The 227267-nt window shown below is 71.5% G+C and carries 208 protein-coding genes and 3 pseudogenes (1 of these 211 cut by a window edge); 124 read left to right on the forward strand and 87 right to left on the reverse strand.

The window, feature by feature from the left end; all coding sequences use genetic code 11:
• A partial coding sequence (locus CG723_RS47285; RefSeq protein ID WP_234374091.1) for a PucR family transcriptional regulator ligand-binding domain-containing protein occupies nt 1-641 on the reverse strand: 641 nt, incomplete at its 3' end.
• A 337-nt stretch (nt 642-978) separates the two neighbouring features.
• Between CG723_RS47285 and CG723_RS01945 the strand changes: the two genes are divergently transcribed.
• From CG723_RS01945 to CG723_RS01955, 3 genes are read left to right on the forward strand one after another with little or no spacing between them, the layout of a single operon-like run.
• Complete coding sequence (locus tag CG723_RS01945) at nt 979-1869, forward strand: FAD binding domain-containing protein (protein WP_100591390.1); 891 nt, start codon at nt 979-981, stop codon at nt 1867-1869.
• Nucleotides 1869-2498, forward strand: coding sequence for a (2Fe-2S)-binding protein (locus tag CG723_RS01950; protein WP_100591391.1), 630 nt, complete (start codon nt 1869-1871; stop codon nt 2496-2498). The genes CG723_RS01945 and CG723_RS01950 overlap by 1 nt, the downstream gene beginning before the upstream one ends.
• A 4-nt stretch (nt 2499-2502) precedes the next feature.
• On the forward strand, nt 2503-4902 hold the full coding sequence (locus tag CG723_RS01955) for a xanthine dehydrogenase family protein molybdopterin-binding subunit (RefSeq protein ID WP_100591392.1): 2400 nt from the start codon (nt 2503-2505) through the stop codon (nt 4900-4902).
• Here the strand turns inward: CG723_RS01955 and CG723_RS46010 are convergent.
• A complete protein-coding gene (locus tag CG723_RS46010) occupies nt 4880-5068 on the reverse strand; it encodes a hypothetical protein (RefSeq protein ID WP_159032367.1) in 189 nt (62 codons plus the stop codon). The genes CG723_RS01955 and CG723_RS46010 overlap by 23 nt on opposite strands.
• 142 nt (nt 5069-5210) lie before the next feature.
• Here CG723_RS46010 and CG723_RS01960 point away from each other — a divergent pair, with 142 nt between their 5' ends.
• Together CG723_RS01960 and CG723_RS01965 are read left to right on the forward strand one after the other, a co-directional pair.
• Complete coding sequence (locus tag CG723_RS01960; protein ID WP_100591393.1) at nt 5211-6668, forward strand: NCS2 family permease; 1458 nt, start codon at nt 5211-5213, stop codon at nt 6666-6668.
• 55 nt (nt 6669-6723) lie between these two features.
• Entirely contained in the window at nt 6724-7899 is a 1176-nt protein-coding gene (locus tag CG723_RS01965) for an XdhC family protein (protein WP_100591394.1), read from the forward strand.
• Here CG723_RS01965 and CG723_RS01970 read toward each other — a convergent pair.
• Nucleotides 7848-9647 carry a hypothetical protein gene (locus tag CG723_RS01970; RefSeq protein ID WP_100591395.1) on the reverse strand — a complete coding sequence of 600 codons (1800 nt, stop codon included), beginning with the start codon at nt 9645-9647 and terminating at the stop codon, nt 7848-7850. The genes CG723_RS01965 and CG723_RS01970 overlap by 52 nt on opposite strands.
• Nucleotides 9648-9732: 85 nt before the next feature.
• On the opposite strand from CG723_RS01970, the gene CG723_RS01975 reads away from it, so the two are divergent.
• Entirely contained in the window at nt 9733-11196 is a 1464-nt protein-coding gene (locus CG723_RS01975; protein ID WP_100591396.1) for a hypothetical protein, read from the forward strand.
• A 13-nt stretch (nt 11197-11209) separates the two neighbouring features.
• Here the strand turns inward: CG723_RS01975 and CG723_RS01980 are convergent, their stop codons facing one another.
• Nucleotides 11210-11650 (reverse strand): SRPBCC family protein, encoded by a 441-nt coding sequence (locus CG723_RS01980; protein WP_100591397.1) that lies wholly within the window; start codon nt 11648-11650, stop codon nt 11210-11212.
• A 138-nt stretch (nt 11651-11788) separates the two neighbouring features.
• Between CG723_RS01980 and CG723_RS01985 the strand changes: the two genes are divergently transcribed.
• Nucleotides 11789-13003: a cytochrome P450 family protein gene (locus tag CG723_RS01985; protein WP_100591398.1), complete on the forward strand. Its 1215-nt coding sequence runs from the start codon at nt 11789-11791 to the stop codon at nt 13001-13003.
• Nucleotides 13004-13030: 27 nt separating this feature from the next.
• Here CG723_RS01985 and CG723_RS01990 read toward each other — a convergent pair.
• Nucleotides 13031-13811: pseudogene (locus tag CG723_RS01990) on the reverse strand (polysaccharide deacetylase family protein).
• 570 nt (nt 13812-14381) lie between these two features.
• Here CG723_RS01990 and CG723_RS01995 point away from each other — a divergent pair.
• Nucleotides 14382-15875 carry a hypothetical protein gene (locus CG723_RS01995; RefSeq protein ID WP_100591399.1) on the forward strand — a complete coding sequence of 498 codons (1494 nt, stop codon included), beginning with the start codon at nt 14382-14384 and terminating at the stop codon, nt 15873-15875.
• Here the strand turns inward: CG723_RS01995 and CG723_RS02000 are convergent.
• The 3 genes from CG723_RS02000 to CG723_RS02010 form a co-directional block, all read right to left on the reverse strand.
• Complete coding sequence (locus CG723_RS02000; protein ID WP_100591400.1) at nt 15848-16813, reverse strand: oxygenase MpaB family protein; 966 nt, start codon at nt 16811-16813, stop codon at nt 15848-15850. The two genes, CG723_RS01995 and CG723_RS02000, sit on opposite strands and share 28 nt — an antisense overlap.
• A gap of 137 nt (nt 16814-16950) precedes the next feature.
• Nucleotides 16951-18315 (reverse strand): MFS transporter, encoded by a 1365-nt coding sequence (locus tag CG723_RS02005; protein ID WP_100591401.1) that lies wholly within the window; start codon nt 18313-18315, stop codon nt 16951-16953.
• A gap of 216 nt (nt 18316-18531) precedes the next feature.
• Complete coding sequence (locus CG723_RS02010) at nt 18532-19197, reverse strand: TetR/AcrR family transcriptional regulator (protein ID WP_100591402.1); 666 nt, start codon at nt 19195-19197, stop codon at nt 18532-18534.
• 130 nt (nt 19198-19327) lie between these two features.
• Here CG723_RS02010 and CG723_RS02015 point away from each other — a divergent pair, with 130 nt between their 5' ends.
• Together CG723_RS02015 and CG723_RS02020 are read left to right on the forward strand one after the other, a co-directional pair.
• Nucleotides 19328-20203, forward strand: a complete 876-nt coding sequence (locus tag CG723_RS02015) for a shikimate dehydrogenase (RefSeq protein WP_100591403.1) — start codon at nt 19328-19330, stop codon at nt 20201-20203.
• 48 nt (nt 20204-20251) lie between these two features.
• Nucleotides 20252-22072, forward strand: a complete 1821-nt coding sequence (locus CG723_RS02020) for a bifunctional sugar phosphate isomerase/epimerase/4-hydroxyphenylpyruvate dioxygenase family protein (protein WP_100591404.1) — start codon at nt 20252-20254, stop codon at nt 22070-22072.
• A 27-nt stretch (nt 22073-22099) separates the two neighbouring features.
• On the opposite strand, the gene CG723_RS02025 is transcribed toward CG723_RS02020, so the two are convergent.
• On the reverse strand, nt 22100-22561 hold the full coding sequence (locus CG723_RS02025) for a VOC family protein (RefSeq protein ID WP_100591405.1): 462 nt from the start codon (nt 22559-22561) through the stop codon (nt 22100-22102).
• Nucleotides 22562-22822: 261 nt separating this feature from the next.
• On the opposite strand from CG723_RS02025, the gene CG723_RS02030 reads away from it, so the two are divergent.
• The 3 genes from CG723_RS02030 (at nt 22823) to CG723_RS02040 (ending at nt 27202) form a co-directional block, all read left to right on the forward strand.
• Nucleotides 22823-23653 (forward strand): FAD binding domain-containing protein, encoded by an 831-nt coding sequence (locus CG723_RS02030; protein WP_100591406.1) that lies wholly within the window; start codon nt 22823-22825, stop codon nt 23651-23653.
• Nucleotides 23653-26436 carry a molybdopterin-dependent oxidoreductase gene (locus CG723_RS02035; RefSeq protein ID WP_100591407.1) on the forward strand — a complete coding sequence of 928 codons (2784 nt, stop codon included), beginning with the start codon at nt 23653-23655 and terminating at the stop codon, nt 26434-26436. Before CG723_RS02030 ends, CG723_RS02035 begins: the two co-directional genes overlap by 1 nt.
• Before the next feature lie 61 nt (nt 26437-26497).
• Complete coding sequence (locus tag CG723_RS02040) at nt 26498-27202, forward strand: M24 family metallopeptidase (RefSeq protein ID WP_234374092.1); 705 nt, start codon at nt 26498-26500, stop codon at nt 27200-27202.
• A 90-nt stretch (nt 27203-27292) separates the two neighbouring features.
• Here the strand turns inward: CG723_RS02040 and aceB (CG723_RS02045) are convergent, their stop codons facing one another.
• The gene (gene aceB / locus CG723_RS02045; protein ID WP_100591408.1) at nt 27293-28891 is read right to left on the reverse strand and encodes a malate synthase A; all 1599 of its coding nucleotides are present in this window, start codon (nt 28889-28891) and stop codon (nt 27293-27295) included.
• 132 nt (nt 28892-29023) lie between these two features.
• The gene (gene aceA / locus CG723_RS02050) at nt 29024-30304 is read right to left on the reverse strand and encodes an isocitrate lyase (RefSeq protein WP_100591786.1); all 1281 of its coding nucleotides are present in this window, start codon (nt 30302-30304) and stop codon (nt 29024-29026) included.
• Nucleotides 30305-30688: 384 nt separating this feature from the next.
• Between aceA and CG723_RS02055 the strand changes: the two genes are divergently transcribed.
• From CG723_RS02055 to CG723_RS02065, 3 genes are all read left to right on the forward strand, one after another.
• On the forward strand, nt 30689-32116 hold the full coding sequence (locus CG723_RS02055) for a short-chain fatty acyl-CoA regulator family protein (RefSeq protein WP_100591409.1): 1428 nt from the start codon (nt 30689-30691) through the stop codon (nt 32114-32116).
• Nucleotides 32117-32538: 422 nt separating this feature from the next.
• Nucleotides 32539-32721, forward strand: a complete 183-nt coding sequence (locus CG723_RS46015) for a hypothetical protein (protein ID WP_159032368.1) — start codon at nt 32539-32541, stop codon at nt 32719-32721.
• Between the two features lie 44 nt (nt 32722-32765).
• On the forward strand, nt 32766-34121 hold the full coding sequence (locus CG723_RS02065; RefSeq protein ID WP_100591410.1) for a diacylglycerol/lipid kinase family protein: 1356 nt from the start codon (nt 32766-32768) through the stop codon (nt 34119-34121).
• A gap of 211 nt (nt 34122-34332) precedes the next feature.
• Here the strand turns inward: CG723_RS02065 and CG723_RS02070 are convergent, their stop codons facing one another.
• Nucleotides 34333-35496: a magnesium and cobalt transport protein CorA gene (locus CG723_RS02070; RefSeq protein WP_100591411.1), complete on the reverse strand. Its 1164-nt coding sequence runs from the start codon at nt 35494-35496 to the stop codon at nt 34333-34335.
• A 184-nt stretch (nt 35497-35680) separates the two neighbouring features.
• Here CG723_RS02070 and CG723_RS02075 point away from each other — a divergent pair, with 184 nt between their 5' ends.
• A complete protein-coding gene (locus CG723_RS02075; protein ID WP_100591412.1) occupies nt 35681-36829 on the forward strand; it encodes a winged helix DNA-binding domain-containing protein in 1149 nt (382 codons plus the stop codon).
• A 22-nt stretch (nt 36830-36851) separates the two neighbouring features.
• On the opposite strand, the gene CG723_RS02080 is transcribed toward CG723_RS02075, so the two are convergent.
• Nucleotides 36852-37496, reverse strand: a complete 645-nt coding sequence (locus CG723_RS02080) for a LysE family translocator (protein WP_100591787.1) — start codon at nt 37494-37496, stop codon at nt 36852-36854.
• Nucleotides 37497-37588: 92 nt separating this feature from the next.
• Nucleotides 37589-38485 (reverse strand): helix-turn-helix transcriptional regulator, encoded by an 897-nt coding sequence (locus CG723_RS02085; protein WP_100591413.1) that lies wholly within the window; start codon nt 38483-38485, stop codon nt 37589-37591.
• Nucleotides 38486-38594: 109 nt separating this feature from the next.
• On the opposite strand from CG723_RS02085, the gene CG723_RS02090 reads away from it, so the two are divergent.
• Nucleotides 38595-40298 carry an AMP-binding protein gene (locus tag CG723_RS02090; protein WP_100591414.1) on the forward strand — a complete coding sequence of 568 codons (1704 nt, stop codon included), beginning with the start codon at nt 38595-38597 and terminating at the stop codon, nt 40296-40298.
• Entirely contained in the window at nt 40295-41941 is a 1647-nt protein-coding gene (locus CG723_RS02095) for an AMP-binding protein (RefSeq protein WP_100591415.1), read from the forward strand. The genes CG723_RS02090 and CG723_RS02095 overlap by 4 nt, the downstream gene beginning before the upstream one ends.
• An 88-nt stretch (nt 41942-42029) precedes the next feature.
• Here CG723_RS02095 and CG723_RS02100 read toward each other — a convergent pair whose 3' ends face one another.
• Nucleotides 42030-42830, reverse strand: coding sequence for a hypothetical protein (locus CG723_RS02100; RefSeq protein ID WP_100591416.1), 801 nt, complete (start codon nt 42828-42830; stop codon nt 42030-42032).
• Nucleotides 42831-43183: 353 nt separating this feature from the next.
• Between CG723_RS02100 and gcl the strand changes: the two genes are divergently transcribed.
• Nucleotides 43184-44971 (forward strand): glyoxylate carboligase, encoded by a 1788-nt coding sequence (gcl, locus tag CG723_RS02105; RefSeq protein ID WP_100591417.1) that lies wholly within the window; start codon nt 43184-43186, stop codon nt 44969-44971.
• 199 nt (nt 44972-45170) lie between these two features.
• The gene (locus CG723_RS02110; protein WP_100591418.1) at nt 45171-45941 is read left to right on the forward strand and encodes a hypothetical protein; all 771 of its coding nucleotides are present in this window, start codon (nt 45171-45173) and stop codon (nt 45939-45941) included.
• Nucleotides 45942-46384: 443 nt separating this feature from the next.
• Here CG723_RS02110 and CG723_RS02115 read toward each other — a convergent pair whose 3' ends face one another.
• From CG723_RS02115 to CG723_RS02125, 3 genes are all read right to left on the reverse strand, one after another.
• Nucleotides 46385-47842, reverse strand: coding sequence for a catalase (locus CG723_RS02115; protein ID WP_100591419.1), 1458 nt, complete (start codon nt 47840-47842; stop codon nt 46385-46387).
• Nucleotides 47843-48047: 205 nt separating this feature from the next.
• Nucleotides 48048-48938, reverse strand: coding sequence for a 2-hydroxy-3-oxopropionate reductase (locus tag CG723_RS02120; RefSeq protein ID WP_100591420.1), 891 nt, complete (start codon nt 48936-48938; stop codon nt 48048-48050).
• Nucleotides 48939-48994: 56 nt separating this feature from the next.
• On the reverse strand, nt 48995-49852 hold the full coding sequence (locus tag CG723_RS02125) for a TIM barrel protein (RefSeq protein ID WP_442802508.1): 858 nt from the start codon (nt 49850-49852) through the stop codon (nt 48995-48997).
• Between the two features lie 160 nt (nt 49853-50012).
• On the opposite strand from CG723_RS02125, the gene CG723_RS02130 reads away from it, so the two are divergent.
• From CG723_RS02130 to CG723_RS02165, 8 genes are all read left to right on the forward strand, one after another.
• On the forward strand, nt 50013-50264 hold the full coding sequence (locus CG723_RS02130) for a hypothetical protein (protein WP_100591422.1): 252 nt from the start codon (nt 50013-50015) through the stop codon (nt 50262-50264).
• A complete protein-coding gene (locus CG723_RS02135) occupies nt 50261-50638 on the forward strand; it encodes a helix-turn-helix domain-containing protein (RefSeq protein WP_100591423.1) in 378 nt (125 codons plus the stop codon). The genes CG723_RS02130 and CG723_RS02135 overlap by 4 nt, the downstream gene beginning before the upstream one ends.
• A 171-nt stretch (nt 50639-50809) precedes the next feature.
• On the forward strand, nt 50810-51325 hold the full coding sequence (gene uraD, locus CG723_RS02140) for a 2-oxo-4-hydroxy-4-carboxy-5-ureidoimidazoline decarboxylase (RefSeq protein WP_199841649.1): 516 nt from the start codon (nt 50810-50812) through the stop codon (nt 51323-51325).
• Complete coding sequence (gene uraH / locus CG723_RS02145) at nt 51325-51729, forward strand: hydroxyisourate hydrolase (RefSeq protein WP_100591424.1); 405 nt, start codon at nt 51325-51327, stop codon at nt 51727-51729. Before uraD ends, uraH begins: the two co-directional genes overlap by 1 nt.
• Nucleotides 51730-51734: 5 nt before the next feature.
• Nucleotides 51735-52667 carry a factor-independent urate hydroxylase gene (gene pucL, locus CG723_RS02150; RefSeq protein ID WP_100591425.1) on the forward strand — a complete coding sequence of 311 codons (933 nt, stop codon included), beginning with the start codon at nt 51735-51737 and terminating at the stop codon, nt 52665-52667.
• Between the two features lie 67 nt (nt 52668-52734).
• Complete coding sequence (locus CG723_RS02155) at nt 52735-54135, forward strand: nucleobase:cation symporter-2 family protein (protein ID WP_100591426.1); 1401 nt, start codon at nt 52735-52737, stop codon at nt 54133-54135.
• A gap of 48 nt (nt 54136-54183) precedes the next feature.
• The gene (locus CG723_RS02160) at nt 54184-55572 is read left to right on the forward strand and encodes an 8-oxoguanine deaminase (RefSeq protein ID WP_100591427.1); all 1389 of its coding nucleotides are present in this window, start codon (nt 54184-54186) and stop codon (nt 55570-55572) included.
• Nucleotides 55573-55967: 395 nt separating this feature from the next.
• Nucleotides 55968-57344, forward strand: coding sequence for a nucleobase:cation symporter-2 family protein (locus CG723_RS02165; protein ID WP_100591789.1), 1377 nt, complete (start codon nt 55968-55970; stop codon nt 57342-57344).
• A 223-nt stretch (nt 57345-57567) separates the two neighbouring features.
• Here the strand turns inward: CG723_RS02165 and CG723_RS02170 are convergent, their stop codons facing one another.
• Nucleotides 57568-58710, reverse strand: coding sequence for an MFS transporter (locus CG723_RS02170; protein WP_100591790.1), 1143 nt, complete (start codon nt 58708-58710; stop codon nt 57568-57570).
• 141 nt (nt 58711-58851) lie between these two features.
• Here CG723_RS02170 and CG723_RS02175 point away from each other — a divergent pair, with 141 nt between their 5' ends.
• Nucleotides 58852-59598 carry an AraC family transcriptional regulator gene (locus CG723_RS02175; RefSeq protein ID WP_100591428.1) on the forward strand — a complete coding sequence of 249 codons (747 nt, stop codon included), beginning with the start codon at nt 58852-58854 and terminating at the stop codon, nt 59596-59598.
• Nucleotides 59599-59658: 60 nt separating this feature from the next.
• Here the strand turns inward: CG723_RS02175 and CG723_RS02180 are convergent, their stop codons facing one another.
• The 3 genes from CG723_RS02180 to CG723_RS02190 form a co-directional block, all read right to left on the reverse strand.
• Nucleotides 59659-60579: a hypothetical protein gene (locus CG723_RS02180; RefSeq protein ID WP_100591429.1), complete on the reverse strand. Its 921-nt coding sequence runs from the start codon at nt 60577-60579 to the stop codon at nt 59659-59661.
• A gap of 192 nt (nt 60580-60771) precedes the next feature.
• A complete protein-coding gene (locus CG723_RS02185; RefSeq protein WP_100591430.1) occupies nt 60772-61596 on the reverse strand; it encodes a chitosanase in 825 nt (274 codons plus the stop codon).
• A 196-nt stretch (nt 61597-61792) separates the two neighbouring features.
• A complete protein-coding gene (locus CG723_RS02190) occupies nt 61793-62680 on the reverse strand; it encodes a helix-turn-helix domain-containing protein (protein ID WP_100591431.1) in 888 nt (295 codons plus the stop codon).
• Between the two features lie 102 nt (nt 62681-62782).
• Here CG723_RS02190 and CG723_RS02195 point away from each other — a divergent pair, with 102 nt between their 5' ends.
• Nucleotides 62783-63637 carry an NAD(P)H-binding protein gene (locus CG723_RS02195; RefSeq protein WP_100591432.1) on the forward strand — a complete coding sequence of 285 codons (855 nt, stop codon included), beginning with the start codon at nt 62783-62785 and terminating at the stop codon, nt 63635-63637.
• Between the two features lie 28 nt (nt 63638-63665).
• On the opposite strand, the gene CG723_RS02200 is transcribed toward CG723_RS02195, so the two are convergent.
• The 3 genes from CG723_RS02200 to CG723_RS02210 all read right to left on the reverse strand — a co-directional run bounded on the left by CG723_RS02200 (nt 63666) and on the right by CG723_RS02210 (nt 65502).
• Nucleotides 63666-64088 carry an acyl-CoA thioesterase gene (locus CG723_RS02200; protein ID WP_100591433.1) on the reverse strand — a complete coding sequence of 141 codons (423 nt, stop codon included), beginning with the start codon at nt 64086-64088 and terminating at the stop codon, nt 63666-63668.
• A gap of 88 nt (nt 64089-64176) precedes the next feature.
• Nucleotides 64177-64815 (reverse strand): hypothetical protein, encoded by a 639-nt coding sequence (locus CG723_RS02205; RefSeq protein ID WP_100591434.1) that lies wholly within the window; start codon nt 64813-64815, stop codon nt 64177-64179.
• 93 nt (nt 64816-64908) lie between these two features.
• Nucleotides 64909-65502 (reverse strand): histidine phosphatase family protein, encoded by a 594-nt coding sequence (locus tag CG723_RS02210; RefSeq protein ID WP_100591435.1) that lies wholly within the window; start codon nt 65500-65502, stop codon nt 64909-64911.
• Nucleotides 65503-65724: 222 nt separating this feature from the next.
• Between CG723_RS02210 and CG723_RS02215 the strand changes: the two genes are divergently transcribed.
• The gene (locus CG723_RS02215) at nt 65725-68589 is read left to right on the forward strand and encodes a DEAD/DEAH box helicase (RefSeq protein WP_100591436.1); all 2865 of its coding nucleotides are present in this window, start codon (nt 65725-65727) and stop codon (nt 68587-68589) included.
• Nucleotides 68590-68602: 13 nt separating this feature from the next.
• The gene (locus tag CG723_RS02220; protein WP_100591437.1) at nt 68603-69880 is read left to right on the forward strand and encodes an SWIM zinc finger family protein; all 1278 of its coding nucleotides are present in this window, start codon (nt 68603-68605) and stop codon (nt 69878-69880) included.
• Nucleotides 69881-69913: 33 nt separating this feature from the next.
• Here the strand turns inward: CG723_RS02220 and CG723_RS02225 are convergent, their stop codons facing one another.
• Both CG723_RS02225 and CG723_RS02230 read right to left on the reverse strand, forming a co-directional pair.
• A complete protein-coding gene (locus tag CG723_RS02225; RefSeq protein WP_100591438.1) occupies nt 69914-70447 on the reverse strand; it encodes a hypothetical protein in 534 nt (177 codons plus the stop codon).
• A gap of 56 nt (nt 70448-70503) precedes the next feature.
• Nucleotides 70504-70962, reverse strand: a complete 459-nt coding sequence (locus tag CG723_RS02230; RefSeq protein WP_100591439.1) for a hypothetical protein — start codon at nt 70960-70962, stop codon at nt 70504-70506.
• 71 nt (nt 70963-71033) lie between these two features.
• On the opposite strand from CG723_RS02230, the gene CG723_RS02235 reads away from it, so the two are divergent.
• Nucleotides 71034-71768, forward strand: coding sequence for a DUF7873 family protein (locus CG723_RS02235; RefSeq protein WP_100591440.1), 735 nt, complete (start codon nt 71034-71036; stop codon nt 71766-71768).
• 338 nt (nt 71769-72106) lie between these two features.
• Here CG723_RS02235 and CG723_RS02240 read toward each other — a convergent pair whose 3' ends face one another.
• Both CG723_RS02240 and CG723_RS02245 read right to left on the reverse strand, forming a co-directional pair.
• Complete coding sequence (locus CG723_RS02240; RefSeq protein ID WP_100591441.1) at nt 72107-72739, reverse strand: peptidase; 633 nt, start codon at nt 72737-72739, stop codon at nt 72107-72109.
• Entirely contained in the window at nt 72736-73944 is a 1209-nt protein-coding gene (locus CG723_RS02245; RefSeq protein ID WP_100591442.1) for a pyridoxal phosphate-dependent aminotransferase, read from the reverse strand. The genes CG723_RS02240 and CG723_RS02245 overlap by 4 nt, the downstream gene beginning before the upstream one ends.
• A gap of 92 nt (nt 73945-74036) precedes the next feature.
• Here CG723_RS02245 and CG723_RS02250 point away from each other — a divergent pair, with 92 nt between their 5' ends.
• On the forward strand, nt 74037-74675 hold the full coding sequence (locus CG723_RS02250; RefSeq protein ID WP_100591443.1) for a winged helix-turn-helix transcriptional regulator: 639 nt from the start codon (nt 74037-74039) through the stop codon (nt 74673-74675).
• 64 nt (nt 74676-74739) lie between these two features.
• Here the strand turns inward: CG723_RS02250 and CG723_RS02255 are convergent, their stop codons facing one another.
• Genes CG723_RS02255 through CG723_RS02265 form a run of 3 tightly spaced genes read right to left on the reverse strand, consistent with a single transcriptional unit; the run spans nt 74740 to nt 78149 of the window.
• The gene (locus CG723_RS02255; RefSeq protein WP_100591444.1) at nt 74740-75591 is read right to left on the reverse strand and encodes a hypothetical protein; all 852 of its coding nucleotides are present in this window, start codon (nt 75589-75591) and stop codon (nt 74740-74742) included.
• Entirely contained in the window at nt 75591-76862 is a 1272-nt protein-coding gene (locus CG723_RS02260; RefSeq protein WP_100591445.1) for a VWA domain-containing protein, read from the reverse strand. The genes CG723_RS02255 and CG723_RS02260 overlap by 1 nt, the downstream gene beginning before the upstream one ends.
• 45 nt (nt 76863-76907) lie before the next feature.
• A complete protein-coding gene (locus CG723_RS02265; RefSeq protein ID WP_199841628.1) occupies nt 76908-78149 on the reverse strand; it encodes an FAD binding domain-containing protein in 1242 nt (413 codons plus the stop codon).
• A gap of 169 nt (nt 78150-78318) precedes the next feature.
• Between CG723_RS02265 and CG723_RS02270 the strand changes: the two genes are divergently transcribed.
• On the forward strand, nt 78319-79242 hold the full coding sequence (locus CG723_RS02270) for a HipA family kinase (RefSeq protein ID WP_100591446.1): 924 nt from the start codon (nt 78319-78321) through the stop codon (nt 79240-79242).
• 64 nt (nt 79243-79306) lie between these two features.
• Here CG723_RS02270 and aceB (CG723_RS02275) read toward each other — a convergent pair whose 3' ends face one another.
• Both aceB (CG723_RS02275) and CG723_RS02280 read right to left on the reverse strand, forming a co-directional pair.
• A complete protein-coding gene (aceB, locus tag CG723_RS02275; RefSeq protein WP_100591447.1) occupies nt 79307-80944 on the reverse strand; it encodes a malate synthase A in 1638 nt (545 codons plus the stop codon).
• A gap of 216 nt (nt 80945-81160) precedes the next feature.
• Nucleotides 81161-81766: a nucleotidyltransferase family protein gene (locus CG723_RS02280; RefSeq protein ID WP_100591448.1), complete on the reverse strand. Its 606-nt coding sequence runs from the start codon at nt 81764-81766 to the stop codon at nt 81161-81163.
• Between the two features lie 224 nt (nt 81767-81990).
• On the opposite strand from CG723_RS02280, the gene CG723_RS02285 reads away from it, so the two are divergent.
• A complete protein-coding gene (locus tag CG723_RS02285) occupies nt 81991-82305 on the forward strand; it encodes a DUF5955 family protein (protein ID WP_100591449.1) in 315 nt (104 codons plus the stop codon).
• A 35-nt stretch (nt 82306-82340) separates the two neighbouring features.
• On the opposite strand, the gene yczR is transcribed toward CG723_RS02285, so the two are convergent.
• Nucleotides 82341-83834, reverse strand: coding sequence for a MocR-like transcription factor YczR (gene yczR, locus CG723_RS02290; protein WP_234374094.1), 1494 nt, complete (start codon nt 83832-83834; stop codon nt 82341-82343).
• Between the two features lie 101 nt (nt 83835-83935).
• On the opposite strand from yczR, the gene CG723_RS46020 reads away from it, so the two are divergent.
• Entirely contained in the window at nt 83936-84079 is a 144-nt protein-coding gene (locus CG723_RS46020; protein ID WP_159032369.1) for a hypothetical protein, read from the forward strand.
• The gene (locus CG723_RS02295) at nt 84076-84609 is read left to right on the forward strand and encodes a universal stress protein (RefSeq protein WP_234374095.1); all 534 of its coding nucleotides are present in this window, start codon (nt 84076-84078) and stop codon (nt 84607-84609) included. Before CG723_RS46020 ends, CG723_RS02295 begins: the two co-directional genes overlap by 4 nt.
• A 185-nt stretch (nt 84610-84794) precedes the next feature.
• On the opposite strand, the gene CG723_RS02300 is transcribed toward CG723_RS02295, so the two are convergent.
• A complete protein-coding gene (locus CG723_RS02300; protein ID WP_100591450.1) occupies nt 84795-85421 on the reverse strand; it encodes a response regulator in 627 nt (208 codons plus the stop codon).
• Nucleotides 85418-86593 carry a sensor histidine kinase gene (locus CG723_RS02305; protein ID WP_100591451.1) on the reverse strand — a complete coding sequence of 392 codons (1176 nt, stop codon included), beginning with the start codon at nt 86591-86593 and terminating at the stop codon, nt 85418-85420. Before CG723_RS02305 ends, CG723_RS02300 begins: the two co-directional genes overlap by 4 nt.
• Before the next feature lie 135 nt (nt 86594-86728).
• Here CG723_RS02305 and CG723_RS02310 point away from each other — a divergent pair, with 135 nt between their 5' ends.
• Nucleotides 86729-87805 (forward strand): ABC transporter permease, encoded by a 1077-nt coding sequence (locus tag CG723_RS02310; protein ID WP_100591452.1) that lies wholly within the window; start codon nt 86729-86731, stop codon nt 87803-87805.
• Nucleotides 87802-88560 carry an ABC transporter ATP-binding protein gene (locus CG723_RS02315; RefSeq protein ID WP_100591453.1) on the forward strand — a complete coding sequence of 253 codons (759 nt, stop codon included), beginning with the start codon at nt 87802-87804 and terminating at the stop codon, nt 88558-88560. The genes CG723_RS02310 and CG723_RS02315 overlap by 4 nt, the downstream gene beginning before the upstream one ends.
• Here CG723_RS02315 and CG723_RS02320 read toward each other — a convergent pair.
• Nucleotides 88503-89303, reverse strand: coding sequence for an IclR family transcriptional regulator (locus tag CG723_RS02320; RefSeq protein ID WP_100591454.1), 801 nt, complete (start codon nt 89301-89303; stop codon nt 88503-88505). The genes CG723_RS02315 and CG723_RS02320 overlap by 58 nt on opposite strands.
• 304 nt (nt 89304-89607) lie before the next feature.
• Between CG723_RS02320 and allB the strand changes: the two genes are divergently transcribed.
• Both allB and alc read left to right on the forward strand, forming a co-directional pair.
• Nucleotides 89608-90948 carry an allantoinase AllB gene (gene allB / locus CG723_RS02325; RefSeq protein ID WP_100591455.1) on the forward strand — a complete coding sequence of 447 codons (1341 nt, stop codon included), beginning with the start codon at nt 89608-89610 and terminating at the stop codon, nt 90946-90948.
• A gap of 5 nt (nt 90949-90953) precedes the next feature.
• The gene (alc, locus tag CG723_RS02330; RefSeq protein ID WP_100591456.1) at nt 90954-92069 is read left to right on the forward strand and encodes an allantoicase; all 1116 of its coding nucleotides are present in this window, start codon (nt 90954-90956) and stop codon (nt 92067-92069) included.
• 67 nt (nt 92070-92136) lie between these two features.
• On the opposite strand, the gene CG723_RS02335 is transcribed toward alc, so the two are convergent.
• Entirely contained in the window at nt 92137-92868 is a 732-nt protein-coding gene (locus CG723_RS02335; RefSeq protein WP_199841629.1) for an SDR family oxidoreductase, read from the reverse strand.
• Between the two features lie 227 nt (nt 92869-93095).
• Between CG723_RS02335 and CG723_RS02340 the strand changes: the two genes are divergently transcribed.
• A complete protein-coding gene (locus CG723_RS02340) occupies nt 93096-93998 on the forward strand; it encodes a DMT family transporter (RefSeq protein WP_100591794.1) in 903 nt (300 codons plus the stop codon).
• 131 nt (nt 93999-94129) lie between these two features.
• Nucleotides 94130-94537, forward strand: a complete 408-nt coding sequence (locus tag CG723_RS02345; RefSeq protein ID WP_100591458.1) for a ribonuclease domain-containing protein — start codon at nt 94130-94132, stop codon at nt 94535-94537.
• A gap of 22 nt (nt 94538-94559) precedes the next feature.
• Here CG723_RS02345 and CG723_RS02350 read toward each other — a convergent pair whose 3' ends face one another.
• Nucleotides 94560-94760, reverse strand: coding sequence for a hypothetical protein (locus CG723_RS02350; protein WP_100591459.1), 201 nt, complete (start codon nt 94758-94760; stop codon nt 94560-94562).
• A 180-nt stretch (nt 94761-94940) separates the two neighbouring features.
• Here CG723_RS02350 and CG723_RS02355 point away from each other — a divergent pair, with 180 nt between their 5' ends.
• From CG723_RS02355 to CG723_RS02375, 5 genes are all read left to right on the forward strand, one after another.
• Complete coding sequence (locus CG723_RS02355) at nt 94941-96206, forward strand: sensor histidine kinase (protein WP_100591460.1); 1266 nt, start codon at nt 94941-94943, stop codon at nt 96204-96206.
• Nucleotides 96207-96320: 114 nt separating this feature from the next.
• Nucleotides 96321-96986 (forward strand): response regulator transcription factor, encoded by a 666-nt coding sequence (locus CG723_RS02360; RefSeq protein ID WP_267893680.1) that lies wholly within the window; start codon nt 96321-96323, stop codon nt 96984-96986.
• Between the two features lie 83 nt (nt 96987-97069).
• The gene (locus CG723_RS02365; RefSeq protein WP_100591461.1) at nt 97070-98317 is read left to right on the forward strand and encodes an ROK family transcriptional regulator; all 1248 of its coding nucleotides are present in this window, start codon (nt 97070-97072) and stop codon (nt 98315-98317) included.
• Nucleotides 98318-98360: 43 nt separating this feature from the next.
• Nucleotides 98361-99542: a cytochrome P450 family protein gene (locus tag CG723_RS02370; protein ID WP_100591462.1), complete on the forward strand. Its 1182-nt coding sequence runs from the start codon at nt 98361-98363 to the stop codon at nt 99540-99542.
• Nucleotides 99543-99616: 74 nt separating this feature from the next.
• On the forward strand, nt 99617-100063 hold the full coding sequence (locus tag CG723_RS02375; RefSeq protein ID WP_100591463.1) for a PaaI family thioesterase: 447 nt from the start codon (nt 99617-99619) through the stop codon (nt 100061-100063).
• Nucleotides 100064-100105: 42 nt separating this feature from the next.
• Here the strand turns inward: CG723_RS02375 and CG723_RS02380 are convergent, their stop codons facing one another.
• On the reverse strand, nt 100106-101110 hold the full coding sequence (locus CG723_RS02380; protein WP_100591464.1) for a Gfo/Idh/MocA family protein: 1005 nt from the start codon (nt 101108-101110) through the stop codon (nt 100106-100108).
• A 127-nt stretch (nt 101111-101237) separates the two neighbouring features.
• Here CG723_RS02380 and CG723_RS02385 point away from each other — a divergent pair, with 127 nt between their 5' ends.
• From CG723_RS02385 to CG723_RS46025, 8 genes are all read left to right on the forward strand, one after another.
• Nucleotides 101238-101975, forward strand: coding sequence for a GntR family transcriptional regulator (locus tag CG723_RS02385; protein ID WP_100591465.1), 738 nt, complete (start codon nt 101238-101240; stop codon nt 101973-101975).
• A gap of 92 nt (nt 101976-102067) precedes the next feature.
• Nucleotides 102068-103057: a sugar ABC transporter substrate-binding protein gene (locus CG723_RS02390; RefSeq protein ID WP_100591466.1), complete on the forward strand. Its 990-nt coding sequence runs from the start codon at nt 102068-102070 to the stop codon at nt 103055-103057.
• Between the two features lie 209 nt (nt 103058-103266).
• Nucleotides 103267-104271 carry a sugar ABC transporter substrate-binding protein gene (locus tag CG723_RS02395; RefSeq protein WP_100591467.1) on the forward strand — a complete coding sequence of 335 codons (1005 nt, stop codon included), beginning with the start codon at nt 103267-103269 and terminating at the stop codon, nt 104269-104271.
• Entirely contained in the window at nt 104268-105317 is a 1050-nt protein-coding gene (locus CG723_RS02400) for an ABC transporter permease (RefSeq protein WP_100591468.1), read from the forward strand. Before CG723_RS02395 ends, CG723_RS02400 begins: the two co-directional genes overlap by 4 nt.
• Nucleotides 105314-106114, forward strand: a complete 801-nt coding sequence (locus CG723_RS02405) for an ATP-binding cassette domain-containing protein (protein WP_100591469.1) — start codon at nt 105314-105316, stop codon at nt 106112-106114. Before CG723_RS02400 ends, CG723_RS02405 begins: the two co-directional genes overlap by 4 nt.
• A 191-nt stretch (nt 106115-106305) precedes the next feature.
• Nucleotides 106306-107490 carry an ROK family glucokinase gene (locus tag CG723_RS02410; protein ID WP_234374096.1) on the forward strand — a complete coding sequence of 395 codons (1185 nt, stop codon included), beginning with the start codon at nt 106306-106308 and terminating at the stop codon, nt 107488-107490.
• Nucleotides 107490-108068, forward strand: a complete 579-nt coding sequence (locus tag CG723_RS02415) for a sugar kinase (protein WP_100591470.1) — start codon at nt 107490-107492, stop codon at nt 108066-108068. Before CG723_RS02410 ends, CG723_RS02415 begins: the two co-directional genes overlap by 1 nt.
• A gap of 268 nt (nt 108069-108336) precedes the next feature.
• Nucleotides 108337-108501 (forward strand): hypothetical protein, encoded by a 165-nt coding sequence (locus tag CG723_RS46025; protein WP_159032370.1) that lies wholly within the window; start codon nt 108337-108339, stop codon nt 108499-108501.
• Nucleotides 108502-108598: 97 nt separating this feature from the next.
• Here CG723_RS46025 and CG723_RS02420 read toward each other — a convergent pair whose 3' ends face one another.
• The 3 genes from CG723_RS02420 to CG723_RS02425 are packed head-to-tail and all read right to left on the reverse strand — an operon-like array spanning nt 108599 to nt 110359.
• Nucleotides 108599-108856 carry a hypothetical protein gene (locus CG723_RS02420; RefSeq protein WP_159032371.1) on the reverse strand — a complete coding sequence of 86 codons (258 nt, stop codon included), beginning with the start codon at nt 108854-108856 and terminating at the stop codon, nt 108599-108601.
• A 29-nt stretch (nt 108857-108885) separates the two neighbouring features.
• Entirely contained in the window at nt 108886-109227 is a 342-nt protein-coding gene (locus CG723_RS46030; RefSeq protein WP_159032372.1) for a hypothetical protein, read from the reverse strand.
• Nucleotides 109228-109279: 52 nt separating this feature from the next.
• On the reverse strand, nt 109280-110359 hold the full coding sequence (locus CG723_RS02425) for a protein phosphatase 2C domain-containing protein (protein ID WP_199841630.1): 1080 nt from the start codon (nt 110357-110359) through the stop codon (nt 109280-109282).
• Between the two features lie 376 nt (nt 110360-110735).
• Here CG723_RS02425 and pcaDC point away from each other — a divergent pair, with 376 nt between their 5' ends.
• A complete protein-coding gene (gene pcaDC / locus CG723_RS02435; protein ID WP_100591796.1) occupies nt 110736-112028 on the forward strand; it encodes a bifunctional 3-oxoadipate enol-lactonase/4-carboxymuconolactone decarboxylase PcaDC in 1293 nt (430 codons plus the stop codon).
• A 54-nt stretch (nt 112029-112082) separates the two neighbouring features.
• On the forward strand, nt 112083-112718 hold the full coding sequence (locus CG723_RS02440) for an MBL fold metallo-hydrolase (protein ID WP_100591474.1): 636 nt from the start codon (nt 112083-112085) through the stop codon (nt 112716-112718).
• A 26-nt stretch (nt 112719-112744) separates the two neighbouring features.
• Here the strand turns inward: CG723_RS02440 and CG723_RS02445 are convergent, their stop codons facing one another.
• Complete coding sequence (locus CG723_RS02445; protein WP_100591475.1) at nt 112745-113317, reverse strand: isochorismatase family protein; 573 nt, start codon at nt 113315-113317, stop codon at nt 112745-112747.
• A gap of 173 nt (nt 113318-113490) precedes the next feature.
• Between CG723_RS02445 and CG723_RS02450 the strand changes: the two genes are divergently transcribed.
• Complete coding sequence (locus CG723_RS02450; RefSeq protein WP_100591476.1) at nt 113491-114270, forward strand: exodeoxyribonuclease III; 780 nt, start codon at nt 113491-113493, stop codon at nt 114268-114270.
• A 35-nt stretch (nt 114271-114305) separates the two neighbouring features.
• Here the strand turns inward: CG723_RS02450 and CG723_RS02455 are convergent, their stop codons facing one another.
• The gene (locus CG723_RS02455) at nt 114306-116123 is read right to left on the reverse strand and encodes an SGNH/GDSL hydrolase family protein (protein ID WP_100591477.1); all 1818 of its coding nucleotides are present in this window, start codon (nt 116121-116123) and stop codon (nt 114306-114308) included.
• A 122-nt stretch (nt 116124-116245) separates the two neighbouring features.
• On the opposite strand from CG723_RS02455, the gene CG723_RS02460 reads away from it, so the two are divergent.
• The 5 genes from CG723_RS02460 to CG723_RS02480 all read left to right on the forward strand — a co-directional run bounded on the left by CG723_RS02460 (nt 116246) and on the right by CG723_RS02480 (nt 119992).
• Entirely contained in the window at nt 116246-116686 is a 441-nt protein-coding gene (locus CG723_RS02460) for a DUF6278 family protein (RefSeq protein ID WP_100591478.1), read from the forward strand.
• Between the two features lie 107 nt (nt 116687-116793).
• Nucleotides 116794-117537: an amino acid ABC transporter ATP-binding protein gene (locus CG723_RS02465; RefSeq protein WP_100591479.1), complete on the forward strand. Its 744-nt coding sequence runs from the start codon at nt 116794-116796 to the stop codon at nt 117535-117537.
• 17 nt (nt 117538-117554) lie between these two features.
• The gene (locus CG723_RS02470) at nt 117555-118472 is read left to right on the forward strand and encodes a glutamate ABC transporter substrate-binding protein (protein WP_100591797.1); all 918 of its coding nucleotides are present in this window, start codon (nt 117555-117557) and stop codon (nt 118470-118472) included.
• A gap of 9 nt (nt 118473-118481) precedes the next feature.
• Nucleotides 118482-119126 (forward strand): amino acid ABC transporter permease, encoded by a 645-nt coding sequence (locus CG723_RS02475; RefSeq protein WP_100591480.1) that lies wholly within the window; start codon nt 118482-118484, stop codon nt 119124-119126.
• Complete coding sequence (locus tag CG723_RS02480) at nt 119123-119992, forward strand: amino acid ABC transporter permease (protein WP_100591481.1); 870 nt, start codon at nt 119123-119125, stop codon at nt 119990-119992. The genes CG723_RS02475 and CG723_RS02480 overlap by 4 nt, the downstream gene beginning before the upstream one ends.
• A 54-nt stretch (nt 119993-120046) precedes the next feature.
• On the opposite strand, the gene CG723_RS02485 is transcribed toward CG723_RS02480, so the two are convergent.
• Together CG723_RS02485 and CG723_RS02490 are read right to left on the reverse strand one after the other, a co-directional pair.
• A complete protein-coding gene (locus CG723_RS02485) occupies nt 120047-121621 on the reverse strand; it encodes an alpha/beta fold hydrolase (protein WP_100591482.1) in 1575 nt (524 codons plus the stop codon).
• A gap of 143 nt (nt 121622-121764) precedes the next feature.
• Nucleotides 121765-122523, reverse strand: coding sequence for a hypothetical protein (locus tag CG723_RS02490; RefSeq protein WP_199841631.1), 759 nt, complete (start codon nt 122521-122523; stop codon nt 121765-121767).
• Between the two features lie 103 nt (nt 122524-122626).
• Between CG723_RS02490 and ggt the strand changes: the two genes are divergently transcribed.
• Both ggt and CG723_RS02500 read left to right on the forward strand, forming a co-directional pair.
• Complete coding sequence (gene ggt / locus CG723_RS02495) at nt 122627-124504, forward strand: gamma-glutamyltransferase (RefSeq protein ID WP_442802509.1); 1878 nt, start codon at nt 122627-122629, stop codon at nt 124502-124504.
• A gap of 170 nt (nt 124505-124674) precedes the next feature.
• Complete coding sequence (locus tag CG723_RS02500; RefSeq protein ID WP_100591484.1) at nt 124675-125373, forward strand: glycoside hydrolase family 75 protein; 699 nt, start codon at nt 124675-124677, stop codon at nt 125371-125373.
• A 25-nt stretch (nt 125374-125398) separates the two neighbouring features.
• Here CG723_RS02500 and map read toward each other — a convergent pair whose 3' ends face one another.
• Nucleotides 125399-126166 (reverse strand): type I methionyl aminopeptidase, encoded by a 768-nt coding sequence (gene map / locus CG723_RS02505; RefSeq protein ID WP_100591485.1) that lies wholly within the window; start codon nt 126164-126166, stop codon nt 125399-125401.
• Nucleotides 126167-126218: 52 nt separating this feature from the next.
• Between map and CG723_RS02510 the strand changes: the two genes are divergently transcribed.
• The 9 genes from CG723_RS02510 (at nt 126219) to CG723_RS02550 (ending at nt 137061) form a co-directional block, all read left to right on the forward strand.
• Nucleotides 126219-126470 carry a helix-turn-helix domain-containing protein gene (locus CG723_RS02510; RefSeq protein WP_100591486.1) on the forward strand — a complete coding sequence of 84 codons (252 nt, stop codon included), beginning with the start codon at nt 126219-126221 and terminating at the stop codon, nt 126468-126470.
• A gap of 118 nt (nt 126471-126588) precedes the next feature.
• A complete protein-coding gene (locus CG723_RS02515; protein ID WP_100591487.1) occupies nt 126589-127947 on the forward strand; it encodes a hypothetical protein in 1359 nt (452 codons plus the stop codon).
• A 265-nt stretch (nt 127948-128212) separates the two neighbouring features.
• Complete coding sequence (locus CG723_RS02520; RefSeq protein ID WP_100591488.1) at nt 128213-129055, forward strand: nitrilase-related carbon-nitrogen hydrolase; 843 nt, start codon at nt 128213-128215, stop codon at nt 129053-129055.
• A gap of 47 nt (nt 129056-129102) precedes the next feature.
• Nucleotides 129103-130389 (forward strand): aspartate aminotransferase family protein, encoded by a 1287-nt coding sequence (locus CG723_RS02525; RefSeq protein ID WP_100591489.1) that lies wholly within the window; start codon nt 129103-129105, stop codon nt 130387-130389.
• 54 nt (nt 130390-130443) lie between these two features.
• A complete protein-coding gene (locus CG723_RS02530; RefSeq protein ID WP_100591490.1) occupies nt 130444-131988 on the forward strand; it encodes a PucR family transcriptional regulator in 1545 nt (514 codons plus the stop codon).
• Nucleotides 131989-132090: 102 nt separating this feature from the next.
• Entirely contained in the window at nt 132091-132933 is an 843-nt protein-coding gene (locus CG723_RS02535; protein WP_100591491.1) for a nitrilase-related carbon-nitrogen hydrolase, read from the forward strand.
• Nucleotides 132934-132958: 25 nt separating this feature from the next.
• A complete protein-coding gene (hydA, locus tag CG723_RS02540) occupies nt 132959-134365 on the forward strand; it encodes a dihydropyrimidinase (RefSeq protein WP_100591492.1) in 1407 nt (468 codons plus the stop codon).
• Nucleotides 134366-134381: 16 nt separating this feature from the next.
• Complete coding sequence (locus tag CG723_RS02545; RefSeq protein WP_100591493.1) at nt 134382-135401, forward strand: TIGR03842 family LLM class F420-dependent oxidoreductase; 1020 nt, start codon at nt 134382-134384, stop codon at nt 135399-135401.
• A gap of 139 nt (nt 135402-135540) precedes the next feature.
• Nucleotides 135541-137061, forward strand: coding sequence for an NCS1 family nucleobase:cation symporter-1 (locus CG723_RS02550; protein WP_100591494.1), 1521 nt, complete (start codon nt 135541-135543; stop codon nt 137059-137061).
• Here CG723_RS02550 and CG723_RS02555 read toward each other — a convergent pair.
• The 3 genes from CG723_RS02555 to CG723_RS02565 all read right to left on the reverse strand — a co-directional run bounded on the left by CG723_RS02555 (nt 137058) and on the right by CG723_RS02565 (nt 139155).
• Nucleotides 137058-137711 carry a hypothetical protein gene (locus tag CG723_RS02555; protein ID WP_100591495.1) on the reverse strand — a complete coding sequence of 218 codons (654 nt, stop codon included), beginning with the start codon at nt 137709-137711 and terminating at the stop codon, nt 137058-137060. The genes CG723_RS02550 and CG723_RS02555 overlap by 4 nt on opposite strands.
• Before the next feature lie 152 nt (nt 137712-137863).
• Nucleotides 137864-138208: a hypothetical protein gene (locus CG723_RS02560; RefSeq protein WP_199841632.1), complete on the reverse strand. Its 345-nt coding sequence runs from the start codon at nt 138206-138208 to the stop codon at nt 137864-137866.
• 86 nt (nt 138209-138294) lie between these two features.
• The gene (locus CG723_RS02565) at nt 138295-139155 is read right to left on the reverse strand and encodes an AraC family transcriptional regulator (protein WP_100591496.1); all 861 of its coding nucleotides are present in this window, start codon (nt 139153-139155) and stop codon (nt 138295-138297) included.
• Nucleotides 139156-139402: 247 nt separating this feature from the next.
• Between CG723_RS02565 and CG723_RS02570 the strand changes: the two genes are divergently transcribed.
• From CG723_RS02570 to CG723_RS02620, 11 genes are all read left to right on the forward strand, one after another.
• The gene (locus tag CG723_RS02570; protein WP_100591497.1) at nt 139403-141052 is read left to right on the forward strand and encodes an ABC transporter substrate-binding protein; all 1650 of its coding nucleotides are present in this window, start codon (nt 139403-139405) and stop codon (nt 141050-141052) included.
• Nucleotides 141053-141108: 56 nt separating this feature from the next.
• Complete coding sequence (locus CG723_RS02575) at nt 141109-142062, forward strand: ABC transporter permease (RefSeq protein WP_100591799.1); 954 nt, start codon at nt 141109-141111, stop codon at nt 142060-142062.
• Between the two features lie 14 nt (nt 142063-142076).
• Complete coding sequence (locus CG723_RS02580; RefSeq protein WP_100591800.1) at nt 142077-142937, forward strand: ABC transporter permease; 861 nt, start codon at nt 142077-142079, stop codon at nt 142935-142937.
• Complete coding sequence (locus tag CG723_RS02585; RefSeq protein ID WP_100591498.1) at nt 142934-143959, forward strand: ABC transporter ATP-binding protein; 1026 nt, start codon at nt 142934-142936, stop codon at nt 143957-143959. The genes CG723_RS02580 and CG723_RS02585 overlap by 4 nt, the downstream gene beginning before the upstream one ends.
• On the forward strand, nt 143956-145011 hold the full coding sequence (locus CG723_RS02590; protein WP_100591499.1) for an ABC transporter ATP-binding protein: 1056 nt from the start codon (nt 143956-143958) through the stop codon (nt 145009-145011). The genes CG723_RS02585 and CG723_RS02590 overlap by 4 nt, the downstream gene beginning before the upstream one ends.
• 19 nt (nt 145012-145030) lie before the next feature.
• Entirely contained in the window at nt 145031-146866 is a 1836-nt protein-coding gene (locus tag CG723_RS02595) for a gamma-glutamyltransferase family protein (RefSeq protein WP_100591500.1), read from the forward strand.
• Between the two features lie 120 nt (nt 146867-146986).
• Nucleotides 146987-147838, forward strand: coding sequence for an inositol monophosphatase family protein (locus CG723_RS02600; protein WP_100591501.1), 852 nt, complete (start codon nt 146987-146989; stop codon nt 147836-147838).
• Nucleotides 147839-148007: 169 nt separating this feature from the next.
• On the forward strand, nt 148008-149417 hold the full coding sequence (locus CG723_RS02605) for a phytoene desaturase family protein (protein ID WP_100591801.1): 1410 nt from the start codon (nt 148008-148010) through the stop codon (nt 149415-149417).
• Nucleotides 149414-149929: an O-acetyl-ADP-ribose deacetylase gene (locus CG723_RS02610; protein WP_100591502.1), complete on the forward strand. Its 516-nt coding sequence runs from the start codon at nt 149414-149416 to the stop codon at nt 149927-149929. The genes CG723_RS02605 and CG723_RS02610 overlap by 4 nt, the downstream gene beginning before the upstream one ends.
• 86 nt (nt 149930-150015) lie before the next feature.
• Nucleotides 150016-151482 carry an AlkA N-terminal domain-containing protein gene (locus tag CG723_RS02615; RefSeq protein ID WP_100591503.1) on the forward strand — a complete coding sequence of 489 codons (1467 nt, stop codon included), beginning with the start codon at nt 150016-150018 and terminating at the stop codon, nt 151480-151482.
• Between the two features lie 13 nt (nt 151483-151495).
• Nucleotides 151496-151984: a methylated-DNA--[protein]-cysteine S-methyltransferase gene (locus CG723_RS02620; RefSeq protein ID WP_100591504.1), complete on the forward strand. Its 489-nt coding sequence runs from the start codon at nt 151496-151498 to the stop codon at nt 151982-151984.
• A gap of 37 nt (nt 151985-152021) precedes the next feature.
• Here the strand turns inward: CG723_RS02620 and CG723_RS02625 are convergent.
• Nucleotides 152022-152362: pseudogene (locus tag CG723_RS02625) on the reverse strand (NAD-dependent deacetylase); the annotation flags it as partial.
• Nucleotides 152363-152485: 123 nt separating this feature from the next.
• Here CG723_RS02625 and CG723_RS02630 point away from each other — a divergent pair.
• The 4 genes from CG723_RS02630 (at nt 152486) to CG723_RS02645 (ending at nt 156107) form a co-directional block, all read left to right on the forward strand.
• On the forward strand, nt 152486-153124 hold the full coding sequence (locus CG723_RS02630) for a hypothetical protein (protein ID WP_100591505.1): 639 nt from the start codon (nt 152486-152488) through the stop codon (nt 153122-153124).
• A gap of 111 nt (nt 153125-153235) precedes the next feature.
• A complete protein-coding gene (locus tag CG723_RS02635) occupies nt 153236-153460 on the forward strand; it encodes a ferredoxin (RefSeq protein WP_100591802.1) in 225 nt (74 codons plus the stop codon).
• Nucleotides 153417-154841 (forward strand): FAD-dependent oxidoreductase, encoded by a 1425-nt coding sequence (locus tag CG723_RS02640; RefSeq protein ID WP_199841633.1) that lies wholly within the window; start codon nt 153417-153419, stop codon nt 154839-154841. Before CG723_RS02635 ends, CG723_RS02640 begins: the two co-directional genes overlap by 44 nt.
• Before the next feature lie 27 nt (nt 154842-154868).
• Complete coding sequence (locus CG723_RS02645; RefSeq protein ID WP_100591507.1) at nt 154869-156107, forward strand: cytochrome P450; 1239 nt, start codon at nt 154869-154871, stop codon at nt 156105-156107.
• A gap of 49 nt (nt 156108-156156) precedes the next feature.
• On the opposite strand, the gene CG723_RS02650 is transcribed toward CG723_RS02645, so the two are convergent.
• The 3 genes from CG723_RS02650 to CG723_RS02660 all read right to left on the reverse strand — a co-directional run bounded on the left by CG723_RS02650 (nt 156157) and on the right by CG723_RS02660 (nt 158567).
• Nucleotides 156157-156894: an SIR2 family NAD-dependent protein deacylase gene (locus tag CG723_RS02650; protein WP_100591508.1), complete on the reverse strand. Its 738-nt coding sequence runs from the start codon at nt 156892-156894 to the stop codon at nt 156157-156159.
• 69 nt (nt 156895-156963) lie between these two features.
• Nucleotides 156964-157461, reverse strand: a complete 498-nt coding sequence (locus CG723_RS02655) for an NUDIX domain-containing protein (RefSeq protein ID WP_100591509.1) — start codon at nt 157459-157461, stop codon at nt 156964-156966.
• 44 nt (nt 157462-157505) lie between these two features.
• The gene (locus CG723_RS02660) at nt 157506-158567 is read right to left on the reverse strand and encodes an ADP-ribosylglycohydrolase family protein (RefSeq protein WP_100591510.1); all 1062 of its coding nucleotides are present in this window, start codon (nt 158565-158567) and stop codon (nt 157506-157508) included.
• Nucleotides 158568-158828: 261 nt separating this feature from the next.
• Here CG723_RS02660 and CG723_RS02665 point away from each other — a divergent pair, with 261 nt between their 5' ends.
• Complete coding sequence (locus CG723_RS02665) at nt 158829-159980, forward strand: glycerate kinase (RefSeq protein ID WP_100591511.1); 1152 nt, start codon at nt 158829-158831, stop codon at nt 159978-159980.
• A gap of 30 nt (nt 159981-160010) precedes the next feature.
• Here the strand turns inward: CG723_RS02665 and CG723_RS02670 are convergent, their stop codons facing one another.
• Nucleotides 160011-161210 carry a PucR family transcriptional regulator gene (locus CG723_RS02670; RefSeq protein ID WP_100591512.1) on the reverse strand — a complete coding sequence of 400 codons (1200 nt, stop codon included), beginning with the start codon at nt 161208-161210 and terminating at the stop codon, nt 160011-160013.
• 297 nt (nt 161211-161507) lie between these two features.
• Here CG723_RS02670 and CG723_RS02675 point away from each other — a divergent pair, with 297 nt between their 5' ends.
• The 5 genes from CG723_RS02675 to CG723_RS02695 are packed head-to-tail and all read left to right on the forward strand — an operon-like array spanning nt 161508 to nt 166446.
• Nucleotides 161508-162320 (forward strand): ABC transporter ATP-binding protein, encoded by an 813-nt coding sequence (locus CG723_RS02675; protein WP_100591513.1) that lies wholly within the window; start codon nt 161508-161510, stop codon nt 162318-162320.
• 17 nt (nt 162321-162337) lie between these two features.
• Complete coding sequence (locus CG723_RS02680) at nt 162338-163168, forward strand: ABC transporter ATP-binding protein (RefSeq protein WP_100591803.1); 831 nt, start codon at nt 162338-162340, stop codon at nt 163166-163168.
• On the forward strand, nt 163165-164055 hold the full coding sequence (locus CG723_RS02685) for a branched-chain amino acid ABC transporter permease (RefSeq protein ID WP_100591514.1): 891 nt from the start codon (nt 163165-163167) through the stop codon (nt 164053-164055). Before CG723_RS02680 ends, CG723_RS02685 begins: the two co-directional genes overlap by 4 nt.
• Nucleotides 164048-165166, forward strand: coding sequence for a branched-chain amino acid ABC transporter permease (locus CG723_RS02690; protein ID WP_100591515.1), 1119 nt, complete (start codon nt 164048-164050; stop codon nt 165164-165166). The genes CG723_RS02685 and CG723_RS02690 overlap by 8 nt, the downstream gene beginning before the upstream one ends.
• Nucleotides 165163-166446 carry an ABC transporter substrate-binding protein gene (locus CG723_RS02695; RefSeq protein ID WP_100591516.1) on the forward strand — a complete coding sequence of 428 codons (1284 nt, stop codon included), beginning with the start codon at nt 165163-165165 and terminating at the stop codon, nt 166444-166446. The genes CG723_RS02690 and CG723_RS02695 overlap by 4 nt, the downstream gene beginning before the upstream one ends.
• On the opposite strand, the gene CG723_RS02700 is transcribed toward CG723_RS02695, so the two are convergent.
• Complete coding sequence (locus tag CG723_RS02700; protein WP_159032374.1) at nt 166425-167120, reverse strand: PaaX family transcriptional regulator C-terminal domain-containing protein; 696 nt, start codon at nt 167118-167120, stop codon at nt 166425-166427. The genes CG723_RS02695 and CG723_RS02700 overlap by 22 nt on opposite strands.
• 42 nt (nt 167121-167162) lie before the next feature.
• On the opposite strand from CG723_RS02700, the gene CG723_RS02705 reads away from it, so the two are divergent.
• A complete protein-coding gene (locus tag CG723_RS02705) occupies nt 167163-167615 on the forward strand; it encodes a hypothetical protein (RefSeq protein WP_100591518.1) in 453 nt (150 codons plus the stop codon).
• Nucleotides 167612-168658 (forward strand): zinc-binding dehydrogenase, encoded by a 1047-nt coding sequence (locus CG723_RS02710; protein WP_100591519.1) that lies wholly within the window; start codon nt 167612-167614, stop codon nt 168656-168658. Before CG723_RS02705 ends, CG723_RS02710 begins: the two co-directional genes overlap by 4 nt.
• Before the next feature lie 58 nt (nt 168659-168716).
• Here the strand turns inward: CG723_RS02710 and pssA are convergent, their stop codons facing one another.
• The 9 genes from pssA to CG723_RS02755 all read right to left on the reverse strand — a co-directional run bounded on the left by pssA (nt 168717) and on the right by CG723_RS02755 (nt 179916).
• Entirely contained in the window at nt 168717-169571 is an 855-nt protein-coding gene (gene pssA, locus CG723_RS02715) for a CDP-diacylglycerol--serine O-phosphatidyltransferase (RefSeq protein WP_100591520.1), read from the reverse strand.
• Nucleotides 169558-170214, reverse strand: a complete 657-nt coding sequence (locus CG723_RS02720) for a phosphatidylserine decarboxylase (RefSeq protein WP_100591521.1) — start codon at nt 170212-170214, stop codon at nt 169558-169560. The genes pssA and CG723_RS02720 overlap by 14 nt, the downstream gene beginning before the upstream one ends.
• A gap of 171 nt (nt 170215-170385) precedes the next feature.
• Complete coding sequence (locus CG723_RS02725; protein ID WP_100591522.1) at nt 170386-171591, reverse strand: acyl-CoA dehydrogenase family protein; 1206 nt, start codon at nt 171589-171591, stop codon at nt 170386-170388.
• Nucleotides 171592-171593: 2 nt separating this feature from the next.
• The gene (locus CG723_RS02730; protein ID WP_100591523.1) at nt 171594-172106 is read right to left on the reverse strand and encodes a MaoC family dehydratase; all 513 of its coding nucleotides are present in this window, start codon (nt 172104-172106) and stop codon (nt 171594-171596) included.
• 5 nt (nt 172107-172111) lie between these two features.
• Nucleotides 172112-173077 carry an HpcH/HpaI aldolase/citrate lyase family protein gene (locus CG723_RS02735; RefSeq protein WP_100591524.1) on the reverse strand — a complete coding sequence of 322 codons (966 nt, stop codon included), beginning with the start codon at nt 173075-173077 and terminating at the stop codon, nt 172112-172114.
• Nucleotides 173074-175122 carry a protein meaA gene (locus tag CG723_RS02740; protein ID WP_100591525.1) on the reverse strand — a complete coding sequence of 683 codons (2049 nt, stop codon included), beginning with the start codon at nt 175120-175122 and terminating at the stop codon, nt 173074-173076. Before CG723_RS02740 ends, CG723_RS02735 begins: the two co-directional genes overlap by 4 nt.
• Nucleotides 175123-175143: 21 nt before the next feature.
• On the reverse strand, nt 175144-176481 hold the full coding sequence (ccrA, locus tag CG723_RS02745; RefSeq protein WP_100591526.1) for a crotonyl-CoA carboxylase/reductase: 1338 nt from the start codon (nt 176479-176481) through the stop codon (nt 175144-175146).
• Nucleotides 176482-177158: 677 nt separating this feature from the next.
• Entirely contained in the window at nt 177159-177983 is an 825-nt protein-coding gene (locus tag CG723_RS02750; protein ID WP_199841634.1) for a TetR family transcriptional regulator, read from the reverse strand.
• A 127-nt stretch (nt 177984-178110) separates the two neighbouring features.
• Entirely contained in the window at nt 178111-179916 is a 1806-nt protein-coding gene (locus CG723_RS02755; protein WP_100591528.1) for a 3-hydroxyacyl-CoA dehydrogenase family protein, read from the reverse strand.
• A 355-nt stretch (nt 179917-180271) separates the two neighbouring features.
• Here CG723_RS02755 and CG723_RS02760 point away from each other — a divergent pair, with 355 nt between their 5' ends.
• Nucleotides 180272-180853: an adenylosuccinate lyase gene (locus CG723_RS02760; protein ID WP_100591529.1), complete on the forward strand. Its 582-nt coding sequence runs from the start codon at nt 180272-180274 to the stop codon at nt 180851-180853.
• 10 nt (nt 180854-180863) lie between these two features.
• On the opposite strand, the gene CG723_RS02765 is transcribed toward CG723_RS02760, so the two are convergent.
• The 3 genes from CG723_RS02765 to CG723_RS02775 form a co-directional block, all read right to left on the reverse strand.
• Nucleotides 180864-181433 (reverse strand): GNAT family N-acetyltransferase, encoded by a 570-nt coding sequence (locus tag CG723_RS02765; RefSeq protein WP_100591530.1) that lies wholly within the window; start codon nt 181431-181433, stop codon nt 180864-180866.
• Nucleotides 181434-181492: 59 nt separating this feature from the next.
• Complete coding sequence (locus CG723_RS02770; RefSeq protein WP_100591531.1) at nt 181493-183070, reverse strand: alpha/beta hydrolase; 1578 nt, start codon at nt 183068-183070, stop codon at nt 181493-181495.
• Between the two features lie 135 nt (nt 183071-183205).
• Nucleotides 183206-184252, reverse strand: coding sequence for an Rv2578c family radical SAM protein (locus tag CG723_RS02775; RefSeq protein WP_100591532.1), 1047 nt, complete (start codon nt 184250-184252; stop codon nt 183206-183208).
• A 144-nt stretch (nt 184253-184396) separates the two neighbouring features.
• On the opposite strand from CG723_RS02775, the gene CG723_RS02780 reads away from it, so the two are divergent.
• From CG723_RS02780 to CG723_RS02795, 4 genes are all read left to right on the forward strand, one after another.
• Nucleotides 184397-184840 (forward strand): SRPBCC family protein, encoded by a 444-nt coding sequence (locus CG723_RS02780; RefSeq protein WP_100591533.1) that lies wholly within the window; start codon nt 184397-184399, stop codon nt 184838-184840.
• 205 nt (nt 184841-185045) lie between these two features.
• Entirely contained in the window at nt 185046-187457 is a 2412-nt protein-coding gene (locus CG723_RS02785; RefSeq protein ID WP_442802510.1) for an MFS transporter, read from the forward strand.
• Nucleotides 187458-187610: 153 nt separating this feature from the next.
• Entirely contained in the window at nt 187611-190040 is a 2430-nt protein-coding gene (locus CG723_RS02790; protein ID WP_199841635.1) for an ATP-binding SpoIIE family protein phosphatase, read from the forward strand.
• 127 nt (nt 190041-190167) lie between these two features.
• On the forward strand, nt 190168-190890 hold the full coding sequence (locus tag CG723_RS02795) for a class I SAM-dependent methyltransferase (RefSeq protein WP_100591535.1): 723 nt from the start codon (nt 190168-190170) through the stop codon (nt 190888-190890).
• Here CG723_RS02795 and CG723_RS02800 read toward each other — a convergent pair.
• The 3 genes from CG723_RS02800 to CG723_RS02810 all read right to left on the reverse strand — a co-directional run bounded on the left by CG723_RS02800 (nt 190858) and on the right by CG723_RS02810 (nt 193252).
• Complete coding sequence (locus CG723_RS02800; protein WP_159032375.1) at nt 190858-191259, reverse strand: GNAT family N-acetyltransferase; 402 nt, start codon at nt 191257-191259, stop codon at nt 190858-190860. The genes CG723_RS02795 and CG723_RS02800 overlap by 33 nt on opposite strands.
• 54 nt (nt 191260-191313) lie before the next feature.
• A complete protein-coding gene (locus CG723_RS02805) occupies nt 191314-191580 on the reverse strand; it encodes a GlsB/YeaQ/YmgE family stress response membrane protein (protein WP_100591537.1) in 267 nt (88 codons plus the stop codon).
• 145 nt (nt 191581-191725) lie between these two features.
• A complete protein-coding gene (locus CG723_RS02810) occupies nt 191726-193252 on the reverse strand; it encodes an LCP family protein (RefSeq protein ID WP_100591538.1) in 1527 nt (508 codons plus the stop codon).
• A 114-nt stretch (nt 193253-193366) separates the two neighbouring features.
• On the opposite strand from CG723_RS02810, the pseudogene tatA reads away from it, so the two are divergent.
• The 9 genes and pseudogenes from tatA to CG723_RS02855 form a co-directional block, all read left to right on the forward strand.
• Nucleotides 193367-193522, forward strand: a pseudogene (tatA, locus tag CG723_RS02815) (Sec-independent protein translocase subunit TatA); the annotation flags it as partial.
• Nucleotides 193523-193668: 146 nt separating this feature from the next.
• Nucleotides 193669-194502 carry a M55 family metallopeptidase gene (locus CG723_RS02820; RefSeq protein WP_100591540.1) on the forward strand — a complete coding sequence of 278 codons (834 nt, stop codon included), beginning with the start codon at nt 193669-193671 and terminating at the stop codon, nt 194500-194502.
• Nucleotides 194495-195829: a M20/M25/M40 family metallo-hydrolase gene (locus CG723_RS02825; RefSeq protein WP_100591541.1), complete on the forward strand. Its 1335-nt coding sequence runs from the start codon at nt 194495-194497 to the stop codon at nt 195827-195829. Before CG723_RS02820 ends, CG723_RS02825 begins: the two co-directional genes overlap by 8 nt.
• 69 nt (nt 195830-195898) lie before the next feature.
• Complete coding sequence (locus CG723_RS02830) at nt 195899-197923, forward strand: dipeptidyl-peptidase 5 (protein WP_234374098.1); 2025 nt, start codon at nt 195899-195901, stop codon at nt 197921-197923.
• Nucleotides 197920-198858, forward strand: a complete 939-nt coding sequence (locus CG723_RS02835; RefSeq protein ID WP_199841636.1) for a S66 peptidase family protein — start codon at nt 197920-197922, stop codon at nt 198856-198858. Before CG723_RS02830 ends, CG723_RS02835 begins: the two co-directional genes overlap by 4 nt.
• 135 nt (nt 198859-198993) lie before the next feature.
• Nucleotides 198994-200784 (forward strand): CocE/NonD family hydrolase, encoded by a 1791-nt coding sequence (locus tag CG723_RS02840; RefSeq protein ID WP_234374099.1) that lies wholly within the window; start codon nt 198994-198996, stop codon nt 200782-200784.
• A gap of 214 nt (nt 200785-200998) precedes the next feature.
• On the forward strand, nt 200999-201154 hold the full coding sequence (locus CG723_RS02845) for a DUF1049 domain-containing protein (protein WP_324902369.1): 156 nt from the start codon (nt 200999-201001) through the stop codon (nt 201152-201154).
• Between the two features lie 44 nt (nt 201155-201198).
• The gene (locus tag CG723_RS02850) at nt 201199-201765 is read left to right on the forward strand and encodes a GNAT family N-acetyltransferase (protein WP_100591544.1); all 567 of its coding nucleotides are present in this window, start codon (nt 201199-201201) and stop codon (nt 201763-201765) included.
• 132 nt (nt 201766-201897) lie between these two features.
• On the forward strand, nt 201898-203892 hold the full coding sequence (locus tag CG723_RS02855; protein WP_234374100.1) for a DUF5107 domain-containing protein: 1995 nt from the start codon (nt 201898-201900) through the stop codon (nt 203890-203892).
• A gap of 24 nt (nt 203893-203916) precedes the next feature.
• Here CG723_RS02855 and CG723_RS02860 read toward each other — a convergent pair whose 3' ends face one another.
• From CG723_RS02860 to CG723_RS02885, 6 genes are all read right to left on the reverse strand, one after another.
• On the reverse strand, nt 203917-205152 hold the full coding sequence (locus CG723_RS02860) for an amidohydrolase (protein WP_442802518.1): 1236 nt from the start codon (nt 205150-205152) through the stop codon (nt 203917-203919).
• Complete coding sequence (locus CG723_RS02865) at nt 205101-206399, reverse strand: amidohydrolase family protein (protein WP_100591546.1); 1299 nt, start codon at nt 206397-206399, stop codon at nt 205101-205103. Before CG723_RS02865 ends, CG723_RS02860 begins: the two co-directional genes overlap by 52 nt.
• Nucleotides 206400-206542: 143 nt before the next feature.
• Nucleotides 206543-207328 carry a GntR family transcriptional regulator gene (locus CG723_RS02870; RefSeq protein ID WP_100591807.1) on the reverse strand — a complete coding sequence of 262 codons (786 nt, stop codon included), beginning with the start codon at nt 207326-207328 and terminating at the stop codon, nt 206543-206545.
• Between the two features lie 62 nt (nt 207329-207390).
• Nucleotides 207391-207750: a VOC family protein gene (locus CG723_RS02875; RefSeq protein ID WP_100591547.1), complete on the reverse strand. Its 360-nt coding sequence runs from the start codon at nt 207748-207750 to the stop codon at nt 207391-207393.
• 117 nt (nt 207751-207867) lie between these two features.
• Nucleotides 207868-208707: a class I SAM-dependent methyltransferase gene (locus CG723_RS02880; protein ID WP_100591808.1), complete on the reverse strand. Its 840-nt coding sequence runs from the start codon at nt 208705-208707 to the stop codon at nt 207868-207870.
• Between the two features lie 109 nt (nt 208708-208816).
• Complete coding sequence (locus tag CG723_RS02885) at nt 208817-210322, reverse strand: bifunctional phosphatase PAP2/diacylglycerol kinase family protein (RefSeq protein WP_100591548.1); 1506 nt, start codon at nt 210320-210322, stop codon at nt 208817-208819.
• Nucleotides 210323-210413: 91 nt separating this feature from the next.
• On the opposite strand from CG723_RS02885, the gene CG723_RS02890 reads away from it, so the two are divergent.
• From CG723_RS02890 to CG723_RS02900, 3 genes are all read left to right on the forward strand, one after another.
• Nucleotides 210414-212045 (forward strand): ATP-binding cassette domain-containing protein, encoded by a 1632-nt coding sequence (locus tag CG723_RS02890; RefSeq protein ID WP_100591549.1) that lies wholly within the window; start codon nt 210414-210416, stop codon nt 212043-212045.
• Between the two features lie 233 nt (nt 212046-212278).
• The gene (locus CG723_RS02895; protein ID WP_100591550.1) at nt 212279-213538 is read left to right on the forward strand and encodes an aminotransferase class I/II-fold pyridoxal phosphate-dependent enzyme; all 1260 of its coding nucleotides are present in this window, start codon (nt 212279-212281) and stop codon (nt 213536-213538) included.
• Nucleotides 213535-214560: an MBL fold metallo-hydrolase gene (locus CG723_RS02900; protein ID WP_199841637.1), complete on the forward strand. Its 1026-nt coding sequence runs from the start codon at nt 213535-213537 to the stop codon at nt 214558-214560. Before CG723_RS02895 ends, CG723_RS02900 begins: the two co-directional genes overlap by 4 nt.
• Here the strand turns inward: CG723_RS02900 and CG723_RS02905 are convergent.
• Nucleotides 214540-215202 (reverse strand): DedA family protein, encoded by a 663-nt coding sequence (locus tag CG723_RS02905; RefSeq protein ID WP_442802511.1) that lies wholly within the window; start codon nt 215200-215202, stop codon nt 214540-214542. The two genes, CG723_RS02900 and CG723_RS02905, sit on opposite strands and share 21 nt — an antisense overlap.
• A complete protein-coding gene (locus CG723_RS02910) occupies nt 215199-215972 on the reverse strand; it encodes an MBL fold metallo-hydrolase (protein WP_100591552.1) in 774 nt (257 codons plus the stop codon). Before CG723_RS02910 ends, CG723_RS02905 begins: the two co-directional genes overlap by 4 nt.
• An 82-nt stretch (nt 215973-216054) precedes the next feature.
• Here CG723_RS02910 and CG723_RS02915 point away from each other — a divergent pair, with 82 nt between their 5' ends.
• From CG723_RS02915 to CG723_RS02930, 4 genes are all read left to right on the forward strand, one after another.
• Entirely contained in the window at nt 216055-216486 is a 432-nt protein-coding gene (locus tag CG723_RS02915; RefSeq protein WP_100591553.1) for a hypothetical protein, read from the forward strand.
• Nucleotides 216487-216656: 170 nt separating this feature from the next.
• Nucleotides 216657-218738 carry a phage holin family protein gene (locus tag CG723_RS02920; protein WP_100591810.1) on the forward strand — a complete coding sequence of 694 codons (2082 nt, stop codon included), beginning with the start codon at nt 216657-216659 and terminating at the stop codon, nt 218736-218738.
• 86 nt (nt 218739-218824) lie between these two features.
• Nucleotides 218825-220210 (forward strand): amino acid permease, encoded by a 1386-nt coding sequence (locus CG723_RS02925; RefSeq protein ID WP_100591554.1) that lies wholly within the window; start codon nt 218825-218827, stop codon nt 220208-220210.
• Nucleotides 220211-220311: 101 nt separating this feature from the next.
• Nucleotides 220312-220737: an OsmC family peroxiredoxin gene (locus CG723_RS02930; protein ID WP_100591555.1), complete on the forward strand. Its 426-nt coding sequence runs from the start codon at nt 220312-220314 to the stop codon at nt 220735-220737.
• A 94-nt stretch (nt 220738-220831) separates the two neighbouring features.
• Here the strand turns inward: CG723_RS02930 and CG723_RS02935 are convergent, their stop codons facing one another.
• Nucleotides 220832-221692 (reverse strand): helix-turn-helix domain-containing protein, encoded by an 861-nt coding sequence (locus CG723_RS02935; RefSeq protein WP_100591556.1) that lies wholly within the window; start codon nt 221690-221692, stop codon nt 220832-220834.
• A gap of 160 nt (nt 221693-221852) precedes the next feature.
• The gene (locus CG723_RS02945; protein ID WP_100591557.1) at nt 221853-222668 is read right to left on the reverse strand and encodes a helix-turn-helix domain-containing protein; all 816 of its coding nucleotides are present in this window, start codon (nt 222666-222668) and stop codon (nt 221853-221855) included.
• Between the two features lie 84 nt (nt 222669-222752).
• Between CG723_RS02945 and CG723_RS02950 the strand changes: the two genes are divergently transcribed.
• Together CG723_RS02950 and CG723_RS02955 are read left to right on the forward strand one after the other, a co-directional pair.
• Nucleotides 222753-223058 (forward strand): 4a-hydroxytetrahydrobiopterin dehydratase, encoded by a 306-nt coding sequence (locus tag CG723_RS02950; RefSeq protein ID WP_100591558.1) that lies wholly within the window; start codon nt 222753-222755, stop codon nt 223056-223058.
• A 6-nt stretch (nt 223059-223064) separates the two neighbouring features.
• Nucleotides 223065-223778, forward strand: a complete 714-nt coding sequence (locus CG723_RS02955; protein ID WP_100591559.1) for a class I SAM-dependent methyltransferase — start codon at nt 223065-223067, stop codon at nt 223776-223778.
• Between the two features lie 7 nt (nt 223779-223785).
• Here CG723_RS02955 and CG723_RS02960 read toward each other — a convergent pair whose 3' ends face one another.
• The 3 genes from CG723_RS02960 to CG723_RS02970 form a co-directional block, all read right to left on the reverse strand.
• The gene (locus CG723_RS02960; protein WP_100591560.1) at nt 223786-224775 is read right to left on the reverse strand and encodes an aldo/keto reductase; all 990 of its coding nucleotides are present in this window, start codon (nt 224773-224775) and stop codon (nt 223786-223788) included.
• A gap of 97 nt (nt 224776-224872) precedes the next feature.
• Nucleotides 224873-225337 carry a hypothetical protein gene (locus CG723_RS02965; protein WP_100591561.1) on the reverse strand — a complete coding sequence of 155 codons (465 nt, stop codon included), beginning with the start codon at nt 225335-225337 and terminating at the stop codon, nt 224873-224875.
• On the reverse strand, nt 225337-225813 hold the full coding sequence (locus CG723_RS02970; protein WP_100591562.1) for a hypothetical protein: 477 nt from the start codon (nt 225811-225813) through the stop codon (nt 225337-225339). The genes CG723_RS02965 and CG723_RS02970 overlap by 1 nt, the downstream gene beginning before the upstream one ends.
• A 39-nt stretch (nt 225814-225852) precedes the next feature.
• On the opposite strand from CG723_RS02970, the gene CG723_RS02975 reads away from it, so the two are divergent.
• Nucleotides 225853-226815, forward strand: a complete 963-nt coding sequence (locus tag CG723_RS02975) for a helix-turn-helix transcriptional regulator (protein WP_100591563.1) — start codon at nt 225853-225855, stop codon at nt 226813-226815.
• A 70-nt stretch (nt 226816-226885) separates the two neighbouring features.
• Here CG723_RS02975 and CG723_RS02980 read toward each other — a convergent pair whose 3' ends face one another.
• Nucleotides 226886-227267, reverse strand: the final stretch of a protein-coding gene (locus CG723_RS02980; protein WP_234374129.1) for an aldo/keto reductase. Its footprint extends 410 nt past the window's final position; 382 of the gene's 792 nt are visible here — the last part of the coding sequence; the start codon falls outside the window, past its right edge; the stop codon is at nt 226886-226888.

Here is a 227267-nt window from a genome sequence, read left to right on the forward strand (position 1 = left end):
CCCTCGATCGTCACCCGGTGCGGCCCGCGCCGCCCCGTGCGGGTGGCCGCCAGGTGCTCGGCCGCGAGGCGGGCGCAGACGCCGGCGGGCAGCTCGGGGCCCGCCGCGCTCGACCCGGCGATGGCCCGGCCCGCGGGGGAGAGTACCCAGGCGCGCAGGTCGAGGTCGGTGCCGAGAAGGTCGAGGACCACGTCGGGGCCGCCGCCCGCGGGGCCGGACGTCATGAGGCGCCGGTGCCGGTCGACGACGGCGGCCAGGTCGCCGGCCCGCTCGCCCGAGACCTGGCGCACGACGTGCTCGGTGACCGTCGCGAAGGCGACGGACTCGTTCACCGCGAACAGCGGGAGCCGGTGGCGTGCGCATGCCTCGACGATGTCGTCGGGAATGTCCCCGAGCTCGGCCTCACCGGCCGCGAGCGCGGCCACGCCGGCCGTCGCGAGGATGCGGACGAACGGTTCGGAGTCCGCCGCGTCCCGGCGCCACGCGAGCCCGGTGAGGACCAGCTCGCCGCCGGAGAGGTAGCGGCTGGGGTCCCGCAGGTCGGTGGTCATCACACCGCGCACGGTGCGGTCCAGTTCGTCCTCGCCGCCGAGCAGCCTGAGGCCCAGCGCGTCTGTATCAAGTAGGGCGCGCAGCCGCATCTCGTTGCCGCCGATCTGTCTCGAAGATTGTGCTTGCCTGACGGCGAGGCGGCCGGAGCCGCTTCCCGGGCACCGTGTCCGTGTTGCGTGTGGTTCTGCGCTTCAGGGGGAAAGCGGTGAGGTTCCCGGGGCCCGCCGTTTATATGAATCTACAAGACGTCCCGGTTGGCCAGCCAACTCCTTCATGGTTTCCGTGACTGACCACGGCGGAGTGCCGCGCTGTGTACTGAGCCCACTCCACGTAAACAGCACATGAACGAGCCTTCGAGGTCCGCACATCCCGTGGCTCGATCCGTTCGAACGACCGACCACGAGATCACGAAGAAGAGAGCCGCTCATGGACTTCCTTCGCCCCGCCAGCTGGGAGGAGGCGCTCGCCGCCAAGGCCGAGCACCCCACCGCTGTGCCGCTCGCGGGTGGCACCGATGTGATGGTCGAGATCAACTTCGACCACCGGCGCCCCGAGTACCTCCTTGACCTGAACCGCATCGGAGAGCTCGGCGAATGGGAGGTCGGGCAGGACACCGTCCGCCTCGGCGCCTCCGTCCCCTACACCGAGATCATGGAGAACCTGCGCGCCGAGCTGCCCGGCCTGGCCCTGGCCTCGCACACGGTGGCCTCGCCGCAGATCCGCAACCGCGGCGGCGTCGGAGGCAACCTCGGCACCGCGTCGCCCGCCGGTGACGCCCACCCCGCGCTCCTCGCCGCCGACTGCGAGGTCGAGGTGGAGTCCGTACGCGGCTCGCGCCGTATCCCGATCGACGAGTTCTACACCGGCGTGAAGCGCAACGCGCTCGCCGCCGACGAGCTCATCCGGGCCGTCCACATCAAGAAGGCCGACGGCCCGCAGCAGTACTCCAAGGTCGGCACCCGCAACGCGATGGTCATCGCCGTGTGCGCCTTCGGCCTGGCGCTGCACCCCGAGACCCGTACGGTCCGCACCGGCATCGGCTCTGCCGCGCCGACCCCGGTCCGCGCCAAGGCCGCCGAGGAGTTCCTGAACGCTGCGCTCGAAGAGGGCGGCTTCTGGGACAACGGCAAGATCATCACCCCTTCGGTCGCCAAGCAGTTCGCGGACCTCTGCTCGGCCGCCTGCAACCCGATCGACGACGTCCGGGGCACCGCGAGCTACCGCCGGCACGCCGTCGGCATCATGGCCCGCCGCACCCTGACGTGGACCTGGGAGTCCTACCGCGGCACCGCCGCAAGCACGGAGGGAGTCGCGTAATGCGCGTCAATTTCACGGTCAACGGCCGTCAGCAGGAAGCCGACGACGTGTGGGAGGGCGAGAGCCTCCTGTACGTCCTGCGTGAGCGCATGGGGCTGCCCGGCTCCAAGAACGCCTGCGAGCAGGGCGAGTGCGGCTCCTGCACCGTCCGCCTCGACGGCGTACCGGTCTGTTCGTGTCTGGTCGCGGCCGGCCAGGTCGAGGGCCGCGACGTCGTCACCGTCGAGGGTCTCGCCGACTTCGCCAGGCAGCGCGCACAGCACGGGGGCTGCGCGAGCGGCGCCTGCGGCGACGACGCGGGCAAGGCCGGCAAGGCGGGCACCTCGCTCCAGGACGCCCAGCAGTGGCAGTCCAAGCCGAGCGACTCCCAGACCGGCGAGGGCGATGAACTCTCCCCGATCCAGCAGGCGTTCATCGACGCCGGCGCCGTCCAGTGCGGCTTCTGCACGCCGGGTCTCCTGGTCGCCGCCGACGAGATGCTCGAGCGCAACCCGGACCCGTCCGACGCGGACATCCGTGAGGGCCTGTCGGGCAACCTGTGCCGCTGCACGGGCTACGAGAAGATCATGGACGCGGTACGGCTCGCCGCCGCGCGCCAGTCCGCAACTGTTCCGAGCCAGGGAGCCTGACGCCATGGCCGACACACGCACCACCGGCATCCCGTTCAACGTCACGCAGGGATCCAAGACCAAGGGCGGCATCGGCGAGTCCACGCTCCGCCCGGACGGCACCCTCAAGGTCACCGGCGAGTTCGCGTACTCGTCCGACATGTGGCACGAGGACATGCTGTGGGGCCAGATCCTGCGCTCCCCGGTCGCGCACGCCGAGATCCTCTCCATCGAAACGGGCGAGGCCCTGGCAACTCCCGGCGTCTACGCGGTACTTACGTACGACGACCTGCCGACCGACGTGAAGAACTACGGCCTGGAGATCCAGGACACCCCGGTCCTCGCCCACGGCAAGGTCCGCCACCACGGCGAGCCCGTCGCCATCGTGGCCGCCGACCACCCGGAGACCGCGCGCCGCGCCGCCGCCAAGATCAAGGTCGAGTACCGCGAACTCCCCGTCATCACCGACGAGGCGAGCGCGACCGCGCCGGACGCGATCCTCGTCCACGAGGGCCGCGACGACCACCACATCGGCCACGTCCCGCACCCGAACATCGTGCACCGCCAGCCGATCGTCCGCGGCAACGCCGAAGAGGCCGCCAAGAAGGCCGACTTCATCGTCAAGGGCGAGTACTACTTCGGCATGCAGGACCAGGCGTTCCTCGGCCCCGAGTCGGGTCTGGCCGTGCCGTCCGAGGACGGCGGCGTCGACCTGTACGTCGCCACCCAGTGGCTGCACTCGGACCTCAAGCAGATCGCCCCCGTCCTCGGCCTGCCCGAGGACAAGGTCCGCATGACGCTCTCCGGCGTCGGCGGCGCCTTCGGCGGCCGCGAGGACCTGTCCATGCAGATCCACGCCTGCCTCCTGGCGCTGCGCACGGGCAAGCCGGTCAAGATCGTCTACAACCGCTTCGAGTCGTTCTTCGGGCACGTCCACCGCCACCCCGCGAGGCTCTACTACGAGCACGGGGCGACCAAGGACGGCAAGCTCACGCACATGAAGTGCAAGATCGTCCTCGACGGCGGTGCCTACGCCTCCGCCTCGCCGGCGGTCGTCGGCAACGCCTCGTCGCTCTCCGTCGGTCCGTACGTGATCGACGACGTGGACATCGAGGCGATCGCGCTCTACTCGAACAACCCGCCCTGCGGCGCCATGCGCGGCTTCGGCGCGGTCCAGGCGTGCTTCGCGTACGAGGCCCAGATGGACAAGCTCGCCGACAAGGTGGGCATGGACCGGGTCGCGTTCCGGCAGCTCAACGCCATGGAGCAGGGCACGCTCATGCCGACGGGCCAGCCGGTCGACTCACCGGCCCCGGTCGCCGAACTGCTGCGCCGTGTCCAGGCGATGCCGCTGCCGATGGAGCGCCAGTGGGAGTCCAGCGAGGGCTCCGACGTGCGCCAGCTGCCCGGCGGTCTGTCCAACACCACGCACGGCGAAGGCGTCGTCCGGGGTGTGGGTTACGCGGTCGGCATCAAGAACGTCGGCTTCTCCGAGGGCTTCGACGACTACTCCACCGCCAAGGTGCGCATGGAGGTCATCAACGGCGAGGCCGTCGCCACCGTGCACACCGCCATGGCGGAAGTCGGCCAGGGCGGCATCACCGTCCACGCGCAGATCGCCCGCACCGAGCTGGGCGTCGGGCAGGTGACCATCCACCCCGCCGACACGCAGGTCGGCTCGGCCGGCTCCACGTCCGCGTCGCGCCAGACGTACGTGACCGGCGGAGCCGTCAAGAACGCCTGCGAGCTGGTGCGCGAGAAGGTCCTGGAGATCGGGCGCCGCAAGAAGGGCACCTACCACCCGGCGTGGGCGACGGCCGAACTCCTCCTGGAGGGCGGCAAGGTCGTCACCGACGGAGGTGAGGTCCTCGCCGATCTCGTCGACGTCCTGGAGGGCGACGTCGTCGAGGTGGAGGAGGAGTGGCGCCACCGGCCCACCGTCCCCTTCGACCTGGTCACCGGTCAGGGCAACGGTCACGTGCAGTACTCGTTCGCCGCGCACCGCGCCGTCGTCGAGGTCGACACCGAGCTCGGCCTGGTCAAGGTCATCGAGCTGGCCTGCGCCCAGGACGTCGGCAAGGCGCTCAACCCGCTGTCCGTCGTCGGGCAGATCCAGGGCGGCACCCTCCAGGGCATGGGCATCGCGGTGATGGAGGAGATCGTCGTCGACCCCAAGACCGCGAAGGTCAGGAACCCGTCCTTCACGGACTATCTGCTCCCCACGATTCTCGACACGCCGACCATCCCGGTCGACGTGCTCGAACTCGCCGACGACCACGCCCCGTACGGGCTGCGCGGCATCGGCGAGGCCCCGACCCTGTCGTCCACGCCGGCCGTCCTCGCGGCGATCCGCAACGCGACGGGCCTGGAGCTCGACCGGACTCCGGTACGCCCCGAGCACCTCACGGGAACGGGCCCGGCCTGACAAAGCTCTCCGGACGGTGCGTGCCTCCCAGGAACGTCACACTTCCCAGCCCGCACCGTCCGGAGCCTTCAAGTACCGCACCGCTCGCGGTTCTTTCCAGCACCACCACCAGCACCACCAGCACCAAAGGCGCCACCAGCACCACCGGTAGCAACACCAGCAGCACGGTTTCTTGCGTAACACAGCTACGCATTACCCCGTTCGTCTCGGGCCGTCCCCCGGGTCGTGCAGCCCACGCACCATCCCAAATCCCGCGATCTCCAACCAAGTTTGTGCGGGTGTCCCTGTGAACCTTGGGAGTAGGCACCATGACCCAGCAGTCTCTGGAGCCGAAGACCACCGCCGAAGACGCGGGCGCAGGCTCGCGTCCGTCGGCCGGCAGGTCTTGGCTCGACCGGTACTTCCACATATCCGAACGAGGATCGACTGTCGCGCGTGAGGTGCGCGGCGGCGTCACGACCTTCATGGCCATGGCGTACATCCTGCTGCTCAACCCCCTGATCCTGTCCGGCAAGGACGTGGCGGGCGACATGATGGGCCAGAAGGCCCTCATCACCGCCACCGCCTTCGCCGCGGCGTTCACCACGCTCCTCATGGGCTTCGTCGGCAAGGTGCCGCTCGCACTCGCCGCCGGCCTCTCCGTCTCAGGTGTGATCTCTTCGCAGGTCGCCCCCGAGATGACGTGGCCGCAGGCCATGGGCATGTGCGTGATGTACGGCGTGGTGATCATGCTCCTGGTCGTCACCGGCCTCCGTGAAATGATCATGAACGCGATTCCTCTCGCGCTCAAGCACGGCATCACGATGGGCATCGGCCTCTTCATCGCCCTGATCGGCCTCTACAAGTCCGGCTTCGTACAGGTCGGCAAGGCCACCCCGCTCATGCTCGGCGCCACCGGAGAACTCGCCGGCTGGCCCGTCCTGCTCTTCGCGGGCACCCTGCTCCTGATCTTCATGCTCCAGGCCCGCAACACCCCCGGCGCCATCCTGATCGGCATCATCACCGGCACCGTCGTCGCGATGATTCTCAACGCGCTCGATGTGATCAACCCCAAGCAGTGGGCCAACGGAGCCCCCGAGCTGCACGGCAGCGCGGTCTCGACGCCCGACTTCTCGCTCTTCGGCCATGTCGAGTTCGGTGGCTGGGGCAAAGTCGGCGCGATGACCGTCGGCATGATCGTCTTCACCCTGGTCCTCGCCGGCTTCTTCGACGCGATGGCCACCATCATCGGCGTCGGCACCGAGGCCAAGCTCGCCGACGACAAGGGCCGCATGCCGGGCCTGTCCAAGGCTCTGTTCATCGACGGAGCGGGCGGTGCCATCGGCGGTGTCGCCGGCGGCTCCGGTCAGACCGTGTTCGTCGAGTCCGCGACCGGCGTCGGCGAGGGAGCCCGCACCGGCCTCGCGTCCGCCGTGACCGGCCTGTTCTTCGCGGCCTGTCTGTTCTTCACCCCGGTCACCGCGATCGTGCCCCAGGAGGTCGCCTCCGCCGCCCTCGTCGTCATCGGCGCGATGATGATGATGAACGCCCGGCACGTCGACTGGGCGGACCGCGCCACCGCGATCCCGGTCTTCCTGACCGTGGTCCTGATGCCCTTCACCTACACCATCACCACCGGTGTGGCCGCGGGCGTCATCTCCTGGGTCGCCATCAAGGTCGCCCAGGGCAAGGCCCGGGAGATCGGGGCCTTCATGTGGGGCCTCACGGTGATCTTCCTCGTGTACTTCGCCCTCAACCCGATCGAAGGATGGCTGGGCGTCCACTGACGCCCGGCCCGTGAGGGCCCCGCGCCCTCCACGCAACCGACAAGGAGACCTAGAGATGCTGGACATCGCCGAAGAGCTGCACCGGTGGGTCGAGCAGGGACGCGACTTCGCCGTGGCCACCGTGGTGGCCGTCGGCGGGAGCGCGCCCCGGCAGCCGGGCGCCGCACTCGCCGTCGACAGCGACGGCACAGCGATCGGCTCGGTCTCCGGCGGCTGTGTGGAGGGCGCCGTCTACGAACTGTGCCGACAGGCGCTCCAGGACGGCGAGACCGTCCTCGAACGCTTCGGCTACAGCGACGACGACGCCTTCGCCGTGGGGCTCACCTGCGGCGGAATCATCGACATCCTGGTCACCCCGGTTCGCGCGGACACCCCGGGACGGGAGGTGCTCGCGACGGCGCTGTCCGCCGCCGCCCGAGGCAGGGCGGCGGCGGTCGCGCGCATCACCGAGGGCCCGGCCGAACTCATGGGCCGCGCCATCCTCGTACGCGACGACAGCGACCCCGAGAGCGGCTTCGCGGGCGGCTACGAGGGCAGCCTCGGCGGGCACCCCGAACTGGACCGCACCGCGGCCGGCGAGGCCCGCGCGCTCCTCGACGCCGGACGCACCGCCACCGTGGAAATCGGCGAGAGCGGCTCGCGCTGCGGGCAGCCCCTCACCCTCCTCGTCGAGTCGTCCGTCCCCCCGCCGCGCATGATCGTCTTCGGAGCCATCGACTTCGCGGCGGCGCTCGTCAGGATCGGCAAGTTCCTCGGCTACCACGTGACGGTGTGCGACGCGCGCCCCGTCTTCGCCACGCCGGCCCGCTTCCCCGACGCCGACGACATCGTCGTGGAATGGCCGCACAAGTACCTGGAGCGTACGCAGACGGACGGGCGCACCGTCCTGTGCGTCCTCACCCACGACGCCAAGTTCGACGTCCCGCTCCTCCAGCTCGCGCTGCGCCTGCCCGTCGCCTACGTCGGCGCCATGGGCTCCCGCCGTACTCACCTCGACCGCAACGACCGCCTGCGCGACGTCGGCGTCACCGAACTCGAACTGGCGCGCCTGCGCTCGCCGATCGGCCTCGACCTGGGCGCCCGCACCCCCGAGGAGACGGCCCTGTCCATCGCCTCGGAGATCGTCGCCAACCGGCGCGGCGGCAGCGGCGTCGCGCTGACCGGCGCCCACACGCCGATTCACCCCGACGGAGCGCGGGCACCCTCCGTCCGGATCGGGTCCGTGGCCTGACCGGTCTTACCGGCCCGACCGGCCTGCAGGCCGAGCGCCGCGTCTCGCGCGGATACGAGCAGCTGGTCGATCCTCATGACGAGTGCCCGATGAGCCAAGTCCCTTACGAACAACGGCTGTTTGTGTGAGAACCCCGGTTCGTTCGCTGCTTCGGTGACACTGGCGAGGTGCCCGCGGACCTCGTGGAGGCGGGACCGGTCCTCTTCGCCGAGGGTGCCGGCAGCGGCGTCGAGCAGCGCCGAGAGATCGATCTGTCCTCGGTAGGCCTGCTCTCTGATGAAGCCGAGCGTCTTGGCGATGACCGACCCCGCCTCCTGCTGCCTGAGCTCTTCGAGCCCGGTCCCGAAGGCGTTGCCGAGGTCCAGGAGGAGCGCCGGGAGCGTGCCCGGGAGTGGCTCCGGGGGAGTCTCGGGGGCTGGCTCCCGTACGGGTGCGGGGGCGGGGACACGTACGGGACCTGGCTCCGCCCCGGGCTTCGCTTCGGGCGGTGTCACCTGCTTCGGCACCTTCGCCGCCGCGGCCACCACCACCTCCACCACCTTCGGTTCGGCCTCCCGTGGCCCCGGCACGAACTTCACCTCACCCGGCTCGTACGCTTCGGCCGGCCCCAGACAAGCTCCGGCCGCCTCCGCCGCGAGCCGGAAGAACCACCACCGGTCCCGCGCGTCGTACCGGACGCGGGCCGTGAACATCAGCGCGCACGCCTGCATCGACAGGAGCCACTGACCGGTCCACTGGCCCGAGATGGTGCGCTGGTGCAGCCAGCCGCCCGGTGCCTTCCGCACCTCGTCGACCGTCCGGGCCAGGCCCTGCGGGATCAGCAGACCCGGGGTGTCCCGGCCGATGAGCAGGTCGAGGAGCTCGGCGCGGGCGTCGTCGGAAAGGTGCGGCAGGAAGTCGGCCACCAGGCAGAGCAGCAGATGCACGGGGTCACGGGCGAGCAGCGCCCGCTCGTCGAAGCGCGACAGGTCGATCAGGACGTAGCGGTCCATGTCCGCGTCGGGCTCCCTGGGCACCATGATGTTGCCGGGGTGCAGATCGCCGTGCGCCCGGCCGCGCATCGGGTAGTCGATGGTGCGCGCCGCGAGCGGACAATTTCCCGTCAGGTGTACGGGGTTGGGGACCGGCGCTGCGTTCGGGCGGCCCAGTCTGATCCACGCGGTATCGAGGTTGAGGCCCAGTTTGTCGCGGACCCACACGGCCAGGGGTTCCGCCGGTTCGAGGCGTCGGTCGAGGAGTTCGGAGACGAACGAGGCCGCGGACATCTGCCCGTCCGAGTCCTCGTCCGGATTCCAGTCGGCCAGCAGGGACCGCGTGATCTGCGCGGCGACGCCGGGCATGCGCCGCTGCCGCAGGATCGTGCTGAGCGTCACCATGGTCTCGTCGTTGCCCGCGAAGCCCTGGAACATCAGCCAGGCGTCGTCCACCGGCATCGGATCGTAGAGCTGCTCCACGAGATGGTCGCGGGGGAACGAGGTGTCGCCGTTCGGCAGGGACCGCCTCGCGGCGACGAGCCGCCCCGGTTCCATCGAGGAGTCGCCGTCCGGGGAACAGAGCTTGATGATCATCCGGCGTTTGGTGCGCCCCGGATCGCTGTCCCGGACGAACACGGAGGCCAGGGACGCACCGCTGCCACCGGTGTCGAGCCAGGCCGGGGCGGTCAGCGGGCGGTGGTTCTGCTGCTGCCACTGGCCGAGCAGCGCGGCAGCGCGGGTACCGAACGGCGCGAACTGGGAGGAGCGGTCCATCAGTTCAGTATCACCGCAAGGACCGCGCGCGTGTTCGCCCTCGCGTGATATCTCCTGCGAGGAGGAAGAGAAGGGGGAGGCGACGATGGCACGTCTCAGGGGGAGCAGGCGTCCGAGGTGGCGCCCGGCGCCGGGCGCCACGGTCGACGCGGCCCGGCTGCGCGAGGAGATCACCGGACACGAGGGCGGCACCGGCGGCCCGCTCAGATTCGAGGGGCTGCGGGTGCGCGGGCGGCTCGACCTGTCCCGCTGCCGCGTCGACACCGTCCTCGAACTGGTCGACTGCGTCTTCGACGAGCCACTCCGACTCGCCGAACTCGCCGTCGGCGCACTGAACTTGTCGGGTTCCGAAGCGCCCGCCCTGCACGCGAACCGGATCACCGTCGACGGCGACCTGCGCCTGTCCGGAGCCACGCTCGGCAGTGGAACGCCCGTCCCTCAGCCGCTGACCGCCCCGCCCGCGGCCGGTGACGGCCCGCGGGTCCCGCGCCGCCTGCCGGAGGACTCCACGTCGGCCGTACTGGAACTGGCCGACGCGCGCATAGACGGCAACCTCGTCGTCGAAGAGCTCACGGTCGCCGACTCCGGCCCCTGGTCCCTGCTCGCCCCCCGCCTGAACGTGGCGGGCTCGGTCCACGCGCGCGGCCTCACCGCCTCCGGCGCCCTCTATCTGAGGGACGCCCAGATCGCGTACGCCCTGAACCTCAACGGTGCGGACGTCGGCGGCCTCGACGGCACCGGACTCGCCTGCGGGCGCGGCCTGTACGCCGACTGGGGCTTCCGCAGCGCCGGGCAGGTGCTGCTGCGCGCCGCCGTGATCGAGGGCGTGGTCACGTTCCACGACAGCGTCATCGGCGCACCCGCGGGCGCACTGCTCCTGAGCCGGCTCCGGGTCCCACGACTCCGCCTCGATCTGCGCGAACCACCGACCGACGCCGTGGTCCTCCAGGACGCGGCCGTCGACGTGCTCGTGGACTCGGCCGCCACGTGGGCCGCCCCGGGCCGGCTCAACCTGGAGGGCTTCACGTACAAGCGCCTGGAATCCGCCGGACCCGTCGACGTCCGCGCCCGCATCGGCTGGCTGACCCGCGACCCGAACGCGGGCGCGGGCTCCTTCGAGCAGCTGGCGACGTCGTACGAGAGCGCGGGAGACGAGCGGTCCGCGCGCACCGTGCGGCACGCGAGGGAGCGCCACGTGCGCCGCCTCGACCGGCTGTCGGGGCGCGCCTGGGGCCTGGTCCAGGACCTCCTGTTCGGCTACGGCTACGCCCCGCGCCGGGCGCTCGTCTGGCTGCTCTCCCTGGCTGCCGCGGGTTCCCTGTGGTTCGCCTTCCACGAGCCGCGCGCGGTGGGCGGCTCCGGACAGCGGGCCTGGGACCCGGTCCTCTACAGCGTCGACCTGCTCATCCCCGTGGCGAGCCTCGGCTACCGCGGCTCCTGGGATCCGCAGGGCGCGGGCAAGGCCGTCGCCGTCTTCCTCGTGGTCTCCGGCTGGACCCTGGCGACGGCGGTCCTCGCAGGCGCCAGGCGCGTCATCGGAAGAGGGTGAATGCTCCTGCGGCTCAACCTCCGTACTGGAGCAGCTTCTTGACCGCCCGTCCGAACATCAGGCGGCCCGCCCTCGCGAGCAGCGGGTCGCACCATCGCGGCAGCGGGCGGACGCGGATCTCCTCGCGCCATGCGACGAGGGACCCGGCGCCGTACGGCGCCACCTCGATCTCGGCCCAGCCGGTGACGAACGTGCCGCGCTTCTCCAGGCGGCACCGCCCGGCCGAGTCGCCGTACGGGGGCGCCCAGTCAACGACCTCCATGGGGTCGTCGAAGGTGTGGCGCCCGACGCCGGTCCGCGGCACGAAGACGGTGCCCTCGCCGGTCGGAGGCGGGGTCGCGAGCCTGACACGGGTGAGGGGGACGACGTCCCCGTGCCGCTCCCAGTCCGTCATGCGGCGCCACGCCTCGGCGGCGGAAAGCGGCGATTCACGGGTGATTCGGAAGAAGGCCACGCCCGGATCCTAGATCCGCGGGCGCCCTTCGCGGCGCTGCCCGGCGCGCGGCGGATCGCCGTGCTTCCTCACTCCTGAGACCCTACGATCTGTTGTGCCGATTTGATCATGAAACCCCCACGCCGGCTGGAGCGCCCCATGGCACACGACCCCCACGTCATCGACCCCGCGGGACGCGGACTCCACGCGGAGGCCGACCTGCTGCGCACACGCGGCACCGCCGCCCTTGTCGAACTCCCGGGCGGCATACGCGCCTGGGCCCCGACCCGGTACACGATCCTCAAGCAACTCCTCGCCGACGACCGCGTCTCCAAGGACCCCAACCAGCACTGGCCCGCCTGGATCAACGGCGAGTTCCGCGAGACATGGGTCAACTCCTGGGTGGGCGTGACCAACATGTTCACCGCCTACGGCAGCAACCACCGGCGCCTGCGCAAGCTGATCTCGCCCGCGTTCACCAAGCGCCGCACCGACGGCCTGCGCCCCCGCATCGAGGAGCTCACCGCCGGCCTCCTCGACCGGATGGCCGGGGCGCCCGACGGCCGCGTCGACCTGCGCGCCGCGTACGCGCACCCGCTGCCCATGCAGGTCATCTGCGAACTGTTCGGGCTGCCCGAGGACCGGCAGGCCGACGCCGCGCGCCTCATCGCGGGCATCATGGACACCACCGTCACCCCCGAACAGGCCATGGCCATCTGGCAGGAGGTGCAGGAACTCCTCGGGGGCCTGGTCGCCCTCAAGCGCGAGACGCCCGCCGACGATCTCACCAGCGTCCTGATCACCACCCGCGACGACGAGGACGGCTCGGGCCTCACCGAGCAGGAGCTCATCGACACACTGCTGCTCGTCATCGGCGCCGGTCACGAGACGACCGTCAACCTCATCGGCAACGCCGTGCAGGCTCTGCTCAGCCACCCCGACCAGCTGGCCCGCGTCCTCGCGGGCGAGATCCCCTGGAACGACGTGATCGAGGAGACCCTGCGCTGGGCCCCCTCGATCGCCAACCTGCCACTGCGGTACGCCGTCGAGGACATCGAGCTGCCCGACGGCGTCAAGATCCCGCAGGGCGACGCGATCCTCGCGACGTACGCCTCGGCCGGGCGCGACCCGCTGCGCCACGGCGAGGACGCGGGATCCTTCGACGTCGCACGCGTGGACAAGGAACACCTCGCCTTCGGGTACGGCGTCCACTACTGCGTCGGCGCGCCGCTGGCCCGCCTCGAGGCGGCGATCGCACTGCCCGCGCTGTTCGAGCGCTTCCCCGCCCTCGCGCTCGACGCGAGCGAGGGCGCTGCCCCGCACGTGGAGTCCTTCATCGGTTACGGCTACGGCGAGTTGAGGGTCACCCTGTAGGGACCCGGGCAGCACGGGGGAGGCGGGTCAGGGCCGGTAGATCTTGCCCGGCTCGGCCTTCCCCGGCGCGAAGAGCTGCGGCACGGTCACGAACACGTAGCCCTTCGCCTTGAGTTCGTCGATCACGCCGGGGACCGCGGGCACGGTGCCCTTGTAGATGTCGTGCAGCAGAATGATCCCGTCGCGTTTCGTCTGGTCGACGACGCGTTTCCTGATCACGGCCGAGTCGTTCGTCGTGTAGTCCTTGGCCGTCACGCTCCACAGGATCTGGGCGAGCCCTTCCTTCCTGGCGAGCTCGCTGACGTGGTTGTTCGTGCGGCCCTGCGGCGGCCGCATCAACGTCGGCCGCTTCCCCGTCAGCTGTTCTATCGCGTCGTCGGGCCGCTCGAACTCCTCCCGTATCTGCGCGTCGCCGATGTCGGTGATGGATCTTGTGGTCCCAGGTGTGGCTCGCGACCTCGTGACCCTCGCGCTCCATGCGTCTGACCAGCTCCGGGTACTTCGCGATGTGGTTCTTGCCGAGCAGGAAGAACGTCGCGGGGACATGTTTCTCCTTCAGGATGTCGAGCAGCCGCGCGCTGTGCTCGCTCGGGCCCGCGTCGAATGTGAGCGCCACGCACTTCGCCCTGCGGCAGTCGACGGTCCCCAGTGAGGCCGGCGCGTTCTTGGCGTCCGTGTGGCTCCTGTCGGCCCTGGCCCCGCTCGGGGCGGTCGTGTCGTACGACGTGCAGCCGCTCAGGCCGAAGGCCAGGGCACCGGCGGTGAAGAGCGCGGCGGCGGCGTGGAACGCGGCCCTGGGTTTCCTCATCTTCTGATTCGCGGTAGGCATGCGAGGACTATACATAGTGTGTATACGCGGAATGTATAGTCATGGTGTATAGCTCTCTGGTCTGCGGAGATGCCGGCGGCGGCGCGCTGATGCGCCTCGTGGCCTCGGAAGGCAGGGCCGACCGTGGCGTGCGCGCACGATTGACAGCGCGTGCGCCGTTGCGGATGGTGTCCCTCTGGCGCGACGCCTGACGGTTGGGGGACCGAGATGGGTGTGGGGGATGGGCACGCGGGGGCGGGATCAGAGGAGCGGGAGCCGCGGGATGCGGTGCCGGCGGACTCGATTCCCCGGGATGCGGTGACGCGGGAGCCGGCGGCGGTTCAGGAGGCGGGCCCGATCGGCTCGGCGCCCGGCGCCACTGACCCTGACGCGGGTCCGGGTTCCGCGCCGAGTCTCGGACCTCCAGGCTCCGGGGCGCCCGTCACGACGGGATCGGCGTCAGGGCCGGCCGCACCCCGACTGCCAAGCCACACACCGCCGCAGGCATACCCCGCCGCACCGCCCCCGCCGGCCTGTCCGCCCACCTTCGGACCGCCCCCGCCACCGCCGGTGGCCCACGCACCCAAGGCCCCCGTCGATCCTGTGCGGGCCGTGGCCGCCGGCCTGCTCAACCTCAGTGGACTCGGGGCCGGTTACCTCCTGCTGAGGCGCTGGGTCCTGGCCGCGGTCTGCCTCGCCGCCACCGCCGCGCTGCTCGTACTCGCGCTGCCCGCCGAACCCGAAGGCGTACCGGCCGGGCTGCTCGTCGGGTACGGGCTCCTGCTGCTCGTCGCCGCCCTGGACGCGGCACGGCGAGCCGCAACCACCCCACTGCGCAGCCCGGTTGTGGCGACAGCTCTCGGGATCGTGCTGCTCGCCGCGCCCGCCGGAGGCGTCGTCGCGTACGACGCCGCGCGCGACGACGCCGTGGAGGAGATGCTGCTCGGCCGCCTCGACGACGCCGACGCGCTCGTCGCTAAGGCCGCCGCCCGGACTTCGTTCGCCGAGGGCCGCGGCGACTACACGACCGCGCTCGCCCGCTACCGCGAACTCGCCCACGACCACGCAGGATCCAAGGCCGCCGGGCTCGTGCCCGACCGGCTCGACGCCTACTACAGGGCCGTAGCCAAGCCGTACACGGACAAGAAGGACTGCGAAGCGATCGAGCCGCTCACCTATCTGAGGGCCGTGCCCGGCAAGGGCATGGACCGCGACGTGCTCGGCTCCCTCGCCACCTGGCCGGACAAGCCGCTCGCCGCCTCCCTCTACGCCTGCGGCACCACCAAGCTCGGCACCGAGTCCGCCGGATCCGAAGGCGGTGAACTGGGCCGACTCCTGCGTACGTTCCCGAAGTCGGAGCAGGCGGGACAGGTCGCAGGCGCCCTGCGCGACGCCGTCGCCGCCCGCGACCGCAGCCTCGGCGGCGCCGAACCCTGCACGGCCACGGACGAACTGCGCAGCATCGGCGAGACCGCCGGCGCGCTCCCCGACGATGCGGGAGCGGGCGTGGCGACCGACGTCGACAAGGGCGTCGAGAAGGGCGTGTATGCCTGCGGCGTCGACGAGTTCAAGGACAAGAAGTTCGGCGACGCACGCAAGACGCTGGCCGACTTCGCGGACACGTACAAGAACAGCAGGAACAGGGCCAGGGCCGAGGACATCGCCATCGCCGCGGAGATCGCCGGGGTGCGTCCCGCCGCCGGTAACCGCCTTCCGCCCGCCGGGAGTCCGGGCGGCACGCGGATGACGCTCGTCGTCACCAACGACGGCCCCGGCCCCGTCGAGGTCCTCTACACGGGCCCCGTCACCGGCAGCGTCAAGCTGGCCGCCTGCGGCTCGTGCACGATGTATGCGAGCGAGTCGGCCGGCAGGAGCAAGGCCTGCAAGGCGAGCAGGACGTACCCGAAGGCCACGATCAGGCTGCCCGCCGGGAGGTACCACTTCCTCCACAAGCACAGCGCGGACACGACGGCGGCCATCTCCGACCGTGCCGCCGGAAGCGAGATCAGGCCGGGATACTCGTACACGCAGTGCAGTTACGTCGTGCGCGGCGGCGGCCTGTGATCCCCTGAACCCTCGCCGGGCGGCGCCGCGTGCGGGACGGGGCAGCCGCGCAGGCCCGGCGTCGCGTGCGGGACGGGGCAGCCGCGCAGGCCCGGCGTCGGGAACGTGCCGAGCTCACCGACCCGGTAGCCGTTCGGATAGCCCCTGATCTCCCAGTTCTGGCGGGCCTGGTGCGGCGCGCGGCGGGGCGGCAGCAGACGTACCGCACGGCCGCGCAGGCGGACGGCGCCCCGGACGAGCGTGCGCGTGAGAGGGCTCGGTGGCTCGTAGTCGAACGCGCGCAGGAGCGGCTCGTCGAGCAGCGCGACCGTCGCCTTCTTCAACACCGGTTCCAGGACGCCCGGATACCAGGAAGCCATGAGAGTGAGCGTCGCGTCCGAGACCCGTCGCCCGGCCTCGTCCCGGCCGAAGTGCTCGGCCTCGTACGTATCGAGGCAGGTCTCGAACTCCTCGTAGGACTCCGGGATGCCCTGGATTCCCATGTGCCGGCCCAGCGCGCGGTAGTAGTGCGCCGAGGCGATCACCTCGTGGCGCGAGAGGCGGCGCCAGCCGTAGGCGTCGATCCAGCGTCTGGGCACGACGACGAACGTGCACAGGACGTACCGCATGTCGTCGTTGCTGATGTCGTAGCTGCGGTGCATCTGGTTGATGCGGCGGATCGCCGTGCGCCCCTGGACGCTGTCGAAGCCGTGCTCGACGACGGTGTCCAGCAGCAGCGAGGTGTCGTCGTACCGCTTCTGCGGACGCTCCGTCAGTTCTCCTGTTTCGGCGAGTAGTCGGCCGATGCTTGGCACGGCATAGGTGCGGTAGAGCGCCAGCTCCAGTGCCCGGGTGAGGTCCCACGGGAATTCGTAGGTGGCGGTCAGCCGGTAGATCGTCAGCCAGTCCCGGTCCGGGTCGAGCCGCCGGATCTGCCGGAGCCGTTCATAGCGCTGCATGCCATCCCCCATCTGTGGCCGGGAGATCAACCCTACGGCGCGGCCCCGCCACCGGCTCCGATTCGGCGCGGTATGAATTCCGGTGGTGAAGTGCGGGGCAGCGCAGGGCAGTTCGGCCGTCGTGGGCGGTTGCGAGGTCAGGCCTCGGCGGGTACGCGGCCGGGGGCCCCGGCCTCCTGGCGCAGGCCGAGCCGGTCCGCGGGCACCCGGTGCGTCTCGCGCGCGGTGAGGGCTGCGATGACCGGCGGTACGCAGAGCGCCGCGGTGAACAGGGCGACCGTGGACCAGTCGTCGCCGTTCGGGCCCGCGAGCTGCGCCGCGAACGTCACCGCGAACCCGGCCACCGCGAAGCCGATCTGCGTACCGATCGCCACACCGGAGAGCCGCACGCGGGTCGTGAACATCTCGCCGTAGAAGGACGGCCAGACACCGTTGGCCGCGCTGTACACGACGCCGAAGGTGAGGATGCCGAGGACGAGGACCAGCGGGTACGAACCCGTGGAGATCGCCCACAGATAGCAGGCCATGAGCACGGCGCTGCCGCCCGCGCCCACGAGGTAGACCGGCTTGCGGCCGATACGGTCCGAGAGCTTCGCCCAGAGCGGGATCGCGCCGAGGGCCGCCACGTTGGCGAGGGCGCCCACCCACAGCATCCCGGACCGGTCCATGCCCACCGAGTCGCTCGTCGCGTACGACAGGGCCCACACGGTGAAGATCGTGCTCACGGAGGCGATCAGGGATCCGGCGACGACGCGCAGGACGTCGGCCCAGTGGTCGCGCAGCAGCACGGCCAGCGGCAGTTTCACGACGCCCTCCGTCGCCGCCTGCTTGGCGAAGGCCGGGGTCTCCTCCAGGGAGCGCCGGATCGCGTACCCGACGACGGCGACGGCGACGCTCAGCCAGAACGGGACGCGCCAGCCCCACGAGAGCAGCTGGTCCTCGGGCAGGGCCGCGACCGGGAGGAAGACGAGGGTGGCGATGAGCTGGCCCGCCTGCGTGCCGCTGAGGGTGAAACTCGTGAAGAAGCCGCGTCGGCCCGGCGGCGCGTGCTCCAGCGTCATCGAGCTCGCGCTGGCCTGCTCGCCCGCGGCGGAGATGCCCTGGAGCACGCGGCACAGCACGAGCAGCACGGGGGCGAGCGAGCCGACCTGAGCGCGGCTCGGCAGACAGCCGATGAGGAATGTGGACAGGCCCATCAGGATCAGCGTGAAGACCATGATCTTCTTGCGGCCGAGCCGGTCGCCGATGTGGCCGAGGAAGAGCGCGCCGACGGGGCGGGCGGCGTAGGCGACGCCGAAGGTGGCGAGGGAGAGCAGCGTCGCGTTCGCGGGGTCGGACTCGTCGAAGAAGACCTTGGGGAAGATCAGGGCCGCGGCGCTGCCGTAGATGAAGAAGTCGTAGTACTCCAGGGCGCTGCCGGTCCAGGCCGCGAGCGCTGCCTTGCGCGGCTGGGCCTCGGGGGCGCGAGGCGGCGCTGCGGCGCCGGGGGAGGGGACGGTCACGGCGTACTCCTAGGGGGACGCTTCGGCGATGAAGCGAGCGGAGGGGTGCGGGGTGGTGTCGCGGTGTCTTTCTCCGGCCCTGGGGCAGGGCGAGCGGTTAATTAACCCACTGGGTAGTTAGTAGCGGATGGCTACGGATGTTGCGCTGGCGTTACCCGCGTGTCAAGAGGTGGGCCGCGAAAACTTCCGCACGAGGTGCCCTCCCGGCACCCGCCCCTAGTCCTCGGTGCGGTCCGCCGTCAGATAGGCGATGACCATGTCGCCGAGCATGGTCCGGTAGTGCTCGCGCCGGTCCTCCGCCACCAGGTCACGGCCGAAGAGCGCGCCGAACGTGTGCCGGTTCGAGACCCGGAAGAAGCAGAACGAGCTGATCATCGCGTGCAGGTCGACGGCGTCGATCTCGGCCGTGAACAGGCCCGACGCGCGTCCGGCGTCGAGGATGCGGCGGATCACCTCGATCGCGGGCGAGTTGAGCGCGCCGAGCTGCTCGGAGGCGGCGATGTGCTCCGCCTCGTGGATGTTCTCGATCGCGACCAGGCGGATGAAGTCGGGGTGCGCCTCGTGGTGGTCGAAGGTGAGCTCGGCGAGCCGGCGGATGGCCGCGACCGGGTCCAGATGGTCGACGTCGACCTCCTGCTCGGCCTGCCGGATCGCCGAGTACGTGTGCTCCAGAACCGCCGTGAACAGCTGTTCCTTGCCGCCGAAGTAGTAGTAGATCATCCGCTTCGTGGTGCGGGTGCGGGCCGCGATCTCGTCGACGCGGGCGCCCGTGTATCCGGCGCGGGCGAACTCCTGGGTGGCGACGTCGAGGATCTCGGCCCGGGTGCGGGCGGCGTCGCGGATCCGTCCGGCGGGTCGCGTCGGCTCTTCGACTGTGGCCATGCGTTCCTCCGGGTCGGTTCTGTGCTGGTGATTGTAGAAGCAGGGCCGGGGCTGGTGACCGGCTGCCCTTTCCAGGATGACGCCTTCCTGGTATTACTAACGAACCAGTTCGTACATTAGGAGGAGCGCGGTGTCCCAGGACTCCTGTCTCGTCGGTCTGATCGGTTCGGGCATCGGCCCCTCGCTGAGCCCCGCGCTCCATGAGCGGGAGGCCGACCGCCAGGGCCTGCGCCATCTCTACCGGCTGATCGACATCGACGCCCTGGGTGTCGCCCCGGACCGGGTCGGCGACCTGGTGCGGGCGGCGCGGGCCGTGGGCTACGACGGCCTGAACATCACCCACCCCTGCAAGCAGCTCGTCATTGAGCATCTCGATGAGCTCGCCCCGCAGGCGGAGGCGCTCGGCGCCGTCAACACCGTCGTGTTCGAGGGCGGGCGCGCCGTCGGCCACAACACCGACGTCACCGGATTCGCGGCCTCCTTCGCCCGCGGCCTGCCCGACGCCCCGCTCGACCGGGTCGTGCAGCTCGGCGCGGGCGGCGCGGGCGCGGCCGTCGCGCACGCCGTGCTCACCCTGGGCGGTGGCCACCTCACCGTCGTGGACGCGCTGCCCGAGCGCGCCGCGGACCTGGCCGCGTCGCTGAACCGGCACTTCGGCGAGGGCCGCGCGTCCGCCGGGACCCCGGACCGCATCGAAGAGCCCCTCGCCCGCGCCGACGGCCTCGTCCACGCCACACCCACCGGCATGGCCGCCCACCCGGGACTCCCGCTCCCCGCCCATCTGCTTCGCCCGTCCCTCTGGGTCGCGGAAGTCGTCTACCGCCCACTGGAGACGGAACTCCTGCACACCGCACGGGATTTGGGCTGCGCCACGCTCGACGGCGCGGGCATGGCGGTGTTCCAGGCCGCCGACGCGTTCCGGCTCTTCACGCGCCGCGAGCCGGACGTCACGCGGATGCTCGCGGACATCGCCGAACTCGCGGGTGCGGCGACGGCCCGAGGCTGACCCCGGCCCCCCACCGCCCCCTCCTCCTCCCTCTCAAGGAGCACCGTCGTGCGTACCTCGATCGCCACCGTCTCGCTCAGCGGATCCCTGACCGAGAAGCTGACCGCCGCCGCCTCGGCCGGGTTCGACGGGGTGGAGATCTTCGAGAACGATCTCCTCGCGAGTCCGCTCACCCCCGAGGAGATCCGGGCCCGCACCGCCGACCTCGGCCTGACCATCGACCTCTACCAGCCGATGCGGGACATCGAGGCGGTGCCGCCGCAGGAGTTCGAGCGGAACCTGCGCCGCGCCGAGCACAAGTTCCGGCTGATGAACCGGCTCGGCACCGACACCGTCCTGGTGTGCTCCAGCGTGTCGCCCCTCGCCGTCGACGACGACGCGCTCGCCGCCGAACACCTGTACCGGCTCGCGGAGTCGGCGCAGGAACACGGCGTACGCGTCGCCTACGAAGCACTCGCCTGGGGCCGCCACGTCAGCACGTACGACCACGCCTGGCGCATCGTCGAGGCGGCGGGGCACCCGGCGCTCGGCACCTGTCTGGACAGCTTCCACATCCTCGCCCGCGGCTCCGACCCCAAGGGCATCGAGGACATCCCCGGCGAGAAGATCTTCTTCCTGCAGCTCGCCGACGCCCCGCTGATGGCGATGGACGTGCTCCAGTGGAGTCGCCACTACCGCTGTTTCCCCGGGCAGGGCGGCCTGGACGTGACCGGACTCGTCCGGCACGTGATCAACGCCGGTTACCCGGGCCCGCTCTCGCTCGAAGTGTTCAACGACGTCTTCCGGCAGGCCGACGCGGGCCCCACCGCCGTCGACGCCCGGCGCTCCCTGATGCTCCTCCAGGAGGCCGCCGGCCTCACGGCGCCGCCCGCACCGGTCCAGCCCACCGGCTTCGCCTTCGCGGAACTCACCACCCCGGACGCCGGTGCCGTGTCCGCGCTCCTCGGCGGGCTCGGCCTGGCCCGGGCCGCCAGGCATCGCAGCAAGCCCGTCGAACTGTGGCAGCGCGGCGAGGCCCGCATCCTCGTCACCACGGATCCCGTCCGCCACCGCGACGGACTCTCCCTGGCCGCGCTCGGCCTGGAGTCCCCGGACCCGGCGGCCGCGACCGCTCGCGCAGACTCGCTCCTCGCCCCCGTACTGCCCCGCCACCGGGCGCCCGAGGATGCCCCGCTGGACGCGGTGGCCGCGCCCGACGGCGTGGAGATCTTCTTCTGCGCGACGGACCGGGAGGGCCTGCCGAACTGGCGGGAGGACTTCGCGCCGCTACCCGGCGACGGCGACGGCTCAGGCGAACCTGACCGGGACCGGCGGGGCGCCGTCCTGCGGATCGACCACCTCGCCCTCACCCAGCCCTGGCACCAGTTCGACGAGGCCGCGCTCTTCCACCGCACGGTCCTCGGGCTCAGGCCGCAGGAGAGCGTCGACGTCGCCGACCCCTACGGGTTGCTGCGCAGCCGCGCCGTCACGAACGACGACGGCAGGGTGCGGATCGCCCTGGGTATCGGCCCCGGCCCCGCCGACGACGCCGGCCGCGCCCAGCACATCGCCCTCGCGACGGACGACGTGGTCGCCGCCGCGCGCGCCTTCCAGAACGCGGGCGGCCGCCCGCTGCCCGTACCGCCCAACTACTACGACGACCTGGCGGCCCGCTTCGAGCTCGCCCCCGGCGAGGCGGAGACGTACCGGGAACTCGGCATCCTCTACGACCGTGACGAGCACGGCACCTTCCGCCACTTCTACACGGAAACGGTCGGCCGGGTCTTCTTCGAACTGGTTCAACGCGACGGCGGATACCGTGGTTACGGCGCCCAGAACGCCCCCGTCCGCCTCGCCGCCCAGCACGCCCTGCGCCCCGGACGCAGGTAGAGCCCCGCAACTACGGGCCGAACCACGTCAGTCGAGGCAGAACTCGTTCCCCTCCGGGTCGGTCATCACGATGTAGCCGGTGCTCAGCGGGGGAGCGGGCTCATCGCGTCGTACCCGCGCGGCGCCGAGCGCGACGAGCCGCGCGCACTCGGCCTCGAGCGCCGCCATGCGCTCCTCCCCCTCCAGTCCGGGTGCCGCACGGACGTCGAGGTGGACGCGGTTCTTGGCGGCCTTGTCCTCCGGCACCTGCTGGAAGAACAGCCGCGGGCCCTGCCCTTCCGGGTCCTCGATGGCCGACCTCGTGTTGCGCTGCTCCTCCGGTACGCCGATCCGCGCGAGGAAGTCGTCCCACGCGGCCAGGGGGTCGGCGCCCTCGGGCACGTCGACGCCGGGCGGGCCGGGGTGGACGTAGCCCAGTACGTCGCGCCAGAAGGACGACAGTGCCCGCGGGTCGTGGGCATCGAAGGTGACCTGGATGTGGCGGCTCACGGGGTGCTCCGTTCGTGGCGTGGCGCGTGTGTGCGGGCAGAGGATCCGCGGCGGAGTGCGTCTGCGGCCCTTGCATCACCCTGGCACCTCTCGCGGACAGATGCGGTCCGCGACCCCGGTGCGCCGAGGGCAGAACCTACTTGGTCGTTCAACCAATGCCCACGGTGTCGGGGCGGGGTTTTCCGTGTGGTGAACCAGTCGTTTCCGGACTCGCTCCCGGCTTCACTGGCTGTGAGGCAGCAGCTGAGGGGCGTTGGAGACATGGATCTGAACACGGTGAAGGAAGTGCGTGACGGCCGGCTGCGGGAGCCCTGGCAACCGGGCGACGCGTGGCTGGGCGGGGGCACGTACCTGTTCTCCGAGCCGCAGCCTCATCTGCGGCGCCTGGTGGATCTGAGCCGCATGGGCTGGGAGTCACTCACCCTCGGTGAGGACGGGGCGCTGGAGATCGCGGCGACATGCACCATTGCCCAACTCTCGCGTTTCGGGCGGCAGTTCGCGGCCGAGGCGGCGCCTCTGTTCGAGCAGTGCTGCCGTGCCTTTCTCGCCTCGTTCAAGATCTGGAACATGGCCACCGTGGGCGGGAACCTCTGCAACGGGCTGCCGGCCGGGCCCATGATCTCGCTGACCGCCGCGCTCGACGGCACGTGCCTGCTCCAGTCGCAGGCCGGAGTGAGGCGGACCGTGAAGGTCGCCGACTTCATCACCGGCGCGGGTCGCAAGGACCTGGGCGAGGGCGAGTTGCTCCGCTCGCTCACCCTGCCCGCGCGGGCACTCGGCTGCCGGACGGCCTTCCGCCAGGCGTCGCTGTACGGGCTCGGCCGCTCGGGAGCGCTGGTCATCGGGGCGCTCGATCCGGTGGACGGGTCGATGGCGGTGACGATCAGCGCGGCGACCGTACGGCCCTTCCGCCTCTGGTTCCCCCTGCCGCCGGACAAGGGCGAGCTCCGGCGGGCCATCGAGGCGGCCGTGGGCGAGGACGACTGGTTCGACGACATCCACGGACTGCCCGAGTGGCGGCGGCACATGGGGTTCCGCCTCGCCGAGGAAGTCCGTCATGAACTGACCCGGCTCTCTCAGGACGGTGCATGATGAGCTTCGACATCGAGGTCAACGACCAGCACTTCGACACCGACCCACGGGCCGGCCAGTGTCTGCGTACGTATCTGCGCGAGCGCGGCTGGTTCGGGGTGAAGAAGGGCTGCGACGCCGGAGACTGCGGCGCCTGCACCGTCCATGTGGACGGGGAGCCGGTCCACAGCTGCCTGTATCCGGCCGTACGGGCGGAGGGCCGCAGTGTGACGACGGTCGAAGGCCTCGCGTCCCCGGAGGGTGAGCTCCACCCCGTCCAGCGGAAGTTCCTCGCCGCCCAGGGGTTCCAGTGCGGCTTCTGCACCGCCGGATTCCTGATGACGACGGCCGCCCTCGAAGCCGAGCAGGGCACCGAGTACGACGACGGCAAACTGGACGACCTGCCCCGTGCCTTCAAGGGCAACATCTGCCGGTGCACCGGATATCGCGCCATCGAGGACGCCGTACGAGGCGTGCGGCACACTGAACGCCCCTGTGCAGGCAAGGCAGTTGGCAAGAGTCTCGGCGCGCCCGCCGGCCCCCAGGTCGTGACCGGCACCGCCCGCTACACCTTCGATGTCGAGGTCCCCGGGCTGCTCCACCTGAAACTGCTGCGCTCCCCGTACCCGCACGCCCGTATCGTCTCCATCGACACCGCGGACGCCCTGCGCGTGCCCGGGGTACAGGCCGTCCTCACCCACGAGGACGCCCCCGCGACCCTGTACTCCTCGGCCCGGCACGAGCACCCCACCGAGGACCCCGACGACACGCGCGTCCTCGACGACACCGTCCGCTATGTCGGCCAGCGCGTCGCCGCCGTGGTGGCCGACAGCGAGCAGGCCGCCGAGGAGGGCTGCCGGCGGATCGAGGTGGTCTACGAGCAACTCCCGTACGTCACCGACCCCGAGAAGGCGATGGCCCCCGGCGCCCCCGTCATCCACGAGGGCAAGGGCCCCGAGGTGCGGATCTCCCGCGTGGAGAACAACGTCGCCGGCGAGGTGCACGGCGAGATCGGCTCCGTCGAGGACGGCTTCGCCGACGCGGACGTCGTCTACGAGGAGACCTTCCGCACCCAGCGCGTCCAGCACGCGAGCCTGGAGACCCACGGCTGTGTCGCCTACTTCGAGCCCAAGGAGGACGGCACCGGCGAGCGCCTCACTGTCCGCTCCTCCACCCAGACCCCGTTCCTGACGCGCCGCGCGCTGTGCGCCCTGTACGGCCTGCCCGAGGACGAGGTCCGTGTCGTCGCGGGACGGGTGGGCGGCGGCTTCGGCGGCAAGCAGGAGATGCTGACGGAGGACATCGTCACCCTGGCGGCACTGAAACTACGGCGGCCGGTGAAGCTGGAGTACACCCGGGGCGAGCAGTTCTACGGAGCGACCACCCGCCACCCGTTCACCATCGGTATCAAGGTCGGGGCCCGTTCCGACGGCACCCTGACCGCCATCCAGATGCGCGTGGTCTCCAACACCGGGGCCTACGGCAACCACGGCCCCGCCGTCATGTTCCACAGCGTCGGCGAGTCCTTCGCCGTCTACCGAGCCCCGCACAAGAAGGTCGACGCGTTCTCCGTCTACACGAACGTGGTCCCGGCCGGCGCCTTCCGTGGCTACGGCCTCGGGCAGGTCACCTTCGCCGTCGAATCGGTCATGGACGAACTGGCCCGCCGCCTCGGCATGGACCCGCTGGTCTTCCGCGAGAAGAACATCATCGGCCCCGGCGAGCACATGCTCAGCCCGATCGGTGAGGAGGAGGACCTCCACATCGCTTCCTACGGCCTCGACCAGTGCCTGGGGGTCGTGCGCAAGGCGATCGCCGAGGACACCAGCGCCGAGCAGGCGCCCGAGGGATGGCTGGTCGGGCAGGGCACGGCGATGGCGATGATCGCCACCGGGCCGCCCGGCGGGCACTACGCCGACGCCCGCGTGTCCCTCCTGTCCGACGGGACGTACGACATCGCCGTCGGGACGGCCGAGTTCGGCAACGGCACCACCACCGTCCACAAGCAGATCACCGCCGGCGCCCTCAACACCACCGAGGACCGCCTCACGATCCGGCAGTCCGACACGGACGTCGTCCGCCACGACACCGGCGCCTTCGGTTCCGCGGGCACGGTGGTGGCCGGGAAGGCCGTCCTCCTCGCCGCCGGCTCGCTCGCCGAACGGCTGCGGACCTTCGCCGCCCGGCACACGGGCGTCGCCCGCCACCTGTGCGTACTCGGGGCCGAGGCCGTCGACTGCGCGGGCCGGGTGGTGACGCTGAAGGAGCTGTACGAGGCGGCCGAGGCGAAGGGCGTCATGGACGAGGTGGCCGCCGACGGCCACTGGGGCGGCTCGCCCCGCTCCGTCGCCTTCAACGCCCAGTGGTTCCGCCTCGCCGTCGACCCCGGCACCGGCGAGATCCGCATCCTGCGCAGCGTCCACGCCGCCGACGCGGGCAAGGTCATGAACCCGATGCAGTGCCGCGGCCAGGTCGAGGGAGGCGTAGCCCAGGCGCTGGGCGCGACGCTCTTCGAGACGGTACGTGTCGACGACCGCGGCGAGGTCACCACCGCCGCCTTCCGCCGCTACCGCCTCCCGCAGTACGCCGATGTCCCGCGCACGGAGGTCCACTTCATGGAGACCACCGACGCCATCGGCCCGCTCGGCGCCAAGTCGATGAGCGAGAGCCCCTTCAACCCGGTCGCCCCCGCCTTCGCCAACGCGCTGCGCGACGCCACCGGTGTCCGCTTCACCGAGATGCCGGTCACCCGGGACCGCGTCTGGCTCGCCCTCGACCGGCACGACTCCGTTCCGGGCGCTTGATGCGGCCTGAACGGAATCCGGGTTGAACGGAATGCGGGTTGAACGGAAGAGGAACGGCGCCATGGCAGCACCCGACCGGATGGACGAACGGCTGCGCGCCCTGGGCCTCGTGGAGGGCCAGCGGATGGCCCAGGCCCTGTTCGCCGAGGTCGCCGCCCGGGGCCTGATCGCCCCGGGCTGCAGCGAACGCGAGGTGAGCGACCGCATCGGCGCACTGGCGCGGGAAGCACCCGCCTGGGGCACGTGCGGCTCCTGGCGGGCCGTGCGATCGGGGCCGCACTCCGCCCTGCCCGCAGGCCAGGAGCCACCGGAGGACCGGATCCTCACCGAGGACGACATCGCGATCGCCGACCTCGGCCCGGTACTCGCCGGTTACGAGTCGGGCTTCGTACGTACGGTCGTCATCGGCCAGGACCCGGACAAACACCGCCTCATCGAGGACCTCCCGAGGCTGTTCGCGGCCGCCCGCGAGGCGTTCCACGCGGACCGGACCCTGACCGGCAGCCACCTGCACGCCGAGATCCAGACCCTGGCCACCAAGGCTGGCTGGACGCTGGGGGGTTGGAACGCGGGGCACATGGTGGGGGCGCCGAATGCCCACGGCGGCGCACAGTCGTCCGACGCGTACATCTCCCCCGCCAACGACCTCCCTCTGCGCCGTACGGCCGAGGACGGCCGGCAGGCCCACTGGCTGCTGGAGATCAGCTTGCTCGACGAGCACCGGGGCTTCGGCGGCTCGCACAAGGGGCTCCTGGACCTGGCCTGACGCCGGCTGCCGGTGAAAGCCGCCCTAGTCGTAGGTGTGGAAGCCGCGGCCTGTCATGCGGGCCCCAACCCACCCGTTGGATGGCGGCGGTCATGACTGCGGCTCCGTCGTGCGGACGAGGTGGCGGCTGTAGGCGTCGGGGGTGAAGAACAGGGGGAGTTCGGTGGCCAGGGCGGTGCGCTCGAAGAGGCCGTGGATCTCCTCCAGCGGAGCGAAGGGGAACTCGGCGCACAGAGCGTCGAGTTCGTCGTCGAGGACGCGTAGCACCGTTTCCCGGTCGACGACGCGATGGCGCAGCCACTGCCAGATCTGGACGCGTGCGATCTCTGCGGTGGCGGCGTCCTCCATCAGGCCGTCCACGGCGACGGCGCCCAGTCCGCGCAGCCAGGCGGCGTAGTAGCGCAGGGCGATCGCGATGTTGGTTCGCACGCCTTCGTCGGTCGGTGGACCGCTCATCCGCCGCACCGCCAGCAGATGGGCGGGGGTCACCTCGACGTCGTCACGGGTGCGGTCGAGCTGGTGCGGCCGGTCGGCAAGGACGCCGTCGAACACCTCGCGGCAGACCGGAACGAGCGCGGGGTGGGCGACCCAGGAGCCGTCGAAGCCGTCTTCCGCCTCGCGTTCCTTGTCCAGTCTCACCTTCGCGAGGGCGGCGGCGTGTGCCTTGGGGTCCTTGTTCGGGACTTGGGCGGCCATGCCGCCGATCGCGTGCGCGCCGCGCTTGTGGCAGGTGCGGACGAGGAGTTCGGTGTACGCGCGCATGAACGGAGCCGTCATGGTGACCTGGGCGCGGTCGGGCAGGAGGAAGTCGGTGCGGTGGCCGAAGGTCTTGATCAGGCTGAAGAGGTAGTCCCAGCGGCCGGCGTTCAATCCGGCGCTGTGCTCCCGGAGTTCGTAGAGGATCTCCTCCATCTCGAACGCCGCGGTGATCGTCTCGATGAGGACGGTCGCCCGGATCGTGCCGCGGGGGATCCCGAGAAGTTCCTGGGCCAGGACGAAGACGTCGTTCCAGAGCCGGGCCTCGTAGCGGTTCTCCAGCTTGGGGAGGTAGAAGTACGGGCCGTGGCCGGCGTCGGTCTGACGTTGCGCGCAGTGGAAGAAGTACAGGCCGAAGTCGACGAGCGCGGCGGGCACGGGCCGGCCGTCGAACTCGAGATGCTCCTCATCGAGGTGCCAGCCGCGTGGGCGGACCACGATCGTGGCGAGCGGGCGGTCGGTGGCCAGCTGGTACTTCTTGCCCTCCGGGGTGGTGAAGTCGATACGCCGCTCGATGGCGTCGAGGAGATTGATCTGCCCGTCGATCACGTTGGCCCAGGTCGGTGCCGTGGCGTCCTCGAAGTCGGCCAGCCACACCCGGGCGCCGGAGTTGAGCGCGTCGACCGTCATACGGCGCTCGGGCGGCCCGGTGATCTCTACGCGCCGGTCGGTCAGGCCGGGAGCGGCAGGTGCGACGCGCCAGTCCGGGTCACGGCGGATCCCCTCCGTCACCAGCGGGAAGTCGAGGGGCGAACCGGCGGCGAGCCGGATCGCCTGACGCCGCCGCTCCCTGAACAGATCATGACGGCGCTGGTGGAACGCGGCGGTGAGCGCGCCGATGAAGTCCAGGGCGGCGGAGGTGAGGATCTCGTCGTGGCGGTCGCCGGGAGCGGCGAGGACGCGGACGCGGCGCGTGAGGAGCTGCGATGACATCGGGTTCTCCTGGCTGAGGGAGGAGCGGAGCGGGGCCCGGACGGGGACGGTCGTCCGGGCCCCGTCCGGCTCAAGGGGGCTGACCGGGGTGGCGCGAGGAGCGGCTTACCGGTACGGGTAGCGGTGGGCGTACTAGTGGAACTGCTCCTCCTCCGTGGAGCCGCTGAGGGCCGTGGTGGAGGAGGCGGGGTTGACGGCGGTGGAGACGAGGTCGAAGTAGCCGGTGCCGACCTCGCGCTGGTGCCTGACCGCGGTGAACCCGTGACGCTGTGCCGCGAACTCCCGCTCCTGGAGGTCGACATAGGCGGTCATGCCGTGCTCGGCGTAGCCGCGGGCCAGGTCGAACATGCCGTGGTTGAGGGAGTGGAATCCGGCCAGGGTGATGAACTGGAAGCGGTAGCCCATGGCGCCCAGCTCCCGCTGGAACTTGGCGATCTGGTCGTCGTCGAGAGCCGCCTTCCAGTTGAAGGACGGGGAGCAGTTGTAGGCGAGCATCTGGTCCGGGTACCGCGCGTGGATCGCCTCGGCGAACTCGCGGGCCTGAGCCAGGTCCGGGGTGCCGGTCTCGACCCAGATCAGATCGGCGTACGGGGCGTAGGCCAGACCGCGTGCGATGACCGGGGCCATGCCGCCCGTGACCCGGTAGAAGCCCTCCGCCGTGCGCTCGCCGGTCACGAACTCGGCGTCGTGCTCGTCGACGTCGCTGGTGAGGAGGTTCGCGGCGAGCGCGTCGGTGCGGGCCACGATGACGGTGGGCACGTCGGCGATGTCGGCGGCCAGGCGGGCCGCGTTGAGCGTACGGATGTGCTGCGAGGTCGGGACCAGGACCTTGCCGCCGAGGTGGCCGCACTTCTTCTCCGAGGCGAGCTGGTCCTCGTAGTGGATGCCGGCGGCGCCGGCGGCGATCATCGCCTTGGTCAGCTCGAAGGCGTTGAGCGGGCCGCCGAAGCCCGCCTCCGCGTCGGCCACGATGGGGGCGAGCCAGTCGGTGGATGAATCGCCCTCGCTGGTGGCGATCTGGTCCGCGCGCAGCAGCGCGTTGTTGATGCGACGCACCACCTGGGGAACGGAGTTGGCCGGGTAAAGACTCTGGTCGGGGTAGGTGTGACCGGCGAGGTTGGCGTCGGCGGCGACCTGCCAGCCGGACAGGTAGATGGCCTGCAACCCGGCCTTGACCTGCTGCACGGCCTGGCCGCCGGTGAGTGCGCCGAGCGCGTGGATGTAGTCGTTCTCGTGCAGCTGCCGCCACAGGCGCTCGGCTCCGCGCCGCGCGAGGGTGTGTTCCTCGCGGACGCTGCCGGAGAGCCGGACCACGTCCTCGGCGCTGTATGTGCGCTCGATGGCCTGCCAGCGCGGGTCGTCGGCCCAGCGACGGGCGAGTTCCTCGGCTGCCTGCGGGCGTGCTTGTGCCATGACGGTCACCGTTTCCTCGATGCGTAGGTCTGCGAAGTCCAGTGGCACCGTGCCGCGAGGGGCGACTGGGGGTGGCACTGTGTGTCTGATCAGGGGTGCGGCCCGCCGTCCCGCCGTGGGGACGAGCTGAGCAAAGCTGCCGATGCGGACGCGTCCGTCGCCGGGATCTCCGACGTCAGGGCGTGAATCGCGCCCCGGCTCCGGGTGGCGTCCGCCGGGGTCCGGCGGGCCGCACTGGAACTCTGACACTGGCACTCAGTGCCATCAAGCGTGGATCAATGCCAACCTTTGCGAATCTTCCGACCCTTGATTGCCAACATTGCGAAGGCTCTGTGCGGGGGTGACTCGCGTACGCTGAGCCCGTCCTGAGGGGGAAGGAGCACCATGGCGAAGACCTACGCGGGCGCGCGGCTGCGCCGACTGCGCGAGGAGCGCACCATGAGCCAGGCCGAAATGGCGCGCACGCTCGGCATCTCGCCCAGCTACCTCAACCAGATGGAACACGACTCGCGTCCGCTCACCGTCCCGGTGCTCCTGCGGCTGACCGAGGTGTTCGGTGTCGACCCCGGATTCTTCTCCGAGCGCGACACGAGCCGGCTGCTGGCCGATCTGCGCGAGGCCCTCGCGTCGGAACTGGGCGAGTCCCGAATCTCGGCCGCGGAGCTGGGCGAACTGGCCTCCCGGATGCCTGCCGTGGCCCAGGTCCTCCTCGACCTGGGGCGGCGCAATCAGCGCCTGGCCGAACTGGTCGGCGGCGCCGACGGCCGTGACAGCGGGCAGGAGGCCCCTCGCTCGGCGCACGAAGAGATCCGCGACTACTTCTACCGCCGCCAGAACTATCTGCACGAGGCGGACCTGGCGGCCGAGGAACTCGCCCAGGCCATCGGTATCCGCCCGGGCGAAGTACTGAGAGCCCTGTCCGCGCGCCTGGCGGACCGGCACGGCGTCCGGCTCGGTACGGAGGGCTCACACCTGCACCACTACGACACCGCCACACGCACGCTTCACCTGTCCACGCGACTGCGCCCGGGCCAGCGCGCCTTCCGCATGGCCACGCAACTCGCCCTGCTGGAACACGGGGACGAGCTGGATGCCTACGCGGCCGAAGACTTCGCACCGGGCGAACCAGCCCACGCTCTGGCCCGCATCGGCATCGCCAACTACTTCGCCGCCGCGCTGGTCCTCCCGTACCGCGACTTCCACACCGCGGCCGAGACGGTGCGCTACGACATCGAACGCCTCACCGACCACTACGGCCTCGGCTACGAAACCGTGTGCCACCGCCTCAGTACCCTCCAACGACCCCGGCTGCGCGGCGTACCGTTCTCCTTCGTCCGCGTCGACCGCGCCGGCAACATGTCCAAACGGCAGTCGGCGACCGGCTTCCACTTCTCGCGCTCCGGCGGCACATGTCCCCTGTGGAACATCTACGAGGCGTTCGCCGCGCCGGGCCGCATCCACGTCCAGATCACGGAAATGCCTGACGGACAAAGGCACTTGTGGACCGCGTGCGCCGTCACCCGGCACCGGGGCGGCTGGGGCGAGCCCGGCAAGACCTTCGCGATCGGCCTCGGCTGCGAGATCCGCCACGCCCACCGCCTCGTCTACTCCGACGGCCTCGACCTCGGCCGCACAGCCTCCGCCACCCTCATCGGCATGGGCTGCCGGGTCTGCGAACGCCTCGAATGCCCCCAGCGCGCAGCACCCCCACTCGGCCACGCGCTACGGATCGACCAGAACTCCAGCACGTTCTTGCCGTATCCGGTGGCGCACGGATCGTCCGCGAACCGGGGTCCTGCTCCGGGGGCCTGACCTTGCTACGTCCCTGCCCGAGCCGGGGTCGGCGAAGGCCATGGAACCGATGGCGCAGGCGGCATCGAAGGGCTCGGCGGTACGCAGGTGGTCGACCACGTCGCCGTGCACGAACTGGACGTCGGGAACGCCGGCGACTGGACTTCGAATAGCCGGAGGACCCTTGGTGTGGCCGAGGGAGCCGCGCTGTGATGCTGCGTTCGATCACTCCTGTGGGTTTGGCTCCCTCCTATGGGGGATTGCGACGGGCCAGTTCGTCCAAAGGCGCGGCGGTCGCAGCTTCTTCCACGAGTTCCCGAAGCACGTGCGCCTGCGTCAGCTGGAAGCCATCGTGGCACCGGGTGTGACCCACCTCCGCTACGAGGTGGTCCGATACGCGGCCTCCGTGCTGGTCGGCGGCAACGGTTTCGTCCGCGGCGTTCGTGGCAGGCCTGTGCTACGCCCCTGCCGCGCACACCTTCGGCAGCGACAACCTCGGCCTCGCGCATAAAGTGAGCCATCTGATGGCCCTGGCTGTCTGGTTCACCTTCGGCGCGATGATCGCGCAGGAGTTCGCCCACCGCCCGCTGGGATGCCCCCCGATCAGGGAGCATGCAGGCTGGTGACCAGGACCGGGCTCGCGGTCGGACAGGGCTGTGGAGAGGACGCCATGGGCAGGACGCGCACGACGGGCCCCGGCGGGAATGGGGCCGCGCGGCTGTTGGCACGTCTGGCCGTGCTCGCGGTGGTGGGTTCGGTGGTCGCGCTCGTGCTCGCGCTGGGGGAGGGCGGCCTGGTAGTCGTCGGCGCCGGGCTCCTGGGGCTGATCGTCTGCGCGGTCGGCGTCTGGTGGTTCGTGGCGCACCGCGGACTGGTGCGGCTGGGCGCGGCGCTCCTCGCGGTCGCGTCCCCCGTCGCCGTCCTGGTGCTCTTCGCGCACGACGGCCTGTGGCTGACGGCTCTGGTCCTCTGCCTGTGCTGGGGCGTGGCCCTGGCTTGCGCGAGGACGGCGCTGCGCAAGTCGCGCCCGGAGCGGCCGACGCGGACGAGGGCCGCTTCCCGGCCGAACCGGCCGGTCCTGATCATGAATCCGAAGTCCGGGGGCGGGAAGGTCGGCCGGTTCGGGCTGGTCGAGCGGGCGGAGGAACTCGGCGCGCGGGTGATCCTGCTCGATCCGTCCGCCCCGGCGGACGTCGCCGCGCTGGCCCGGCAGGCCGTGGCCGAAGGCGCGGACCTGCTCGGCGTCGCCGGCGGCGACGGCACCCAGGCCCTGGTCGCGGCGATCGCCGCCGAGCACGACCTGCCGTTCCTCGTGGTCTCCGCCGGCACCCGCAACCACTTCGCCATGGACCTGGGCCTCGACCGCTCCGACCCTTCCCGCTGCCTCGACGCGCTGACGGCCGGCGAGGAGGTCCGGGTCGACCTCGGCGACATCGCGGGCCGGGCCTTCGTGAACACCGTGTCGTTCGGGGTGTACGCGGATGTCGTGCAACGGCCCGAGTACCGCGACGACAAGGCGGGCACGGCGCTGTCCCTCATGCCGGACCTGCTGCTCGGCGAAGGGGTACCACGGCTCGACGCACGGGTCGACGGCACCACCGTCTCCTCCCAGCAGGCACTGCTGGTCAGCAACAACCCGTACACCTCACCCGACGAGCTCGGCGGCGGCCGCCGGCCCCGACTGGACGACGGCGAACTGGGGGTGCTCGGGATCCGGGTGGAGGACGCGGCGCAGGCTGCCGACCTGGCCGTGCGGGGCTCGAAGTCCACCGGACTGACCGTCATGACCGCACACCGTGTCGAGGTGACGACCGACGCGGACGAGATCCCCGTCGCGGTCGACGGCGAGGCGCTTCGGATGCCCACCCCGGTGGTCTGCACGCTGCGCCCGGGGGCGCTGCGGGTCCTCGTACCGCGCGACCGCCCCGGCGTCGTGGTACCCGATCCGCCCGTGAACTGGCGGCGGATCATCGACCTCGCCTTCCGCCGTACCGAGCGGACCGCCGATGGGCAGACCCGCGCCTGACGGATGGCGAACGCGGCCGTCGACGCGGCGCGGCCGGCACCTCCCTCGCACGGCCGGGCGGACGCACGTGTTGCCGTAGCTCCGACCTCGATCCGCCCGGCCGCCGAGGTTCCCGAGGAGGGCATCCGTGAACCAGGCACCCTCTCAGCGGTGCCGGAACCAGTGGCTCTCCGAACGCCGCCGACCGGGCCACCCAGGTGCCAGATCCCTACTACAGCCAGTCCCGCTTCTTGAAAATGACGTACAGGCTCGTGCACACCACTGCCATCAGCACGATCGCGAACGGATATCCGCCCACCCAGTGCAGCTCCGGCATCTGGTCGAAGTTCATGCCGTAGATGGTTCCCACCAGTGTGGGTGCGAACAGGATCGCCGCCCACGACGAGATCTTCTTGATTTCCTCGTTCTGTTCGAAGCCCGCTTCGGCCAGTGCCCGCATCTCCGCGTTCTGCTGCTGGGTGACCTGTGTCGCGTTCACCGTCAGGATGTCCGCGAGGGCCTGGCGGAAGCCGTCGACGCGTTCGCTCGTGTGCGTGACGTGGTCGGCCACGTCGCGCAGGTAGCGCTGGAGTTCCTCGTCCGTGCCGTACTTGGCGAAGCCCGCCATCAGGGCGTGCAGCATGCCGACCAGGGGGCGGGTCGCGCGCTGGAACTCGACCATCTCGCGCGAGAGTTCGTAGATGCGCCGGGACACCTCGGGCGCTCCGGAGAAGACCTCCGTCTCGATCTCGTCGATGTCGGTCTGGACGCCGGCGACGACCGGGGCATAGCCGTCCACGACCGCGTCGAGAATCGCGTAGAGCACCGCCTCGGGTCCGAGTTTCAGCAGCTCGGGGGAGTCCTCCATGCGGCGGCGCACACCGGAGAGGTCGGGCGCCGCGCCGTGCCGGACCGTGATGACGAAGTCCGCTCCGACGAACACGTGCAGCTCCCCGAACTCGACCTCCTCGGGCGCGTCCAGGTAGCGGGCGGCGCGCAGGACGACGAACAGCGTGTCCCCGTACCGCTCCAGCTTCGGCCGCTGATGCGCCTCCAGCGCGTCCTCGACCGCGAGCGGGTGCAGGTCGAACTCGCCCGCCAGGGAGAGGAGTTCGGACTCCGTCGGGCGGGCCAGGCCGATCCATGCCATGCCGTCCTGCTGTTCGCGCAGCTCGCGGAACGTCTCGGCCAGCGTCACGGGCGACGACACCCGTACCCCGTCCCGGTACAGCGCCGCCTGCACCACGCTCGCCGTCTCCGACGCCGGGTCGGTGGGCGTGGCGGGCGGGGGCGGCGTGGTGTCGGTCTCGGGCGGGTTCGCCGGCGACTGTCCTGCGGCGCGGCGCCACATGTACTTCTTCGGTTCCGCTCCGGGGCGGGTCCGCCGCTCTGCCATGTCTCCGCCTTGCGTGTCGAAACGGCTGTCACTTCGGCCACTGTGCAGGATATATAGCCCAAAATACGGCCGGTGGGGGAGTGATCGTCAGAGAGCCGGTCGGCAGGTCGGTGGGACGTGGGTGGTTGGCTGGGCGGTGGCTCGAGGCCAGTACCTGTCCGCAGGTCCCGGTAGCGTGCCGAGTATGACCACCAAGCGGAGCACGGCCAAGGCAAGTGTGAGCAATGCTGCTGGGCCGACCCTGTCGGCCCGGGCCCTGGGTCGCGCCACCCTTGATCGTCAGTTCCTGCTGCGGCGCTCGCCGGTCACCGTGAAGGCCGCCGTGGAACATCTGCTGGGGCTCCAGGCGCAGAACGTGAAGCCGCCCTACGGCGCGCTCGCCGCCCGGCTCGACGGTTTCGACCCCGCCGAGCTCTCCCGGCTCCTGGAGGACCGCGAAGTCGTCCGTATCGTCACCATGCGCTCGACCATCCACCTCCACAGCGCCGACGACTGCATGAGTCTGCGCCCCCTCGTCCAGCCCGCGCGTGAGCGGGAGTTGAAGATGTTCGCGAAGGGCCTGCCCGGCGTCGACCTCGACCGGCTCACCGCGCTCACCAAGGCGTACGTCGAGCAGGCGCCGCGTACCCCCAGGCAGATCAGGGAGCTGCTCCTCGCCGAGTGGCCCGACGCCGACCCCCTCGCCCTCACGATCGCCGCGCGCTGCCGGCTGCCGCTCGTGCAGACCACGCCGCGCGGCCTGTGGAAGCGCAGCGGCCAGGTCGCCCTGACCACCGCCGAGCACTGGCTCGACCGGGCTGCCGACCCGGCGCCCGCACCGGACGGCACCGTCCTGCGCTATCTGGCCGCGTTCGGGCCCGCCTCGGTCAAGGACATGCAGCAGTGGGCGGGCCTGACCCGTATGAGGGAGGTCTTCGAGCGGCTGAGGCCGCAACTGGTCACCTTCCACGACCCGCACGGCGTCGAGCTCTTCGACCTGCCCGACGCCCCCCGCCCCGACGAGGACACCCCCGCCCCGCCGCGCCTCCTCCCCGAGTTCGACAACCTGCTGCTCTCGCACGCCGACCGCACCCGCCTCGTGCCGCTCGCGTACAAGGACCGCACCTGGAAGGCGAACATGTCCTTTCCCGCCTTCCTCGTCGACGGCATGCTCGCCGGGCTCTGGAAGCTCGACGAGGCCAAGGACGCCTCCGCCACGCTCACCCTCCAGCCCTTCGGGAAGCTCACCGCGGGGCAGCGCGACGCCCTCACGGACGAGGCGGAGACCACCGCGCGCACGCTGGGGGTCAAGGGCCCGTGCGACATCCGCTTCGGGACCGTACGGCCGGAGTAGTGGCGTTCGGAGCGCGCCGGGATCAGTCCGCGCGACCCGTCGCCGCGACCGTCACTCCCAGACCGATCATCGCGAAGCCTCCCGTGCCGCCGATCAGCGACAGGCGGCGGTCGGACCGGGCGAACCACGTACGCGCGGCGGACGCCGTCAGGCCCCACAGCGTGTCCGTGACCAGGCCGATCGAGATCGGGATCAGCCCCAACAGAAGCATCTGCACGGGCACTTGACCGCCCGAGTGGTCCACGAACTGGGGCAGGACCGCCGCGAAGAAGACGATGCCCTTGGGGTTGGTCACCCCGACGAGCGCGCCGTCCGCGACCGTCCGCAGATCCCCGCGCGGCGGGCCCTGCGGCGCCCGGATGTCCTCGGCCCGCATCTCTCTGCGATGCCGGAACGCCTGCACGCCGAGGAAGACCAGATACGCGGCTCCCGCCAGCTTCACCGCCATGAACACCGCTGCCGAGCGCTCCACCAGGGAACCGATCCCGAGCGCCACGCCCACCACGAGCACGTACGAGCCGATGACATTGCCGAGCGCCGTCGCGACCGCCGTCCGCCGACCGTGCGCGAGCGCGCGCCCGATCACGAACAGCACGCTCGGCCCAGGGATCACGATGACAAGGAGCGACATCGCCGCGAACGCCAGATACCGGTCGGTGGACACCATGTTCCCCAGCATGTCCCCCAACCCCCTTCGTCGTCCACGGACCACTTGGGGAACTGCTCCTGCCCGAGGTGCGGGCCGCCCCAAGGCAGCAGCTATGGCAGCAGCCCCGCCCTCCGTGCCGCCACCACCGCCTCCAGGCGCGTGTGCGCGCCCAACTTCCGCATGGCCGACCGCAGATAGCCCTTCACGGTCTCGGGCCGCAGGCCGAGGCGTTCGGCCGTGGCCGCGTTCGTCGCGCCGGTGGCCACGCACGCGAGGACATCCACCTCGCGTGGCGCGAGCCCCACGTCCCGAACGTGCGGCGGAGCCGTCGCCGAGGCGAGCCGCCCGCACACCGCGAGGAGTTCCTCGCGCAGTGCCGGATCCACGACGCGAGGCGCGAGCGCCCGCAGCGCTCCGTGCGCCTCCCGGACCTCCTCCCACGCCGCCGAGCCGGCCGACGCGCCAGTCACCGAACCGGCTGCCCCACCAGCCCCCGAGCCGGAGGCCCCCGCTCCGCCCACCGCCGCCAGCAGCGCCCGCGCCTCGTCCCGTATCACCAAGGCCTGTTCCACGTCGCGCGCCGCCGCGACCGCCTCGCCCAGCGTGCGGTCGCCCAGTGGCTGGGCGGTGCGCAGGGCCCCGTAGAGCACGCCCCGCACCCTGCGGCGTACGACGACGGGGACCGCGAGGACCGAGAGCAGGCCCTCGGCCGCGACCGCCGCGTCGTACTCGTGGCTGATGTGCCGCGAGACCGGGTAGTCCGTGACGGCGCACGGCCGGGACAGAGCGAGTGCCTTGCCGCCCAGGCCGTTGCCCGTCGCGATGGCGAGGCCGCGGAGCGCGCCCGTCACCGCGCCGCTCAATTCACCGATGCGCACCGAACCCGTGCCGCCCGTCACGGTGCCGCCCGTCATGAGCCCGCCGAATGCGACGGGCAGTCCTGTGCCCCGCCGCAGCCGCACCAGAGCGGCACGCATCTCCACCGCGTCGGCCCCGTCTGCGCTCACTCGCCGTGTCCCTCCAGAGAGCGGTTCGTACACCACCCCCGTCCGGGGGTGGTGAGATCTGCGTCACGGATTACACGATGGCATGCACGGTCCGCAATGAGGAGGACACATGACGACGGCCACCAGCGGCACGGATCCGAGCCCGACCGAGCAGTTCCGCACGGCGAGGGACTTCCTGCTGCGGAACGCGGACGACTACACCGCGGCGTACGAGGGCTTCGCCTGGCCGCGCCCCGAGCGGTTCAACTGGGCCCTCGACTGGTTCGACGCCATCGCCGACGGCAACGGGAAGACGGCCCTGCACATCGTCGAGGAGGACGGCCGCGAGGGCCGTTTCACCTTCGACGAGCTGCGCCGCCGCTCGAACCGCGTCGCCAACTGGCTGCGCGGCCAGGGCGTCCACGCGGGCGACCGGGTTCTCCTGATGCTCGGCAATCAGGTGGAGCTGTGGGAGATCATGCTCGCAGCGATGAAGCTGCGGGCCGTAGTCATCCCCGCGACACCGCTGCTCGGACCCGCCGACCTGCGCGACCGCGTGGACCGCGGCCGGGCCCGGCACGTCATCGTGCGGCCCGAGGACGTCGAGAAGTTCACCGAGGTCCCCGGCGCCTTCACCCGGACCGTCGTCGGTGCGAGCGGCACTCCGGGAAGCGGCTGGCTCTCGTACGAGGAAGCCGACGATGCCTCCGAGACCTTCGAGCCCGACGGCGTCACGTCGGCCGAGGACCCACTCCTCCTGTACTTCACCTCCGGCACGACCGCCCGGCCCAAGCTCGTCGAGCACACCCATGTGTCCTATCCCGTAGGGCACTTGGCGACCATGTTCTGGATCGGGCTGCGTCCCGGAGACGTCCATCTGAACATCTCGTCGCCCGGCTGGGCCAAGCACGCCTGGTCGAACTTCTTCGCGCCGTGGAACGCGGAGGCGACCGTGTTCCTCTACAACTACACGCGCTTCGACGCGGGCCGGCTCCTGGAGGTCATGGAGCGCGCGGGCGTCACGTCCTTCTGTGCCCCGCCGACCGTGTGGCGCATGCTCATCCAGGCCGACCTGACGCAGCTGGCGACGCCGCCGCGCGCGGTCGTCGCCGCGGGCGAGCCGCTGAACCCCGAGGTCATCCAGCAGGTGCGGCGCGCCTGGGGCGTCACCATCCGGGACGGGTTCGGCCAGACGGAGACCGCCGTGCAGGTTTCCAACAGCCCCGGTCAGGAGCTGAAGACCGGCTCCATGGGTCGGCCCAGCCCCGGCTACAAGGTCGAACTGCTCGACCCGGTCACCGGCCAACCCGGCGCGCAGGAGGGCGAGATCAGCCTCGATCTGTCCGAGCGGCCCGTCGGCCTCATGGCCGGCTACCACGGCGACCCCGAGCGCACGGCCGAGGCGATGGCGGGCGGCTACTTCCGCACCGGCGACATCGGCTCGCGCGACGCCGACGGCTATCTCACGTACGTCGGCCGCTCGGACGACGTCTTCAAGGCCTCCGACTACAAGATCAGCCCGTTCGAGCTGGAGAGCGCGCTCCTGGAGCACGAGGCGGTCGCCGAGGCGGCCGTCGTGCCCGCCCCCGACGAGCTGCGGCTCGCCGTCCCCAAGGCGTACGTCGTCCTCGCCGAGGGGTACGAACCCGGGCCCGGCACCGCGAAGCTGCTGTTCGCGCACTCGCGGGACGCGCTCGCACCGTACAAGCGCGTCCGGCGTCTGGAGTTCGCCGAACTGCCCAAGACGGTCTCCGGCAAGATCCGCCGGATCGAGCTGCGCGAGCGCACGGCGCAGGGTTCCACGGCCGAGTACCGCGAGGAGGACTTCCGGTGACGAGCGAACCCCGCACGACGGCCCGGCCCCCGGCCCTCTCGTACGCGCACGGGACGGACCCCGCGCCGCTCCTCGGCGACACCATCGGCCGCAACCTCGACCGGGCCGTGGCCGCGTACCCCGACCGTGACGCACTGGTCGACGTGCCGTCCGGGCGCCGCTGGACCTACGCCCAATTCGGCGCGGACGTCGACCAGTTGGCTCGAGGGCTGCTCGCCGCAGGTGTGCTCAAGGGTGACCGGGTCGGGATCTGGGCGGTCAACTGCCCCGAGTGGGTCCTCGTGCAGTACGCGACCGCGCGCATCGGCGCGGTCATGGTGAACATCAACCCCGCATACCGCGCCCACGAGTTGGAGTTCGTGCTCAAGCAGGCGGGCGTCTGCGTCCTCGTCGCCTCGACCGAGCACAAGGGCAGCGACTACCGGGCGCTCGTCCGGCAGGTGCGGGAGCGGTGCCCCGAGCTGCGCGAGACGGTCTTCATCGGTGACCCCGGATGGGACGCCCTGACGGCGGGTGCGGACGCGGTGACGGCTGAGCAACTCGACGCCAGACAGGCCGAGTTGAGTTGTGACGATCCGGTCAACATCCAGTACACCTCGGGCACGACCGGCTTCCCGAAGGGCGCCACGCTCTCCCACCACAACATCCTCAACAACGGCTTCTGGGTGGGCGAGACGGTCGGCTACACCGAGCAGGACCGGGTCTGCCTGCCCGTGCCCTTTTACCATTGTTTTGGGATGGTGATGGGCAATTTGGGCGCAACGTCACACGGCGCCTGCATCGTCATCCCCGCCCCGTCCTTCGACCCCGTCGCCACGCTCCACGCGGTCGAGCGCGAGCGGTGCACGTCGCTGTACGGCGTCCCGACCATGTTCATCGCCGAGCTGAATCTCGCCGACTTCGCGACGTACGACCTGTCGTCGCTGCGGACCGGCATCATGGCGGGCTCGCCGTGTCCCGTAGAGGTCATGAAGCGGGTCGTCGCCGAGATGCACATGGCGGAGGTCTCCATCTGCTACGGCATGACCGAGACCTCGCCCGTCTCCACGCAGACCCGCCGCGACGACGACCTGGAGCGCCGCACCGGCACGGTCGGCCGCGTTCTGCCGCACATCGAGGTCAAGGTCGTCGACCCGGTCAGCGGCGTGACGCTGCCGCGCGGCGAGCCGGGGGAGCTGTGCACGCGCGGCTACAGCGTGATGCTCGGCTACTGGGACGAGCCGGAGAAGACGGCCGAGGTCATCGACCCGGGACGGTGGATGCACACCGGCGACCTCGCGGTCCTGCGCGAGGACGGCTACGTCCAGATCGTCGGCCGCATCAAGGACATGATCATCAGGGGCGGCGAGAACGTCTACCCGCGCGAGATCGAGGAGTTCCTCTACGCCCACCCGAAGATCGCGGACGTCCAGGTCGTGGGCGTGCCCGACGAGCGGTACGGGGAGGAGGTCCTGGCCTGCGTGATCCTCCGTGACCCGGAGGACACGCTCACCCTGGAGGAGCTCCGCGCGTACTGCCGAGACCGGCTGGCCCACTACAAGACGCCGGCCCGGCTGCGCATCCTCGACGCGTTCCCGATGACGGTGAGCGGCAAGGTCCGCAAGATCGAGCTGCGGGAGGGGTACGGGGCCGACGCCGGCTGAGGCGTACGACTCCTTCTGCGGGGCCTCATCCGGGCCAGATCGGCCCGGGTGGGGCCCGCCCCATGCCCCCGACCGAACCTGGCACGGTCTACGCCCCGGCCGCTATCAGTTCGTCCGCCGGATTGTTCACCGGCTGGGGCATGCCCGCCAGGTCGAGGACGAAGAGCGGGACGCCGAGTTCGTCGGCGCGGGTGCGCGCGTCCTCGTCGTAGCCCGCGAGTGAGAAGTAGACGCAGACCGCCGACTCCGTCATGCCGGTCAGCCACAGGCACTCCACGTCCCGCAGGGTGGCGGGCCGTACCGACGGCTCGACCTGGGCGACGACGCCGCGCGCCGCGAGGCCGATGCCGGACGAGGGGCGCTGGTCGGCGCGGCGGATGTCCCGGTAGCCGAGCCAGCGCAGATAGAGGGCGACGGCGGTCACTGCGTCGCGCGCCGTGCGGATGGCCACCGGCCGGAACGCTGGGCGCGGGACGGGAGCCGTGGGCGGCAGCGGAATGTGGGCGGGGCCCGGCCGCGTAGGACCGGCCTGATCCGGACCGTCCGTCGTGGGCGGGACCGCGGGCCCCGGCCAGGTCGCGCCGCCCGCCACGTCGGAGTCCGGCGACGCGTCATGGCTCGGCGCCGGGTCGCCCTCGACCGGGATCCGCAGCACCGTGCCGCACGCGCAGCCGATCTCCGGGCGCGGCCACCGGTCCCGGCGCCCGCAGGCCGCGCACCGCACGGTCACCCAGTCGTCGAGCCAGGTGCGGTGCGTGACCGGCTCCGCGGGCGCCCCGCGCCGCAGCGGCGGCACGACGGGCGCGCCGCACGAGCAGGGGTAGACCGGTGGCGCATACACCTGTTCACGCCGACAGGCGGGGCACCGCACCGGCACGTTCTGAGCCATGACCCACTCCCGGCATCCGCCCGGGGCTCCGCACCCGGGCTCGTGATGGCTTCCCGCCCTTGGGCCTTTCGTTCGGGTCAGGCCGGATCCGAACGAAAGCCCCTCGGGGCCCATCGTCCTCCAAACTCCCCGGCCGCGGCAGGCAGTCGGGCGAGATCGCTCCGGATCTGTCGACGACAGGCCGTCCCTTGACGCTCGGGAGGTCGCCGCCTACATTGCTTCCATATAGCAGAACCTAGTTTCCGCAATGTGGAAATTAGAAGCTGAAGACAGTACGAAGACAACACGGACTCACAGCTCGCCGCGGGGGCGCGACGGGAGCGCGAATCCGACAGCCGAAGCAGGAGAACTCAATGGCTCGTATGACCGCTGCCAGCGCGGCAGTTGAGATCCTCAAGCGCGAAGGCGTCACGAACGCGTTCGGCGTGCCGGGTGCCGCCATCAACCCCTTCTACAAGTCCCTCAAGGAGGTCGGCGGCATCAGTCACACGCTGGCCCGCCACGTCGAGGGCGCCTCGCACATGGCCGAGGGCTACACCCGTACGAACCCGGGCAACATCGGGGTCTGCATCGGCACCTCGGGCCCGGCCGGCACCGACATGATCACCGGCCTCTACTCGGCCACCGGTGACTCCATCCCGATCCTGTGCATCACGGGCCAGGCGCCCAGCCACCTCCTGCACAAGGAGGACTTCCAGGCCGTCGACATCGCCTCGATCGCGAAGCCCGTCACCAAGATGGCCGTCACGGTCCTCGAAGCGGCCCAGGTGCCCGGCGTCTTCCAGCAGGCGTTCCACCTGATGCGCTCCGGCCGTCCGGGCCCGGTCCTCATCGACCTGCCGATCGACGTCCAGCAGACCGAGATCGACTTCGACCCGGAGACGTACGAGCCGCTGCCCGTCTACAAGCCGGCCGCGACCCGCGCCCAGATCGAGAAGGCGATCTCCTTCCTCCTGGAGTCCGAGCGCCCGCTGATCGTCGCCGGCGGCGGCATCATCAACGCGAACGCCTCCGACCTCCTGGTCGAGTTCGCCGAGATCACCAACACGCCGGTCGTCCCGACCCTCATGGGCTGGGGCACCATCCCGGACGACCACGACCTGAACGCGGGCATGGTGGGCCAGCAGACGGGCCACCGCTACGGCAACGCCACGTTCCTGGAGTCGGACTTCGTCCTCGGCATCGGCAACCGCTGGGCCAACCGTCACACCGGCTACAAGCTGGACGTGTACCGCGAGGGCCGCAAGTTCGTCCACGTCGACATCGAGCCGACCCAGATCGGCAAGATCTTCGCTCCGGACTACGGGATCGCCTCCGACGCCAAGGCCGCCCTCGAGCTGTTCGTCGAGGTCGCGCGCGAGCTCAAGGCCGCGGGCAAGCTCCCCGACCGTTCCGCGTGGGTCGCCTCCCACCTGGAGCGCAAGGGCACGCTGCACCGCCGCACGCACTTCGACAACGTGCCGATGAAGCCCCAGCGCGTCTACGAGGAGATGAACAAGGCGTTCGGGCCCGACACCCGTTACGTCACCACCATCGGCCTCTCCCAGATCGCGGGCGCGCAGATGCTGCACGTCTACAAGCCGCGCCACTGGATCAACTGCGGCCAGGCGGGCCCGCTCGGCTGGACCATCCCGGCCGCGCTCGGTGTCGCCACCGCCGACCCGGAGACCCAGGTCGTCGCGCTCTCGGGCGACTACGACTTCCAGTTCATGATCGAGGAGCTGGCGGTCGGCGCGCAGCACCGCATCCCGTACGTCCACGTCCTGGTCAACAACGCCTACCTGGGCCTGATCCGCCAGGCGCAGATCGGTCTCGACATCAACTTCCAGGTCAACCTGGAGTTCGAGAACCAGAACAGCCCCGAGCTCGGCGTCTACGGCGTCGACCACGTCAAGGTCGCCGAGGGTCTCGGCTGCAAGGCGATCCGCGTCACCGAGCCCGACCAGCTCCTGCCGGCCTTCGAGGAGGCCAAGAAGCTCGCCGCGCAGTACCGCGTGCCGGTCGTCGTCGAGGCGATCCTGGAGCGCATCACGAACATCTCGATGAGCCCGACGGCCGACATCAGCGCCGTCAAGGAGTTCGAGGAGCTCGCGACCGAGCCCGGCCACGCGCCGACCGCGATCCGGCCGCTGACGGCCTGATCAGGCGCCTGCCGGTCCGACAAGGACAAGGGGCGGTCCACCCGATGGGGGGTGGGCCGCCCCTCCGGCATGACAGCGCGCGTCACGTGCGACATCGCGCGATACGTATGACACCGCGCGATACGTATGACACCGCGCCGACACCCGGCCGCTGCCCCGTGTTGACCGGCGGGCCGTCCCGGAAGGCGACGATCCGGTCATGGAACGACGGAAATTCGCCGCGGGCATCGCGGCAGCGGCCGCAACCCCCGCCCTGCTCGGCGCGGCCCCCGCCCCCTCGCACGGCGACGACCGGCTGAGGAAGGCCATGCGGGCCGCGCTCGGCGCCGAACTCGACGACCGGGCCGCCGCCCACGCCGTCGAGCCCCACATCCACGACATCGGCTTCGACTGGCACCCGCCGACGGTGCCCCTGGACCGGATCGACTTCCTCGTCGCGTACGGCTTCGGGAACCGGCCGCCGGCCGGTGGCGGCGACCCCACGAAGGTCATGTACGAGCCGGGACCGGTCAACGAGGAGCTGGCGGACACCGTGGCCCGCGTGCGCGCCCGCAGGGACGTGCCCGTGTACGCGCAGTGGGAGATCGCGCGCTTCCTGAAGTCCAAGTACCGCATGACCGACGTGACATCGATCGAGCCGGTCATCGCGCCGGACGGCACCATCACGTACCTGAGCACGGACGGCGTCGCCGCCCAGGTCGTGGAGGCCCGCAAGAAGCTGCCGGAGGGCATCGGCACGGCGGGCGTCATCGGCTTCCGCGACCACGTCAAACGCTGTGTGCAGACCACGAACGACCGCGGCATGAAGGCGTACGCGCCCGCCGGCTTCGAGATGCCCGGCACGTACGACCCCGAGTCGGGCCAGGCCTGGACGCGGCGGCGCGACCTGTATCTGGTGCACGACATGACGGCGCAGTGGACCGTGCTGCGCGAGAAGCTGATCGCGCAGGCGGGCAGCGGCAACTCCTGAGCACCGTCGGCCGGGCGACGCGGGGACAACGCAAGAACGCCGAGTACGGGACCGTCCGTACTCGGCGTTCTGTGCTTCCCCCGAAGCCGTCCTCCCCGGAAATGAAGTTCCCCGAAGAGGGCTTTCCCCGAAGGGAGTTGGGCCGCCCGACGGCATGCGACTGGCGAAACATGCATGCGTGCCGCCGGGCGGATTCCGTGGTGTGGCCGGTACCGCGGCGGCCTGGGATGAACCCCGGCGGCTGCCCTCCCCTCAGGTCGAGAAGGGGCCACCAGGATCTTGACCACCGCACTGGCTCGCAGAGCCGCCGCGGACCGTGCCTGTCCGCCTGGGGCGGACCGCCCGCGTCGCCGTGTGACCACCCCTCATCCGGGTCTGCACAGCGGCGCGGGCATTGCGTCCAGAGCCTGACCTCCCGTCAGACCCCGGACGCAGCTCGGGTGTCAGTCCTCGCGCAGGGCGCGGACCGCTTCCTCCACGCGCTTGCCGTACTCGGCGTCGGCGGCGTGGAAGTGAGCCAGGTTCTTCTCGATCACGTCGTCGCGGGAAACCTGCGAGAGGCCGCCGGCGATGTTGGCGATCAGACGGGACTTCTCGTCGTCCGACATCAGGCGGAACAGCTCGCCCGCCTGGAAGAAGTCGTCGTCCTTGGTGTGGGCGGGCGCCTCGTGCGTGCCGGTGTAGCCGGCGACGGCGAGCGGGGCCGACAGCGGGCGGCCGGTCTCGGCGGGCCCGTCGTACGAGTTGGGCTCGTAGTTCTTGCGGTCGCGGCCGTAGGCGTTGGACGCCATCAGGCCGTCGCGGCCGTAGTTGTCGGCGTCGGTCGCCTTGGGTGCGTTCACCGCGAGCTGGGTGTGGTTGACGCCCAGGCGGTAGCGGTGCGCGTCCGCGTAGGCGAACAGGCGGCCCTGGAGCATCTTGTCCGGGGAGGGACCGATGCCGGGCACGAAGTTGTTCGGGGAGAACGCGGCCTGCTCGACCTCGGCGAAGACGTTGTCCGGGTTGCGGTCGAGGACCAGGCGGCCCACGCGCTGCAGCGGGTAGTCCTTGTGCGGCCACACCTTGGTGAGGTCGAACGGGTTGAAGCGGTAGTCGTCCGCCTCGGCGACGGGCATGAGCTGCACGTACAGGGTCCAGGACGGGTTGACGCCGCGCTCGATGGCCTGCAGCAGGTCCGTCTGGTGCGAGTTGGCGTCCTTGCCCGCGATCTCGGCGCCCTGCTCGGAGGAGAGGCAGCGGATGCCCTGGTTCGTCTTGAAGTGGTACTTGACGAAGAAGGCCTCGCCCTCGGCGTTCGTCCACTGGTAGGTGTGCGAGCCGTAGCCGTTCATGTGGCGGTACGAGGCAGGGATGCCGCGGTCGCCCATCAGCCAGGTGATCTGGTGCGTCGCCTCGGGGGCGTGCGCCCAGAAGTCCCAGACGTTGTCCGCCTCCTGCTTGCCCGTGAAGGGGTCGCGCTTCTGGGAGTGGATGAAGTCGGGGAACTTGATCGGGTCCTTGATGAAGAACACCGGGGTGTTGTTGCCGACGAGGTCGTAGTTGCCCTCTTCGGTGTAGAACTTCAGCGCGAAGCCGCGCGGGTCGCGGACCGCGTCCGCGCCGCCGAGGTTGTCCGCGACGGTGGAGAAGCGGATGAACGTCTCGGTGCGCTTGCCGACCGTGCTGAGGAAGTCGGCGTGGGTGAAGCCGGTGACGTCGTCCGTCACCTCGAAGTAGCCGTACGCGCCGGAACCGCGCGCGTGGACGACACGCTCCGGGATGCGCTCGCGGTTGAAGCGAGCGAGCTTCTCGAGGAGGTGCTGGTCCTGGAGGAGAAGCGGGCCACCGACGCCGGCGGTGGCGGAATTCTGGTTGTCGGCGACAGGAGCGCCGGACTCGGTCGTGAGCACACGCTTCGACATGGTGGCGAGGGTGACCTTCCGTACGGAACTGCTGGGACTGCTGACGGTGAACCGGAGCGTAAGAGGCTCTGAACAGCTACGTCAACAGTTTGTTGAAGTTGTGGTCAACAGTTTGTTGAATTGAAAGGCATGGTTCCGGGCCGTGGCGACGCCTGGGCGCGACAGGACAGGTGTCAGCGCCGCCACGGCCCGGAAGTCCGGGGGGTCAGACCTGCTGACCGGAGAGACGCTCGACGCCGCGCAGCAGCGCGGAGTGGTCGAGGCCGCCGTCGCCCTGGGCGCGCAGGGAGGCGACGAGCTGGGCGACCACACCGCCGACGGGCAGGGCGGCGCCCACGTTGCGGGCGGCGTCGGTGACGATGCCCATGTCCTTGTGGTGCAGGTCGATCCGGAAGCCGGGCTTGAAGTCCCGGTTCAGGAAGTTGTCCTTCTTGCGGGTCAGGACGGTCGAGCCGGCCAGGCCGCCGTTGAGGACGTCGAGCGCGGCCGTCAGGTCCACGCCGGACTTCTCCAGGAAGACCACGGCCTCGGCGCACGCCTGGATGTTCACGGCGACGATCAGCTGGTTGGCGGCCTTCACGGTCTGGCCCGAGCCGTGCGGACCGCACAGCACGATGGTCTTGCCGAGGGCGTCGAGGAGCGGCTTGGCCTCGTCGAAGTCGGCCTGCTCGCCGCCGACCATGATCGACAGAACGGCCTCGATCGCGCCTGCCTCGCCACCGGAGACGGGGGCGTCGATGACGCGGATGCCCTTGTCCTTGGCGGCCTTCGCGAGGTCCACGGAGGTCTGCGGGGTGATCGACGACATGTCGACGATCAGGGCGCCGGACTTCGCGTTCTCGAGGATGCCGTTCTCGCCGTAGGCGATGGCCTCGACCTGCGGAGAGGCGGGCACCATCGTGACGATGACGTCGGCGTCCTTGACGGCCTCGGCGATCGAGCCGGCCGCGGTGCCGCCGGCGGCCGCGAGCCGCTCCAGCTTGTCCTGCTCGAGGGTGAAGCCGGTCACCGAGTAACCAGCCTTGATCAGGTTCTCGGACATGGGGGAGCCCATGATGCCGAGTCCGATCCACGCGATCTTGGGGAGGTTGCTCATGAGGGTGCCTCTCTAACTGCGGTCGTACGTAGGTGAGTTGGCGCGCGTCGGGACGCTCAGCGCGTGGCGCGGGCCCCGGCGGGCAGCCAGTCGAAGGCCTCGGCGCTCGGCTTGTCGCCGGGCTTGTACTCCAGGCCGACATAGCCCTCGTAGCCCGTCTTCGCCAGCTGGTCGAGCAGCTCCTCGAGCGGCAGCGAACCGGTGCCGGGGGCGCCGCGGCCCGGGTTGTCGGCGATCTGCACGTGGCCGGTCTTCGCGGCGTACTGCTCGATCACCGCGGGCAGGTCCTCGCCGTTCATGGACAGGTGGTACAGGTCCATCAGGAACTTGGCGTTGCCGAGGCCCGTGGCCGCGTTCACCTTGTCCACGATCTCGATCGCCTTGGGGGCGCTCACGATCGGGCACAGCGGCGACTCGGGCTTGTTCAGCGCCTCGATCAGGAGGATCGCGCCGACGCGGTCGGCGGCGCGGGCCGCGAGCACCAGGTTCTCCAGGGCGAGCTCGTCCTGGACCGCCGGGTCCACGCCGTCGACGCGGTTGCCGTACAGCGCGTTGAGCGCCTTGCAGCCGAGGGAGAGGGCGAAGTCCGCCGCGATGTCGATGTTCGCGCGGAACTTGTCGCTCTCCTCGCCGGGGATGGACAGGGCGCCGCGGTCGGGGCCCGGCAGCTGTCCGGCGTAGAAGTTGAGTCCGGTGAGCTGTACGCCCGCGTCCTCGATCGCCTTCTTGAGGGCGTCGAGTTCGGACTGCTCGGGGGTGGGGGCGTCGACCCAGGGCCACCACAGCTCGACCGCGGTGAAGCCCGCCGCGGCGGCGGCCGCGGGGCGCTCCAGGAGCGGGAGTTCCGTGAAGAGGATCGACAGGTTGACGTTGAAGCGCTGGTCTGCGGCTGTGCCCATCGAAAAGCTCGGCATGGGGGTCGGCGCTCCCTTCCGTATCGAGATCCGTACGGCACTCGGTATCGAGTTCCGTATAGCGGAAGTTCGTTTCTGCTTGATGGAAGACTGCCGGGGATGCTTCGCTCTTGTCAAGAGGGGCTGCCGGAAAAACCGGTCGCGGCAGTAGGTTGACCCCGTGCGATTGAGAGTGGAGTTCACGACCGAGCCCTTCGACCTGGACGAGGCGCCGCCCCATGCGGTCGTCGCCCGCGACGTCATCCAGAAGGCCGAACTGGACGCGGTGGATGTCGGACCCTTCGGCAACACCGCCGAAGGGGAGGCGGACGCCGTGCTCGGCGCGGTGGACGCGCTGCTGCGCCAGGCCCTGGCGGCCGGCGCCACCCGCGTCTCGCTCCAGGTCAATGTGATGGGGGAGGGCGATAAGTGAGCGCTACAGGAGACGTCCCCTTCGTCAGCGCGGTGAAGCCGCTGGTGGACGCCATGGGGGGCGAGATGCTGCCGCCGCAGGAGGCGGGCAAGGATGATGTCGTCCTGCACTGGGAGGGTCGCGAGGTCGTCGCGGTACGGCTGCCCCAGCTGGCCGACTCCCTGGATCACATCCTGGTGGCCATGGAGCGCGGGCGGGGCATGCCCCTGTCGGCCCTCGACCGCAAGGCCAAGCAGGAGGTCGTACGGATACTGGAGGCACGCGGTGCCTTCTCCGTGCGGCACGGAGTGGAGACCGTGGCCGGTGCGCTCGGGGTGAGTCGTTTTACCGTCTACAACTACCTGAACAGGGAAAACGCGGCCAAGGGGGAGTAGCCTCCCCAGTATCACGCCAAGGTGTCGAACCAGCCGCCGTCCGGATACCGGGCGGCGGTTTTTGTAACTCCGAGTTTTCAACAAAGTGTTGACGTGGTGTTTCGGAGGGCGTTAGCTATCCGCAGCCCGTCCAGCTCAAGGCCACGGAGGCTTCCCGTGACTTCACGTCCGATGCCGGGGCTTTCCCGGTTCAACACCCTTCAGGAGAACGCGGCCGGTGCCGCGCTCCACGAGGTGTGTGCAAGCTCGGCGTGGGGGAGCAAGCTCCTCGCCCAGCGCCCCTTCGAATCCGCTGAGGAACTCTTCGACGCGAGCGACGCCGCCATGGCCGAGCTCAGCGCCGAGGATCTCGCCGAGGCGATGGCGGGGCACCCCCCGATCGGCCGCCCGAAGCCGGGCGACCCGACCTCGTCCCGCGAGCAGCGGGGCATGGCCGGCGCCTCCGAGGAGCTCAAGGCCGAGATGCTCGAACTGAACCTGGCGTACCAGGACCGGTTCGGTCATGTCTTCCTGATCTGCGCCACCGGGGCGACCGGCGAGCAGATGCGCGACGCGATGAAGGCCAGGATCGGTAACGACACCGGCACGGAGCGCGAGATCGTGCGCACCGAACTGGGGAAGATCAACCGTATCCGCCTGACCCGCCTCGCCGAAGAAGACGTAGAAGTGGAAGAGGACAAGGACTGATGAGCACCGCGACCACCGCGTCGGTGTCGACGCACATTCTCGACACCAGCATCGGACGCCCCGCCGAGGGCGTCGCCATCTCGCTCGCCGCCCGCTCGGGCAGCGACGCCGAGTGGGTGGCGCTCGGCGGCTCCGCGACCGACGCGGACGGGCGCTGCAAGGACCTGCCGGCGCTGCCGGAGGGCACCACCCACGTACGGCTCGACTTCGCCGTCGAGACGTACTTCACGCGTTCTATCAAGACAGTGAAGCAAGCCGAGGCGCAGCAGGACGCCCCCCGCGTAAGGGACAGCGGTGCGTTCTTCCCGGAGGTGGCGATCACGTTCGCCGTCAAGCCGGGCGAGCACTATCACGTACCGCTGCTGCTCAACCCGTTCGGCTACTCCGTTTACCGAGGGAGCTAGCAGACATGCCCACGATTCTCGGCCAGAACCAGTACGGCAAAGCAGAGAACCGCGTCGTCAAGATCACGCGGGACGGCGACACCCACCACATCAAGGACCTGAACGTCTCCGTCGCCCTCTCCGGCGATCTCGACGACGTCCACTACAACGGCTCGAACGCCAACTGCCTTCCGACGGACACGACGAAGAACACCTGCTTCGCGTTCGCCAAGGAATACGGCATCGAGTCGGCCGAGCAGTACGGCATCCACCTCGCCCGGCACTTCGTGGACAGCCAGCCGTCCATCCACCGCGCGCGCATCCGCATCGAGGAGTACTCCTGGGAGCGCATCGCCGGCTCCGACGGCAACTCCAAGTTCATCGGCGCCGACGAGGTCAAGCACTCCTTCGTCCGCAAGGGCCAGGAGACCCGCCTCGCGCAGATCACGTACGACGGCGAGAAGTTCGAAGTCCTGTCCGGGCTCAAGGACCTGACCGTGATGAACTCCACGAACTCCGAGTTCTGGGGCTACATCAAGGACAAGTACACGACGCTCCAGGAGGACTACGACCGCATCCTCGCCACGTCCCTGTCGACGTGGTGGCGGCACAACTGGACCTCCGACGAGCAGCGCATGCCGCAGTGGGAGAAGTCCTACGAGCAGTCCAAGAAGCACATCCTCCAGGCGTTCGTGGAGACGTACTCGCTCTCGCTCCAGCAGACGCTGTACCAAATGGGTTCGCGGGTCATCAACAACCGCAGCGAGATCGACGAGATCCGCTTCTCCGCGCCCAACAAGCACCACTTCCGGCAGGACCTCTCCGCCTTCGGTCTGGAGAACGAAGCCAAGGACGGCGCCGTGTACTACGCGGCCGACCGCCCCTACGGCCTGATCGAGGCCACCATCCTGCGCGACGGCTGCGAGCCGCACATCCCGGTCGACATGACCAACCTCTGACGCGGGGCGCGCACCCCCCGCCCGCCCGCAGTCGGGCGGGGGGTGCGCCACACCGGAGGGACCAGCAATGGCAACGCCTGCAAAAGGGCCGGCTGAAGGCCCGTGTTCCACCCCACCGGCAGGACTTGAGGTCCACCCGGTGGACGAGAAGCTCCACCCCTCGCGGCTCGTCCCCGCGGCACTCCAGCACATCGCCGCGATGTACGCGGGCGTGGTCACGCCCCCGCTCATCATCGGCCAGGCCGTCCGTCTCGACACGGCGGGCCAGACCCGGCTCATCGCCGCCAGCCTGCTCATCGCGGGCGTGGCCACCCTCCTGCAGACCCTCGGCGTCAAGGGACTCGTCGGCAACCGGCTGCCCTTCGTCAACGCCGCCTCCTCGGCCGGCATCGCGCCGATGCTCGCCATCGCCGAGACCAACGCCCGGGGCGACCAACTCCCCGCCATCTACGGTGCGGTGATGGTCGCCGGCGTCTTCTGTCTCGCGATCGGCCCGTTCTTCGGCAGGCTCCTGCGCTTCTTCCCGCCGCTCGTCACGGGCGTCGTCATCACCCTCATCGGGGTGACCCTGATGCCCGTCCCGGTCGCCTGGGCGCAGGGCGGTGACAAGACCGCCGCCGACTTCGGCGACATGAAGTACCTGGGACTCGCCGCGTTCACGCTCGTCGTCATCCTGGTGATCCAGCGCTTCGGCCGCGGCTTCGTCAAGCAAGTCGCCCTGCTTCTGGGCCTGTTGATCGGCACGCTGGCCGCGATCCCGTTCGGCATGGCCGACTTCGGAGCCCTCAGGTCGGCCCCGGTCGCCGCGCTGCCCACGCCCTTCGCGTTCGGCACGCCCGAGTTCCAGCCCGCCGCGATCCTCTCGCTCTGCCTGGTGATGCTCGTCCTGATGACGGAGTCCAGCGCCGGGATGCTCGCCATCGGCGAGATCTGCGACCGCGAGACCAGCGGCAGGACCATCACCCGCGGCCTGCGCACCGACGGCCTCGCCACTCTTCTCGGCCCCGTCTTCGGCGGCTTCCCCACCTCGGCCTTCGCCCAGAACGTCGGCGTCGTGTCGCTGACCAAGGTGCGCAGCCGCTACGTCGTCGCCGCCGCGGGAGGCGCGCTCCTGGTCCTCGGCGCCTTCCCGGTGCTCGGCGCGGTGGTCTCCACGGTGCCGATGCCGGTCCTCGGCGGCGCGGGCATCGTCCTCTTCGGCTCCATCGCCGTCAGCGGCATCCGTACGCTGTCGGAGGCCGGCCTCGACGACAGCTCGAACATCATCCTGGTCGCCGTCTCGCTCGGCGCGGGCATCATCCCGCTCGCCGCGCCCACCTTCTACGCCGAATTCCCGGCCTGGGCGCAGACCGTGCTCGGCTCCGGCATCAGCGCGGGCGCCCTGGTGGCCGTATCGCTGAACCTGTTCTTTCACCATCTCGGCACCCGCGGCCGCGCCACCGCCGCCGCGGCACTCAAATCCTCCTAGGGTCCTGCCGTGCCCACACGCCTCGCCACTCATCATGAAGGAAGCACCATGGCACCTTCGGCAGCCCCTTCCCGCATCGTCATCGAGAACGCGGCCATCGCGACCGTCGACGCCAACGACACCGAGTACGCCTCGGGGTACGTGGTCGTCGCCGACAACAAGATCGAGTCCATCGGCGCAGGCCAGGCCCCTGCGGGCCTGGAGAACGTCGTACGCCGCGTCGACGGCACCGGCCACCTCGTCACGCCCGGCCTGATCAACACGCACCACCACTTCTACCAGTGGATCACCCGGGGCCTCGCCACGGACCACAACCTGTTCAACTGGCTGGTCGCGCTGTACCCGACGTGGGCGCGCATCGACGAGCAGATGGCCCGCGTCGCCGCGCAGGGTTCCCTCGCGATGATGGCCCGCGGCGGTGTCACCACCGCGATGGACCACCACTACGTGTACCCGCAGGGCTCCGGCGACCTGTCCGGCGCCATCATCGGCGCCGCCTCCGACATGGGCGTCCGCTTCACGCTCGCCCGCGGCTCCATGGACCGCAGCGAGAAGGACGGCGGCCTGCCGCCGGACTTCGCGGTCGAGACCCTCGAGGGCGCGCTCGCGGCCACCGAGGAGACCGTCAGGAAGCACCACGACGCCTCCTTCGGCGCCATGACCCAGGTGGCCGTCGCCCCCTGCTCGCCGTTCTCCGTGTCCACCGAACTCATGAAGCAGGGCGCCGAGCTGGCGCGCCGGCTCGGGGTAAGGCTGCACACCCACGGCAGCGAGACGGTCGAGGAGGAGAAGTTCTGCCACGAGCTCTTCGGCATGGGCCCGACCGACTACTTCGAGTCGACGGGCTGGCTCGGTGAGGACGTGTGGATGGCGCACTGCGTCCACATGAACGACTCGGACATCGCCGCCTTCGCCCGTACGGGCACGGGTGTCGCGCACTGCCCGTCGTCCAACGCCCGTCTGGCGGCCGGCATCGCCCGCGTCCCGGACATGCTCAAGGCCGGCGTCCCGGTCGGCCTCGGCGTCGACGGCACGGCGTCCAACGAGTCCGGCGAACTGCACACCGAGCTGCGCAACGCGCTCCTCATCAACCGTCTCGGCGCCCACCGCGAGGCCGCACTGAACGCCCGTCAGGCGCTCAGGCTCGGCACCGCCGGCGGTGCCCGGGTCCTGGGCCGCGCCGCCGAGATCGGCTCCCTGGAGGCGGGCAAGCTCGCCGACCTGGTCCTGTGGAAGATCGACGGCATCGGGCACTCCTCGATCGCCGACCCGGTCACCGCCATCGTCTTCGGCGCGGCGGCCCCGGTCACCCTCTCCCTCGTCAACGGAAAGCCGGTCGTCGAGGACGGACGCCTGCTGCACGCCGACGAGGACGCCATCGCGCGCGATGCGCGTCAGGAGGCCCAGCGTCTCGCGCGGATCACCGCCGAGTCCTAGTGGGTGGCCGCCGGGTCTCCGCGACGCCGCGGAGACCCGGCGGCCACCCACTGACCAAGAACTCCGGTCGGGGGGGACGGCCCCCGACCGGGCTTGAGCTGCCGAGCGGGCTGCTCAAGTGCCGCCCCGGATCGTGGCCCAACACTTCACGATCCCGGGGCGGTCAGCACTACCTGGGCGCAGTACCCACAACCGAATACCGGCAAGTCCTTGCACGACGTACCACCTCCCAGAAGCGAGTGCCGCCCAGGCACTGGAAAACAACCGGAGGAGCCGCTGTGGCCATCAAGCCCAGGTTCACCAAGCAAGGCACCACCCCCGACGAGATATCCGAGGGGCACACCGAACATCCTGCGGGCAAGCACCCGGTGGACGAGAAGCTGCCGCCGCTGAAGATGGCGACGACCGGCCTCCAGCACGTCGCCGCCATGTACGCGGGCGTCGTCGCGCCGCCGCTCATCGTGGGCGCCGCCGTGGGCCTGTCGCCCAAGGAACTCACCTTCCTGACCGGCGCCTGCCTGTTCACCGCGGGACTCGCCACGTTCCTCCAGACCCTCGGCATCTGGAAGATCGGCGCCCGTCTGCCGTTCGTCAACGGCGTCACCTTCGCCGGTGTCGCGCCCATGATCGCCGTCGTCAACTCGACCGACGACAAGAAGGACGCGCTGCCCGTCATCTTCGGCGCGGTGATCGTCGCAGGCGTTCTCGGCTTCATCGCCGCCCCCTTCTTCAGCAAGCTCGTACGCTTCTTCCCGCCGGTCGTGACCGGCACGGTCATCACCCTCATCGGCGTCTCGCTGATGCCGGTCGCGTTCGGCTGGGCCCAGGGCCCCAACCCCGCGGCGAAGGACTACGGTTCGACGACGTATCTCACGCTGGCGGGCATCACTCTCGTCATCGTGCTGCTGCTGCGCCGGTTCACCACGGGTTTCGTCAAGCAGATCGCCGTACTCCTCGGCCTGATCATCGGCACCCTCGTCGCGATCCCCTTCGGCGTCACGGACTTCAGCCCGATCGGTGACGCGGACGTCATCGGCTTCCCGACGCCGTTCCACTTCGGCGCCCCGCAGTTCGCCGCCGCCGCGATCGTCTCCCTGTGTGTCGTCATGGTCGTCTCGATGACGGAGTCCACGGCCGACATGCTGGCGCTCGGTGAGATCGTGGAGCGTCCCGCCGACGAGAAGACCATCGCGGCCGGCCTGCGGGCCGACACGCTCGGCTCGGCGCTCAGCCCGTTCTTCAACGGCTTCATGTGCAGCGCGTTCGCCCAGAACATCGGCCTCGTCGCGATGACGAAGATCCGCAGCCGGTACGTCGTCGCCACGGGCGGCGGCTTCCTCGTCCTGATGGGCCTGTGCCCGATGGCGGCCTCGCTGATCGCGGTCGTGCCGCGGCCCGTTCTCGGCGGCGCGGGCGTCGTGCTCTTCGGCTCGGTCGCGGCGAGCGGTATCCAGACCCTGGTCAAGGCGAACCTGGAGCGGGACAACAACGTTCTGATCGTGGCCGTTTCGCTGGCCGTCGGGCTCATCCCGATCGCGGCGCCGGAGTTCTACCACGCGTTCCCGGAGACCGCGAAGATCATCCTGGATTCGGGCATTTCCACGGGCTGCGTGGCCGCGGTGATCCTCAACCTGCTCTTCAACCACCTCGGCCGCAGCGGCGACGCGGACGACGTGACGGCCCCGATGGAACCGGGCGGTGAGATCGCGTCGACGCGTACGGTCGCCGGGTCCTCGGCGTCGGCAGGGTCTTCCGCGGCAGGGGTGCACTGACGCACCGAGCGTGACGCCCCCGGCCGCATGGCGGAAGTTGCTTTGCAGTCAAACCGGATTGCCGGTCCCGCGTGAGCCGCAGCGCGACGGGACCGGCCGTCGTCCTCGGTTCGGGTATCTCGACGGACTGCATCCTGGCAGTCGGCCCGAACCTTCTCTTCAACCACCCGGGCGGAAGGCGGGTTCGGCCACGGTGCCCGAACCGGACCTCCCGCACCGACCGTCACTCCGCCTGTTTCACCGGCCGTCCGCCGGGCTCGCACAGCGTCCGTACGAGCAGCCAGCCGAGTGCCGGCAGGACGGTCAGCGGCGCGAGCGCGGTGCGCAGGGACGTGGCGTCCGCGAGGGCGCCGATCGCCGGGCTCGCGATGCCGCCGACGCTGACCGCAAGGCCCAGCGTGACGCCGCTCGCGGTGCCCACGCGCCGGGGCAGATAGTCCTGGCCGAGCGTGATGTGCAGCGAGAACGGTACGTACAGGCCGGCGGACGTCAGTGCCACGCACAGGTAGAGGGCGGGACCGGGGACGAAGACGACCCCCGCGACGGCGAGGACCGTCAGGGCGTACGACCAGCGCAGCACCGGCACGCGGCCGAAGCGGGTGGCGAGCCTGCCGCCCGCCACGGTGCCCACCGCGCCGCCGATGTAGAGCACGAACAGCGCGGCTGTGCCCGCTACTTCACCACCGCCCGCCCGCTGGCGCGCGTACAGGGAGATGAACGCGCTCAGGCCGACGAAGACGATCGAGCGGCACACAATGGCGCCGGTCAGCCTGAGGAACGACGGCCAGTCGTCCCTGCCGTCCACTTCGAGCGCGGCCCCGCCCGCCGCCGGGACGGCTCTGCGGCCCGAGCGCAGCGCGGCCACGCACAGGGCCGCTCCGGCCAGGCCCGGGACGACAAGCAGCGGCGACGCGTGCAGCCCGCCGGTGGCGACGACGGCCGAGACCAGCAGGGGCGCGGTCGCGAATCCGAGGTTGCCGCCCAGTGAGAACCAGCCCATCGCCGTATGGCTGCCACGGCTCGCGACGCGGGCCACGCGCGCGGCCTCAGGATGGTAGGCGGCGACCCCGATCCCGGACACCGCGACCACCACCAGCGTGAGGGCGTACGAGTCCCCGACGCCGGCCAGCGACACACCGGCCCCGCCCACCACGCAGCTCACCGGCAGCAGCCACGGCATCGCCCACCGGTCCGTGAGCGCGCCGAACAGCGGCTGCACCACCGACGACAGCAGCGATGCGGCCAGCACGATCCCGGAGGCGGCGGCATACGTGTAGGACCGCTCGGAGACGAAGAACGGCACCAGGGCGGCCACCGCGCCCTGGTAGACGTCCACGCACGCGTGCCCGAGAGCGAGCAGGGTGATGGGCCCGCGCCGGCGGGCCGGTGGTTCGGGGGCGGCTGTCGGCTCGGTCGTGGGAGCGGGGGAGACGGAGGTCCGGTTGTCTGACACCCGTCCATCGTCCGTACGGGCCGTCGTGGCGCGCTTCCGATAAAGTGCCAATGTATGCCGAATATCCGCCACACTCCGCAGGCACCCACCCGCACCCAGACGCTGGCGGCGGGCGGGCGGATCGACCCCCACCGGCACGACGAGCACCAGATCGTCTACGCGGGCTCGGGAGTCCTCGCCGTCACCACCGACGCCGGCACCTGGTTCGCGCCCGGCACCCGCGCCATCTGGGTGCCGGCCGGCTGCGTCCACGCCCACCGCGCCCACGGGCACCTCGCCCTGCACACGCTCGGCCTGCCCGCCCGGGTCAACCCGCTCGGCCTGGACGCGCCCACCGTCCTGACCGTCAGCCCGCTGCTGCGCGAACTGCTCCTCGCCGCCACCCGCGACCCCGACGAGGACAGCCCCGAGAGCAGGCGCCTGCGCGCCGTCCTCCTCGACCAGCTGCGCGCATCCCCGCAGCAGCCCCTCCAACTCCCCACCCCCACCGACCCGCGCCTCAAGGCGGTCTGCGACCTCCTGTACGACGACCCGGCCGACGCCCGCCCCTTGGCCGCGCTCGGCAGGGCGTCCGGCGCCGGCGAACGCACGCTGAGCCGCCTCTTCCGCCGCGAACTGGGGATGACCTTCCCCCAATGGCGCACCCAGCTCCGCCTCTACCACGCGCTGCGGATGCTGGCGGAGGGCGAGCCGGTCACAGCGGTCGCGCACCGCTGCGGCTGGTCCTCCACCAGCGCGTTCATCGACGTGTTCCGCCGCGCGTTCGGCACCACGCCGGGGGAGCACAGCCGGAGGCCCTAGGGCTTCTCCTCACGTGTCCCTCGGCTGTCCGGGCCGCCCGGGCCGCCCGCCGTGTCGCGGTCAGCTTCCGCACAGGGCGGCCGTCCTGACCGAACCGCCCTTGTTCTCGTCGTCCGTGCCGAGCACCGCGTCACGCGAACCGGGCACACACTCCAGCGCCTCGACCTTGAACCCCGTGAACTTACCCAGAACCGCAGGCGACTTGGAGACCGTCAGTCGCACCGCACCCGACTCAGAGATCCGCACACGCCCCGCCGCACTCACCGCCGAGTCGAACGGCCCGTCGTCCCCCGCGTCCGACGCCGAGCTGACGAGCAGCCGCCCGTCACCGGTCACCGAGATGTCGGACACGTGCCGGACGTCACCCGTCGGGTACGGCGCCCGGAACGACGCCCGCTGAAGCGCCCCGAACTTCGCGTCCCCGTACTCGCTGTAGGAGAACGGCGCCGCGAAGACCGTGGCGGGCCGCCCGGCCCCGTCTCCCCGGTCCGCCCACACCGCCGCGAGCTTCCCCTCGTTCGAGGCCAGCGCGAAGCTCTCGAAGTCGTCGCCCTCGCGGATCCCGGGGAGTGGCGAGAGGTCGAGCACCTTCACCGTGCTGCCGGCCGGCCGGAGGTGGTAGACGAGTCCCCGGCTGGCCAGGGCCACATATTCGCCGGGTGTGCCCGGCACCGCCTCGACGGCCTCCAGGTCGGTCGGCTCCGCGCCGTCCCAGGTGACCGGGGTGACGTCGGCCGAGGCGGACTCGCCCTTGGAATACATGAGTTGGGCGATCCGGTTGTCGCCCGGCTTCTTGTTGTCGCGCACGATGAGCGCGTGGACCGTTCCGTCGGAGTGCCCGGTGAGGGCGAGCCCGCTGACACCGGATTTCACATCGTCGCCGACCCGCTCCCAGGGGCCCGCGGCCCCCGCCTGACCTGCCGCCACCAAGGCAAGGGTCGCGGTGGCGGCGGCGAGCAGTGACTTGTGGCGGAGCTGCATGGGCGGGCCTCTCGCTTCGGGGGTGACGCTGGGGGCAACGCGTCGGGGTGACGCGCGTAGACGGACGGCTGCCCGGGACCGTAGCGATCATGGCGAGCCGGGGGCAAGGGGTGTATGGGCTGTTCGGTGTACGCGCAAGCGGCGCGCCCGGCTCATGTGAATACCGAACGCGCCGCCCTGAGAAGGGAGTTGTCAGCCGATGTGGTAGCTGTCCCCGTACACCTTCCAGTCGAGCGGCGGGTCCAGGTTCAGATTGCCGTTCTCGAGGAAGACGCGCTGCGCGGTGTCGACGCGGCTCGTGTCGCTGTGGGCCTCCTCCTGCTTCATGGCCCACACCCGAGCGTCGAGGAACGCGTTCAGGTACGCGACCTCGTCGCCGCCCTGCGCCGGCGGCTGGGCCTGGGCGAGAGCGCGCTTGCGGATGTTGCGGAAGCTCGTCGCGTCATCGCCGTCGCCGTGCATCACGATGGCGTCGTAGTACGCGAACTGGCCGAGCGTGCCGATGCCGTCCGCCTTGCCCTGAGAGACCGCGGGGTTGAAGTACACGCGGTCGCGCTCGTCGTTCTGGGCCTGCTGGAACGCGGAGTCCTCGGCCGCCTTCTCCCAGTCGCCCGGGTAGTCGGGGTCGAGGCCGTCGTGCGAGTCGGTGCCGTCCACCTCGCGCAGGGCGGGCAGGTACTTCGCGAGGACGTTGCCGGGCTTGCGCTGCGTGTACAGCTCCACGAGGTCGAGCATGTCGCCGGTGCCGGAACAGAAGCCGATGATCCCGGCGGTGTAGCCGCGGCCGTCACCGATGTCCTCGATGTAGCCGTACTGGGCCTTCCAGTCGAGCGAGGAGTTCTCCGCGCTCGACACCAGCTTCATGGCGATCTCCTTCTTCGCCGGGTCGTCGAGCCCGCTCGCGGAGACGGGCGTGGCCGTCGCGAGCTGGGTCGTGAGGAGCGGGGCCGCGACGACCGAGGCGCCGATCAGGGCGAGCAGGGTGCGACGCGACGTGCGTATGTGGGGGGTGTGCACGGGACCTCCATGGGGGAGCTCGTTCTTCCGCGAACTGTTAGGAAGGTTTCCTACCAGAGATTGTGGGTGACGTATACCCGTCAAGCGGAAGGGAGTTGGGGGTGCGGAGCGGGGGTCGATGTGCTCCCGCAGGCCGTTCCCGCACGTGAACGGCGGTTTTGTATGTGGGGAGGGGGTGGGCGGGGCGCCGGGGGGATCAGCGGCCCGGGCCGCAGGGGCGCGCGGCCGGGAGGCGTCCCGTGGCGAACGCCGTCGGCGGTACGCCGAGCAGTGCGCGGAACTCCGCCGTCATGTGCGACTGGTCGTAGTAACCGGTGGCGTGCGCGAGCCCGGCCCACCGCGGGTGCTCCTCGGCGCCCGCGCCGGCGAGCACCTGGCGCACCCGGTCGATCCGCGCGAAGTGCTTGGGGGACAGACCGACGCCGTCCGCGAAGAGATTGCGCAACTGTCGCTCACTCACGGCGAGTTGCCGGGCCACCTCGGTGACCGTCCCCGGCCGGTCGCGGCCCGGGGCCGTCGACAGCGCCTCCACCGCCGCCCGCACCAGGCCGTCGCGGGCGCGCTCGCCACGGTCGCGCGGCGTGAGACCGTCCGGCAGCAGCTCCGTCATGCGCGCGAGTACGGCGTCCGGGTCCGGGGCGGGCCCGAGGGCCGCGAGCCCGCGCGCGAGCCGTCGGCCCGCCTCGCCCGGCAGCGACTCCAACGGCTCGGCGCGGCCCACGAGTTCGCGTGTGGACACCCCGAGCAGCGGTCGCGCGGCCCCGGGCCGGAACCGCAGCTGCAGACACATCGGGAGCCGCTTCTCCTCGTAGTACGAGGCCTTGGTGCGCGGGCCGATGGCGACCACGTCGGTGCCGCCGTCCGGCAGCACACGGAACACCAGACGCGTCGCCGCGTCCGGGACGTGGGTGATCGGCCTTGTGTCCCCCTGACCGAAGTCCGAAGAGCCGACGGAGTTGATCGAGTCGATCTCGGTGATCCAGGGCCGCAGTGCCTCGGGCGGCGCGAGGGGGGTGCCGTACCGACCGGGGGTGCCGGTGTGGTCCGGCGCCCCCGCCTGTTCCGCCGTCCTGTCCCGCAGCATGGTCACCTCTCCACGTTAACCGGGGGGTGTGCCGTCCGGGGGTCGCCGGCTGTGCCGGAATTTCCTAGCTGCGGGGGCCCGTTGACCGGCAGCGTTGCAGCCATGATCCTCATCACCGGTGCCACCGGCACCATCGGCAGTGAAGTGACCCGCCTCCTGGCCACGCGTGGCGTCCCGCACCGCGCCCTGACCCGTGATCCGGCCCGCGCCGCGTTCGGCCCCGCCACCGAGGTCGTCCGAGGGGACCTCGACGACCCGGAGACCCTCGGCGCGGCGGTGGCCGGCGCGACGGCCGTCTTCATGGTGACCCTGCCCGGCTCGGGATCCGGGCCCGGCGCGCAGGACAAGGCCCTGCTGGACGCGGCGCGGGCGGCCGGCGTGCACCGGGTCGTGAAGCTCTCGGCGATCGGCACGGGCGAGCCGGGCGCCGGACGTTTCGGCATGTGGCACGTCCCGGGCGAAGAGGCGCTCCGGGCGGGCGACTTGGAGTGGACCGTACTGCGCCCCACGACGTTCGCGTCGAACTTCCTGTGGTCGGCACCGGAGATCCGGGCCGGGCGGCCCGTCCCCGACCAGTTCGCGGACGGCGCCCAGGGCGTGATCGACCCGCGCGACATCGCCGAGGCCGCCGTGGAGACCCTCCTCGCCGACGGGCACACCGGCCGCGTCTACACCCTCACCGGACCCGAACTCCTCACCGTGCCCGACCAGGCGGCCGCCATCGCCGCGGCGGTCGGGCGCCCGGTCGAGACCGTGGAGGTGCCCCTGGAGTCCGCCCGCGAGTACGTGCTTGCCGCGGGCATCGCCGAGGAGTCCGTGGACAGTGTCCTCGAAGGGTTCGCGTACGTCCGCGCCGGCCACAACGCGATCGTCACGGACGACGTCGAACGGATCCTCGGACGCCCGCCCCGTACCTTCGCCATGTGGGCCGAAGAGCACAAGGGGGCGTTCGTCTAGGGCGGCGTTCGTCCAGGGCCGTCGGGAATCAGAGGCCGAAGGCGCGTGGATCCGACGCGAGTGCCCGGAAGTACTCGCGCGGATCCGCCACGAGCTTGCGCTCCTTGAGGTCCATCAGGCCGCCCGCACTCGTCAGTTCAGCCGCGAGCGTGCCGTCGGTCTTGCGTATCGACTGCTCGACCCGGAACGTCTTGCCCTCCGTCCACACGAACGCGCAGCTCACGTCCACCTCGTCGCCCGCGCGCAGCTCTCGGCGGTAGCGGATGGTCGTCTCCAGGGCGACCGGGCCGACCCCCTTCGCCAGCAGGTCGGCCTGCCGGATCCCGCCGTGCTGGAGCAGCACCCATCGCGCGTGCTCCGCGTACTGCAGGTACACGCTCTGATTGAGGTGCCCCTGCGAGTCGGTCTCGTACCCGCGCACTTGAATGCGCACGGTGAACGTCTCGGCCACGATTTCCCCTTCGACGACTACTACGGCTAATCAGGCTGGTACAGCTACTACGGCTTCTGCTTCGGGTGCTCCGTCTGCTGCTCGATCGTCATGATCTTCGCGGTGACGCCAGCAAGTACCGTCCCCCGGTGCGGGGTTCCGCGTGCTCGCTGACCTGCCACCCTGCCCGCTCCAACGCGGCGGCGCAGCCCGCGATTCCGTCCGGCCCGCGCCCCCGTACGGCCACGGCCTCCGGCTGTGGTGTGCCGCCGACACGGTAGCCGTCCCCGGTGTCACCGTCCGCCGGACGGCAGCCCGCCGCCTCCAGGGCGAGGGCGGCGGCCTGCACCAGATGCGCGCGCTCCCAGGCGCACGGGCGGTCGGTGGCGCCGCCCGGATTGGTCATCCGGCGCATCTCCACGAGCCCCTGCCAGGCACTGCGCACCTCGCGCGCCCGCGCCGGACCGCCCGGCACCGGCGCCTCTCCGCCCACCCGCGCCGCGAACGGGCCGCCGCCGGAAGGCGCCGGCGGCGGGGGCTGCTCGGCGCGCTCCGGTTCGTCCCCCGCCTCCCATATCCGGTATCCGGCCGGTGTCAGGAAGTGGTCGTGGGGAGGTCGCGGGTGCCGGAACGCGAGCTTCAGCAGGACGAGGCGCGCGAGCTGGGCGTCACCGCCCTTCAGCCGCCCGGTGACCGGGTCGGCCTCGTCGACGATGCGCCGCTGCGCGGCGGACAGCGGCCTGGTCATGGCACCCCCCTGACTCCGTCCCTCGGCCGGTATGTGCTCCGTACGTTCCGATGGTGCAGCAGGGGTCTGACAACGGCCGGGTCCGATGGCGTATCAGGGCCGCAGGTTCCACCCTGCGATGACCGGCCGGCCGTGCTCTGTGCTCAGCCTGCTGACCGTGCCCGTCGCCAGCAGGAAGTGCGCCCCGTCCGCCGGGGGCAGGCCGAGCCTGCGCGCGGTGAGGACCCGCGAAAAGTGGCCGTGGCCGAAGAGGACGACGCTGCCCTCGTTCTCCGCGAGCGCGGCGTCCACCTTCGCGAGCATGCGGTCGGCCCGCGCCCCCACCTCTTCCGGGCTCTCGCCGGGGTGCTCCGGGGGGCCGGGCGCGACCCCGTCCGTGAAGAGGAACCAGTTGGGCCGGGTGCGCTGGATCTCGAGCGTGGTGACGCCCTCGTAGGCGCCGTAGTCCCACTCGCACAGGTCGGCGTCGACCCGCACGTTCCCGAGACCCGCGAGCTTCGCGGTCTCGTGGGCCCGCACCATCGGGCTCGAGAAGACGGCTCCGATGTGATAGCTGCGGACGAGCGGGGCGAGCTTGCGTGCCTGCTCGCGGCCGTTCTCCGTCAGCGGGACGTCGGTCCAGCTCGTGTGTCGCCCGGACAGGGCCCACTCGGTCTCGCCGTGCCGGACCAGCAGCAGGTCACCCATGCGACTGTCCTGTTCTCTCCGAGGCTGCCGTCGGTCGGGCCCGGCGATCTTGCACGGGCCGTCGTTCGAACCGTACACGCGGTGCAGGAGAGACGCCCGGCCTTGATTGTCAGACCCCGCCCGTAAGGTCGTAGACGTCGCCGGTCCCGCCGGACGAGGGCGACGCACGCCGCACCGACCAGGGCGTACCCATGCCTGCCGACCAGGGAAAGGAGCCCGGCCATGACGGAGCAGATCGACCACAGGGGAATCACCGTCGCCGCGGCCGCCGTGTTCCTTCCCGCGCCCCTGCCGCGCGAGAGCAGCGTTGCGTTCTGGCACCCGGACGGCACGGACCTGCCGGGCGCCACCCCGCTCACCGTCGTCCGGCCGCACGGCACGGGCGCCCGCGCCCGGACCGTGCCCGCAGTCCGGCTGCCCGTCACCGACGCCCTGCCCCTGCTCGTCCGGGCCCGCCACACCCCTGGCGCCCACCCCGCCGCGGCCTGCTGGGGCGCCGCCGCCCTGCACGCCCTGCACCTCGTGGGCCGCGGCCGCCTCCTGCCCGGCCTCACCCCCTCCGACCACGACGCGTGGCGCGCAGGACCCCTCGACGCGGACGACATCGCACAGCTGCGCGCCATCGCCGCCGCCATGCCGTACGAGGCCCATGCCGCGCCCGTCGAGGGCTCCAAGCCGCTGCGGCTGCCCGAGCCCGAGGCCCTTGTGCGCGCGTTCCTCGACGCCGTCGCCGACTCCCTGCCGCGCAGCCCCGCCGCACCTTTCGCGGCCGGGGCGCCCTTCGCCTCCTTCGCGCCGCAGCACCTGCCCCGCGCGCGTGCCTGGGCGGTCGAGGCGGCCGCCGGCATGGACGCGGGCGTACGGGTGTCCCTGCGTCTCGACCTCTCGAACTTCACGCTCTTCGACACGGACGACGCTGCCGATGCCACCGACCCCGCCTCCGCCGGTGAGGACGGCCCGGGAGGCCCAGGCGCCGAGGAGCGGCGGCGCGCCGGGGCCGCCCTCGTCCAGGTGCACAGCCTCGCCGACCCCACCCAGGTCGTCGACGCGGCCCGGCTCTGGGCCGGTGACGGCGACGCGCACTTCGGGCCGCGCGCCAGGATCGACGCCGTCCTCGCCCTGCGCCGCGCCGCCCGCGTCTGGCCCCCGCTCGGCCGCGTCCTGGAGCGTGACGTGCCCGACGTCCTCGCGCTCTCCGAGGGCGAGCTGCTCGACCTGCTCGGCCCGGCCGCGGCCCGCCTCGCGGACGCGGGCGTCGAGGTCCACTGGCCCAGGGACCTGGCCCGCGCCCTCACCGCCACCGCCGTGGTGCGCGCCGCCGCGCCCGGCTCCGCCACCGACGGCACCCCGTTCTTCGACGGCGAGGAACTCCTCAAGTTCAACTGGCAGTTGGCGCTCGACGGCGACCCCCTCTCCGAGCGCGAGATGGACGAACTCGCCGAGTCCCACCGGCCCGTCGTCCGGCTGCGCGACCAGTGGGTCGTCGTCGACCCCGACCTCGTACGCAAGGCCCGCAAACGCGAGCTGGGACTTCTCCAACCCGTCGACGCCCTCGCCGTGGCCCTCACCGGCGAGGCCGACATCGACGGCGAGCGCGTCGAGGCCGTCCCCACCGGCGTCCTCGCCCACCTCCGCGACCGCCTCGTCGAAGGCCCCGCCGCCGTCACCCAGCCCGCGGGCCTGCACGCCACGCTCCGCGACTACCAGCTGCGGGGCCTGGCCTGGCTCGACCTCATGACCTCGCTCGGCCTCGGCGGCTGCCTGGCCGACGACATGGGCCTCGGCAAGACGGTCACCCTCATCGCGCTCCACCTGCGCAGGAACAAGGCGGCGCCCACCCTCGTCGTCTGCCCGGCGTCCCTCCTAGGGAACTGGCAGCGGGAGATCAGCCGCTTCGCCCCCGGCGTCCCCGTCCGCCGCTTCCACGGCACGGACCGCACCCTCGACGGCCTCGCAGGCGGCTTCGTCCTCACCACGTACGGCACCCTGCGCACCCGCGCCGCCGAACTGGCAGGGCACACCTGGGGCATGGTCGTCGCCGACGAGGCGCAGCACATCAAGAACCCCTTCTCCGCCACCGCCAAGGCGCTGCGCTCGATCCCGTCGCCCGCCCGCATCGCGCTCACCGGCACCCCCGTGGAGAACAACCTGTCCGAGCTGTGGGCCCTGCTCGACTGGACGACCCCTGGACTGCTCGGCCCGCTCAAGTCCTTCCGCGCACGGCACGCGCGCGCCGTCGAGACCGGTGAGGACGCAGAGGCCGTCGAGCGCCTGGCCCGCCTCGTGCGGCCCTTCCTGCTCCGCCGCAAGAAGTCCGACCCCGGGATCGTCCCCGAGCTGCCGCCGAAGACCGAGTCGGACCACCCGGCCCCCCTCACCCGCGAACAGGCCTCGCTCTACGAGGCGGTCGTCCGCGAGACGATGGCGGAGATCGAGGCCGCCGAAGGCATCGCACGCCGCGGCCTGATCATGAAGCTCCTGACGTCGCTCAAGCAGATCTGCAACCACCCGGCGCAGTTCCTCAAGGAGACGGAAGGCCCGCGGGCCCGCCTCACCGGCCGCTCAGGCAAGCTCGCCCTGCTCGACGAACTCCTCGACACGATCCTCGCGGAGGACGGCTCCGTCCTCGTCTTCACGCAGTACGTGTCCATGGCCCGCCTCCTCGCGACCCACCTCGCCGCCCGCGCGATCCCGTCCCAACTCCTGCACGGCGGTACCCCCGTGGCCGAACGCGAGCGCATGGTCGACCGCTTCCAGTCCGGCGAGGTCCCCGTCTTCCTGCTCTCGCTGAAGGCCGCCGGCACCGGCCTGAACCTCACCCGCGCGGGCCACGTCGTCCACTTCGACCGCTGGTGGAACCCGGCCGTCGAGGAGCAGGCCACCGACCGCGCCTACCGCATCGGCCAGACCCAGCCGGTCCAGGTCCACCGCCTCATCACCGAGGGCACCGTCGAGGACCGCATCGCCGAGATGCTCGCCGCCAAGAAGGCCCTCGCGGACGCCGTGCTCGGCTCCGGCGAAGCCGCCCTGACCGAGCTGACCGACCGGGAGCTCGCCGACCTCGTCTCCCTCAGGAGGACGGCATGACACGGAGGACGGCATGACACCCCACACGCCGGGCCGCGCCGGCGCGCACGCCCAGGCCCGCGCCCGCGTCGACGACCGCCGCCGCACCTTCCCGCCCCTGCCGCCCCGCACCCGCACGGCCGACGACTTCGCCCTGACCTGGTGGGGGAACGCGTGGGTGGACGCCCTCGTGGACACGGCGCTCGACACGGCCCGCCTCACCCGGGGCCGCGCCTACGCCGACCGGGGACACGTCGACGCCATCACCGCGACCCCCGGCCGCGTCATGGCCTACGTCCACGGCTCACGCCCCCGCCCGTACCGCACCGAGATCCGCCTGCGCACCCTCAACGACGAGGACTGGGAGCGCATCCTGGACACGGCGGCAGCCCGCCCCGACCACATGGCCGCGCTCCTCGACAAGGACGTGCCGCACGCGCTGGCCGCCGTCGCCGACCTCCTGCCCGCCGTCGGCGACCTGATCCCCGACTGCTCCTGCCCGGACGACGGTCACCCCTGCAAGCACGCGGCCGCGCTCTGCTATCAGACGGCACGACTGCTCGACGAGGACCCGTTCGTCCTCTTCCTGCTGCGCGGCCGCGGCGAACAGGAGCTCCTCGCCGACCTCACCCGGCGCAACGCGGCGCGGGCCGCCGGCGAGCGCTCCGCCACGGCCCCCGCGCTGCCCTCGGTCGAGGCCCGCGAAGCCCTCGTGCCCCGCACCCTGCCGCTCCTGCCCCCGCCCTTCCCGGCCCCCGCGCACCCGGGCCGCCCGCCCGTCTACCCGCACGCGTCCGGCGCCCCCGACCCGCTCGCCCTCGACCTCCTCGCCACGGAGGCCGCGGCCCGCGCCCACACGTTCCTCACCCGGGGCATCGACCCGATCGCCGGTCTCACCCCCTGGCAGGACGCGGTCCGGCTCGCCGCCGCCCACCCCGGCTCCGGCCTCGCGGCGTCCACGCGCGCGCTCTACAAGTCCCTCGCCCAGGGCACCGGACGCACGGCCACCGACCTGGCCCGCGCCGTGGCCGCCTGGCGCCAGGGCGGACTCGCGGGCCTGGGCGTCCTCGAAGAGGAGTGGGACCCGCCGGCCGGCCCCTTCGACCGTGCCCGCCCGGCCCTCATCGCCGCGGACTTCCCCCACTTCCGTCCCCACCGCAACAGGCTGTCCACGGACAACCTCCAGCTCCGCCTCGGCCGCGAAGGACTCTGGTACGGCTACGAATCGGACCCGGGCCGCGAGGACTGGTGGCCGAGAGGCACCCCCGACACGGACCCGGTCGGCGCCCTCACTGCACTGCTCGGCCGTTGACGGGCCGGGCCGGCGGCGGCCGAGTACGTCGCTTCACAACGCCTCGGCCCATCGCGTCAGCGTCGTGAAGTCCCTCTCGCGCAGCCCGTGGCGCGGGTGGATGCGCAGGAGCAGGGCCGGGGCGTCGTGGTGCGCGGTGACATGGCGGGAGTCCAGGTCCGTGATCATGTCGTCGACCCACGCGAAGGGCCGCCCGGTCGCCCAGTCGAGCAGCGGGCGCGTCTTCCAGTAGAGGCCGTCGGGATCCCTGGCGAACAGCTCGGGCCACTCGATCACCGGGAGCGCGGCGGGCAGTCCGATCGCCGGGCCGATCATCTCGTTCGCCTCGTGCATCCACGTGGTCGCCCAGGCCAGTTCGAAGGGCAGGCCTGCCAGGCGCCGGCCGTGGGACGGGTTGAGCACGACCCGTAACCCGCGGCGGTGACGGCGCGAGCCGGGGGCCTGGCGCGAGAGCCAGTTCGCCGGGTGGACGCGGTGAGCGGCGTAACCGCGCAGACGGGGGAGGCGGGCGGCGTACGGGTTGAGGGGCCCGTCGACGTCGAGGAGGAGCAGCGGCCTGTCTGTCATGCAGAGGTGTTGCCCACTGAGGACGGTGATCGCTCACGTCGGCGTCGGACACACGGTCAGCGCACGCTCGGGGCTGCCGAGTCGATGAACCTCGTCAGGGCGTCCTTGCACCGCTGTGACCGCCGGTCCCGGTCCTCCTCGTCCACTGCCTCGTGCAGACAGTTCGCCAACTCGAAGGAACTCTCCGCCAGTTGGCGCGTGTCTGCGCGGTCGCACACCAACTGGAGCCGCGCCAGCGCCTGCCGCGCGCTGATCCGCGCCTCGTACGAGGCGAAGCGGGCCTCCTCCGCCTGCGTGGAACCCGGCACCTCATGGGCCCGGAACCAGCGGTCGTTCTGACTGCGCCGGTAGTCGAACAGGGCCCCGGCGAACGCGCTGTAACTGGAGATCCGCTCCTGACGCAGCTGCTCGGCACGGGCGAGCCCGGCGACTCGCTCCGTGGACCGCGCCTGGAAGAAGTGGGTGACGACGGAACCGAGCAGGGTGCCGAGCACGGCTATCAGCGCCGCATCCATGGTGAGTTGCTCCTCGTGGGCCGGGGAAAAACCATTCGATTCGGAGTGCGGTGCCTGACTACCGTTCTCGCGTGGCAACGAAACTCAATCAGATCATCGCAGTCGAGAAAGGCGTCAAGTCCAAGGCACACCAGGACCTGACGGCGGCCCATCACGGGCTTCAGAAGCCGGCGCTCCTGGCCGGGATCTCGCGTACCTACCAGCCCAAGGACGAGGAGGGTGAGCAGCTGCCGCCCGAGTCGACGCGGGTCCAGGTGAAGGCCGAGCACGTGCTGCGGGACACTGCGAAGACGCTCACCCGGCTGTTCGATGTGACCGCCACCAAGGACTGGGCGAACTGCGAGGCGCGCGCCGATGTCACCGTCGACGGACGGGCCGTCCTGAGCCAGGTGCCGGTCGCATACCTGCTCTTCCTGGAGAAGCAGCTCGTCGACCTCAACACCTTCGTGCGCAAGCTGCCCGTGCTCGACGCCTCCGAGGCGTGGACGCAGGACCCGTCGACCGACGACTGGAAGACGGAGCCGGTGCGGACGCTGCGCACCAAGAAGGTGCCGCGCAACCACGTGAAGGCCGAGGCGACCGAGAAGCACCCGGCGCAGGTCGAGGTGTACTACGAGGACGTGCCCGTCGGGTACTGGACGACGGTGAAGTTCTCCGGCGCGCTGCCCGCGCGCAGAGTGAACGAGCTGCTGGAGCGGATCGAGAGGCTCCAGCAGGCCGTCAAGTTCGCCCGCGAGGAGGCGAACGCGGCGGAGGTGACCGACCAGCGGGCGGGTGACCCTGTGTTCAGCTATCTGTTCGGCTGATCCAGGGGCCCGCACAAGACTCCCCGGGCGCCGCTCAGCCGGCGGCCGGGGTGCGCGAGGAGCGCAAAGCTGAAGCTGAAGCTTGTCGTGACGGTGCGGTCCGCACAGCACACGCGGACCGCCATCAATCTCAGACTCTTGCTCCAGACTCAGTATTCGCCGCTCATCGCCGAATCGATCGGACCCGGGCCCCAGGCCCCGAATTGCCGGTTCGAATCCGGCCCGCCCAGCTCGATGGGCGGTAGTCCAAAGGCAGGACGCAGGGCATTGACACTGACCCGGGTCCTCAAGCGTGTCGGCGTGTGATGTGAGTGGCATTCATGGGGTCCGGGGGCCGGCTACGCCCTCGGATCCGCTCCATGTCCGGCACTCAACGAGACTCCCCGCCCCGCGAAGAACGTCTCGAACGTCGCCGACGGCAGTTCCGCGCAACGGGTTTCGGGGCTGATCCCCGACGGGTTGTGGAAGTGGAAGCGGTCACCGTCGCGGGCCGTGAGCAGGACCAGATGTCCGCCCCGGCCGGGCGCGGGCCGCTCCGGGCGGCGGATCCCGTAGTGGACCGAGGCCATCACCGTCCGGCCCGTGTCCAGTAGGCCGGCGATCTCGTCGGTCGTCAGTGTGCGGTGGACGGTCGCGTCCAGGCCGAGTTCCTCGCGGGCGTACTCGGCGAACGGGGCGTAGATCAGACCGTGGATGCCGCCCTCCGGATCCACGGTGTACGCGCCGTACTTGAGCGCTCCGTCGCGCAGGTCGAACAGGCTGGGCGCGTCCGGGCCGAGCGCCATCCGCAGGCACGTCAGGCCGCACAGGTGGCCGCACCACAGCGCGTAGTCCTCCACCGTGGCGGCGCCCGAGGTCTCCCAGGCGGGGTCGTCGGCGCGGTCGTGGCCGCCCTCCACGATCGCCTCGACGAGCTGGGGCGAGGCGAACTGCGTCAGGCTCGGCAGGGCGCAGGTGGTGCAGAACGTCACTGGCGGTACCCACTCAGGAAGCGGCCGATCCGGCTGATCGCGGCGTCGAGATCGTCAGCGTACGGGAGGGTGAGGATGCGGAAGTGGTCCGGGCGCGGCCAGTTGAAGCCGGTGCCCTGGACGACCTGGATCTTCTCGCGCAGCAGCAGGTCGAGGACGAATTTCTCGTCGTCGACGATGGGGTGGACCTTGGGGTCGATGCGCGGGAACGCGTACAGGGCGCCCTTCGGCTTCACGCAGGAGACGCCCGGGATCTCGTTGAGTTTCTCCCAGGCCTTGTCGCGCTGTTCGAGGAGGCGCCCGCCCGGCGCGGTCAGTTCGCGGATGGACTGGCGGCCGCCGAGCGCGGCCTGGATGGCGTACTGGGCGGGGGCGTTGGCGCACAGTCGCATGGAGGCGAGCATCGTCAGGCCCTCCAGATAGTTGCGGGCGTGCTGCTGCGGTCCCGTGACGACCAGCCAGCCGGAGCGGAAGCCCGCGACGCGGTAGGTCTTGGAGAGGCCGCAGAACGTGAGGACGACCAGGTCGGGGGCGAGGGCGGCGGCGCTGTGGTGCACCGCGTCGTCGTACAGGATCTGGTCGTAGATCTCGTCCGCGAGCACCATCAGGCCGTGCCGGCGGGCGAGGTCGAGGATGCCCTCGATGATCTCCTTGGGGTAGACGGCGCCCGTGGGGTTGTTGGGGTTGATGATGACGACCGCCTTGGTGCGGTCGGTGATCTTCGCGGCCATGTCGTCGAGGTCGGGGTACCAGTCGGCCGACTCGTCGCAGATGTAGTGCACGGCCTTGCCGCCGGAGAGCGTCGTGACGGCCGTCCACAGCGGGAAGTCCGGGGCGGGGATGAGGACTTCGTCGCCGTCCTCCAGGAGTGCCTGTACGGCCATGGAGACCAGCTCGGACACGCCGTTGCCGAGGAACACGTCGTCGACGCCGACCTCGAGGCCGAGCGCCTGGTAGCGCTGGGCGACGGCGCGGCGGGCGGACAGGACGCCCCGCGAGTCGGTGTAGCCATGGGCCTGGGGGAGCATCCGGATCATGTCCTGGACGATCTCCTCGGGCGCCTCGAAGCCGAAGAGCGCGGGGTTGCCGGTGTTGAGGCGCAGGACGCTGTGGCCCGCCTCCTCAAGGGCGTCGGCGTGCTCGATCACCGGGCCGCGGATCTCGTAGCAGACCTCGCTGAGTTTGCTCGACTGCCGGAACTCCATGTGGTGCCCTCCCGGACTGCCCGTGACGTGTGTGACTTGGTTTTACCAAGTGACCGCTTGGAAAGTCCAACAAGTTGCATAGACTGCGAGCCATGCCACGCCGAAGCTACGACCAGTACTGCGCCGCCGCCCGCGCCCTCGACGCCGTCGGGGACCGCTGGACGCTCCTGATCGTCCGTGAGCTCCTCGCAGGGCCGCGCCGCTACACCGATCTGCACGCCGACCTGCCCGGCGTCAGTACGGACGTGCTCGCCTCGCGCCTGAAGGACATGGAGCGCGAGGGCGTCGCCGAGCGCCGCAGGCTGCCCGCGCCCGTCTCGGCGTACGTGTATGAACTCACCCCGCGGGGACGGCAGTTGCTGCCGGTGCTCCAGGCGCTGGGTGAGTGGGGCGCGCCTGCGCTTGAGGAGCGCGGGCCCACGGACGCCGTACGCGCGCACTGGTTCGCCCTGCCGCTCCTGAGCCATCTCGAGCGGCTCGGCGGCGAGGGTGTGGTCGAAGTCCGCCTCGACGAGGGGGAGTTCCATGTACGGGTCGGCGGCTCGGGCGCGGGCGGCCCTGTCTATGCCGAGGGGCCGGTGGACGGCGAGCCCGACGCGCGGCTCGTCCTCGGCACGGAAACCTGTGTCGCCGTGGTGCGGGGCGGGCTGACGCTGGAGGAGGCGGCGCGCGCGGGCCGTGTCGCCGTGTCCGGGGACGGCGCCCTGGCGAAGGCGCTGCGAGAGGTGTGAAGCAGAGGCGAACTCATCCATGACGCCCGGCACTTGAGGTGCGCGGGCGTCATGGACGGGCGGGTTACCTGCCCGGCGGTACCCGGGACGGGCGGCCTGTGCCGCGCGTCAGGGCGTAGCCGCCGATACCGGCGAGCGCGGCCAGGATGCCGCCCGCCGCAGTCCAGACCCAGCGGTCCGACCACCAGCCGGAGGACCAGCCGTCCTCGGGCTCACCCGTCGCGAGCGCCTGGCTCGCCGACGAGCCGTTCTCCTCATCGGAGGCGTCGTCAGCGGCGGCAGCGGCCTCTTCCGTCGTCGAGCCCGGCACGAGCGGGGCCGCGAGCGAGCCGTCCACCGCCGCGGAGCCGCCGACCTTCTTGGAGGCCACCTCGACCTCGGCCGAGACGGGCAGCCCCTGGTCCGACGGCGTCAGTGAGGCCGCCGTGAGCCGGACGTAATAGGTGCCGGGCAGCGGGTCGTTCGCCCACTGGTCCGACCAGGCCCGCACCGTGCGCAGCGTGCAGGACAGGTCGACCGACGGCGCGTCCTGCGCCGCCGCCCTCGACTGCGTCCCGTACATGCAGGACTGACGGCGCCTCAGCCCGTCGTACACGTCGATCCGCCACGTCGCGCCCGAGGGCCGCGCCGCCGAGTCCGGCAGCTTCACCGTCGCCTTGACCGTGGGTCGCTGCCCGGCGTCCGCCGGGAACGACCAGTACAGGTAGTCACCCGTGGAGGCGCCCGCGGTGGCCCGCCGGCCCTGCTCCACCTCCTGCGCGGTACGGAACGACGTGCCCGCCTCCGTGGGGGCCTTGTCGTCACCGGAGGAGCCGGAGTCACTGGAGCCGGCGAACGCCGTACCGGCCCCGAGCAGTGCGGTCAGCGCGCTCGCGCCGAGGAGCCCTGCCGTCACCAACAGCCTGGTCGTACGCATCAGTTGGTCCTCCAGACCGCGAACCGCCAGCGCGAGATCCAGCCCCACAGCACACCCGCCACGAAGCCGGTGAGCACCAGGGCGCCGAGCAGCCACCAGCCGCGGCCGAGGCCGAACGCGGCCACGTCGGACGCGGCGCTCGGCGCGTCCACGACGTCGACGGTCAGCTCGACCGGGAGGCCCGGCGTCGTCTTGACCGACGCGGGGGCCGAGTAGGAGTTCGACACCTGGAGGCAGACGGTCTCGGCCGCCGCCTCGTCGTCGTCCTGCTCGGGCTTCGGGTAGCGCAGACCGGTCGAGATCACGTCCGTACGACCGTCGCCCGCCTCCGAGCCCCGGACGATCTCACGGCCGTGCTCGGTGACCGCGCGCAGCAGTACGCCGTAGTCCTTGTTGACCGCGCGGTCCGCGGCGACGCTCACCGAGGCACGCAGTTCTTGCCCGGGGGCGACGGCCACGCGGTAGAAGCGGTGCTCGCCGAACGTCTCGCGGTCCGTGTACAGACCCGGCTTGACCTCCGGCGCGCCGGTGCACTCCTTGGCGCCCTCGACGGCCACGGGGTTGACCACGGGGTCGGCGGCCCGGTCGACCAACTGACCTACGCGGTCGGTGAGTTCATCGGTGTGCCGCACGGAGGTGTAGGTCCCGCCGGTGGCCTCGGCGATGCAGCTGAGCTGGTCACGCGTCTTGGCGTCAGGGACCAGGCCGAGCGTGTCGATGGTGAGGTTGATGCCCTTGGCGGCGATGTCGCGGGCGACCTCGCACGGGTCGAGCGGCTGGCAGGTGTCCTCGCCGTCGCTGATGAGGACGATGCGGCGCGATCCGTCACCGCCGTCGAGGTCGTCGGCCGCCTTCAGGAGGGCCGGGCCGATCGGCGTCCAGCCGGTCGGCGAGAGGGTGGCGACCGCGGTCTTCGCCTCGGTGCGGTCGAGCGGCCCGACCGGGTAGAGCTGAGCGGTGTCCTTGCAGCCCACCTTCCGGTCCTCGCCGCGGTAGTTGGCGCCCAGCGTGCGGATGCCGAGCTCCACCTCCTTCGGCGTCGCGTCGAGCACCTCGTTGAACGCCTGCTTCGCGGCGGCCATCCGGGTCCCGCCGTCGATGTCGCGCGCCCGCATGGAACCGCTCACGTCGAGCACGAGCTCGACCTTCGGGGCGGCCGTGGGCTGCCCGTCAGGGTTGTCCGCCGCGGAGGCGCCGACGGGCGTCAGCCCCATGGTCAGGGCGGCGAACAGGACACACGTTCCCGCCGCCAGCCGTTTTCTTATGATCATCGCCGGATCTTATGGATCAACGTACGCGCACAACAAAACGACTGCTCAGCGGGGATGCGGGCCGGTGCCGGAATCCAACTGTTTCCCGCCGAACACCCCGGTTCCGTCCGCCTGTGCCCACCACGCCTCAAGCCCCGCCTGGTCCAACTCCCCCCAGTCCGGGGTCTCCTGCACGAGCGCCCGGCCGAGGCTCCGTCCGAGCCCGACCAGCGCGCTGCCGGCCGCCGTGCGGGAGTCGTCGTACGCGGCGAGCGCCCCGTCCAGGGCCGGCGCGGCGCGGAACGCGGATTCGATGGCCACGCCGTCCTGGAGGGCCTTCACCGCCCCCGCCCCGGTGTGCGGGCGCGCGACCGTCGCCGCGTCCCCGGCCAGCATGAACCTGCCTGTCGCGTACTGCGGGGCCGTGAAGTCGTACATGGGCTGGAGCGCGAGCTCGTCCGGGGCGGTGAGGCGGACCAGGTCGCCCCAGTACGGCGGCAGCAACTCGTCGGCCACATGGGCGAGATGGGAGCGCAGCGCGTCGGTGAGGGTGCCGGGCGGCAGGCTCGTCGGCAGGTCCACGCGCAGCGCCGCGTCGACGCCCGGCGGGGGAGCCGTGTAGAGAACCCAGTTCACGCGACGGCCGCCGGCCGGGCCGCCGTCCGGGATCCGGTAGACGATGAGGTGCCCGCCGGGGAACACGACGTACGCGCAGTCCTCCTCGGCCCACAGGCCGGGCTCGGAGAGCCGCTGCGCGGGGAACGCGCCCCGCCACGCCAGATATCCCGCGTACCGCGGCTGTACGTCGGGGAACGCGCAGGCCCTCACCGCCGAGCGGTAGCCGTCCGCGCCGATGACGAGGCCGAACTCCTCGGCGCCACCGGCCGCCGTGTGTACGCGGGCCCCGCCCGCCGTCGCCTCGACCCGCGCCACCGCCGCACCCGTACGGAACTCGACGCCCTCGGGCACCGCCCGGCGCAGATCGCGCCAGAGCGGCCCCCAGTTGTACGTACGGAACGGGAACGGCATGACGGCGATCTCGCGCCCGAGCTCCTTGCCCGCGGCGCGCACGTACCAGCGACGGCGCACCAGGCCCACCCACGGCATGCCCGCGTCCATGTACCCGGCCGACTCCAGCTCGGCGTACCGCGCGTCGTGCACCGCGAGGCCCACGCCGCGTTCCGCGAGGGAGCCCGCGGCCCGCTCGTACACGACGATCTCGTCCGCGCCCCCGCGATGGGCCGCGAGAGCCGCGGCGCACCCGGCGATGCTCCCGCCCACGACCGCGACCCGGCCACCGTTCACCATGCGTCCCGTCCCTCATCGTCGGTCCCGCGCAAGGGAGATAGCGCAAGAAGATCTCCGCAGCCGGGACGACGGTACCGGCAGTCGCCGGGCGCCGGGCGGAACCGGAGCGCCGCAGGGTGCGATCCCGGCCATCCCTCGGCCGCGGGCGCCGCCCGTTAGGCTGGCGGGTGTGCTGCGAGAAGTGACGGCCGTCCGGTATCTGAACCCCCTGCGGACCGGTGGCTCCGTGCCGGGGGTCGTCGAGGCCGACGACCTGGGGACCTACGTCGTGAAGTTCACCGGGTCCGCGCAGGGCCGCAAGGCGCTCGTCGCGGAGATCGTCGTCGGTGAGCTGGCGCGCCGCCTCGGCCTGCGCTTTCCCGAGCTGGTCCGCGTCCACTTCGACCCCGAGGTGGCCGCACACGAGCCGCACCAGGAGGTCCAGGACCTGCTGCGCGCGAGCGACGGGCTCAACCTCGGGATGGACTTCCTGCCGGGCGCGAAGGACTTCACGCCCGAGGTCGCTGCCGCCTTCACGGTGGACCCGCTGGAAGCCGGGAAGATCGTGTGGCTCGACGCCCTCACGGTCAACGTGGACCGCACGATCCACAGCTCGAACCTGATGATCTGGCCCACCTTCGGCATCCAGGAGCCGAAGCTGTGGCTGATCGACCACGGCGCCGCCCTGATCTTCCACCACCGCTGGGACGCGTCCGCGCCCGACAAGGCGTACGACTTCCGCCATCACGCCCTCGGCGCCTACGGGCCCGACACGGCGGCCGCCGACGCGGAGCTGGCGCCCCTCGTCACCGAGGAGATGCTCCGCGAGATCACCGCGCTCGTCCCCGACGCGTGGCTGACCGACGAGCCGGGCTTCCATTCGCCGGACGCGGTCCGCGAGGCGTACGTCTCCTATCTCGCGGCCCGCGCCCGTACGTCCCCCGCCTGGCTGCCCACGGACTTCCCGTCGCGCGACCAGCTGGCGGCCGCCGACGCGCGCCGCGCGGCCGACACGGAGAAGGGCCGCCCCGACTGGCTCAAGCGCGTCCCCGACCTGCACGGCAAACCGGCCGCCGAACAGGACTGGTCCGTCCACCTCGGTAACAAGGGCTGACCCCGGACACGACCGAACCCCCGGCGCTGTGCGGTGCCGAGGGCTCGGGTGGTGCGGGGCCGACTCAGCCGGCGAGCTGCTCGTACGCGGGCAGCGTCAGGAAGTCCGCGTAGTCCGCGTCCAGGGAGACCTGGAGGAGGAGGTCGTGGGCCTGCTGCCACTTGCCGGCCGCGAAGGCCTCCTCGCCGATCTCGGCCTTGATGTTCGCGAGCTCCTGGGCCGCGACCTCGCGGGCCAGGTCGGCGGTGACGGTCGTGCCGGAGTGCTCGCCGCCCTCGAAGACGACGCCGGCGTTGATCCACTGCCAGATCTGCGAGCGGGAGATCTCGGCGGTGGCCGCGTCCTCCATCAGGTTGAAGATGGCGACGGCGCCGAGGCCGCGCAGCCACGCCTCGATGTAGCGGATGCCGACCTGGACGGCGTTGACCAGGCCGTCGTAGGTGGGCCGGGCGTCGAGGGAGTCGATCGCGATCAGGTCGCCGGGCGCGACGGACACGTCCTCGCGCAGACGCTCCTTCTGGTTCGGCTTGTCACCGAGGACCGCGTCGAAGGACGCCATCGCGATCGGGACCAGGTCGGGGTGGGCGACCCACGAGCCGTCGAAGCCGTCGCCGGCCTCGCGGTCCTTGTCGTTCTTGACCTTCTCGAACGCGACCTTGTTGACCTCGGCGTCGCGCCGCGACGGGATGAACGCCGCCATGCCGCCGATCGCGTGCGCGCCCCGCTTGTGGCAGGTGCGGACGAGGAGTTCGGTGTAGGCGCGCATGAACGGGGCCGTCATCGTGACCAGGTTGCGGTCCGGCAGAACGAACTTGGCGCCGCCGTCACGGAAGTTCTTGACGATGGAGAACAGGTAGTCCCAGCGGCCCGCGTTCAGCCCGGCGGCGTGGTCGCGGAGCTCGTAGAGGATCTCGTCCATCTCGTACGCGGCCGTGATCGTCTCGATCAGGACGGTCGCGCGGACGGTGCCCTGGGGGATCCCGACGTAGTCCTGCGCGAAGACGAAGATCTCGTTCCAGAGGCGGGCCTCCAGGTGCGACTCCGTCTTCGGGAGGTAGAAGTACGGGCCCTTGCCGAGCTCGATCAGGCGCTTGGCGTTGTGGAAGAAGTACAGGCCGAAGTCGACGAGCGCGCCGGGGACGGGCCGGCCGGCCTCGTCCTTCAGGTGGCGCTCGTCCAGGTGCCAGCCGCGCGGGCGCATCACGACGGTCGCGAGCTCGTCGTTGCCCTTGAGGGCGTACGACTTGCCGGTGCGCTCGTCCGTGAAGTCGATGTTGCGCGTGTAGGCGTCCATCAGGTTGACCTGGCCCAGGACGACGTTCTCCCAGGTGGGGGCCGAGGCGTCCTCGAAGTCCGCGAGCCAGACCTTGGCGCCCGAGTTCAGGGCGTTGATGGTCATCTTGCGGTCGGTGGGACCGGTGATCTCGACGCGGCGGTCGTTCAGCGCGGCCGGGGCGGGCGCGACGCGCCAGGTGGTGTCCTCGCGGATGTGAGCGGTCTCCGGGAGGAAGTCGAGCGTGGAGGTGCGGGCGATCTCGGCGCGACGCTCCGCGCGGCGGGTGAGGAGCTCGTCACGCCGGGGCGTGAACAGCCGGTGCAGCTCGGCCACGAAGGCGAGGGCCGCGTCCGTGAGCACCTCTTCCTGCCTGGGCAGGGGCTCTGCGTCGACGATGGCCAGCGGGGACGGCGCTGGTGCGGACATGAGCTGTCACTTCCTTCAGCGAACGGGCGCGGGCGGCACCGAGTGCCGTGGGCGCCGGAATACGACTACGGACCCCGCGCGGGGGGACCGGCCCTTCTGAGCAGTGGATACTAGTTTCCTCATTGTGGAAGTTCAATGGTTTGTTGATGTCGAGATTCTCCGGGTCGACATAACGTGGCGCTCGGTGCCAGGCTCCTCACGCCCCGTTCATGCCCCTCACTCAAGGTGCTTCAGGTCGGCCTCGGTGTCGATGTCGTAGTCATCGGCCACATCGCCGCACTCCACGAGCGTGAGCTCCGACGCGTGCTCCTTCAGGTACGCGCGCGCCCCGCGGTCCCCGGCCGCGCTCGCCACGATCCCCGGCCAGTGCTCCGCCCCGAACAGGACCGGATGCCCGCGCTCCCCGTCGTACGCGGCCGCCGCCAGCGACCCCGCCGACCGGTACGCGGCCCGCACGCGCGCCACCGCCGGAGCTCCGATCCCCGGTTGGTCCACAAGGAGTACGAGCGCGGCCGACGCCCCCGTCCCGGTGAGCGAGCCGAGCCCCGCCCGCAGCGACGACCCCATGCCCTCCTCCCACGCCGGGTTCTCCACGAGCACGCACCCCGCCAGGTCCGCCCGCGCCCGCACGTCGTCCGCTGCCGCGCCCAGCACGACGTGGACGCGCTCGCAGCCGCCCGCGCGCAGCACCGCCACCGCGTGCTCCACCAGGGGGCGCCCGCGGTGCGTCAGGAGCGCCTTCGGCCGCCCGCCGAGCCTGCGCCCACCGCCCGCCGCGAGCAGCAGTCCCGTCACCGGAGCGTCATCCGTTGCGTGTGTCATGAAGCCTGGATACCTCACCGGGCCGCCCGCGCGCCGACCCCCGGGGACACTCGTGAGGCCGGAATTCGGTCGGCACGGTGGCGGGCGCGGCAGAAAGTGGCGTTTACTGGCCGACGACCCCGATGCGGCGAGTCCGGCCAAGGCCCCGCCGGGGCCGCGGAAGGCGTACGGCGTGCGGAACGCGCATGTCTGCGGTCGCACAAAGGCGTGCGAGGGGGAGAGCTGTGTTGCGGAGCGTGGGGCAGAAGCTGGTGGCGGTCAGCGAAGAGGATCCGCGGGTGACGGAGTTGCGCACCGCGGTGTCCAGGCTGCGCCGTGAACTGGCCGCCCATCCGGCCGAGTTCCCCGACCGGGCGGTGGCCGAGGACGAACTGGCCGCCCTGGACGCGATGGCCGCCGGTGGCCTTCCCGAGATCCCGCGCCTGCGCCGCTCCCTGCTGCTCATCGCGGGCGCGATCGGCTCGGTCAGCGCCCTGGCGAAGGGCCTCGGGGACGTGCGGAGCGCGGTGGAGCTGTTCGGCGGGCCGCCACTGCACTGACCTCGTGCGTGAGTTGACGGCCCCTCACTCCCGCGTCACGCCACCCAGTGGGGCCGGCCCGGCTCGTCACCGGTCGCTCCGAGGCCGTCCGCGAGCGTCTGTGCCAGGCGATGCACCGCCTCCCTGGCGACCTCGGGCGGCTGTGTGTACGGGAAGCGCAGCCGGTGCTCGTGCGTGCCCGGGTCCGCGCCGAAGCGGGAGCCGCCCTCGATGTGCACCCCGTGCCGCAGCGCGGCCCGGGCGAGCGCCGAGGCGATCGGGCGGCCCAGGTCGATCCAGAGCGACAGGCCGCCGGGCGGCAACTGCCAGCGCCACTCCGGCAGTTCGCGCGCCAGGTCCTCGGCGAGCGCGTCCCGCTGGGCCCGCATCCGCGGCAGGCGCTCGCTCAGGACCTCGTCCATCCGGTCGAGCAGCCGCAGCGCGACGAGCTGGTCGAGCACGGAACCCGACATGTCGAACGGCACCCGTGCCGTGGCCAGTTCCGTGATGAGCCGCGACCCGGCCCGTACCCAGCCGATGCGCAGCCCGCCCCAGTGCGACTTGCTCAACGAGCCCACGGTGACGACCTGTTCGCCCGCACCGGGCGAGGCGAGCGAGGCGAACGGCGCGGGCGCCGGCACGTCCAGCGCGATGTCGGCGACCGTCTCGTCCACGACCAGCCAGGTCCCGGTCGCCCGCGCCGCCTCGAGGAGCCGCACCCGCTGCTCGCGCGGCATCAGCCGCCCGGTCGGGTTGTGGAAGTCCGGGATCAGATAGGCGAGCCGCGGCGCGGTCTGGCGCAGCGCCGACTCGAAAAGGTCCGTGTCCCAGCCGCCGTCCGTGACCGGCACCGGCGTGGCCCGCATCCCGCCCCTGTTCAGCGCGTCCAGGGCGTTCGGGTACGACGGGTTCTCGACCAGGACGCGGTCGCCCGCCCGGGCGAGGAGCCCCAGGGTGAGCGACACCGCCTGCTGGGCGCCCGAGGTGATGAGGATCTGTTCGGGGAGCGTCGGCAGGCCGCGCCGTGTGAACCGCTCGGCGACCGCGGCCCTTAGCTCGGGAAGCCCGTACGGGTGGTAGCCGGGCGTCGACGCGTGCCTCGGCAGCTGTGCGCCGGCGGCGGCGAGCGCGTCGGCGAGCTCCGCCTCGGGCGCGCCGGGCGCCGCGATGGCGAGGTCGATCACGTCGTCTCCCGTGGGGAAGACGGCCACGCTGGCGGGCCGCTGTCCCTCGGGCAGCTCGGTCCACGTCCCCGCGCCACGCCTGCTGCGTGCGTAGCCGCCTTCGCGCAGCAGGTCGTAGGCGGCGGTGACCGTGGCGCGGCTGACGCCGAGCGCCGTGGCCAGCTCGCGCTCGGCGGGCAGCCGGGTGTGCAGCGGGATGCGCCCGTCGAGCAGCAGGGTGCGTACGCCCTGGGCCAGGGCGCGGTAGCCGGGTCGCTCCCCGGCGGTGACCGTCAGGAGGCCGGCGAGGCGGCGGCTGCCCAGGGACCCGTTCATGTTGTCCGCGCCCGGCGTGTTCAAGGCGTGGACCACTCGATTGCCTGCCATGCCAACTCCCCTCTATTGGCCCTGCTGTCCAGGCCAATCAGCCTACAGACTCGGGAGAGGTCAGGGGTTTTGGCCTGGGGAACCGGCTGAGGAGGCATGCCATGGACGGGTACGAGGCGGGCTGCGTCACGGACCGTTTCGAGCGGGAGATGCAGCGCCGCGCGGAGGCGCGCACCACGCGGCCGGCGGGCGCCTGGGTCCGCGCGCTGGTGAACGGGAAGCGGCGCAAGGGGAGGAAGCCGTGAGCGCCGTCGAGGCCCGACGGCCCGAGGGAATGGTCGGTCAGGTCGTCGTCGGGGTGAGCGACTCGCTCGGCGGGCTCGCGGCGCTGCGCGCGGCCGCCGAGCAGGCGCGCCGCTCGGGCCGGGTCCTCGTCGCCGTCCTCGCCTGGGAGCCGCCCGAGGGTGAGGGCCTGTACGCCCGCCGCCCCGACCGGCAGTGGGCCCGGCACTGGCACGGCGAGGCCCGCGCCCGCCTCGACCGCGCCTTCGCCGAGGCGCTCGGCGGGCCACCCCGGGACGTCGACCTGGTACGCCGTGTGGTCAGGGCCAGGCCGGGCCGGGCCCTGCGCGACGCGGTGGCGGGCCCGGACGACCTGCTCGTCATCGGCGTCCATCCACGCCGCATGTGGCGCGGACGGATCCACCGCCACGTCGTCGCACACGCCGGCTGCCCGGTCCTGACCGTGCCGGCCCCGCCACTGGCACGGCACGAGCTTCGGGCGCTGCGCCGGGCGAGCGCATACGACTTCGCGGCGGCAGGTCCGGCCGGGTGAACGGGGGCATTGGCGCACGAGGCCGTAGGCGGTGGTTGTCGCTGTGTGTGGGGCGGATCTGCGGTTCGGTGGTGGGGTGTGCGCCGGGTGCCCGGTCCTGACCGCGTCCGTGCCGCCGCCTGCGTGGGACGGGTCGGGGCGGGTGGCCGCAGGACTTCGCGGTGGCGGGCTGGACGGGCAGGAGGTCAGCGGCGCATGAGGCCGCGTGCGGTGGCCGCGGCGACCGCCGCTGTGCGCGAGTCGACGCCCAACTTGGCGTAGATGTGCACCAGATGGGACTTCACCGTCGCCTGGCTGAGGAACAGTTCCTTGCTGATCCGCTGGTTCGACAGGCCGTCCCTGACGAGCTGGAGCACCTCCAGCTCGCGGCGGCTGAGCGCCTCGGCGGGGGCCCGCATGCGGTCCATCAGGCGGTGTGCGATGGCGGGCGCGAGCGCGGACTGGCCGGAGGCCGCCGTACGGACCGCCGCGGCGAGCTCCTCCGGCGGCGCGTCCTTGAGCAGATAGCCGGACGCGCCCGCCTCCACCGCGGCGAGGATGTCCGCGTCCGTGTCGTACGTGGTCAGGACGAGGACGCGCGGCGCACCGGGCCTCGCCGCGATGGCCGCCGTCGCCTCCGAGCCGTGCATTCCGGCGCCGAACTGGAGATCCATGAGGACGACGTCGATCCCGCCGGCCGCGGCCAGCTCCACGGCCCGCTCCGCCGTGGCGGCCTCCGCGGCGATCTCGAAGTCGGGTTCGGCGTCGAGGACGGCGCGGAGCCCGGCGCGTACGACGGGGTGGTCGTCGGCAAGCAGGAGCCGGACGGTCATGACGCGCCTTCCACGGGGAGAGGGAGAGTGATCGCGACCGCCGTGCCCTGGCCCGGCGCCGACTCCACCGTGAACGTGCCCCCGAGGGACTCCGCGCGTGAGCGCATCGCGGGCAGGCCGAACCCGCCGTCGCCGGACGGCGCCGACGCGGGGTCGAAGCCGCGGCCGTCGTCCACGATGTCGAGGGCCACGGCCGTGTCCATGAAGCTGAGGGTGATCTCGGCGCGGCGAGCCCCCGCGTGGCGCACCGTGTTCGCGAGCGCCGACTGCGCGATCCGCAGCAGGGCGACCTCGTACGGCGTCGGCAGCCCGGACGGAGTGCCGCTCTCCGTGAAGCGGGCGGTGAGCCCGGGAGCCGTCGCGCACAGCCGCTCCAGGGCCCCCGCGAGCGACCCGCTCTCCAGGTCCGGCGGCGACAGGGCCCGCACGAAGCGGCGGGCCTCGGCCAGGTTGTCCTGGGCGGCCGCGCGCGCCTGTTCGATGTGCTGGGCGGCCGGTGACTGCGGCGGCAGCGCGCGCTGGGCCGCGCGCAGCAGGAGCTGGATCGAGGACAGACCCTGCGCGAGGGTGTCGTGGATCTCGCGCGCCAGGCGCTCCCGCTCGGCGAGGGTGCCCGCCGTGCGCTCCGCGGCGGCGAGTTCGGCGCGCGTCGCGATCAGCTCCTCGATCAGGCGCTGTCTGCGCTCGCTCTCGCGGTACAGCGCCTGGTAGCCCATGACGGTCGCGACGGCCACGGCCGCGCCGAGGAGCGGCCCTATGAAGGCCCCCGGGTTGAACTCCTGCCCATGGCGTACGTACGACGCGATGGCGGCGCACGCGGTGAGCGCCACGGCGGGGACGCCCCAGCGGGCGGGCAGCAGATGCAGTTGGAGGAAGTACAGCGGGAACGCCAGCCACAGCCCGTCGGGGGAGAGGACGAGCAGCACCAGCCACACCGCGCACAGCGCCCCGAGCCAGAGCGCCGCCCCGGCCCGCGTGTCCTGTACGGCCGCGATCAGCGGGCCCGCCCCGTACACGACGGTCATCACGACCGCGGCGGCCACCACGGCGCCCGCCCCCGTCGAGTCCCCGGCCAGCGCGCGGCCGGCGACCAGCAGGAGCAGCCCGGCCATCAGCAGGTGCAGGAGCAGGCGCAGGACGCGCAGAACGGGGGTCAGAGAACGTGGATCCATACCGTCACCAGCGTAGGCAGAAGAACGTCGAAGACGGTCAACCGAAAGTTTGAAAGGCGGCTCCTTCCTTCGATTCGGGTGAAGCGTGCTGTGGCGCGATGCCCGGGGCGGGCGCCCGGCCGCAGGCTGGGGACCATGTTCGTCGCATGGAGAGATCTACGGTTCGCCAAGGGCCGGTTCGCGCTGATGGGAAGCGTGGTCGTGCTGATCACGCTGCTGGTCGGCCTGCTGTCGGCCCTGACCGCGGGCCTGGCCCGGGACAACACCTCGGCGCTGACCGGGCTGCCCGCCGACCACCTGGCGTTCGCCCGGCCCGCGGACGGCCAGGCGGTGTCGTTCACCGGTTCGACGGTCGGGGCCGGGCAGTGGCGGGCGCTGGCCGCGCGGCCGGGGATCGAGAGCGCGCAGCCGATCGGCATCAGCACCGTGAACGCCGAGGCGGGCCATCACACGGCGGCCGTGTCCGCGTTCGGCGTGCGGCCCCGCTCGGGGCTCGCGCCCGACACGACGGCACCCGGCACGGCCGTCCTGTCCCAGCAGGCGGCGGACGATCTGGGCGCGGGGCCCGGTGACCGTATCGCCCTGTCCAGTACGTCCCTCACGGTGAGCGCGGTCGTGGGCGACGCCTCGTACAGCCACACACCCGTCGTCTGGATCGACCTCGGCGACTGGCAGAACGTGGCGCCGGGCGGGCAGCGCACAGGGGAGCGGGCCACCGTGATCGCCCTGCGCACCGGGGACGGCGCCGACCTCGGCGCCGCGGACCGTGCGGCGGGCACCGAGACGCGGACCGTGGCCGGGGCCCTTGAGGCCATAGGGTCCTACCAGGCCGAGAACGGCTCGCTCCAGCTCATGCGGGGCTTCCTCTTCGTCATCTCGGCGATGGTCATCGGCGCGTTCTTCACCGTGTGGACCATCCAGCGCAGCGGCGACATCGCGGTCCTCAAGGCCCTCGGCTCCTCGACGCCGTATCTGCTGAAGGACGCGCTCGGGCAGGCCGTGGTCATGCTGGTCGGCGGTACGGCCCTAGGGACGGCGCTCGCGGCGCTCATCGGGGCGTTCGTGCCCGACAGCGTGCCGTTCGTCATGGAGCCGCTCACCACGCTCAGCCCGGCCGCCGTCATGACCGTGCTCGGCGCGGGCGGCGCCGCCCTGTCCATCCGGCGCATCACCGCCGTAGACCCCCTCACCGCACTCGGGAGCGCCCGATGAGCCTCGACCTCGACGAGATCACCCTCACCTACCCGGACGGCGACGGACGCATCACGGCGCTCGACAGCGTCACGCTGCACGTCCCGGCCGGCACGGTCACCGCGGTCGTGGGCCCGTCCGGGTCGGGCAAGTCCAGCCTCCTCGCGGTCGCGGCGACGCTGGTCACGCCCGACAGCGGCACCGTGACGGTGGGCGGTACGCCGACGGACTCGATCGGCCCCGCCGAACGCGCCGAGCTGCGCCGCCGTTCCCTCGGCATCGTCTTCCAGCAGCCCAACCTGCTGCCGTCCCTGACCGCCCTCGAACAGCTCCAGGTCATGGCCCACCTGGACGGCCGCAAGCCGCGCGAAGCGCGGGAGCGGGCAGGGGAGTTGCTGGCCGCGGTCGGGCTGACGGACCAGGCGCGCCGCCGCCCCCACCAGTTGTCCGGCGGTCAGCGCCAGCGCGTCAACATCGCCCGCGCCCTGATGAACGAGCCGGCGGTCCTGCTCGTGGACGAGCCGACGAGCGCCCTCGACCACGAGCGCGGGGCGGCCGTACTGGATCTGCTCGCCCGGCTCACGAGGGAGCGCGGCACCGCGACGGTCCTGGTCACGCACGACCGGGCGCATCTCGCGGTGGCGGACGAGGTGTGCGAAATGGTGGACGGGCGGCTCACGAAGGCCGGCCCGTCCCGTGACGCTGCGGGTGGTGCCCGCTACACGCCGACCCCGGAGCTCGACAGCGCCACCGACAGCTCCTCGGCGACCTGCTGAAGCACCGGCACGATCTTCTCGGTCGCGGCGTCGGTGACGCGTCCCGCCGGGCCCGAGATCGAGATCGCGGCGGCCGTGGGGGAGTTGGGCACGGAGACGGCGAGGCAGCGCACGCCGATCTCCTGCTCGTTGTCGTCGACCGCGTACCCGGCGCGGCGCACCTCCGCGAGCGCGTCGAGGAAGCCGTCGGCCGTGGTGATCGTCTTCTCCGTGGCGGCCGGCATGCCGGTCCGCGCGAGCAGCGCGCGCACCTCGTCGGCCGGGGTGTCGGCGAGCAGGGCCTTGCCCACGCCCGTCGAGTGCGGCAGGACGCGCCGGCCCACCTCGGTGAACATCCGCATCGAGTGCTTGGACGGCACCTGAGCGACGTAGACGATCTCGTCCCCGTCGAGCAGCGCCATGTTCGCCGTCTCGCCGGTCACCTCGACGAGGCGGGCGAGATAGGGGCGGGCCCAGGTGCCGAGGAGGCGGGAGGCGGACTCGCCGAGGCGGATCAGGCGGGGGCCGAGCGAGTAGCGCCTGTTGGTCTGCTGGCGCACGTAGCCGCAGGCGACCAGGGTGCGCATCAGGCGGTGGATCGTCGGCAGGGGAAGGCCGCTGCTCGCGGAGAGCTCGCTGAGACCCACCTCGCCCCCGGCGTCGGCCATCCGCTCGAGGAGGTCGAAGGCGCGCTCGAGGGACTGGACTCCGCCGGTCGGGGCGGAAGGGCCAGAGGACTTGGTGCTGGCGCTTGACGTCGGCACGGGCGCGTTCCTTTCGGGGCGGAAGGGCAAGGCAGCAGCCTACCCGGCGGTCACCGAGGGGGGTGTGGCACGGCCCGGGTTGTTCCGGCCGGTCAGGGGGCCTTTGTCCGGGTGTCGCCGGGCCATACCTGTGGTCTCTTGACGGTGTCGTCGTAGATAGCTACGTTCTGGCTTACGGAATTCTAATTCCACTTTGTGGAAACGTCCAGGATGGCGTCGTCCCTTACGGGGCGGCTCTTGACGGACCCTGGACTGGAGTGAAAACTCCTTCAACAGAACGTTGAATTTACTGAGAGGGGCTCGGGTGTCCGACGTCGAACTGGTGCTGCGCTCGACCCGCGTCATCACCCCCGAAGGCACGCGGCCCGCGTCGGTCGCCGTCGCCGGGGGAAAGATCGCCGCCGTCCTTCCGCACGACGCGGACGTACCGGCAGGCGCCCGGCTCGAGGACTTCGGTGACGATGTCCTCATGCCCGGACTCGTGGACACCCATGTCCACGTGAACGACCCGGGGCGCACGGAGTGGGAGGGCTTCTGGACGGCCACCCGCGCCGCGGCGGCCGGCGGCATCACCACGATCGTCGACATGCCGCTCAACTCGCTGCCGCCGACGACGACGGCGGCCAACCTGCGCACCAAGCAGGACGTCGCCGCCGCCAAGGCGCACATCGACGTCGGCTTCTGGGGCGGCGCGCTGCCCGACAACGTCAAGGACCTGCGTCCGCTGCACGACGCCGGGGTCTTCGGCTTCAAGTGCTTCCTCTCGCCGTCCGGCGTGGACGAGTTCCCGCACCTGAACGGTGACCAGCTCACCGCCTCCATGGCCGAGATCGCCGGGTTCGGCGGCCTGCTCATCGTGCACGCCGAGGACCCGCACGAGCTGGACGTCGCCCCGCACAACAGCGGCCCGAAGTACGACGACTACCTCGCGACCCGGCCGCGGATCTCCGAGGACGTCGCGATCAGGGGGCTCATCGACACCGCCAAGCGGATCGGCGCCCGCGTCCACATCCTGCACCTCTCCTCCTCCGACGCGCTGCCGCTGATCGCCGAGGCCAAGGCCGAGGGCGTCAAGCTCACCGTCGAGACGTGCCCGCACTACCTCACGCTCACCGCGGAGGAAGTCCCGGACGGAGCAAGCGAGTTCAAGTGCTGCCCGCCCATTCGCGAGGCCGCGAACCAGGACCTGCTGTGGCAGGCGCTCGCCGACGGCACCATCGACTGCGTCGTCACCGATCACTCGCCGTCGACCGCCGACCTGAAGACCGACGACTTCGCCACCGCGTGGGGCGGCATCTCCGGCCTCCAGCTGAGCCTCTCCGCCATCTGGACCGAGGCCCGTGGGCGTGGCCACTCCCTCGACGACGTGGTGCGCTGGATGTCCTCGCGCACCTCGGAGCTGGTCGGCCTCGACGACCGTAAGGGCGCCATCGCCGCCGGCCGCGACGCCGACTTCGCGGTCCTCGCCCCCGAGGAGACCTTCACCGTCGACCCGGCCGAACTGCAGCACCGCAACCGCGTCACCGCCTACGCGGGCAAGACGCTGCACGGCGTCGTGAAGTCGACCTGGCTGCGCGGTGAGCGCATCGTCGCCGAAGGCGAGTTCACCGCTCCCGCCGGCAAGCTCCTCGAAAGGAACAACTGATCACTGTGACGGCGATTCCCAGCTTCACCGGCGACGCGAACCCCTACGGCGGCGGAGACCCGTACGCCGACTACCGCACCGCCGACTTCCCGTTCACGCAGTACGCCGACCTCGCCGCGCGGCAGCTCGGCGCCGGTGTCATCGCCGCCAACGACGAGTTCTTCGCCCAGCGCGAGAACCTCCTCGTGCCCGAGCGCGCCGAGTTCGACCCCGAGCACTTCGGCCACAAGGGCAAGATCATGGACGGCTGGGAGACCCGCCGTCGCCGCGGCACCGGCGCGGACCACCCGTGGCCGACCGCCGAGGACCACGACTGGGCGCTCGTCCGGCTCGGCGCCCCCGGCGTGATCCGCGGCATCATCGTCGACACCGCCCACTTCCGCGGCAACTACCCGCAGGCCGTCTCCGTAGAGGCCGCGTCCGTCGAGGGCGCGCCCACCCCGGAGGAGCTCCTGTCGGGCGACGTCAAGTGGACGACGCTCGTACCGCGCACGGCGGTCGGCGGCCACGCGGCCAACGGCTTCGCCGTCGACGTGGAGCAGCGCTTCACGCACCTGCGTGTCAACCAGCACCCCGACGGCGGCATCGCCCGCCTGCGGGTCCACGGCGAGGTCGTGCCCGACCCCAAGTGGCTCGCCACGCTCGGCACGTTCGACGTCGTCGCCCTGGAGAACGGCGGTCGCGCCGAGGACGCCTCCAACCTCTTCTACTCGCCCGCGAGCAACACCATCCAGCCGGGCCGCTCCCGCAAGATGGACGACGGCTGGGAGACCCGCCGCCGCCGCGACCAGGGCAACGACTGGATCAGCTACGGCCTGGCCGCCCAGTCGCAGATCCGCGCCCTGGAGATCGACACCGCCTACCTCAAGGGCAACTCGGCGGGCTGGGCGTCGGTTTCTGTACGCGACGGCGACGACGGCGAGTGGGTGGAGGTCCTGCCCCGCACCCGCCTCCAGCCCGACACCAACCACCGCTTCGTCCTCGACGCCCCTGCGGTCGGCACCCACGCGCGCGTGGACATCTACCCGGACGGCGGCATCTCCCGCCTGCGCCTGTTCGGCTCGCTGACGGACGAGGGCACGGCCCGCCTGACGGCCCGTCATCAGGAGCTCGGCGGCTGACCCAGGACCCGGACCCGCGCGGGGGCGTACCGGCCTGACAGCACCGGTACGCCCCCGCGCGCATACGTCACGCCGCGTGCCCGCCGTCCACGGCGAACTCCGCGCCTGTGACATACGTGGCCTCGGGGCCCGCGAGATAGGCGACCATCGACGCCACCTCGTCGGCCGTGCCGAACCGGTCCAGCGCGACGGACACGGTCTGGCCCGAGGCGTACGGTCCGTCCGCCGGGTTCATGTCCGTGTCGATGGGGCCCGGGTGGACGATGTTCGCGGTGATGCCGCGGCCGCCCAACTCGCGTGCCAGCGCCTTCGTCAGGCCGATCAGGGCCGCCTTGGTCGTCGCGTACACGGTCCCGCCGGGGCCCGGTACGCGCTTCGCCATGCAGGTGCCGACGGTGACGATCCTGCCGCCGTCGGACAGCCGCGTCGCGGCCGCCTGCGACGCCAGCAGGACACCGCGCACGTTCACCGCGAGCGCGTGGTCGATCTCGGCGAGCGAGAAGCCCTCCAGCGGCCCGAGCAGCCCCACGCCCACGTTGTTCACCAGCACGTCGAGCCCGCCGAACGCGTCCGCCGCCTGATCCACCGCCCCCGCCGCCTCGTGCGGGTCCGCCGAGTCGGCGCGCAGTGCGAGACCGCGCCGGCCCAGTGCCTCGACGCGGCGCACGACCTCCTCGGCCGCCTCCTTGCCGTTCACGTAGGTGACCGCCACATCCGCGCCCTCACGGGCCAGCCGCAGAGCGGTCGCCGCGCCGATTCCGCGGCTGCCACCGGTGACGAGTGCTGCCTTGCCGTTCATGGGTCCTCCTGAAGCCATCGGTTGTTATGACTTCAAGTAAATGGACGGGCGACCGCCGATGCTGGCGGCAAACGGACACCGATGCCCCGCCCGCGGCGGCGAGTTGCCCGGCGGGTCCGGTGGGCGGAAAGCGGTGGCCCTGATGATCTTGCCGCCGGTACCGTGAGCCCGCCCCCGTGCGAGCCGCCGTCGTCTCCACGCCGCCGTACGCCGCCGGAGACCGCACCTTGACCACGCTCACCGTCACCGCGCCCCGCCGCGCCTGGCTCACCGACCTGCCCGTTCTCCTTGTGGCCGTCGTCTGGGGAGCCAGCTATCTCGCGGCCAAGGGCATCACCACACAGACCACCGTCCTCGCGGTCCTCGTGCTCCGGTTCGGCGCCGCCTTGCCGGCGCTCGCCGTGGCCGGGCGGGGCGCGCTGCGCGGGCTGAGCGCCGCGCAGTGGCGCGGGGCGGGACTCCTCGGGCTGATCCTCAGCGGGATCTTCCTCCTGGAGACCTACGGCGTCGTCCACACCTCGGCGACGAACGCGGGCCTCATCATCAGCCTCACCATGATCTTCACGCCCCTCGCCGAGGCCGTGGTGACGCTGACCAGGCCGTCCCGCACCTTCCTCGCCGCGGCCGCCGTCTCCGTCGCCGGCGTCGTCCTGCTCACCCAGAGCGGCGGCTTCACGGCCCCGTCCGCCGGCGACCTCCTGATGCTGCTCGCGGCACTCGCCCGCACCGTCCACGTCCTCGCCATGGCCCGGATGAAGTCCGTGCGGGGCGCGGACGCGCTGCCCCTGACGACGGTCCAACTGGGCGCGTCTGTAGCGGTGTTCGCGCTCCTGTGCGGGGTGCCGGGGACGGGCGCCGCGCCGTGGGAGGCGGCCGCGGAGTTCGGGCCGCGCGCGTGGGCGGGGCTCGCCTTCCTGTCCGTCTTCTGTACGCTCTTCGCCTTCTTCGTGCAGATGTGGGCGGTCCACCGGACGTCACCGTCCCAGGTGAGCCTGCTTCTTGGCACCGAGCCGCTGTGGGCCGCGGCGGCCGGCATCGCCGTCGGCGGCGAACGCCTGGGACCGCTGGGCCTGTTGGGGGCCGTGTTCGTGCTGGCAGGGACGGCGTGGGGGCGCCGCGCCACCGCCTGAGCCGCACCTTGAACGGGCCCTGAATGCGCCCCGGACGCGCCTGAAGCGGCGCCTCCGATTGGTTAACTTCCGGAAAACTCCCCTGACTTGACGTTGACACGTCATGCTCTACGCGCGTCACACTAGGGGCCATGCGAATCCCCCCACGAATCGCCAGCGTCACTGCCCTCGCCGCCGCCCTGCTCATCGGCGGCCCCGTCCTCGCCGGCTCGGCCACCGCGGCCCCGGCCCCCGTCACGTACTCCGTGACAGCCGTCGGCGACATCTGCTACTCGGCGCTGCCCTCCCAGGCCCACGACACGCTCGACCTCATCGAGCAGGGCGGCCCCTACCCGTACGACCAGGACGGCACCGTCTTCCAGAACCGGGAGGGAGTCCTGCCCTCGCAGTCCACCGGCTACTACCACGAGTACACGGTCATCACCCCCGGCTCCCCGACCCGCGGCGCCCGCCGCATCGTGACCGGTGAGCAGTCCCAGGAGGACTACTACACCGGCGATCACTACGCGACGTTCGACCTCGTCGACCACGGCTGCTGAACGCCCCCGGTGACCGGCGCCGTCAGCTCTTGAGGCTCTCCGACGCGGCGAACAGGGCGAACGCGAGCACGATCAGCGTGATGCTCCCGTACACCTCGTAGCCGTCGAGGAAGCCGAGATGCTGGATGACGCCCCAGCTCAGCCACCCGGTGAACTCGTGCAGCAGGCCGACCGCGCCCTGAATGAGCGCGATCGCGCCGATGAACTCCAGAACCTTCTTCATAGGTGACAACCTCGCCCCGCGGACCTCCCACGCACATCGGCCGCGGGGCGAGGCGCGTCCCGCCACAAGACGCGACTTACGGCGGGACGCGCCTACCGAAGTACCGGCCGCCGCGACTTTCGTCCACGGTCCGCTCCACGAGGCGGTCCCGGGCGCCACGGGTGCGTAGATTTGTCGACCATGGAGGTTCAGGAGCTGACAGGGACGACCCCACCGGGGGAGCGGTACCGGTGGCGGCGCAGGATGCTGCCCTCGGCCGTCGCCGACGAGCTCGACCTGGACCCCGACGGCCGCCCCGGCCGCAGGCGCCGCACCCTGCGTGACTGGGTCGTCGACTTCACCTGTTTCCTCGTCGCCGTGGGCATCGGCCTGCTCGGCGCCCACTCCGTCACGAACGACCCGAACACCTCCGACGGCCTCGCCGCCCTCGACCAGTGGCTCGGCGCGCTCGCCTGCGCCGCCGTGTGGCTGCGCAGGAGGTGGCCCCTGGGCCTGGCCATCGCGCTGGCGGCGGTCAGCATGGTGTCGAACAGCGCGGGCGGCGCCACCATGGTCGCCATCTTCACCCTCGCCGTGCACCGCCCCTTCAGGTACGTCGCCTGGGTCGCCGGCGCCTCGTGCGCGCTGATCCCGTTCTTCTTCTGGATCCGGCCGGACCCGGACTCGCCGTACGTCCTCTCCGTCACCTTCACGATCGTCCTCACCGTCACCGTCGTCGGCTGGGGCATGTTCGTACGCTCCCGGCGCCAGCTCCTGCTGTCGCTGCGCGACCGGGCGAGGCGCGCCGAGACCGAGGCCGGACTGCGGGCCGAGCAGGCGCAGCGCCTCGCCCGTGAGGCCATCGCCCGCGAGATGCACGACGTGCTCGCCCACCGGCTCACCCTGCTCAGCGTGCACGCGGGCGCCCTGGAGTTCCGGCCCGACGCACCCCGGCAGGAGGTCGCCCGGGCGGCCGGCGTCATCCGCGAGAGCGCCCACGAGGCGCTCCAGGACCTGCGCGAGATCATCGGCGTCCTGCGGGCCGACGACCACGGCGAGGAGTCGGGGCGGCCACAGCCGACGCTGGCCGGACTCGACGCCCTGGTCGCCGAGTCCCGCGAGGCGGGCATGAAGATCGTCCTCGACCACCAGGTCACCGCCCCGGACGCCGTCCCCGCGTCCGTCGGCCGCACCGCCTACCGCATCGTCCAGGAAGGCCTGACCAACGCCCGCAAGCACGCCCCCGGCGCCGAGGTCGAGGTCCTCGTGACCGGCGCTCCGGGAGACGGGGTCACCGTCTCGGTCCGCAACCCGCCGCCCCCGGGCGAGGTCCCGCACGTGCCCGGCTCGGGCCAGGGCCTGATCGGCCTCACGGAACGCGCCACCCTGGCCGGCGGCAGCCTCGGCCACGGCGCCGCCGACGACGGGGGCTTCGCGATCGAGGCCTGGCTGCCGTGGCCCGGGTGACCCTCGCCCGCGGCCGGCACACCTGGACCACGTGATCACCGGCTCGCTACGGTGGCCCCCGGGGACGGTGACGGCCGCGGTACGACGGCGGGAAGGCGGGACTGGGTGAATTCGGTGGAACCGATCAGGGTGCTCCTCGTCGACGACGACCCGCTGGTGCGCGCGGGCCTCTCCTTCATGCTCGGGGGCGCGCCCGACATCGAGATCGTCGGCCAGGCGGGCGACGGCTCGGAGGTCCCCGCCCTTGTCGCCGAGACCCGGCCCGACGTCGTCCTCATGGACATCCGCATGCCGGACGTGGACGGTCTCGCCGCGACCGAGGCGCTGCGGGCGCGGCCCGACGCACCCGAGGTCATCGTCCTCACCACGTTCCACGCCGACGAACAGGTACTGCGGGCGCTGCGCGCCGGGGCCTCGGGTTTCGTCCTCAAGGACACCGCGCCCGCCGAGATCGTCGAGGCGGTCCGCCGGGTCGCCTCCGGAGCGCCCGTCCTGTCGCCGACCGTGACCCGGCAGCTCATCACGCGGGCCACCGACCCCGACCCGCAGCAGGACCGCAGAGCACGCGCGCGTGAGCGTCTCGCCGAACTGGCCGACCGCGAAAGGGAGGTGGCCGTCTCTGTGGGCCGCGGCGCGTCCAACGCGGAGATCGCCGCCGAGCTCTACATGAGCGTCGCGACCGTCAAGGCGCACGTCTCCCGCATCCTCGCGAAGCTCGGCCTGAACAACCGCGTCCAGATCGCCCTCCTGACCCACGACGCGGGACTCCTCGACGACTGACCCCAGCGGCACGGGTAAATTCACAGCGTGATCCGGGCGCGGGCGAACGGCGCTCAGGGTCCGCCGCACGGGGGAGGATGACGATGGCCGGACCACGCCGGCGCACGGTGCGTGACCTCAGACGCAACAACCGCGCCACGGTGCTGCGCAAGCTCTACTTCGACGGGCCGCTCAGCCGACAGGAGTTGGGCCCGCTCACCGCACTCAGCTCGGGGTCGATCAGCAATGTCGTCTCCGAGCTCGTCGCCGACGGCCTCCTGGAGGAAGCAGGATCGGTCGACTCCGACGGCGGCAGGCCGCGCACGCTCCTGCGCGTCGCCCCGCACTGCGGCCACCTCGCCGGCGTCGACATCGGCGAGACACGCGTACGCGTGGAGCTCTTCGACTTCACCCTGAACGAACTCGCGCGCGTGGACGCCCCGTTGCCCGACGGACACCATGACGCGCGGGACGTCGTACGGATCGTCGCGGCCGGCCTCGCGCAGGTGCTCGCCGAGGCGAAGGTCGCACCGGACGCCCTCATCGGCGTCGGCATCGGCGTGCCCGGCATCGTCGACGCCTCCGGCGCGGGCGGCGCCGTCGGAGCCGTCGTGCACGGCCAGGCCATCGGCTGGGACGCCGTCCCCCTCGAGGCAATGCTGCGAGACTGCGGTGAACTCCCGCCCGAACTGCCCCTGTTCGTCGACAACGGCGCCAAGACGCTCGGCCTCGCCGAGATGTGGTTCGGCGCGGGCCGCGGCGCCCGCAACGCCGTCGTCACCCTCATCGGCTCCGGCGTCGGCGCCTGCGTCATCGCCGACGGCGTCCCCTACCAGGGCTCGTCCGGCAGCGCGGGGGAGTGGGGCCACACCACGCTCCAGGTCGGCGGACGCCGTTGCCGGTGCGGGGCGCGCGGCTGCCTGGAGGCGTACGTGGGCGCCGAGGCGCTGCTCGAACGGTGGCGGGAGAGCGGCGGCCACCCGACCTCGGCCGACGAGGAGGGGGCGCTCGCCGAACTCCTCGCCGCCCCCGAAGCCGCTGAACTACTCGACGAGACAGCCGAGTTCCTCGGCGCGGGCATCGCCGACCTCGTCAATCTCTTCAACCCCGAGCGCATCGTCGTCGGCGGCTGGGCCGGGCTGCTCCTGGGCTCCCGGCTCCTCGAACCGGTCCGGCGGGCGGCCGCCGCGTACGCCCTGCGCCACCCGTACGCGCAGACCACCATCGAACTCGGGCGCCTCGGACCCGACGCGGTCACAGTCGGCGCGGCGACCCTGCCGCTCGCGCGTTTCCTGGCCGAGGGCGGCGCGTCGATCACGTCACGGGAACCGATTGTCAGTGGCGCGAGTTAGATTCAGCAGGGATTGACGCCTGACCGACGTGAGGGGCGGTGCCATGGGGGAACTGATCGATCTGGGCGAGTACGCGGGCTTCACGGCCGACCCGTATCCCGTTTACGAGGAGCTGCGCGCCCGGGGCCCGGTGCACCGGGTGCGGCTGCCGAAGCCCGCCGACGACGGAGAGGCGTGGCTGATCGTCGGGCACGAGGAGGCGCGCGCCGCGCTCACCGACCCGCGTCTGGTCAAGTCCCCCGCCAAGCTGGGCTTCTCCGGCCTCGACGAAGAGCTGATCGGCGCCCATCTGCTGATCACCGACCCGCCGCACCACACGCGGCTGCGCTCCCTCGTCACCCGCGCCTTCACCGCGCGCCGCGTCGAATCCCTGCGCCCGCGCATCCAGCGCATCACCGACGACCTCCTCGACGCGATGCTCCCGCACGGCCGCGCCGACCTCGTCGAGTCGTTCGCCTTCCCACTGCCGCTCACGGTCATCTGCGAGCTCCTCGGCGTGCCCGACATCGACCGCGCCGACTTCCGGCGCATGTCGAACGAGGTGGTGGCGCCGACCGACCGCGACGCCGAGTACGCGGTGTTCGCGGAACTCGCCGCGTACCTGCGTGACCTGATCGAGGACAAGCAGGCTTCGGCCCCCGCCGACGACCTGCTCAGCGCCCTGATCCGCACGACCGCGGAGGACGGCGACCGGCTCTCGCCCGACGAGCTGCGCGCCATGGCCTTCATCCTCCTCATCGCGGGCCACGAGACGACGGTGAACCTGATCGCGGGCGGCGTACGGGCCCTGCTGACCCACCCCGATCAACTCGCAGCGCTGCGCGCCGACATGACCCTGCTCGACGGCGCCGTCGAGGAGATGCTGCGTTACGAGGGCCCCGTGGAGAACGCGACGTACCGCTTCACGGTCGAGGACACCGAGATCGGCGGCACGGTCATCCCCGGCGGCTCCCCCGTCCTCGTGGGCCTCGCTGCCGCCGACCATGACGCGGACCGCTTCCCCGAGCCGGGCCGCTTCGACATCCGGCGCGACGCCCGGGGCCACATCGCCTTCGGGCACGGCCTTCACCACTGCCTCGGCGCACCCCTGGCCCGCCTCGAAGGCCAGATCGCCCTGCGCTCGCTCCTGGACCGCGCCCCCGCGCTCGCGCTCGACGGCCCGGCCGACGACTGGCTGCCCGGCATGCTGATAAGGGGTGTCCGCAGCCTGCCGGTCCGGTGGTGAGTGACATGACGCCACCGCCCGGCGCGACCGGGCGGCCGTACCCGACGGACCCGCCGAGCCGCCCGGAGACCTCCATGACCGCACCCCGCGACAGCGACAGCCCCCACGAACTCGACTTCGCCCTGGCCGTGAAGCTCCTGGACGCCCAGCCGTTCACCCGTCTCGTGGGCGCCCGGCTCACCGAGTTCGGCGACGGAGTGGCCACGATCGAGGTCGACATCAGACCCGAGCTGCACCAGCAGAACGGGTTCCTGCACGGCGGGGTGCTCTCCTACGCGGCCGACAACGCGCTGACGTTCGCGGGCGGCGCGGTCCTGGGCGCGGCGGTGCTCACCGGCGGCTTCTCCATCCAGTACGTCCGCCCCGCGACGGGCCGCACCCTGATCGCCCGCGCCCAGGTCATGCACCGCGGCCGACGCCAGGCCGTCGTCCGCTGTGACCTGTCGACGGCGGACGAGGAGGGCACGGAGAAACTGTGCGCCCTCGCCCAGGGCACGATCCTGTCGGTCACGCAGGACTGATCGGTCGCACAGGCTGAGCGGCGCGCGTACAAGGCCGGAGAATCAGCCCCCCGGAATCTCCTCCATCCGGACCAACCGCCGCTCCCGACGCGACAGTTCGCAGGCCTCCGCGATCCGCAGCGCGTGCAGTGCCTCGCGGCCGTCGCACGGGTTCTCGCGTTCGCCGCGCACCACGTCGACGAACGCGACGAGCTCCGCCTCGTACGCGGGGGCGAAGCGTTCCAGGAAGCCGGGCCAGGGCTTGGTCGCGGCCGAGGGGCCCTTGGGCTCGGTGGAGGCGAAGGGCGTGCGGTCGTCGAGGCCGACGACGACTGTGTCCCGCTCGCCGGAGAGTTCCATGCGTACGTCGTAGCCCGCGCCGTTGCAGCGCGTCGCCGTCGCCGTGACCAGCGCGCCGTCGTCCAGCGTGAGAACGGCGGCCGCCGTGTCGACATCCCCGGCCTCGCGGAACATCGCGGGCCCGGCGTCGGACCCGGTCGCGTACACCTCCGTCACCTCGCGGCCGGTCACCCAGCGCAGGATGTCGAAGTCATGGACCAGGCAGTCCCGGTAGAGCCCGCCGGAGAGCGGCAGATAGGCGGCCGGCGGCGGCGCCGGGTCGCTCGTCATGGCGCGTACGGTGTGCAGCCGGCCGAGGCGGCCCGAGCGCACCGCCTCGCGCGCCGCCGTGTACCCCGCGTCGAAGCGGCGCTGGAAGCCCAGCTGGAGCACGGTCCCGGCCCGCTCCACCTCGTCGAGCGCGGCCAGCGTGCCCGGCAGGTCGAGGGCGATGGGCTTCTCGCAGAACACCGGGAGCCCGGCCCGCGCCGCCCGCCCGATCAGGTCGCCGTGCGCGGACGTCGCCGCCGTGATGACCACCGCGTCCACGCCCCAGGAGAAGATCTCGTCCACCGTGGGCGCCGCGGTCGCGCCGATCCGGTCCGCGAGCGCGACGGCCCGCTCCGGGTCCGCGTCCGTGACGACGAGCGAGCCGACCTCGCGGTACCGCTCCAGAACAGCTGCGTGAAAGGTGCCGATACGGCCCGTCCCGATGAGTCCGATGCGCATGCAGTCAAGGTGCCGCCCGGGGAACCCGCTGTCAACGGTTTGTCCTGACAACCGAACTTCACGACTTCCCGTCAACATTCCTTGCGACTACGCTCGGCCCGTGGCCAAACCAGTAGTCGACCCGACCGTGTCGCTCCAGCTCAGCGTGGACCGCAGCAGTCCGGTCCCGCTCTATTTCCAGCTCTCCCAGCAGCTGGAGGCGGCGATCGAGCGCGGCTCCCTGACCCCCGGCAGCCTGCTCGGCAACGAGATCGAGCTCGCGGGCCGGCTCGGTCTGTCCCGGCCCACCGTGCGCCAGGCCATTCAGTCCCTCGTCGACAAGGGCCTCCTCGTCCGCCGCCGGGGCGTCGGCACCCAGGTCGTCCACAGCCAGGTCAAGCGTCCCCTGGAGCTCAGCAGCCTCTACGACGACCTGGAGGCGGCGGGCCAGAAGCCCGAGACGCGCGTTCTGGCCAACACCCTCGTGCCCGCGTCCGCCGAGGTCGCGGCCGCGCTCGGGGTGGCGGAGGGCGACGAGGTGCACCGGGTCGAGCGGCTGCGGCTGACCCACGGCGACCCGGTCGCGTACCTCTGCAACCACCTGCCCACCGGGCTGCTCCCGCTCGACACGGAGCGGCTGGAGGCGACCGGGCTCTACCGGCTGATGCGCGCCGCGGGGATAACCCTGCACAGCGCCCGCCAGTCCGTCGGCGCCCGCGCCGCCACGGCCGGGGAGGGCGAGCGGCTCGCCGAGCCCGCGGGCGCCCCGCTCCTGACAATGCAGCGCACCACGTTCGACGACACCGGCCGACCCGTCGAGTTCGGGTCGCACACATACCGGGCGTCCCGCTACTCCTTCGAGTTCCAGCTCCTCGTACGGCCGTAAGAATGTTATGACAAAGTCATTGACGGTGCCGGGTACCCACCGCTAGAACTCCTCCAGCCGCACACGGGCGGCGAGGAGAGAGGTGGCACACCATGCGCACAGCCCGCACGGCAGCAACCCTCATTGCGGTCGTCGCACTCGCGGCCGGATGCAGCAGCTCCGGAGGCAAGACCTCCGAGGACAAGGCCGACGACTCAGGAGGCGGCAAGTCGGCCGGCACGCCCCGCCTGAAGATCGCGATGGTCACGCACTCCGGTGAGGGCGACACCTTCTGGGACATCGTCCAGAGCGGCGCCAAGCAGGCCGCCGCCAAGGACAACGTCCAGTTCCTCTACTCGAACGACAAAGAGGCCAAGGGCCAGGCCGAGCTGGTCCAGTCGGCGATCGACAAGAAGGTCGACGGGATCGTCGTCACCCTGGCCAAGCCCGAGGCCATGAAGGCCGTGCTCGCCAAGGCGAGGGACGCCGGGATCCCGGTCGTCACGATCAACTCCGGCGGCGAGTTCTCGCAGCGGTTCGGCGCGCTCACCCACATCGGGCAGGACGAGTCCGTGGCCGGCGAGGCCGTCGGCAGCGAACTCAACGCGCGGGGCAGGAAGAAGGCGCTCTGCGTCATCCACGAACAGGGCAACGTCTCCCTGGAGCAGCGCTGCGCCGGCGTCAAGAAGACCTTCAAGGGCACCGTCGAGAACCTCAACGTCGAGGGCACCAACGCCCCCGCGTCCCAGTCGTCCATCGAGGCCAAGCTCCAGGCGGCCAAGGACATCGACGCGGTCGTCGCGCTCGGCGCCCCCACCGCTGCCGTCGCCGTCAAGGCCAAGCAGGACGCGGGCAGCGAGGCGGAGGTGGACACCTTCGACCTGAACGCGGCCGTGGTGAAAAGCCTCAAGGCCAAGGACGTGGGCTTCGCGGTCGACCAGCAGCCCTACCTGCAGGGCTATCTCGCCGTCGACGAACTGTGGCTCTACCGCACCAACGCCAACGTCATCGGCGGCGGAAAGCCGGTCCTGACAGGCCCCGCGATCGTGACCGAGAAGGACGTGCCGAAGCTCGAGAAGTACACCGCGCGCGGTACCCGGTGAACGGATGCATGATCCCGGTGCCTGCTGTGTCCGCCCGGGGGACAGCCCCCGGCCCCCCGGCCGGAAGCCCGGCGCGTCCCCCGGGACCTGCACGGCGGCGGAGAGATGCGGTCGGGGATACTGAGGCGTCCGGGGCGGAAGAAGTGCCCCCCGGGGCCGGTCCGCCGGCCCCGGTGTATCAGGTAGCACAGCAAGAAGGGCACGGCCTCGTGGCACGGTTTCGGAGCTGGGTGAGCATCGCCCTCGCAGGGGCAGTCGGTCTCACCCTCGCGGGGTGCAGCAGCACCGGCGGCAAGCGGGCGGAGGACGCCAGGAAGGCGGCCTCGGCCCAGGGCAAGGCCGCGGTGAACACCCCGCGCTGGACTGTCGCGATGGTGACCCATTCAGGCGACGGCGACACCTTCTGGGACATCGTCCAGAGCGGTGCGAAGCAGGCCGCGATCAAGGACAACATCAACTTCCTGTACTCGCACAGCGACGAGGCGCAGCAGCAGGCCCAGCTCGTCGACGCGGCCGTGGACAAGAAGGTCGACGGCCTGATCGTCACGCTCGCGAAGCCCGACGCCATGAAGGCCGCCGTCGCCCGCGCCGAGAAGGCCGGCATCCCCGTGATCACCGTGAACTCCGGCTCCGAGGAGTCCAAGAAGTTCGGCGCGCTCACGCACATCGGGCAGGACGAGACGATCGCGGGCCGGGCCGTCGGCGAGGAGCTGAACAAGCGCGGCCGCAAGAAGGCCCTGTGCATCCTGCACGAGCAGGGCAACGTCGGCCACGAGCAGCGCTGCGCCGGCGCCAAGGAGACCTTCAAGGGCCAGATGCAGAACCTGTACGTCGAGGGCACCAACATGCCCGACGTCCAGTCCTCCATCGGCGCCAAGCTCCAGGCCGACAAGTCCATCGACTCCGTCGTCACGCTCGGCGCGCCCTTCGCCGCCACCGCCGTGAAGGCCAAGCAGGACGCGGGCAGCAAGGCCGAGATCGACACCTTCGACCTCAACGAGAAGGTCGCCGGCGGCCTGAAGGACGGCACCCTCGGCTTCGCCGTCGACCAGCAGCCCTACCTGCAGGGGTACGAGGCCGTGGACCTGCTGTGGCTCTACCGCTACAACGCGGACGTCCTCGGGGGCGGCAAGCCGGTCCTCACCGGACCGCAGATCATCACCAAGGACCAGGCGGCCAAGCTCGAGGAGTACACGAACCGGGGGACACGATGAGCGCCGCCGCACCAGGAACCCCGCCGCTGACGGACGAGCGGCTCCTGAAGACGTCACCGCTGCGCAAGCTCATGGGCCGGCCCGAACTCGGCTCGGTCGTCGGCGCCATCGCCGTCTTCCTCTTCTTCGCGATCTTCGCGGACAGCTTCCTGCGGGCCTCCAGCCTCGCCACGGTCCTGTACGCGTCGTCGACGATCGGCATCATGGCCGTACCCGTGGCCCTGCTGATGATCGGCGGCGAGTTCGACCTCTCCGCCGGTGTCATGGTCACCACGTCCGCGCTGATCTCGTCGATGTTCAGCTACCAGATGACGGCCAACGTCTGGGTCGGTGTGGGCGTCTCGCTCCTGTTCACGCTCGCCATCGGCGTGTTCAACGGCGTCATGCTGACCCGCACGGACCCACCGAGCTTCATCATCACGCTCGGCACGTTCCTGATGCTGACCGGCATGAACCTCGGCTTCACCAAGCTGATCAGCGGCACCGTCTCCACCAAGTCGATCTCCGACATGGAGGGCTTCTCCTCCGCGAAGGACGTCTTCGCCTCCACGCTCACCGTCGGCGGCGTCGACTTCAAGATCACCATCCTGTGGTGGCTCGCCCTGATCGTCGTCGCCACCTGGATCCTGCTGCGCACCCGCGTCGGCAACTGGATCTACGCGGTCGGCGGCGGCGAGGACGCGGCCCGCGCCGTCGGTGTCCCGGTCAACAAGACCAAGATCGGCCTCTACATGGGTGTCGCCTTCGGCGCCTGGATCTCGGGACAGCACCTGCTGTTCTCGTTCGAGGTCGTGCAGTCCGGCGAGGGCGTCGGCAACGAGCTGATCTACATCATCGCGGCCGTCATCGGCGGCTGTCTGATCACCGGCGGCTACGGCTCCGCGGTCGGCGCGGCCATCGGCGCCCTGATCTTCGGCATGACGAGCAAGGGCATCGTGTTCGCCGAGTGGAACCCGGACTGGTTCAAGTTCTTCCTCGGGGCGATGCTGCTCCTCGCGACCCTGCTCAACGCGTGGGTCCGCAAGCGCGCGGAGGCGACGAAATGACCGAGACCGCAGAGCGTACGGCGCTCGTCGAGCTCGATGGCGTCAGTAAGTACTACGGCAACATCCGGGCCCTGGAAGACGTCTCCCTCGTCGTGCACGCGGGCGAGATCTCCTGTGTCCTCGGCGACAACGGCGCGGGCAAGTCGACCCTCATCAAGATCATCGCGGGTCTGCACAGGCACGACTCCGGCTCCTTCAGCATCGAGGGCGAGGAGACCCGGCTCGCCAATCCGCGCGAGTCCCTCGACCGCGGTATCGCCACGGTCTACCAGGACCTCGCCGTCGTCCCGCTGATGCCGGTCTGGCGGAACTTCTTCCTCGGCTCCGAGCCGACGAAGGGCTCCGGGCCCTTCAAGCGGCTGGACGTCGACCTGATGCGCAGGACGACCCACGCGGAGCTGCTCCGCATGGGCATCGACCTGCGCGACGTCGACCAGCCCATCGGCACCCTCTCGGGCGGTGAACGCCAGTGCGTGGCGATCGCCCGCGCCGTCTACTTCGGCGCCAAGGTCCTCGTACTCGACGAGCCGACCGCCGCCCTCGGCGTCAAGCAGTCCGGCGTCGTCCTGAAGTACGTCGCCGCCGCGCGGGACGCGGGCCTCGGCGTGGTCTTGATCACGCACAACCCGCATCACGCGTACCTCGTAGGCAACCGCTTCGTCCTCCTGAAGAGGGGCGCGATGTTCGGCAGCTACGCCCGCGACGAGATCACCCTCGACGAACTGACCCGCCAAATGGCAGGCGGCAGCGAGCTGGACGACTTGCGCCACGAGCTGGAGGGCCGGGAGGCTCCGTAGGACAGGGCGCTCCGTAGGCCGGGCGCCCGTAGGGGCGCGGGGCTGTGACACTTCGCGGCTCCGCCGCGGGGCGCGACCGGCCAAAAACAACCCGCGGCCGGAAACGGACCCGCGGTAGCGCCACGCCCACCAAGAGTGACCGGCACCGCTCGGATACGCCCCCGCGGCAGCGAAATGGCACAATCGGCGCGATGAGCACCTACCGCGACCTCGCCCACCGCGGCTCCGCACGAGCCACCGTCCTGCGGACCGTCGGCACGCGTGAGCGCCGTTCCCACCTGACGGCGCCGCGCGTCCCGACCGTCGGTATCGACATCGGCGGTACGAAGGTGATGGCGGGCGTCGTCGACGCCGACGGCAACATCCTGGAGACCCTGCGCACGGAGACTCCGGACAAGTCCAAGAGCCCCAAGGTCGTCGAGGACACGATCACGGAGCTGGTGCTCGACCTCTCCGACCGGCACGACGTGCACGCCGTCGGCATCGGCGCGGCCGGCTGGGTCGACGCGGACCGCAACCGCATCCTGTTCGCGCCCCACCTGTCGTGGCGTAACGAGCCCCTCCGGGACCGGATCTCCAGCCGCCTCTCCGTCCCCGTACTCGTCGACAACGACGCGAACACGGCCGCCTGGGCCGAGTGGCGCTTCGGGGCGGGCCGTGGCGAGGACCACTTGGTCATGATCACGCTGGGCACCGGCATCGGTGGCGCGATCCTGGAGGACGGCCAGGTCAAGCGAGGCAAGTTCGGAGTCGCCGGTGAGTTCGGCCACATGCAGGTCGTCCCCGGCGGTCACCGCTGCCCGTGCGGCAACCGCGGCTGCTGGGAGCAGTACAGCTCCGGCAACGCCCTCGTGCGCGAGGCCCGCGAGCTCGCCGCCGCGGACTCCCCGGTCGCGTACGGGCTCATCGAGCGCGTCAAGGGCAACGTCTCCGACATCACAGGCCCGCTCATCACCGAGCTCGCCCGTGAGGGCGACGCCATGTGCATCGAGCTGCTCCAGGACATCGGCCAGTGGCTCGGCGTCGGCATCGCGAACCTCGCGGCCGCCCTCGACCCGTCCTGCTTCGTCATCGGCGGCGGCGTCTCCGCGGCCGACGACCTGCTGATCGGCCCGGCCCGCGACGCCTTCAGGCGCCAGCTCACCGGCCGCGGCTACCGCCCCGAGGCTCGCATCGCCCGCGCCCAGCTCGGCCCCGAGGCCGGTATGGTCGGCGCCGCGGACCTCGCACGGCTCGTCGCCCGCCGCTTCCGCCGCGCCAAGCGCAGGCGCGTGGAACGGTACGAGCGCTACGAGCGTTACCACCAGGGCAAGGGCTTCGGCCTCGGCCCGCAAAGCCCGGCGAGCGCCGCCGGCGAGACCCAGGGACCCAAGTAATGACCGTGCCACGCCAGCCCTCGTCCCCCGACGAAGGGCAGCGCCCCCCTGGAAACCGCCGGAGGGTCATCCGCCGCCGCGCGCTGACGCTGCTCACGATCGTGCTGCTCATCGGCGTGCCTGCAGGCTATCTGGTGATCTCCGCGAACCAGAGCCGGAACAGCGGCAAGGACAAGGAAGCCAAGTACTCCGCGACAGGCCTCACCATCGGCTGGCCGTCCAAGGTCCAGCGCCGGCTGTACCAGGTACCGATACCGGTCTCCTCCGCCAAGGGCGTCGCGTACTACGAGACGAACAACCTCAGGACGAGTCGCCTCTACGTCCGCTTCCGCACCACGGACTCGGGCCTCGACAAGTTCCTGAAGACCATCGGGACCAGCTCGTCCAAGCTGCAGAAGGACGAGGTCCCCATCAGCCCGCGCAACCAGAAGGTCGTCGGCTGGGCCTTCGACGGCCCCGGCCCGTACCGGGGCCTCACCCACAAGCAGAAGAATCCCGAGCCGACCCTGGACATCGTGGTGAACCGGGAGAACCCGGCGAAGCCCTTCGTGTACGTGGTGTCGACGACGACGCCGTAGCGCCGGCCGCGAACACGGCGAGCTGCGCACCTTCGCCGCCACCAGCAGGCTGTGCCGCCTGCCCCGCGATGGCGCCCTCCTTCAGGGGGGCAAAAACGTACCCGGCACCAGGCACAGCAAACGCGCAGACAGCCGGGTCCGGAGAACCCCACAGGGGGCGGTCCCAGGACTTCGGCGGGTCCGCCAGGCAACCGTGAACTGTCTCCTCAATGTCCGTCAACTCTGGCTCCTGCCACGTGAGTTACCCCGTGTTTGCGGCCGGTCGTCGATGTCCAACAACGTCAACACCCAGGCGATGAGCCGGATGGGCGGCAACGGGTTCCCCCGCAAGTGGCGCCTGCTGCACGACGACCCGTACGTCCTCAACCCGGGGAACGACCACTTCGAGGGCTGCGACCCCTCCAAGGACGTCGTCGTCTGCGAGATGAAGTAGCAGACAGAACCGGCCTCTTGAGGCCACCGGACAACTCGCTGACCCGGCAGCAACGGTGCTTCGTCACCCTCTCGCAGGGTGGCGGGGCATCGTCACGTCATCGGCTCCGGTGGACAGGTACCCATTCGGCTTCCACAGCGGACACCGCCTGCGGGTCCTGCCACACCAGGCTTCCCAGCGCCACGCCCGGCACGACCCTGTTGCGGCACGCGAGCGGTCCCGTACCCGATTCCAGCGCATCCGCGACCGCGTCCAGGTAAGTGCTGAAACTGGCGTACTCGTGGTGCAGGCAGCTGCTGTCACTGGAGGACCAGCGGCCGACACGGCCTGCGTCGGGGCCGCCCACCAGCACCATTTCTCCCGCGTAGTCGTCGTCGGCGCCTGTTACCGGCACCCACCTGGCGAAGCCGACAGTGCCGGTTTCGCTGTCGCTGCGCGGGGCGTGCACTCGGGCGCACTCGTCCAGCGGCAGGAAGGTACAGCCGACCAGGATTTCGCGGGATTCACCTCGCCTTCCTCATCACCATCCACCTCGAACGCCTCGGCACCGTCATGCAGCAGCCACAGCGCCGCCAGTTCTCCCGGCCAGCTGATCCCCATCCGGGCCTGCGCTGCCGCGAGTTGCTCCGGTGTGGCAGGTGGGCGCAGCGACGCGTAAGAGTTCGGTGCGCCGACCTTCAACCAGGATTCAACGCGGTCCCACGCCGCGATGATGTCGTTGCTCACTGCATCACGGTATCCACCTTCCGGCGCAACTCGACGTGCATGCTGCACGCTCCTACTGCTGGAGCTCCATGACGTCGGCGACCACGCAGCTGGCGTTGTCGGGACCGCCGGAGCCGTTGGCGAGGGCGACGAGTTCGCGGATCGCCTGCTCGGGCTCCCTGATCTCGGAGAGAACCCGGTGGATCTCTTCGGTCGGCACGACGGTCGACAGACCATCGGAGCAGAGCAGGTATCGATCTCCCTGCCGGGCGTCGTGGAGGCGCAGGTCGGGGGTGGCGTCGGCTCCTTGGCCCAGGGCTCGTACCAACAGCGAGCGCTGGGGGTGGGAGGCGGCTTCTTCCGGGGTGAGGCGGCCCTCGTCGACCATCGACTGCACCATGGTGTGGTCATGCGTGATCTGGAACAGCTCTCCGTCGCGCAGGAGGTGGACGCGGGAGTCGCCGATGTGGACGAGGGCCAGCTGTGAGCCGGTCCAGAGCATCGCGGTGAGTGTCGTGCCGGCCTCCTCGGGTGAAGACCCGGTGCGGGCGACGCCGTGCACGGCCTCTTTGGCCTGTTCGACGGCGTCTTCAAGGGCGTTGAGGAGATCGCCCGCCGGGACGCCGTCGGTTTCGAGGTACTTGAGTGCGTCAACGGCGGCCGCGCTCGCGGAGGCGCCCCGACTGCCGTAGCCGTCGGCGACGGCGAGCAGGCGGGACCCGGCGTAGGCGGTGTCCTGGTTGCTCTCGCGGACAAGGCCCGTGTCGGACAGTGCGGCGTAACGGATTCCCAGGGGCTTGGTGGTCGGGGACATGGCAGGGTCCTTCCAGGACAGGTGATTGATGAGGAAGGTGGCCAGGTCCCGCCGTGCGGCGGTGTCGGCCTCGACCTGGGCCCAGAACGCGCGGACCTCCTGGGCCGCCGGGCCCGCCTCCAGCGTGCAGACGTGCTGGATACGGGCCAGGGGCATCCCCAGACGTCGGAGCCAGGCGACCAGTCGAGCCTGGTCCAGTTGCTCCGGCGCGTAGAGGCGGTAGCCGGTCACCGGGTCGACGCGAGCGGGGGGCAGCAGGCCGAGCTCGTCGTAAAGACGCAGCGCCTTCGGTGACAGCCGCGACGCCTTCGCGAACGCCCCGATGCTCAGCAACCCCATGCCCACTCCTCACTCATGCCGAGCACATCGCCCGGCCCCACCGATGCTGTGGCCTCCCCCAAGGTGAAGGTCAACCAAGGTTCCGATCGGCTCCATCTGATGATCGTTCACCCGCCGGTGTCGTGGCCCGCGCCCGGTCGACCGCGGCCTGCAGCGGGTTCGGTCAGCACATCGTGGAAAAGGACACCAAGTCCCTTGCCGGCGAGCGGGATCCGCCCTTGCCGTGGTCCGGTCACACGAACGTGCCGGCCACCAAGCGGTGGTACGTCAAGCCGGACGTGGAGGATCTTCGCGAAGCCTCCACAACGTGGGATGGCCTGCACGGGGTGTCCACCCAGTCGTGTGAGAAATTGCGAGATGTGAGACCGTGCAGGGCGTGAGTGAGACACCGAAGAACACCCTGCAATACCGCTTTGACGGGCCAGAAGACGCCCCAGTCCTGATCTTGGGTCCCTCACTGGGTACCACCTGGCACATGTGGGACCGGCAGGTACCCGAGCTCGCCCGGCAGTGGCGGGTGTTCCGTTTCGACCTGCCCGGGCACGGCGGCGCCCCCGCCCACCCGGCCGGTTCCGTCGCCGACCTCGCCGCGCGGCTCCTGGCCACGCTCGACGAACTCGGCGTGCAGCGCTTCGGTTACGCGGGCTGCTCCCTGGGCGGCGCCATCGGCGCGGAGCTGGCGCTGCGCCACCCCCAGCGCGTGGCCTCCCTCGCGCTGATCGCGGCCTCGCCCCGCTTCGGCACCGCCGACGAGTTCCGCCAGCGCGGCGTGATCGTCCGCAGCAACGGCCTCGACCCCATCGCCCGCACGTCCCCGGAGCACTGGTTCACCAGCGGCTTCGCGGCCGCCCAGCCCGCGATCACCGACTGGGCCGTGCAGATGGTGCGCACCACCGACCCGGGCTGCTACATCGCCGCCTGCGAGGCGCTCGCGTCCTTCGACGTACGGGCCGAGCTCGGCTCCATCGGCGTCCCCACGCTCGTCCTCGTCGGCTCCGACGACCAGGTGACGGGCCCCGCCCAGGCGCGCACCCTCGTCGCCGGCATACCGGACGCGCGGCTCGCCGTCGTGCCCGCCGCCTCGCACCTCGCCCCGGTCGAGCAGCCCGCCGCCGTCACCGACCTCCTCGTACGGCACTTCTCCACGGCCTGGCAGCCCGCGTACGAGACCGGGCAGCACGCGATCCCCGCCGCCCCCGTCAAGCCCGTCCTCGCGCCGCCGCCCCCGCCGGTCGCCCCCGTGGCGGAGATCGGGCCGACGGAGGCCCAGCCCGAGGCGGAGGTCCGGCCCGACCGGCACGACATCGGTCTCAAGGTGCGCCGCGAGGTGCTCGGCGACGCGCACGTCGACCGGGCGCTGGCCTCGGCGGATGCCTTCTCCGGCGACTTCCAGGAATTCCTCACCCGCTACGCGTGGGGCGAGATCTGGAGCCGGCCCGGCCTCGACCGCCGCATGCGCAGCTGCGTCACGCTCACCGCGCTCGTCGCCGGCGGCCACCTCGAAGAGCTGGCCTTCCACACCCGCGCCGCCCTGCGCAACGGCCTCACCGCCGACGAGATCAAGGAAGTGCTGCTCCAGGCCGCCGTGTACTGCGGCGTGCCCGCGGTGAACTCGGCGTTCAAGGTGGCCCAGGCCGTGATCCGCGAGGAGACCACGCCGCAGGAGTAGACGACCGGGTGCCGGGACGGGCCGGACGCGGGCCGGGAGCGCAGGATGGTTCCCATGAAGCTCACGAAGAAGATCCATGCCTGCGTCCGCCTGGAGAAGGACGGGCGGACGCTCGTCATCGACCCGGGCGGCTTCTGCGAGGAGGACGCGGCTGTCGGCGCCGAGGCGATCCTCGTGACGCACGAGCACCCCGACCACTTCGACGAGACCCGGCTGCGGGTGGCCCTCGAAGCCGACCCGGCCACCGAGATCTGGACCCTGAAGTCCGTGGCCGACAAGATCTCGACGGCGTTCCCGGGCCGGGTGCACACGGTCGGGCACGGCGACACGTTCGAGGCGGCCGGTTTCGACATCCAGGTCCACGGCGAACTGCACGCCGTCATCCACCCGGACATCCCCCGCATCACGAACGTCGGCTATCTGATCGACCACGGCCGCGTCTTCCACCCCGGCGACGCGTTCACCGTCCCCGACCAGCCCGTCGAGACGCTCCTCGTGCCCGTGATGGCCCCCTGGAACAAGATCGCCGAGGTCATCGACTACCTTCGCGAGGTCGGCCCGCAGCGCGCGTACGACATCCATGACGCGCTGCTGACCGACCTGGCCTGGCCCATCTACGACGGGCAGATCGCGGCGCTCGGCGGGACGGACAACCTGCGGCTGACGCCGGAGGAGTGCGCGACGCTCTGAGCACCCTCGCGGGCTGTGAACTCCCCTTACCGGCCGAGGAGTTCGACGATCTCTTCGGTCGTGGCGAGCTCCGCGATCCGCGGGAAGATCTTGCCGAAGCTGTGCTCGTGGGACGCGGCGTCCGTGTCGGTCGTCGCGTCCTCGACCACCGTGAGGTGGTAGCTCAGCTCGAAGGCGGAGCGGGCGGTGGACTCGACGCCGATCGAGGACGAGATCCCCGCGAGCACGATCTGCGTCACTCCGCGGCGGCGCAGCTGGAGGTCCAGCTCCGTCCCGGTGAAGGCGCCCCAGTGCCGCTTGGTGATCACGATGTCGTCGCCGAGCGGGCCGAGCTCGTCCGGGAACTCGGAGAACGCGGCGGGCGGCGCCTGGGTGAGCCCGGGGGCGGCCGACCGGCTCACCGGCAGGTCGCCGCCGTCGGGGGACCAGGCGACGCGGACGCGCACGACGGGCAGGCCCTTGGCGCGGAAAGCGTCCGCGAGCGTGGCCCCGTTCTTCAGGACTCCGTCGGCGGGGTGGACGGTCGGCAGGCCGAGGATGCCGTTCTGGAGGTCGATGAGGACGAGGGCGGTGCGCTCGTCGAGGGTGGTGGCGGGCATGGGGGGTGCTCCTTGCGGATCCGGGGGGAGATGCTTCGACAGGCTAACTTTCAAACAGAGAAACTTGCAAGGTAGCCTGCCTATCGCGCCTGTCGCGTGCTGTCCATCGCGCCCCGCCGACGGCCGTCCCGGGTTCGGCGGGCGTTGTCGTACCCGCCCGGTAGGTTGTGGGCATGCGGATTGCTACCTGGAATGTGAACTCGATCGCCGCCCGGCTGCCCAGGCTCCTCGCCTGGCTGGAGAGCACCGGGACGGACGTGCTGTGCGTCCAGGAGACCAAGTGCACGGCCGAGCAGTTCCCCGCGGACGAGCTGCGCGAGCTGGGCTACGAGTCCGCGGTGAACGCGAACGGGCGGTGGAACGGCGTGGCGCTGATCTCCCGCGTCGGCCTGGAGGACGTCGTGACCGGCCTGCCCGGCGACCCCGGTTACGAAGGCGCCCACGAGCCCCGCGCGATCTCCGCCACGTGCGGCCCGGCGCGCGTCTGGTCGGTATACGTGCCGAACGGCCGCGAGGTGGACCACCCGCACTACGCGTACAAGCTCCAGTGGTTCGAGGCGCTCAAGGCGGCCGTCGCAGGCGACGCGGGGGGCTCCCGCCCGTTCGCCGTGATGGGCGACTACAACGTCGCGCCGACGGACGACGACGTCTGGGACATCTCCCTCTTCGACGGCGCCACGCACGTCACCCCGGCGGAGCGCGCCGCGCTCGCCGCGCTCCGTGAGACGGGCCTGTCCGACGTGGTCCCGCGGCCTCTGAAGTACGACCACCCCTTCACCTACTGGGACTACCGCCAGCTCGGCTTCCCCAAGAACCGAGGCATGCGCATCGACCTCGTCTACGGGAACGCGGCGTTCGCGGGGGCCGTGAAGGATTCGTACGTGGACCGCGAGGAGCGCAAGGGCAAGGGCGCCTCGGACCATGCCCCGGTGGTCGTGGACCTGGAGGTCTAAGGCCCTCTGCGATCCGCGGGGGCCGGGGCGGAGCTCTACGGCTTCAGCGCCCCCAGATCCACCGCCCGGGCCATCGCGTCGAGCCCCGCGTCCCCCGGATGCAGATGATCCCCGCTGTCGTACTCGGGCCGCATCCGCGCGGGATGCGCCGGATCGCGCACCGCGGCGTCGAAGTCGACCACCGCGTCGAAGTCGCCCCCGCTGTCCCGCACATACGCGTTGACGACCTCCCGCTCCCGGTCCGCCGTGGCTGTGCACAGGGTCTCGCCCTCGCACGGAGTGACCGTGGCCCCGACCACGCGCAGGCCCCGCGCGTGGGCGCGCGTCGCGATCTCCCGTAGCCCGGCGACGACTTGGGCCCCGCTGAAGCCGGCCCGTACGTCGTTGACGCCCTGGAAGACGACGACCGTGCGCGCCGACGTCTGGGACAGCACGTCACGGTCGAGGCGGTGCAGCGCGCTCACACCGCCCGTGTCCGTGGAGACGCCGTCCCCCGGATAGCGGTCGCCCGTCACCCGGTTCGCCGAGATCCCCTGGTTCAGGACTCCGTAGTGCGGCACCGCGTCCTGCTCGCGCAGCCGGGTGGCGAGCACGTCGGGCCAGCGGTGGTTCGCGTCCGGCGTCGACTTCACGCCGTCCGTGATGGAGTCGCCGAGCAGAACGACCGACCCGGGCCCGCCGCTGACGTCGACGCCGGTGAGCAGCGGCCAGTACGTGATCGTCGACGTGTACGAGGCCGCCGAGGCCTCCGCCGTGTGATCGCCCGGCAGGCTCACGTACGAGCGCTGGATCGCCTGGCTGTGCACCGGCGCCGTGGCGACCGCCTCCGGAAGATGGAAGCTGACCAGCAGATTCGCGCCGGCCGGCACATCGAAGCCCACCGGGTCGCTGAACGCCTGCGTCCCCGCGGGGATCTCCGTACCCGCGGAGCCCCGGAACGTCAGCGGCACCGGCTTACCCTTGGCCCCGGCGCCCGCGTCCTGCACGGCCACCGTCGCGCTCCCGACCCGCACCGGCGCCGACGCGAACGTGTTGTCGAGCCGGATCCGCACGCGCGGCCCGCCCGCGCTGGTGTGCACGACGAGCCGCACCGTGCGGTCCGCCCAGGGGCCGACGGCCGCGTATCCGGCGGTGGACGCCGACCAGGTGCCGGTCCACCCCGGCGCGGGCGAGCGCACCGACAGGGCGAAGACATGCAGATCGGGGGTGCCCGGGTCCCGGGGCAGGTCCACGGAGGCGATCTCGCGGCCCTTGATGACCGGCACCGTGACGACGTACAGCCGTGTCTGCTCGGCGAGTTGGCCGCCGGGCGTGTTGCGGTGGGGGAGCGCCACGGACTTGGTGGCGAGCGGGCCCGTGCGCCAGTCGGGCGCGGTGAGGCGGTACGCGGAGCGCGAGCCGTCCCGGTAACGCACGGTGCCGCTACCGGCCGCGTCGCCGCCCGTTCCGGCCACCAGGAAGGCGAGCGCGTCGCCCCGGCCGTGCACGCGGACGGGCTGGCCGTCGGCGCGCACGTTGTCGGGCCCGGTCGCCGCCGTGCGCGGCCAGGTGAGGCGGGCGCCCTCAACACCCAAGGCGCGGCCGGGAGTCCAGCCGGCCGCCGACAGGTCAGCGGCGGAGAGCGAGCTGCCCGAGCCGTCGAAGTCGGCCTCCCCGGCCCGGTCGTCGCCGCTGACCGCCCTGTTGTCGAAGAGCCGCTCCAGGGGGAGCGGCTCGGGTCTGTGCGGGGCGGCGTGCGCGACGGCGGTCGGGGCGAAGCCCGTAAAGAGCGCCAGTACAGCTGCCGTTCCCCAGACGCGTCGGCGCACGACCGACTCCCTCCACTGGTGGGTGAGACGTGACAGGTGAGCCATGAAGCTAAAGAGGAGACAGGTTCGCGTCAATGAGCCGCGTGCGAACGTGGCCCGAACTCTCCGTAATGGAGCTCAGCGCGCCCTGTGGTGCGACGGCCTGCGGGGATGTCAGGGTGAGCGGTATGAACATCCCTTTCTTGGACAACTGGCGCAGGAAGCACGGCTCCGCCTTCGGCGTGGCCGTCTTCACCGAGGGTGACGGCGGGGCCGAGGGGATCGCCGAACTTCTCTCCGAGTGCGAGCTGCTGCGCTCGCAGGCGCATGAGGCCGGGGTCGAACTGGACGACTCCGTCGCGTCGTTGGAGGCGCTCGACCAACTGGTGCCGCGCTGGCGCGAGGACGAGGAAGCGCTGCCGTGGCTCGGCAACGACGCGGGCCTGTACCTCGGTACGGTCCTCGTCCGCCAGGTGCCGGAGGCGACATGGGTGATCTGGCCCAACGGGCAGCCGGTGGTGCGGCTGCCCTCCGGCCGCGAGGTCGACGTCGTCGCCGCGGGCCACGAATGGGCGACCAGTGGGGCGCCCGAGCTGTCGCAGTTCTACGCCGAGGCTTCGGAGACGTAGAACCGCAAATACGGTTAATGGCCCTACGTGCGTGTCGCCGGTCAAGTCCCAAATTGACGTGGGTAGTTTGCGCGGACCGACACAGCTGAGAGTGGGCAGGTCTTGCCATGGCCGTCGATCCGTTGATCGAGCTGCGTGACGTCAACAAGTACTACGGGGAGCTGCATGTCCTCCAGGACATCAACCTCACCGTCGGCAAGGGGGAGGTGGTGGTGGTCATCGGCCCCTCTGGATCGGGAAAGTCGACGCTCTGCCGGACGATCAACAGGCTCGAGACGATCCAGTCGGGGAACATCCGACTCGACGGCCAACCGCTTCCGGAGGAGGGCAAGGCCCTCGCCCATCTGAGGGCCGAGGTGGGGATGGTCTTCCAGTCCTTCAACCTCTTCGCGCACAAGACGGTCCTGCAGAACGTCTCCCTCGCCCAGATGAAGGTCAGGGGCCGCAAGCGGGACGAGGCCGACAAGCGCTCCCAGGAACTCCTCGACCGGGTGGGGCTCGCCTCGCAGGCCACCAAATACCCCGCCCAGCTCTCCGGCGGCCAGCAGCAGCGCGTGGCCATCGCCCGCGCCCTCGCCATGGACCCCAAGGCCCTCCTCTTCGACGAGCCGACCTCGGCCCTCGACCCGGAGATGATCAACGAGGTCCTTGAGGTGATGCAGCAGCTCGCCCGCGACGGCATGACCATGGTCGTGGTCACCCACGAGATGGGCTTCGCCCGCTCCGCCGCCAACCGCGTCGTGTTCATGGCCGACGGCCGCATCGTCGAGGACCGCACCCCCGAGGACTTCTTCACCAACCCGCGCAGCGAGCGGGCCAAGGACTTCCTTTCCAAGATCCTCAAGCACTGACGGGGGTGGACCGATCCATGCTGCGCAAGACACGTGTGTTCCGCGCCGTCGCCGCCCTCGCCCTCACCGCCCTGGCCGCGGTGGCCTGCGGCAAGGAGGGCAGCCCGCCGGCCAAGGGCCCGTCGGACGCGCAACTGCCCAAGTACCAGGTGGCGAAAGGGTTCGAGCTGACCGACTCGAAGACGTGGCGCAAGGCGAAGAAGCGCGGGCACTTCGTCGTGGGGGCCAAGGAGGACCAGCCCTACCTCGGCGAGAAGGACCCGGCCACTGGCGTCTACTCCGGCTTCGACATCGAGATCGCCAAGATGATCTCCGCGTCCCTCGGCTTCGCCCCCTCGTCGGTCGCCTTCAGGACGATCGCCTCGGCCAACCGCGAGACCGCCCTGCAGAACGGCCAGATCGACTACTACGTGGGCACCTACACGATCAACGACAACCGCAAGAAGCTCGTCGGCTTCGGCGGCCCCTACTACATGGCCGGCCAGTCGCTCCTCGTCCGCACCGACGAGCACGACATCAACGGACCGCAGGACCTGGACGGCAAACGCGTCTGCTCCGCGGCCGGCTCGACCCCCTACCAGCGCATCCAGAAGGACTATCCGAAGGCGGTGCTCGTCGCGTACGACACGTACTCGGTCTGCGTCGACAACCTGCTCACCTACCAGGTCGACGCCGTCACCACCGACGACGCCATCCTGCTCGGCTTCGCGGCCAAGGCACCCGACGAACTCAAGCTGGTCGGCAAGCCGTTCTCCAAGGAGCCCTACGGCATCGGCGTACCGAGGAGCGACAACGCGCTGCGGTTCGCGATCGACACCGCGCTCCAGACCCGCGAGAACGACGGCGACTGGAAGAAGGCGTACGACGCGACGCTCGGCCTCTCCGGAGTGCCCGCGCCGAAGCCGCCCCCCATCGACCGCTACCCGGCGAACTGAGGAGGCCTCGTGTCCGTACTGACCAGCAATTTCTCCACCTTCGTCAAGGGGTTCCTCGGGACGGTCGAACTGACCGTCTACGCCTCGATCCTCGCGCTCGTCCTCGGCTTCGTGATGGCGTCGTTCCGGGTCGCGCCCGTCGGCTCCTTCCGTGTCTTCGGCACGGTCTGGGTCAACATCCTGCGCAACACCCCGCTGACCCTGCTGTTCTTCGCGGTACTTCTCGGCCTGCCGCGCTTCGGACTCGTACTGCCCTTCAAGGTGTTCGCGATCCTCGCGCTCGGCTGCTACACCTCGGCGTTCATCTGCGAGGCCCTGCGCTCCGGCATCAACACCGTGCCGAGGGGACAGGGCGAGGCGGCCCGCAGCCTCGGCATGACGTTCGGCCAGACGCTGTCGATGGTCATTCTCCCGCAGGCCTTCCGGTCGGTCATCCCGCCTGTCGGCTCGACCCTCATCGCCCTCGCCAAGAACTCGGCGATCGCCGGCGCGTTCAGCGTCAACGAGCTGCTCGGCACCTACAAGACCCTCAGCGAGCTGGGCTACAACATCATCTGGACGTTCTTCTGGATCGCCGTCGGCTACCTGATCATCACTCTCACCATCAGCGCGATCTTCAACGTGCTCGAGAAGCGCTGGGGAGTTCCCCGATGAAAGCTCTTGCCCACGACGCGACGGCCCTCTACGACGTACCGGGACCGAGGACCGAGCGCCGGCACCGGCTGTACGGGGTGCTGTCCACGCTGATCGTGCTCGGCCTGCTCGCCTGGATCTTCTACCTCCTGTTCGACACCGACCAGTTCACGTACACGAAGTGGATGCCGTTCGAGTACAAGGGCATCCAGGAGCTGCTCCTGCGTGGGCTCGGCAACACGCTGAAGGCGTTCGCCATGGCCGCCGTGCTCTCCCTCGTGCTCGGGACCGTGCTCGCGGTGGGGCGTCTGTCCGACCACCGGCCGGTGCGCTGGCTCGCCACCCTCGTCGTGGAGTTCTTCCGCGCCATGCCCGTCCTGGTGATGATCTTCTTCATCTTCGTGGCGCTGAAGGTCCAGCCGCTGCCCGCCCTCGTCGCCGGGCTCGCCCTCTACAACGGTTCGGTGCTCGCCGAGGTCTTCCGATCCGGCGTCAACTCCGTCGAACGCGGCCAGGGCGAGGCCGCGTTCGCGCTCGGCATGCGCAAGACCCAGGTCATGACGCACGTCCTCGTGCCGCAGGCCGTACGCGCCATGCTGCCCGCCATCATCAGCCAGCTGGTGGTCGCCCTGAAGGACACCTCGCTCGGCTATCTCATCACCTACGAGGAGTTCCTCCACGCCGGGAAGCTCATCGCCTCGAACCTCGACTACGATTTGCCCTTCATCCCCGTGGTGATGGTGATCTCTCCGATCTACATCGGGATGTGCATGCTCCTTTCGTGGTTCGCCCAGTGGGTGTCCAAGCGCCAGCGGCGCAACCCCAAGGTCGAGGCGGTCGACGTCGCCCCGGCCGAACCGGGGACGCTGCTGCCGGGGGTGCAGTAGCAGGGGCTCCTTGCAGAGACCACAGGGCCATGCCCGCCCGGCAGCAGCCGGAGATCACTGCTTGCGCAGGGGGATCGACACGTATGACGGGTCGTCCTTCGGCGAGGAGAAGGTCAGCTGCGCGCCGGTCGGGTTGTGCTCGATATAGAGCGGGTCGACCGTGTCGACGACCAGGGCGAGCCGGTGCCCTGCCGGGAGGTCGTAGGCCGTGGAGAACAACTCCAGGTCCACGCCGAACGGAGCACCGGGTGTCTTGCCGTGGAAGGTGTACGGCGCGTTGCTGACCAGCTTGCCGAGGCCGAGCGGGCCCACGTCGTAGAGGTAGGCGACGAGGGTTCCGCTCTCCTTGGTCGGGGTGAGCGTGGTGTGCAGCTTCGCCGTCCCGCGCACATGCTGTTCGGATGTGTACTTCTCCGACTGCCACACGCCCGCCCAGCGGCGCGGCAGCAGCGGCACCGAGGCCGTCGGGGGCAGCCGCAGGAACTGGTCGAGGATGTTCGACAGTTCCAGGAGCCCGCCGTTGGCGCCCGAGTCGACGTTCGTGTGGATCGTGGTCGTGCCCGCGAGGGCGATCTTCTTCTTCGTCGCGCCGACCGACTTCCAGTCGGGGTAGCTCTCGTACGCGCCGGTGGAGCGGGACTTGATGCGGACGGGGAGCTCGCGGTCGATGCCGTTGCCAGCGCCCTTGAGGTAGTGGTCGAACCAGCGGTGCGTGTCCTCCCACGTGTCGTTGGGCAGCCCGAGCAGTCCGGTCGCCTCGGCCGTGGCGTGGTCGCCGGGGCGGAACTCCAGGCGCTTGGGCGTGGTGAGCTTCTCGTAGAAGTCCGCGTACTGGTTGGGCGGGAAGATGGTGTCGCCCCAGGCGTTGCCGAGCAGAATGGCGGCGCCGTTCTTGTTGATGCTGTCGATGTACGTCTCGGGGGAGCGCTTCCTGCCCCAGGCGATCATGTCGTCCTCCTTGGCCAGGTTCGAGGCGAGGAAGTCCTTCATGACCTGCTGGAGTTCGGGGCTCGGGCGGCCCGTGAGATAGCCGGCGCCGGAGAGCAGGGCGGCGGCCTGGAAGTGCTGGGTGCGGCCCGAGTAGATCGAGTCGATCAGGTTCCCCCAGCCGCTGAGCGCGGCCACGGCCTTGATGCGCTTGTCGTGTCCCGCGGCGAGCAGGCTGATGCCCGCGCCGTAGGAGACGCCCGCCATGCCGACCTTGTCCGGGTCGGCCTGGGTGTTGGCGAGGGCCCAGTCGATGACCTTCGAGGCGTCCTCGATGTCCTCGGGGCCGCCGACCTCGATCTCGCCGCCGGACTGCCAGAAGCCGCGCGAGTTGTAACTCACCACGACATAGCCGGAGTCGGCGAGCTGCTTGGCCTGGGCGAGGTACTCGATCTGCGGCACGGCCCAGCTCGTGGGGAGCACGACGACCGGATATCTGCGCGAGGTGTCGGAGGGGGCTACGACGTTGGCCTTCAGGACCGTGCCGCCGGCGCCGGTGATGTCGACGAAGCGCACGCCCGGCCCCGGCGCCGCCTGCGCGGCGGGGGCCAGGCCCAGCGCCGCCCCGGCGATCAGGGTCGCGGACACGGCACCAACAGTGGTCGTACGCAGCGCTCTGCGCGGGTGTCGCGGCTGTCCCACGGGTCACTCCTCACTCGTGTCAGTGCAAAGTGACCCGACGGTAACCGTGGCGTCTTACCGTAGGTAACCCGTCGGTAAGTTACGTACGGGTAACGATGTTTAGTTGTTCAACGGCGTCCGCCGCGCCCCAGGTCAGGGGCGGGTCACTTCGCCCGGTGCGAGGAGGCGCGGGGCGTGGCCGCGGGGGCCGGCGCCTGGGCGGCGCGGGTGACGTCGCCGACCAGCTCGACCACATCGGGGCCGTACGCCTGGGAGTTGACGACCTTCAGAAGGAGCACGAACGCGTTGCCGCCGTGCTTGCGGGCCAGTCGCTCGTGGTGGCGGGCGAGATAGCGGGTGGCCGCCTGGTTGGTGATCGGCAGCTGGCCGCAGAAGAGGAAGACCGGGCGCGAGCCGTGCCCCTGACCCGCTGTCAGCCGGGCGAGCAGCACGTACTCCGTGATCCCCGGCTCCAGGCGGTAGCGCTCGCTGCCTATCTGGAACGCGCCGCGGTCGGGGCCGGGCTCCGGGTCCGTGTTGACGCGGATGCCCGGCAGGAGGCTGTGCATATGGGCGGCCATCCGGCGGTTCGATGCCGGTCCGCCCACGCAGAACTCGGTGCGTTCCCCGAAGCCCTGCTGGGTCGTGTCGTGTGCGACGACCTGCGCGTGCGCCCCGCAGTCCTTGATGATCGCCGAGAGTTCGAGCAGGGCGAAGACGTCGTGACGCTTCACCGTCAGCTCGGGGCCGCCCGCGTCGCGGTTGACCACGAGGAGTGACTCGGAGTTGTCGGGCAGCCCGAAGAAGGCCTGCCTGCGGCGGAGTTTGCGCTTCCACAAGTAGGTGCGGGCGAGCCAGCCAAGGGCGGCGCTGATCCCGGCTGCGATCACGCCGAGGACGATGTTGCGCACGTCTTCAGTCATGGGGGCGCATGCTAGCGGGCGGACGGATCCTTGTTCGAGGGGGTCCTGACGCCATGCGGAACTGAAGTTACGCTGCGCGGACGGCTGTTGACTGGAGGTACGGATGAGACGTCCTGTTGCGCGGAATCGGATGAATCCTGGGTATCCGGGGAAGCCGCGGAGCCTGCGCAGTCTTCGGAATCTGTCGGGGCTGGCCGTCGCGGCCACGCTGGTGACGGTCGGTGCCGCCGCCGCCCCGGCGTCCGACGCGAACCACTCGCCCCGCGCGTCCGCACAGAAGGTGCCGCTCGCCGTCGGCTACGGCGGCGCGGTCTCCAGCGTCGACGCGGACGCGTCCGCCGCCGGGATCGAGGTCCTCCGCAAGGGCGGCAACGCGGTGGACGCCGCCGTCGCCACGGCCGCGGCGCTCGGCGTCACCGAGCCGTACTCCGCGGGCGTCGGCGGGGGCGGCTACTTCGTGTACTACGACGCGAAGACCCGCAAGGTGCACACGATCGACGGGCGCGAGACGGCCCCGCTCACCGCCGGCTCGGGCCTGTTCCTGGAGAACGGCAAGCCCCTCGACTTCAACGACGCGGTGACGAGCGGCCTGAGCGTCGGGACGCCGGGCACGCCCGCCACCTGGCAGACCGCGCTCGACACCTGGGGCAGCGAGCGGCTCGGCTCGGTGCTTCGGCCGGCGCAGAAGCTGGCACGGGACGGGTTCACGGTCGACGACACGTTCCGCTCCCAGACCGAGGCGAACCAGGCGCGGTTCAAGGACTTCCCCGCGACGGCCGAGCTGTTCCTGCCGGGCGGCGCGCTCCCCGTCGTCGGCTCCAGGTTCAAGAACCCCGATCTCGCCCGCACCTACGAGGAGTTGGCGCACGAAGGCGTCGGCGCCATCTACCGAGGCGACATCGGCAAGGACGTCGTACGCACCGTGAACAAGCCGCCCGTGGACCCGGCGTCGGGCCGGGTCGCGCGGCCCGGCCGACTGTCCGTCAAGGACCTCAAGGCGTACGGGGCGAAGCTCCAGGCCCCGACGAAGACCTCGTACCGCGGGCTCGGCGTCTACTCGATGGCGCCGTCGTCCTCGGGCGGTACGACCGTCGGCGAGGCGCTCAACATCCTTGAGCGCACCGACCTGTCGAAGGCCACGCAGGAGCAGTATCTGCACCGCTACATCGAGGCGAGCCGGATCGCGTTCGCGGACCGCGGGCGCTGGGTCGGCGACCCCGACTTCGAGGACGTACCGGCGAAGGAGCTGCTTTCGCAGCGGTTCGCCGACTCGCGGGAGTGCCTCATCAAGGACGACGCGGTCCTGACGAGCCCGCTGGCGCCGGGGGATCCGCGGCACCCGGGCCAGTGCGGTGAGCCGGGCGACAAAGCGGCCCCGACGACCTTCGAGGGTGAGAACACGACCCATCTGACGGCCGCCGACAAGTGGGGCAACGTCGTCGCGTACACGCTGACGATCGAGTCGACGGGCGGCAGCGGCATCACCGTCCCGGGCCGCGGCTTCCTGCTCAACAACGAGCTCACGGACTTCTCGTTCGCGCCGGCCAACCCCGCGGTCCACGACCCGAACCTGCCGGGGCCGGGCAAGCGCCCGCGCTCGTCGATCTCCCCGACGATCGTCCTCGACCGGCACAACCAGCCGGTGGTGGCGCTCGGGTCGCCCGGCGGCGCGACGATCATCACGACCGTCCTGCAGACGCTGACCGGCTTCGTCGACCGCGGGCTGCCCCTGGTGGACGCGATCGCGGCGCCCCGCGCCAGCCAGCGCAACGCGGCGGCGACGGAGCTCGAACCGGGCCTGTGGGACTCGCCGACGAGAGCGCGCCTGGAGGCACTCGGCCACGTCTTCAAGCAGAACCCGGAGATCGGCGCCGCGACGGGCGTGCAGCGCCTGAAGAACGGCAAGTGGCTCGCCGCGGCCGAGAAGGTGCGGCGCGGCGGCGGTTCGGCGATGGTGGTGAGGCCCGCCTCCGGAGGCTGACCGGACGTGCGGTGAGGGGCCCGCGGGTCCCGTCGGCTGACGTGGGAGAAACGTCAACTGGCGGGAAACGCGGGCCTCTTGGCGTATACGAGGGGTTGACAGCTACCTGTGGCGGCGCCAGATTTGGGCCCGAAGGTAAGGAAACTTTCCTAACAGAAGGGCTCCCCCACGTGCGTACCCGAACGCTCGCCCTCACCGCCTCCGCCGGAGCCGCGCTGCTCGCCACGGCTCTCCTCCCCACGAACGCCACCGCCCGCGAGGCCGGCCCCCAGCGCGCCCGGGAAGGCACGGTCAGCGCGGCCGACCTGCTCGCCAAGGTCACGTCCTGCTCGCAGATATCGAACGGCAAGTACCGCACCGACGAGGAGACCTCGGCGACCGTGCCGGTCTGCGGCAAGAACGGCGCGGTCTTCTGGAAGGCCGACATGGACATCGACTGCGACGGTCGGATCACCACGCAGTGCAACGCCGGCACCGACCCCTGGTTCCAGGACGACACGGCCTTCCACCAGTCCGACGGCAAGGCGCTGAGCGCCGAGAAACTCCCCTACGTCGTCGTGCCCAGCTCCAGCAGCATCTGGAACTACGCGGGAGCCGGCATCAAGGGCGGCGGCGTCGTGGCCGTCATCTACAACAACAAGGTCGAGTACGCGGTCGTCGGCGACACCGGCCCGAACCAGATCATCGGCGAGGCGTCCTACGCCACCGCGAAGGCCCTCGGCATCGACCCGGACCCGGAGACCGGCGGCACGGACTCCGGCGTCACGTACATCGTGTTCAAGAACAACCAGACGTCCCCGATCGAGAGCCACGGCGCGGCGGTGACCCTCGGCGACTCCCTGGCAAAGAAGTTCCTTCAGGACAACTGAGCCGGAGCTGTGGCGGGCGGCGCGCTCAGAGTGCCGTAAGGATCCGCGGCCCCGCGTCCGTGATCGCCACCGTGTGTTCCGCGTGGGCGGCGCGGGTGCCGTCTCCTGTGCGCAGGGTCCAGCCGTCCGGGGCCGCGTAGTAGTCGTCCATGCCGCCGGCGATCACCATCGGCTCGATCGCGAGCACCATGCCGTGCTTGAGGCGCATGCCCCGGCCCGCCCGTCCCTCGTTCGGGACGGGCGGGTCCTCGTGCATCTTGCGGCCGATGCCGTGCCCGCCGAAGCCGTCCGGGATGCCGTATCCCTCGGCCCGGCACACCTTCCCGATGGCGTGGGCGATGTCCCCGATCCTGTTGCCGACGACCGCTGCCGCGATGCCCGCCGCGAGCGCGCGCTCCGCCGTCTCGATGAGGTGCAGGTCCTCGGGGCGTGCCTTGCCGACCGTGAAGCTGATCGCCGAGTCGCCGGCCCAGCCGCCCAGCTCGGCGCCGAAGTCGGCCGAGAGGAGATCGCCGTCGCGCAGCCGGTACCCGTCGGGGATGCCGTGCACGATCGCGTCGTTCACCGACGCGCAGAGGACCGCGGGGAAGGGGGTCGGGGCGAACGAGGGGCGGTAGCCGAGGAACGGGGAGCCCGCGTCGGCCGCGCGCAGGACGCCGTGCGCCACCGAGTCCAGCTCCAGGAGTGAGACCCCGACGGCCGCCTTCTCGCGGACCGCAGCGAGCGCCTGGGCCACGACCCGGCCCGCTTCCCGCATCTCGTCGATCGATGTGTCTGTCTTGAGTTCCACCATGCCAATTACAATACCGGTATTTGAATGGGGGTTCTGCCAGTAGACTGGGCCCATGGTCCGAACCCCCTTGACCCCCGAAGAGCGCGAGCGCGGTGAGCGGCTCGGCCTCCTGCTGCGCGAGGCCCGGCGCGGGCGGAGCATGGTGGAGGTCGCCGCGAGCGCGGGTCTGTCCGCCGAGACGCTCCGCAAGATCGAGACCGGCCGGGCGCCCACGCCCGCGTTCTTCACGGTCGCGGCCCTCGCCCGGACTCTCGGCCTCTCCATGGACGAGATCGTCGCGAGTTGCTCGCTGGTGACTGTCTAGCTGCGGCGAGTGAGGACGGTGCCGCCCCGGAAAAGGGCCCGTAGCGCCCCCGAAACACGGAGGGTGTTTTCTTCCGAACCGGAAGACTCCACTCTGCGGAGGGATCGGGCGGCGTGTGATGGAAGTGGAACAACTCCCTGACCAGGTTCGGGAGTTCGCGGTGTACCTTCGGAACCTGCTGGCCCGGCTCGACCAGGACGCCGGCTGGTGCGGCATCTTCTGGCAGCGCGACCCCGACGGGATGCGGGCCTGCCTCACCGGCGCCGAGGTGCCCCCCTGGGATGTCATGGAAGCCCTGCTCCAGGATCTGGGCGTGGGTGGCGGGTCCTACGAGGCGGCGGCGGACGCGGGAGCAGGGGCAGAGGCCGTACGGGCCCGCGCATTGCACCGCGCCTCGCTCACCGCCTTCGACGCACGGCCCGGCGGCCGCGACCTGCTCGGTGACCGGCTCGATGTGATGCTCCGCGAGCAGCGGTACGCCGCCGAGCGGCAGGTGGAACTGGCGCAGCTCCTGCACACGGCCGCCACGCGCGAACAGGCCGAGGCGATGCGCCTCGACCTGGCCTGGGCGCGCGACGACCACGAACGCGCGACGGCCCGCTGCGCGGAGCTCCACCGGAGGATCGCGGACCTGGACCGGCAGCCGCCACCTCCGCCACCCCTCCCCGTACCGCAGCAGCGCCCGCAATCGGCGCCTCCCGACCCCCCGGGACGCTCCAAGCCTCCCAAGGAACGCAAGCGCCGCCCCCGTGGCAGCGCCCGTTTCGCCGGGATGCTCGACGAGGCCGAGGCCCCTGTCGCTGGTGCGACCGAGTCGACCGTCGACTCCACACCCCCAGCCGCTCAAGGCCCGTTACGGGACCCCGCCGCGAGCCCGCGCGGCGCCCGGTTCGCCGGAGCCGTCGAGGGACAGGAGGCGGCACCGCCCGCCCCGCAGCGCCTCGACGGCGAGGCTCGCGCCGCCATCGCCGCCTGCGTCGGCACCCTCCTGCGGCTGCGTGCCGAGGGCCGCGGCGGGGAGGCGCACGGCGCGCTCGTCGAGGCCGCCCACTGGCCCGCCGCCCGATTCCCGCTGCTCGCCGCCGAGTTGAACCGCGCGGGCCTCGGCGCCGACTGGGCGACCCTGCTCTGGGAGACGGCCTCGCTCCCGGCGGACCTCCTCGTGGCCGCCGCCGACGCGCTCACCGCCGCGGGACGCACCGTCGACGCGCAGCAGATCCTGCGCCAGGGAGTGGCACGCCCCGCCACCGAGATCGGCGCGTCCGTGCTCCGCCTCACCGGCGAGGGCCGCCACCGCGAGACCCGCGCGCTCCTCGACGCCTACATCCGCGTACGCACCCCCGAAGAGGCCGCCCGCAGCGTGCACGACGACCCGGGCCGCCTCGTCCCGCTGCTCGTCGAGGCGGCGCGCGGAGTCTCCGACGAACGGTACTGGGACGTCGTGCACGCCCTCAGGGTCGCCGGGTTCCCCACGTAGGGCCTCTCGTCCGGATCAGGCCGGGCTCGCGGGGTCCGGTGCCGCACCTCGCGGTGTTGTCGTCGGTCCCCGGCTCCCCCGAAGACCCTCGCCCGCTCACCCGTCACCCGCACGGGTGCGAAACATGATCGATTCCGTCGGTTAACGGCGATGGTCTTGGCAAGGCCGCCGGTGAGGCTTACGTTCGTCCCTCTACGGCCTGTGTCTACGGGCGTAGAGGCTCTCTGACGTCCCCCGGCGGGGGCAACAGGCAAAGGAGCGGCACATGGCCCACGTCGTACGCGCCGCGCTGGTCCAGGCGACCTGGACGGGCGACACCGAATCCATGATCACCAAGCATGAGGAACATGCGCGGGAGGCAGCCCGGCAGGGCGCCCGGATCATCGGCTTCCAGGAGGTCTTCAACGCCCCCTACTTCTGCCAGGTGCAGGAGGCCGAGCACTACCGGTGGGCCGAACCCGTGCCGGACGGGCCGACGGTGACCCGCATGCAGGCGCTGGCCCGCGAGACCGGGATGGTCGTCGTCGTGCCGGTCTTCGAGGTCGAGCAGTCCGGGTTCTACTTCAACACCGCGGCCGTGATCGACGCCGACGGCACGTACCTCGGCAAGTACCGCAAGCATCACATCCCGCAGGTGAAGGGCTTCTGGGAGAAGTACTACTTCAAGCCGGGAAACCTGGGCTGGCCCGTCTTCGAGACCGCCGTCGGCCGCGTCGGCGTCTACATCTGCTACGACCGGCACTTCCCGGAGGGCTGGCGCCAGCTCGGGCTCAACGGCGCCCAGCTCGTGTACAACCCGTCCGCCACGAGCCGCGGCCTGTCGGGGTACCTGTGGCAGCTGGAACAGCCCGCCGCGGCCGTCGCCAACGAGTACTTCATCGCCGCGATCAACCGCGTCGGCGTGGAGGAGTACGGGGACAACGACTTCTACGGCACCAGCTACTTCGTCGACCCCCGCGGGCAGACCGTGGGCGACGCCGCGAGCGACAAGGACGAGGAACTCCTCGTGCGGGACCTCGACTTCGGCCTCATCGACGAGGTGCGCCAGCAGTGGGCGTTCTACCGGGACCGCCGGCCCGACGCATACGAAGGGCTGGTGCAGCCATGACCACTGTCACTCGTGAAGGAGCCGATGAAGGGACCCGTGCGACCTCGATGACCCCCGACCTCCACGCCCGTCACCGCGCCGTCCTGCCGGACTGGCTCGCCCTGTACTACGACCGCCCCATCGAGATCACCCACGGCGAGGGCCGCCACGTCTGGGACGCCGCCGGGAACAAGTACCTCGACTTCTTCGGCGGCATCCTGACGACGATGACCGCGCACGCCCTGCCCGAGGTGACCAAGGCCGTCAGCGAGCAGGCCGGACGGATCATCCACACCTCGACCCTCTACCTCAACCGGCAGATGGTCGAACTCGCCGAGCGCGTCGCCTCGTTGTCCGGCATCCCGGACGCCCGCGTCTTCTTCACCACCTCCGGCACCGAGGCCAACGACACGGCGCTGCTGCTCGCCACCGCGTACCGCCGCTCGAACCAGATCCTCGCGATGCGCAACAGCTACCACGGCCGGTCCTTCTCCGCCGTCGGCATCACCGGCAACCGCGGCTGGTCCCCGACCAGCCTCTCGCCGCTCCAGACGCTGTATGTCCACGGCGGGGTGCGCAGCCGGGGCCCGTACGCCCAGCTGACCGACGCCCAGTTCATCGAGGCCTGCGTCGACGACCTGCGGGACATCCTCGGCCAGACCCGAGGCGTCGCCGCGCTCATCGCCGAACCCATCCAGGGCGTCGGCGGGTTCACCTCGCCGCCCGACGGCCTGTACGCGGCGTTCCGCGAGGTGCTCCAGGAGCACGGCATCCTGTGGATCGCCGACGAGGTGCAGACCGGCTGGGGCCGCACCGGCGAGCACTTCTGGGGCTGGCAGGCGCACGGGCAGAACGGTCCCCCCGACATCCTCACCTTCGCCAAGGGCATCGGGAACGGCATGTCCATCGGGGGCGTCGTCGCGCGCGCCGAGGTCATGAACTGCCTTGACTCCAACTCCATTTCGACGTTCGGCGGCTCACCGGTGACGATGGCCGCCGGCCTCGCCAACCTCATCTACCTCCTCGAACACGACCTCCAGGGCAACGCCCGCCGCGTCGGCGGCCTCCTCATCGAGCGGCTGCGGGCCGTCGGCGCCACGACGGAGTCCGTACGGGAAGTGCGCGGCCGGGGTCTGATGATCGGCATCGAGCTGGTGAAGCCCGGCACGGACGAGGCCTACCCGGACGCGGCGGCGCGCGTGATCGAGGCGGCCCGCGAGGGCGGACTCCTCATCGGCAAGGGCGGCGGGCACAACACCAGCGTGCTGCGCATCGCGCCCCCGCTGACGCTCACCGTCGCCGAGGCGGAAGAGGGCGCGGCCATCCTGGAACGGGCCCTGCACAGCGTCTGTTAGCCCGAGGCAGCGGGTCTGCCGGCCTGAGGCAGTGGTGGTAAGGAAGGGGCCCCGATGACCGTCACCGACGCCGAACACGCCCTGTCCGTACGGCAGATACTCGCCCTGGAGCGAATCGCGGCGGGAGACCCCGAGGTGGTCGCGGGGGCCGGCCACCTCGACCGGCCCGTGCGCTGGGTGCACGTCGCCGAGGCCGCCGACGTCGGGGTGATGCTCAGCGGCGGCGAGATGGTCCTCACCACCGGAGTCCTCCTCGCCGGGAACGCCCACGCCAGGACCGAGTACATCAAGTCCCTGCACCGCGCCGAGGCGGCCGCCGTCGTCCTCGGGCTCGGCCGCGCCTTCCCCGCACCCCCCGAGGACATGCGGCGCGCGGCCGAGCGGTACGGCCTGCCGATGGTCGTCCTGCACCGCCCGTTCCCCTTCGCCGAACTCACGGAGGAGGTCCAGTCGAGGCTCGTCCGACGGAAGTTCGCCGCCGTCAGCCTCTCCGAGGGCATCCGCACGGCGCTGACCGGACTCATCACGGCGGGCGCCCCGCTCCAGCGGCTCCTCGACGAGGTCGCCGCGCACAGCGGCTGCCCCGTCGTCGTCGCCAACCTCGCCCACCGCGTCCTCGCCACGGCCGGTGAGCGGTCCGCCGTGGACGACGTGCTGCGCGACTGGGAACGCATCGCGCGCCGGGCGGGCTGCGCCGACGGCGCCGACTGGTACCGCGCCGACCTCGACGGGCGCGGCGAGCGCTGGGGCAGCGTCGTGCTGTGCGGCTACCGGGGCGACGGCCCCACCGGACGGCTCCTCGCCGAACGCGCCGCCGAGGCCCTTGTCCTGCACCGCATGCTCGGCGGCGCCGCCCACACCTGGGAGGAGCAGTCCGCGCAGAGCATCCTCACCGACCTCGTCTCCGGCGTCGTACCCGCCCGCCAGCTCCTGCCCCGGGCCAGGGCCGCCGGCCTCCCCGTCAACCGCCGCACGTTCGCCCCGCTCGTCGTCCGCGACGGCGACCCCGCCGAACTCGATCGCGTGCTACGCCTGTTGGGGCTGCCGGGACTCGCCGCCGCACTCGCGGACGGGGCCACCGCCGTCCTGCTCAGCCTCGCCCGCGACCAGGCCCCGGGACCGCTCACCGAACACTTCGCGGCCCGACTGCGCGCAGGGGCGGGGGAGCCGGTCGTGGTGGCGGCCGCCGAGCCCTGTACCGCCTGGGACGACGTGCCCGCCGGGCTGCGCGAGGCCCTGCACATCGCGCAGGCCGCGGCCGGCACCCCGGACGTCCCGCCCGTCGTGCGCCTTCGCGACGTACGCCTGCGGGGCCTCGTACGGCTCCTGCGCGACGACCCGCACGTCCAGGCCTTCACCGAACGCGAGCTGGACGGGCTCCTGTACGCCGACGACCCGGGCCTGCTGCCCGTCCTGCGGACCTACCTCGCGACGGGGCGCAACAAGTCGCGCACGGCGCAGCTCCACCACATGAGCCGCCCCGCCCTCTACCGCAGGCTGGAGGCCATCGAGTCGCTCCTCGGGCTCGACCTCGACGACTTCGAGCAGGCCGCGTCCGTCCACATCGCCCTCCTCGCCCACGACGCGCAGAGAGGGTGACAGCGTGGAACGCCGTACGGCTCCAGACGTGACACGGTGCAACTCCGGTACGCGGCAGAGACTTCCTAGGCTCACGGCACACCGAGCGACCGGAGGTCCCCGATGAGCACCGTGATCCGCGCCGCGATCTTCCAGACCGCCTGGACGGGCGACAAAGAGTCCATGATCCAGGTCCATGAACAGGCTGTCCGCGACGCCGCCGCGCAGGGGGCGAAGGTCCTCTGCTTCCAGGAGCTGTTCTACGGCCCGTACTTCTGCCAGGTGCAGGACGCGAAGTTCTACGAGTACGCCGAGGCGATCCCCGACGGTCCCACCGTCCGCCGCTTCCAGGCACTCGCCGCCGAGCACGGCATTGTCCTGGTCCTGCCCATGTACGAGGAGGAGCAGCCCGGCGTCCTCTACAACACGGCCGCCGTGATCGACGCCGACGGCACCTACCTCGGCAAGTACCGCAAGACCCACATCCCTCAAGTGAAGGGATTCTGGGAGAAGTTCTACTTCCGTCCGGGCAACTCCGGCTGGCCCGTCTTCGACACGGCCGTCGGGAAGATCGGCGTCTACATCTGCTACGACCGGCACTTCCCCGAGGGCTGGCGCGCGCTCGGCCTCGAAGGCGCGCAGATCGTCTTCAACCCGTCGGCGACCTCGCGCGGCCTTTCCGGCTACCTGTGGCAGCTGGAACAGCCGGCGTCCGCCGTCGCGAACGAGTACTTCGTCGGCGCGATCAACCGCGTCGGCCAGGAGGAGTACGGCGACAACGACTTCTACGGGACGAGCTACTTCGTCGACCCGGAGGGCCAGTTCGTAGGAGAGGTGGCGGGCGACAAGGAGCCCGAACTCGTCGTCCGTGACCTCGACATGGCGAAGCTGCGGGAGGTCCGCGACCGCTGGCAGTTCTACCGCGACCGCGCCCCGGGCGCATACACGCCGCTGACCAACCCGTAGGCAGCGTAGACACGGAAGAGAGAGCATGAGCAGCAGCCGTACCGTCATCCGCGGCGGACTCGTCGTCACCGCCGCCGACGAGATCCACGCCGACGTACTCATCGAGGACGGGCGCATCGCGGCCCTCGCCGCGGCCGGCAGCGACGCCGCGGAATCCTGGACCGCGGACCGGACGATCGACGCCCGCCAGAAGTACGTCATCCCGGGCGGCGTCGACGCGCACACCCACATGGAGATGCCGTTCGGCGGCACCTTCGCCGCCGACACCTTCGAGACGGGCACCCGGGCGGCGGCCTGGGGCGGCACGACCACCATCGTCGACTTCGCCATCCAGACCGTCGGGCACACCCTGCGCGAGGGCCTGGACGCCTGGCACGCCAAGGCCGACGGGAACTGCGCGATCGACTACGGCTTCCACATGATCGTCTCCGATGTGCACGACGAGACGCTCAAGGAGATGGACCTGCTCGTCGCCGAGGGGGTCACGTCGTTCAAGCAGTTCATGGCATACCCCGGAGTCTTCTACTCCGACGACGGGCAGATCCTGCGCGCCATGCAGCGGGCCGGCGACAACGGCGGCCTGATCATGATGCACGCCGAGAACGGCATCGCGATCGATGTCCTCGTGCAGCAGGCCCTGGAGCGCGGCGAGACCGACCCCCGCTACCACGGCGAGGTCAGGAAGGCGCTCCTCGAAGCCGAGGCGACGCACCGCGCCATCAAGCTCGCCCAGGTCGCGGGCGCGCCGCTGTACGTGGTGCACGTCTCGGCGCGGGAGGCGCTCGCCGAGATCGCGCGCGCCCGCGACGAGGGCCTGAACGTCTTCGGCGAGACCTGCCCCCAGTACCTCTTCCTGTCCACCGACAACCTCGCCGAGCCGGACTTCGAGGGCGCCAAGTACGTCTGCAGCACGCCCCTGCGGCCCAAGGACCACCAGGCGGCCCTGTGGCGCGGCCTGCGCACGAACGACCTCCAGGTCGTCTCCACCGACCACTGCCCCTTCTGCTTCACCGGGCAGAAGGAGCTGGGCCGCGGCGACTTCTCGAAGATCCCCAACGGCCTGCCGGGCGTCGAGAACCGTATGGACCTCCTGCACCAGGCCGTCGTCGACGGGCACATCTCGCGCCGCCGCTGGATCGAGATCGCCTGCGCCACACCGGCCCGCATGTTCGGCCTCTACCCGAAGAAGGGCACGATCGCGCCCGGCGCCGACGCCGACGTCGTCATCTACGACCCGCACGCCGAGCAGGTCGTCTCCGCGGACACCCACCACATGAACGTCGACTACTCGGCGTACGAGGGCAAGCGGATCACCGGCCGCGTCGAGACCGTGCTCTCCCGCGGCGAACTCGTCATCACCGAGCGGGAGTTCACGGGCCGTGCCGGTCACGGCGTGTACACCGCGCGCTCCACCTGCCAGTACCTGAACTAGAAACGTGGTGGATCCCATGGACTTCGGACTCGTCCTCCAGACCGACCCCCCGGCCTCCGGCGTCGTCTCCCTCATGCAGCGCGCCGAGCGCGAGGGCTTCACCCACGGGTGGACCTTCGACTCGGCCGTGCTGTGGCAGGAACCCTTCGTCATCTACAGCCGGATCCTGGCCGAGACGTCGCACCTGACCGTCGGCCCGATGGTCACCAACCCGGGCACCCGCACCTGGGAGGTCACCGCCTCCACCTTCGCCACCCTCAACGACATGTACGGCAACCGCACCATCTGCGGCATCGGCCGTGGCGACTCCGCGATGCGCGTCGCCGGACGCAAGCCCAACACGCTCGCCCGGATCAGCGAAGCCATGAAGGTCATCAGGGCGCTCGGCCGCGGCGACGAGGCCGACCTCGGCGGGACGGTCGTCCGCTTCCCGTGGGTGCGGGACGGTGCCCGACTGCCGGTCTGGATGGCCGCGTACGGGCCCAAGGCCCTGAAGATGGCCGGCGAGGAGGCCGACGGGTTCATCCTCCAGCTCGCCGACCCGTATCTCACCCAGTACATGATCAAGGCCGTGCGGGACGCGGCCGCCGGCGCGGGCCGCGACCCGTCCGAGGTGAAGATCTGTGTGGCGGCGCCCGCGTACGTCACCGCCGACGACTCGCCCGAGGCCCTCGCCCACGCGCGCGAGGAGTGCCGCTGGTTCGGCGGCATGGTCGGCAACCACGTCGCCGACCTCGTCACCAAGTACGGCGAGCACTCCTCGATGGTCCCCGACGAACTCACCGACTACATCAAGGCCCGCCAAGGCTACGACTACGCCCACCACGGCAGGACCGGGAACCCCGACACGGCGTTCGTACCGGACGAGATCGTCGACCGGTTCTGCCTCATCGGCACCGCACAGGACCAGGTCGAGAAGCTGCGTGCCCTGCGGGACCTCGGCGTCGACCAGTTCGCTCTCTACGCCATGCACGACGCGAAGGAGGAGGTGATCGACGCGTACGGGGAGCACGTGATTCCGGCGGTGAACTCCTGAGGCGTGGTGAACGCCTGAGCCCCACCTCCGTACACCCCCGGTCCCTCTCCCCGCCAGGGTCTCCACCGCCCGCACCCGCACGGCCCGTTCGCACCTCCCCGCTGTCCGAGCCCCCGGCTCCCGAACGAATGGCCTGCTCATGACCGACACCGCGCCACCCACGCTGCCCGCGGGCGGCGGCATCGACCTCAGCGCCGACGCCTACCCCTCCGACAGCCGCTACGCCAACGACGACCTGCGTCCCGTCCCCCTCGCCGAACGCCGCTGGACCACCTACAACTTCGTGGCCCTGTGGATCGGCATGGCCCACTGCATCCCGTCCTGGACCCTCGCGTCCGGCCTCGTCGCGCTCGGCATGGACTGGAAGCAGGCCGTCCTCACCATCGGGCTCGCCAACGTCATCGTGCTCCTGCCGATGCTGCTCACCGGGCACGCGGGACCCAAGTACGGCATACCCTTTCCCGTCCTCGCCCGCGCCTCGTTCGGCCTGCGTGGCGCCAACCTGCCCGCGCTGATCCGGGCGGCGGTGGCCTGCTGCTGGTTCGGCATCCAGACGTGGATCGGCGGGCAGGGCGTGTTCGTCCTGCTCGGGAAGGTCTTCGGCGGCTGGGCCGACGTCTCGCACGTCGGCGGCTACCCGTGGACCCTGTGGCTCTGTTTCGTCCTCTTCTGGGTCCTCGAACTCGCCATCATCTACCGGGGCATGGACACCCTGCGCCGCTTCGAGAACTGGGCGGCGCCGTTCGTCCTCGTCGGCGCCGTCGTCCTGCTCGTGTGGATCGCGAACAAGGCGGGCGGCTTCGGCCCGCTCCTCGACGAGCCGTCCAAGGTCGGCTGGGGATCCGACTTCTGGAAGATCTTCTTCCCCGGCCTGATGGGCATGATCGGCTTCTGGAGCACGCTCAGCCTCAACATCCCGGACTTCACGCGCTTCGGCAAAGGACAGCGCGCCCAGGTCTGGGGCCAGACCCTCGGCCTGCCCACGACCATGACCCTCTTCGCCCTGATGTCCGTCCTGGTGACGTCCGGGTCCGAGAAGGTCTACGGCGCCGCGATCTGGGACCCGGTCGCGCTGGCCGGCAAGACCGACAACGTCTTCGGGCTGCTGTTCGCGCTCATCACGGTCTTTGTCGCGACCATCTCCGTGAACATCGCGGCGAACGTCGTGTCACCCGCGTACGACCTGGCGAACCTCGCGCCCAAGCTCATCAACTTCCGCACCGGCGCGCTGATCACCGGTGTCATCGGCGTCCTCGTCATGCCGTGGAAGCTGACCTCCACGCCCGAGCTGTACATCTTCACCTGGCTCGGCGTCGTCGGCGGACTGCTCGGCACCGTCGCCGGCATCCTGATCGCCGACTACTGGATCATCCGCCGCACCGTGCTCCATCTCGCCGACCTGTATCTGCAGAACGGCCGCTACTGGTACTCCGGCGGCTGGAACTGGAACGCGGTGATCGCCTTCGCCGTGGGCGGTGTCCTCGCCGTCGGGGGCTCGTACTCGACGGTCGACGCGCAGGGCGCCAAGCAGGGACCGTTCCCGGTGGACGGCCTCATCCCGTTCCTCAAGCCACTCGCGGACTACGGCTGGGCGGTCGGGCTCGGGTCCTCGCTGATCCTTTACGTGGCCCTGGCCAAGGCGCGTGGGGTCCGGATCTAACCGGTCGGTTTGCCGGTCAGCTCTGTCACCGCGTCCCCGGCCGCCTTCAGGGCGCCCTTGTAGATGCCGTCCGTCGGGGGCGCGCCGTGGGACTCGAAGTCGCTGCCGTTGTAGGTGACGGTCACCAGGGCGTTGCCTGCCCTGACCGTCACCACCGCCTCGCGGGTGTTCTGCTTGTCGTGCGAGGTGAGGGCGACGGTGATCCGGGCCTCGTCACCGAGGCCGGGCGCCGTGTCGCCCTTGCCTCGCGCGGTGAAGGCGGTGTCCGCCGCGGCGGCCGACTCCTTGATCTCGAAGGAGACGTCGAGCCAGCGGTAGTCGTAGTCCTTGAGCGCGCTCCACGAGCAGCCGCGGCGCAGCGAACGGTCGGCGGCGGCGAGTTCCTTGCCCGCCGGGTCGGCCTTCGGCACCAGCTCCGCGACCGTCTTCGCCGTGACGGCGGAGCACGGCTCGGGCGGCTTGTCGTAGGCGCGGCTGGTCGCGGACGCCGCCGACTGCGCGGCACGCTTCGTCGAGGGCTGCGGGGCAGCGGCGGGCTGCCGGGACGAATCCGCCATCGGGCCCGAGGTCCAGGCCCAGCCGGCGCACGCGAGAACCGCGACCGGCAGGACCCGCACGGTCAGCGCGAGGGGGAGAGGGAGAGAACGCACGGCGTACGCCCCTTGTGCGAGGGGGAGGGGACGCCAGTGTCACACGAGTTGCCCCGGGACAACACCGCCCCCTGCCCCTCATGCGCACCATGCGCAGTTCAGTGCGTCCGCATCACCGGGCCTTCACCCCAAAGAGGCCTTCGCGTACGCGGTCAGGGCCTCTCCATGAGGGCGGGCAGGGACAGGGCGGACTCGAAGCGGTCGATCGCGGCGAAGGCGCCGTACGCGATCAGATGGACCAGGCAGTGATCGGTGTAGGGCGGCTTCAGCCAGGCCGCCACGTCCTCGTCCGTGATCCGGTACGGGGCGACGGCGGCCGGCACCGCGAGGCGCGCCCCGGGCCGCCGGTCGCGGTCGGGCAGCTCGTCCCAGGCGAGCGGGGGAAGTGAGCCGTCCCAGGCGGCGACTGCCTCCCCGACCAAGGCGATGTCGACGTCGTCGAGGAGGCCCGCGCCCGTGGACGCGGCGTCGAGCAGCGTGACACACGCCGGGCCCACGGTCGTGCCGGCCCCGCCCGGGCGGGGCCGGGACCGGATCGGGCCTTGTCACCGCACGTACGCAGTGACATGCGGGGCCGCTCGCGTCACTCCCGCTCGACCGGGATCCACAGCTGGGCGTCCGCCTGTGCCGCGTCGGGTGACAGGCGCGTGCTGAGGATCTCGGGGCCCGGACGGCTCCGGTACGGGTTGGACGGGAACCACTGGGTGAACACGTCCCGCCACAGGTGCTGGAGCGTCTGCGGGAACGGGCCCGAGCTGTCGAAGACGGCCCAGGTGCCCGCCGGGACCACGAGGGTGTCCAGGTCGTCAGGGCCTGCGGCGGAGGCCACCACCGCGTGGTAGTAGTCGAGTTCGGTGCCCTCCGCGCGGCTCGGGTCGAGGTCGTCGCTCACCGAGACGATCCCCTCGGGTTCCTGGTCGGACAGCGCGTGGATCCGGCGCACGGTCTCCTTGTCGATGCCCCGGACGAAGTCGGCGATCGCCGGATTCATGCCCTCGTGGACGAGGGGGACCCGTGCCTTCCTGCCGACCACATGGAACTCGGGCTTCTCCATCACTCGGTATCGCATGGTGCTGCTCCCTTCGACGATGAGCCGGAAGGACATCCGGGGCTGGGACCGCAGGGCCGCACCGGTCCGCCTGGCCTCGCCGGGGCCCACGCCGTGCAGGCCCCGGAAGGCCCGCGCGAACGCCTCGCCCGAGCCGTAGCCGTAACGCACCGCGATCTCGAGGAGCGTCCGCTCCCCGGAGAGCACCTCCGCGCCCGCGACGGTCAGCCGCCTGCGCCGGATGTACTCGGAGAGCGGCAGCCCCGCGAGTGCGGAGAACATCCGCCGGAAGTGGTACTCCGACGTCGCCGCGATCCGGGCCAGCTCGGTGATCTCGATGCGCTGGTCGAGGTGGCGCTCGATGTGGTCCATGGCCTCGTTGAGCCGGTCAAGCACCCCGGGCTCCTTCCTGTTGACATCGCTCACGCTAGGGAGGACCCATGGTCGCGGACCCGACATCCTGTGCCCGTTCCGGTCGGGCGTGCCCGTTCCGGCCGGTTGGGGTCTTGTGACCTTCTTTGTCGGGGCCGGTTATTCAATCTTCATCAAATGTGTTCCGCCATGCGGACAACCCTCTTGCCTGTGGACTGTATGCGAAATACGTTCTGCGGTATTCCTTGATCACACACGGATCATCCACAGGATGTCCCGCACACTCGTCCCCTGGCGGAGGTATCTCCTCGTGCGCCGAACAGCGGTTGCCGTCACGGCAGTTGCCCTGGTGTTGTCCACAACGGCGGGCTGCGGCTCCCTCCAGTCCTCGGCCACCGAGGTCGGCGGGGAGCGCATGACCGACGACCGGCCCGTACGGGACGGCGGCACGCTCACCGTCGCCCTCAACGCGGACCCGGACAAACTCGACCCCTCGCTCGCCCAGACCCTGGTAGGCCGCACGGTCTTCGCCGGGATGTGCGAGAAGCTCTACGACGTCGACGAGGCGGGCAAGGTCGTCCCGCAGCTCGCCACCGCTCTGCCGAAGACCTCGGCGGACGGCCGCACCGTCACCTTCTCCGTCCGCAAGGGCCTGAAGTTCAGCGACGGCACCTCCCTCGACGCGGCCGCCGTCGTCACCTCGCTGCTGCGCCACCGCGATCTGCCGGGATCGGCCCGCGCGACCGAACTCACCCCGCTCAAGGGCGCCGAGGCCACCGGCGCGTACTCCGTGAAGCTCACCCTCAAGCAGGCCTACGTCCCGCTCACCGCCGTACTCGCCGACCGCTCGGGCATGGTGATGTCCCCGGCGGCGCTCAAGAAGTACGGCAAGAACTTCACGAACCACCCCTCCTGTGTCGGCCCGTTCAAGTTCGTCGAGCGCGTCGGCGGCGACCGCATCGTGCTCGCCAAGGACCCGAACTACTACGACGCGCGCGACGTCCACCTCGACAAGGTGATCTACAAGCCGATCCCCGACGGCAGCGTCCGCCTCGCCAACCTGCGCTCCGGAGACGTCCAGATCGGCGACCAGATGGCCCCGGTCGACGTGAAGAGCGCGCTCACCGAGCCCAAGCTCCAGCTGTTCAACTCGCCCTCGCTCGGCTACCAGGGCATCGGGCTCAACGTCGGCAACGTCAAGGGCCTCGGCCAGAAGCCCGGCAAGCTCGACACCCCCCTCGCCCGCGACGTGCGCGTCCGGGAGGCCTTCGAGCTGTCCATCGACCGCGACCTGATCAACAAGGTTGTCTTCCAGGGCATGTACGAGCCCGCCTGCGGACCGGTCTCGCCCGAATCCGCCATCGCGCCCGGCGTCGCGGCCTCCGCCTGCCCCAAGCGCGATGTCGCCAAGGCGAAGCGGCTGCTCAAGGCCGCAGGCGTGAAGACCCCCCTCAAGATCGAACTCAAGACCTCCACCACGCCCGAGAACAGCCGTCTCGGCCAGGTCGTCCAGGCCATGGCCAAGGAGGCCGGCTTCGCCGTCTCCCTGCGCCCCACCGAGTACGCGACGATGCTCGAGGAGACCGATTCCGGTCACTACGACGCCTTCACCAGCGGCTGGTCCGGGCGCCTCGATCCCGACGGCAACATCGCCAGCTTCCTGCAGACGAAGGGTGCCATGAACGCCTACGGCTTCTCGGACGACGAGACCGACGCCCTGATCGAGCGCGGCCGCACCGAGGCCGACCCCGCCGAACGCGCCCAGATATACGGCGAGTTGACCCGTCGCGCGAACGACGCCCACGCGCTCGTCTACCTCTACCGCCAGAAGAACTACGTCGTCGCAGGGAAGGACGTCGCGGGCATCCGCGTCTACGGCGACGGCCTCGTCCGCGTGAAGGATGCGGGGTACGCCAAGTGACGACCAGCCGAATAGCCCTGCCGAAGGGGCGGTCCGCCCTCTTCGCGGGCCATCCGATGGCCGCGTACGTGCTGACCCGCGTACGCCAGTCCGTCATCACCCTCTTCCTCGTCTCGATCGTCGTCTTCGCGGGGATCCGTGCCCTGCCCGGCGACCCGGCCCTCGCCCTCGCCGGCGAGGAGCGCAGCCCCGCCGCACTCGCCGCGATCCGCGCCGAGTACGGGCTCGACGACAACATCGTCATCCAGTACGGCCGCTTCATCGGGCACGCCCTCACCGGCGATCTCGGCACCTCGTCACGCACCGGCCTGCCGGTCTCCGACGCCATCGGCCAGGCCCTGCCCGTCACTCTCGAACTGGCCGCGCTCTCGCTCCTGCTGGCGGTCGTCCTCGGCATCGGCGCGGGCATCGTCGCCGCCGTACGCCGTGGCAGGCCCGCCGAGTGGATCGCCAACGGCCTCGCCCTGCTCGGCCTGTCGGTCCCCACCTTCTGGCTCGGCATGGTCCTGGTCCTCGCCTTCGCCATCGCCGTCCCGGTCTTCGCCGCCTCCGGATACGTCCCCTTCGGCACCGACCCGCTCGACAACCTGCGCCGCATGGTGCTGCCCGCGATCGTTCTCGGCTCCGGGCTGGCCGCCGTCGTCATGCGGCAGACCAGGGCCGCGATGCTCGACTCCCTCTCCGCCGACTACGTGCGCACCGCCCGCGCCAAGGGCCTGTCGCGCCGCGAGGTCATCGGCGGCCACGCGCTGAGGAACTCCCTGGTCACCGTGGTGACCGTGCTCGGACTCCAGCTCGGCCACCTCATCTCCGGCGCTGTCGTCACCGAGCAGATCTTCGTCCTGCCCGGCTTCGGCAAGCTCACCATCGACGCCGTCTTCACCCGCGACTACGCGACCCTCCAGGGCGTGGTGCTGTGCACCTCCGCCGCCTACATCCTCATCAACCTGCTGGTCGACGTCGCGTACTCGGTCATCGACCCGCGCATCCGGCTCGGAGGCGCCAAGTGACCACGGCCCTTTCCCTGACAGCTGTACGTTCGCGCGCCGCGGGCAGCGCCAAGCTGCGCGCCCTGCGCAAGAACCGGCTCGCGATGACCGGCGGTGTCATCGCCGGCGTGTTCGTCCTGGCCGCGCTCTTCGCGCCGCTGATCGCCCCGTACGACCCCGCGCAGCCCGACTTCGGCAACGTGCTCGCCGCGCCCGACTGGTCGCACTGGCTCGGCACCGACGACCTCGGCCGCGACCAGCTGTCCCGCGTCGTCTTCGGCGCCCGCGCGTCCATGCAGGTCGGCGTCCTCGCCGTGATCCTCGCGTTCGTCGTCGGCGTCCCCCTGGGACTGCTCGCCGGCTACTACGGCAAGCTCGCCGACAGCGTCGTCTCGCGCGTCACCGACACGATGCTCGCGTTCCCCTTCCTGGTCCTCGCCGTCGGCCTCGCCGCGGTGCTCGGCCCGTCCCTCACCAACGCGACCATCGCGATCGGGATCTCGCAGATCCCGGCCGTCATCCGCATCACCCGGGCGGAGACCCTGCGGCTCAAGCACGTCGACTACGTCGCCGCCGCCGTCGCCAACGGGGGAGGGGACGGCGCCGTCCTGTTCCGCCACGTCCTGCCCAACGCGACCTCGGCGCTCGTCGTCCAGGCCACCGTCGGCATCCCCGCCGCGATCATCGGCGAGGCCCTGCTCAGCTTCCTCGGCCTCGGCGTGCAGCCGCCCGAGCCGTCCCTCGGCGTGATGCTGTCGTCCGCCCAGTCCTTCCTCGCGCCCGCGCCCTGGATGGCGGTCTTCCCCGGCCTCGCCGTCGTCGCCGCGACCCTGGCGTTCAACCTGCTCGGCGACGGCCTGCGCGACGTCCTCGACCCCCGTGGAGCGACCCGATGAGCCCCGACCCCGTGCTGAGTGTCCGCGACCTCTCGGTGTCCTTCCGTTCGGACACCCGCACCGTCCACGCCGTCGACCACGTCTCGTACGAACTCGCGGCCGGCGAAGTCCTCGCCGTGGTGGGCGAGTCGGGCTGCGGCAAGTCCGTCACCTCCATGGCCGTCATGGGCCTGCTCCCGCCCACCGCGCACATCACCGGGTCGATCAGGCTCGGGACACGCGAACTCGCGGGCGGCGACGACAAGGCGTACGGGAAGATCCGCGGCAAGGACATCGCGATGATCTTCCAGGAGCCGATGACCTCCCTGAACCCGGTGCTCACCATCGGCCGGCAGATCGGTGAAGTGCTCCGCAGGCACCAGGGGCTGAGCAAGAAGGAGGCACGCGCGCGTGCCGTCGAACTCCTGGACCTCGTGGGCATCCCCGCCCCGGCCCAGCGCGTCGACGAGTACCCGCATCAGCTCTCAGGCGGTATGCGCCAGCGCGTGATGATCGCCATCGCGGTCGCCTGCGACCCGGCCGTCCTCATCGCCGACGAGCCGACGACCGCCCTCGACGTCACTGTGCAGGCGGGCATCCTGGAGGTCCTCCAGTCGCTGCGCGAACGCCTCGGCACGGCGATCGTCCTCATCACGCACGACCTCGGCGTCGTCGCCGACATCGCCGACCGCGTCCTCGTCATGTACGCGGGCAGGCCCGTCGAGCAGGCCCCCGTGGACGAGCTGTTCGCGGCGCCCCGCCACCCTTACACCCGCGGACTCCTCTCGGCGGTCCTGCGGCCCGGTGCCTCGGCCGCCGCGGACGGGGGCGGCAAGCGGCGCCTGCCCGAGATCCCCGGCCTCGTGCCGAGCCTCGACTCCCAGCCCGACGCCTGCACCTTCGCCCCGCGCTGCGCCCGCGCCGACGAGCAGTGCACGACGGCGAGGCCCGGCTTCCAGTCCGTCACCGACGACGCCGGAGCCGGCGCCCCGCACCGAGCCGCCTGCTGGCACCCGAACACCCTCCAGGAGGCCGCACAGTGAGCACCCCGGTCCTGCAACTCGACGCCCTGGAGCGGCACTTCACCGCGTCCGGCGGCACCGTACGCGCTGCCGACGGCGTCACCCTGACCGTCGGCCGCGGTGAAGTCGTCGGCCTCGTCGGCGAGTCCGGCAGCGGCAAGTCCACCGTCGGACGCTGCGCCGTACGCCTCGACGAGCCCACCGGCGGCACCGTACGCATCAACGGCACCGACGTGACGACCATGTCCCGGCGCGCCCTGCGCCCCCTGCGCAAGGACTTCCACCTCGTCTTCCAGGACCCCTCGTCGTCCCTCGACCCGCGCATGACCGTCGGGCAGATCGTCGCCGAACCGCTGCGGCTGCATGGCATCGCGAAGGGCGAGGCGGCACGCGCGCGCGTGGCGGAACTCCTCGCCCAGGTGGGCCTGCGCCCCGAGCACGCCGACCGGCACCCGCACGAGCTGTCCGGCGGCCAGCGCCAGCGCATCTCCATCGCCCGCGCCCTGTCGGTCGACCCGGAGCTCCTCGTCGCCGACGAGCCGACCTCCGCCCTCGACGTGTCCGTCCAGGCGTCCGTCCTCAACCTGCTCGCCGACCTCCAGCGCGACCGCGGCTTCGGCTGCCTGTTCATCACCCACGACCTCGCCGCCGTCGAGTACCTCGCCGACCGGATCGCGGTCATGTACCTGGGCCAGATCGTCGAACAGGCCCCCACCGCCGAGCTGTTCGCCGACCCCAAGCACCCCTACACACAGGCCCTCCTGTCCGCGGCGCCCGTGCCCGACCCGGTCACCCAGCGCACTCGCGAACGCATCGTTCTCAGCGGCGAACTGCCCAGCCCGCTCGCGCCGCCGCCCGGCTGCCGCTTCCACACGCGCTGCCCGCTCGCGGTCGACCGCTGCCGCACCGAGGTCCCGGCACTGCGAACCCTCGAAGGCACGGACGGCGGCCGCGAGGTCTCCTGCCACCTCGTCGCCGACGACGGCACCGCCCCCGACGCCGCGGCACCCCGAACCGCGGACACCGACGAGTCACTTCGTACGATCCCTCACAGCCGCCCCGCATCCGCCTGACGTTCGAGGAGCACCACCCTTGTTCACCACCCGGCCGACCCTCCAAGGCACCTTCGGCATGGTCTCGTCCACCCACTGGCTCGCCTCCCAGTCGGCCATGGCCGTCCTGGAGAGCGGTGGCAACGCCTACGACGCCGCCGTCGCCGCGGGCTTCGTCCTGCACGTCGTCGAACCGCACCTGAACGGCCCCGCCGGCGAGGTCCCGATCATCCTCGCTCCCGCCGGCGGGGAGGTCAGCGTCCTGTGCGGGCAGGGCGTCGCGCCCGCCGGGGCCACCGTCGCCCACTACCGCTCCCTCGGCCTGGACCTCGTCCCCGGCACCGGCCCCCTGGCCGCCGCCGTACCCGGCGCCTTCGACGCCTGGATGCTCCTCCTCAAGGACCACGGCACCAAGTCCCTGGCCGAGGTGCTGAGTTATGCCATCGGGTACGCCGAGGACGGGCACGCGCCCGTGGAGCGCGTCGGCGAGACCGTCGACACCGTGCGCGCCCTCTTCGAGAACGAGTGGCACTCCTCGGCCGAGGTCTACCTCAAGGACGGCGCGTCACCGAAGCCCGGCGAGCTGTTCCGCAATCCGCAGCTCGCCGCGACGTGGCGGCGCGTGATCGAGGAGGCCGAGGAGAGCGCGGGCGACGACCGCGTCGCGCAGATCGAGGCCGCCCGGGCGATCTGGCGCGAGGGCTTCATCGCCGAGGCCCTCGTCCGGCAGGCCGGCCGGCCCACCATGGACACCAGTGGCACCCACCACACCGGCACGCTCACCGCCGCCGACCTGGCGGGCTGGTCCGCCACCTACGAGGCGCCCGCCACGTACGACTGGAACGGCTGGACCCTGTGCAAGGCCGGCGGCTGGAGCCAGGGCCCCGCCTTCCTCCAGCAGCTCGCCCTGCTCCCCGACGAGCTGCCCGCCTACGGCTCCGCCGAGTACGTCCACCTGCTCATCGAGGGCTGCAAGCTCGCCATGGCCGACCGCGAGGCCTGGTACGGGGACGCCGGTCCCGAGGACGTGCCCGTCGCCGAGCTCCTGTCCGACGAGTACAACGCCACGCGCCGCGCCCTCGTCGGCGACAAGGCGTCCCACGAGCTGCGGCCGGGCAGCCCGCGCGGCACCGAGCCCCGGATCTCCGCGCACGCGCACGCCGTGGCGGCGGGGGAGGACGGGTTCGACGCCATGGGGGTAGCGGGCGCCGGAGCCGGTGAGCCCACCGTCGCCAAGAGCGGTGACCAGGAGGTCGCCGCGGACGGCGCGACCCGCGGAGACACCTGCCACCTCGACATCGTCGACCGCTGGGGCAACATGGTCGCCGCGACGCCGTCCGGCGGCTGGCTCCAGTCGAACCCCGTCGTGCCCGAGCTCGGCTTCCCGCTCGGCACCCGTCTCCAGATGGCCTGGCTGGACGAGGGCCTGCCGAACTCGCTCGCGCCGGGACGCCGTCCCCGTACGACGCTGACACCCTCGCTCGCCCTGAAGGACGGTGTGCCGGTCCTCGCGTTCGGCACGCCCGGGGGCGACCAGCAGGACCAGTGGCAGGTCCACTTCTTCCTCGCCGTCGCCCTGCGCGCGGCCGTGCGCGGCGGGCTCGACCTCCAGGGCGCCGTCGACGCCCCGAACTGGCACAACGACTCCTTCCCCGGCTCCTTCTACCCGCGCGGCATGCGGCCCGGCAGCGTCACCGTCGAGTCCCGCATCGGCGAGGACGTCATCGAGGAGCTGCGCCGCCGCGGCCACGACGTGACGGTCGGCGAGCCCTGGTCGGAGGGCCGCCTGTGCGCCGTCGCCCGCGACCCGGAGACCGGCGTCCTGTCGGCCGCGGCGAACCCGCGCGGGATGCAGGGGTACGCCGTCGGCCGCTGACGGATCAGGCGGCGTACGGGTCGATGTACCAGGGGTGGGGTTCCGCGGTATTCAACGGGATTCCACCCCTCGTACACCGGGCGGGTACGGGTTGTCAGTGGAGCGTGCTCTCATGGAGGCATGATCGAAGCACAGGAAACGACGGAAAGCATCGACGACTTTCTCGTACACGGGGTCACCGAGGTGGAGCGCGCCGTGCGCGCCGCTGCCGCCGCAGAGGTGATGCCCCGCTTCCGGCAGCTCGCCGAGGGTGACGTCGCCCAGAAGAGCGGCCCGCACGACCTCGTGACCACCGCCGACCGGCTGGCCGAGGAGTATCTGACCCGCGAGCTGAGCGCCCTGCTGCCCGGCTCCGTCGTCGTAGGCGAGGAGGCGGTCCACGCCGACTACGCGGTCTACGACGCGATAGGCGAGGACGCCCCGGTGTGGATCGTCGACCCGGTCGACGGCACCCGCCAGTTCGTCCACGGCGACCCCGGGTTCTGCATGCTCGTCGCGCTGGCCCAGCACGGCACGGTCCTCGCCTCCTGGACGTTCGCACCCGCGCTCGGCGAGTTCGCCGTAGCGGTCCGCGGCAAGGGCGCCTGGCTCAACGGCGAGGCGCTGCACGCCGGTTCGCCCGGTGCGGACGAGCCCATCGACGTGGCGACGTCGCACCCCGACTACACGACGGACGCGCAGAAGCGCGACCTCCTGGGCCTGTGGACCGACGGGGTGCGCCCGCGCCCGTGCGGCTCGGCCGGCCTTGAGTATCTGGCCGTCGCCCGCGGCGAGTTGGACGCCACCGCCTTCTCGTGGGAGGCCGCGTGGGACCACGCGGCGGGGCTGCTGCTCGTCGAGGAGGCGGGCGGCACGCACCTGACGAAGGCGGGCGAGCCCTTCCGGATCACCGGGGGGAACGCACTGCCGTTCACAGCGGCCCGGGACAAGGCCACCGCCCGGCGCGTGATGGACCTGCTCGGCGGCGAGTGACCCGGCGGCCGGGCGCCCTGGCGGGGCCCGCGCCCATGACCTGCGACGACCCTCGGCGCACCTTCGCGCAGCCCGTCCGGGAGCGCCCCGCGCCCCGGCTCTGTCAGCCCTCCGGCATATCCTGGCGGCCAGTGGCCTCGGCTGACAAAGGAGTCCGAAGGTGCCGTCGATGCTCGATGCCGTCGTCGTGGGTGCGGGACCGAACGGACTGACCGCTGCCGTGGAGCTGGCCCGCCGAGGCCTCTCCGTGGCCGTTTTCGAGGCCATGGACACCGTCGGCGGAGGCGCGCGCACCGAGGAGCTCACCCTCCCCGGATTCCGCCACGACCCGTGCTCGGCCGCTCATCCTCTGGGGATCAACTCGCCCGCGTTCAGGGACCTGCCGTTGGACCGGTACGGCCTGGAGTGGCTGCACGCCGAGCTTCCCATGGCGCACCCCTTCCCGGACGGCAGTGCGGCCGTGCTGTCACGCTCCGTCGCCGAGACGGCCGCCTCGTTCGGGCCGCACGACGCGGGCACCTACCGCCGTCTCGTCGCGCCCCTCCTGCCCAAGTGGGACGCGCTTGTACGGGACTTCATGGCGCTGCCGCTCACTTCCCTGCCGCGCGACCCGCTCACCCTGGCCCGCTTCGGGCTCACGGGGCTCCCGCCGTCCACATGGCTGATGCGCCGCTTCCGCGACGACCGGGCGCGCGCCCTGTTCTCCGGCCTCGTCGCCCATGCCATCGCCCCGCTCGGCGGCCTCGGAACGGGAGCCGTCGGCCTCGTCTTCGCGCTCGCCGGCCACGCGCGCGGCTGGCCCGTCGCCCGCGGCGGCTCACAGTCGATCTCCGACGCGCTCACCGCGTACCTCAAGGACCTCGGCGGAGCCGTCCACACGAACTACGAGATCAAGCGCCTCGACGACCTGCCGCCCGCCCGCGCCTACATCTTCGACACCTCGCCCACGGCGCTCGCCCGCATCGCCGGGCTCGGCAGCTACTACGAGCGCTTCCGGTACGGCGCGAGCGTCTTCAAGCTCGACTACGCGCTCGACGGACCCGTGCCGTGGACCGCGAAGGAGGCCAGGAGCGCGGGCACCGTCCAGGTCGGGCCCGGCAGCCGCGACATCGCGGCGGCCCTGCGCGCCGCCTCCCGCGAGGGCCGCGCCCCGGACAAGCCCTTCCTCATCACGGTCCAGCCCAGCGTCATGGACCCCTCCAGGGCCCCGGCGGGCAAGCACGTCTTCTGGGCGTACGGGCATGTCCCGAGCGGCTGGGACGGCGACCTCACCGACGCCGTCGAGCGGCAGCTGGAGCGCTTCGCGCCCGGGTTCCGCGACCGGATCCTGGCGCGGGCCACGGCGGGACCGCCCGAGCTGGCCGCGCGCAACGCGAACTATGTGGGCGGTGACATCGCCTGCGGCGCGGTGAGCGGGCTCCAGCTGCTCCTGCGGCCGAAGCTGTCCCTGTCGCCGTACACGACGCCGCACCCCGCCGTCTTCATCTGCTCGTCCGCGAGCCCGCCGGGGCCGGGCGTCCACGGCATGTCCGGGCACAACGCGGCCAAGGCCGTGTGGAGGAGGATCCGCGCGTCATGACCCGAATCACCCTGGTCAAGGGCGACATCACCGCCGAGACCGCCGACGCGATCGTGAACGCGGCCAACTCCTCGCTGCTCGGCGGCGGCGGGGTCGACGGCGCGATCCACCGGCGCGGCGGCCCCGAGATCCTCGCCGAGTGCCGCAGACTCCGCGCCTCGCACTACGGCAAAGGTCTGGCCACGGGACAGGCGGTCGCCACGACGGCAGGGAACCTCGACGCAGGGCATGTGATCCACACCGTCGGCCCGGTCTGGTCCGCGTCCTTGGACCGGTCCGAGCTGCTCGCCTCCTGCTACCGCGAGTCGCTGCGTGTGGCGGCCGGGCTCGGCGCCCGGACCGTGGCCTTCCCCGCGATCTCGACCGGGATCTACGGCTGGCCGCTGGACGACGGCGCGCGCATCGCGGTCCGCACCGTGCGAGAGGTCGTCGCGCCACCCGTCGAAGAAGTCCGGTTCGTCCTCTTCGACGACAGGGCGTACGCGGCCTTCGCCGACGCCCTCGCCGACTGACCGCTCCCCGCCGAGGGCCCTCGCGCCCGCACGTCGATGTCGGATTCTCGCCAGCCAGGGCGCTGGCCATCGGCGATGCTTACTGCATGCACACCGATACCGACCGATGCGTCCGGGCCGTCCAGTCCAAGGACGCCCGCTTCGACGGCTGGTTCTTCACCGCCGTCCTGACGACCCGGATCTACTGCAGGCCCAGCTGCCCGGTAGTGCCTCCGAAGCCCGAGAACATGACCTTCCTGCCCAGCGCCGCCGCGTGCCAGCAGGCCGGATTCCGGGCCTGCAAGCGCTGCCGCCCCGACACGAGCCCCGGCTCCCCGGAGTGGAACCAGCGCGCCGACCTGGTCGCCCGCGCCATGCGCCTCATCGGCGACGGCGTCGTCGACCGCGAGGGCGTCCCCGGCCTCGCCGGACGCCTCGGCTACAGCCCCCGCCAGGTCGAGCGCCAGCTCCTCGCCGAGCTGGGCGCGGGCCCGCTCGCCCTGGCCCGCGCCCAGCGTGCCCAGACCGCGCGGATCCTCGTGGAAACGACCGAGCTGCCGATGGCCGACATCGCCTTCGCCGCCGGCTTCTCCTCCATCCGCACCTTCAACGACACGGTTCGCGAGGTCTTCGCGCTCTCCCCGAGCGAGCTGCGCACCCGCGCGCCCAGGAACGGTGCCACTGCACCCGGCGCGATCACGCTGCGCCTCCCGTTCCGCGCCCCGCTCAACCCCGACAACCTCTTCGGCCACCTCGCCGCGACCGCCGTACCGGGCGTCGAGGAGTGGCGCGACGGTGCGTACCGGCGCACGCTGCGCCTCCCCTACGGGCACGGCATCGTCACCCTCACGCCCACCCCCGACCACATCGGCTGCCGCCTCGTCCTCACCGACCAGCGCGATCTGACCGTCGCGATCAGCCGCTGCCGCCGCATGCTCGACCTGGACGCCGACCCCGTCGCCGTGGACGAGCAGCTGCGAGCGGACCCGCTGCTCGCCCCGCTCGTCGACAAGGCGCCCGGCCGCCGGGTGCCGCGCACCGTCGACGAGCCAGAGTTCGCGGTCCGCGCCGTACTCGGCCAGCAGGTGTCCACGGCCGCCGCCCGCACCCACGCCGCGCGCCTCGTCACCGCGCACGGCGAGCCCGTCGACGACCCTGAGGGCGGCCTCACCCATCTCTTCCCCTCACCGGCGTCGCTCGCGGCCCTCGACCCCGAGGCGCTCGCCCTGCCGCGCAGCCGCCGCACCACCCTGACCACACTGGTGCGCGAACTCGCGGAGGGCGCCATCGTCCTCGGCCCGGAGAGCGACTGGGACGAGGCCCGCGCCCGGCTCATGGCGCTGCCCGGATTCGGGCCCTGGACGGTCGAGGTCATCGCGATGCGCGCCCTCGGCGACCCTGACGCCTTCTTGCCCACCGACCTCGGAATGCGGCGCGCCGCACAGGAGTTGGGGCTGCCCCACACCCCGGCCGCCCTCACCGCGCGCGCCGCGTCCTGGCGCCCCTGGCGCGCGTACGCCGTCCAGTACCTGTGGGCCACCGACGACCACCCGATCAACTTCCTCCCCGCGTAAGGGACTCGGCATCATGACCGGCAAGCAGCACCACGTCCTCGACAGCCCCTACGGGCCGCTCACGCTCGTCGCCACCGACGGCACACTCAGCGGCCTCTACATGACAGACCAGCGCCACCGCCCCGCCGAGGAGACCTTCGGGGAGCGCGACGGTCGGCCCTTCGGGGCGGTCATCGACCAGCTGGAGGCCTACTTCCAGGGCGAGTTGCAAGAGTTCGACCTGCCGCTGCGCCTCGAAGGGACGCCCTTCCAGCGCAGCGTCTGGGAGCAGCTCCAGCGCATCCCGTACGGGGAGACCCGCACCTACGGGGAGCTCGCCGAGGCCCTCGGCAACGCGAACGCGTCCCGCGCCGTGGGCCTCGCCAACGGCAAGAACCCCGTCGGCGTCATCGTCCCCTGCCACCGCGTCATCGGCGCGAGCGGCGGCCTGACCGGCTACGGCGGCGGCCTGGAACGCAAGCAGCGCCTCCTCGACTTCGAACAGGGCGCGGCGCTGTTCTAGCGAGATCCCTTACGCCGGATCCCTTACCCCGGATCCCTTACGGGGTCAGCTCGCCGAGGAGCCGTGGAAGCGCCGTCCCGATCGGCTCCCGCACGGCCTCGGCGGCCTGGTCGTCGTACGGCGTCGGCTCGGCGTTCACGATGACGAGCCGCGCCGTTGTCCGCCGCGAGGCCCGCGAGTCCCGCGGTGGGCTGCACCTGGAGGCTGCTGCCGACGGCGAAGAACACCTGGCGCGCCTTGGCGATCGACACCGCCGCGCCCAGCACCACCGGGCCGGGCCGCTCCCCGGACATCACGGTCGCCGGCTTCAGGATCCCCGCACACCAGACAGGCGGGATCGTCCTCGCCCGCCCCGACCCGCGCGACGGCGTCCGTCATCGCGTCCCCGGTACCCATGGCCTGTTTGGCGCATCGCTGTCTTCCTCCCGAGTGACCCCGGTGGCGCGAGCCCTGGATCGCTGGTGTCTGTACGAAGGAGGACCAGGCAGAAAGCGGGAGACCATGGAGCGACAGCACGAGCGCCTCGCGACACCCTGGGCCGCCGGGGTGGCCGGGGTGGTGTTCGCGATCCTGATGGCCGCGGCGATCGTCCTGATGCGCATCGCTCTGCCCGGCGGCAACGGCGGGGACGACGTAACCGTCGATGCCGGACAGCGCAGCGCGGTGCGGACGGCGCTGGCGCTGCTCCCGTTCGCCGGGATCGCCTTCCTGTGGTTCATGGGCGCCCTGCGCGAGCAGGCCGGCGAGGGTGAGGACCGGTTCGTCTCCACCGTGTTCCTGGGCAGCGGCCTGGTCTTCGTCGCCACCCTGTTCGGCGCCGCCGCAGCAGCGGGAACCGTGCTCGACGAGAGTCAGCAGCACCCTCCTTTCGGCCGGCACTTCGCCTACGCCCTGCTGACCACGTACGCCATGCGGATGGCGGCCGTGTTCATCATCACGACCTCGACCATCGGCCGCCGGCTCGGCATCCTCCCGCACCCGCTCGTCGCCCTCGGCTACCTGGCGGGCCTTACGCTGCTCGTGGTGGGAGCGAACCTGCCCTGGTCCGAACTGGTCTTCCCGGCCTGGGCGTTGCTCGTCAGCCTGAACATCCTGCGACGTCGTCGTCCCGCCCGGTCACAGCCGGCCACATCGACCTGAGCCGGCCACACCGCTCACTCGAACGGTCGCCTTCTCGTCGCCGCATCCCGTCCGGACACCGAGGGTGGTCACAGGGGGCTGAGCGGGCCGTTGGAGAGGACCGATCCCGTGGTGAGGATTGCCGTCGACCTGAACCGCTGTCAGGGGTACGCGCAGTGCGCGTTCCTCGCGCCCGAGGTCTTCGCCATGCACGGCGAGGAGGCGCTGCTGTACCACCCGGAGGCCGACCAGGCGCAGCGCGAGAAGCTGGCTCAGGCCGCCGCAGCGTGCCCCGTTCAGGCCATCCTGGTCGATGCGGTGGACGCCCCGGGCGACGGGGTGTCCGGTGAACGGTGACGGATCACTGGAACGGCTCAAGCGCGAAGGGCGCATCGTCGTCGTCGGCGCCTCGCTGGCCGGCCTGCGGGCTGCGGAAACCCTGCGTGACGAGGGCTTCGCGGGCTCGCTGACCATCATCGGTGACGAGCCCTACGAGCCGTACGACCGACCCCCGCTGTCCAAGCAGGTGCTGCTGGGCAAGGCGACCGCCGACGGTACCTCGCTGCCCAGACGCCGGTCCGTCGACGCGACCTGGCGGCTCGGGGTCCCGGCCACCGGCCTGGACATGCCCGCCAAGCGGGTGCGGCTGGCCGACGGCGACGAAGTGCCGTACGACCGGCTGCTGATCGCCACCGGGGTACGGGCGCGACCGTGGCCTCGCGAGGCCGAGGCGGAACTTGACGGCGTCTTCGTGCTGCGGACCCGCGACGACGCAGCCGCGCTCGCACGGCGGCTCGACGAGGGACCCAAGCGGGTCTTCGTCATCGGCGCCGGGTTCACCGGCTCGGAGATCGCCTCCGCCTGCCGCGAACGCGGCCTTCCGGTCACCGTCGCCGAGCGCGCCGCGGCGCCCCTGGCCGGCGCACTCGGCGGGGTGGTCGGCGCGGTCGCCGCCGAACTCCATCGCCAGCACGGCGTGGACCTGCGGTGCGGAGTCATGGTGACCGCTCTGGAGGGCGACGCCTCGGGACGTGTGCGCGCCGCGCACCTGTCCGACGGCTCCACCGTGGAGACCGACGTGGTGGTTGTCTCGCTCGGCGCCACCCGCAACACCGGTTGGCTCGCCGGATCCGGACTCGGGGCGGGCCCTCGCGGGATCGCGTGCGATGCCGGCTGCCGCGCGTTCGACATCCGGGGAATCGTGACCGACGACATCTATGTGGCGGGCGACGTCGCCCGCTCCCCGCACGCCTTGTTCGGCTACCAGTTCCTGTCCCTGGAGCACTGGGGCAATGCCGTGGCCCAGGCCGGGATCGCGGCGCACAACATGCTGAGCGAAAGTACCGACCGGCTCCCCCACATGTGGATGCCTGCCTTCTGGTCCTCGCAGTTCGGAGTCAACATCAAGTCGGTCGGGGTGCCGTCACTGGGGACGGAGATCTTCATCTCCCAGGGTTTGCTCGAGGAGCGCCGGTTCGTCGGCGTCTACGGGTACCAAGGGCGCGTCATCGGTGCGGTCGCCTTCGACCATGGCCGGTGGATGCCGTTCTACCAGGAGTTGATCGAGACCACCGCACCGTTCCCGCCGCCGTTCCTCACGGTCGACCGGCGCTCGGAGGGACAGCAGCCGATGGACGCGGACTACCCCGACCCGTCGGTCCCCACTCACGGCCCCACCGTGACCCTCAGCGGATACTCGCCGGCCGACCGCCGGATGACGTTCACCCCTGCGCACTGACCCGCAGCACGGCCACGAGGACTCGCCATGACGCAATCCCCCCTGCACCAGATCCTGGACTACGCCAACCGCGCCAATCCGTACCCGATCTACGAAGAGCTGCGGAAGACGCCGGTCCTCCACGAAGAGGACGGGCCGTACGTGGTCAGCACCTACTACGAGATCCGCAGCCTCCTGCACGATCCCCGGATCAGTTCCGACGCCCGCAACGTGGCCTCGACCGCCCGCGACCCGCTGGCCGAGTCGTCCCAGGAGGACGAGAGCGCCCTGCCGCCGAGCTTCCTGCGGCTCGACCCTCCGGAACACGACCGGCTGCGACGTATGACGAACCGGCCCTTCGGCCCGCCGCACTCCCCTCACCGGGTCGACGGGATGCGCGGAGAACTCCATGGCATCGTCTGCGGCCTCATCGACGGCATCGGCGATCCGGGCCGGATCGACCTGGTGGACCAGTTCTCCTACCCCTTCCCCGTGACGGTGATCTGCCGGCTGCTCGGGATTCCGCGCGAGGACGAGGCGCGCTTCCACACCTGGGCGGACACGATCGCCGCGAGCCTGGACCCCGACCCGGACGCGGATCCCACCGAGCGGGGCAAGACGTCGCACGACGCCCGGATGCAACTGGGCATGTACCTGGCCGGCCTGATCGAGGAGCGCCGCAAGAAGCCCGGGAACGACATGCTCTCCGAGCTGGCGACGGCCAAGGGCGAAGACGGCTCGATGACCACGATGGAACTCCTCAGCACTGCGGCGCTGTTGCTGATCGCGGGCCACGAGACGACCGTCAACCTGATCACCAACGGAATGCTGACCCTGCTGCGCAACCCCGATGTCCTGGAGCGGCTGCGCGCGGACCCGCGGCTGGCCGTGCCCATCGTCGAGGAACTGCTGCGCTTCGAGCCGCCCGTACAACTGGTGCCGCAGCGCACCACCCTCGCCGACATCGAGGTCCGCGGAGTCACCATCCCCAAGGGCGCCTCCCTCTGGCTGGTCCTGGCGTCCGGCAACCGCGACCCTCAGCGCTTCGAGAATCCGGACCGCTTCGACCCGGACCGCGGGGACATCCAGCATCTCGGCCTGGGCAGCGGCATCCACAGCTGTTTCGGCGCACCTCTCGCCCGGCTGGAGGCCCAGTTCGCCCTGTCGGAACTGGCCCGGAGGCTGGAGAACCCACGTCTGCTAGAGGACCCGCCGCCGTACCGGCAGAACGCCGTGCTGCGCGGGCCGCGGCATCTGTCCATCGCTTGCGACGGGATCCGCCCTTAGGGCCTGTCCTGCGGATCAGCTCGGCGTCGCGGGGTCCGCCGGACCGGCCCTAGGGGTGTGCCATGCCGAGTCGGCGCAGCAGCTTCGGCAGCGCGGTGCCGATGGGTTCGCGGATGACTTCGTCGGCCAATTCGTCGTACGGCGTCGCCTCGGCGTTGACGATGACGAGCCGCGCCCCATGATCCGCGGCAACACCGGCGAGCCCGGCGGCGGGCTGCACCTGGAGACTGCTCCCCACGGCGACGAACACCTGACACGCCTTGGTGATCGCGACGGCCTCACCCAGCACCACCGGATCGAGCCGCTCCCCGAACATCACGGTCGCCGACTTGAGGATCCCCCCGCACTCCAGGCACGGCGGATCGTCCTCCCCAGCCTCGACCCGGGCGAGGGCGTCCTCCATCGGCCCACGCGCATGACAGCCGGTACACACGAAACTCCGTGCGGAGCCGTGCAGTTCGAGGACCTTGCGGGCGGGCATCCCGGCGAGCTGGTGCAGCCCGTCCACGTTCTGCGTGATCACCCGCACGGGCACACCGGCCCGCTCCAGATCGGCGACGGCCCGGTGCGCGCCGTTCGGCTCGGCGGCAAGGGTCCGGTTCTTCCGCCGCATCTGCCACGACCGGCGCCGGATCTCGGGATCGCCCATGTAGTACTCGTACGTGACGAGCTTCTCCGCCTCCGGGTCACGCCGCCACAGACCGTTCGGCCCGCGGTAGTCCGGGATCCCGGAGTCCGTGGAGATGCCTGCACCACTGAGAATCGCGACGAGAGGCTGCGTGCTCATGCCGCCGAGGGTAGGCGCCTCTCCGGGCGGACCGCGAGGCGATATCGGCGCGCGCCGCACCAGGCCGGGTCAGCTCACGCGGTTGCCGTTCTCCAGTTCGGCCGTTCCCTCGCCCCGCGTGAGGACGTCGAGGGCTGTGAGGACGCGGCGGCCGAGTGAGCCCGGCAGGTACTCCGGCAGGTCGGGCCGGTCCACGAGGCGCCAGGAGAGCAGTTCCTCCTCCTGGAGCTTGATCGCCTTGAAGCGGTCCTCGTCCAGGACCCCGCCGTCGTACAGATAGGCCACGAGCGGCGGACGCGCGGCCGTGCCGGACACCCAGTCGACCGCGAGCAGCCGGCCGAGCTCCACGTCGAGGCCGATCTCCTCGGCGGTCTCGCGCCGGGCGCCCTGGCGCGGGGTCTCCCCGGTGTCGGACTCGACGGTGCCGCCCGGCAGCGCCCACCCGTCGCGGTAGTTCGGCTCGACGAGCAGCACGCGCCCCTCGGAGTCACGGAAGAGTGCGGCGGCGCCGCACAGGACGCGGGGGAGGCCCGCGATGTACGCGGCGAACTCGGCAGAGGCAGTCATGAGGGAAGCCTAACGACCGTGTGCCGGGGCCCGTGGCCGCCGGATCACGCCTCGGCCAACTCGACCGTACGCGCCGCGAGTTCGCTGATCCGCGCGCCGTCGAACCCGAACACCGCGCTGCGCACCCGGTCCTCCAGCGGGTCCTTCCACTGCGCCGGGATCGCCGCAGCCCCGCACAGTACACCGGCCACGGACCCGGCCGTCGCGCCGTTCGAGTCGGTGTCCAGGCCGCCGCGCACCGTGAGCGCGAGAGTGCGGGTGAAGTCCCCGTCGCCGTACAGGAGCCCGGCCGTGATGACGGCCGCGTTCGGGACCGCGTGGATCCAGCCGAGCCCGGCCGTCTCCTCCTCCAGCGTCGCGAGCGTCTCCTCCCAGCTCAGCCGCGACTCGTGGAGCGTGGCAGTACGGCACACCGTACGGGCCAGTCGGCTGCTCGCCGGGATCACGGTGAGTGCGGTGTCGAGCGCGGCGCGCGGGCCCGGCGCCGTGAACGCCGCCGCGACGAGCGCCGCCGCCCACATCGCGCCGTACACGCCGTTGCCCGTATGGGACAGGACCGCGTCGCGGCGCGCGAGGGAGGCGGCGCGGTGCGGGTCGCCCGGACAGGTCCACCCGAAGATGTCGGCACGGATCAGCGCGCCGATCCACTCCTGGTACGGATTGTCGAACGTCGCCGTGAGCGGCGGCTTCAGCCCGTTCGCGAGATTGCGGTACGCCGCCCGCTCCGCGGTGAACGTCTGCAGATACGGCAGCCTCATCAGCCACAGATCACCCACCTGTTCCGTGGAGAAGGAGAAGCCGTGCGTCTCCAGGAGGTGCAGGCCGAGGATCGCGTAGTCCACGTCGTCGTCCCGGCAGCTGCCGTGGATCCGTCCGCGTACGCACCGCCGCCACTCGGGGCGCAGCGCGAGGCCGTCGGACTCGTCGGCGGGTTCGGGCAGATAGTCGGTGAGCGGCAGGGCGGCGGCCCGCCGCAGATAGCTGTCGATGCGCGCCCGGGTCCAGCGCTCGCCCTGTTCCACCGGCTTGCCGAGCATGTTGCCCGCGATCCGGCCGAGCCAGCCGCCGAGCACCCGGTCCTGGAGGTCGCTGCCCACTGGGGTCATGTCTTTGGTGTACCCGATGAGGGGCCGCGGTGGGGCGAGGCGTTCCGGGCCGTGCGCCGGACCGTCCGCGCACCGCGCCCGGCTGATCGATCATTTCCGCGCTCATGACGCCCGGGTTTGAGTATGTATAGCGGGACTTATCGTCCGAGAGGGCCGTTTCGCTGACCGGACAGCCATGGGCAGCGGCCCCCACCTCCGGTTAAGGTCGCAGCGGCGCGACTGCCTTGCGCGAGCAAGGCGCGAAAGCAAGGGGAATGCAAGGTGGCGGACGCTGGAGTGACGGCGGAGCACGTGCTCATCGCCGCGGACAAGTTCAAGGGCTCGCTCACGGCCGTGCAGGTCGCGGAGCGGGTCACGGCCGGCCTGCGGCGGATCGCGCCCGGGGTGACGGTCGAGTCCGTGCCCGTCGCGGACGGCGGGGACGGCACGGTGGCCGCGGCCGTGGCGGCCGGTTTCGAGCGCCGCGAGGTCCGGGTCACGGGGCCGCTCGGTGACGAGGTCACGGCGGCGTACGCCCTGCGGGACGGCACGGCCGTCGTCGAGATGGCCGAGGCGTCCGGGCTCCAGCTGCTGCCCGAAGGCGTCTTCGCGCCGCTGACCTCGACCACGTACGGGTCCGGCGAACTGCTCGCCGCGGCGCTCGACGCGGGCGCCCGCTCCATCGTCTTCGGCGTGGGCGGCAGCGCCACGACCGACGGCGGCGCCGGAATGCTGGCCGCGCTCGGCGCACGCTTCCTGGACGCGGACGGCAAGCCCGTCGGCCCGGGCGGCGGGCCCCTCGCCGACCTGGCCACGGCCGACCTCTCGGGGCTCGACCCGCGCCTGGCCGACGTGGAGATCGTCCTCGCCAGCGACGTCGACAACCCGCTGACCGGCCCGAAGGGTGCGCCGGCGGTGTACGGCCCGCAGAAGGGCGCGACGTCGGACGACGTCGCCGACCTGGACGCGGCGCTGGCCCACTTCGCGCGGGTCCTGGCCAAGTCGATCGGCCCCAAGGCACTCGAATACGCCGAATCGCCCGGCGCCGGAGCCGCCGGCGGCATCGGCTACGGCGCCCTGGTCGGCCTGGGAGCGGGCTTCCGGGCCGGCATCGAGGTCATGCTCGACGTCCTCGGCTTCGCGCCCGCGCTCGCCCGCGCCACCCTCGTCATCACGGGCGAGGGTTCCCTCGACGAGCAGACGCTCCACGGCAAGGCCCCGGCGGGCGTCGCCGCGGCGGCCCGCGCGGCGGGCGTCGAGGTCGTGGCGGTCTGCGGCCGCCTCGCCCTTCCCCCGGAGGCCCTGGGCCGCGCGGGCATCCGCCGCGCCTACGCCCTCACGGACGTGGAGCCGGACGTGGCCCGCTGCATCGCCGAGGCAGGCCCGATCCTGGAGACCGTGGCGGAGCGGATCGCCCGCGACTTCCTGGTGTGACCCGGCGCGCGCCGGGGTGAGGGATGGTCCTCACCCCGGCGAGAGCCGGTAGGCGTCGAGGGCCAGGGTCATCTCCATCAGGTCGCGCGGCCGGGACAGTGACCTGGACGTCAGCTGTTCGAGGCGGCGCAGCCGGTTGAAGACCGTGTTGCGGTGGCAGTAGAGGCGGCCCGCCGCCCGGCCCGCCGAGCCCTCGCAGGACAGCCACGCGTCGAGCGTTTCGAGCAGCACCGCCCGGTCGCCCGGCTCCAGCGCGAGAACCTCGCCGAACACGTCCGTGACCAGGCGGCCCGCAAGCTCGGGCTGGCTGACCACCAGAGCCGTCGGCATGCGCCGGTCGAGCCGGACGATTCCGGTCGCGTCCGGCGGGCAGGTGCGCAGGGCGAGTTCGGCCAGGCGCCGCGCGTGCCCCAGCTCCGCGAGCCCGGCCACCACGGGGCTGACCCCGCCGGGCCCCGGGCACCGCCCGTCCAGGAGTGCCGTCAGCTCGTCCAGCCCCTCGCCGCTGCCGAGCGCGACCACACCGACCTCGCAGTCCGTCCGCATCCGCCAGATGAACCGGAAGCCCGGGTTCTGGATCCGCCGGTGGAATGCCTCGCGCCCGTCGCGCCGGTCGACGCGCAGCACCACCACCGCGTACGGGCCGTGCTCCGGCAGATCGAGCCCGGCGGCGGCCCGCGCCGCCAGGCCCGGCGCGGGCCTGCCCTCGAGAAGCGCGTCGAGGAGTGCCTGCAACTGCTCGTCCGTGCGCCGCCGCAGCTCCATCTCGGTGGCGCGGTACGCCTCGGCCGCCGCCGCGGCCTGCGCGTCCACCGCCGCCCACACCATCGTCGCCGACCGCATGAGCACGGCCAGCTTCTCCGGGTCCTGCCCGGCGGGGCTCTCGAGCAGCGCGTCCCACACCAGATAGCCCGCGTTGCGGTACGCGTGCACGAGCAGGTCGACCGGCAGCCCCTGACCGGCCCGGCGCCGGCCCGACTCCTCCGCGTACTCCAGGTCCCGCCGGGGCGACGTGCGCGGGGCGACGATCGTCTCGATGCCGATGCGCATCGCCTCCTCGGCCTCGCGCCACCGGACGTCGTACGGCAGCACCCGCCCGTACACCTCCGAGTACGCGGAGAGCTGGCGCAGATGCTCGTCCACCAGTTCCGGCACCCGCTCCAGCAACTCCGTGCACGTCTCCCTCAGAAGTCTCCAGTCCTGGCCGGTGCGAGGCCTGCGCCTGCTCATCGCCCCTCCCCACGGTCCACCGCGGCAAGGGCGTCGCGAGGTGGTCCCGTGCGGAGGATGTCACCGCACGGCCGCGCCCGGCAGGCCCCTGACGCGGGGTGTTGTGCCCGTGCACAACCGACGCCGGTGAGCGCTGGTCACCCGCAGCGATTCGCCCGCGGCCCGTGGACGGGCCGCCCCGGCGGTGCTGGGGTGAGCGCCACGCGGCGCACAGGCCCGTTCCATGTGGCGAGCGGCGGCACCTGAGCGACGGCACCTGAGACACGGCACCTGAGACACGGCACCTAGGGGGTACGGGTGGCAGATTCCGGACTGGTCGTCGACGGCGTGTCCGTCGGCTACGGGCCCGTACGCGCCCTGCGCGACGTGTCCCTGTACGTCCCCGAGGGCGCCGTCGTCGCGGTGCTCGGAAACAACGGAGCCGGCAAGTCGACGCTCCTGAGGGCGATTTCGCGCACCCTCGGCTTCCAGCGCGGCGCGGTCACCGCGGGCACGATCCGCTTTTGCGGCCGGCCCCTGGACGGGCTCGCCCCGGACCGGGTCGTCGCCGCCGGAATCGCCCAAGTCCCGGAGGGCAGGCGGGTGTTCGCCCGAATGACCGTGGCCGACAACCTGCGCGCGGGGGCGCTCGGCTCCGCCGGTTCCCGGGCCGCGAAGGCGGCCGCGCTGCGCCGCGTCCACGAACTGTTCCCGGTCCTCGCCGACCGCGCGGCCCAGCGCGCAGGGCTCCTGTCCGGCGGCGAGCAGCAGATGCTGGCCGTGGGCAGGGCCCTGATGGCCTCGCCGCACCTGCTGCTCCTGGACGAACCGTCCCTGGGCCTCGCCCCGTTGATGGCCGCGCGGATCGCCGAGACGGTCCTGGAGATCAACGCGCAGGGCACTTCGGTCCTGCTCGTCGAGCAGAACGCGGCCCTCGCGCTCCGCCTCGCCTCGCAGGCATACGTCCTCGACGTCGGAGAGGTCGCGGTCGAGGGCCCGGCGGCGGACCTCGCCGCGTCCGACGAGATCCGCCGCCGCTACCTGGGGGTCGTGGACGAGACGGCGGCCGCCGACGCGACCCGCGGCGCAGGGACGCTCCCGTCCCTGCCCCGCTGGGGAGGCCCGCGATGACCTCGGAGCCCGCACGGATGCCGCAGGAGCCGGACCGGAACCCGAACGACGCGCGGCCCGACCCCGGCGCCCCCGACATCCCGCCCCTCCACGTCCGCGACCTCACCGTCCGCTTCTCAGGCCTCACCGCCCTCGACGCCGTCGGCTTCACCGTCCGCCCCGGTACCGTCCACGCCCTCATCGGGCCCAACGGCGCCGGGAAGTCCACCTGTTTCAACGTGCTGTCCGGTGTCTACCGCGCCACCGCCGGCAGCGTCCGCTTCGGCGAGCACGAGCTCACCGGGATGTCCGCCCACCGCATCGCCGGCCTCGGCGTCGCCCGGATCTTCCAGAACCTCGCACTGCCGCCCCGCGACACCGTCGAGGACTGCCTGATGCTCGGCCGGCACCGGCTGACCAGCGCCGGGTTCCTGGCCGCCGGTCTGCGGCTGCCCGCCGCCGCCCGCGAGGAGCGCAGGCACCGCGAACGCGTCAGAGAGATCGCCGCGTTCGTCGGCATCGAGCACCAACTCGCCAGTCCCGCAGGCTCATTGCCGTACGGGCAGCAGAAGCTCGCCGAACTGGCCCGCGCCCTGTGCATGGAGCCGCGCCTCCTGCTGCTCGACGAGCCCGTCGCAGGGATGACCGCGCGGGAGCGCGCCCGTACCGCCGGTGTCATCGCCGGGGTCCGCGACAGCCTCGGCATCTCGATCGTCCTGGTGGAACACGACATGGGGGTGGTGATGCGGCTCGCCGACGCCGTGACCGTGCTCGACTTCGGCCGGCTCATCGCCGACGGCACCCCGGACGACGTACAGAACGACCCCGCCGTCGTCCGTGCCTACCTGGGAGAGGGAGCCGCGTCGTGAGCACCTTCGTCGAACTCCTCCTCAACGGTGTCTCGTTGGGAGCCGTCTACGCCCTGATCGCCCTCGGCTTCGTCGTCATCTTCCGCGCCACCGAAGTGGTGAACTTCGCGCATGCCTCGCTGCTCCTCGCCGGCGGATACATCACCGCGTCGCTGCACGAGAGCCTCGGGTTCTGGCCCGCGCTGCTCGCCGGGATCGCGGGCGCCGCCGTCGTGGGCGCCGCGGTGGAGTTCCTCGTGATGCGCCGCTACCGGGGCTCCGACCACGCCGTCCTCGCCATCGTCACCATCGGCGTCGACATCCTGCTCACCACGGAGCTGACGCGCCGCCTCGGCACCGACGTCCTCTCCCTCGGTGACCCGTGGGGCGACGACGTGCTCACCGTCGGCCAGGTCTCCGTCGCCCACACGCGGATCGCCGCGTTCGTGGTCGCCGCGCTCCTGATCACGGTCTTCCTGCTGGCGTTCCGGTACACGTCGTGGGGCGTCGCGATGCGCGCCGCCGCCGAGAGCCAGGAGACCGCCGCGCTGATGGGCGTACGCCTGGGCAGGGTCTCGCTCGGCGCCTGGGCCGTGGCCGGGGGACTCGCGGCCGTGGCCGCGCTCTTCCTCACCGTCTTCCCGACGCCCGGCCTGGAACGCGCCACGTCGCTCGCAGCCCTCAAGGCGTTCCCCGCCGCGATACTCGGGGGCCTCGACTCCACCACCGGCGCATTGGTCGGTGGCCTCCTCGTGGGTGTGACCGAGTCCATGGCCACCGGCTACCAGAGCGAACTCTCCTTCATGGGGCGCGGGCTGGGCGATGTCGCGCCCTATCTCGTGATGACCGCCATCCTGCTCATCAGGCCCGCCGGCCTCTTCGGCACGAAGGAGCTCGCCCGTGTCTGAGGCCGTCACCCGCACCGAGCAGCCCGCGCGCAGGTCCGTCCGCCGGCCCGCGTTCCTGGCCCGCCGCCGCACCTACGTGTCGGCCGCAGGGGCGGTCCTCCTGCTCGCCCTGCCCTTCTACGTCGACCGGTTCTGGCTCCAGGCGGGCCTGTTCGCGATGGCGGCCGCGATCGGCGCGACCGGCCTCAACCTCCTCACCGGCGCGACCGGCCAGCTCTCCATGGGCCACGCGTTCTTCCTGGCCGTGGGGGCGTACGGGTACTGCGTGTTCGCCGGAGACGGTGACGGAGCCGACGGCCTGACCGGGCTCGGGCTGCCGACCTGGCTCGCGGCCGTCCTCGCGGTCCTCGTCGCCGGGGTCGCGGGCGGCGTCTTCAGCCCCATCGCGGGCCGTCTGCGCGGCGCCTACCTCGGCATCGCCACCCTCGCCCTGATCTTCATCGGCCAGCACATGCTCTTCAACGCCCGCGACCTGACGGGCGGCTTCAACGGACGCGACGTACCGCCCCTGCACCTGTTCGGGCTCACCTTCGACGACAGTGAACTCGTCGTCGCCGCCGTGCCGTTCGGGTCCGCGGAGAAGCTCTGGTACTTGGGGCTCGTACTGCTCCTGGCAGGCGGACTCTTCGCGCGCGGCGTGCTGCGAGGCCGCCCGGGACGCGCCATGAACGCGATCCGCGACCACCGCGTCGCCGCCGGGGTCATCGGTGTGCCCGTCGCCCGCTACCGCGCTGCGGTCTTCGTCCTGTCGTCGATGTACGCGGGCCTCGCCGGGGTGCTCCTCGCGCTCGTCTTCCAGCGGACCGTGCCCGAGTACTTCGGCATGACGCTGTCCCTCGACTACCTCGCCATGATCGTCATCGGCGGGCTCGGCTCGGTGTCGGGCGCCGTCATCGGCGCGGCCTTCGTCTCGCTGCTGCCCCAGATCCTCACGCGCTACAGCGATCTGCTCCCGCTCGTCTCCGCGCCCGGGACCGGCGGGATCGCACCGGGCGAGGCGGCCCGGTACCTCTACGGCGCCGCCGTCGTGGCGGTGGTGCTCTTCCTGCCCGGCGGCCTGGTGAGGATCACCGCCCGGCACGGCAGGCCAACTCCCCAGGAGGACACATGACGTCCCGCGCAACCACCCTCAGGGCCGCCGCGCTGGCGGCCGCCACCCTGCTCGCGCTCACCGCGTGCAGCTCCAAGGCGAAGGACACCGGAGGTGACGGCGACAAGGGCGGCAAGGCGGGCGCGGGCGGCGTCAGGACCGGAGAGGGCATCTCCGGGAAAACGATCACGCTCGGCGCCCTCACCGACATGACGGGCGTCTACGCCACCCTCGGCAAGAGCGTCACCCAGGCGCAGCAGCTGTACGTGAAGCAGACGAACGCGGCCGGCGGCATCTGCGGCTACAAGCTGTCCCTCACCGTCCGCGACCACGGCTACGACCCGCAGAAGGCCGTCGCCGGATACACCGAACTGGCCCCGAAGGTGCTCGGCTTCACCCAGTTCATCGGCTCGCCGTTCGTCGCCGCGGTCAAGCAGCGCATCGACGGCCAGGACAAGGGCCTCGTCCTGCCGCAGGCCTGGTCGGCGAGCCTGCTCGGCAGCCCGTACGTGCGCGTCATCGGCTCGACGTACGACCTGGAGACGATCAACGCGATCGACTTCCTGATGAAGGAGAAGGGCCTCAGGAAGGGCGACAAGCTCGGGCACGTCTACTTCGAGGGCGACTACGGCGAGAGCGCGCTCAAGGGCTCCCGCTACATGGCGGGGAAGTCCGGCCTGACCGTCGTCGAGCAGAAGATCAAGCCGACCGACAACGACATGACGGCACAGGTCGCCGCCCTGAAGAAGGCAGGCGTGAAGGGCATCGTGATCAGTGCGGGCCCGCGCCAGGCGGCCTCCCTCGTCGGGGTCGCCGCGGCCGGCGGCTTCGACGTGCCCGTCATCGGCAACAACTCCGCCTTCGCCCCGCAGCTCCTCGCGACCCAGGCGGGTCCCGCGCTGATGAAGAACTACTACGTCGCGTCCCCGTCCCTGCCCATCGGCGCCGAGACACCCAAGGCGCAGAAGCTGGTCGCGGACTACAAGGCGGCCTATCCGAAGGACTCCCTCGACAACGGCGTCGTGGCCGGCTGGACCGCGGCCTCCGTCTTCGGTGACGCCCTGAAGAAGGCCTGCGCGAGCAAGGACCTCACCCGCGAAGGCGTCGACAAGGCGCTCCTGACGATCGACGCCTTCGACAACGGCTTCGGCGTCACCCAGGACTTCAGCGACCCGAAGGCCCCCTCCTCGAACCAGTCGGTGATCCTTCAGCCCGACAAGTCGGTGACCGGGGGCATGAAGGTCGTACGCGAGGCGCAGGAGTCGGAGGTCGCCAAGGGCTACACACCGCCTGCGGCCTGATCCCCGGTGAGGCCGCGCCAGTAGCGGTCGGCGGGCTCCCGCAGCGCCCGCCACGCGTCGACGAACAGCCGGGTCGCTGCGCGGCCCGGCCAGTCGTCCGGCAGCAGCGCGCCCGGTAGCCGCGGATCCCGCTCGAACGTCCCGCGCCAGGCGTGCACCAGCCGGGTCCTGGCCACGAAAGCGGCCGCGTCGCCGGACGCGTCTTCTGCCGCGCGGAGGCCACCGAAGCGCGCCACGAACCGCTCGTGGCTCTCCCGGACCGCGGCCAGGTCCCAGGCCCGCTCGATGAGCCGCGCGTCGTCCGGCGTGCGCGACGTCAGCCACAGCGCGTACGCGTCGAGGCCCTGCTCGTACAGCAGCTCACGCAGCACCGGCACACCACCGGCGTCGGCGGCCACCCACACGCCCTGCCCGAGCGGCCCGAACCCCTCGAACGCCAGCTGCTGTTCCACCAGCGCCCGTTCACGCCACTCTCCGGCCGGTACGCGCAGCAGCAGCTGCTGCCACTCGCCGCCCCAGGCCGTCTCGTCGACCGCGCGCTCCAGCCGGTGCGTCCACGCGGTGAGCAGCGTCACCAGGCGCGGCTCCAGGACGAGGCGGGTCCTGCGCCCGGCCGGCTCCGTGCGTACCCAGCCCTCCCGCGCGAGCCGCGTCAGAGCGCGTCGCGTCGCCACGGCCACACCGCCGACCGCGCCGCCTGGCGCCTCGTCGTCCCGATGCACCTCGCCGAGACCCGCGAGGCGGCCCGCGAGCAGGCGGCGTACGGGGTGCTGCACCTGGTGCGCTACATCGAGGGCCTGTCCGGCACGGAGCTGCCCTGGGGCCGCACCGCGAAGGACGCGCTCGACCGGTGGACGTCCGAGGGCTTCCCGGTCTTCGGGGTCGCCACCATCGGCACTCCGGACGACGCCCTGGCCCGTGTCGAGGCGCTCACCGAGGCCTGCGGCGGCTTCGGCACGCTCCTCCTGCTCGGCCTCCCGACCGGCACCCCCGCCGCCAAGCGCCGCAGCTACGAACTGTTCGCCGAGTACGTCGTCCCGCACTGCACCGGCGCGAACCGGCGCCGCACTGCTTCGGCCGCCTGGGCCCACGAGAACAGCGAGCGGTTCGTCGGGGCGATGCGCAGCGCGGTCGAGGCGGCGGTGCGCGGCGGGGGAGAGGGCCGATGAGGGCCGCCGTCCTGCGCCGCGGCCGGTTCGTCGAGGACGACGTGCCCGAGCCCGTGCCGGGCCCCGGACAGGTCCTTGCCGAGCCGCTCGCCACCGGCATCTGCGGCTCCGACCTGTCCGCCGCCCGCCACACCGACGCCTTCCTGCGCGCCTCCCGCGACTCCGGCACCGAGGCGTTCCTGTTCGACCCGGACGCCGACCTGGTCATGGGGCACGAGCTGTGCGCGCGGGTGCTGAGCCCGGGTGAGTGGCAGGGCCGGGTCGTCGTCGGGCTGCCGTGGGCGCTCGACGCGGGCGGCACCCTGCGCGCCGTCGGATACGCCACCGCCTTCCCGGGCGGCTTCGGGCAGCGCGTCGTGCTCCAGGAGGCCGCGCTGATCCCCGTGCCCGACCACGTGGCGCCGCATGCCGCCGCGCTCACCGAGCCGCTCGCCGTGGGGTTCGGGAACGTCGCGCGGGCCGCGCCCGAGCCCGGCTCCGGGGCCGTCGTCATCGGGGCGGGGCCGATCGGCCTGGGAGCCGTCGCCGCGCTCGTGGAGCGGGGCGTGGCGCCCGTCGTCGTATCGGAGCCGTCCCCGAGGCGGCGAGCCCTCGCCGAGCGCTTCGGCGCGCAGGTGTGCGTCGACCCGGCGGCACAGGACCCCTTCGACGCATGGCGGGCGGCCGCGCCCGCGGACACGCCGCTCACGGTCCTGGAGTGCTCGGGCCGGGCCGGCATGTTCAACGAGATCCTGCACAGGGCGCCGCGTCAGACGCGGGTGCTCCTGATCGGGGCCTGCATGACGGAGGACGTCTTCACCCCCGTCGTCGGCCTCTACAAGGACATCACGGTGACCATGTGCATGGCGTACCCGCCGGAGGAGTTCGGCAGGACCCTGGACCGCATCGCGGACGGCACGATCGACGCGGCCACGCTCGTGACGGGCCAGGTGGGCCTCGGCGGCGTGTCCGCGGCCCTGGACACGCTCCGGCAGCCGGACGACCACGTGAAGGTCCTGGTACGCCCGGGCCTGCCCGGCACCGGCCTGCACCCCGCTCCCTGAGACAGCCGAAGGGCCCCGAACCAAGCGGTTCGGGGCCCTTCGGACGTACGGGTACGGGTTACGGAAGCTGCGCGGCGCGTGCCTCGCGGCGGTTGTCCCGGAAGTTGTTCACCCTCCGGGCCGTCGCGAACAGCGGGATCACGGCGCCGAGGACCAGCTGGAGCGCGCAGCCGGTCTGGAGCAGCAGCTGGCCGCCGGGGGCGTCGAACGCCCAGGCCGCCAGGAGCCCCATCGCCGCCACGATCCACCCCAGCATCGCGACCGCAAGCGGACCGCGCGGCTTCGGGTACTCGACGCGGCTCACCATCAGCCAGGCCGTACCGATGATCGCGAGGACCGTGGCCACGAACGGCAGCTCGAGGAGCACGATCGACACGACCGTGAGCGCCCCGAAGGGGCTCGGCATGCCTTGGAAGGTGCCGTCCTTCACCGTCACGCACGAGAATCTCGCGAGCCTGAGCACGACGGCCAGGAGCACCACGATGGCGCCCACCGCCGCCACCCGCTGATGCGCGTCGTCCGCGACCATGCCGTACACGAGGACGAAGTACGCGGGTGCGAGGCCGAAGCTGATGAGGTCCGAGAGGTTGTCCAGCTCGGCGCCCATCGGCGACGAGCGGAGCTTGCGCGCCACCAGGCCGTCGAACAGGTCGAAGATTGCCGCGGCCAGCATCAGGATCACGGCCGTGGCCGCGCTGTGCCGGGCCATGCCCGACTCCTGGCTGCCCTGGAGGTGCGGGATCAGGATGCCGGTGGTGGTGAAGTACACCGCCATGAAGCCGCACGTGGCGTTACCGAGCGTGAGGGTGTCCGCTATCGACAGGCGCAGTGAAAGCGGCATTTCCTCCGCTTCGTCCGCCTCCTCGGCCTCGGGCACCCACCCGGCCTGCGTCTCTGGATCAGTCACGGTCAATGCGAGTCACCCCAGCCACGGTCTTCTGGCCGACCTCGAGCGCGACCTCGACACCCTCGGGGAGGTAGATGTCGACGCGCGACCCGAAGCGGATCAGACCGATGCGCTCGCCCTGCTCGAGCTTGGTGCCCTGCGGGACGTACGGGACGATCCGGCGGGCGACCGCACCGGCGATCTGCACCATCTCGATGTCGCCGAGCTCGGTGTCGAAGTGCCAGACAACGCGCTCGTTGTTCTCGCTCTCCTTGTTGAACGCCGGGACGAACCCGCCGGGGATGTGCTCCACGGACGTCACCGTGCCCGCCAGTGGCGCGCGGTTGACGTGGACGTTCAGCGGGCTCATGAAGATCGCGACCCGGGTCCGCCCGTCCTTCCACGGCATGATGCTCTGCACCACGCCGTCGGCCGGGGAGATGACCCGGCCGGGGGCGATCTCACGCTCGGGGTCGCGGAAGAACCACAGCATGCCGGCCGCCAGAGCGGTGGCGGGTACGGCTACTGCGGCGGCCTTCTTGGAGCGACGCGAACGGGCCAGGCTCAGGGCGGCTGTGGCGACGGTCGGCAGGAGCCACGGCGATGCTCCGCGCGCAATGCGTCCACCCAGGACGCCGTCGCGTGGTGCAGAGGTTTGGCTGTGGGGCATGGATGACCTTCGTAGCGGATGATGCCGCGCTCTGTACGGGGGGACGGCGGCTTTTCCGGGATGCTATCGGTTGCGAGCCACAACTGGGCAAGCCAGGAAGCTGAGTCGGCGGCTGAAGAGTGCTGACAGGGTGTGATCTTCTTCTCGAACAAAACACCCTGTAGCGGACATTCAGCCCTGGAATCGATACTCCTCGAGCAGGCGGCGGCCAATGATCATTTTCTGGATCTCGGCGGTACCTTCACCGATCAGGAGCATCGGGGCCTCGCGGTAGAGGCGCTCGATCTCGTACTCCTTGGAGAAGCCGTAGCCGCCGTGGATCCGGAAGGCGTCCTCGACCACTTCCTTGCAGTATTCGGAGGCGAGGTACTTCGCCATCCCTGCTTCGAGGTCGTTTCGTTCCCCGGAATCCTTTTTGCGTGCTGCATTGACCATCATCGCATGGGCGGCCTCGACCTTGGTAGCCATCTCCGCGAGCTTGAACTGGATGGCCTGGTGCTGGGCGATGGGCTTGCCGAACGTGTGGCGTTGCTGGGCGTAGGAAACCCCCAGTTCAAACGCACGCTGCGCGACACCGCAGCCACGTGCCGCGACATTCACGCGGCCGACTTCCACTCCGTCCATCATTTGGTAAAACCCTCGGCCGGTCTCGCCGCCGAGCACCCGATTGGCCGGAATGCGTAGTCCGTCCATGATGAGTTCGGTCGTGTCGACGCCCTTGTAACCCATCTTGTCGATCTTCCCCGGAATGGTGAGGCCCGGACGGACCTCTCCGAAGCCGGGCTCCTTCTCGACGAGGAAGGTCGTCATCGACTTGTGGGGCGCCGTGCCCTCCGGGTGTCCTTCGTCACTCTTGACCAGAACGGCCACCAGATTCGACGAGCCGCCGTTCGTCAGCCACATCTTCTGGCCGTTCAGGACGTACTCCTCGCCGTCCTTCACCGCCTTCGACGAGATCGCCGACACGTCCGAGCCGAGCGCAGGCTCCGACATCGAGAACGCGCCGCGCGTCTCGCCCAGCGCCATGCGCGGCAGGAAGTAGTCCTTCTGCTCCTGCGTGCCGTGCTGCTTGAGCATGTACGCCACGATGAAGTGCGTGTTGATGATGCCGGAGACCGACATCCAGCCGCGGGCGATCTCCTCGACGCACAGCGCGTACGTGAGAAGGGACTCGCCCAGACCCCCGTACTCCTCCGGGATCATCAGGCCGAACAGGCCCAACTCCTTGAGGCCGTCGACGATCTGCTGCGGGTACTCGTCGCGGTGCTCCAGCTCGGTCGCGACCGGGATGATCTCCTTGTCCACGAAGTCGCGGACGGTGGAGAGGATCTCCTGCTGGACGTCGGTGAGACCGGCGGTCTGGGCGAGTCGCGCCATGGCTACTTCTCCTGCTCCTTGAGCTGGGGGCGGCCGGGCTGCTCGCCGCCGCGCTCCTTGATGTACGTCTCGGTGGGGACCATCACCTTGCGGCGGAACACGCAGACCAGCGTGCCGTCCTGCTTGTAGCCCTTGGTCTCCACGTAGACGATCCCGCGGTCGTTCTTCGACTTCGACGGCGTCTTGTCGAGGACCGTGGTCTCGCCGTAGATCGTGTCGCCGTGGAAGGTCGGCGCGACATGGCGCAGCGACTCGATCTCGAGGTTCGCGATCGCCTTGCCCGACACGTCCGGGACGGACATGCCGAGGAGCAGCGAGTAGATGTAGTTCCCGACGACGACGTTCTTGCCGAAGTCCGTCGTGTTCTCCGCATAGTTCGTGTCCATGTGGAGCGGGTGGTGGTTCATCGTCAGGAGACAGAAGAGGTGGTCGTCGTACTCGGTGACGGTCTTTCCGGGCCAGTGCTTGTAGACCGCGCCGACCTCGAACTCTTCGTAGGTGCGTCCGAACTGCATGGTGCTCAGGCCTCCGGGGCTTCGAACTTGGAGGTGCGCTGCATGCCCGCTGCGCGTCCCTTGCCGGAGATGACGAGGGCCATCTTGCGGCTGGCCTCGTCGATCATCTCGTCGCCCAGCATCGCCGAGCCCTTCTTGCCGCCGGCCTCGGACGTGCAGAAGTCGTACGCGTCCAGGATCAGCTCGGCGTGGTCGTAGTCCTCCTGCGAGGGCGAGAAGATCTCGTTCGCCGCGGCGACCTGGTCCGGGTGCAGCACCCACTTGCCGTCGAAACCGAGGGCTGCGGCGCGCTTCGCGACCGCCTTGTAGCCCTCCTGGTTGCGGATCTGCAGGTAGGGGCCGTCGATCGCCTGGAGGTTGTTGGCGCGGGCGGCCATCAGGATCTTCATCAGGATGTAGTGGTAGGCGTCGGCGTCGTAGCCGGGCGGCTGCTCGCCGACGACCAGGGACTTCATGTTGATGGAGGCCATGAAGTCGGCCGGGCCGAAGATGATCGTCTCGACGCGCTGGGAGGCCGTCGCGATCGTGTTGACGTTGTTGAGGCCCTGCGCGTTCTCGATCTGCGCCTCGATACCGATCTTGCCGGTCTCGAAGCCCATCGTCTTCTCGATCTGCGTGAGCAGCAGGTCGAGCGCGACGATCTGCTGGGCGTCCTGGACCTTCGGCAGCATGATGCAGTCGAGGTTCTGGCCCGCGCCCTCGACGACCGTGACGACATCGCGGTACGTCCACTCGGTTGTCCAGTCGTTCACACGCACCACACGCGTCTTGCCCGTCCAGTCGCCCTCGTTGAGGAACTTGACGATGGTGTGCCGGGCCTCCGGCTTCGCGAGCGGCGCGCAGGCGTCCTCCAGGTCAAGGAAGACCTGGTCGGCGGGCAGACCCTGGGCCTTCTCCAGGAAGCGCGGGTTCGATCCCGGGACCGCGAGACACGAGCGGCGGGGACGGAGACGGTTGATGGGCGCGGTCATGCGGGGACCTCCAGAGGGTCGAGCTGGTTCGCTTGCCGGATCTCGTCGACGATACGTCCGATGATCTCCGTGATGCCGAAGTCCTTGGGGGTGAAGACGGCGGCCACGCCCGCGCGCTTCAGGTCCTCGGCATCGCCGTTGGGAATGATGCCGCCGACGATCACCGGGATCTCGGCGGCGCCCGCCTCGCGCAGCCGGTCGAGGACGTCGGGCACCAGGGCGGCGTGCGACCCGGAGAGGATCGACAGGCCGACGCAGTGCACGTCCTCGGCGAGCGCGGCGGACACGATCTGTTCGGGCGTGAGCCTGATGCCCTGGTAGACCACCTCGAAGCCCGCGTCACGCGCGCGTACGGCGATCTGCTCGGCGCCGTTCGAGTGCCCGTCGAGGCCCGGCTTGCCGACCAGGAGGCGCAGCTTGCCGCCGAGCTCGTCGCCGGTGCGGCGGACCTTCTCGCGGACGAGGGCGAGCGGCGTGCCCGCCTCGGCGGTGACGGCGACCGGCGCCGACGAGACGCCCGTGGGGGCGCGGAACTCGCCGAACACCTCGCGCAGTGCCTGTGACCACTCGCCGGTGGTGACACCCGCACGGGCGCATTCGAGCGTGGCTTCCATCAGGTTCTCGGTGCCGGCCGCGGCCGCCTTCAGGCGCTCCACGGCCTGCTGGGTGGTCGGGTAGTGGTACGGGTCGCCCATGCCCTGCCGGTCGCTCGACTCCTGGCGCGTGGTGCGCCACTCGTCGATGGCCCGCACGACCCGCGACTCGACCTGGTGATCCACCGTCATGATCGCGGCGTCCAGGTCGGCGGTGAGCGGGTTCGGCTCGGTCGACTCGTGGATGTTCACGCCGACGATCTTCTCCTCGCCGCCCTCGATCCGCGCCCGGCGCTCGGCGTGCGAGGAGACGAGCTGCGACTTGAGGTAGCCGGACTCGACGGCGGCCATCGCGCCGCCCATCTCCTGGATCCGCTCGATCTCGGCGAACGAGTCGGCGACGAGCTCGTCGACCTTCTTCTCGATGACGTGCGATCCCGCGAAGATGTCCTCGTACTCCAGCAGGTCGCTCTCGTGCGCGAGGACCTGCTGGATGCGCAGGGACCACTGCTGGTCCCAGGGGCGGGGCAGTCCGAGCGCCTCGTTCCAGGCCGGGAGCTGGACGGCGCGGGCGCGGGCGTCCTTGGACAGCGTCACGGCCAGCATCTCCAGGACGATGCGCTGGACGTTGTTCTCCGGCTGCGCCTCGGTCAGGCCCAGGGAGTTGACCTGGACGCCGTAGCGGAAGCGGCGCTGCTTCGCGTTCTCGATGCCGTACCGCTCGCGTGTGATCTGGTCCCAGATCCGCCCGAACGCCCGCATCTTGCACATCTCCTCGATGAAGCGGACACCCGCGTTCACGAAGAAGGAGATGCGGGCCACGACGTCCCCGAACTTCTCGGCGGGGACCTGCCCTGAGTCGCGTACGGCATCGAGAACGGCGATGGCGGTGGACATCGCGTACGCGATCTCCTGGACCGGTGTGGCCCCCGCCTCCTGGAGGTGGTAGCTGCAGATGTTGATCGGGTTCCACTTCGGCATGTGCCGGACCGTGTACGCGATCATGTCCGTCGTCAGCCGCAGGGAGGGAGCCGGCGGGAACACGTGCGTGCCCCGCGACAGGTACTCCTTGACGATGTCGTTCTGCGTCGTGCCCTGGAGCTGGGTGATGTCCGCGCCCTGCTCCTCGGCGACGACCTGGTAGAGCGCCAGGAGCCACATGGCGGTGGCGTTGATGGTCATCGAGGTGTTCATCTGCTCCAGGGGGATGTCCTGGAACAGCCGGCGCATGTCACCGAGGTGCGAGACCGGCACCCCGACCCGGCCGACCTCGCCGCGGGCGAGGATGTGGTCCGGGTCGTAGCCGGTCTGCGTCGGCAGGTCGAACGCGACCGACAGACCCGTCTGGCCCTTGGCGAGATTGCGCCGGTACAGCTCGTTGGACGCCTCAGCCGTGGAGTGACCGGCGTACGTGCGCATCAGCCACGGCCGGTCCTTCTGGCGCTCAGTCATGTTCCGCTACTCCTCAGGGGTTCAGATGTTGCGGAAGCGGTTGATGGCGTCGAGGTGCTGGGCGCGCAGTTCCTGGTCGCGGACGCCCAGGCCCTCCTTCGGGGCCAGCGCGAGGACGCCGACCTTGCCCTGGTGGAGGTTGCGGTGCACGTCGTAGGCGGCCTGGCCGGTGTCCTCGAGGGAGTACACCTTCGAGAGCGTCGGGTGGATCTTGCCCTTGGCGACCAGGCGGTTCGCCTCCCACGCCTCGCGGTAGTTGGCGAAGTGCGAGCCCACGATCTTCTTGAGGGACATCCACAGGTAGCGGTTGTCGTACTCGTGGTTGTAGCCGGACGTCGAGGCGCAGGTGACGATCGTGCCGCCCTTGCGGGTGACGTACACGGAGGCGCCGAAGGTCTCGCGGCCCGGGTGCTCGAAGACGATGTCGACGTCCTCGCCGCCGGTCAGCTCGCGGATGCGCTTGCCGAAGCGCTTCCACTCCTTGGGGTCCTGGGTGTGCTCGTCCTTCCAGAACTTGTAGCCCTCGGCGTTGCGGTCGATGACCGCTTCGGCGCCCATGGCCTCGCAGATGGCAGCCTTCTCCGGGCTGGAGACGACACAGATCGGGTTGGCGCCGCCGGCCAGCGCGAACTGCGTGGCGTACGAGCCGAGTCCGCCGCTGGCGCCCCAGATCAGGACGTTGTCGCCCTGCTTCATGCCGGCGCCGTTGCGGGAGACGAGCTGGCGGTACGCGGTGGAGTTCACCAGGCCGGGGGCCGCGGCCTCTTCCCAGCTCAGGTGGTCCGGCTTCGGCATCAGCTGGTTGGACTTGACGAGCGCGATCTCGGCGAGGCCGCCGAAGTTCGTCTCGAAGCCCCAGATGCGCTGCTCGGGGTCGAGCATCGTGTCGTTGTGGCCGTCCGAGGACTCCAGCTCGACGGAGAGGCAGTGCGCGACGACCTCGTCGCCGGGGTTCCAGGCGTTGACGCCGGGACCGGTGCGCAGCACGACGCCCGCGAGGTCGGAACCGATGATGTGGTACGGCAGGTCGTGGCGCTTGGTGAGCTCCGACAGGCGTCCGTAGCGCTCCAGGAAGCTGAAGGTGGACACCGGCTCGAAGATCGAGGTCCAGACCGAGTTGTAGTTCACGGAGCTGGCCATGACGGCCACGAGCGCCTCGCCCGGGCCGAGTTCCGGGACCGGCACGTCGTCCAGGTGGATCGACTTGCGGGGGTCCTTGTCCCGGGTGTCGAGGCCGGCGAACATCTCCGTCTCGTCCTTGTGCACGGTGATGGCGCGGTACGACTCGGGGAGCGGCAGAGCGGCGAAGTCGGCGGAGGTCGACTCCGGCGACTGAATCGCGTCCAGGATTTCCTTCACGATGTTGCCTCCGGCGATTCGTCCCAGGGGGACGTTGAGGGTTACGTCGGGGTGGAGTGCTGCTGTGTGGGTGGAGAGGTGCCGTCGGTTCGGCGGGGTGTTGCTACGGCAGCGCTTGGTCGGCGCGAGAAGTTTGCCTGTGACGCAGGCGTCCGGGCGCGCTCGCCACGGATTGGGTGGCTTGCGGGGACAGCCGGCGTACGGAAGTTCTCTGCACGCCGGCCGCCCGGACACCTTCAACGTATGGCACCGCGTGCCAGTCGGCAAGACACTGGGTGCCACAAGTTTTTGAGCGATGATCGATCACTGCAGGTCAGGGGTGGTGCGGCTCGATGGCACCGGAGGCCAACGGCGGCTCTGGCCTGCGTCTCAGAGACCCCGGAGAGGGCCCACGGCGGCCTCCGGGGGGCCCGCGACGCGGGCGAGGTGGAGCGGCGAGGGTGGCGTGCGGATCGCGCACCTGCGGCCGGACTGGGTCTCGGCCTTGCTCGGTGGGGAGAGTGCCGCCGCCTACCGGAAGCCGGGCGCACAGATCGCGCCGGACGGCCGGCCGAGGGCGGCGGCGCTCTCCGGGCGGGAGGCCGCGCCGGAGAGCGCCGCCCCGCGGGCCGGTTTTTCTTGATGAGGCGTCAACAGCCCCTGGGGCCAGCACAGTTCATGCAGTGCCGGCGGAGCGGCTAGCCGCGTTCCCGCAGCGCCTTCTCGATCGTTCCCATGATCTCGTCCAGCGGCGCGTCCGTGCGCGCCACGGTGACCAGCACGTCGCCACCCGTGGACGCAGAGGCCGCCGGAGCGGTGGCGGTGTCCCGACCCGCCCCGATGCCCGTACCGAACGTCTTGCGGACGATCGCGAAGGCGTGGTCGAGCTGGTTCTCCACGTCGCCCTGGCCGCCGGCCCGCAGCCAGCGCCGCAGCACGTGGTTGTGGGCGGTGACGACGGCGGACGCGGCGACCTCGGCGAGCAGCGGGTCGTCATTGCCGTGCTGGTGGGCGTGCTCGTCGAAGTGGCCCAGGAGATAGCGGGTGAAAAGCCGCTCGTAACGGGCCACCGAGGCGATCTCGCGCTCGCGCAGGGTGGGTACCTCGCGCGTGAGGCGGTAGCGCTCCACGGACACGGCGGGCGACGCCGCGTACATCTTCATGACTTCCTTGATGCCGCGGCACACCGTGTCGAGCGGATGCTCGTGCGCGGGCGCCGCGTTGAGGACCGCCTCCGCCCGGATCAGGGTGTCGTCGTGGTCCGGGAAGATCGCCTCTTCCTTTGAGCGGAAGTGGCGGAAGAAGGTCCGCCGTGCCACACCCGCCGCGGCCGCGATCTCGTCGACCGTCGTGGCCTCGTAGCCCTTGGTCGCGAAGAGTTCCATCGCCGCGGCCGCCAGCTCCCGGCGCATCTTGAGCCGCTGGGCTGCGGCACGGGAGCCCGCGGCGCTCTCAGGAGCGTCGGGCGTGGGCGTCGTTCGGGAGGACTTGGCGGCCTTGGACATGCCATGAACGTACTGCATATGCGCGGTGGCGTGCGCCCGAGCGGGGTTCCCCCCGCCCGGGGCACGGGCGGGGGGAGCGAGACCGGGCGGCCGGAGCAGGCCGCCCCAGTCGGTGGGCCGTCCGGTGCCGCTGCCCGTGGGCTGGTCAGCGCCGGGCATATTCGCGGAAGCCGCGGCCGGTCTTGCGGCCGAGGCAGCCCGCGGCCACCAGGTGCTCGAGCAGCGGCGCGGGGGCCAGGCCCGGGTCGCGGAACTCGCGGTGCAGGACCTTCTCGATGGCCAGCGAGACATCGAGGCCGACCACGTCCAGGAGCTCGAAGGGCCCCATCGGGTAGCCGCCGCCGAGCCTCATCGCGGCGTCGATGTCGTCGAGCGTCGCGTAGTGCTCCTGCACCATCTTGATCGCGTTGTTCAGGTACGGGAACAGCAGGGCGTTCACGATGAAGCCCGCGCGGTCACCGCAGTCCACCGGGTGCTTGCGGATCTTCGTGCACACCTCACGGACGGTGGCGTGCACGTCGTCGCCGGTCAGCACGGTCCGCACGACCTCGACGAGCTTCATCGCGGGCGCCGGGTTGAAGAAGTGCATGCCGATGACGTCCTGCGGGCGCGAGGTCGCGCGGGCGCAGGCCACGACGGGCAGCGACGAGGTCGTCGTGGCGAGGACCGCGCCCGGCTTGCACACCTTGTCGAAGGTCCCGAACAGCTGCTGCTTGATCTCCAGGTCCTCGGCGACGGCTTCGAGCGCCAGGTCGACGTCCGAGAAGGCGTCGTACGAACCCGCCGGAGTGATCCGGTCCAGGGTCTGCGCCGCCGCCTCCGCGGTCATGCGGCCCTTGTCGACAGAGCGCGAAAGAGACTTGCCGATACGGGACTTGGCCTTCTCGGCCTTCTCTTCGCTGCGGGCGGCGAGCACCACGTCGTAGCCCGCCTTCGCGAAGACCTCCGCGATACCGGACGCCATGGTCCCGGAGCCCGCGACGCCGACCGAGCGGATGGTGCGCGCGCCGTCCACGACCTCGCCCGCGAGCGGGGTGAGCGCGTCCCGCACGACCTCGGAGCTGCCCGGCTCCGCGTACGTGTAGAAGCCGCGCCCCGACTTGCGGCCGGTCAGACCCGCCTCGCTGAGCTGCTTGAGGACGGGCGCCGGCGCGTGCAGGCGGTCGTGGGACTCGGTGTACATGGCGTCGAGGACCCTGCGCGCCGTGTCGATGCCGATGAGGTCGAGCAGCGCGAGGGGGCCCATGGGCAGGCCGCAGCCGAGCTTCATCGCGGCGTCGATGTCCTCGCGCGAGGCGTACTTCGCCTCGTACATGGCGGCGGCCTGGTTGAGGTAGCCGAACAGCAGGCCGTCGGCGACGAAGCCGGGCCGGTCGCCCACCGCGACGGGCTCCTTGCCGAGTTCGACGGCGAGGTCCGTGACCGCCGCGACGGCCGTGGGCGCGGTGAGCACCGACGAGACCACCTCGACGAGCTTCATCGCGGGCGCCGGGTTGAAGAAGTGCAGCCCGAGGACCCGCTCCGGGCGGGCCGAGTCGGCGGCGAGCCGCGTCACGGACAGGGCGTTCGTGCCGGTCGCGAGGATCGTCTCCGGCCGCACGACGGCGTCGAGGTCCCGGAAGATCTGCTGCTTGATGTCGTACGACTCGGGGGCCACCTCGATGACGAGGTCGGCGTCGGCCGCGGCTTGGAGGTCCGTGAAGGTGCGGAACCGGGCGAGGACGTCCCGCCGCTCGTCCTCGGTGAGGCGCTCGCGGCGCACCGCACGCGCCGTCGAGGCCTCGAGCGCGGCGACGGCCTGCGCGCCCGCGGCCTCGCTGATGTCGATGCCGATGACCTCACGGCCGGCGCGGGCGAGCACCTCGGCGATGCCGGTGCCCATCGTGCCGAGACCGACGACCGCGACGGTCGGGAGGGTGGCCGGGGAAGCGGGGGACAGGGGAGCGTCCATCTGAGGACTCCAGGAGGGAGGAGCGACGACTGAGGGGCACAAGCGGATACGCCTACGGGCGTACCGAGTGCGGGGATTCGAGCCCGGACGCGACGCACACAGGCGTCCGGTGAACCGGTGAGATGGAGATCCGGCGGGGCTCTGTCCCGGAGCCGCGCCGTACTGCGGTACCTGAGGCACCGAACCGACTGGCACTCTCGGCGGCTGCGTCACCAGGCCGCCAGGAGTGGGGTGCGGGGAGTGTGCCCCGCTCAATTGAGGTTAACCGGCGAGTAACGAGCGCGCCAGCCCTCGGCGTTCATCAGTCTCTGTGATCTACGTCGCCGGGGCTTGAGGCCTGTCTACGCTGGACCGCATGGACGAAGAGTTGCGATCGGTGACGGAGCGCTTACGGGCCGAGTCGGGCGCCTCCCCGCTGTTCGACCGGATCGCGGCGACCGGCGACCTCGACGAGCTGGCGGCCGTGCTGACCGAGCCCGGGCAGCCGCTGTGGGCGCGTGAGCTGGCCGCGTACCGCCTCGGAGCGGCCGGGGACCGCCGGGCCTTCGAGGCGCTAGTCCTGCTCCTCAACCACCGCGACCCGGCACGCTGTGCCACGGCCGCGCACGCCCTGGCCGCGCTCGGCGACCCGCGCACCGCGCGCGCGGCCGCGGCGCTCGCCACGAACGAGCTGCGGGTCGCTTACGCGCTGCACCCGGTGCGGCTCCTGGCCGCGCTGCGCGCTCCCGAGTCCGCGCCCGCGCTGATCACCACCCTGGAGCGGCGCCTCGGCCCCCGCGATCCGTACCGCGCGGTCGCGCTCGCGTGCGTGGAGGGGCTCGGCAGCCTCGGGGACGCCCGAGCCCGTCCGGCCCTGACCGCGGCCCTCGCCCACCCGGCGCTCGCGGAGGCCGCGGTGCGCGCCCTCGCGCGACTGCCCGAGCAGCGTTGGAGCTGAAGCCCGAGCATCAGCGGCGGACGGCGCGCACGTAGCGCACTTCCGGTACGGGTTCCCCGTCCACCTCGAACGGCTCCTCTGCGCCGTCCGGGGTGAACCCGGCGCGCTCGTAGAACCTGCGGGCGCGGGCGTTGCCCTTGAGTACCCACAGTCGTATCCGCTCGTAGCCGGCGTCGGCGCAGCGGTCCAGGCAGGTGTCCAGGAGGGTGCGGCCCACGCCGGTGGACAGCTGCCCGTCGTGCACGTAGATCGCGTACAACTCGGCTTCCCCGGGCGGGAGATCGTCGTCGCGGGACGGGCCGTGGCAGGCCCAGCCGACGAGGTCGCCGGCGCGCTCCGCGACCACGTTCACCACCGACGAACCGGCCTGCGCGAGACGCTCGCGGCGGCGCGCCGCGTCCTCCTCGACGCTCAGCGCGGCCAGATAGGACGCCGGCATCAGGCCCGCGTACGCCGTCCGCCAGCCGCGGATCCGGATCCCCGCCACCGCCTCGCAGTCGGCGTCGGCCATGTCCCGGACGTGGATGTCCGCCGCCGGGACCGCGGCAGGGGCGGTGTCGTGGGTTCGAGGGGTGCTCATGCGCCCATCGTGACCCGGCGGACACCGCCCCGGCCAGGGTGTGCATCACAGGGAGTTGCTCAGCCGCGGAAGCCCATCAGCCCGTGCAGGCGCATACCGCGTGACGGGGGCGGACCGGCGGCCCTGCCCTTCTTCGCGAGCGGCTTCGGCTCCGGCAGCTTCTTGCACGTCGCGTCGGTCTCGCCGCTGCCGCGCGGCACCTTCCCGGTCCGCAGATAGTCGGCCAGGTACCGGTCCAGGCAGACGTTCCCGCTCAGGCTGACGCCGTGGTTCTCGCCGCCCTGCTCGACCACCAGACTGGAGCCGCGCAGCTCGCGGTGGACGGCGACCCCGCCTTCGTAGGGCGTGGCGCCGTCGTCGGTGGCCTGGAAGAGCAGCGTCGGCGGCAGCTCGTCGTTGGACACGTCCGTCGGCGCCAGCGGACTCATCGGCCAGAACGCGCACGGCGCGTTGTACCAGGCGTTGTTCCAGGTCGAGAAGGGCGCCTTCTCGTACGCCTGCCAGTTGTCGTCGCGCCACCGGTTCCAGTCGCGCGGCCACCCGGCGTCGCGGCACTGCACGGCCGTGTAGACGCTGTAGCCGTTGTCGCCCGAGGCGTCGACGGCGCCGAGCTCCTTGTACGTCTTGACGAGCGGGGCCGGGTCCTTGTCCTTCACGTACGCCGCGAACGCCCCGGCCAGATAAGGCCAGTAGCCGTTGTAGTAGCCGCCCGGCAGGAAGGTGTCCTCCAGTTCGGCGGCGCCGACCTTCTTGCCCGCCGGCTTCTTCTGCAGGGCGTCGCGCATCGCGTACCACTCGGCCTCGACCTTCGCCGGGTCCTTGCCGAGCTTGTACGTCGCGTCGTGCCGCGCGACCCAGGCGAGGAACGCCTGGTGGCGGGCGTTGAACGCGTGGTCCTGCCCCATGTTGTCGTCGTACCAGACACCGCCCGGGTCGACGATCGAGTCGAGCACCAGGCGGCGCACGCGCTGCGGGTAGAGCTTGGCGTAGACGGCGCCCAGGTAGGTGCCGTACGAGTAGCCGAAGTAGTTGAGCTGCTGCGCGCCGAGCGCCGCGCGGATCGCGTCCAAGTCCCTGGCGGCGCTCACCGTGTCGAAGTACGGGAGCACGTCCGCGTACTTGGTGGTGCACGCCTTCGCGAACGCCTGCGCGCGGTCGAGGTTGGCGCGCTCGATCGCCGGCGTGGACGGCACGCTGGGCGGGCGCACGGTGGCGAAGTGCTTGGGCCGGCAGTTCAGGGCCGGTTTGCTCTTGCCGACTCCGCGCGGGTCGAAGCCCACGACGTCGTACTGGGCGGCGACGCTCTTCGGCAGCTCGCGTGCCACGAAGCCCGCCAGCGCCAGGCCGCTGCCGCCGGGGCCGCCCGGGTTCACCAGGAGCGGGCCCTGCGACGTCTTCGCGGTGTGCCGGACCCGGGACAGGGCGAGCGTGATCTGTTTGCCGGCGGGGCGGTTGTGATCGAGCGGCACCCGCACCGAGGAGCACTGGAGCGTCGGGTATTTCTTGGTGCCGCAGTCCTTCCAGGTGAGGGCTGCGCGCTGGACGGAAAGGGTCGGGGCGGCGGCGGCCGGAGCCGCGGCGAGCATGCCGGCCACCATGGTGGCGGCGCCGCACACAGCGGCTACGCGTTTCTTCATCGGGCCTCCCAGGGCGGAGGGTTCGGGGCCGCGAGCGCGCGGCCCCCGCGGCATGGTCCCCGAATCCATGCCGAGAACGTCCTGTTCCGTGCAGAGTTGACCCGATTGGCGTGTACGTGTCCGGGAGGAGCGCGATCAGAGAAGCGTGAGCTGGGTGGCTGCGGGGGCGGGCTCCGGCTCCTGGCGTGCGCGCAGCCGTCGCGGGGCCTCCGCGCGCGAGGGGCCGATGCCGAACTCCTCGGCCAGCTCGTGCACCTGACGGGTGATCCGGCGCTGGTACCACTTCGGGGCGTACGCGCCCTCCGCGTACAGCCGCTCGTAGCGCCGCACGAGGTGCGGGTGGTGGTGGCCGAGCCAGGACATGAACCACTCGCGCGCCCCGGGCCGCAGATGCAGCACGAGCGGCGTCACGGAGGTCGCCCCGGCCGCCGCGACGGCCCGTACGGTCTCCCGCAGCTGCCCGGGGTGGTCGCCCAGGAACGGGATCACGGGGGCCATCAGGACCCCGCAGCCGATGCCGGCCTCGCCGAGGGCGCGGACGACGTCGAGGCGCCGCTCCGGCGCGGGCGTGCCCGGCTCGACCGTGCGCCACAGCTCGCGGTCGACGAAGCCGACGGACACGGAGACGCCGACGTCGGTGACCTCGGCGGCCTGCCGCAGCAGGTCGAGGTCGCGCAGGATCAGCGTTCCCTTCGTGAGGATCGAGAACGGGTTCGCGTAGTCCCTGAGCGCCTCGATGATTCCCGGCATCAGCCGGTAGCGCCCCTCCGCGCGCTGGTAGCAGTCCACGTTCGTGCCCATCGCGATGTGCTCGCCGTGCCAGCGGCGCGAGGCCAGATGGCGGCGCAGCAGATCCGGCGCGTTCACCTTCACGACGATCTGACTGTCGAAGCCGAGGCCCGTGTCGAGGTCCAGATAGCTGTGCGTCTTGCGGGCGAAGCAGTAGACACACGCGTGCGTGCAGCCCCGGTACGGGTTGACCGTCCACTCGAACGGCATGCGCGAGGCGCCGGGCACGCGGTTCACGATCGACCTGGCCCGGATCTCGTGGAAGGTGACGCCCGCGAATTCAGGCGTGTCGAAGGTGCGAGTGATCACGCTGTCCGCGCCGAAGAGCGCGGCGTCCGTGACCCTCCCTGTCGGGATTTCGGCCGGATTCTCCGTGAGGTTCTCCCAGCGCATGACGCCTCCTAGCTAGCACTGGGCACAGAATAGAACACATGTTCCCTTGATCGTGCGACCCCGATTTTGGTGGCTACCCAGGAGGGTGGTTGGCTTGGGCCTCCCTCTCGAACACCGAGAACACCGACTGCTGGAGGAAGTGCCATGGCGCAGGTCGAGGCCATCACGGAGCGGGTCATCGCCGCCAAGCCGGACGACGTATTCGACGCGCTCGCCGACTACAGCGGCACGCGCGCGAAGCTGCTGCCCGAGCACTTCAGCGAGTACGAGGTCCGCGAGGGCGGTGACGGCGAGGGCACGCTCGTCCACTGGAAGCTCCAGGCCACCAGCAAGCGGGTCCGCGACTGCCTCCTCGAGGTCGGTGAGCCCACCGACGGCGAGCTCGTCGAGAAGGACCGCAACTCCTCGATGGTCACCACCTGGCGTGTGACCCCCTCCGGCGAGGGTGCCTCCCGCGTCGTCGTCAGCACCGTGTGGAACGGCGCGGGCGGCATCGGCGGCTTCTTCGAGAAGACCTTCGCCCCCAAGGGCCTCGGCCGCATCTACGACGCCGTCCTCGCGAAGCTCGCCGCCGAGGTGGAGAAGTGACCTCGGTGTAGTGCGCCGGTGCAGTACCCCGATGTAGTGCTCACCGTTTCGAGTGGTTTTCCGTTCGCGCGCGGTTGTACGCCGTAGGGCTCCCACCGGCGCATTCGCGCCCGGAACCCGCCGGAGCCGCCGCTCGTCGCGCTTGCCCGCAGTTGTCGCGTAATGCGAGAAATATGCGGCGCAGGCGCGACGAGGGGAGCGACAGGTGGGCACGACGACGCTGGTGACGAGTGAGCCGTGGCCGGTGCCGGCGACGGAACCGACCCCGGCCCCCGAGCCCCAACCGGCCGTGGAGCAGCGGCAGTTCCCGGACCACGGCCTCGGCCCGAGCCGGGTCCGCATGGTCTTCTTCGGGCTCATGCTGGCGCTGCTGCTCGCCGCGCTCGACCAGATGATCGTCGCCACCGCGCTGCCGAAGGTCGTCGGCGAGCTGCACGGCCTCGACAAGATGTCCTGGGCGATCACCGCCTATCTCCTGACCGCCACCATCGGCCTGCCGATCTACGGCAAACTCGGCGACCTCTTCGGCCGCAAGGGCGTCTTTCAGTTCGCCATCGCCGTCTTCGTCGTCGGCTCCGCGCTGGCCGGCTGGTCGCGCAACATGGACGAACTCATCGCGTTCCGCGCCGTCCAGGGCATCGGCGCCGGCGGGCTCATGATCGGCGTGCAGGCGATCATCGCGGACATCGTGCCGCCTCGCGAACGCGGCCGCTACATGGGCCTCATCGGCGCCGCGTTCGGCCTCGCGTCCGTCGCGGGCCCGCTGCTCGGCGGCTACTTCACCGACCACCTCACCTGGCGCTGGTGCTTCTACATCAACGTGCCCTTCGGCCTGGTCACGCTCGCCGTCGTCACCGTCGTGCTCAAACTGCCCCGGCCCAAGGTCAAGGCCGAACTCGACATCCTCGGGGCCCTGCTCCTCGCGGCGGCATCGACCTGCCTCGTTCTGCTGACCAGTTGGGGCGGTACCGAATACGCCTGGGGTTCGCGAGTCATCCTCGGGCTCGCCGCCGGAGCGGCCGTGACGGCCGTGCTCTTCGTCGTCGCCGAGCACTTCGCCGCCGAACCCATCATCCCGCTGCGGCTGTTCCGCGACCCCGTCTTCAACATCACCAGCCTGGTCGGCATGGTCATCGGCATCGCCCTCTTCGGAGCGGCCAGTTACCTGCCGACCTTCCTCCAGATGGTCGACGGCGCGAGCGCCACCGAGTCGGGGCTGCTGATGCTGCCGATGATGGGCGGCATCGTCATCGCCTCGATCGTCTCCGGCCAGCTCATCAGCCGCACCGGGCACTACAAGATCTACCCGATCCTCGGCGGGGCCCTTTCGACGGCGGGCATGTGGCTCCTGTCCCGCCTCGAAGTCGACACCCCGCGACTGCACTACAGCCTCTACATGGCCGTACTCGGAGCGGGCATCGGCCTGATCATGCCAGTGCTGATCCTCGCCGTGCAGAACGCCGTGCGCCCCGCCGACATCGGCACCGCGACCAGCGCCAACAACTACTTCCGGCAGATCGGCGGCAGCGTCGGCGCCGCGATCTTCGGCACGCTCTTCGCCGACCGGCTCGCCGACGCCCTCGCGGACCGGCTGCCCAAGGGAGCGGGCCTGCCCGACCCGGAGTCCATCACCCCGCAGCTCGTCCACGCCCTGCCACGCGCGCTGCGCGACGGCTACATCCAGGCGTACGCCGACGCGATGCCCCGGATCTTCCTCTACCTCGTCCCGGTGCTCGTCCTCGGCCTCGTGATCGCCTTCTTCCTCAAGGAGACACCCCTGTTGTCCAGTGCCGCCCCCCACAGCGCCCCGAGCGGCGAGACCACCTCAGTCCCGTCCCAGGCCCGGACCTCGTACGGCGCCGGTGTGCCGGTCTGCGGCATCGTCCAGCACCCCGACGGGACCGCGGTGCCGCGCGCCGCGCTCACCCTCATCGACGTCGGCGGCCAGCAGATCGGACGCGGCGCGAGCGGCGACGACGGCCGGTACGCCCTGTCGACGCCCGGCGCCGGAAGTTACGTCCTGATCGCGGCGGCGGGCGGACACCAGCCCCAGGCCGTGACCGTCACCGTGGGGGAGCGGCCCGTCGACCTCGACGTCGTCCTCGGCGGCGCCGGGCGGCTCGCCGGGAGCGTGCTGACCGCAGACGGTGCGCCCGTGCGCGACGCCACCGTGACCCTGACCAACGTCCACGGCGAGGTCGTCTCCACGACCCGCAGCGGGCGCGAAGGCGGCTACGTCATCACGGAGCTGGTGGCCGGCGAGTACACGCTCGCCGGGAGCGCGCCCGCGTTCCGCCCCGCCGCGCTCCCCGTCACCGTGATGGCCGCGCGCGAGACCCGCCAGGACGTCGAACTCGCGGGCGGCGCCGTGCTGCGCGGCACGGTCAGGGCCGGCGGAGGACGCCCCGTCGAGGACGCGCGGGTGACCCTCCTCGACGCGGCGGGCAACGTCGTCGACACCCTCACGACGGGCGCCGACGGCACGTTCCGCTTCGTCGACCTGTCGTCGGGCGAGTACACCGTGATCGCCGCCGGTTACCCGCCGGTCGCCACGGTGCTGCACATGGCGGGCGGCGGCCGCACGGAGCGTGACCTGCAACTGGGCCACGAGGACTGAGTGTTGGGGCCGGGCAGCGTGCCCGGCCCCGGCGCGCAACGCCCGTTCAATTCGGCCGATGCAGCCCCCTGTACCCCCGTACCGCGTACCGTGGAACGGGAAAGGGCCGAACCAATGACGCTCGGTCGCCGCGCGGGGAAGGGAGCGCAGGCCATGCACAGTGGCACCGGGACGGCCCCGCAGAGCCCCGTGCCCGGCCGCGTACCCCTGGCGGTCGTCGTGGTCGACGAGTCCGGACTCGTCTCGCACTGGAGCACCGGCGCGCGCCGCCTCTTCGGCCCCGCGCGCGAGGACGCCGTCGGCCGCCCCGCCACCGACCTGCTGCCCGTCTCCGGTGTTTTGCCCGACGGCCCCAACTCCGAGGCGTACGGGGAAGAGGGCGCGTACGACGGGCTCGGCCCCGGCCTGGAGTCCTCGCTCGAGGGGCGGGCCTCGTACCCCGCCGCGGGCCGCGCCCGCCTCGAAGCTCCGCGCCGGGAGCGCATCGACGTCCTGTGGTGGGCCTACCCGCTCGTCGGCCCCGGTCCCGAGAAGCTGCTCGTACTCGCCGCCGACGCCGGCCGGCTGCACGCCGACGACGTACCCGACGGGCAGCCCCTGGAGCGCATCGCGCCCGGCTTCGCCCTGCACACCGACTTCCCCGGAGCGGACGAGCTGGCCCGCGGACTCCCCGCCATCCTGCCCAGCATGAGCGTCGGCGAGAGCGCCCGCATCGTCTCCCAGGTGCTCGAACTCGGCTATCCCGTACTGGAGTTCAGCCTCCACGACCGCGTACCCGTCACCGCCGACTGGGGCGTGCCCCGGCGCGCGGAGCGCAAGGCCCGCAGGGAGGAGGCCGCCCGCGCGGCCGCCGCCGGACTGCCCGCGCCGCGCCGCGCACCCGACGACGACGCGGACGACCTCGAGTACGCCGCAGTCCGCGAACACCTGGAGTTCCTCAACGAGGTGAGCGGGCGCATCGGTTCGTCCCTCGACCTGTCCCGCACGATCATCGAGGTCAGCCGGGCCGTCGTGCCGCGCTTCACGGACGTCGCGGGCACCTATCTGCGCGAACAGGTCGTCGCGGGCGAGGGGTTTCCCGAAGGCCCGCCCGACGCGACCACCCTGTGGCACCGCGTAGCCCTGGAGCACACGGACGAGCCGGGCCGCTGGGACGACGTCGTACCCGTCGGCGAGTCCATGCCGTTCCCCGCGCACACGCCGTTCTTCCAGTGCATGACCTCCGGGCAGCCCGTCCTCGTCCCGCGCATCACCGAGGAGATGGGCAACGCGATCGCGTCGCAGTTCGAGAAGCGCGACATCAGGCCCCTCATCACCGACCGCTCGATGCTGGTGGTGCCCCTGAAGGCGCGCAACGTCGTCCTCGGGTTCATGATCCTGCTGCGCCACCGGGAACGCCCGGTCTTCAACGACATGGACCGCGTCACCGGTGCCGAACTCGCCGCCCGCGCGGGCCTCGTCCTCGACAACGCCCGCATGTACACGTACCAGGAGAGCGTTGCCGAGACCCTCCAGGACAGCATGCTGCCGCACATCGAGCCGCACATGCCCGGCTGCGACATCGCCACCCGCTATCTGCCCGGCACGCTCCTGGGCCGCGTCGGCGGCGACTGGTTCGACTCGATCAAGCTGCCGGGCTCGCGGACCGCACTCGTCGTCGGCGACGTCATGGGTCACGGGCTCAACTCGGCGGCGATGATGGGCCAGTTGCGCACCGCCGTCCAGACCATGGCCGCCCTCGACCTGCCGCCGGCCCAGCTCCTGCGCAACCTCGACGACCTCGCTCAGCGCCTCGGCGAGCACTACCTCGCGACCTGCCTGTACGCGGTCTACGACCCGATCGCGAACGAGCTGGAGCTCGCCAACGCCGGGCACATCCCGCCGGTACTCGTCCGCGCCGAGGACGGCCGCAGCGAGCTGCTCGAACTGCCCACCGGCGCGCCCATCGGCGTCGGCGGCGTCCCCTTCGAATCGGTCCGCGTCCCGATGGCGCCCGGCGACCGGCTCGTCATGTGCACCGACGGCCTCGTCGAGGTGCGCGGCGAGGACATCGGCGTCGGCCTCGCCACGCTCTGCGAGTCCGCCGCCCACCCCGCGGCCTCCATGGACGCCGCCTGCGACACCATCATCAGATCCCTGAACACCTGCGGCGGCCGCAAGGACGACGTCGCCCTCCTCATGGCTCGGCTCAACGGCATCGCGCCCGAGGACGTCGCCCACTGGAGCGTCACCCCCGACCCCGCCGAGGTGCCCCGTACGCGCGCCCTCGTTCGCGACCAGCTCACGGCCTGGGGGCTCGGCGCGCTCATCGCCCCCGCGGAAATGATGGCCGGGGAGCTCGTCGCCAACGCCGTACGGCACGCCCGCACCCGCAGCGTCGAGGTACGCCTGGTGCGCTCGGGGGCCCTCGTGTGCGAGGTCGAGGACGACGACCAGAGGCTGCCGACGCTGCTCAACGCGGGCCCGGGCGACGAGTTCGGGCGCGGCCTGCGCGTCGTGAGCGCCCTTGCCAGGGAGTGGGGCACGAGTCGTACGGGCTCCGGCAAGACCGTGTGGTTCGAACTGGCCCTGCCGCGAGCGTAGTTGGCGAAGGGGCGCATCGGGCGTACCCGTATCGAATGCGGCGTGAAGGTATGCGCGGGGTGCTTGTGGGCGGGCCCGGGGCACGGTAGACCGATCTTGCCGTGCCACCGCACCCCGGGAGTTGCAGATGAGCGTGACGAGTCGGTACAAGGACGCCTGGGAGAGCTTCTGGCGCGAGGCTCCCGGCGAACCCGGCGGAGTCTTCTGGGACGCCGAGCCCGCCCTCACCGCGAAGGTTCATCTCGCCCTGTTCGAGCCGCACTTGACGGAGGGCCTTCCTGTCGTGGACCTCGGCTGCGGGAACGGCACCCAGACGCGCTTCCTCGCCGACCGCTACCCCCGCGTCGTCGGCGCCGACCTCTCCGACGCCGCCCTCGGCCACGCCCGGCGCGCCGACCCCGCGGGCCGGGCCGACTTCCGGCAGCTCGACGCCACCGAGCAGACCGAGGCCCACCAGCTGCACTCCGAGCTCGGCGACGCGAACGTGTACATGCGGGGCGTGCTCCACCAGTGCGAGACCGACGACCGCCAGGCCCTCGTCGACGGCATCGCGGCGCTCGTCGGCGAGCGCGGCCGCGCCTTCGTCGTGGAGCTCGCCGAGGCCGCCCGGCCCGTCCTGATGTCTCTCGCGCAGAGCCCCACGGGCCCGCCCGCGAAGCTGGCACCGGTCTTCGCGCACGGCATCGCACCCTGCGAGGTGTCCGACGCGGCGGTCCCCGACTACGTACGCACCGCGGGCCTCGACGTGCTCGCGAGCGGTGAACTCCCGCTCACCACCACGGAGTACACACCGGACGGCACCCGCATCGAGCTCCCGTCACGCTGGCTCGTCGTGGGGCGGGCACACTAGCCGCCGCAGGCCGAGGCGGCGCAGGGCGTTGCCGAAGGGGCCCAGGAGATGCGGGCAGAGGGGCCGGCCGTGCCCGAGCGGGACGCCTTCGTGCGCGGTCACCGCGAGGAAGAAGCCGCGCCCCGGGCGGGTCTGGAGGGTGGTGTTCCAGCGGTAGCCGTGGCCCTGGGCCAGCGCGACCCGCACCGCCCGCCGGCCGAGCCCCTCCTGTCGGCGTGACTCCAGGATCCAGATGCCGAGGAGCCGGCCCGTGCGGCAGGGCGCGCACAGCCGGAAGCGGACCTGGCCGACGAGCGCGCCGCCCTCGTCGTGGAGCAGCACCTCACCGGCGCCGTGCGCCGAACGGGCAGGGATGCTCGTGAGGCGCACCGGCCCGGACGGTGACGCCGGCGGGCCGGGGCCCATGGGGGATCGACCGGCCCGTCAGTCGCGCGAGTTGCCGAAGAGCAGGCGGTAGCCGATGAGCAGCACGAGCGAGCCGCCGATGGCCGCGATCCAGGTGGTCCCGTCGAAGAACTGGTTGTCGATCGGGCGGTCCAGGAACCGCGACGAGATCCAGCCGCCGACGAACGCGCCCGCGACGCCGATGAGGGTGGTGCCTATCAGGCCGCCCGGGTCGCGGCCGGGGAGCAGGACCTTGGCGATGACTCCGGCGACGAGGCCGAGGATGATCCAGCTGATGATGCCCACGTGTGCGTCGTTCCCCTCGGTGATGTGTGGTGCTTGTGCTTTGGCTGTGCGTTGCGAATTTGCGCAACTGTACAGACAGAGGTGAAGACGCTGAACGGTCCCGGTCGGTTGCATCGGTTCAGCCGTGGTGCCCAGCCGTGGCGCGTCATCCGTAGGACAGGTTCGAGCACAGGCTGTCGTCGGCGGAGCGGGCGTCGTCGGAGACGTCGGACGGTATGCCGGTGGGCTCCGGCGACGCCGTCGCGGCGGTCGACGGATGGTCCGCGTAGTCCTGCCCGAGAATCGCCTTGATGCCCGCGGTCGAGGTCTCTTCGAGGCGTGCGCCCGGGAACCGCTGGGCGAGCGTGCCCGCTCGCGTCTTCTCGCCGGGGCCGTACTGGATGAGTGTGGTCGCCTGGTTCCGGGTGTTCGCGGTCGCCGTGCCCGTGACGGTGAACCCGTCGTCCTCAAGGGCGCGCGCGGCCTGGGCGGCCAGTCCCATGACGGTCGTTCCGTTGTAGACCGTGACGCGGATGCCGTCCCCCGGATCCGGCGCGGCGGAGGACGCGGGTGAGGCGCTCGGCCCGGCGCCCTTCTTGCCGCTGGCGTCCTTCCCGTCGAGTGTCCGGTCCTCTCTGAGCGACGCCCACAGCGCGTCGGCGTCCGGCTCGACGACCGCGACGCGGCTTCCCTCGTAGCGCCAGGGGATCGTGACGAACTTGGTGTTGTGCAGGTCGACGTTCTTGAGGGACATCGCGAAGGAGAGGAGCTTGTCGGCGGAGCCGAGGCCGGGGTCGACGGTCATCGACCGCGTGGCCGCGTTCGCGAGCGGCAGGAGCTTCGTGGGCGTCAGGCCGTTGCTCTTGATCTCCTTGATCAGGCTGCCGACGAAGGCCTGCTGCCGCTTGATGCGGCCGATGTCGGAGCCGTCGCCGATGCCGTGCCGCAGGCGGACGTAGTCGAGGGCCTTCTGCCCGGAGACGCTCTGCTCGCCGCGCGGGAACAGGAGTTTGCCGGGGGTCGTGCGATGGGGGTTGAGGTCGCGCTGGTAGATGGCCTGCGGCAGGCACACCTTCACGCCGCCGACGACGTCGGTCAGGGCGGCGAAACCCTTGAAGTCCACGACGACGGTGTGGTCGACGCGCAGGCCCGTCAGCTTCTCCACCGTGTTCTGCGTGCAGGCGGGGTTCCCGCCGGCGGTCTCGCCGGTCGAGTACGCCGCGTTGAACATCGTGTCGGGCCGATTGCTGGTCCAGCTGCCGTCGGGCAGTTTGCAGGGCGGGATCGTGACGAGGGTGTCGCGCGGGACGGACACCGCCACGGCGTTGCGATGGTCGGCGTAGACATGCAGCAGGAACGTCGTGTCCGAGCGGCCGATGTCGCCCTTGTCGCCCCCGCCGAGTGCCTCGTTGCCCCCGGTGCGCGCGTCGGAGCCGATGACGAGGACGTTCTCCCCCTGCGACGCGTCGGCGTCGGGGCGGTCGCCGGAGATGCCGTCCGAGCTGAACGTGTTGATGTCGCCGCCGAGTTTCAGATACAGCCAGCCCACGCCACCCGTCAGGAGGACGAGCAGGGACAGGGCTATCGCGAGCGTGAAGCGCACGCGGCTGCGCCTCGGTCGCGCCGCGCGTGCGGGGGACTTGGCGCCGCCGCCTCGGCGCGCGGGTGTCAACTGCTCACGGGTGCCTGCCATGGGGTGCGCCCTCACTCGGATCCGGGGTTGTACAGTTGCGCAATGTAGCAAGCTTCTTGGTGGGTGCCGTCCGTGGTGCCCACCTCGCCCGAAGAGACGAAGGGTGGAGCGAAAATGTTCCGCAACGGTCTTGAGCCCTGGCACCTGCTCATTGTGGCGATCGTGGTCATCGTCCTGTTCGGTTCGAAGAAACTCCCCGACACGGCGCGCGCGCTCGGCAAGTCGCTCCGGATCCTCAAGAGCGAGACGCGGGCGATGAAGGCGGACGAGGTGGAGGAGCGCCGGGACCCGGCCGCGTCCTGACGCCGGCGCATCCGCCCGACAGGAGGGGTGCCTGCCGCCTTTCGGTGGACTGGACCTCTGGCTCTCAGGGTGGCTCTGGCCTGCGCGTTCCCTGACGCGTACCGTGTTGCGCCATGAAGATCCTCATCAGCGCCGACATGGAGGGCGCCACCGGCGTGACCTGGCCGGGGGACGTGCTGCCCGGCACCCCGCAGTGGGAGCGCTGCCGGTCCATGTTCACCTCGGACGTCAACGCCGCCGTGCTCGGCTTCTTCGACGGGGGCGCCGACGAGGTGCTCATCAACGAGGCCCACTGGTCGATGCGCAATCTGCTCCTGGAGCAGCTCGACGAGCGCGCGGAGATGATCACGGGCCGCCACAAGACGCTCTCCATGGTCGAGGGTGTCCAGCACGGCGACGTCGACGGCATCGCGTTCATCGGCTACCACACGGGCGCCGGCACGGAGGGCGTCCTCGCCCACACGTACCTCGCCAACTCCATCACCGGCGTCTGGATCAACGGCGTACGGGCGAGCGAGGGCCTGCTGAACGCGCACGTCGTCGCCGAGTACGGCGTGCCCGTCGTCCTCGTCACGGGCGACGACCTCACCTGCGACGACGCGCTCGGCTACGCGCCAGAGGCCCGCAAGGTCGCGGTCAAGGACTATGTGTCCCGGTATGCGGCTGTCTGTCGTACGCCGAAGCGGACCGCCGCCGACATCAGGGCCGCGGCGAAGGAGGCGGCGGCGCTCGCCGTGCGCCACGAGCCCGTCGAGGGCGGCCCGTTCACCATCGAGCTCGAATTCGACGCCGAGCACCTGTCGATGGCCGCGACGGTGGTGCCCGGAGTCCGGCGCACCGGCGAGCGCAGGGTCTCCTACACGAACGACACCATGTACGACGGCATCCGCACCTTCAAGGCGGTCACCACGATCGTCTCGGCCGCGGTGGAGGAACAGTATGGCTGACCAGGCATTTCAGGTGGACGATCAGGCGCTCGACGAGGTCGTGACCTTCACGTCCGAGCTGATCCGCATCGACACCACCAACCGCGGGGGCGGCGACTGCCAGGAGCGCCCGGCCGCCGAGTACGCGGCCGAGAAGCTTGCCGAAGCCGGTCTTGAGCCCACCCTCCTCGAACGCACGAAGGGGCGCACGAACGTCGTCGCGCGCATCGCCGGCACGGACCCGTCCGCCGACGCGATGCTCGTCCACGGCCACCTCGACGTCGTCCCCGCGGAGGCCGCCGACTGGAGCGTGCACCCGTTCTCCGGCGAGGTCCGCGACGGGGTCGTGTGGGGCCGGGGCGCGGTCGACATGAAGAACATGGACGCGATGATCCTCGCGGTCGTCCGGCAGTGGGCCCGCGCCGGGGTGCGCCCGCGCCGGGACATCGTCGTCGCCTTCACCGCCGACGAGGAGGCGAGCGCCGAGGACGGCTCCGGCTTCCTCGCGGGCCAGCACGCCGGCCTCTTCGAGGGCTGCACCGAGGGCATCAGCGAATCGGGCGCCTTCACCTTCCACGACGGCTACGGCAAGCAGATCTACCCGATCGCGGCGGGCGAGCGCGGCACCGGCTGGCTCCGGCTCACCGCGCACGGCAAGGCGGGCCACGGCTCGAAGGTGAACCACGCAAACGCCGTCACCAGGCTCGCCGCCGCCGTCGCGCGGATCGGCGCGCACGAGTGGCCGGTGCGGCTCACCCCGACCGTGGCCGCCGCGCTCACCGAACTCGCCGCCCTGTACGGCATCGACGCCGGCGTGGACTCCCCGCACTTCTCGGCCGACGAACTTCTCGCCAAGCTCGGCCCGGCCGCGGCGCTCGTCGCGCCGACCGTCCGCAACAGCGCCAACCCGACGATGCTGTCCGCCGGATACAAGATCAACGTGATCCCCGGCGAGGCGAGCGCGCACATCGACGGCCGGTATCTGCCGGGCGGCGAGGACGAGTTCCGCGAGACCCTCGACCTGCTCACCGGACCCGATGTGGACTGGGTGTTCGAGCATCGCGAGGTCGCGCTCCAGGCACCGGTCGACTCGCCGACGTTCGCGGGGATGCGCGCGGCCGTCGAGGAGTTCGCGCCCGAGGGGCACGTCGTGCCGTACTGCATGTCGGGCGGCACCGACGCCAAGCAGTTCTCGCGGCTCGGCATCACGGGCTACGGCTTCGCGCCGCTGAAGCTCCCCGAGGGCTTCGACTACCAGGCGCTCTTCCACGGCGTGGACGAGCGGGTCCCGGTGGAGGCGCTGCACTTCGGCGTCCGCGTGCTCGACCGCTTCCTGCGGTCCGCGTAGGCGCCGTCGGGCGGGTTTCGGCATCGGTTGGGGAGACGGTCTAGGAAAATGGCGTCGCACGTGGAGAACATGGGGGCCTCTGAAGTCATGGGGGACGTGGACAAGTTGGTGCTGATCCAGAATTACGGATCGTGGCCGTCGCCGATCACGGCCGCGCTCGCCGCCGCGCACGACGGGAAGCCCGAGTACGTCGGCTTCGTCGGCGACGAGGCGTGGTGGACCGAGCCCCGCCCCGGCGAGGGCGGTCGGCGGGCCCTGGTCAGGCGGCGCGCCGACGGCTCGGAGCACACCGTGCTGCCCGCGCCGTGGAACGTGCGCAGCCGCGTCATCGAGTACGGCGGCCAGCCGTGGGCCGGCGCCGGGCGCCCCGAGGGCCCGCGCGGTCCGCTGGTGGTGTTCGTCGACTTCGCCGACCAGCGGCTCTACGCCTACGAGCCCGACGCCCCCGGCGCCGTACCCCGCCCGCTCACCCCCGTCTCCGCGGTGGGGGACGGGCTGCGCTGGGCCGATCCGCAGATCCACCTCGACCGGGGCGAAGTGTGGTGCGTCCTGGAGGAGTTCACCGGGGACGGGCCGACCGACGTGCGCCGCGTCGCCGCCGCGGTGCCCCTCGACGGAAGCGCGGCCGGGGACCGCACCGCCGTGCGCGAACTCTCCGACGGGCGCCACCGTTTCGTCACCGGACCGCGCCTCTCGCCCGACGGCGGCCGCGCCGCCTGGCTCGCCTGGGACCATCCGCGCATGCCGTGGGACGGCACTGAGCTGGTCGTCGCGGACGTGACCGAGGGCGGCACGTTCAGCGGGGCGAGGACGGCGTTCGGCGGGCCCGAAGAGTCCGTCGCGCAGGTGGAGTGGGCTCCGGACGGCGCCCTTGTCTACTCCAGCGACCGCAGCGGCTGGTGGAATCTCTATCGCGTCGGCCCGGACGGCGAACCGCGGGCCCTGTGCCCGCGCGAGGAGGAGTTCGGCGGGCCGCTCTGGAAGATCGGCCACCGCTGGTTCGCCCCGCTGGAGAGCGGCCTGATCGCCGTCGTCCACGGCGTCGGCGCCACCGCGCTCGGCGTGCTCGACCCGGCGACCGGCGAGGTCGTGGACACGGCCGGACCCTGGACCGAGTGGAGCCCCGCCCTCGCCGTGCACGGCACCCGTGTCGTCGGCATCGCCGCCAGCCCCCGCACCGGCCACGAGATCGTGGAGTTCGACACGGCTACGGGCCGGGCGCGCGTCGTCGGCGCCGCGCACACCGACGCCGTCGACCCCGCGTACTGCCCGGAGCCGCAGATCCGGACCTTCGCGGGTCCCGACGGCAGGGACGTCCACGCCCACATCTATCCGCCGCACAGCCCCACCCACGCCGCGCCCGACGACGAACTCCCGCCCTATGTCGTGTGGGCCCACGGCGGCCCCACCGGGCACTCGCCCCTCGTGCTCGACCTGGAGATCGCCTACTTCACCTCGCGCGGCATCGGCGTCGCCGAGGTCAACTACGGCGGCTCCACCGGCTACGGCCGTGAGTACCGCAACCGCCTGCGCGAACAGTGGGGCGTCGTCGACGTCGAGGACTGCGCCGCCGTGGCGCTCGCGCTCGCCGCCGAGGGCACCGCCGACCGCGACCGGCTCGCGATCCGCGGCGGCAGCGCCGGGGGCTGGACCACGGCCGCGTCCCTGACCGGCACCGACGTCTACGCCTGCGGCACGATCCTCTACCCCATCCTCGACCTCACGGCCTGGGGCTCCGGCGAGACCCACGACTTCGAGTCCCAGTACCTGGAGTCGCTCGTCGGACCGCTCGCCGAAGTGCCCGCGCGGTACGTGGAGCGCTCGCCGGCCGAGCACGCGGAGCGGCTCACCGCGCCGTTCCTGCTGCTCCAGGGCCTCGACGACGTGATCTGCCCGCCCGCGCAGTGTGAGCGCTTCCTCGCCCGCCTGGAGGGGCGCCGCGTCCCGCACGCGTACATCGCCTTCGAGGGCGAGAGCCACGGGTTCCGGCGCGCGGACACCATGATCCGCGTCCTGGAGTCCGAACTCTCCCTGTACGCCCAGGTGTTCGGCCTCCATCCGACCGGGATCCCCACGCTGGAGCTGTCCAAGTGACGTCACCGACACCGCTGACCCGACCCGCACGCCTCGCCCCCGGAGCGCGCGTCGCCGTCGTCGCGCCCAGCGGACCCGTGCCCGAGGACCGGCTGGAGGCAGGTCTCGACATCCTGCGCGGCTGGGACCTTGAGCCCGTCGTCGAACCCCAAGTCCGCACGGTCCATGGTCGGTTCGACTACCTCGCGGGCGGTGACGCCGAGCGCGCCGCCGGTCTCCAGCGGGCCTGGTGCGACCCGTCCGTCGACGCCGTCCTGTGCGCGCGGGGCGGATACGGCGCGCAGCGCATGGCCGACCTGCTCGACTGGGACGCGATGCGGGCGGCCGGGCCCAAGGCGTTCGTCGGGTACAGCGACATCACGGCGCTGCACGAGGCGTTCGCCGCCCGGCTCGGTCTCGTGACCCTTCACGGACCGATGGTCGCGGCGGCCGACTTCCTCAAGAGCGCCCGCGCGCAGGACCACTTGAAGGCCACGCTCTTCGCGCCGGAGACCGTGCAGACCATCACGTCGGTGGACGGCCGACGGCCGCTCGTGGGCGGTACCGCGCGCGGCGTCACGCTCGGCGGCTGCCTCTGTCTGCTCGCCGCCGACCTGGGCAGCCCGCACGCCCGGCCCTCGGCCGCGGGCGGGCTGCTGTGCCTGGAGGACACCGGCGAGGAGACGTACCGCATCGACCGCTACCTCACCCAACTCCTGCGCGCCGGCTGGCTGGACGGGGTCTCGGGGATCCTGCTCGGATCCTGGGCGGAGTGCGACGCGTACGACGGGTTGCGCGCGCTGCTCGCCGACCGGCTCGGCGGTCTCGGCGTACCGATCGTCGAGGAGTTCGGCTTCGGGCACTGCGAGGGGGCGCTGACGATCCCGTTCGGCATTGCGGGTGAACTCGACGCGGACGCCGGGACGTTGAGCCTGGATGTGCCCGCGCTGGCCTGAATCTTTCGGTTACTGAATCTTCGTCAAGAAACACGCGTCCCGGTGATTGACCCGCGTATGACACGTGTCACAACATGACCACGCCCAGACTTACCGGTCGGTAGCCGGTGGGTCTTCCTCAGCGTGGAGGTAGCCGTGCCCCGATCCCGACCGCGATCACCCCTGGCGCTGGCCCTCGGCGCCGTGGTCGCCGCGCCCCTCGCCCTCGCAGCGCCTGCGAACGCGACGCCACCGACGCAGCAGACGGGCGAATACACCGTCACCGCACTGAAGTTCACCGTCCAGGCCGGCGGCCGCAGCTGCGTCGTCGACGCCGACCTCTACCGGCCCGCGGGCGTCGACGCCGCCCACACCGCACCCGCCGTCCTCGCCACCAACGGCTTCGGCGGCAGCAAGTCCGACGGCTCGACCGACGCCATCGGCAAGGCCTTCGCCGCGCGCGGCTACGTCGGACTCGTCTACTCCGGACTCGGCTTCGGCAAGTCGGGGTGCCTCGTCTCGCTCGACGACCCCCGCATCGACGGCGCCGCGGCCTCCGGGCTGGTCGACTTCCTCGCCGGGACCCGCGCGGCCGACGACGGCACGAAGGCCGACTACGTCACGGAGGACGGCAAGGGCGACCCCCGCGTCGGCATGATCGGCGGCTCGTACGGAGGCGCGATCCAGCTGGCCACCGCGGCGGTCGACCACCGCGTGGACGCGCTCGTCCCGATGATCACCTGGAACGACCTGGCGTACTCCCTCGACCCGAACAACGCCGCCGACCGCTCCGTCCCCGGCTCCTTCAAGTGGCAGTGGACCAACGGCTTCTACCTGATCGGTGAGGGCCAGCCCCTCCTCGAACCGTCTCTCGACCCGTCCCGGATCAACAAGCTGACCTGCCTGCACTTCGTCACCGACGCCTGCGAGACGATCAGCACCCTGAACTCCGGCCGCTACCCGTCCGACAAGACGGGACCGATGCTCGACTACGCGCGCAGCGTCTCCCCGGTCTCGTACCTGAAGCGGGTCAAGGCGCCGACACTGCTCGTGCAGGGCCAGTCCGACAGCCTCTTCAACCTGAACGAGGCGCAGGCCACGTACGGGACCCTCAAGGCACAGGGCACGACCACCAAGATGATCTGGCAGTCCTGGGGTCACAGCGGCGGCCTCACGGATCCGGCGAGCGGCGAACTCAACCTCGCGCAGGGCAACCTGGAGACCTCGTACGTCGGCAAGCGGATCCTCGCCTGGTTCGACCGCTACCTCCAGCACAAGAAGGACGTCGACACCGGCCCCGCGTTCGCCTACTACCGCGACTGGATCACGGACCCGGACCAGACCTACGCCACCGCGCAGAGCGTCCCGTCCCCGAGCCGGAAGCTGTATCTGTCCGGCGACGGCAAGCTCGTCGACAACCGGGCGAAGGTCGCGCGCGGCAGCCGGGAGTACGCGAACTGGCTGATCCCCACCAGCCACTCCGAGTCCTCCCTCGCCGGCCTGATCGGCCTGCCCGACCCCGCCCCGCGCGACACCGCGGGCACCTACCTCGGCTGGACCAGCGAGCCGCTGACCAGCACGACCGACGTCGTGGGCTCCCCGAAGGCCACCCTCAAGGTCGTCTCACCGAAGACCGAGCGCGTCCAGAACTCGGACGACGCCGCCGACAAACTCGTCCTCTTCGCGAAGCTGTACGACATCGCGCCGGACGGCAGCAAGACACTCGTCCACCGACTGGTCGCACCGGTCCGTGTGCCGGACGTGACCCGCTCCTTCACGGTGTCGCTGCCCGGCATCGTCCACCGCTACGAGACGGGGCACCGCCTCCAGTTCGTCATCGCGGCGAGCGACGACGCGTACAGCGGCAACAAGGGCATCAAGCCCGTCACCGTCACCAGCGCGCCCGAGGACACCGGCGTCCTGGAGCTGCCGGTCGTCGGACAGTAGGGCGACCCCGGGGCCGCGGCCGTCACCCGTACGGCCGCGGCCCCGCCGCGGAGGGACACCCCGCCGTGCGCGAACCCCGCCCGGCTGCCCATGCTGGGCGGGGAAGGCACGCGTCGCTCCGACGGAAGGGTCCCCCGGATGAGTCCCAAGGACACGGCGAGCTCCGACAGGAGCGGCGTCACCGGCACCTTCACCGGACCGGATCGCCGTCATCGTGCTGGTCGTCCTCGTCGTCGTCTTCATCTTCGAGAGCACCCGGCAGGTCAGGATCCGCCTGCTGACCCCCGAAGTGTCCATGCCGCTCCGTCCGGCGCTCGGCTCCGTCAGCGGGGCGATCTGCGGCGGCTACTGCATCAGCAGGCGCACGTGACACGAACCCGCTGCCGCCCCACGGCCGCGGCGTAGGCTGGCCGGATGTCTGCCACCAGCCGCCGCTACCTCGCCGAAGGCCCCCACGTGGGCATACGCCCCTTCACGCTCGCGGACGGAGAAGAGTTCACCGCGCGGGCGCGGGAGAGCGCGGACCTGCACCACCCCTGGCTCTTCCCACCCACCGCCGCCGACACCTACGCCGCCTACGCGGGCGCACTCATCGACGATCCGACCCGTTGCGGGTTCCTGGTGTGCGAGCGGACGGACGACGGGGGCGGTGGCGGCATCGCCGGCTTCATCAACATCAACAACATCGTCCGCGGCGGCTTCCGCAGCGGCGCCCTCGGCTACGGCGTGTTCGCACACGCGGCGGGCCGCGGCATCATGAGCGAGGGCCTCGGCCTCGTCGTCCGGTATGCCTTCGGCCCCCTCGGACTGCACCGCCTGGAGATCAACATGCAGCCGGGCAACGAGGCGTCCATCGCGCTCGCCCGCCGCGCCGGGTTCCGCCGGGAGGGCTACTCGCCCGACTTCATCTTCGTGGACGGCGCCTGGCGCGACCACGAGCGCTGGGCGCTCACGGCCGAGATGCCCGGCGCCTGCGGCTGACCTTCTTCCGTAAATGCGTCTTTGCTCAATTCTGACCCGGAGAGCCCCTGGTCAGCTCGGGGGCGAGCCTGTTCCATGGTCGTCGGGGCACACCGCGTGCGGACGGCGGGCCCCATGAACCTGGAGGCGGACTTGACGGACTCGCAGGCCGAGCGGACGACCCTTCGACGCGACGTACTGACCCTGCCCGGCGTGGCGGTGGGTGCCCCCGACCCGCTGCCGCCGCTGCGGCCCCTCGACGAACTCCACGAAGTCGACGACCGCTCCAAGCAGGGCATGCCGCGCGACATGGCCCGCCAGATCGGCTACGAGAAGCTGCGCAGCGTCCTGCCGGAGCGGCTCAAGAACGGCTACGGGCGCGAGCGCGCCGCCCTCACCCTCGACACGCTCGTGATCGAGAACGACCGGCTGCGCGTCACGGTCCTGCCGGGCCTGGGCGGCCGTGTCCACTCGATGTTCCACAAGCCCACCGGGCGCGAACTCCTGTACCGCAACCCGGTGTTCCAGCCCGCCGACTTCGCCCTCAACGGCGCCTGGTTCTCCGGCGGCATCGAGTGGAACATCGGCGCGACCGGGCACACCACCCTGTCCTGCGCACCTCTGCACGCCGCCCGCGTCACCGCGCCCGACGGCGGCGACATGCTGCGCCTGTGGGAGTGGGAGCGCCTGCGCGACCTGCCGTTCCAGGTGGACCTGTGGCTGCCCGCCGGATCCGACTTCCTCCACGTGGGGGTGCGGGTACGCAATCCCCACGAACGGCCCGCGCCCGTCTACTGGTGGTCGAACATCGCCGTCCCCGAGGAACACCGCGTCCTCGCCCCCGCCGACGAGGCCTGGCACTTCGGCTACGAGCGCAGCCTGCGCCGCGTCCCCGTCCCGGAGTCCGACGGCGTGGACCGCACCTATCCCCTCAGCGGCGAATTCCCGGCCGACTACTTCTACGAGGTCCCCGACGGGCAGCGCCGCTGGATCGCCGCGCTCGACGACGACGGGCACGGGCTCGTGCAGACCTCGACCGACCTGCTGCGCGGCCGCAAGCTGTTCCTGTGGGGCCACGGCGAGGGCGGGCGGCGCTGGCAGGAGTGGCTGACCGAGCCGGGCACTCGCGGCTACGCCGAGATACAGGCGGGCCTCGCCCGTACGCAGCTGGAGCACGTACGCCTGGACGCCGAGGGCGAGTTCGCCTGGCTGGAGTCGTACGGGCCGCTGTCCGCGGCGCCCGACGCCGTGCACTCCGCCGAGGACTGGGCGGCCGCGCGCGGCGAGGTCGAGGAGTGCCTCGAAGCCGCGCTGCCGAGGGCGGATGTCGACGCCGCCTACGCGGCCTGGCGCCCGCACGCGGACGCGGAACCGGAGGAGTCGCTCGCGGAGGGCTCCGGGTGGGGCGCCCTCGAAGTCCTGCGCGGCGACTTCAAACTGCCGGGCACCCCCTTCACCGAGTCGACCCTCGGCCCGGCGCAGGCACCCTGGCTCGACCTCCTGCGCACCGGCTCCATCCCCGAGCCGCGCCGCGTCGGACCGCCCGGGCCCACCCTCGTCGCGCCGCACTGGCGGGACATGCTGGAGACGGCGCCCGCGCAGCCGCTCACCGAGTACCACCTCGGCGTCGCCCAATGGCACGCGGGCGACCTGGCCCAGGCCGTACGCAGCTGGGAGCGCGGCCTCGAACTCGCCCCGTCTCTTTGGCCGTTGCTGCGCTGCCTGGCCGTCGCCGACCAGGAGGCGGGCCATCGCGAACGCGCGGCCGACCGCTACGCCGAAGCCTTCGAGGATCTGTGCCAGGAGCGGCGCGACGACGGCGAGGCATGGACGGCGGCCACCGCGGCGCTGGGCCGCGAGGCCATCGACGCGCTGCTCGCGGCCCGTCGCCCCGGAGCGGCCCGCACCGTCTGGGACCGGCTGCACGCCACGACCCGCGCCCGCGGCCGCTTCCGGCTCGTCGAGGCCCGGCTCCTCCTTGCCGAGGGCGACAAGGAGGCGGCACGGGCCGTGTTCGACGAGGGCTTCGAGGTCGCCGACCTGCGCGAGGGCTCGGAGGTCATCGCCGAGCTGTGGGCCCGCCTCGCCGCACCGGGCGAACGGCTGCCCGCCCAGTACGACTTCAGCATGCGGCCCGGGGAGTCCTGACCCGGCGGGCGGCGGCGTGTGTGGTCAGGGGAGCAGCAGCTCGCCGTCCCTGGCCACGACCCGGCCCGCCCTGACCACCAGGTCCCGCGCGGGCAGGTCCACCACGACCTGGGGCAGGCACTCGCCGCGCACCAGGAAGAAGTCGGCCGGCGAGCCGGGGGACAGATCCAGGTGGGGGAGGCCGACAACGACACGGGCGCCGTCATCGGCGGCGACGCGGAAGGCGTCGGCCAACTCCTCGTCCAGGCGCGCCCCTTGGGCCCGGGCGAGCAGATGCGCCCGGTGCAGCATGTCGGCGTTGCCGAACGGACTCCACGAGTCGCGCACCCCGTCCGAGCCGAGCCCGACCCGCACCCCGAGCTCGCGCAGCCGGCGTGTGGGCAGGACCAGCGGCCGCGACGGCGCCACGGTCGTCAGGGAGATCCCCGCGTCCGCCAACTCCGCGCCCATGCGGTCGAGTGCGACCCCTTCGAGGCCGGGCACGCAGAACGCGTGACTGATGCTGACCTTGCCCTGGAGGGACAGCGCCCTGGTCCGGTCGATGATCGCGTGCACCGCGGTCAGGCCGGGGACGGACCGGTCGTGGAGGTGGATGTCGACGCCCACGCCGTGCCGGTCGGCGATCCCGAAGACCAGGTCGAGCTGGGCGTCGAGCGCCTCGTCGAAGCCGATCGGGTCGATGCCGCCCACGATGTCGATGCCACCGGTGCGGGCCGCCTCCTCCAGGAGCTCCGCGGTGCCGGGCGCCCGCAGGACGCCGTGCTGCGGGAACGCGACGATCTGCACGTCGACCGCGTCCCGCAGCGCCTCACACGCGGCGCCGACACCCTCGACTCCGGCAAGGCCGAAAGCGGGCGCGACATCGACATGGGCCCGCATCGCACGGGTGCCCCGGGTGACCGCGTGCGCCATCAGGCGCTGGGCGCGGTCCTTGAGGGGCGTGGTCTGCGAGCGGTACAACTCGGCGTCCGCGGCGGCGAATTCGGCGATCCCCGACGCGGGCTTACGCGACACCCAGGGCTCGCCCCACGCGGTCTTGTCGGGGTGGATGTGCGCGTCCACCAGGGTCGGCAGCGCGATCCGGCCGCCGCAGTCGACGATCTCGGCACCCTCGGGCGCGGGAGCGTCGACGATCACCCCGTCGACGACCGCGAGGTCCACGGCCTCCGCCGCACCGAGCGGGCGTACGTTCCTGAAGACGACGGCGCTCATACGGCAACACCCGCCCGCACCACGCGCACCGGCTTCTTCAGCACCGATACGTCGGCGAGCGGATTGCCGGACAGCAGGATCGCGTCGCCCGCGTAACCGCGCGCGAGACGGCCCACCTGGCCCTCGAAGCCGAGAAGACGGGCCGCGTTGGTGGTCGCGGTGCGGATCGCGTCGAGCGCGGACAGACCGGCCGAGTGCATCATCTCGATCTCGGCGCCGATCGGCTCGACCGAGCCGCCCGACGAGTCCGTGCCGGACACCAGGCCCACGCCCAGTTCGTGGGCGAGCTTCGCGGCGGCCTTGAGCTTCGGCAGGTAGGTGCGGCCGCGCTCGTCGAGAATCGGGTCGGGGTCGCCGATCATGCCGCCGATCGCGACCATCGTGGGCGTGAAGTACGTATCACGGCGGCGCATCTCGTGCAGGGTCCGCTCACTGATGAACGCGCCGTGCTCGACGGACTTGACGCCGGCCATGACGGCGTCGTGGCAGCCCTTCTCGCTGTAGCTGTGGCACAGGACGTCCTTGCCGCCGCGGCGGGCGGTGGCGACGATCGTGGAGAGCTGCTCGCGGCTGTAGACCTGCTCCAGCGGGTCCTGCTCGGCCAGGCCGGCGCGCGGGTTCACGCGCGTCTTGACGGTGTCGACACCACGGGCCAGGTTGACCTCGACGACGCGGCGCAGCGCCTCGGTCGAGGTGACGCCGCCCTTGAGGCGGGCGAGCGGGGTGAGGTCGGGGTCCGCGAGGATCGTGTCACCGAGGTCGGGGGTGACGAAGACGCCGGACGCGCGCAGTCTGGGGGCCAGGCCCGGGGCCTGCCGGGAGAGCTCGCGGACGGCGATGTCCTGGTAGAAGTTCGTCGAGCCGCTGCGCGCGGTGGTGGCGCCGAGCGCGAGGGTCTTGGCGGCCTCGGCGGCGGTGTTCAGGTGGATGTGCGAGTCGACGAGCCCCGGCAGGACCCACTGGCCGTGCGCGTCGAGGACGGTGGCGCCCTTGGGGACGTCGACGCGGGCCCGGGGGCCGGCCGCGCGGACGACGCCGTCACGGATGACGACGACGGAGTCCTCGGTGACGTCACCCGTCGCGGGGTCGAGGAGCGTGCCGCCGTCGATGACGAGGTCACCGCCGCGGGGGGCGATTCCGGAGCGGGTGGCGGACGCGCGGGTCATCGGGGCGGCGGCGGACGCGCCGGGCGCGGCGGCGAGGGCGGCGGTGGTGCCCGCGAGTGCGGCGGCACCCGCGAGTACGCCTCGGCGGGTCAGCCGGTTCGACGGCGGGGGGCAGTTCTCGACGCACATGCGGGGCTCCTCGGCGGATGACGGGAGGGATCGGTTGGCCCGACATTTTGTATACCAAGATGGGGGAGCGGGCAAGGAGGGGATGATTCCGCTCGCGTCTGACCTGCATGTTATGCCCGAATCCTGGTCAACCGGAGCGGAATCTAATAGAGGTTGGTATACAAAGTGGCGTCGTCGTGGCCGTCGCTGTGGCCGTCCCCCCGGCCGTCATCGCCCTCGTCACCGAAGAGCGAGCGCAGGGCCACCGACCGGCTGTCGCGCACGTGCAGCAGCGTGCTCGCCGCGGCGGTCTCCTCGTCGCCCGCGACGATGTGCCGGAAGATCACCGCATGCTGCGCCCGCATATGGGCGGGTTCCTCGCGCAGGCCGAACAGCAGCTGCAGCTGCCAGCCGAGCTGTTCCATGGTGCGCGCAAGGAGCGGGTTCCCGGACAGGGTCACGATGCCCTCGTGGAAAGCGGTGTGCGCGGCAACCTCGCGCGCCCCCTCGTCCGCCGCGGCCGCGCGCTCCGCCACGTCCAGCGTCCCGCGCAGCGCGCCGAGCCCTTCCGGCTCCTGCGGCGCGGCCCGCGCAACGCGCCGGGCCGCGAGCCGGGACGCCTGTACGGCCAGCGGCTCCCACACCTCGTAGAGATGCTCCACGTCGGCCCGCGCCAGCCGCCGTACGCGTACCCCGCTGTGCGGCAGAAGTTCGAGCAGGCCCTCGGTGACGAGCGAGCGGAGCGCCTCCCGCACCGGGACGCGCGACATCTGCAGCTCTTCGGCGACCTCGCGCTCGACGAGCCGGGAGCCCTGCGGGTAGCGCCGGTCGATGATGCGCTGCCGGATCGCGTCTCGCGCGCGCGAGCCGAGCGGCGGCCGGGCGCCGCCCCTCTTCACGGATTCCCCGGCCTCCCGGGTCTCCCCGCCGTCACCGTCGCTGCCCGCCATGTCCACCGTCCTCGCTCCCGCCTGCCGGGGCGAGGATACGGGGACGGGCCCGCGGCCTCGCGCTATGCCTGGGCCTGGCCCTGCCGGTCGGCGTACTCGAAGACAGAGCCGTCCGGGTGCATCGCGATCAGATTGCGGCCGGCGGGCGTCGGGACCGGCCCGGCGAGGACGCGTGCGCCGGACGCGCTGAGGACGGCGTGCGCCTCGTCGACGTTCGGGACGGCGATCGTCGCCGAGACCTTGCGCAGGACGTCGATCTCCTCCTTCGGCCCGCTCATCAGGAGGAAGCAGCCGACCGCCGCGACGGAGACCCCGCCGCGCTCGAAGCGCAGGGCCCGGCTGCCCGCGAGCCGTTCGTAGAACGCGACCGAGGACTCCAGGTCCTCGACGCAGATACGCAGCGTGGTTCCCAGGATCTCCATAGCGGTGAGCGTAGTTGCCCACGCGCGGATGCGTGATCGTTTCCGGGGATCGGTCATGGGCGGGCGGCGGGGCCCGTGTCACCGGAGGCCGGCGGCACGGGCCCCGCATCGCTCGGCTCAGCTCGCAGCGCCCTCGCGATCCGTCTTGCGGCACAGGATCTCGCCGTGCAGCACCGAGAACCAGGCGTCGGGCTGCTTCCCCCAGGTCCGCCACGCCTCGGAGATCGCTTCCAGCTGTCCGGTCGTCGCGTGGCCGCTCTCCGTCGCGCGCCCGGCGTACGCGGAGGCGAGGGTGCGGTCCGCCCACAGGCCGCTCCACCACTCGATCTCGTCCGGTGTGGCATAACACCAGGTGGAGGATGATGAGTTGATGTCCACCGCGTCGAAACCGGCTTCCAGCGCCCAGGACTTGAGGCGTCGGCCCGCGTCCGGCTCGCCGCCGTTGGCGCGGGCGACCCGCCGGTACAGGTCCAGCCAGTCGTCCATGGCCGGCGCGTTCGGGTACCAGGTCATGGCCGCGTAGTCCGAATCGCGGACGGCGATGAACCCGGTGGGCTTGGTGACCCGGCGCATCTCACGCAGGGCCTGCACCGGGTCGCCGACGTGCTGGAGCACCTGGTGGGCGTGCACGACGCAGAACGTGTCGTCCGGGTAGTCCAGTGCGTGGACGTCGGCGGTCGCGAAGTCGACGTTGGTCAGGCCGCGTTCGGCCGCCGTCGCCCGGGCCTGGTCGAGGATCCCCTCGGCCTGGTCCACGCCGGTGACGTGTCCCTCGGGGACCAGCGCCGCCAGGTCGGCGGTGATGGTCCCCGGGCCGCACCCGATGTCCAGGATCTTCATGTGCGGCTTCAGCGAACCGAGCAGATACGCCGCCGAGTTGGCGGCGGTGCGCCAGGTGTGGGAGCGCAGCACGGACTCGTGGTGGCCGTGCGTGTAGACAGCGGTCTCCTTCGGCATGGTGGACCCCTTCGCAAGATCGGTGAGCGGTGAACCCAGTGGGCTCACCGTACGCCGGTCCTCCGAATGTTGAGATGCTCATCTCATGATGTGGACTCGCTCGGACGTGTCACAGTATGGTCAGCGGCCGGTAGACCCGCAGTGCCTCGTGCTGTTTGTCGATGGTCAACTCCCGTCCGCACGACCCGACTTCACCGTCGAAGGCCAGTGGCGTGCCGGGACTGATGTGGTCCATGCGCAGCCGAGTGCGCCGGACCGCGGCGTGGAACGGGGAGCGGGACAGCGGCCCCGCGAACGCCGCCGCAAGGAGTCGTACGCCCGGCAGTCGGCCGCCGTGCACCACCCGCACGTCGAGCAGGCCGTCCGCGAGGTCCGCGCGCCGGCCCGCTGTGAGCCCCATCCGGCGATACGTGCAGTTCCCGGCGAACACCATCCACAGCGGCCGCCGTGTACCGTCCAGTTCGGCCTGCAGAGGGTGGTCGCGGCGCAGCACGTGCGTGGCGGCCACCACGTCGGCGAGCCGGCCGCCGATCCGCCGCGACCAGCGCTCGCGCTCCTTCACCAGCTCCGGGTACACGCCCAGGCTGAAGGTGTTGAGGAAGATCCCGGAGGTGGCCGACGACCGGAAGCGGCCGACGTCGACCGCCACGGCGTCGCCCGCCTCCACGGCCCGCGACAGATCACCCGGGTCCTCGATCCCCAGGTCGTACGCGAAGTGGTTGAGCGTGCCGCCCGGAAGCACGGCGAGCGGCAGGCCGTGGCGCAGGGCGACGCCCGCCGCCGTGTTCACGGTGCCGTCCCCGCCGCACACCCCGAGCGCCCGCGCCCGGGTCGCCGCCTTCTCCAGCGCGGCCGGCAGATCGGACCCCTCGGCCTCGACGATCTCGGCGTGCGGCAGCAGGCCGCGCAGCGTCCGCGCCTGGTCCGGACTGCCCGCACCGGTGTTGACCACCATCACCAGGCCCTCCCCGCCCGGCAACTTCGGCACGTCGTCCACCAGCGGCCGGCCCGGCGACGGCATCTGGTCGCGGGTCGGCACGAGACCCCGTACCGCGAAGGCCGCGCCCGCCCCGAGCGCGGCGCCCGCGAGGACGTCGCCCGGGAAGTGCGCGCCCGTATAGACACGGGACGCGGCGACGGAGAAGGCGAGGGGCGCCACCAGCGCGCCCAGCGGGCGGGACTCCAGCGCGACGCCCGCGGCGAACGCGGCCGCCGACGCCGCATGCCCGGACGGGAACGACGTCGTGACCGGCTGCCGCTTCAGGCGCCGCACCAGCGGCACCGGGTCGAGTACGGGCCGCGGCCTGCGCACCGAACGCTTGCCGAGCGTGTTGATCGTCGCGGACGCCACCGCGAGCGAGGCGACCCCGCGCACGGCCGCGCGGCGGGCCTTCGGTGAACCGCCCACCGCCAGCGCGCCCGCCACCGCGAACCACAGCACCCCATGGTTCGCACTGCGGCTCAGCCGGGGCAGGACACGGTCGCCGCCCGGCCAGTGCCGGCGCGCCGCATACTCGAAAACGCGCAGGTCAAGGGCAGCGAGTCGGCCGCGCAGGCCGGGGCCCGCAGGGGGCGCGGTCCGCCAGGTCGTCAGATGGTCGAGGTCAGCGCACATTGCGCACCTGTACCCGCCGTGGGGCCCCGCACCCCGGGGCGTGCCGAAATCGTTTTGCTCCTCACCCGGCCGGGCGCCCACAATGCGGACCATGGGACATCTGGAAGCCGCGCACCTCGAGTACTACTTGCCGGACGGGCGGGCGCTGCTCGGTGATGTCTCCTTCCGGGTCGGGGAGGGCTCCGTGGTCGCCCTCGTGGGGCCGAACGGCGCGGGAAAGACGACGCTCCTCAAGCTGATCTCCGGCGAGCTGAAGCCGCACGGCGGCACCGTCACCGTCGGCGGAGGGCTCGGCGTCATGTCGCAGTTCGTCGGCTCGGTGCGCGACGAGACGACCGTGCGCGACCTGCTCGTGTCGGTCGCGACCCCGCGGATCAGGGAGGCGGCGAAGGCCGTCGACAAGGCCGAGCACCTGATCATGACCGTCGACGACGAGGCGGCGCAGCTCGAGTACGCGCAGGCCCTGTCCGACTGGGCCGAGGTGCGCGGCTACGAGGCCGAGACGGTCTGGGACATGTGCACCACGGCCGCCCTCGGCATCCCGTACGACACGGCCCAGTTCCGCGAGGTCCGCACGCTCTCCGGCGGCGAGCAGAAACGACTCGTCCTCGAAGCGCTGCTGCGCGGCACCGATGAGGTCCTCCTCCTCGACGAGCCGGACAACTATCTCGACGTGCCCGGTAAGCGCTGGCTGGAGGAGAAGCTGCGCGAGACCCGCAAGACGGTCCTGTTCGTCTCCCACGACCGGGAGCTGCTCGCCCGCTCCGCCGAGAAGATCGTCAGCGTCGAGCCGGGCCCCGCCGGCGCCGACGCCTGGGTGCACGGCGCCGGCTTCGCGACGTACCACGAGGCGCGGCGCGAGCGGTTCGCACGCTTCGAGGAGCTGCGCAGGCGCTGGGACGAGAAGCACGCCCAGCTGAAGAAGCTCGTCCTCAACCTGCGGCAGGCGGCCGCGGTCAGCCACGAGATGGCGTCCCGCTACGCGGCGGCGCAGACCCGCCTGCGCAAGTTCGAGGAGGCGGGACCCCCGCCGGAGCCGCCGCGCGAGCAGGACATCACCATGCGCCTGCACGGCGGCCGCACCGGGGTGCGGGCCATCACCTGCAAGGGCCTTGAGCTGACCGGCCTCATGCAACCGTTCGACCTGGAGGTCTTCTACGGCGAGCGGGTCGCGGTCCTCGGCTCGAACGGTTCGGGCAAGTCGCACTTCCTGCGCCTGCTGGCCGGGAACCCCGACGACACGGTCGCGCACACGGGGGAGTGGAGGCTCGGCGCGCGCGTCGTGCCCGGCCACTTCGCCCAGACCCACGCCCACCCCGAGCTCCAGGGCCGCACCCTGCTCGACATCCTCTGGCTCGACCACGCCAAGGACCGCGGCGCGGCGATGGGACGGCTGCGGCGCTACGAGCTGACGGCCCAGGCCGAGCAGAAGTTCGAGCGGCTCTCGGGCGGCCAGCAGGCCCGCTTCCAGATCCTGCTGCTCGAACTGGCCGGAGTGACGGCGCTCCTCCTCGACGAGCCGACGGACAACCTCGACCTGGAGTCCGCCGAGGCGCTCCAGGAGGGCCTGGAGGCGTTCGACGGCACCGTCCTCGCCGTCACGCACGACCGCTGGTTCGCGCGCTCCTTCGACCGCTACCTCGTCTTCGGCAGCGACGGCCGGCTGCGCGAGTCCGACGAGCCAGTCTGGGACGAGCGCAGGGTGGAGCGGGCGCGGGGGTAACGGACGCGCGCGGGGTGACCGGCGCCGCCCCCGTCGGCGCCCCGTCACCCACTCGGCCCAGCTCCGCGCGACCCTCCCCTCGCCGCATTCCCACGTGCTCCCGCTCCCGGGGCGCGGCCACCGTCCCTCCCGTGCAGGCCGCGCGCGAGCGTGCGGCTCGGGAGAGGCTGGGGAGGGTATGAGGTGCCCATGAGGTCCCGGCAGTGCGGACTGGCAGCGCGTGGAGGTGGCACATGCGGGGGAACGACCACGGGATCCTGGAGGGGCACGGGCCCGTCCGGTACGGGCCGCCGCTGCCGGACGACGGCCTTCCCGTCCTGCCCGAGCTGGCCGCCACGGCCGCCGCCGCGGACCCGGCAGCCCCGGAACCGCCCGGCGGCTCCCCCTCCCTCCTCGACGCCGCCTGCGGCTACTGGCAGCGCCGCGGACTCCCCACCGAACCGGGCGGCACCGCGGCCGCGCCCGGCGGCGTACCCCTGCTCCTCGCGCTGACCGCCGCGATCGGCGGCGACGTGCTGCTGCCCCGGCCCTGCCCGGCCTGGTGGGAGCCCCAGGCACGGCTCCTCGGCCGGTCCGTCTTCCACGTGGCGACGCCCGCCGAGTGCGGCGGCGTCCCCGATCCGTACGCCCTACTCGAAACCGCACGCCGCGTCCGCGCCGAGGGCGGCGACCCGCGGCTCCTCGTCCTGTCCGTCGCCGACGACCCGACCGGGACCGTGCCGCCGCCCGAGATCCTGCACGAGGCGGTCGAGGCCGCCGCGCAGGAGGGCCTGCACATCGTCAGCGACGAGACCTGGCGCGACACCCTGCACCACGACCCGGCCCGCGCCACCGTCCTGATCGGCCCCGCCGAGATGCTGCCCGAGCACGTCACCGTCGTCACCGACCTCACCGGCGCCTACCTGCCGCCCGGCCTGCCCGCGGCCGTCGCCCGCTTCCCCGCCACCGCGCGCGGAGCCGCGCTGCGCGCCCGCGTCCTGGACATCCTCACCGCGCTCGGCGCGGTCCTCCCGGCCCCCGCCGCGGCGGCCGCGACGTACGCGCTCGGCGAGCCCGCCGGGATCACCGAGCGCCTGCGCGCCACGACCGCGCTCCACGCGCGCGTGGCCGCCGCCGTGCACCGCGCGGTGCTCCTCTCCGGCGGACTCGCCCGGCCGCCCGAAGCCGGCCGCCAGCTGTACGCGGACCTGGACCGGCTGCGCCCCGCGCTCGCCGCCCGCGGCGTCGGCGACGCCCAGGACCTGGAGGACCGACTCTCCGAGCGGCTCGGCATGCCCACCCCCGGCGGCCACCGCTTCGGCGACAACCTCGCCGCGCTGCGGGTACGCCTGTCCACCAGCCCCTTCCTCGGCTCAACCCCGCAGGAGCGCATGACGTCTCTCACCGCGCCGGAACCTCTGGAATTGCCGCACGTACAGCGGGCGTTGAGCATGTTGGAATCGGCTCTCGACGATCTCAGGGCCGACGTCAAGGGATGGGAGAGTCCTCGATGACGCAGCAGTCCGAGTCGACGGCACAGCGAGCTGATGCCCCCGCGTCCTTCCTACCCCCCGCCGAGCCGAAGCCGCTCGGCGGGGGACGTATGTGGCCCAAGTCGTTCGCCGACCGCCTGACGGCGCCGCTGCCCGGACTGCGCGCCTTCGCCCGGTTCGCCAGGGAGGGCGCGCTGCGTCCGCCGCCGGACGCCCTGCACGAGATCGCCGCCCTGCCGTTCGAGCCGGGACCGCTGCCGACCGTGGACGCCCGTACCGTCGCCGTCAGCTGGGCGGGGCACGCCAGTTGGGTGCTGCGCATAGGCGGCCTCACCGTGCTCACCGACCCGGTCTGGTCCCGCAAGATCCTCGGCACCCCGGCCCGCGTCACCCCGCCCGGCATCGCCTGGAGCGCCCTGTCGCCCGTCGACGCCGTCGTCATCAGCCACAACCACTACGACCACCTGGACGCCCCCACCCTCAAAAGGCTCCCGAGGGACACACCCGTGTTCGTCCCCGCCGGACTCGGCCGCTGGTTCACCCGCCGCCGCTTCACCCGCGTCACGGAGCTCGACTGGTGGGAGGCGGCGGAACTGGACGGCGTGCGCTTCGACTTCGTCCCGGCGCATCACTGGTCCAAGCGCAGCCTCATCGACACCTGCCGCACACTGTGGGGCGGTTGGGTCCTCACCGACCTGGAGGGACAGCGGGTCTACTTCGCGGGGGACACCGGATACGGCCACTGGTTCTCGGAGATCGGCAGCCGCTACCCCGGCATCGACCTGGCGCTCCTGCCCATCGGCGCCTACGAGCCGCGCTGGTGGCTGAAGGACGTCCACTGCGATCCGGAGGATGCGGTGCAGGCCGCGCAGGACGTGGGCGCGCGCCGTATGGCGCCCATGCACTGGGCCACGTTCCTGCTCTCGGCCGAGCCGGTCCTCGAACCCCTCACGCGCGTACGGGCCGCCTGGCAGAAGGCGGGACTTGCGCGCAAGGACCTGTGGGACCTGCCGGTCGGCGCCTCACGCGTGCTGACCGTCTGAGCGGCCCCCGCGCGCCCGCCGCCACACGGCGGGCGCCGCGCTGATCACCAGCGTGAGGCCCACCGCCGCCACGACGCCCTCCCACGGCTCACTGAACAGGGAGCCGCCGAGGATGCCGATGAGCTGATACGTCACGGCCCAGGCCAGGCACGCCGGGACGTCCCCGCGCGCGAACTGCCGCAGCGGCATCCTCGCCATCAGGCACGCCAGCATCACGGGGATGCGCCCGGCGGGCACGAGCCGGGACAGGACGAGCACCATCACCCCGTGGTCGGCGAGTTTGTCCTGCGCCTGCGCGAGCCGCTCCTCGGGCGCCCGGTCGCGGATCGCGGCCAGCCACTTCGACCCGTTCCTCGAATCCATGCCGCGCTGCCCCAGCCAGTACAGCGCGACATCGCCGAGGAACGCGGCGAACGCGGAGACACCGAACACCAGGAGCAGTGAGAACGGCGCCGTCTGATGGAAGGCGACCACGGCCGCCGAGCTGACGAGCGCCCCCGTGGGGATGACCGGCACGAGCGCCCCGATCATGATCAGCAGGAACAGCGACGGGTATCCGACCGCCTGTTGGGTGGACTCCGGCGGCGCGTGTGTCACCGCGGCGGCGAGCAGCTCGTGGCCCGCGCCACTGACCGGATTCACCTGGCGACCTCCGGCCGCACACTCTCGCCGTGACCGAGCAGATGCACCGTCACCTCGGGCGCCAGCTGGGCGGAGCGCCGCACGAACTCCTCGCCCGGCGCGTGGAATTCATGCGGTCGCACCGCGTCCATGCCGATCGGCCAGTACGTCCCGTAGTGCACCGGCACGGCGCTGCGCGGCGCGATCCGGGCGAGCGCCTCGGCGGCGCGGCCCGCGTCCAGATGGTGCGGCCCGAGACAGGGCCCCCACCCCCCGACCGGCAGGAGCGCCACATCCACCTCGCCCACCGCCTCCGCCATGGAGTCGAAGAGCCCGGTGTCGCCCGCGAAGTAGGTACGGGCCTCGCCGCTCACCACGAACCCGAGCGCGGGGGAGCGGTGCGGCCCCACCGGGATGCGCCGCCCGTCGTGCGACGCGGGCACGGCGCGTACGACGAGGTCGCCCACCTCCACGCGGGTACCCGGCTCGACCTCCGTGAGCCGCAGATGCGTGAGCCTGCGCAGGCCGGGCACCGCGCGCCGGGCGCCTCGCGGGAGCAGGACCCGGGTGCCGGGCGCGAGCCGGGCCAGGGACGGGACGTGCAGATGGTCGGCGTGCAGATGAGAGACGAGCGCGACGTCGGCGACGGCGGCCTCGGGCGGTGGGGGCGCCCCGCGGCGCCGGCGCAGATGGGCGAGGCGGCGCGTGAAGAGCGGGTCGGTCAGCACGCGGATCCCCGAGTCCTCGACCGTGCAGGTGGCGTGACCCCACCAGGTGATCTCCACCGGCACCTCCAGGACCTCCTCCGTGCGACTCCCCCGAGCCTACGGGCAGGAGTAGGGTCGTCGGGAAACCGGAGGTGAGGGGGACACCATGGGTGAAACGGCGGGAGAGACCGCGGCCGGCGCGGTCCGCGTCACGGCGATCGCCAGCCTGACGCCGCTGGAGGAGCTGGACGCCGACCCCTTCCTCGTGGACTCGCGCGGCCAGCACGCGATGTGCGCCCGCTGGGCCGCCGACCGGGGCTACGTCGTGACCAGAGAACTCCTCGTCCACTCACTGCGCTCCGACCACGACGTGCTGTGGGCGGACGTCGACGCGGGCCTCGTCGACCTGTTCGTCGCCCCGAGCGACCGGGTCCTGCGGGCCGCGCTGCGCTCGGTCGACGAGTTCACGGCCGAGTGCGAGCGCCGCGGTGTCCGCCTGGAGACCGCGGGCCTCGCCGAGCCGTCGTACAACGCGGAGATGAAGAAGCGCGTCCACCGGCGGATGTCGATGCCGACGGCCGGTTACGACGGCTGCTGAGCCGGCACCGCGGTCGTCCCGCGCCGCCCCGCGCCGGGCACCTGTGTTCGCAGTCAGGGGAGAACCCGGACGTATCGCGCTCATATGACACGCTTGGCGCGGGGTCGACGACGTGACGACGAGAGGGTGAGCGAGGCGTGGGCGAGGGGCGTTGGCGGCGGTTCGCCAGCATGTGCTGGCGGTCGATCGCGGTGTGGGCGGTCAGCACCGTCACGATGCTCGTGCTCGCCGGGATCCTGCCGGACTTCAAGCTCCAGTCGGACAACGGCGACAGTGCCACCCGCATCGGCGTCACGGCCGCGCTCGGCGCGGGGGCCTTCGCCGTCCTGTCCGTGCTGGTGTGGCCGCTTCTCGTGCGCGCTCTGCTCCTGGTGCCCGCGCTCGTCCTCGGCCTCGTCGTCTTCTTCCTCAACGGCGGACTGCTGCTCTTCGCCCTGGCCATCGTCCCCGACGGCCGGGGCGAGGCGAACCCCGAGACCGCCGTCGTGGTCGCCGCCGTGATGTCCGCGGTGGCGTCCGCCACCGGGGGAGCCCTCGCCGTACGCGACGACGACGCCTACCGCCGCCGCCTGTACCGCCTCGCCGACCGGCGTCGCCGCAGGGGGAGCGCCGGAGCGGGACCGTCCACCCCCGGCACCGTCTTCCTCCAGCTCGACGGCGTCGGCCACGACGTTCTGCGCGACGCCGTGAACCAGGACGTGATGCCCACCGTCGGCGCCTGGCTCGGCGCCGGCACCCACCGCCTCACGCCCTGGCGCACCGACTGGTCCAGCCAGACGGGCGCCAGCCAGCTCGGCATCCTGCACGGCAGCAACTACGACGTGCCCGCGTTCCGCTGGTACGAGAAGGACACCCGCGAGGTCCAGGTCTCCAACCGGCCCACCAGCGCCGCCGAACTCCAGCGCCGCGCCATCGAGCACACCGGCGACGGCGGCCTGCTCACCCTGGACGGCGCCAGCCGCGGCAACCTCTTCAGCGGAGGCGCCGAACAGGTCGCCCTCGTGCTGTCCGTCGCGGCCCGCCGCGGCAAGGAGAACCGCTCGCGCGCCGGCTACTTCGCGTACTTCAGCGACCCGGCGAACGCCGTGCGCACCGCCCTGTCCTTCGTCGCCGAGGTCGGCCGCGAGATCGGCCAGTCCACCCGGGCCCGCCTGACCCGGCAGCGCCCCCGCGTCGGCCGCGGCGGGCTCTACCCGTTCATCCGCGCCTTCGCGACCGTCGTGGAGCGGGACGTCGTCGTCGCCGCGGTCATCGGCGACATGCTCGCGGGCCGCAGCGCGGTCTACGCGGACCTCGTCGCGTACGACGAGGTCGCCCACCACTCCGGGCCGGTCAGCCGCGACGCCGAGAAGGTCCTCACACGCCTCGACCGCTCCCTCGCGCTGATCGCGAAGGTCGCCGAGCACGCCCCGCGCCGGTACCGGATCGTCGTCCTGTCCGACCACGGGCAGAGCCCCGGCGAGACGTTCCGCGCCCGCTACGGGCTCGGCCTCCAGGACCTCGTCCGGGCGGGCTGCGGCCTGCCCGTGCCGCGCCGGGCCCGGCGCACATACAGCGGCGCCGAGGCCCGATCCGCCGTCAGGGCGGCGCTGCGCCGGCCCGTCGAGGAGGGCGGCGAGAAGGACCGCCCCGCGTCGCGCCGCTCCGAGCCGATCGTCCTCGCCTCCGGCAACCTCGGCCTGGTCTCCTTTCCCGACGTGCCGCACCGCATGAGCAAGGAGGAGATCGACGCCCGCCACCCGGCGCTCCTGACGACCCTCGCCAACCACCCCGGCATCGGCTTCCTGCTGGTGCGCAGCGAGGAGCACGGCGCCGTCGTCCTCGGCGCGCGCGGCGCCGAGATCCCCCTGGCCGACCTCGACGACCGCCCCGGGCCCCTGGCCGACTTCGGCGTGCACGCCGCCGACGCCGTCCGCCGCACCGACTCCTTCCCCCACACCGCCGACATCATGGTGAACTCCTGGTACGACCCGGCCGAGGGCGAAGTGCTTGCCTTCGAGGAGCAGATCGGCTCCCACGGAGGCCTCGGCGGCGCCCAGGGACACGCGTTCCTGCTCGCCCCGGAGGCCTTCTCGCCGCCGGTCGCCGAGGGCGCCGAACTGGTGGGCGCCCAGCAGGTCCACCACGTGCTCCGCCGCTGGCTGCGCGAGGGCTGCGGCCCTCAGGTCCCGCTGGACAAATCGCGGCACGAGCCCGCCCCAGACGCATCATTTACGGTCGCGACGGTCACTCCACAGGACAAATCGTCCTGATTTTGAACGATGTGTGCCGGGGACCGACCATGGGACGTCGCCCGGCGATCCCGGTCGGCGCCCGCACGAGAGAGGCGCACCACCCCATGCCCCACACCGGAACCGTGACGAAGCCGGCTCCGGCCCCGCAGCACGAAGAGCTCTCCAGCAAGCACGCCCGCCGCTTCGGGCTCCCCATCGCCACCGCCCTCGTGATGGGCAACATCATCGGCGGCGGCATCTTCCTGCTCCCGGCCTCCGTCGCCCCCTTCGGCACCATCAGCCTCGTCGCGTTCGGCGTCCTGACCGTCGGAGCCATCGCGCTCGCGCTCGTCTTCGGCCGCCTCGCCCACCGGCATCCGCAGACCGGCGGACCCTACGTCTACGCGCGCGAGGCGTTCGGCGACTTCGCCGGGTTCCTGGCCTCCTGGTCGTACTGGATCACCACCTGGGTGTCGAACGCGGCGCTCGCCGTGGCCGCCGTCGGCTACCTCGACGTGCTCCTGCCCATCCACGGCTCCACGTTCTGGACCATCGTCGCCGCGCTCACCGTCCAGTGGCTGCCCGCCCTCGCCAACCTCGCGGGGACCCGCTACGTCGGCGCGGTGCAGCTCGTGTCGACCGTCCTGAAGTTCGCGCCGCTGCTCCTCGTCGCCGTCGGCGGCCTGTTCTTCTTCCACGCCGACAACCTCGGACCGTTCCGGGCGAGCGGCGACTCCTCGCTCGGCGCCGTCTCCGCGTCCGCAGCGATCCTGCTCTTCAGCTACCTCGGCGTCGAGTCCGCCTCGGTCAGCGCCGGCGAGGTCCGCGACCCCGAGCGCAACGTGGGCCGCGCCACCGTCCTCGGCACCGGCCTCGCCGCCCTCCTCTACCTGCTGTGCACCCTCGCCGTCTTCGGGACCGTCGCCCACGACCGGCTCGTCGACTCCAGCGCGCCCTTCTCCGACGCCGTCAACGCCATGTTCGGCGGCACCTGGGGCGGCACCGCCGTAGCCGTCGCCGCGCTCGTCTCCATGCTCGGCGCCCTGAACGGCTGGACGCTCCTGAGCGCCCAGACCCCGTACGCCGCCGCCAAGGACGGCCTGTTCCCCGCGGTGTTCACCAAGAAGAAGCGCGGCATCCCGACGGCCGGCGTCCTCGTCGCCGTCACCCTCGCCTCGCTCCTGACCGTCTACAACTACACGGCGGGCTCGGCCGGGGTCTTCGAGACGCTCGTCCTCGTCACCACGTTCACCGCGACCGTCCCCTACCTCCTCGCGACCGCCGCCCAGATCTACTTCCTGCTGTCCGGACAGGGCCACCGCGTCAGCGGCCCGCGCCTGGCCCGCGACCTGGTGCTCGCCCTCGCCGCGTTCGGCTTCTCGCTGTGGCTGGTCGGCGGCGCCGGATACGCGGCCGTCTACCAGGGCGTCCTGTTCCTCTTCGCCGGAGTCCTCGTCTACGCGTGGATGGCGGCCCGCAAGAAGCGCACCGCCGCCGACGCCACCGACTGACCCCTGCCCCGTGCGCATTCCGGCCATAAGCGGTCCGGGTGTGGTCGGATGGTGCCCAACGCCCCAACGCCCCAACGGGCACCCGACTGAAGGGAATCACCGTGGCTACCACGCGCTCCGCGCACACCGTGTGGGAAGGCGATCTGCTCAAGGGGAGCGGCCTCGTCACCTTCGACTCGTCCGGCATCGGCCAGCAGGCCGTGTCCTGGGCCTCCCGCGCCGAGCAGGCCAACGGCAAGACCAGCCCGGAGGAGCTGATCGCCGCCGCGCACTCCAGCTGTTTCTCGATGGCCCTGTCCAATGGTCTGGCGACCGGCGGCAACCCGCCCACCAAGCTCGTCACGTCCGCGGACGTCACGTTCCAGCCGGGCGAGGGCATCACCGGCATTCACCTCACGGTCGAGGGCACGGTGCCAGGGCTCGACGAGGCCGGATTCGCCGCGGCGGCCGAGGACGCCAAGAAGAACTGCCCGGTGAGCCAGGCGCTCACCGGCACCACGATCACCCTCACGGCGAAGCTCGCCTGAGGGCGCACGCGCAGCCTTCACGTGCCGCGGCCCCGCAGCGACGGGCCCGCGGCACTGCTGTCACCACGCGTCGCCGGTCACCACGGGGCGCGTGTCAGAGCGCGTCGCGCTTTTTCCGCAGCAGCTCCACCGTGTGCTCCGCGGACGCCGCCTGCGCCGCGATGTGGTCGAGCACCTCCAGATGGGTGCCCACCTCTTCCCGGCCGTCCAGATAGAGCGCGCCCGTGACGTACTCGCTGAAGACCATGTCCGGCAGCTCGCGCACCGGGAACCGGAACAGCGTGAACGGGCCGAATGTCCCCGGGTGCGGGCCCGCCGTGAACTCGGCTATCTGGAGCGTCACTTGAGGTAGTTCGGTGGCCTCTATCAGCCGGTCGAGCTGGTTGCGCAGCACCTTCGGACCGCCCGGCGGCCGCCGTAGCACCGTCTCGTCCATCACGACCCACAGATGAGGCGCGTCCTCACGGGTCAGCAGCGCCTGCCGGGCCATCCGCAGCGTCACATGGCGTTCCAGATCACCGGGCTGCGTGCGGCCGACGGTGCCCGCGTCCAGGACGGCCCGCGCGTACTCCTCCGTCTGCAGCAGCCCCGGCACGAAGTGCGGCTCGTACGACCTGATGAGCCCGGCAGCGCTCTCCAGGCTCACGTACAGGCTGAACCAGTCGGGCAGGATGTCGTGGAACCGCTGCCACCAGCCCGGCAGATTCGCCTCCTCGGCGAGCCCGACGAACGCCTCGGCCTCCTGATCCGGCACCCCGTACAGCTCCAGGAGCATCTGTACGTACGGGATCTTGAGGGCGACCTCGGCGGTCTCCATGCGGCGGATCGTCGCACCGGTGACGCGCAGGGCGCGGGCGGCCTCGTCGCGGTTGAGCCTGGCCGACTCCCGCAGTTCCCGCAGACGTCTGCCCAGAACCACCTGACCTACGGTCGGTGCGGGCCGCCGTTCACTCACGTCACGTCTCCCCACGTGCCGGGCGGCGAGCGGATTCGGGAGCCGGTGCGCTCCCAGCCGCGGCACATCGCGCACTGAACATGTGCGCGAGCCGCGTGAACGGTACCAGTGTGATGAGCGGCCTGCCCACTACCGCGTAGATCCGGCCGCGAGGCCCCGACTAGGGCTCCAGCGACCGCAGATACTTCGCCGTCGCCGGGTCGGCCGGCAGGAACGTCTCGATCGCGAGCTCGGCCACCGTCACGTCCATCGGGGTGTTGAACGTCGAGATCGACGACACGAACGACAGGACCTGCCCGTCGTGCTCGATCACCATCGGCAGCGCGAAATACGGCACCGCCTCGCCGCCTTCCCCGTCGTCGTCACCGGCGTCCCTGTCCGCCACCGGGTACGCCTTGACCTCGTCGTACACCGCGCGCAGCGCCTCCGAGCGGTCCAGCGCGATCTGCCGCTCCATCTGCGCCAGGAGATGCCCCCGCCACTCGCGCAGATTCCGGATCCGTGGCGCGAGGCCCTCCGGGTGCAGAGTGAGCCGCATCGCGTTGAGCGGCGGGGCCAGCAGCGACTCGGGAATCCCCTCCATCAGCATCCCGATGCCCCGATTGGCGGCGACCACCGTGTACGTCGCGTCGACGACCAGCGCCGGATACGGCTCGTAGCCGTGCAGGAGCCGGTCCAGGCCCTCCCGCAGCGCTCCCATCGACGGGTCGTCGAGCGAGGTCTCCGCGAACCGCGGCGCGTAACCCGCCGCGAGCAGCAGAGCGTTGCGCTCCCGCACCGGCACGTCCAGATGCTCCGCGAGCCGCAGGACGAGCTCCTCGCTCGGCCGCGACCTGCCCGTCTCCACGAAGCTGAGATGCCGGGCGGACGAGTCCGCGCGCAGGGCGAGCTCCAGCTGGCTCACCCGCCTCCGTTCCCGCCACTCGCGCAGCAGAGGACCGATTCCGGACTGGCGAGCACGCGTGGCAGTCGACATGCCACGACCGTAGCCGAGGGGCGCGCGGCACCACCCCTGTGGGACGCTGGAACTCCTCGCACATCACAGGGAAAGGACCTGGTCATGCCCTTGGAGCCGCTGTCCCAGAAGGAGATCGAGGACCGTCTCGCCGAGCTGCCCGGATGGAGCGTGGCCGATGACAGACTCACCCGCACCTACCGCCTGGCCAACCACTTCGCGGCCACGGCCCTCGTCGTGCACATCGCGCAGATCCAGGACGAGCTCGACCACCACTCCGACCTCACCCTCGGCTACAACACGGTCGACCTGTCCGTGAACACCCACAGCGTGGGCGGCGTCCTCACCCACCTCGACTTCGGCCTCGCCCAGCGCGTCCAGGAGATCGCCCCCACCCACGGCGCGAGCTGACCGGCGGTGCTGGACTACGACAAGGAAGCCGCGGTCTACGACGCGACCCGCGGCGGCATACCCCGTGCCCGGTCCGCCGCCGAGGCCGTGCTCGGCCTCGTGCCGCCCACCGCCCGCACCCTCCTCGACCTGGCCTGCGGCACCGGGCTCGTCACCATGCGGCTCACCCGGCCGGGCCTGCGCCCCGTCGGCATCGACCTCGCCCCCGGCATGCTGCGCGCCGCGGCGCCCCGCCTCGACGGCGCCGCCGTCCGCGGCGACAGCCGCCAACTCCCGTTCCGCAGCGCCTCCGTGGACGTCGTGACCGTGATCTGGCTGCTGCACCTGCTGCCCGACGCGCGCCCCGTCATCGCCGAGGCCGCCCGCGTCCTGCGGCCCGGCGGCGTCCTGGTGACCACCGTCGACAAGGCCGCCGCCCACGACGTGGGCAGTGACATCGACACCCTCGTGGCCCCCTACCGCGGCCGCCTCCCCTCCGACGCGGCCGCACGTGTCGCCGCCCACGCCGCCGGCCACGGACTGCGGCCGAGCGGCGAGGCCCGCTTCCCCGGAAACGGCCAGGGCCGCACCCCGAGGCGCCTCGCCGACGACGTACGCCGCGGCAGGGTCTACGCGGCCGGGGGCGCCGCGCTCGCCGACCTGATCGCGGCGCTCCCCGACCCCGAACTCCCGCGCGCAGACCCGGAGTTCACCGTGCACGCCTTCACGCGTCACGCCTGACGCGAGATCAGTGCGCCGCGTCGAGGCGAGCCCGCTGATCCACCGTCAGCTTCAGGTCGACCGCCGCCAGGCTCTCGTCGAGCTGGGCCACCGACGACGCGCCCACCAGAGGGATCACCGGGATCTCGCCGTCGATGAGCCAGGCGAGAACCACCTGGTTCACCGTGGCGTCGGCCTCCTTCGCCACGTCGCGCAGCGCGGCCAGCCGCGCCGGCGTGCCCGGATGGTCGTACTCGGCGCCCAGCGGCTTGTCGTCTCGCACATACGCGCCCGCGAGCAGCGGCGAGTACGCCACGAGCGCGAGCTTCTCGCCCTCGGCCCGCACATAGCTCAGGAGCTGGCCGTCGACCAGGCCCTGGCTGCCGTCCTGCGACAGATCCGCCGGCAGATCCGTGCGCGGCCGCAGATAGCTGTGCCGGTACTGCAGCACCTCGTACCCCGGCTTCCCCGCCCGCTCGGCGATCTCCCGCGCCCGCTCAACCTTCCACGCCCAGTGGTTGCTGACCCCGAGCAGTCCGACGCTGCCCTCGGCGACCAGATCCGCGAACGCCTCGACGGTTTCCCGGAGTTCGACCTTCGGGTCCTCGATGTGCGCGTACAGCAGATCGAGCCGCTCCATCCCGAGCCGCTCCTTGCTGCCCTCCACGGCCCGCCGGATCGCCGCGGCGGACAGGCCCTCGGGGTTGTCGACGTACCCCGTGCCGGCCGCCAGCGGGCTCGCCCCCAGCTTCGTCGCGACGACGATCTCGTCCCCGACGCCCCGGCTGCGCCGCCACCGGCCGAGCACGCCCTCGCTCTCCCCGCCCCGGCTGCCCGTGTGCCAGAACGCGTAGTTGTCCGACGTGTCGACGAACGTGCCGCCCGCCGCCACATACCGGTCGAGGATCGCGAACGACGTCTCCTCGTCGGTCCGCGTGCCGAACAGCATCGCGCCGAGACTCAGCACACTCACCTCACGGCGGGTGGCCGGATCGGCGCCGATCGTACGGAACTTCATGACGGGTCCCTCCCGTGGCCCGGCGCGGATGCCGGGCCACGGGAGGGAGTCTCGGCGTTGAAGCGCACGCGAAGTCAAGGCGCGACGCAGAACCGGGTCAGGCGCGACGGGTGAACGCCATCGTCCAGTTCGACAGCCACGTGTCCCCGCCGTCCAGAGAGAAGAACTGCTCCCAGTGCGCCGTCGTCGCCGAGATCCCCGACCAGACGAACCGCACCCGGACGTCCTTGCCGTCATGGGTGTCGTCGCCCTCGAAGACGCCCCGCCCGTCCCCGTCGAAGCGGCCGATGACCGGCGGGAACAGGACGCCCGTACGGCTGGACGACCAGTTCAGCGACCACGTACCGGCCGCGCGGTCGAAGAGCCGCAGAGTGAGCCCCTTGAAGCCTTCCGTGGGGCAGTCCATCTCGTCGATGTTCGCCGCGCCGTCGAACAGGCTCCAACAGCGGTTCGTCGCGGCGAACTCCTCCCAGCCGCTGTCCGCGTCGAGGAAGTCCGTGCGCCTGCGGTGGGCCACGTCCCAGTCGCCGAAGAAGAAGTCGAAGTCGTGCGCGGTGCTCATCAGCGGTCTCCAGTGGTGCCGTCGGTGAGTGAATCGGCCAGATATCCGTCGAGGTCCGGGGCGTTCGGGGCCAACATGTGCCGTACCCACGCATCGCGTTCGTGCAGGACCGGCGGCAGCTCCCACACACAGCCGATCCACGGCAGATCGAGGATCACGAACCGCGTCGGATCACTGTCGGGACAGCCGATCACCAGCTGCCCCGCCGCCGCACCCCGGAAGTGCAGAACGTTGTCCCACACCCAGCTGTACGCGTTGATGTACGCCCCGTCGTCACCGCCGCGGTGCAGCACGACGAACGTCGCCGGAGGCGTCCCGTCCGGCTCCGGAAGCAGCTCCGGCAGCATCGCGTACGCCGCCTTCTCCACCTCCGGCGCGATCCCCGCCGGATCCGCGCTCACGTGATAGCGCTTCACGCGCCGGCCCGCCACCTCGACGGGCGGCAGCGCCCACAACAGTTTCTCCTCGAAAGCCATGGCTGGAAGCTACGGCCACTTCACTGACATCCTGTGTCAGTGAAGTCCAGCCGACTGGTGTCTGTCCTGCTGCTGCTCCAGACCCGCGGCCGGATGACCGCCGCGCAGCTCGCCGCCGCCCTCGAAGTCTCCGTACGCACCGTGTACCGAGACATCGACTCCCTGCACGCAGCCGGCGTACCGCTCTACGGCGACGCCGGGCACGCCGGCGGATACCGGCTCATCGACGGCTACCGCACCCGCCTCACCGGCCTCACCACCGACGAGGCCGAAGCCCTCTTCCTCGCCGGAGCACCCGGACCCGCCGCCGAACTCGGCCTCGGCCCCGTACTCGCCGCCGCCCAGCTCAAGGTCCGCGCCGCGCTCCCCGCCGAACTGCGCGCCCATTCCGAACGCATCAGCGCCCGTTTCCACCTCGACGCCCCCGGCTGGTACGCCGAGGAGGACGACGTCCCCCACCTCCCGGCCGTCGCCACCGCCGTCTGGAACAGCCGTGTCCTGCACGTCCGCTACCGGCGCTGGCGCGCACCCACCGATGTCGAACGCCGCCTCGAACCGTACGGACTCGTCCTCAAGGCGGGCCGCTGGTACGTGATCGCTTCCGCCGGAACGGGAGACCCCCGGACCTACCGCGTCGACCAGATCCTCCAACTCCACGTCGGCGACGAGCAGTTCGAGCCGCCGGCGGACTTCGACCTCGCCGCGCACTGGCGCGCCTACCAGGACGACTTCCACGGCCGCCTGCACAGCGGCGACGCCGTCGTACGCCTGGCCCCGGGCACCGCCGACCGACTGCCGGCCCCCGCGCTGCGCGCAGCGGCGCACGCCACGGCCCGCCCGGAACCCGACGGCTGGACCAGGGCGGTCGTCCCCATCGAGTCCGTCGACCACGCCCACGACGAGTTCCTGCGCCTCGGCGCCGGCATCGAGGTCCTGGAACCGGCCGAGCTGCGCCACCGCATCCGGGCCACGGTCGAGGCGCTGGCCGTCCTCTACACCTGAACCACGGCCTCACACGTGTGCCCCGCCTCCGGAGGGAGACGGGGCACACATTGCCGTACGCGTGGGGCGATCAGGCCATGTCGAACGTCGCCGGGTCGGGACCCAGGCGACGGTCCTCGTTCAGCGCGCTGATCGCGGCGATGTCCTCGACGTCCAGCTCGAAGCCGAACACGTCGATGTTCTCCACGATCCGCGACGGCGTCACGGACTTGGGGATCACGACATTGCCGTGCTGGACGTGCCAGCGCAGCACGATCTGAGCCGGCGTACGCCCGTGCTTCTGGGCGATCGCGACGATCGCGGGGACGTCCAGAAGGCCCTTGCCCTGACCCAGCGGCGACCAGGCCTCCGTGGCGATGCCCTGCTCCGCGTGGAACTCACGCGCGGCGCGCTGCTGGAGGTGCGGGTGCAGCTCGATCTGGTTGACCGCCGGGATGATCGACGTCTCGCCG

The sequence above is a fragment of the Streptomyces sp. CB01635 genome (assembly GCF_002803065.1).
Lineage (GTDB): Bacteria > Actinomycetota > Actinomycetes > Streptomycetales > Streptomycetaceae > Streptomyces.

What these genes read in the sequence shown, in the direction of transcription:
- CG723_RS02825 (WP_100591541.1), top strand. Translation starts at nt 194,495, where the DNA reads ATGGCTGACCAGGCATTTCAGGTGGACGATCAGGCGCTCGACGAGGTC.
- CG723_RS02915 (WP_100591553.1), top strand. Translation starts at nt 216,055, where the DNA reads ATGGGTGAAACGGCGGGAGAGACCGCGGCCGGCGCGGTCCGCGTCACG.
- ggt (WP_442802509.1), top strand. Translation starts at nt 122,627, where the DNA reads ATGAGACGTCCTGTTGCGCGGAATCGGATGAATCCTGGGTATCCGGGG.
- CG723_RS02370 (WP_100591462.1), top strand. Translation starts at nt 98,361, where the DNA reads ATGGGGGAACTGATCGATCTGGGCGAGTACGCGGGCTTCACGGCCGAC.
- CG723_RS02445 (WP_100591475.1), bottom strand. Translation starts at nt 113,317, where the DNA reads ATGCCCGCCACCACCCTCGACGAGCGCACCGCCCTCGTCCTCATCGAC.
- CG723_RS02650 (WP_100591508.1), bottom strand. Translation starts at nt 156,894, where the DNA reads ATGAGCACGCAGCCTCTCGTCGCGATTCTCAGTGGTGCAGGCATCTCC.
- CG723_RS02885 (WP_100591548.1), bottom strand. Translation starts at nt 210,322, where the DNA reads ATGTGCGCTGACCTCGACCATCTGACGACCTGGCGGACCGCGCCCCCT.
- CG723_RS02780 (WP_100591533.1), top strand. Translation starts at nt 184,397, where the DNA reads ATGGCGCAGGTCGAGGCCATCACGGAGCGGGTCATCGCCGCCAAGCCG.
- CG723_RS02790 (WP_199841635.1), top strand. Translation starts at nt 187,611, where the DNA reads ATGCACAGTGGCACCGGGACGGCCCCGCAGAGCCCCGTGCCCGGCCGC.
- CG723_RS01960 (WP_100591393.1), top strand. Translation starts at nt 5,211, where the DNA reads ATGACCCAGCAGTCTCTGGAGCCGAAGACCACCGCCGAAGACGCGGGC.
- CG723_RS02165 (WP_100591789.1), top strand. Translation starts at nt 55,968, where the DNA reads ATGGCGACGACCGGCCTCCAGCACGTCGCCGCCATGTACGCGGGCGTC.
- CG723_RS02220 (WP_100591437.1), top strand. Translation starts at nt 68,603, where the DNA reads ATGACACCCCACACGCCGGGCCGCGCCGGCGCGCACGCCCAGGCCCGC.
- yczR (WP_234374094.1), bottom strand. Translation starts at nt 83,834, where the DNA reads ATGGCAGGCAATCGAGTGGTCCACGCCTTGAACACGCCGGGCGCGGAC.
- CG723_RS02890 (WP_100591549.1), top strand. Translation starts at nt 210,414, where the DNA reads ATGGGACATCTGGAAGCCGCGCACCTCGAGTACTACTTGCCGGACGGG.
- uraH (WP_100591424.1), top strand. Translation starts at nt 51,325, where the DNA reads ATGAGCACCGCGACCACCGCGTCGGTGTCGACGCACATTCTCGACACC.
- CG723_RS01950 (WP_100591391.1), top strand. Translation starts at nt 1,869, where the DNA reads ATGCGCGTCAATTTCACGGTCAACGGCCGTCAGCAGGAAGCCGACGAC.
- map (WP_100591485.1), bottom strand. Translation starts at nt 126,166, where the DNA reads ATGGTGGAACTCAAGACAGACACATCGATCGACGAGATGCGGGAAGCG.
- CG723_RS02810 (WP_100591538.1), bottom strand. Translation starts at nt 193,252, where the DNA reads ATGGCAGGCACCCGTGAGCAGTTGACACCCGCGCGCCGAGGCGGCGGC.
- CG723_RS02945 (WP_100591557.1), bottom strand. Translation starts at nt 222,668, where the DNA reads ATGTCGACTGCCACGCGTGCTCGCCAGTCCGGAATCGGTCCTCTGCTG.
- CG723_RS02925 (WP_100591554.1), top strand. Translation starts at nt 218,825, where the DNA reads ATGCCCCACACCGGAACCGTGACGAAGCCGGCTCCGGCCCCGCAGCAC.
- CG723_RS02755 (WP_100591528.1), bottom strand. Translation starts at nt 179,916, where the DNA reads ATGGACGCTCCCCTGTCCCCCGCTTCCCCGGCCACCCTCCCGACCGTC.
- CG723_RS02210 (WP_100591435.1), bottom strand. Translation starts at nt 65,502, where the DNA reads ATGGGTGACCTGCTGCTGGTCCGGCACGGCGAGACCGAGTGGGCCCTG.
- CG723_RS02115 (WP_100591419.1), bottom strand. Translation starts at nt 47,842, where the DNA reads ATGTCGAAGCGTGTGCTCACGACCGAGTCCGGCGCTCCTGTCGCCGAC.
- CG723_RS02570 (WP_100591497.1), top strand. Translation starts at nt 139,403, where the DNA reads ATGTCCCGCACACTCGTCCCCTGGCGGAGGTATCTCCTCGTGCGCCGA.
- CG723_RS02420 (WP_159032371.1), bottom strand. Translation starts at nt 108,856, where the DNA reads ATGGTGCTGGTGGGCGGCCCCGACGCAGGCCGTGTCGGCCGCTGGTCC.
- CG723_RS02680 (WP_100591803.1), top strand. Translation starts at nt 162,338, where the DNA reads ATGCCGCAGGAGCCGGACCGGAACCCGAACGACGCGCGGCCCGACCCC.
- CG723_RS02000 (WP_100591400.1), bottom strand. Translation starts at nt 16,813, where the DNA reads ATGCAGCGCTATGAACGGCTCCGGCAGATCCGGCGGCTCGACCCGGAC.
- CG723_RS02725 (WP_100591522.1), bottom strand. Translation starts at nt 171,591, where the DNA reads ATGGCGCGACTCGCCCAGACCGCCGGTCTCACCGACGTCCAGCAGGAG.
- CG723_RS01975 (WP_100591396.1), top strand. Translation starts at nt 9,733, where the DNA reads ATGGCACGTCTCAGGGGGAGCAGGCGTCCGAGGTGGCGCCCGGCGCCG.
- CG723_RS02440 (WP_100591474.1), top strand. Translation starts at nt 112,083, where the DNA reads ATGAAGCTCACGAAGAAGATCCATGCCTGCGTCCGCCTGGAGAAGGAC.
- CG723_RS02310 (WP_100591452.1), top strand. Translation starts at nt 86,729, where the DNA reads ATGTTCGTCGCATGGAGAGATCTACGGTTCGCCAAGGGCCGGTTCGCG.
- CG723_RS02400 (WP_100591468.1), top strand. Translation starts at nt 104,268, where the DNA reads ATGAGCGCCGCCGCACCAGGAACCCCGCCGCTGACGGACGAGCGGCTC.
- CG723_RS02705 (WP_100591518.1), top strand. Translation starts at nt 167,163, where the DNA reads ATGCACCTCGCCGAGACCCGCGAGGCGGCCCGCGAGCAGGCGGCGTAC.
- CG723_RS01970 (WP_100591395.1), bottom strand. Translation starts at nt 9,647, where the DNA reads ATGGACCGCTCCTCCCAGTTCGCGCCGTTCGGTACCCGCGCTGCCGCG.
- CG723_RS02125 (WP_442802508.1), bottom strand. Translation starts at nt 49,852, where the DNA reads ATGCCGAGCTTTTCGATGGGCACAGCCGCAGACCAGCGCTTCAACGTC.
- CG723_RS02720 (WP_100591521.1), bottom strand. Translation starts at nt 170,214, where the DNA reads ATGCCCCACAGCCAAACCTCTGCACCACGCGACGGCGTCCTGGGTGGA.
- CG723_RS02300 (WP_100591450.1), bottom strand. Translation starts at nt 85,421, where the DNA reads ATGACCGTCCGGCTCCTGCTTGCCGACGACCACCCCGTCGTACGCGCC.
- CG723_RS02960 (WP_100591560.1), bottom strand. Translation starts at nt 224,775, where the DNA reads ATGAAGTTCCGTACGATCGGCGCCGATCCGGCCACCCGCCGTGAGGTG.
- CG723_RS02245 (WP_100591442.1), bottom strand. Translation starts at nt 73,944, where the DNA reads ATGGAGTTCCGGCAGTCGAGCAAACTCAGCGAGGTCTGCTACGAGATC.
- CG723_RS02255 (WP_100591444.1), bottom strand. Translation starts at nt 75,591, where the DNA reads ATGCGTACGACCAGGCTGTTGGTGACGGCAGGGCTCCTCGGCGCGAGC.
- CG723_RS02820 (WP_100591540.1), top strand. Translation starts at nt 193,669, where the DNA reads ATGAAGATCCTCATCAGCGCCGACATGGAGGGCGCCACCGGCGTGACC.
- CG723_RS02605 (WP_100591801.1), top strand. Translation starts at nt 148,008, where the DNA reads ATGCTCGATGCCGTCGTCGTGGGTGCGGGACCGAACGGACTGACCGCT.
- CG723_RS02750 (WP_199841634.1), bottom strand. Translation starts at nt 177,983, where the DNA reads ATGCAGTACGTTCATGGCATGTCCAAGGCCGCCAAGTCCTCCCGAACG.
- CG723_RS02090 (WP_100591414.1), top strand. Translation starts at nt 38,595, where the DNA reads ATGACGACGGCCACCAGCGGCACGGATCCGAGCCCGACCGAGCAGTTC.
- CG723_RS02900 (WP_199841637.1), top strand. Translation starts at nt 213,535, where the DNA reads ATGACGCAGCAGTCCGAGTCGACGGCACAGCGAGCTGATGCCCCCGCG.
- CG723_RS02355 (WP_100591460.1), top strand. Translation starts at nt 94,941, where the DNA reads ATGGAGGTTCAGGAGCTGACAGGGACGACCCCACCGGGGGAGCGGTAC.
- CG723_RS02600 (WP_100591501.1), top strand. Translation starts at nt 146,987, where the DNA reads ATGATCGAAGCACAGGAAACGACGGAAAGCATCGACGACTTTCTCGTA.
- CG723_RS02645 (WP_100591507.1), top strand. Translation starts at nt 154,869, where the DNA reads ATGACGCAATCCCCCCTGCACCAGATCCTGGACTACGCCAACCGCGCC.
- aceA (WP_100591786.1), bottom strand. Translation starts at nt 30,304, where the DNA reads ATGGCACAAGCACGCCCGCAGGCAGCCGAGGAACTCGCCCGTCGCTGG.
- CG723_RS02550 (WP_100591494.1), top strand. Translation starts at nt 135,541, where the DNA reads ATGACCGACACCGCGCCACCCACGCTGCCCGCGGGCGGCGGCATCGAC.
- CG723_RS02260 (WP_100591445.1), bottom strand. Translation starts at nt 76,862, where the DNA reads ATGATCATAAGAAAACGGCTGGCGGCGGGAACGTGTGTCCTGTTCGCC.
- CG723_RS02620 (WP_100591504.1), top strand. Translation starts at nt 151,496, where the DNA reads ATGACCGGCAAGCAGCACCACGTCCTCGACAGCCCCTACGGGCCGCTC.
- CG723_RS02730 (WP_100591523.1), bottom strand. Translation starts at nt 172,106, where the DNA reads ATGCAGTTCGGACGCACCTACGAAGAGTTCGAGGTCGGCGCGGTCTAC.
- CG723_RS02850 (WP_100591544.1), top strand. Translation starts at nt 201,199, where the DNA reads ATGTCTGCCACCAGCCGCCGCTACCTCGCCGAAGGCCCCCACGTGGGC.
- CG723_RS02630 (WP_100591505.1), top strand. Translation starts at nt 152,486, where the DNA reads ATGGAGCGACAGCACGAGCGCCTCGCGACACCCTGGGCCGCCGGGGTG.
- CG723_RS02225 (WP_100591438.1), bottom strand. Translation starts at nt 70,447, where the DNA reads ATGACAGACAGGCCGCTGCTCCTCCTCGACGTCGACGGGCCCCTCAAC.
- CG723_RS02345 (WP_100591458.1), top strand. Translation starts at nt 94,130, where the DNA reads ATGCGAATCCCCCCACGAATCGCCAGCGTCACTGCCCTCGCCGCCGCC.
- CG723_RS01965 (WP_100591394.1), top strand. Translation starts at nt 6,724, where the DNA reads ATGCTGGACATCGCCGAAGAGCTGCACCGGTGGGTCGAGCAGGGACGC.
- CG723_RS02970 (WP_100591562.1), bottom strand. Translation starts at nt 225,813, where the DNA reads ATGGCTTTCGAGGAGAAACTGTTGTGGGCGCTGCCGCCCGTCGAGGTG.
- CG723_RS02535 (WP_100591491.1), top strand. Translation starts at nt 132,091, where the DNA reads ATGAGCACCGTGATCCGCGCCGCGATCTTCCAGACCGCCTGGACGGGC.
- CG723_RS02950 (WP_100591558.1), top strand. Translation starts at nt 222,753, where the DNA reads ATGCCCTTGGAGCCGCTGTCCCAGAAGGAGATCGAGGACCGTCTCGCC.
- CG723_RS02230 (WP_100591439.1), bottom strand. Translation starts at nt 70,962, where the DNA reads ATGGATGCGGCGCTGATAGCCGTGCTCGGCACCCTGCTCGGTTCCGTC.
- CG723_RS02775 (WP_100591532.1), bottom strand. Translation starts at nt 184,252, where the DNA reads ATGCGCTGGGAGAACCTCACGGAGAATCCGGCCGAAATCCCGACAGGG.
- aceB (WP_100591447.1), bottom strand. Translation starts at nt 80,944, where the DNA reads ATGTCCGCACCAGCGCCGTCCCCGCTGGCCATCGTCGACGCAGAGCCC.
- CG723_RS02450 (WP_100591476.1), top strand. Translation starts at nt 113,491, where the DNA reads ATGCGGATTGCTACCTGGAATGTGAACTCGATCGCCGCCCGGCTGCCC.
- CG723_RS02670 (WP_100591512.1), bottom strand. Translation starts at nt 161,210, where the DNA reads ATGAGCAGGCGCAGGCCTCGCACCGGCCAGGACTGGAGACTTCTGAGG.
- CG723_RS46025 (WP_159032370.1), top strand. Translation starts at nt 108,337, where the DNA reads ATGTCCAACAACGTCAACACCCAGGCGATGAGCCGGATGGGCGGCAAC.
- CG723_RS01955 (WP_100591392.1), top strand. Translation starts at nt 2,503, where the DNA reads ATGGCCGACACACGCACCACCGGCATCCCGTTCAACGTCACGCAGGGA.
- CG723_RS02460 (WP_100591478.1), top strand. Translation starts at nt 116,246, where the DNA reads ATGAACATCCCTTTCTTGGACAACTGGCGCAGGAAGCACGGCTCCGCC.
- CG723_RS02710 (WP_100591519.1), top strand. Translation starts at nt 167,612, where the DNA reads ATGAGGGCCGCCGTCCTGCGCCGCGGCCGGTTCGTCGAGGACGACGTG.
- CG723_RS02510 (WP_100591486.1), top strand. Translation starts at nt 126,219, where the DNA reads ATGGTCCGAACCCCCTTGACCCCCGAAGAGCGCGAGCGCGGTGAGCGG.
- CG723_RS02875 (WP_100591547.1), bottom strand. Translation starts at nt 207,750, where the DNA reads ATGGAGATCCTGGGAACCACGCTGCGTATCTGCGTCGAGGACCTGGAG.
- CG723_RS02480 (WP_100591481.1), top strand. Translation starts at nt 119,123, where the DNA reads ATGAAAGCTCTTGCCCACGACGCGACGGCCCTCTACGACGTACCGGGA.
- CG723_RS02030 (WP_100591406.1), top strand. Translation starts at nt 22,823, where the DNA reads ATGGATCTGAACACGGTGAAGGAAGTGCGTGACGGCCGGCTGCGGGAG.
- CG723_RS02830 (WP_234374098.1), top strand. Translation starts at nt 195,899, where the DNA reads ATGGGGGCCTCTGAAGTCATGGGGGACGTGGACAAGTTGGTGCTGATC.
- CG723_RS01945 (WP_100591390.1), top strand. Translation starts at nt 979, where the DNA reads ATGGACTTCCTTCGCCCCGCCAGCTGGGAGGAGGCGCTCGCCGCCAAG.
- CG723_RS02305 (WP_100591451.1), bottom strand. Translation starts at nt 86,593, where the DNA reads ATGGATCCACGTTCTCTGACCCCCGTTCTGCGCGTCCTGCGCCTGCTC.
- CG723_RS02795 (WP_100591535.1), top strand. Translation starts at nt 190,168, where the DNA reads ATGAGCGTGACGAGTCGGTACAAGGACGCCTGGGAGAGCTTCTGGCGC.
- CG723_RS02695 (WP_100591516.1), top strand. Translation starts at nt 165,163, where the DNA reads ATGACGTCCCGCGCAACCACCCTCAGGGCCGCCGCGCTGGCGGCCGCC.
- CG723_RS02865 (WP_100591546.1), bottom strand. Translation starts at nt 206,399, where the DNA reads ATGTGCGTCGAGAACTGCCCCCCGCCGTCGAACCGGCTGACCCGCCGA.
- CG723_RS02110 (WP_100591418.1), top strand. Translation starts at nt 45,171, where the DNA reads ATGGAACGACGGAAATTCGCCGCGGGCATCGCGGCAGCGGCCGCAACC.
- CG723_RS02035 (WP_100591407.1), top strand. Translation starts at nt 23,653, where the DNA reads ATGAGCTTCGACATCGAGGTCAACGACCAGCACTTCGACACCGACCCA.
- CG723_RS02660 (WP_100591510.1), bottom strand. Translation starts at nt 158,567, where the DNA reads ATGACCCCAGTGGGCAGCGACCTCCAGGACCGGGTGCTCGGCGGCTGG.
- CG723_RS02365 (WP_100591461.1), top strand. Translation starts at nt 97,070, where the DNA reads ATGGCCGGACCACGCCGGCGCACGGTGCGTGACCTCAGACGCAACAAC.
- CG723_RS02065 (WP_100591410.1), top strand. Translation starts at nt 32,766, where the DNA reads ATGGGCAGGACGCGCACGACGGGCCCCGGCGGGAATGGGGCCGCGCGG.
- CG723_RS46020 (WP_159032369.1), top strand. Translation starts at nt 83,936, where the DNA reads ATGGACGGGTACGAGGCGGGCTGCGTCACGGACCGTTTCGAGCGGGAG.
- CG723_RS02405 (WP_100591469.1), top strand. Translation starts at nt 105,314, where the DNA reads ATGACCGAGACCGCAGAGCGTACGGCGCTCGTCGAGCTCGATGGCGTC.
- CG723_RS02250 (WP_100591443.1), top strand. Translation starts at nt 74,037, where the DNA reads ATGCCACGCCGAAGCTACGACCAGTACTGCGCCGCCGCCCGCGCCCTC.
- CG723_RS02155 (WP_100591426.1), top strand. Translation starts at nt 52,735, where the DNA reads ATGGCAACGCCTGCAAAAGGGCCGGCTGAAGGCCCGTGTTCCACCCCA.
- CG723_RS02375 (WP_100591463.1), top strand. Translation starts at nt 99,617, where the DNA reads ATGACCGCACCCCGCGACAGCGACAGCCCCCACGAACTCGACTTCGCC.
- CG723_RS02545 (WP_100591493.1), top strand. Translation starts at nt 134,382, where the DNA reads ATGGACTTCGGACTCGTCCTCCAGACCGACCCCCCGGCCTCCGGCGTC.
- CG723_RS02640 (WP_199841633.1), top strand. Translation starts at nt 153,417, where the DNA reads ATGCGGTGGACGCCCCGGGCGACGGGGTGTCCGGTGAACGGTGACGGA.
- CG723_RS02895 (WP_100591550.1), top strand. Translation starts at nt 212,279, where the DNA reads ATGCGGGGGAACGACCACGGGATCCTGGAGGGGCACGGGCCCGTCCGG.
- CG723_RS02215 (WP_100591436.1), top strand. Translation starts at nt 65,725, where the DNA reads ATGACGGAGCAGATCGACCACAGGGGAATCACCGTCGCCGCGGCCGCC.
- CG723_RS02380 (WP_100591464.1), bottom strand. Translation starts at nt 101,110, where the DNA reads ATGCGCATCGGACTCATCGGGACGGGCCGTATCGGCACCTTTCACGCA.
- gcl (WP_100591417.1), top strand. Translation starts at nt 43,184, where the DNA reads ATGGCTCGTATGACCGCTGCCAGCGCGGCAGTTGAGATCCTCAAGCGC.
- CG723_RS02765 (WP_100591530.1), bottom strand. Translation starts at nt 181,433, where the DNA reads ATGAGCACCCCTCGAACCCACGACACCGCCCCTGCCGCGGTCCCGGCG.
- CG723_RS02265 (WP_199841628.1), bottom strand. Translation starts at nt 78,149, where the DNA reads ATGGTGAACGGTGGCCGGGTCGCGGTCGTGGGCGGGAGCATCGCCGGG.
- CG723_RS02410 (WP_234374096.1), top strand. Translation starts at nt 106,306, where the DNA reads ATGAGCACCTACCGCGACCTCGCCCACCGCGGCTCCGCACGAGCCACC.
- CG723_RS02180 (WP_100591429.1), bottom strand. Translation starts at nt 60,579, where the DNA reads ATGCAGCTCCGCCACAAGTCACTGCTCGCCGCCGCCACCGCGACCCTT.
- CG723_RS02465 (WP_100591479.1), top strand. Translation starts at nt 116,794, where the DNA reads ATGGCCGTCGATCCGTTGATCGAGCTGCGTGACGTCAACAAGTACTAC.
- CG723_RS02575 (WP_100591799.1), top strand. Translation starts at nt 141,109, where the DNA reads ATGGCCGCGTACGTGCTGACCCGCGTACGCCAGTCCGTCATCACCCTC.
- CG723_RS02080 (WP_100591787.1), bottom strand. Translation starts at nt 37,496, where the DNA reads ATGGTGTCCACCGACCGGTATCTGGCGTTCGCGGCGATGTCGCTCCTT.
- pucL (WP_100591425.1), top strand. Translation starts at nt 51,735, where the DNA reads ATGCCCACGATTCTCGGCCAGAACCAGTACGGCAAAGCAGAGAACCGC.
- CG723_RS02120 (WP_100591420.1), bottom strand. Translation starts at nt 48,938, where the DNA reads ATGAGCAACCTCCCCAAGATCGCGTGGATCGGACTCGGCATCATGGGC.
- CG723_RS02585 (WP_100591498.1), top strand. Translation starts at nt 142,934, where the DNA reads ATGAGCCCCGACCCCGTGCTGAGTGTCCGCGACCTCTCGGTGTCCTTC.
- CG723_RS02425 (WP_199841630.1), bottom strand. Translation starts at nt 110,359, where the DNA reads ATGGGGTTGCTGAGCATCGGGGCGTTCGCGAAGGCGTCGCGGCTGTCA.
- CG723_RS02070 (WP_100591411.1), bottom strand. Translation starts at nt 35,496, where the DNA reads ATGGCAGAGCGGCGGACCCGCCCCGGAGCGGAACCGAAGAAGTACATG.
- CG723_RS02195 (WP_100591432.1), top strand. Translation starts at nt 62,783, where the DNA reads ATGATCCTCATCACCGGTGCCACCGGCACCATCGGCAGTGAAGTGACC.
- hydA (WP_100591492.1), top strand. Translation starts at nt 132,959, where the DNA reads ATGAGCAGCAGCCGTACCGTCATCCGCGGCGGACTCGTCGTCACCGCC.
- CG723_RS02965 (WP_100591561.1), bottom strand. Translation starts at nt 225,337, where the DNA reads ATGAGCACCGCGCACGACTTCGACTTCTTCTTCGGCGACTGGGACGTG.
- aceB (WP_100591408.1), bottom strand. Translation starts at nt 28,891, where the DNA reads ATGTCATCGCAGCTCCTCACGCGCCGCGTCCGCGTCCTCGCCGCTCCC.
- CG723_RS02075 (WP_100591412.1), top strand. Translation starts at nt 35,681, where the DNA reads ATGACCACCAAGCGGAGCACGGCCAAGGCAAGTGTGAGCAATGCTGCT.
- CG723_RS02740 (WP_100591525.1), bottom strand. Translation starts at nt 175,122, where the DNA reads ATGACTGAGCGCCAGAAGGACCGGCCGTGGCTGATGCGCACGTACGCC.
- CG723_RS02770 (WP_100591531.1), bottom strand. Translation starts at nt 183,070, where the DNA reads ATGAAGAAACGCGTAGCCGCTGTGTGCGGCGCCGCCACCATGGTGGCC.
- CG723_RS02470 (WP_100591797.1), top strand. Translation starts at nt 117,555, where the DNA reads ATGCTGCGCAAGACACGTGTGTTCCGCGCCGTCGCCGCCCTCGCCCTC.
- CG723_RS02160 (WP_100591427.1), top strand. Translation starts at nt 54,184, where the DNA reads ATGGCACCTTCGGCAGCCCCTTCCCGCATCGTCATCGAGAACGCGGCC.
- CG723_RS02415 (WP_100591470.1), top strand. Translation starts at nt 107,490, where the DNA reads ATGACCGTGCCACGCCAGCCCTCGTCCCCCGACGAAGGGCAGCGCCCC.
- CG723_RS02870 (WP_100591807.1), bottom strand. Translation starts at nt 207,328, where the DNA reads ATGGCGGGCAGCGACGGTGACGGCGGGGAGACCCGGGAGGCCGGGGAA.
- CG723_RS02615 (WP_100591503.1), top strand. Translation starts at nt 150,016, where the DNA reads ATGCACACCGATACCGACCGATGCGTCCGGGCCGTCCAGTCCAAGGAC.
- CG723_RS02515 (WP_100591487.1), top strand. Translation starts at nt 126,589, where the DNA reads ATGGAAGTGGAACAACTCCCTGACCAGGTTCGGGAGTTCGCGGTGTAC.
- CG723_RS02490 (WP_199841631.1), bottom strand. Translation starts at nt 122,523, where the DNA reads ATGACTGAAGACGTGCGCAACATCGTCCTCGGCGTGATCGCAGCCGGG.
- CG723_RS02390 (WP_100591466.1), top strand. Translation starts at nt 102,068, where the DNA reads ATGCGCACAGCCCGCACGGCAGCAACCCTCATTGCGGTCGTCGCACTC.
- CG723_RS02280 (WP_100591448.1), bottom strand. Translation starts at nt 81,766, where the DNA reads ATGACACACGCAACGGATGACGCTCCGGTGACGGGACTGCTGCTCGCG.
- CG723_RS02350 (WP_100591459.1), bottom strand. Translation starts at nt 94,760, where the DNA reads ATGAAGAAGGTTCTGGAGTTCATCGGCGCGATCGCGCTCATTCAGGGC.
- CG723_RS02655 (WP_100591509.1), bottom strand. Translation starts at nt 157,461, where the DNA reads ATGACTGCCTCTGCCGAGTTCGCCGCGTACATCGCGGGCCTCCCCCGC.
- CG723_RS02055 (WP_100591409.1), top strand. Translation starts at nt 30,689, where the DNA reads ATGGCGAAGACCTACGCGGGCGCGCGGCTGCGCCGACTGCGCGAGGAG.
- CG723_RS02735 (WP_100591524.1), bottom strand. Translation starts at nt 173,077, where the DNA reads ATGACCGCGCCCATCAACCGTCTCCGTCCCCGCCGCTCGTGTCTCGCG.
- CG723_RS02920 (WP_100591810.1), top strand. Translation starts at nt 216,657, where the DNA reads ATGTGCTGGCGGTCGATCGCGGTGTGGGCGGTCAGCACCGTCACGATG.
- CG723_RS02525 (WP_100591489.1), top strand. Translation starts at nt 129,103, where the DNA reads ATGACCCCCGACCTCCACGCCCGTCACCGCGCCGTCCTGCCGGACTGG.
- CG723_RS02760 (WP_100591529.1), top strand. Translation starts at nt 180,272, where the DNA reads ATGGACGAAGAGTTGCGATCGGTGACGGAGCGCTTACGGGCCGAGTCG.
- CG723_RS02040 (WP_234374092.1), top strand. Translation starts at nt 26,498, where the DNA reads ATGGCAGCACCCGACCGGATGGACGAACGGCTGCGCGCCCTGGGCCTC.
- CG723_RS02610 (WP_100591502.1), top strand. Translation starts at nt 149,414, where the DNA reads ATGACCCGAATCACCCTGGTCAAGGGCGACATCACCGCCGAGACCGCC.
- CG723_RS02175 (WP_100591428.1), top strand. Translation starts at nt 58,852, where the DNA reads ATGCCGAATATCCGCCACACTCCGCAGGCACCCACCCGCACCCAGACG.
- CG723_RS02010 (WP_100591402.1), bottom strand. Translation starts at nt 19,197, where the DNA reads ATGGCCACAGTCGAAGAGCCGACGCGACCCGCCGGACGGATCCGCGAC.
- CG723_RS02335 (WP_199841629.1), bottom strand. Translation starts at nt 92,868, where the DNA reads ATGAACGGCAAGGCAGCACTCGTCACCGGTGGCAGCCGCGGAATCGGC.
- uraD (WP_199841649.1), top strand. Translation starts at nt 50,810, where the DNA reads ATGCCGGGGCTTTCCCGGTTCAACACCCTTCAGGAGAACGCGGCCGGT.
- CG723_RS02530 (WP_100591490.1), top strand. Translation starts at nt 130,444, where the DNA reads ATGACCGTCACCGACGCCGAACACGCCCTGTCCGTACGGCAGATACTC.
- CG723_RS01985 (WP_100591398.1), top strand. Translation starts at nt 11,789, where the DNA reads ATGGCACACGACCCCCACGTCATCGACCCCGCGGGACGCGGACTCCAC.
- CG723_RS02880 (WP_100591808.1), bottom strand. Translation starts at nt 208,707, where the DNA reads ATGCCGAAGGAGACCGCTGTCTACACGCACGGCCACCACGAGTCCGTG.
- CG723_RS02190 (WP_100591431.1), bottom strand. Translation starts at nt 62,680, where the DNA reads ATGCTGCGGGACAGGACGGCGGAACAGGCGGGGGCGCCGGACCACACC.
- CG723_RS02205 (WP_100591434.1), bottom strand. Translation starts at nt 64,815, where the DNA reads ATGACCAGGCCGCTGTCCGCCGCGCAGCGGCGCATCGTCGACGAGGCC.
- CG723_RS02100 (WP_100591416.1), bottom strand. Translation starts at nt 42,830, where the DNA reads ATGGCTCAGAACGTGCCGGTGCGGTGCCCCGCCTGTCGGCGTGAACAG.
- CG723_RS02455 (WP_100591477.1), bottom strand. Translation starts at nt 116,123, where the DNA reads ATGGCTCACCTGTCACGTCTCACCCACCAGTGGAGGGAGTCGGTCGTG.
- CG723_RS02315 (WP_100591453.1), top strand. Translation starts at nt 87,802, where the DNA reads ATGAGCCTCGACCTCGACGAGATCACCCTCACCTACCCGGACGGCGAC.
- CG723_RS02520 (WP_100591488.1), top strand. Translation starts at nt 128,213, where the DNA reads ATGGCCCACGTCGTACGCGCCGCGCTGGTCCAGGCGACCTGGACGGGC.